Origin of the sequence: Streptomyces sp. AC558_RSS880 (assembly GCF_019049255.1) — a bacterium.
GTDB lineage: Bacteria > Actinomycetota > Actinomycetes > Streptomycetales > Streptomycetaceae > Streptomyces.
Genome location: NZ_JAGMUJ010000130.1, coordinates 57,672 through 281,893, shown reverse-complemented (window position 1 = coordinate 281,893; position 224,222 = coordinate 57,672). Strand labels below are relative to the sequence as shown.

At 72.4% G+C, this 224,222-nt stretch carries 188 protein-coding genes and 4 pseudogenes; 112 read left to right on the top strand and 80 right to left on the bottom strand.

Going from position 1 to position 224,222, the window contains the following annotated elements:
* On the bottom strand, positions 1 to 1,196 hold a 1,196-nt coding region (locus KUM38_RS30910), incomplete at its 3' end, for a cbb3-type cytochrome c oxidase subunit I (protein ID WP_308409098.1).
* A gap of 106 nt (positions 1,197 to 1,302) precedes the next feature.
* Between KUM38_RS30910 and KUM38_RS30905 the strand changes: the two genes are divergently transcribed.
* Both KUM38_RS30905 and KUM38_RS30900 read left to right on the top strand, forming a co-directional pair.
* Positions 1,303 to 1,848, top strand: coding sequence for an RNA polymerase sigma factor (locus tag KUM38_RS30905; RefSeq protein WP_073934176.1), 546 nt, complete (start codon positions 1,303 to 1,305; stop codon positions 1,846 to 1,848).
* Positions 1,841 to 2,833: a CU044_5270 family protein gene (locus tag KUM38_RS30900; RefSeq protein ID WP_217134240.1), complete on the top strand. Its 993-nt coding sequence runs from the start codon at positions 1,841 to 1,843 to the stop codon at positions 2,831 to 2,833. Before KUM38_RS30905 ends, KUM38_RS30900 begins: the two co-directional genes overlap by 8 nt.
* Before the next feature lie 20 nt (positions 2,834 to 2,853).
* Here KUM38_RS30900 and KUM38_RS30895 read toward each other — a convergent pair whose 3' ends face one another.
* The gene (locus tag KUM38_RS30895; RefSeq protein ID WP_217134238.1) at positions 2,854 to 3,219 is read right to left on the bottom strand and encodes a nuclear transport factor 2 family protein; all 366 of its coding nucleotides are present in this window, start codon (positions 3,217 to 3,219) and stop codon (positions 2,854 to 2,856) included.
* 123 nt (positions 3,220 to 3,342) lie between these two features.
* On the bottom strand, positions 3,343 to 5,097 hold the full coding sequence (locus KUM38_RS30890; RefSeq protein WP_217134236.1) for an ABC transporter ATP-binding protein: 1,755 nt from the start codon (positions 5,095 to 5,097) through the stop codon (positions 3,343 to 3,345).
* Positions 5,098 to 5,231: 134 nt separating this feature from the next.
* Here KUM38_RS30890 and KUM38_RS30885 point away from each other — a divergent pair, with 134 nt between their 5' ends.
* From KUM38_RS30885 to KUM38_RS30855, 7 genes are all read left to right on the top strand, one after another.
* Positions 5,232 to 6,320: an S-(hydroxymethyl)mycothiol dehydrogenase gene (locus tag KUM38_RS30885; RefSeq protein ID WP_217134234.1), complete on the top strand. Its 1,089-nt coding sequence runs from the start codon at positions 5,232 to 5,234 to the stop codon at positions 6,318 to 6,320.
* A complete protein-coding gene (locus KUM38_RS30880; RefSeq protein ID WP_217134232.1) occupies positions 6,320 to 6,949 on the top strand; it encodes an MBL fold metallo-hydrolase in 630 nt (209 codons plus the stop codon). The genes KUM38_RS30885 and KUM38_RS30880 overlap by 1 nt, the downstream gene beginning before the upstream one ends.
* Positions 6,950 to 7,051: 102 nt before the next feature.
* A complete protein-coding gene (locus KUM38_RS30875; RefSeq protein WP_217134230.1) occupies positions 7,052 to 7,966 on the top strand; it encodes an SDR family oxidoreductase in 915 nt (304 codons plus the stop codon).
* A gap of 50 nt (positions 7,967 to 8,016) precedes the next feature.
* Entirely contained in the window at positions 8,017 to 8,817 is an 801-nt protein-coding gene (locus KUM38_RS30870; RefSeq protein ID WP_217134227.1) for an SDR family NAD(P)-dependent oxidoreductase, read from the top strand.
* Positions 8,818 to 8,959: 142 nt separating this feature from the next.
* The gene (locus tag KUM38_RS30865) at positions 8,960 to 9,655 is read left to right on the top strand and encodes a L,D-transpeptidase family protein (RefSeq protein WP_217134226.1); all 696 of its coding nucleotides are present in this window, start codon (positions 8,960 to 8,962) and stop codon (positions 9,653 to 9,655) included.
* Between the two features lie 166 nt (positions 9,656 to 9,821).
* On the top strand, positions 9,822 to 10,007 hold the full coding sequence (locus KUM38_RS30860) for a hypothetical protein (RefSeq protein WP_030863721.1): 186 nt from the start codon (positions 9,822 to 9,824) through the stop codon (positions 10,005 to 10,007).
* Positions 10,008 to 10,050: 43 nt separating this feature from the next.
* Positions 10,051 to 10,506 (top strand): hypothetical protein, encoded by a 456-nt coding sequence (locus KUM38_RS30855; RefSeq protein ID WP_217134223.1) that lies wholly within the window; start codon positions 10,051 to 10,053, stop codon positions 10,504 to 10,506.
* Positions 10,507 to 10,527: 21 nt separating this feature from the next.
* Here the strand turns inward: KUM38_RS30855 and KUM38_RS30850 are convergent, their stop codons facing one another.
* Positions 10,528 to 11,904 (bottom strand): S1 family peptidase, encoded by a 1,377-nt coding sequence (locus KUM38_RS30850; protein WP_217134221.1) that lies wholly within the window; start codon positions 11,902 to 11,904, stop codon positions 10,528 to 10,530.
* Between the two features lie 201 nt (positions 11,905 to 12,105).
* Here KUM38_RS30850 and KUM38_RS30845 point away from each other — a divergent pair, with 201 nt between their 5' ends.
* The 3 genes from KUM38_RS30845 to KUM38_RS30835 all read left to right on the top strand — a co-directional run bounded on the left by KUM38_RS30845 (position 12,106) and on the right by KUM38_RS30835 (position 14,572).
* Positions 12,106 to 13,305 (top strand): MalY/PatB family protein, encoded by a 1,200-nt coding sequence (locus KUM38_RS30845; RefSeq protein ID WP_217134219.1) that lies wholly within the window; start codon positions 12,106 to 12,108, stop codon positions 13,303 to 13,305.
* Complete coding sequence (locus tag KUM38_RS30840; RefSeq protein WP_217134479.1) at positions 13,298 to 14,029, top strand: bifunctional 2-polyprenyl-6-hydroxyphenol methylase/3-demethylubiquinol 3-O-methyltransferase UbiG; 732 nt, start codon at positions 13,298 to 13,300, stop codon at positions 14,027 to 14,029. Before KUM38_RS30845 ends, KUM38_RS30840 begins: the two co-directional genes overlap by 8 nt.
* Positions 14,030 to 14,191: 162 nt before the next feature.
* Positions 14,192 to 14,572 carry a PPOX class F420-dependent oxidoreductase gene (locus KUM38_RS30835; RefSeq protein WP_217134216.1) on the top strand — a complete coding sequence of 127 codons (381 nt, stop codon included), beginning with the start codon at positions 14,192 to 14,194 and terminating at the stop codon, positions 14,570 to 14,572.
* Between the two features lie 30 nt (positions 14,573 to 14,602).
* On the opposite strand, the gene KUM38_RS30830 is transcribed toward KUM38_RS30835, so the two are convergent.
* On the bottom strand, positions 14,603 to 15,019 hold the full coding sequence (locus KUM38_RS30830; protein WP_217134213.1) for a Zn-ribbon domain-containing OB-fold protein: 417 nt from the start codon (positions 15,017 to 15,019) through the stop codon (positions 14,603 to 14,605).
* Between the two features lie 162 nt (positions 15,020 to 15,181).
* Positions 15,182 to 15,904: a TetR family transcriptional regulator gene (locus tag KUM38_RS30825; RefSeq protein WP_217134211.1), complete on the bottom strand. Its 723-nt coding sequence runs from the start codon at positions 15,902 to 15,904 to the stop codon at positions 15,182 to 15,184.
* Positions 15,905 to 16,034: 130 nt separating this feature from the next.
* Between KUM38_RS30825 and KUM38_RS30820 the strand changes: the two genes are divergently transcribed.
* Positions 16,035 to 16,865: a hypothetical protein gene (locus tag KUM38_RS30820; RefSeq protein ID WP_217134209.1), complete on the top strand. Its 831-nt coding sequence runs from the start codon at positions 16,035 to 16,037 to the stop codon at positions 16,863 to 16,865.
* Positions 16,866 to 16,939: 74 nt separating this feature from the next.
* Positions 16,940 to 17,557, top strand: a complete 618-nt coding sequence (locus tag KUM38_RS30815; protein ID WP_217134208.1) for a peptidoglycan-binding protein — start codon at positions 16,940 to 16,942, stop codon at positions 17,555 to 17,557.
* 8 nt (positions 17,558 to 17,565) lie between these two features.
* On the opposite strand, the gene KUM38_RS30810 is transcribed toward KUM38_RS30815, so the two are convergent.
* From KUM38_RS30810 to KUM38_RS30800, 3 genes are all read right to left on the bottom strand, one after another.
* Positions 17,566 to 19,962 carry a SpoIIE family protein phosphatase gene (locus KUM38_RS30810; protein WP_217134207.1) on the bottom strand — a complete coding sequence of 799 codons (2,397 nt, stop codon included), beginning with the start codon at positions 19,960 to 19,962 and terminating at the stop codon, positions 17,566 to 17,568.
* A 112-nt stretch (positions 19,963 to 20,074) separates the two neighbouring features.
* Entirely contained in the window at positions 20,075 to 20,449 is a 375-nt protein-coding gene (locus KUM38_RS30805; protein WP_217134206.1) for a hypothetical protein, read from the bottom strand.
* A gap of 292 nt (positions 20,450 to 20,741) precedes the next feature.
* Positions 20,742 to 21,659, bottom strand: coding sequence for a MurR/RpiR family transcriptional regulator (locus KUM38_RS30800; RefSeq protein ID WP_217134205.1), 918 nt, complete (start codon positions 21,657 to 21,659; stop codon positions 20,742 to 20,744).
* A gap of 148 nt (positions 21,660 to 21,807) precedes the next feature.
* On the opposite strand from KUM38_RS30800, the gene KUM38_RS30795 reads away from it, so the two are divergent.
* Both KUM38_RS30795 and KUM38_RS30790 read left to right on the top strand, forming a co-directional pair.
* Entirely contained in the window at positions 21,808 to 21,993 is a 186-nt protein-coding gene (locus tag KUM38_RS30795) for a hypothetical protein (RefSeq protein WP_217134497.1), read from the top strand.
* 47 nt (positions 21,994 to 22,040) lie between these two features.
* Positions 22,041 to 22,454, top strand: coding sequence for a DUF3662 domain-containing protein (locus KUM38_RS30790; protein ID WP_217134204.1), 414 nt, complete (start codon positions 22,041 to 22,043; stop codon positions 22,452 to 22,454).
* A 258-nt stretch (positions 22,455 to 22,712) separates the two neighbouring features.
* On the opposite strand, the gene KUM38_RS30785 is transcribed toward KUM38_RS30790, so the two are convergent.
* Both KUM38_RS30785 and KUM38_RS30780 read right to left on the bottom strand, forming a co-directional pair.
* The gene (locus KUM38_RS30785; protein WP_217134203.1) at positions 22,713 to 23,240 is read right to left on the bottom strand and encodes a GNAT family N-acetyltransferase; all 528 of its coding nucleotides are present in this window, start codon (positions 23,238 to 23,240) and stop codon (positions 22,713 to 22,715) included.
* A 98-nt stretch (positions 23,241 to 23,338) separates the two neighbouring features.
* The gene (locus KUM38_RS30780) at positions 23,339 to 24,001 is read right to left on the bottom strand and encodes a nucleoside/nucleotide kinase family protein (RefSeq protein WP_217134202.1); all 663 of its coding nucleotides are present in this window, start codon (positions 23,999 to 24,001) and stop codon (positions 23,339 to 23,341) included.
* A gap of 93 nt (positions 24,002 to 24,094) precedes the next feature.
* Between KUM38_RS30780 and KUM38_RS30775 the strand changes: the two genes are divergently transcribed.
* The 5 genes from KUM38_RS30775 (at position 24,095) to KUM38_RS30755 (ending at position 30,374) form a co-directional block, all read left to right on the top strand.
* Positions 24,095 to 24,832: an HAD family phosphatase gene (locus tag KUM38_RS30775; RefSeq protein ID WP_217134201.1), complete on the top strand. Its 738-nt coding sequence runs from the start codon at positions 24,095 to 24,097 to the stop codon at positions 24,830 to 24,832.
* Positions 24,829 to 27,183: a glycoside hydrolase family 65 protein gene (locus tag KUM38_RS30770; RefSeq protein WP_217134199.1), complete on the top strand. Its 2,355-nt coding sequence runs from the start codon at positions 24,829 to 24,831 to the stop codon at positions 27,181 to 27,183. Before KUM38_RS30775 ends, KUM38_RS30770 begins: the two co-directional genes overlap by 4 nt.
* 168 nt (positions 27,184 to 27,351) lie before the next feature.
* The gene (locus tag KUM38_RS30765; RefSeq protein ID WP_217134197.1) at positions 27,352 to 28,845 is read left to right on the top strand and encodes a hypothetical protein; all 1,494 of its coding nucleotides are present in this window, start codon (positions 27,352 to 27,354) and stop codon (positions 28,843 to 28,845) included.
* Between the two features lie 79 nt (positions 28,846 to 28,924).
* Positions 28,925 to 29,770: a proteasome subunit beta gene (prcB, locus tag KUM38_RS30760; RefSeq protein ID WP_217134195.1), complete on the top strand. Its 846-nt coding sequence runs from the start codon at positions 28,925 to 28,927 to the stop codon at positions 29,768 to 29,770.
* Positions 29,771 to 29,885: 115 nt separating this feature from the next.
* Complete coding sequence (locus KUM38_RS30755; protein WP_217134193.1) at positions 29,886 to 30,374, top strand: DUF5709 domain-containing protein; 489 nt, start codon at positions 29,886 to 29,888, stop codon at positions 30,372 to 30,374.
* A gap of 52 nt (positions 30,375 to 30,426) precedes the next feature.
* On the opposite strand, the gene KUM38_RS30750 is transcribed toward KUM38_RS30755, so the two are convergent.
* The 4 genes from KUM38_RS30750 to KUM38_RS30735 all read right to left on the bottom strand — a co-directional run bounded on the left by KUM38_RS30750 (position 30,427) and on the right by KUM38_RS30735 (position 33,793).
* The gene (locus tag KUM38_RS30750) at positions 30,427 to 30,648 is read right to left on the bottom strand and encodes a hypothetical protein (RefSeq protein ID WP_085575146.1); all 222 of its coding nucleotides are present in this window, start codon (positions 30,646 to 30,648) and stop codon (positions 30,427 to 30,429) included.
* Between the two features lie 184 nt (positions 30,649 to 30,832).
* Positions 30,833 to 32,038 carry a glycoside hydrolase family 64 protein gene (locus tag KUM38_RS30745; protein WP_217134191.1) on the bottom strand — a complete coding sequence of 402 codons (1,206 nt, stop codon included), beginning with the start codon at positions 32,036 to 32,038 and terminating at the stop codon, positions 30,833 to 30,835.
* Positions 32,039 to 32,353: 315 nt separating this feature from the next.
* On the bottom strand, positions 32,354 to 33,244 hold the full coding sequence (locus tag KUM38_RS30740) for a Gfo/Idh/MocA family protein (RefSeq protein WP_217134189.1): 891 nt from the start codon (positions 33,242 to 33,244) through the stop codon (positions 32,354 to 32,356).
* A gap of 135 nt (positions 33,245 to 33,379) precedes the next feature.
* Positions 33,380 to 33,793, bottom strand: coding sequence for a VOC family protein (locus KUM38_RS30735; RefSeq protein ID WP_217134187.1), 414 nt, complete (start codon positions 33,791 to 33,793; stop codon positions 33,380 to 33,382).
* A gap of 218 nt (positions 33,794 to 34,011) precedes the next feature.
* Here KUM38_RS30735 and KUM38_RS30730 point away from each other — a divergent pair, with 218 nt between their 5' ends.
* The 3 genes from KUM38_RS30730 to KUM38_RS30720 all read left to right on the top strand — a co-directional run bounded on the left by KUM38_RS30730 (position 34,012) and on the right by KUM38_RS30720 (position 37,129).
* The gene (locus tag KUM38_RS30730; RefSeq protein WP_217134185.1) at positions 34,012 to 34,869 is read left to right on the top strand and encodes an aldo/keto reductase; all 858 of its coding nucleotides are present in this window, start codon (positions 34,012 to 34,014) and stop codon (positions 34,867 to 34,869) included.
* 121 nt (positions 34,870 to 34,990) lie between these two features.
* A complete protein-coding gene (locus KUM38_RS30725; protein WP_217134183.1) occupies positions 34,991 to 36,760 on the top strand; it encodes an ABC transporter ATP-binding protein in 1,770 nt (589 codons plus the stop codon).
* Positions 36,761 to 36,871: 111 nt separating this feature from the next.
* Entirely contained in the window at positions 36,872 to 37,129 is a 258-nt protein-coding gene (locus tag KUM38_RS30720) for a DUF5133 domain-containing protein (RefSeq protein ID WP_217134181.1), read from the top strand.
* 21 nt (positions 37,130 to 37,150) lie between these two features.
* On the opposite strand, the gene KUM38_RS30715 is transcribed toward KUM38_RS30720, so the two are convergent.
* Positions 37,151 to 38,122, bottom strand: a complete 972-nt coding sequence (locus KUM38_RS30715; RefSeq protein ID WP_217134178.1) for a GlxA family transcriptional regulator — start codon at positions 38,120 to 38,122, stop codon at positions 37,151 to 37,153.
* Between the two features lie 188 nt (positions 38,123 to 38,310).
* Between KUM38_RS30715 and KUM38_RS30710 the strand changes: the two genes are divergently transcribed.
* Together KUM38_RS30710 and KUM38_RS30705 are read left to right on the top strand one after the other, a co-directional pair.
* Complete coding sequence (locus KUM38_RS30710) at positions 38,311 to 38,784, top strand: hypothetical protein (RefSeq protein WP_217134176.1); 474 nt, start codon at positions 38,311 to 38,313, stop codon at positions 38,782 to 38,784.
* A 160-nt stretch (positions 38,785 to 38,944) separates the two neighbouring features.
* Positions 38,945 to 39,160, top strand: a complete 216-nt coding sequence (locus tag KUM38_RS30705; RefSeq protein ID WP_217134174.1) for a hypothetical protein — start codon at positions 38,945 to 38,947, stop codon at positions 39,158 to 39,160.
* A gap of 22 nt (positions 39,161 to 39,182) precedes the next feature.
* Here KUM38_RS30705 and tgmB read toward each other — a convergent pair whose 3' ends face one another.
* From tgmB to KUM38_RS30690, 3 genes are all read right to left on the bottom strand, one after another.
* Positions 39,183 to 40,166 carry an ATP-grasp ribosomal peptide maturase gene (tgmB, locus tag KUM38_RS30700; protein WP_217134173.1) on the bottom strand — a complete coding sequence of 328 codons (984 nt, stop codon included), beginning with the start codon at positions 40,164 to 40,166 and terminating at the stop codon, positions 39,183 to 39,185.
* 16 nt (positions 40,167 to 40,182) lie between these two features.
* Complete coding sequence (gene tgmA, locus KUM38_RS30695) at positions 40,183 to 40,374, bottom strand: putative ATP-grasp-modified RiPP (RefSeq protein WP_030821244.1); 192 nt, start codon at positions 40,372 to 40,374, stop codon at positions 40,183 to 40,185.
* Between the two features lie 120 nt (positions 40,375 to 40,494).
* Complete coding sequence (locus tag KUM38_RS30690; protein ID WP_217134172.1) at positions 40,495 to 40,821, bottom strand: YkvA family protein; 327 nt, start codon at positions 40,819 to 40,821, stop codon at positions 40,495 to 40,497.
* 465 nt (positions 40,822 to 41,286) lie between these two features.
* On the opposite strand from KUM38_RS30690, the gene KUM38_RS30685 reads away from it, so the two are divergent.
* Positions 41,287 to 41,766, top strand: coding sequence for a hypothetical protein (locus KUM38_RS30685; RefSeq protein WP_217134171.1), 480 nt, complete (start codon positions 41,287 to 41,289; stop codon positions 41,764 to 41,766).
* A gap of 28 nt (positions 41,767 to 41,794) precedes the next feature.
* Here the strand turns inward: KUM38_RS30685 and KUM38_RS30680 are convergent, their stop codons facing one another.
* Positions 41,795 to 42,943 (bottom strand): hypothetical protein, encoded by a 1,149-nt coding sequence (locus KUM38_RS30680; RefSeq protein WP_217134170.1) that lies wholly within the window; start codon positions 42,941 to 42,943, stop codon positions 41,795 to 41,797.
* A gap of 416 nt (positions 42,944 to 43,359) precedes the next feature.
* On the opposite strand from KUM38_RS30680, the gene KUM38_RS30675 reads away from it, so the two are divergent.
* The 4 genes from KUM38_RS30675 (at position 43,360) to KUM38_RS30660 (ending at position 45,552) form a co-directional block, all read left to right on the top strand.
* Positions 43,360 to 43,761 (top strand): hypothetical protein, encoded by a 402-nt coding sequence (locus KUM38_RS30675; RefSeq protein ID WP_217134169.1) that lies wholly within the window; start codon positions 43,360 to 43,362, stop codon positions 43,759 to 43,761.
* Positions 43,758 to 44,534, top strand: coding sequence for a hypothetical protein (locus KUM38_RS30670; RefSeq protein ID WP_217134168.1), 777 nt, complete (start codon positions 43,758 to 43,760; stop codon positions 44,532 to 44,534). The genes KUM38_RS30675 and KUM38_RS30670 overlap by 4 nt, the downstream gene beginning before the upstream one ends.
* 38 nt (positions 44,535 to 44,572) lie before the next feature.
* Positions 44,573 to 45,091 (top strand): roadblock/LC7 domain-containing protein, encoded by a 519-nt coding sequence (locus tag KUM38_RS30665; protein WP_217134167.1) that lies wholly within the window; start codon positions 44,573 to 44,575, stop codon positions 45,089 to 45,091.
* Between the two features lie 86 nt (positions 45,092 to 45,177).
* Positions 45,178 to 45,552 (top strand): hypothetical protein, encoded by a 375-nt coding sequence (locus KUM38_RS30660; protein ID WP_217134164.1) that lies wholly within the window; start codon positions 45,178 to 45,180, stop codon positions 45,550 to 45,552.
* A 50-nt stretch (positions 45,553 to 45,602) separates the two neighbouring features.
* Here KUM38_RS30660 and KUM38_RS30655 read toward each other — a convergent pair whose 3' ends face one another.
* The gene (locus tag KUM38_RS30655) at positions 45,603 to 46,805 is read right to left on the bottom strand and encodes a globin domain-containing protein (protein WP_217134477.1); all 1,203 of its coding nucleotides are present in this window, start codon (positions 46,803 to 46,805) and stop codon (positions 45,603 to 45,605) included.
* A gap of 343 nt (positions 46,806 to 47,148) precedes the next feature.
* Here KUM38_RS30655 and KUM38_RS30650 point away from each other — a divergent pair, with 343 nt between their 5' ends.
* Both KUM38_RS30650 and KUM38_RS30645 read left to right on the top strand, forming a co-directional pair.
* Entirely contained in the window at positions 47,149 to 48,879 is a 1,731-nt protein-coding gene (locus KUM38_RS30650; RefSeq protein WP_217134163.1) for a GAF domain-containing sensor histidine kinase, read from the top strand.
* A gap of 177 nt (positions 48,880 to 49,056) precedes the next feature.
* Positions 49,057 to 51,426 (top strand): glycoside hydrolase family 65 protein, encoded by a 2,370-nt coding sequence (locus KUM38_RS30645; RefSeq protein WP_217134161.1) that lies wholly within the window; start codon positions 49,057 to 49,059, stop codon positions 51,424 to 51,426.
* Between the two features lie 15 nt (positions 51,427 to 51,441).
* Here KUM38_RS30645 and KUM38_RS30640 read toward each other — a convergent pair whose 3' ends face one another.
* From KUM38_RS30640 to KUM38_RS30620, 5 genes are all read right to left on the bottom strand, one after another.
* Positions 51,442 to 51,939, bottom strand: coding sequence for a lamin tail domain-containing protein (locus tag KUM38_RS30640; RefSeq protein ID WP_217134159.1), 498 nt, complete (start codon positions 51,937 to 51,939; stop codon positions 51,442 to 51,444).
* Positions 51,940 to 52,131: 192 nt separating this feature from the next.
* Positions 52,132 to 53,496 (bottom strand): FAD-dependent oxidoreductase, encoded by a 1,365-nt coding sequence (locus KUM38_RS30635; RefSeq protein ID WP_217134157.1) that lies wholly within the window; start codon positions 53,494 to 53,496, stop codon positions 52,132 to 52,134.
* Positions 53,497 to 53,630: 134 nt separating this feature from the next.
* On the bottom strand, positions 53,631 to 56,369 hold the full coding sequence (locus KUM38_RS30630; RefSeq protein ID WP_217134154.1) for a SpoIIE family protein phosphatase: 2,739 nt from the start codon (positions 56,367 to 56,369) through the stop codon (positions 53,631 to 53,633).
* Positions 56,370 to 56,574: 205 nt separating this feature from the next.
* A complete protein-coding gene (locus KUM38_RS30625; protein ID WP_217134152.1) occupies positions 56,575 to 57,120 on the bottom strand; it encodes a hypothetical protein in 546 nt (181 codons plus the stop codon).
* 29 nt (positions 57,121 to 57,149) lie between these two features.
* Positions 57,150 to 57,671, bottom strand: coding sequence for an ATP-binding protein (locus tag KUM38_RS30620; protein ID WP_308409097.1), 522 nt, complete (start codon positions 57,669 to 57,671; stop codon positions 57,150 to 57,152).
* A gap of 180 nt (positions 57,672 to 57,851) precedes the next feature.
* On the opposite strand from KUM38_RS30620, the gene KUM38_RS30615 reads away from it, so the two are divergent.
* On the top strand, positions 57,852 to 58,082 hold the full coding sequence (locus KUM38_RS30615; protein WP_217134151.1) for a DUF397 domain-containing protein: 231 nt from the start codon (positions 57,852 to 57,854) through the stop codon (positions 58,080 to 58,082).
* 194 nt (positions 58,083 to 58,276) lie between these two features.
* Entirely contained in the window at positions 58,277 to 59,197 is a 921-nt protein-coding gene (locus KUM38_RS30610; protein ID WP_217134150.1) for a helix-turn-helix transcriptional regulator, read from the top strand.
* A gap of 72 nt (positions 59,198 to 59,269) precedes the next feature.
* Here KUM38_RS30610 and KUM38_RS30605 read toward each other — a convergent pair whose 3' ends face one another.
* Positions 59,270 to 60,091 carry an SAM-dependent methyltransferase gene (locus KUM38_RS30605; RefSeq protein WP_217134135.1) on the bottom strand — a complete coding sequence of 274 codons (822 nt, stop codon included), beginning with the start codon at positions 60,089 to 60,091 and terminating at the stop codon, positions 59,270 to 59,272.
* Positions 60,092 to 60,324: 233 nt separating this feature from the next.
* On the opposite strand from KUM38_RS30605, the pseudogene KUM38_RS30600 reads away from it, so the two are divergent.
* From KUM38_RS30600 to KUM38_RS30550, 11 genes and pseudogenes are all read left to right on the top strand, one after another.
* Positions 60,325 to 61,221: pseudogene (locus KUM38_RS30600) on the top strand (molybdopterin dinucleotide binding domain-containing protein); the annotation flags it as partial.
* Between the two features lie 7 nt (positions 61,222 to 61,228).
* Positions 61,229 to 61,486, top strand: a complete 258-nt coding sequence (locus tag KUM38_RS42410) for a hypothetical protein (protein ID WP_254398019.1) — start codon at positions 61,229 to 61,231, stop codon at positions 61,484 to 61,486.
* A 125-nt stretch (positions 61,487 to 61,611) separates the two neighbouring features.
* Positions 61,612 to 63,297, top strand: a complete 1,686-nt coding sequence (locus KUM38_RS30595; RefSeq protein ID WP_217134473.1) for a tetratricopeptide repeat protein — start codon at positions 61,612 to 61,614, stop codon at positions 63,295 to 63,297.
* Between the two features lie 937 nt (positions 63,298 to 64,234).
* Positions 64,235 to 65,137, top strand: coding sequence for an alpha/beta hydrolase (locus tag KUM38_RS30585; protein WP_217134131.1), 903 nt, complete (start codon positions 64,235 to 64,237; stop codon positions 65,135 to 65,137).
* A gap of 165 nt (positions 65,138 to 65,302) precedes the next feature.
* On the top strand, positions 65,303 to 67,996 hold the full coding sequence (locus KUM38_RS30580; protein WP_217134130.1) for a helix-turn-helix transcriptional regulator: 2,694 nt from the start codon (positions 65,303 to 65,305) through the stop codon (positions 67,994 to 67,996).
* Positions 67,997 to 68,146: 150 nt separating this feature from the next.
* Complete coding sequence (locus KUM38_RS30575) at positions 68,147 to 69,406, top strand: helix-turn-helix domain-containing protein (RefSeq protein WP_217134471.1); 1,260 nt, start codon at positions 68,147 to 68,149, stop codon at positions 69,404 to 69,406.
* A gap of 370 nt (positions 69,407 to 69,776) precedes the next feature.
* Complete coding sequence (locus tag KUM38_RS30570) at positions 69,777 to 70,559, top strand: ABC transporter ATP-binding protein (protein WP_217134129.1); 783 nt, start codon at positions 69,777 to 69,779, stop codon at positions 70,557 to 70,559.
* Positions 70,556 to 71,359, top strand: a complete 804-nt coding sequence (locus tag KUM38_RS30565) for an ABC transporter ATP-binding protein (protein WP_217134128.1) — start codon at positions 70,556 to 70,558, stop codon at positions 71,357 to 71,359. The genes KUM38_RS30570 and KUM38_RS30565 overlap by 4 nt, the downstream gene beginning before the upstream one ends.
* A complete protein-coding gene (locus KUM38_RS30560; protein WP_217134127.1) occupies positions 71,356 to 72,252 on the top strand; it encodes a branched-chain amino acid ABC transporter permease in 897 nt (298 codons plus the stop codon). The genes KUM38_RS30565 and KUM38_RS30560 overlap by 4 nt, the downstream gene beginning before the upstream one ends.
* On the top strand, positions 72,245 to 73,390 hold the full coding sequence (locus KUM38_RS30555; protein WP_217134126.1) for a branched-chain amino acid ABC transporter permease: 1,146 nt from the start codon (positions 72,245 to 72,247) through the stop codon (positions 73,388 to 73,390). Before KUM38_RS30560 ends, KUM38_RS30555 begins: the two co-directional genes overlap by 8 nt.
* Entirely contained in the window at positions 73,387 to 74,673 is a 1,287-nt protein-coding gene (locus KUM38_RS30550; protein ID WP_217134124.1) for an ABC transporter substrate-binding protein, read from the top strand. Before KUM38_RS30555 ends, KUM38_RS30550 begins: the two co-directional genes overlap by 4 nt.
* Before the next feature lie 42 nt (positions 74,674 to 74,715).
* Here the strand turns inward: KUM38_RS30550 and KUM38_RS30545 are convergent, their stop codons facing one another.
* A complete protein-coding gene (locus KUM38_RS30545) occupies positions 74,716 to 75,198 on the bottom strand; it encodes an MSMEG_6728 family protein (protein ID WP_217134122.1) in 483 nt (160 codons plus the stop codon).
* Between the two features lie 89 nt (positions 75,199 to 75,287).
* The gene (gene mgrA / locus KUM38_RS30540) at positions 75,288 to 76,331 is read right to left on the bottom strand and encodes an L-glyceraldehyde 3-phosphate reductase (RefSeq protein WP_217134469.1); all 1,044 of its coding nucleotides are present in this window, start codon (positions 76,329 to 76,331) and stop codon (positions 75,288 to 75,290) included.
* Between the two features lie 228 nt (positions 76,332 to 76,559).
* On the opposite strand from mgrA, the gene KUM38_RS30535 reads away from it, so the two are divergent.
* Positions 76,560 to 77,126 (top strand): snapalysin family zinc-dependent metalloprotease, encoded by a 567-nt coding sequence (locus KUM38_RS30535; RefSeq protein WP_217134120.1) that lies wholly within the window; start codon positions 76,560 to 76,562, stop codon positions 77,124 to 77,126.
* Positions 77,127 to 77,380: 254 nt separating this feature from the next.
* On the opposite strand, the gene KUM38_RS30530 is transcribed toward KUM38_RS30535, so the two are convergent.
* The 3 genes from KUM38_RS30530 to KUM38_RS30520 form a co-directional block, all read right to left on the bottom strand.
* Entirely contained in the window at positions 77,381 to 78,703 is a 1,323-nt protein-coding gene (locus KUM38_RS30530; protein ID WP_217134118.1) for a lipase family protein, read from the bottom strand.
* Positions 78,704 to 78,879: 176 nt separating this feature from the next.
* Entirely contained in the window at positions 78,880 to 80,055 is a 1,176-nt protein-coding gene (locus KUM38_RS30525; RefSeq protein WP_217134116.1) for a S1 family peptidase, read from the bottom strand.
* A gap of 244 nt (positions 80,056 to 80,299) precedes the next feature.
* On the bottom strand, positions 80,300 to 81,607 hold the full coding sequence (locus KUM38_RS30520) for a sodium:proton antiporter (protein WP_217134114.1): 1,308 nt from the start codon (positions 81,605 to 81,607) through the stop codon (positions 80,300 to 80,302).
* A gap of 329 nt (positions 81,608 to 81,936) precedes the next feature.
* On the opposite strand from KUM38_RS30520, the gene KUM38_RS30515 reads away from it, so the two are divergent.
* The 3 genes from KUM38_RS30515 (at position 81,937) to KUM38_RS30505 (ending at position 84,199) form a co-directional block, all read left to right on the top strand.
* Positions 81,937 to 82,365 carry a hypothetical protein gene (locus KUM38_RS30515; protein WP_217134111.1) on the top strand — a complete coding sequence of 143 codons (429 nt, stop codon included), beginning with the start codon at positions 81,937 to 81,939 and terminating at the stop codon, positions 82,363 to 82,365.
* A 130-nt stretch (positions 82,366 to 82,495) separates the two neighbouring features.
* Positions 82,496 to 83,581, top strand: a complete 1,086-nt coding sequence (locus KUM38_RS30510) for a GNAT family N-acetyltransferase (RefSeq protein ID WP_217134110.1) — start codon at positions 82,496 to 82,498, stop codon at positions 83,579 to 83,581.
* A gap of 51 nt (positions 83,582 to 83,632) precedes the next feature.
* The gene (locus tag KUM38_RS30505) at positions 83,633 to 84,199 is read left to right on the top strand and encodes a DUF2269 family protein (RefSeq protein ID WP_217134107.1); all 567 of its coding nucleotides are present in this window, start codon (positions 83,633 to 83,635) and stop codon (positions 84,197 to 84,199) included.
* 12 nt (positions 84,200 to 84,211) lie between these two features.
* Here the strand turns inward: KUM38_RS30505 and htpG are convergent, their stop codons facing one another.
* Positions 84,212 to 86,110, bottom strand: a complete 1,899-nt coding sequence (htpG, locus tag KUM38_RS30500; RefSeq protein ID WP_217134105.1) for a molecular chaperone HtpG — start codon at positions 86,108 to 86,110, stop codon at positions 84,212 to 84,214.
* Between the two features lie 195 nt (positions 86,111 to 86,305).
* Between htpG and KUM38_RS30495 the strand changes: the two genes are divergently transcribed.
* The 8 genes from KUM38_RS30495 to msrA all read left to right on the top strand — a co-directional run bounded on the left by KUM38_RS30495 (position 86,306) and on the right by msrA (position 95,609).
* The gene (locus tag KUM38_RS30495) at positions 86,306 to 87,112 is read left to right on the top strand and encodes an alpha/beta fold hydrolase (RefSeq protein ID WP_217134103.1); all 807 of its coding nucleotides are present in this window, start codon (positions 86,306 to 86,308) and stop codon (positions 87,110 to 87,112) included.
* Positions 87,109 to 88,386, top strand: coding sequence for a PP2C family protein-serine/threonine phosphatase (locus KUM38_RS30490; RefSeq protein ID WP_217134102.1), 1,278 nt, complete (start codon positions 87,109 to 87,111; stop codon positions 88,384 to 88,386). Before KUM38_RS30495 ends, KUM38_RS30490 begins: the two co-directional genes overlap by 4 nt.
* Positions 88,383 to 88,703 (top strand): STAS domain-containing protein, encoded by a 321-nt coding sequence (locus tag KUM38_RS30485; protein WP_217134100.1) that lies wholly within the window; start codon positions 88,383 to 88,385, stop codon positions 88,701 to 88,703. Before KUM38_RS30490 ends, KUM38_RS30485 begins: the two co-directional genes overlap by 4 nt.
* A gap of 170 nt (positions 88,704 to 88,873) precedes the next feature.
* On the top strand, positions 88,874 to 90,070 hold the full coding sequence (locus tag KUM38_RS30480; RefSeq protein WP_217134098.1) for a glutamate--cysteine ligase: 1,197 nt from the start codon (positions 88,874 to 88,876) through the stop codon (positions 90,068 to 90,070).
* Positions 90,071 to 90,218: 148 nt separating this feature from the next.
* A complete protein-coding gene (locus KUM38_RS30475) occupies positions 90,219 to 92,003 on the top strand; it encodes an N-acetylglutaminylglutamine amidotransferase (RefSeq protein ID WP_217134096.1) in 1,785 nt (594 codons plus the stop codon).
* On the top strand, positions 91,976 to 94,114 hold the full coding sequence (locus KUM38_RS30470; RefSeq protein WP_217134095.1) for a prolyl oligopeptidase family serine peptidase: 2,139 nt from the start codon (positions 91,976 to 91,978) through the stop codon (positions 94,112 to 94,114). Before KUM38_RS30475 ends, KUM38_RS30470 begins: the two co-directional genes overlap by 28 nt.
* A gap of 90 nt (positions 94,115 to 94,204) precedes the next feature.
* Positions 94,205 to 94,648 carry an ATP-binding protein gene (locus KUM38_RS30465; protein ID WP_217134094.1) on the top strand — a complete coding sequence of 148 codons (444 nt, stop codon included), beginning with the start codon at positions 94,205 to 94,207 and terminating at the stop codon, positions 94,646 to 94,648.
* Between the two features lie 448 nt (positions 94,649 to 95,096).
* Positions 95,097 to 95,609: a peptide-methionine (S)-S-oxide reductase MsrA gene (gene msrA, locus KUM38_RS30460; protein ID WP_217134093.1), complete on the top strand. Its 513-nt coding sequence runs from the start codon at positions 95,097 to 95,099 to the stop codon at positions 95,607 to 95,609.
* Positions 95,610 to 95,656: 47 nt separating this feature from the next.
* Here the strand turns inward: msrA and KUM38_RS30455 are convergent, their stop codons facing one another.
* Positions 95,657 to 96,130 carry a carboxymuconolactone decarboxylase family protein gene (locus KUM38_RS30455; RefSeq protein ID WP_217134092.1) on the bottom strand — a complete coding sequence of 158 codons (474 nt, stop codon included), beginning with the start codon at positions 96,128 to 96,130 and terminating at the stop codon, positions 95,657 to 95,659.
* A gap of 176 nt (positions 96,131 to 96,306) precedes the next feature.
* On the opposite strand from KUM38_RS30455, the gene KUM38_RS30450 reads away from it, so the two are divergent.
* Entirely contained in the window at positions 96,307 to 96,531 is a 225-nt protein-coding gene (locus tag KUM38_RS30450) for a hypothetical protein (protein ID WP_217134091.1), read from the top strand.
* Between the two features lie 24 nt (positions 96,532 to 96,555).
* Here KUM38_RS30450 and KUM38_RS30445 read toward each other — a convergent pair whose 3' ends face one another.
* Positions 96,556 to 99,102: a discoidin domain-containing protein gene (locus KUM38_RS30445; RefSeq protein ID WP_217134467.1), complete on the bottom strand. Its 2,547-nt coding sequence runs from the start codon at positions 99,100 to 99,102 to the stop codon at positions 96,556 to 96,558.
* A 565-nt stretch (positions 99,103 to 99,667) separates the two neighbouring features.
* Here KUM38_RS30445 and KUM38_RS30440 point away from each other — a divergent pair.
* The 5 genes from KUM38_RS30440 (at position 99,668) to KUM38_RS30420 (ending at position 107,642) form a co-directional block, all read left to right on the top strand.
* Positions 99,668 to 101,947 (top strand): catalase, encoded by a 2,280-nt coding sequence (locus tag KUM38_RS30440; RefSeq protein WP_217134090.1) that lies wholly within the window; start codon positions 99,668 to 99,670, stop codon positions 101,945 to 101,947.
* Positions 101,948 to 102,478: 531 nt separating this feature from the next.
* On the top strand, positions 102,479 to 103,660 hold the full coding sequence (locus KUM38_RS30435; RefSeq protein WP_217134088.1) for a spore photoproduct lyase family protein: 1,182 nt from the start codon (positions 102,479 to 102,481) through the stop codon (positions 103,658 to 103,660).
* A 79-nt stretch (positions 103,661 to 103,739) separates the two neighbouring features.
* Positions 103,740 to 104,594, top strand: a complete 855-nt coding sequence (locus KUM38_RS30430) for an ABC transporter ATP-binding protein (RefSeq protein WP_217134087.1) — start codon at positions 103,740 to 103,742, stop codon at positions 104,592 to 104,594.
* Entirely contained in the window at positions 104,591 to 105,571 is a 981-nt protein-coding gene (locus KUM38_RS30425) for an iron-siderophore ABC transporter substrate-binding protein (protein ID WP_217134086.1), read from the top strand. The genes KUM38_RS30430 and KUM38_RS30425 overlap by 4 nt, the downstream gene beginning before the upstream one ends.
* Before the next feature lie 4 nt (positions 105,572 to 105,575).
* Positions 105,576 to 107,642: an iron ABC transporter permease gene (locus KUM38_RS30420; RefSeq protein WP_217134085.1), complete on the top strand. Its 2,067-nt coding sequence runs from the start codon at positions 105,576 to 105,578 to the stop codon at positions 107,640 to 107,642.
* Positions 107,643 to 107,722: 80 nt separating this feature from the next.
* On the opposite strand, the gene KUM38_RS30415 is transcribed toward KUM38_RS30420, so the two are convergent.
* A complete protein-coding gene (locus KUM38_RS30415; protein WP_217134077.1) occupies positions 107,723 to 108,175 on the bottom strand; it encodes a phospholipase in 453 nt (150 codons plus the stop codon).
* Between the two features lie 215 nt (positions 108,176 to 108,390).
* Here KUM38_RS30415 and KUM38_RS30410 point away from each other — a divergent pair, with 215 nt between their 5' ends.
* Positions 108,391 to 109,398 carry a LacI family DNA-binding transcriptional regulator gene (locus KUM38_RS30410; RefSeq protein WP_217134075.1) on the top strand — a complete coding sequence of 336 codons (1,008 nt, stop codon included), beginning with the start codon at positions 108,391 to 108,393 and terminating at the stop codon, positions 109,396 to 109,398.
* 75 nt (positions 109,399 to 109,473) lie between these two features.
* Here KUM38_RS30410 and KUM38_RS30405 read toward each other — a convergent pair whose 3' ends face one another.
* The 4 genes from KUM38_RS30405 to KUM38_RS30390 form a co-directional block, all read right to left on the bottom strand.
* The gene (locus tag KUM38_RS30405) at positions 109,474 to 110,334 is read right to left on the bottom strand and encodes a carbohydrate ABC transporter permease (protein ID WP_254397982.1); all 861 of its coding nucleotides are present in this window, start codon (positions 110,332 to 110,334) and stop codon (positions 109,474 to 109,476) included.
* Positions 110,324 to 111,289, bottom strand: coding sequence for a carbohydrate ABC transporter permease (locus KUM38_RS30400; protein WP_217134073.1), 966 nt, complete (start codon positions 111,287 to 111,289; stop codon positions 110,324 to 110,326). The genes KUM38_RS30405 and KUM38_RS30400 overlap by 11 nt, the downstream gene beginning before the upstream one ends.
* The gene (locus tag KUM38_RS30395; RefSeq protein ID WP_217134070.1) at positions 111,286 to 112,662 is read right to left on the bottom strand and encodes a sugar ABC transporter substrate-binding protein; all 1,377 of its coding nucleotides are present in this window, start codon (positions 112,660 to 112,662) and stop codon (positions 111,286 to 111,288) included. The genes KUM38_RS30400 and KUM38_RS30395 overlap by 4 nt, the downstream gene beginning before the upstream one ends.
* Positions 112,663 to 112,831: 169 nt before the next feature.
* Complete coding sequence (locus KUM38_RS30390; RefSeq protein ID WP_217134068.1) at positions 112,832 to 113,923, bottom strand: glycoside hydrolase family 172 protein; 1,092 nt, start codon at positions 113,921 to 113,923, stop codon at positions 112,832 to 112,834.
* 270 nt (positions 113,924 to 114,193) lie between these two features.
* Between KUM38_RS30390 and KUM38_RS30385 the strand changes: the two genes are divergently transcribed.
* From KUM38_RS30385 to KUM38_RS30360, 6 genes are all read left to right on the top strand, one after another.
* Positions 114,194 to 115,669 carry an FGGY-family carbohydrate kinase gene (locus KUM38_RS30385; RefSeq protein ID WP_217134066.1) on the top strand — a complete coding sequence of 492 codons (1,476 nt, stop codon included), beginning with the start codon at positions 114,194 to 114,196 and terminating at the stop codon, positions 115,667 to 115,669.
* 201 nt (positions 115,670 to 115,870) lie between these two features.
* The gene (locus KUM38_RS30380) at positions 115,871 to 117,505 is read left to right on the top strand and encodes a fucose isomerase (protein WP_217134064.1); all 1,635 of its coding nucleotides are present in this window, start codon (positions 115,871 to 115,873) and stop codon (positions 117,503 to 117,505) included.
* A gap of 118 nt (positions 117,506 to 117,623) precedes the next feature.
* A complete protein-coding gene (locus tag KUM38_RS30375) occupies positions 117,624 to 119,303 on the top strand; it encodes a DUF4185 domain-containing protein (protein ID WP_308409096.1) in 1,680 nt (559 codons plus the stop codon).
* A 106-nt stretch (positions 119,304 to 119,409) separates the two neighbouring features.
* Positions 119,410 to 120,780, top strand: a complete 1,371-nt coding sequence (locus KUM38_RS30370) for a hypothetical protein (protein WP_217134063.1) — start codon at positions 119,410 to 119,412, stop codon at positions 120,778 to 120,780.
* A 67-nt stretch (positions 120,781 to 120,847) separates the two neighbouring features.
* Entirely contained in the window at positions 120,848 to 122,080 is a 1,233-nt protein-coding gene (locus tag KUM38_RS30365; RefSeq protein ID WP_217134061.1) for a MoxR family ATPase, read from the top strand.
* On the top strand, positions 122,077 to 123,342 hold the full coding sequence (locus KUM38_RS30360) for a VWA-like domain-containing protein (RefSeq protein WP_217134059.1): 1,266 nt from the start codon (positions 122,077 to 122,079) through the stop codon (positions 123,340 to 123,342). The genes KUM38_RS30365 and KUM38_RS30360 overlap by 4 nt, the downstream gene beginning before the upstream one ends.
* Positions 123,343 to 123,361: 19 nt before the next feature.
* Here KUM38_RS30360 and KUM38_RS30355 read toward each other — a convergent pair whose 3' ends face one another.
* The 6 genes from KUM38_RS30355 to KUM38_RS30330 form a co-directional block, all read right to left on the bottom strand.
* Positions 123,362 to 123,955, bottom strand: coding sequence for a sugar O-acetyltransferase (locus KUM38_RS30355; protein WP_217134461.1), 594 nt, complete (start codon positions 123,953 to 123,955; stop codon positions 123,362 to 123,364).
* Between the two features lie 118 nt (positions 123,956 to 124,073).
* On the bottom strand, positions 124,074 to 126,116 hold the full coding sequence (locus KUM38_RS30350) for an RICIN domain-containing protein (RefSeq protein WP_217134058.1): 2,043 nt from the start codon (positions 126,114 to 126,116) through the stop codon (positions 124,074 to 124,076).
* A 124-nt stretch (positions 126,117 to 126,240) separates the two neighbouring features.
* Positions 126,241 to 128,283: a beta-galactosidase gene (locus tag KUM38_RS30345; protein WP_217134057.1), complete on the bottom strand. Its 2,043-nt coding sequence runs from the start codon at positions 128,281 to 128,283 to the stop codon at positions 126,241 to 126,243.
* A 74-nt stretch (positions 128,284 to 128,357) separates the two neighbouring features.
* Complete coding sequence (locus tag KUM38_RS30340; protein ID WP_217134056.1) at positions 128,358 to 129,695, bottom strand: sugar ABC transporter substrate-binding protein; 1,338 nt, start codon at positions 129,693 to 129,695, stop codon at positions 128,358 to 128,360.
* A gap of 88 nt (positions 129,696 to 129,783) precedes the next feature.
* On the bottom strand, positions 129,784 to 130,731 hold the full coding sequence (locus KUM38_RS30335) for a carbohydrate ABC transporter permease (protein WP_217134054.1): 948 nt from the start codon (positions 130,729 to 130,731) through the stop codon (positions 129,784 to 129,786).
* A 4-nt stretch (positions 130,732 to 130,735) separates the two neighbouring features.
* Positions 130,736 to 131,662, bottom strand: coding sequence for a carbohydrate ABC transporter permease (locus tag KUM38_RS30330; protein ID WP_217134052.1), 927 nt, complete (start codon positions 131,660 to 131,662; stop codon positions 130,736 to 130,738).
* Between the two features lie 234 nt (positions 131,663 to 131,896).
* Between KUM38_RS30330 and KUM38_RS30325 the strand changes: the two genes are divergently transcribed.
* The 3 genes from KUM38_RS30325 to KUM38_RS30315 all read left to right on the top strand — a co-directional run bounded on the left by KUM38_RS30325 (position 131,897) and on the right by KUM38_RS30315 (position 134,778).
* On the top strand, positions 131,897 to 133,015 hold the full coding sequence (locus KUM38_RS30325; protein ID WP_308409095.1) for a LacI family DNA-binding transcriptional regulator: 1,119 nt from the start codon (positions 131,897 to 131,899) through the stop codon (positions 133,013 to 133,015).
* Positions 133,016 to 133,091: 76 nt separating this feature from the next.
* Positions 133,092 to 133,883, top strand: a complete 792-nt coding sequence (locus KUM38_RS30320; RefSeq protein WP_217134050.1) for an SAM-dependent methyltransferase — start codon at positions 133,092 to 133,094, stop codon at positions 133,881 to 133,883.
* A gap of 133 nt (positions 133,884 to 134,016) precedes the next feature.
* On the top strand, positions 134,017 to 134,778 hold the full coding sequence (locus KUM38_RS30315) for a sulfite exporter TauE/SafE family protein (RefSeq protein WP_217134047.1): 762 nt from the start codon (positions 134,017 to 134,019) through the stop codon (positions 134,776 to 134,778).
* 13 nt (positions 134,779 to 134,791) lie between these two features.
* Here KUM38_RS30315 and KUM38_RS30310 read toward each other — a convergent pair whose 3' ends face one another.
* Complete coding sequence (locus KUM38_RS30310; RefSeq protein ID WP_217134046.1) at positions 134,792 to 135,586, bottom strand: SDR family NAD(P)-dependent oxidoreductase; 795 nt, start codon at positions 135,584 to 135,586, stop codon at positions 134,792 to 134,794.
* Between the two features lie 185 nt (positions 135,587 to 135,771).
* On the opposite strand from KUM38_RS30310, the gene ppk2 reads away from it, so the two are divergent.
* Entirely contained in the window at positions 135,772 to 136,758 is a 987-nt protein-coding gene (gene ppk2 / locus KUM38_RS30305) for a polyphosphate kinase 2 (protein WP_217134044.1), read from the top strand.
* A 5-nt stretch (positions 136,759 to 136,763) separates the two neighbouring features.
* Here ppk2 and yicI read toward each other — a convergent pair whose 3' ends face one another.
* Positions 136,764 to 139,034 carry an alpha-xylosidase gene (gene yicI, locus KUM38_RS30300; protein WP_217134042.1) on the bottom strand — a complete coding sequence of 757 codons (2,271 nt, stop codon included), beginning with the start codon at positions 139,032 to 139,034 and terminating at the stop codon, positions 136,764 to 136,766.
* A gap of 294 nt (positions 139,035 to 139,328) precedes the next feature.
* Here yicI and KUM38_RS30295 point away from each other — a divergent pair, with 294 nt between their 5' ends.
* Genes KUM38_RS30295 through KUM38_RS30280 form a run of 4 tightly spaced genes read left to right on the top strand, consistent with a single transcriptional unit; the run spans position 139,329 to position 143,798 of the window.
* Positions 139,329 to 140,588, top strand: a complete 1,260-nt coding sequence (locus tag KUM38_RS30295; protein ID WP_217134041.1) for a sugar ABC transporter substrate-binding protein — start codon at positions 139,329 to 139,331, stop codon at positions 140,586 to 140,588.
* A gap of 11 nt (positions 140,589 to 140,599) precedes the next feature.
* A complete protein-coding gene (locus tag KUM38_RS30290) occupies positions 140,600 to 141,553 on the top strand; it encodes a carbohydrate ABC transporter permease (RefSeq protein WP_217134039.1) in 954 nt (317 codons plus the stop codon).
* 5 nt (positions 141,554 to 141,558) lie between these two features.
* A complete protein-coding gene (locus KUM38_RS30285; protein WP_217134037.1) occupies positions 141,559 to 142,386 on the top strand; it encodes a carbohydrate ABC transporter permease in 828 nt (275 codons plus the stop codon).
* A gap of 32 nt (positions 142,387 to 142,418) precedes the next feature.
* Positions 142,419 to 143,798, top strand: coding sequence for a GH1 family beta-glucosidase (locus KUM38_RS30280; protein ID WP_217134035.1), 1,380 nt, complete (start codon positions 142,419 to 142,421; stop codon positions 143,796 to 143,798).
* A 10-nt stretch (positions 143,799 to 143,808) separates the two neighbouring features.
* On the opposite strand, the gene KUM38_RS30275 is transcribed toward KUM38_RS30280, so the two are convergent.
* The 4 genes from KUM38_RS30275 to KUM38_RS30260 all read right to left on the bottom strand — a co-directional run bounded on the left by KUM38_RS30275 (position 143,809) and on the right by KUM38_RS30260 (position 151,916).
* Positions 143,809 to 145,062, bottom strand: a complete 1,254-nt coding sequence (locus KUM38_RS30275) for a PP2C family protein-serine/threonine phosphatase (RefSeq protein ID WP_217134033.1) — start codon at positions 145,060 to 145,062, stop codon at positions 143,809 to 143,811.
* A gap of 101 nt (positions 145,063 to 145,163) precedes the next feature.
* Positions 145,164 to 145,916 carry an IclR family transcriptional regulator gene (locus KUM38_RS30270; RefSeq protein ID WP_217134031.1) on the bottom strand — a complete coding sequence of 251 codons (753 nt, stop codon included), beginning with the start codon at positions 145,914 to 145,916 and terminating at the stop codon, positions 145,164 to 145,166.
* Positions 145,917 to 146,004: 88 nt separating this feature from the next.
* The gene (locus KUM38_RS30265; RefSeq protein ID WP_217134029.1) at positions 146,005 to 150,309 is read right to left on the bottom strand and encodes a GH92 family glycosyl hydrolase; all 4,305 of its coding nucleotides are present in this window, start codon (positions 150,307 to 150,309) and stop codon (positions 146,005 to 146,007) included.
* Between the two features lie 200 nt (positions 150,310 to 150,509).
* Positions 150,510 to 151,916, bottom strand: a complete 1,407-nt coding sequence (locus KUM38_RS30260) for a cellulose binding domain-containing protein (RefSeq protein ID WP_217134027.1) — start codon at positions 151,914 to 151,916, stop codon at positions 150,510 to 150,512.
* A 302-nt stretch (positions 151,917 to 152,218) separates the two neighbouring features.
* Here KUM38_RS30260 and KUM38_RS30255 point away from each other — a divergent pair, with 302 nt between their 5' ends.
* Complete coding sequence (locus KUM38_RS30255) at positions 152,219 to 153,064, top strand: GntR family transcriptional regulator (protein WP_217134025.1); 846 nt, start codon at positions 152,219 to 152,221, stop codon at positions 153,062 to 153,064.
* Positions 153,065 to 153,181: 117 nt separating this feature from the next.
* On the top strand, positions 153,182 to 154,387 hold the full coding sequence (locus KUM38_RS30250) for a glycoside hydrolase family 64 protein (protein ID WP_217134022.1): 1,206 nt from the start codon (positions 153,182 to 153,184) through the stop codon (positions 154,385 to 154,387).
* Between the two features lie 76 nt (positions 154,388 to 154,463).
* Here KUM38_RS30250 and KUM38_RS30245 read toward each other — a convergent pair whose 3' ends face one another.
* Entirely contained in the window at positions 154,464 to 157,088 is a 2,625-nt protein-coding gene (locus KUM38_RS30245; protein ID WP_217134020.1) for a SpoIIE family protein phosphatase, read from the bottom strand.
* A gap of 123 nt (positions 157,089 to 157,211) precedes the next feature.
* Here KUM38_RS30245 and KUM38_RS30240 point away from each other — a divergent pair, with 123 nt between their 5' ends.
* Genes KUM38_RS30240 through KUM38_RS30230 form a run of 3 tightly spaced genes read left to right on the top strand, consistent with a single transcriptional unit; the run spans position 157,212 to position 160,155 of the window.
* Complete coding sequence (locus KUM38_RS30240; RefSeq protein WP_217134019.1) at positions 157,212 to 158,309, top strand: AI-2E family transporter; 1,098 nt, start codon at positions 157,212 to 157,214, stop codon at positions 158,307 to 158,309.
* 36 nt (positions 158,310 to 158,345) lie between these two features.
* Positions 158,346 to 159,569 (top strand): cysteine desulfurase-like protein, encoded by a 1,224-nt coding sequence (locus KUM38_RS30235; protein WP_217134016.1) that lies wholly within the window; start codon positions 158,346 to 158,348, stop codon positions 159,567 to 159,569.
* Positions 159,562 to 160,155 (top strand): DUF1990 family protein, encoded by a 594-nt coding sequence (locus KUM38_RS30230; protein WP_217134014.1) that lies wholly within the window; start codon positions 159,562 to 159,564, stop codon positions 160,153 to 160,155. Before KUM38_RS30235 ends, KUM38_RS30230 begins: the two co-directional genes overlap by 8 nt.
* Here the strand turns inward: KUM38_RS30230 and KUM38_RS30225 are convergent.
* Positions 160,097 to 162,013: a long-chain fatty acid--CoA ligase gene (locus KUM38_RS30225; protein ID WP_217134012.1), complete on the bottom strand. Its 1,917-nt coding sequence runs from the start codon at positions 162,011 to 162,013 to the stop codon at positions 160,097 to 160,099. The two genes, KUM38_RS30230 and KUM38_RS30225, sit on opposite strands and share 59 nt — an antisense overlap.
* 84 nt (positions 162,014 to 162,097) lie before the next feature.
* Positions 162,098 to 163,708 carry a VWA domain-containing protein gene (locus KUM38_RS30220; RefSeq protein WP_217134011.1) on the bottom strand — a complete coding sequence of 537 codons (1,611 nt, stop codon included), beginning with the start codon at positions 163,706 to 163,708 and terminating at the stop codon, positions 162,098 to 162,100.
* Positions 163,709 to 164,052: 344 nt separating this feature from the next.
* On the opposite strand from KUM38_RS30220, the gene KUM38_RS30215 reads away from it, so the two are divergent.
* The 4 genes from KUM38_RS30215 to KUM38_RS30200 all read left to right on the top strand — a co-directional run bounded on the left by KUM38_RS30215 (position 164,053) and on the right by KUM38_RS30200 (position 169,399).
* Positions 164,053 to 164,817, top strand: coding sequence for an ABC transporter ATP-binding protein (locus KUM38_RS30215; protein ID WP_217134009.1), 765 nt, complete (start codon positions 164,053 to 164,055; stop codon positions 164,815 to 164,817).
* Between the two features lie 3 nt (positions 164,818 to 164,820).
* The gene (locus KUM38_RS30210; protein ID WP_217134007.1) at positions 164,821 to 167,349 is read left to right on the top strand and encodes an FtsX-like permease family protein; all 2,529 of its coding nucleotides are present in this window, start codon (positions 164,821 to 164,823) and stop codon (positions 167,347 to 167,349) included.
* 146 nt (positions 167,350 to 167,495) lie between these two features.
* On the top strand, positions 167,496 to 168,752 hold the full coding sequence (locus tag KUM38_RS30205; protein ID WP_308409094.1) for a sensor domain-containing protein: 1,257 nt from the start codon (positions 167,496 to 167,498) through the stop codon (positions 168,750 to 168,752).
* Complete coding sequence (locus KUM38_RS30200) at positions 168,740 to 169,399, top strand: response regulator transcription factor (RefSeq protein WP_217134005.1); 660 nt, start codon at positions 168,740 to 168,742, stop codon at positions 169,397 to 169,399. The genes KUM38_RS30205 and KUM38_RS30200 overlap by 13 nt, the downstream gene beginning before the upstream one ends.
* A 22-nt stretch (positions 169,400 to 169,421) precedes the next feature.
* Here KUM38_RS30200 and KUM38_RS30195 read toward each other — a convergent pair whose 3' ends face one another.
* Positions 169,422 to 170,072 (bottom strand): FMN-dependent NADH-azoreductase, encoded by a 651-nt coding sequence (locus KUM38_RS30195; protein WP_217134003.1) that lies wholly within the window; start codon positions 170,070 to 170,072, stop codon positions 169,422 to 169,424.
* Between the two features lie 130 nt (positions 170,073 to 170,202).
* On the opposite strand from KUM38_RS30195, the gene KUM38_RS30190 reads away from it, so the two are divergent.
* On the top strand, positions 170,203 to 170,574 hold the full coding sequence (locus tag KUM38_RS30190; protein WP_217133997.1) for a helix-turn-helix domain-containing protein: 372 nt from the start codon (positions 170,203 to 170,205) through the stop codon (positions 170,572 to 170,574).
* A gap of 18 nt (positions 170,575 to 170,592) precedes the next feature.
* Here KUM38_RS30190 and KUM38_RS30185 read toward each other — a convergent pair whose 3' ends face one another.
* Complete coding sequence (locus KUM38_RS30185; protein ID WP_217133995.1) at positions 170,593 to 171,138, bottom strand: DoxX family protein; 546 nt, start codon at positions 171,136 to 171,138, stop codon at positions 170,593 to 170,595.
* A 127-nt stretch (positions 171,139 to 171,265) separates the two neighbouring features.
* Here KUM38_RS30185 and KUM38_RS30180 point away from each other — a divergent pair, with 127 nt between their 5' ends.
* On the top strand, positions 171,266 to 171,592 hold the full coding sequence (locus KUM38_RS30180; RefSeq protein ID WP_217133993.1) for a nuclear transport factor 2 family protein: 327 nt from the start codon (positions 171,266 to 171,268) through the stop codon (positions 171,590 to 171,592).
* 21 nt (positions 171,593 to 171,613) lie between these two features.
* On the opposite strand, the pseudogene KUM38_RS30175 reads toward KUM38_RS30180, so the two are convergent.
* Positions 171,614 to 171,988: pseudogene (locus KUM38_RS30175) on the bottom strand (winged helix-turn-helix transcriptional regulator); the annotation flags it as partial.
* A gap of 186 nt (positions 171,989 to 172,174) precedes the next feature.
* Complete coding sequence (locus tag KUM38_RS30170; protein ID WP_217133991.1) at positions 172,175 to 172,405, bottom strand: hypothetical protein; 231 nt, start codon at positions 172,403 to 172,405, stop codon at positions 172,175 to 172,177.
* A 191-nt stretch (positions 172,406 to 172,596) separates the two neighbouring features.
* On the opposite strand from KUM38_RS30170, the gene KUM38_RS30165 reads away from it, so the two are divergent.
* The 5 genes from KUM38_RS30165 (at position 172,597) to KUM38_RS30145 (ending at position 181,357) form a co-directional block, all read left to right on the top strand.
* Positions 172,597 to 175,971, top strand: coding sequence for a pyruvate carboxylase (locus KUM38_RS30165; RefSeq protein WP_217134455.1), 3,375 nt, complete (start codon positions 172,597 to 172,599; stop codon positions 175,969 to 175,971).
* A 43-nt stretch (positions 175,972 to 176,014) separates the two neighbouring features.
* The gene (locus tag KUM38_RS30160) at positions 176,015 to 176,440 is read left to right on the top strand and encodes a contact-dependent growth inhibition system immunity protein (protein ID WP_217133988.1); all 426 of its coding nucleotides are present in this window, start codon (positions 176,015 to 176,017) and stop codon (positions 176,438 to 176,440) included.
* 112 nt (positions 176,441 to 176,552) lie between these two features.
* Entirely contained in the window at positions 176,553 to 177,365 is an 813-nt protein-coding gene (locus KUM38_RS30155) for an SAM-dependent methyltransferase (protein WP_217133986.1), read from the top strand.
* Positions 177,366 to 177,411: 46 nt separating this feature from the next.
* Positions 177,412 to 178,155: a bifunctional 2-polyprenyl-6-hydroxyphenol methylase/3-demethylubiquinol 3-O-methyltransferase UbiG gene (locus tag KUM38_RS30150; protein ID WP_217133984.1), complete on the top strand. Its 744-nt coding sequence runs from the start codon at positions 177,412 to 177,414 to the stop codon at positions 178,153 to 178,155.
* A 190-nt stretch (positions 178,156 to 178,345) separates the two neighbouring features.
* Positions 178,346 to 181,357 carry a family 16 glycoside hydrolase gene (locus tag KUM38_RS30145; RefSeq protein ID WP_217133983.1) on the top strand — a complete coding sequence of 1,004 codons (3,012 nt, stop codon included), beginning with the start codon at positions 178,346 to 178,348 and terminating at the stop codon, positions 181,355 to 181,357.
* Here the strand turns inward: KUM38_RS30145 and KUM38_RS30140 are convergent.
* Positions 181,354 to 181,503, bottom strand: coding sequence for a hypothetical protein (locus KUM38_RS30140; protein WP_217133982.1), 150 nt, complete (start codon positions 181,501 to 181,503; stop codon positions 181,354 to 181,356). The genes KUM38_RS30145 and KUM38_RS30140 overlap by 4 nt on opposite strands.
* 476 nt (positions 181,504 to 181,979) lie before the next feature.
* Between KUM38_RS30140 and KUM38_RS30135 the strand changes: the two genes are divergently transcribed.
* Positions 181,980 to 182,777, top strand: coding sequence for a VOC family protein (locus tag KUM38_RS30135; RefSeq protein ID WP_217134453.1), 798 nt, complete (start codon positions 181,980 to 181,982; stop codon positions 182,775 to 182,777).
* 24 nt (positions 182,778 to 182,801) lie between these two features.
* Here the strand turns inward: KUM38_RS30135 and KUM38_RS30130 are convergent, their stop codons facing one another.
* On the bottom strand, positions 182,802 to 183,191 hold the full coding sequence (locus KUM38_RS30130) for a RidA family protein (protein WP_217133981.1): 390 nt from the start codon (positions 183,189 to 183,191) through the stop codon (positions 182,802 to 182,804).
* A 72-nt stretch (positions 183,192 to 183,263) separates the two neighbouring features.
* On the opposite strand from KUM38_RS30130, the gene KUM38_RS30125 reads away from it, so the two are divergent.
* Positions 183,264 to 184,172 carry a LysR family transcriptional regulator gene (locus KUM38_RS30125; protein WP_217133978.1) on the top strand — a complete coding sequence of 303 codons (909 nt, stop codon included), beginning with the start codon at positions 183,264 to 183,266 and terminating at the stop codon, positions 184,170 to 184,172.
* On the opposite strand, the gene KUM38_RS30120 is transcribed toward KUM38_RS30125, so the two are convergent.
* Complete coding sequence (locus KUM38_RS30120; RefSeq protein WP_217133975.1) at positions 184,169 to 184,822, bottom strand: phosphoribosyltransferase; 654 nt, start codon at positions 184,820 to 184,822, stop codon at positions 184,169 to 184,171. The genes KUM38_RS30125 and KUM38_RS30120 overlap by 4 nt on opposite strands.
* 139 nt (positions 184,823 to 184,961) lie before the next feature.
* Here KUM38_RS30120 and KUM38_RS30115 point away from each other — a divergent pair, with 139 nt between their 5' ends.
* Positions 184,962 to 185,387, top strand: coding sequence for a VOC family protein (locus KUM38_RS30115; protein ID WP_217133973.1), 426 nt, complete (start codon positions 184,962 to 184,964; stop codon positions 185,385 to 185,387).
* A 15-nt stretch (positions 185,388 to 185,402) separates the two neighbouring features.
* On the opposite strand, the gene KUM38_RS30110 is transcribed toward KUM38_RS30115, so the two are convergent.
* From KUM38_RS30110 to KUM38_RS30100, 3 genes and pseudogenes are all read right to left on the bottom strand, one after another.
* Complete coding sequence (locus KUM38_RS30110; RefSeq protein WP_217133971.1) at positions 185,403 to 187,277, bottom strand: ABC transporter ATP-binding protein; 1,875 nt, start codon at positions 187,275 to 187,277, stop codon at positions 185,403 to 185,405.
* A gap of 133 nt (positions 187,278 to 187,410) precedes the next feature.
* Positions 187,411 to 188,319, bottom strand: a complete 909-nt coding sequence (locus tag KUM38_RS30105; protein WP_217133968.1) for an SMP-30/gluconolactonase/LRE family protein — start codon at positions 188,317 to 188,319, stop codon at positions 187,411 to 187,413.
* A gap of 42 nt (positions 188,320 to 188,361) precedes the next feature.
* Positions 188,362 to 188,612, bottom strand: a pseudogene (locus KUM38_RS30100) (VOC family protein); the annotation flags it as partial.
* Between the two features lie 18 nt (positions 188,613 to 188,630).
* On the opposite strand from KUM38_RS30100, the gene KUM38_RS42400 reads away from it, so the two are divergent.
* From KUM38_RS42400 to KUM38_RS30090, 3 genes and pseudogenes are all read left to right on the top strand, one after another.
* The gene (locus KUM38_RS42400; protein WP_254397981.1) at positions 188,631 to 188,966 is read left to right on the top strand and encodes a hypothetical protein; all 336 of its coding nucleotides are present in this window, start codon (positions 188,631 to 188,633) and stop codon (positions 188,964 to 188,966) included.
* Positions 188,963 to 189,196, top strand: a pseudogene (locus KUM38_RS43790) (WHG domain-containing protein); the annotation flags it as partial. The gene KUM38_RS42400 and the pseudogene KUM38_RS43790, both read left to right, overlap by 4 nt.
* Positions 189,197 to 189,566: 370 nt before the next feature.
* A complete protein-coding gene (locus KUM38_RS30090) occupies positions 189,567 to 190,016 on the top strand; it encodes a nuclear transport factor 2 family protein (protein WP_217133966.1) in 450 nt (149 codons plus the stop codon).
* Positions 190,017 to 190,042: 26 nt separating this feature from the next.
* On the opposite strand, the gene ligA is transcribed toward KUM38_RS30090, so the two are convergent.
* Positions 190,043 to 192,115: an NAD-dependent DNA ligase LigA gene (gene ligA, locus KUM38_RS30085; protein WP_217133964.1), complete on the bottom strand. Its 2,073-nt coding sequence runs from the start codon at positions 192,113 to 192,115 to the stop codon at positions 190,043 to 190,045.
* Positions 192,116 to 192,233: 118 nt separating this feature from the next.
* Between ligA and KUM38_RS30080 the strand changes: the two genes are divergently transcribed.
* Together KUM38_RS30080 and KUM38_RS30075 are read left to right on the top strand one after the other, a co-directional pair.
* On the top strand, positions 192,234 to 192,806 hold the full coding sequence (locus KUM38_RS30080; RefSeq protein WP_217133962.1) for a TetR/AcrR family transcriptional regulator: 573 nt from the start codon (positions 192,234 to 192,236) through the stop codon (positions 192,804 to 192,806).
* Positions 192,807 to 192,866: 60 nt separating this feature from the next.
* On the top strand, positions 192,867 to 194,054 hold the full coding sequence (locus tag KUM38_RS30075) for a GDSL-type esterase/lipase family protein (RefSeq protein ID WP_217133960.1): 1,188 nt from the start codon (positions 192,867 to 192,869) through the stop codon (positions 194,052 to 194,054).
* 1 nt (position 194,055) lies between these two features.
* Here the strand turns inward: KUM38_RS30075 and KUM38_RS30070 are convergent, their stop codons facing one another.
* Positions 194,056 to 195,150, bottom strand: coding sequence for a glycoside hydrolase family 43 protein (locus KUM38_RS30070; RefSeq protein WP_217133959.1), 1,095 nt, complete (start codon positions 195,148 to 195,150; stop codon positions 194,056 to 194,058).
* A 304-nt stretch (positions 195,151 to 195,454) separates the two neighbouring features.
* On the opposite strand from KUM38_RS30070, the gene KUM38_RS30065 reads away from it, so the two are divergent.
* Positions 195,455 to 198,730, top strand: coding sequence for a LamG-like jellyroll fold domain-containing protein (locus tag KUM38_RS30065; protein WP_217133958.1), 3,276 nt, complete (start codon positions 195,455 to 195,457; stop codon positions 198,728 to 198,730).
* 59 nt (positions 198,731 to 198,789) lie between these two features.
* Here KUM38_RS30065 and KUM38_RS30060 read toward each other — a convergent pair whose 3' ends face one another.
* The 8 genes from KUM38_RS30060 to KUM38_RS30025 form a co-directional block, all read right to left on the bottom strand.
* Entirely contained in the window at positions 198,790 to 200,319 is a 1,530-nt protein-coding gene (locus KUM38_RS30060) for a glycoside hydrolase family 43 protein (RefSeq protein ID WP_217133956.1), read from the bottom strand.
* Between the two features lie 90 nt (positions 200,320 to 200,409).
* On the bottom strand, positions 200,410 to 202,770 hold the full coding sequence (locus tag KUM38_RS30055; protein WP_217133954.1) for an AbfB domain-containing protein: 2,361 nt from the start codon (positions 202,768 to 202,770) through the stop codon (positions 200,410 to 200,412).
* A gap of 135 nt (positions 202,771 to 202,905) precedes the next feature.
* Entirely contained in the window at positions 202,906 to 203,943 is a 1,038-nt protein-coding gene (locus tag KUM38_RS30050) for an ABC transporter permease (protein ID WP_217133952.1), read from the bottom strand.
* The gene (locus KUM38_RS30045; protein ID WP_217133950.1) at positions 203,940 to 204,902 is read right to left on the bottom strand and encodes an ABC transporter permease; all 963 of its coding nucleotides are present in this window, start codon (positions 204,900 to 204,902) and stop codon (positions 203,940 to 203,942) included. The genes KUM38_RS30050 and KUM38_RS30045 overlap by 4 nt, the downstream gene beginning before the upstream one ends.
* The gene (locus KUM38_RS30040) at positions 204,895 to 206,454 is read right to left on the bottom strand and encodes a sugar ABC transporter ATP-binding protein (RefSeq protein ID WP_217133948.1); all 1,560 of its coding nucleotides are present in this window, start codon (positions 206,452 to 206,454) and stop codon (positions 204,895 to 204,897) included. Before KUM38_RS30040 ends, KUM38_RS30045 begins: the two co-directional genes overlap by 8 nt.
* Positions 206,455 to 206,522: 68 nt before the next feature.
* Positions 206,523 to 207,620: an ABC transporter substrate-binding protein gene (locus KUM38_RS30035; protein WP_217133946.1), complete on the bottom strand. Its 1,098-nt coding sequence runs from the start codon at positions 207,618 to 207,620 to the stop codon at positions 206,523 to 206,525.
* Positions 207,621 to 208,579: 959 nt separating this feature from the next.
* Entirely contained in the window at positions 208,580 to 209,611 is a 1,032-nt protein-coding gene (locus KUM38_RS30030; protein ID WP_217133944.1) for a LacI family DNA-binding transcriptional regulator, read from the bottom strand.
* Between the two features lie 297 nt (positions 209,612 to 209,908).
* Entirely contained in the window at positions 209,909 to 210,922 is a 1,014-nt protein-coding gene (locus KUM38_RS30025) for a LacI family DNA-binding transcriptional regulator (protein WP_217133942.1), read from the bottom strand.
* Between the two features lie 177 nt (positions 210,923 to 211,099).
* Between KUM38_RS30025 and KUM38_RS30020 the strand changes: the two genes are divergently transcribed.
* The 5 genes from KUM38_RS30020 to KUM38_RS30000 all read left to right on the top strand — a co-directional run bounded on the left by KUM38_RS30020 (position 211,100) and on the right by KUM38_RS30000 (position 217,553).
* Positions 211,100 to 212,926 (top strand): glycoside hydrolase family 2 protein, encoded by a 1,827-nt coding sequence (locus KUM38_RS30020; protein WP_217133940.1) that lies wholly within the window; start codon positions 211,100 to 211,102, stop codon positions 212,924 to 212,926.
* A gap of 109 nt (positions 212,927 to 213,035) precedes the next feature.
* Positions 213,036 to 214,406, top strand: coding sequence for an extracellular solute-binding protein (locus tag KUM38_RS30015; RefSeq protein ID WP_374227108.1), 1,371 nt, complete (start codon positions 213,036 to 213,038; stop codon positions 214,404 to 214,406).
* Between the two features lie 22 nt (positions 214,407 to 214,428).
* On the top strand, positions 214,429 to 215,361 hold the full coding sequence (locus tag KUM38_RS30010; RefSeq protein WP_217133938.1) for a carbohydrate ABC transporter permease: 933 nt from the start codon (positions 214,429 to 214,431) through the stop codon (positions 215,359 to 215,361).
* A 1-nt stretch (position 215,362) separates the two neighbouring features.
* Positions 215,363 to 216,307, top strand: coding sequence for a carbohydrate ABC transporter permease (locus tag KUM38_RS30005; RefSeq protein WP_217133937.1), 945 nt, complete (start codon positions 215,363 to 215,365; stop codon positions 216,305 to 216,307).
* A gap of 55 nt (positions 216,308 to 216,362) precedes the next feature.
* Positions 216,363 to 217,553: an MFS transporter gene (locus KUM38_RS30000; protein WP_217133935.1), complete on the top strand. Its 1,191-nt coding sequence runs from the start codon at positions 216,363 to 216,365 to the stop codon at positions 217,551 to 217,553.
* Positions 217,554 to 217,615: 62 nt separating this feature from the next.
* On the opposite strand, the gene KUM38_RS29995 is transcribed toward KUM38_RS30000, so the two are convergent.
* Positions 217,616 to 218,446: an alpha/beta fold hydrolase gene (locus KUM38_RS29995; RefSeq protein ID WP_217133934.1), complete on the bottom strand. Its 831-nt coding sequence runs from the start codon at positions 218,444 to 218,446 to the stop codon at positions 217,616 to 217,618.
* A gap of 114 nt (positions 218,447 to 218,560) precedes the next feature.
* Between KUM38_RS29995 and KUM38_RS29990 the strand changes: the two genes are divergently transcribed.
* On the top strand, positions 218,561 to 219,169 hold the full coding sequence (locus tag KUM38_RS29990) for a DUF998 domain-containing protein (RefSeq protein WP_217133930.1): 609 nt from the start codon (positions 218,561 to 218,563) through the stop codon (positions 219,167 to 219,169).
* On the opposite strand, the gene KUM38_RS29985 is transcribed toward KUM38_RS29990, so the two are convergent.
* The 3 genes from KUM38_RS29985 to KUM38_RS29975 form a co-directional block, all read right to left on the bottom strand.
* Entirely contained in the window at positions 219,157 to 219,798 is a 642-nt protein-coding gene (locus tag KUM38_RS29985) for a TetR/AcrR family transcriptional regulator (protein WP_217133926.1), read from the bottom strand. The genes KUM38_RS29990 and KUM38_RS29985 overlap by 13 nt on opposite strands.
* 22 nt (positions 219,799 to 219,820) lie before the next feature.
* Positions 219,821 to 220,102, bottom strand: coding sequence for a hypothetical protein (locus KUM38_RS29980; protein ID WP_217133924.1), 282 nt, complete (start codon positions 220,100 to 220,102; stop codon positions 219,821 to 219,823).
* Between the two features lie 628 nt (positions 220,103 to 220,730).
* Positions 220,731 to 221,579 carry a helix-turn-helix transcriptional regulator gene (locus KUM38_RS29975; protein ID WP_217133923.1) on the bottom strand — a complete coding sequence of 283 codons (849 nt, stop codon included), beginning with the start codon at positions 221,577 to 221,579 and terminating at the stop codon, positions 220,731 to 220,733.
* A 127-nt stretch (positions 221,580 to 221,706) separates the two neighbouring features.
* Here KUM38_RS29975 and KUM38_RS29970 point away from each other — a divergent pair, with 127 nt between their 5' ends.
* Entirely contained in the window at positions 221,707 to 222,702 is a 996-nt protein-coding gene (locus KUM38_RS29970) for an aldo/keto reductase (protein ID WP_217133917.1), read from the top strand.
* 72 nt (positions 222,703 to 222,774) lie between these two features.
* Here the strand turns inward: KUM38_RS29970 and KUM38_RS29965 are convergent, their stop codons facing one another.
* Positions 222,775 to 223,020 carry a hypothetical protein gene (locus KUM38_RS29965; protein WP_217133915.1) on the bottom strand — a complete coding sequence of 82 codons (246 nt, stop codon included), beginning with the start codon at positions 223,018 to 223,020 and terminating at the stop codon, positions 222,775 to 222,777.
* 275 nt (positions 223,021 to 223,295) lie between these two features.
* Between KUM38_RS29965 and KUM38_RS29960 the strand changes: the two genes are divergently transcribed.
* Entirely contained in the window at positions 223,296 to 224,147 is an 852-nt protein-coding gene (locus KUM38_RS29960; protein WP_217133912.1) for a PP2C family protein-serine/threonine phosphatase, read from the top strand.
* Positions 224,148 to 224,222: the final 75 nt, after the last annotated feature.

Below are 224,222 nucleotides of genomic sequence, written 5' to 3'. Positions count from 1 at the left end.
TGGAAGCCGGCGAACATCGCGAAGACGACCGTGCCGAAGACGACGTAGTGGAAGTGCGCCACCACGAAGTAGCTGTCGGAGACGTGGAAGTCCAGCGGGGGCGAGGCCAGGATGACGCCGGTCAGACCACCGAAGGTGAAGGTGATCAGGAAGCCCAGCGTCCACAGCATCGGGGTCTCGAAACTCAACGACCCCTTCCACATGGTGCCGATCCAGTTGAAGAACTTCACGCCCGTCGGCACCGCGATCAGGAAGGTCATGAAGGAGAAGAACGGCAGCAGCACACCGCCCGTGACGTACATGTGGTGCGCCCACACCGTCACCGACAGGCCCGCGATCGCGATGGTCGCGCCGATCAGGCCCATGTAGCCGAACATCGGCTTGCGGGAGAAGACCGGGATGATCTCACTGACGATGCCGAAGAACGGCAGCGCGATGATGTACACCTCGGGATGGCCGAAGAACCAGAACAGGTGCTGCCACAGCAGCGCCCCGCCGTTGGCCGAGTCGAAGATGTGCGCGCCGAACTTGCGGTCCGCCTCCAGCGCGAACAGCGCCGCGGCCAGCACCGGGAAGGCGAGCAGGACCAGCACACCGGTCAGCAGCACGTTCCAGGTGAAGATCGGCATGCGGAACATCGTCATGCCGGGCGCGCGCATGCAGATGATCGTGGTGATGAAGTTGACCGAGCCGAGGATGGTGCCGAAGCCGGAGAACGCCAGGCCCATGATCCACATGTCGGCGCCGATGCCCGGCGAGCGGACCGCGTCGGACAGCGGGGAGTAGGCGAACCAGCCGAAGTCGGCCGCCCCGTCCGGGGTGAGGAAACCGCCGACCGCGATCAGCGAGCCGAACAGGTACAGCCAGTAGGCGAACATGTTCAGCCGCGGGAAGGCGACGTCCGGCGCGCCGATCTGCAGCGGCATGATCCAGTTGGCGAAACCGGCGAACAGCGGCGTCGCGAACATCAGCAGCATGATCGTGCCGTGCATCGTGAACGCCTGGTTGAACTGCTCGTTCGACACGATCTGCAGGCCCGGCCGGGCCAGCTCGGCGCGCATCACCAGGGCCATCACGCCACCGATGATGAAGAACACGAACGACGTCACCAGATACAGCGTGCCGATCGTCTTGTGGTCCGTGGTCGTCAGCCACGTGAGGCCCTTGCGGCCCCTGAGTCCGTTGATGCTTTTCACGACCCGCCTGTGTCCGCGCCCCGCCCGCCGGTCACACTCGGACGATGCGACATGGATCACGGAAAACGGCTGTGACGATCGCGGGGATGCCGGACACGAACGGGGCATGAGCGACGACGAGATCTTCGCCGCTGCCTATCGCGAGCACTACTGGGCGGTCAGCCGCTATGTCGCGCGGCGACTGGACGGGCGTACGAGCGAGGTGGAGGAAGTGGTGGCGGAGGTGTTCACGGTCGCCTGGCGGCGCCGGGCGGACCTGCCGGCCTCCCCGCTGCCGTGGCTGTACGGGGTGGCACGCAACTGTCTGGCCAACGCGGTACGCGGCCAGGGGCGCCGGCGGCGGCTCGTCGACCGGCTCGGCAACGACCACACCGCCCACCGCCGGCACGTCGTGTCCGGCCCCGGCACCGAGACACCGGGCGACTGGGTGCACGAGGCGCTGGCCCGGCTCGCCCCCGGCGACCAGGAGGTGCTGCGGCTGACCGCATGGGAGGAACTCGGCATCGACGAGGTCGCCGTCGCCCTCGGCTGCGGCCGACGGGCCGCCACCATGCGGCTGCACCGCGCCCGCCGACGGCTGAGAGCCGAGATCGACCGACTGTGCCCCGCACTCGCCGACGCGAACGCCTCCAAGGACCACGGCCATGACTGACGAACTCGACCTGCTGCGCCGCGCCAACCCGGTGCCGGACGACGGCCCCCACTTCGGCGACGGCCCCCTCGACCACAGGGCGGAGCACCATCTCGGCCGGCTGATGGACGACGGGAGCATCGGACGGCGTATCCCGCTGCGGCTCGGAGGCCGCTTCCGGCCGGTCTGGGCCCTCGCTGCCGTCGCCGCCGTCGCCGCGCTCACCTCCGTCCTGCTGCTCGGCGGCCCCGCCGCCACCCCCGCGATCGCCGTGCCCCGCCCGCTGTCCGTCGTGGCGGACGCCGCGCCCGTACCACTGGAGCGGCTCGCGGAGCGGGCCGCGACGGCCGCGGCCGACGGCATCCCGGCACCGCGCAGGGGCACGCATGTGCGGTCCTGGAGCCTGGGCATGAGCGACACGGAGCCGCCGATCACCCTGCCCGAGGAGCGCATCGTGCGCTGGACGCCCGACGGCCGGCACACCGAACTCGTCGTGGCCACCGACCCCCGGCACCCGGGCCGGCCCGTCCTCACCGACGAGGACGGCGAGCCACGCCTCGTCGACGACGGACAGGTGATCAGCCGGCAGGCCTTCCCGCCGAGCTGGAGCGACGTCCCGCCCGCCAGCCGTCCGCCGCACGACCCCACCCGGCTGCGCGCCTATCTTGCCGAGGCGGCGTACGGCGAGATCCGGACGACGCCTGAACTCCTGGACGCCACCGCGCAGTTGCTGAACCACTGGACGCTCGGCGCGCGTGAGTCCGCCGCGCTCGCCCGCCTGCTGGCGGACGCGGACGGGCTACGGTCCGCGGGCCAGGTCACGGACCGGCTGGGCCGTCCCGGCCAGGCCTATGTGTACGACGACGGCTCCGGCGTCCGCCACATGCTGATCCTGGACCCGTCCACGGGCGCCGTCCTCGGACTGGAACAGACGTTCACCACCGACCAGCCCGAGTACGGTGTGCGGGCGGGCGATGTCATGCAGTACAGCGCCTGGATGCGCTGATCACCTCCGAACCACCGTTCCTACTCGTCCCAGGCCTGGATCATCACCTGTCCGGTGATTTTGCCGTCCCGCAGCGTGAGCATCGACTCCGACAGCACCCGCACCCCGTCCGGGTACCGGCAGCTCTCGCAGTAGGCGGCGTGATCGCCCTGGACGACGCACGCCTCGAGGGAGTGCGTCATGTCGCGGCTGTAGACGTCGTCGAGCATGGCGGCGATCTCGTCCCGGCCGCGCAGGACCTTGGGGTGGCTGGGCTGGGTGTTGCGGTCCACGATGCGCAGTTCCGCGTCGTCCGCGTAGAGCGACACCAGCGTCGCCGACGTGTCCGCCTCGATGCCCCGGCGCAGCGTGTCGGTGCCGAAGACGGGGTGTGCCGCGGTCGTCATGGTGACCCACCTCCTCCGCGGGGCCGCGGCCCGGACCTCCGGCGGGCCGGGACGGCCCCTCCTACGAGCGTCCTCCGGCCCGCCGGGCACGGCAAGCCAGGCCCCCGCGCCGCCCGGCGCCGCTCACTCGGCCGTCGCCAGGAACTGCGTGGCCGCCAGCTCCGCGTACAGCGGATCGGCGGTCACCAGCTCCCGGTGCGTGCCGACGGCCCGTACCCGGCCCGCGTCCATCACCACGATCCGGTCGGCCGCCGTCACCGTGGACAGCCGGTGCGCGACGACCAGGACCGTCGTCGTGCGCGCCACGTCGGCGACGGTGTCGCGCAGCGCCGCCTCGTTCACCGCGTCGAGCTGCGAGGTGGCCTCGTCGAGCAGCAGCAGCCGGGGGCGGCGCAGCAGGGCGCGGGCTATGGCGACCCGCTGGCGCTCACCGCCGGACAGCTTGGTGCCGCGATGCCCGACGAGGGTGTCGAGCCCGTCCGGCAGCCGGGACACCAGACCGTCGAGCCGGGTCGTCTTCAGCACCCGCGTCAGGGTGCCGTCGTCCGCCTCGGGGTTGCCCAGCAGCAGGTTGTCCCGCAGGGAGCCCGACAGCACCGGCGCGTCCTGCTCGACGTACCCGATCGCGGCCCGCAGCCGCGGCAGCTCCCAGTCGGCCAGATCACGGCCGTCGAGCGTGATCACCCCGGAGTCGGGGTCGTAGAACCGCTCGATGAGGGAGAAGACGGTGGTCTTGCCCGCGCCGGACGGGCCGACGAACGCGGTCATGCCCTGGGCGGGCACGGTGAACGTCACCCCGTGGTGGACGTACGGCAGGTCGTCGGCGTACCGGAAGCGGACGTCCTCGAAGGCGAGCGCGGCGGGCGCCGTGCCGGTGTCGGGCAGCCGCGCGGGCTCGGCGGCCGGTTCCGCGGGCAGCCGCAGCGCCTCCTGGATCCGGGCGAGGGCGGCACTGCCCGTCTGGTACTGCGTGAGCGCGCCGACGACCTGCTGGATCGGCGCCATCAGATAGAACACGAACAGCAGGAACGCCACCAGCGTCCCGATGTCGATGGCGTCCGTCGCCACCCGCGCGCCGCCCACCGCGAGCACCGTGATGAACGCGATCTGCATCGCCAGCCCGGCCGTGTTGCCCGCCGCGGCCGACCACTTGGCGGCGCGCACGCTCTGCCGCCACGACTCCTGCGCGGCCTCGTGCAGCGCGCGCTCCTCGCGCGGCTCGGCACCGGACGCCTTGACCGTGCGCAGCGCGCCGAGCACCCGCTCCAGCGAGGCACCCATGGCACCGACCGCGTCCTGCGCCTGCCGGGAGGCCCGGTTGATGTGCGGCACGATCACCCCCAGCACCGTGCCCGCGAGCGCGATCACCCCCAGGGTGACACCCAGCAGCACCGGGTCCACGAAACCCATCAGCACCACGGTCGCGATCAGGGTCAGCCCGCCCGTGCCGAGACCGACCAGCGAGTCCGTGGTCACCTCGCGCAGCAGGGTGGTGTCGGAGGTGACGCGGGCCATCAGATCGCCCGGCTCACTGCGGTCGACGGCGGTGATCCGCAGCCGCAGCAGGTACGACGACAGCGAGCGCCGCGCCCCGAGCACCACCGACTCGGCGGTGCGCCGCAGCACGTACGAACCCAGCGCCCCCAGCACGGCGTTGGCGACCACGAGCGCCGACATCAGCAGCAGCGCGCCGGTGATCGCCCGGTCGTCCGAGAGGTCGTCGATCAGGTCCCGCGCCACCAGCGGCAGCATCAGCCCCGTCGCCCCGGTCATCAGGGACAGCACGGCACCGCCCAGCAGGGCCCACCGGTGCGGTCGTACATATCCGAGGAGCAGCCGCCAGGCGGGCGGACCGGATTCCTCTGCTGCGATGCTCACGTCGCCCCCCTCGGCGTCGGACGGAGGTCCAGGCTACGTCGCGGGGGCGCACCCGCCGCACGGCGGGCGGCGGAAGCGATCATTCCCGCGTAGGGTCGGGGAAGACGGACACGGCCGACGAAGGAGTCAGCAGCATGGCGCAGGAAGTACGCGGCGTGATCGCACCCGGCAAGGACGAGCCGGTGCGGATCGAGACGATCGTCGTACCCGACCCCGGCCCCGGCGAGGCGGTCGTCCGGGTCCAGGCCTGCGGGGTGTGCCACACCGATCTGCACTACAAGCAGGGCGGGATCAGCGACGACTTCCCGTTCCTGCTCGGCCACGAGGCCGCGGGCGTGGTCGAGTCGGTCGGCGACGGCGTCACCGACGTCGCGCCCGGCGACTTCGTGATCCTCAACTGGCGCGCGGTGTGCGGGAAGTGCCGCGCCTGTCTGCGCGGACGCCCCTGGTACTGCTTCGACACCCACAACGCGAAGCAGAGGATGACCCTCGCCTCCACCGGTCAGGAACTCTCCCCGGCCCTGGGCATCGGCGCCTTCGCCGAGAAGACCCTCGTCGCCGCCGGACAGTGCACCAAGGTCGACCCCGCCGTCTCCGCGCAGGTCGCCGGGCTGCTCGGCTGCGGGGTGATGGCCGGCATCGGCGCCGCGATCAACACCGGGAACGTCGGCCGGGGCGACTCGGTCGCCGTCATCGGCTGCGGCGGTGTCGGTGACGCGGCGATCGCCGGGTCCCGGCTCGCCGGAGCGGCGAAGATCATCGCCGTCGACATCGACGACCGCAAGCTCGACACCGCGCGCTCCATGGGCGCCACCCACACCGTCAACTCCCGCGAGACCGACCCCGTCGAGGCGATCCGCGAACTCACCGGCGGCTTCGGCGCCGACGTCGTCATCGAGGCCGTCGGCCGCCCCGAGACCTACCGGCAGGCCTTCTACGCCCGTGACCTGGCCGGCACGGTCGTCCTGGTCGGCGTGCCCACCCCGGAGATGAAGCTCGAACTGCCGCTGCTCGACGTCTTCGGCCGCGGCGGCTCCCTGAAGTCCTCCTGGTACGGCGACTGCCTGCCCTCCCGGGACTTCCCGATGCTGATCGACCTGCACCTCCAGGGCCGCCTGGACCTCGGGGCGTTCGTCACCGAGACGATCCGACTGGACGAGGTGGAGAAGGCGTTCGAGCGGATGCACCGCGGCGACGTGCTGCGTTCGGTGGTGGTGCTGTGATGACCGCCCGCATCGAACGACTCGTCACCTCCGGGCAGTTCAGCCTCGACGGCGGCACCTGGGACGTCGACAACAACGTCTGGATCGTCGGCGACGACCACGAGGCGATCGTCATCGACGCCGCCCACGACGCCGACGCCATCGCCGAGGCGGTGGGGGACCGGCGCCTCACCGCCATCGTGTGCACCCACGCCCACAACGACCACATCGACGCCGCGCCCGCCCTCGCCGAGCGCACCGGCGCCACCATCTGGCTGCACCCCGACGACCTGCGGCTGTGGAAGCAGACCCACCCCGACCGTGACCCCGACTCCTGGCTCGTCGACGGCCAGGTGATCGAGGCCGCCGGCGCCGACCTCACCGTGCTGCACACCCCCGGGCACGCGCCCGGCGCGGTCTGCCTGTACGACCCGGGGCTGGGCGCCGTGTTCACCGGCGACACCCTGTTCCAGGGCGGTCCGGGCGCCACCGGCCGCTCCTTCTCCCACTTCCCGACGATCATCGACTCGATCCGGGACCGGCTGCTGACCCTCCCGCCGGAGACGAAGGTCCTCACCGGCCACGGCGACCCGACCACCATCGGCGCGGAGGCCCCGCACCTGGAGGAATGGATCGCGCGCGGCCACTGAACGGTCCGTCCGGACGACCTGCGCGAAAAGGCGACAGAAGATGTCCGGCTTACCTGTCACGCTCGAAGCGACAGCAAAGAGCCGTTGAACAGGAGGCCGTACATGTCGGAGCAGTTGAAGGGCAAGGTCGCGCTGGTGGCCGGGGCGACCCGGGGTGCCGGACGGGGCATCGCCGTGGAACTCGGGGCGGCGGGCGCGACCGTGTACGTCACGGGCCGCACCACCCGTGAACGCCGCTCCGAGTACGGCCGCCCCGAGACCATCGAGGACACCGCAGACCTGGTCACCGAGGCGGGCGGCCAGGGCATCGCGGTGCCCACCGACCACCTCGAGCCGGGGCAGGTGAAGGCACTCGTCGACCGCATCGCCGCCGAACAGGGCCGCCTGGACGTCCTGGTCAACGACATCTGGGGCGGCGAGACGCTCTTCGAGTGGGAGGCTCCGGTCTGGGAGCACGACCTGGACAAGGGCCTGCGCCTGCTCCGCCTCGCCGTCGAGACCCACGCGATCACCAGCCACCACGCGCTGCCGCTGCTGCTGCGCCACCCCGGCGGACTGGTCGTCGAGGTCACCGACGGCACCGCCGACTACAACCGCGACCACTACCGCCTCTCCTTCTTCTACGACCTCGCCAAGTCCTCCGTCCTGCGCATGGCGTTCGCCCTCGGCCACGAACTCGGCCCGCGCGGCGCCACCGCACTCGCCCTCACCCCGGGCTGGATGCGCTCGGAGATCATGCTCGACCATTTCGGCGTGCGCGAGGACAACTGGCGCGACGCCCTCGGTGACGTCCCCCACTTCGCCATCTCCGAGACCCCGCGCTACGTCGGACGGGCCGTCGCCGCCCTCGCCGCCGACCCGGACGTGGCCCGCTTCAACGGCACCTCCCACTCCAGCGGCGGCCTCGCCCGGGAGTACGGCTTCACCGACCTCGACGGCAGCCGCCCCGACGCCTGGCGCTACATGGTCGAGGTGCAGGACGCGGGCAAGCCGGCGGACGTGACCGGCTACCGCTGATCCCGTCCGACCCCTGCCGCGGTGATCGCCCCGGCCGCTACCTTCACCCCATGACGACGGACACGAGGCGTTTCGCGGGGCACGGGGTCCTCATCACCGGGGCGGCACGCGGCATCGGCGCGGCCACCGCCGCGCGGTTCGCCGAGGAGGGGGCGCGGGTCCTGGTGGCCGACGCGGACCCCGACGAGGCGGAGCGGACGGCGTCGGCGCTGCGGGAGCGGGGGCTCGCGGCCGAGCCCTTCGCCTGTGACGTGACCGACCGCGCCACGGTCGAGGCGGCCGTGGCGCACGCCGTGCACGCCTTCGGCTCGCTCGACGTCCTGGTGAACAACGCCGCCCACTGCACCCCGGACGCGCCCCGCTTCGAGGACGAGCCGGACGACGAGTGGGCCACGGACCTCGACGTCACCCTCACCGGCGCGTACCGCTGCTGCCGCGCCGCGCTCCCGCACCTCGCCGCCTCCGGCCGGGGCGCGATCGTGAGCGTCGGCTCCGTCAACGGCCTCCAGGACTTCGGCAACCACGCCTACAGCGCGGCCAAGGCGGGCCTGGTCTCCCTCACCCGGACCCTCGCCGGGCACGCGGCGCCCCGCGGGGTCCGGGTCAACCTCGTCGCACCGGGGACCGTCCGCACCCGCGCCTGGGCGGGCCGGGACGGGCAACTGGAAGCGGCCCGGCGCCTCTACCCGCTGGGCCGGGTCGGCGAGCCCGAGGACATCGCGGCCGCCGTCGCCTTCCTCGCCTCCCGCGACGCGGCATGGATCACCGGCACCACCCTCACCGTCGACGGCGGCGTCACGGCGGTCAACTCGGGATTCCGGCAGGCGCTGGGCGAGGCGTCGCCGCGGTAGCCGGTCGTTTCGGTCCTGCCCGCCGGATGTCACCGTTCGGTCGCATCCCGGTTCGTCCGTACAACCGATTCTTCCGCCGAGTCGTCTATCTGGCAGAGTGCGCAGGCCATGCGCTCACTTCTGCGGAAAGGCAAAACAGACCATGGGGGATACACGTAGACGGAGTGCCGTCGTTCTCGGGGTCACCTCGCTGGTGGCTCCGCTCACACTCGCGCTCGGTGCGACACCGGCGCAGGCTGCGAGCTGCACCACCTCGACGGGCCCGTATCAGAAGAAGGTGGAGAAGTTCCTCGGCCGCCCGGTCGACGGAAAGCAGTCCTCCGCCGACTGCAAGGCCATCCGCGCCTTCCAGACCAAGCACGGCATCACACCGAACATCGGGTACGCCGGCCCCGTGACCTGGGGCGTGATGGACCTGATGAACAAGCAGAAGGCCGTCGGGAAGAACCCGAACAAGTCGGGCAAGTGCCCCACGAACAAGGGCCGTATCGCCTGTGTGAACCTCACGCTCCAGCTCAGCTGGATCCAGGACGGCAAGAAGCTCGTCTACGGCCCCGTCCCGGTCCGCACGGGGCGCAACGGGTACGAGACCCGCACCGGCCTGAAGAAGATCTACTGGCGCAACATCGACCACGTCTCGACCATCTACGACGTGCCGATGCCCTACAGCCAGTTCTTCGACGGCGGTCAGGCCTTCCACTCGGTCGGCGTCAGCATGTGGAACCCGCCCGGCTCCCACGGCTGCGTCAACATGACGAAGACCGCCGCCAAGAAGTACTGGTCGCTGCTGAAGAACGGCGACGACGTCTACGTGTACGGGCGTAAGCCGGGCACCTGATCGCCGCGGGCGCCCGGCCTGCCGGGCGCCTCGCACCCCGGACGTTCCCCGAAGGCCCGGATGTGAACTCGCCCACGTTCCCCGGCAGATGGACGTGATCAGCAACACTGCCCGAAATGTCCGATGAACGTGCGATTACTCACAGCGCCTTCACGTCCGGCCCCGTATGCTTCACGGCATGTCCACCACTGTTGAACCCTCCTCCGAGCGATCGGCAGCCGAGGTCAACGAGGAGATCCGGGCCCTGTGGCTCCGGTCGGGCGGGACACTGAGCGTCGAACAGCGCGAGGAGTACCAGCGCCTGGTCCAGGAGTGGGCCTCGGCCCTCCCGCAGCCGGCCAGAGCCGCCTGACCGACCGGGATCGTCATCCGCTCGACGGGGCACCCGTGAACGGATGGGTGCCCTCCTCGCACTGACCTCGGCCCTCTGCTACGGCATCGTCGACTTCGCGGACGGACTGCTGTCCCGCCGCGTCCCGCATGCCGCCGTCACCTTCCTCGGCCAGCTCGGCGGCCTGCTGCTCGCAGCGGGGGCCGCCCTCCTCCTGCCCGCCGACGCCCTCGTCGGCTCCGACCTCCTCCGGGGCGCCCTGTCCGGCGTCGGCGGCGCCACCGTCATGCGCTTCCTCACCCGTGGCCTGAGTCACGGCGCGATGAGCGTGGTCGTACCGGTGAGCGCCGTCACAGGCGTCGCGCTGTCCGTCCTCTGCGGCGTCCTCCTCCTCGCCTCCCTCTACCCGGCGCTCCCGGTCGTCCTCGGTCTCGCCGTCCTGCACGAACACGTCTCCCGGAGGCAGGCCGCCGGGCTGCTGGGAGCCGCCCTGGCGACCGTGCTGCTCACCGTCGGCTGACGGTCCGGACCCGCCGTCCGCTCAGCCCCATGTCGCCGAGTAGTGACGCCGGTACGCCTTGCGGTCCTGCTCCGCGCGTATCCAGCGCGACGCCACCAGGGCGACCAGGCTGCCCGCGATCACCAGCAGCCCGGGACCGACGTTGCGGGGGTCGGCCAGCCGGGACAGCAGTGTCGACGCGTCCGGGAGGATGCCCCGCACCGGAGTCGACGGCCCCGGCGAGGCGGCGTCCGGAGCCGCCGCGCCCCGCGCGTCCGACGGAGCGGGGGAGGGCGCCGCCGCACCCCCGTCGGCCCCGGGCGCCACGATGAGCCGTACGCCGAGCCGCGCCAGCGCCTTCGTCACCGGCTGGAAGTACGTCGTGCCGCCCGACCGGCAGTCGCCGCTGCCGCCCGACGTGACACCGAGCGCGATGCCCTCGGAGAACATCGGACCACCGCTGTCCCCGGGTTCGGCGCAGACGTTCGACTCGATGAGACCGCTGACCGTGCCCTCGGGATAGTTCACCGTGGCGTTGAGCGCGGTCACCTCACCGTCCCGCAGCCCGCTGGTGCTGCCGCTGCGGAACACCCGCTGGCCCACCGCCGGATCCGCCACCCCCGTGATCCGTACGCCCTTGCCGTCGCCGACGGCCACCACACCGGCGCCCTCGCCGGCCCGGCCGCCGGCGTACTCGATCAGCGAGTAGTCGTCCCCGGGGAAGCTGCCGCCGACCGTCGTCCCGACCTCCTGCCTGCCCTGGCCGTCGGCGAACCACACCGACCCGTCGGGCCCGCAGTGCCCGGCCGTGAGGATGAACTCCCGCTTCCCGTCGGTCACGTTGAAGCCCGCCGAACAGCGGCCGGCCGTCGACAGGATGGGCCGCGCCCCGTTGAGCCGGGTGGTGAAGGTGCCCCCGCTCCGCTCCATGCGGACGAAACCGCCGATGCCGTCCGCCACTTCGGTCAGCTCGGACCAGTCGTCCGCCGACACCGTGCTGTCGCCCCGGACCACCACCTCGTTGGTCCGGTAGTCCATGGCCCACGCCGTCCCGGGCACGCGCGGCGCCGAACCCAGCGTTTCGGCCGCGGACTTGAGGTCGTCCATGCTGTGCCGCACCAGCTTCGGCTCGGCGCCGGCCGCGCGCACCTCGGCCGCCGCCTCCTCGTCGGTGACCGCGACCACCGTCTTGCCGTCGTCGGCGATCCAGCTGCCCGCCGTACGGGACGTGCCGAGTCTCGCCACCAGGTCGGCCCCCGGTCCGGCCGCCGCATCCCCGGCGGTGGCGAACGGGACCGCGCCGGGCGCGCGGGGCTCACTGGCGACGGCGTGGGTGACCATCGTGGCCCCCAGGAGGAGTCCGCCGACGGCCGCCAGCCGTGTCACTCGCCGGACGGCCCGTCGTCGTGCGTGCCTCATGCGTGGCTCCCGAACCTCAGCGGCGCGGTGCGCACACCGCGGGAGCCTCCCCTGAGTCGAAGGCCCCCTTCCCATACGGGTCCGCGGCCCGGCGTGTTCAGCCCGGACGCGATCCCGTCCGGCGGGAGGCGGGAGGCGGGAGGCGGGAGGCGCCCCGTCGTCCCGGTGCCCACGCGCACCACGGCTGTTTATCGTGGGCCCATGACCAGGATCCCGCACGAGACGTCCGGTGAACCGAATCCGCTGCACGCCCTCGACCTGGACCGCCTGCGCCGCCGCACCAGCATGAAATGGCGCACCTACCCCGAGGACGTCCTGCCCCTGTGGGTGGCCGAGATGGACGTCCCCCTGGCCGAGCCGGTCGTCCGCGCCGTCACCGGGGCGATGGAGCTCGGCGACACCGGCTATCCCGCCGGCACCGCCTACGCGGAGGCGCTGGCCGCCTTCGCGGACAAGCGGTGGGACTGGGACGGAATCGCCGTGGAGCGCACCGCGATCGTGCCCGACGTCATGCTGGGCGTGGTCGAGATGCTGAAACTGGTCACCGGGTACGGGGACGCGGTGGTGGTGAACTCACCGGTGTACCCGCCGTTCTACGATTTCGTCGGGCACATGGACCGCCGGGTGGCCGAGGCCCCGCTGGGCGCGGACGCGCGGATCGACCCCGACGTCCTGGAGGACGTCTTCCGGCGGGTGACGGCCGGCCGACGGCGCGCCGCCTACCTGCTGTGCAGCCCGCACAACCCCACCGGCACCGTGCACACCGCCGACGAGCTGTCCGCCGTCGCCGCCCTCGCCGAGCGGTACGGCGTACGCGTCGTCGCCGACGAGATCCACGCCCCGCTGACCGTCGGCGACACACGCTTCGTGCCGTACCTGAGCGTGCCGGGCGGCGAGCGCGGCCTGTCGCTGATGTCGGCGTCGAAGGCGTGGAACCTGGCCGGGCTCAAGGCGGCCCTCGCCGTCGCGGGGCCCGAGGCCGCAGGCGACCTGGCGCGGATGCCCGAGGAGGTCGGCCACGGCCCGAGCCACGTCGGCGTCCTCGCCCACACCGCCGCCCTGCGCGACGGCACCGCGTGGCTGGACGCCCTGCTCGCCGGCCTCGACACCAACCGCCGGCTGCTCGCGGACCTCCTGGCCGAGCGGCTGCCGGCGATCCGCTACCGGCCGGGCGACGCCACCTACCTCGCCTGGCTGGACTGCCGTGCCCTCGGCCTCGGCGACGACCCCGCCGACACCTTCCTCCGGCACGGCCGCGTGGCCCTCAACTCCGGTCTGCCCTTCGGCACGGGAGGAGCGGGCCACGCCCGGCTGAACCTCGCCGCCTCGCCCGAGGTGCTCGAGGAGGCGGTGCGGCGGATGGCGGACGCCGTGGAGCGCGCGGGCGGTGCCCGTGGCTGACGAGTGCTACGGCCACCCGCGGCTCGCCGCGGTCTACGACCCGCTCGACCCCGACCGCGGTGACCTCGACGCCTACCTCGACATGGCGGAGGAGTTCGGTGCCCGGCGGGTGCTGGACATCGGCTGCGGAACAGGGGTGTTCGCCCTGCTCCTGGCCGGCCGGGGGATCGAGGTCGTCGGCGTCGACCCGGCCCGGGCGTCCCTCGACGTGGCGCGGGGCAAGCCGGGCGCCGCACGGGTCCGCTGGATCGAGGGCGACGCGACCGTGCTGCCGCCGCTGCGGGCCGATCTGGCGACCATGACGGCGAACGTCGCCCAGGCCGTCGCCGGTCCCGGCGCCTGGCACGGCACCCTGCGGGGCGCCCACGCGGCACTGCGGCCCGGGGGACGCCTGGTGTTCGAGACCCGCGATCCGGCCCGAAGGGCCTGGGAGGGATGGACCCGGGAGGAGTCGTACCACAGGGCCGACGTACCCGGCGTCGGCACGGTCGAGAGTCGGCACCAGGTGACCGAGGTGGACGGCCCGCTGGTGACGTTCCGCACCACCTACGTGTTCGCCGCGGACGGTGCGGTGCTGACCTCGGACTCGACGCTGCGCTTCCGCGAGCGGGAGGAGGTCGAGGCGGACCTCGCCGGGCACGGCTTCACGGTGGAGGAGGTGCGGGACGCCCCCGACCGCCCGGGCCGGGAGTTCGTCTTCGTCGCACGCCGCCCGGACGCCTGAGCGCTCCGCTGGAGGTACGGCGATGTGCCGTCGATCGGCTGCGGCGCCGTCGTGGCCGGTCGCGCCCACGCGGCGGCAGCCGCACGTCGGTACGGTCCCGCGCCCCTTCAGGGCGCCGCCGAACCACAGCGGACCTCGCCGGACCTGCTTAGACTTCCCCGCATGGACGACACGTCGAGGGACCGGCTGGGTACGGGGAAGTACCTGCTGGTCACCAGCTACCGCAAGAACGGCACACCCGTCGCCACACCGGTGTGGGTGGTGCGGGACGGCGACGCGCTCGGGGTGTGGACCGTCGCCGACTCGTGGAAGGTGAAGCGGATCCGCGCCCGCGGCGACGTCCTCGTCGGCCCCTGCGACGTACGCGGCAACCCGACCGGTGACCAGGTCCCCGCCACGGCGGAGATCTGCGACCCTGCGACCACGGCCCGTTACCGGAAGCTGCTCGCCCGCAAGTACGGCCTCGTGGGCCGGCTGACCCTCCTGGGCAGTCGTCTTCGCCGGGGCACGGACGGCACGGTCGGGATCCGCATCACCCTCTGAGCCGCGTGCCGGGCCGTGCCCGGCGGCCCGTCAGGTCCAGGCCCGGAACGGCTCGTCCACCAGCTGGAAGACCGGCTCGCCGCGCACCGGGTCCTTGGCCGTCGACAGCCGTACCCGGTCGCCGCTGTGGATGCCGATGGGCGGCCCCATGACCCGGCCGCGCACCACGAATCCCTCGGCCATCTCGATCAGGGATATATTGCGGGCCGCCGGGGTGTTGCGGTGCAGCACCGTGGAGTGGCGGACCGTCCCGACGCCCTCGCTGCGCTCCGTGCGCAGGTCGCTGCCCTGGCAGACCGGGCAGAGCAGCCGGTGGTACATGGTGGTGCCGCACCAGGTGCAGCGCTGGAAGAGCATGGCCTCCGCCTGGCCCTTGCCCTGGGGGTCGAGGACGCCCGTCGCGGAGCCGACTGCCTGCTGAGCGACGCTTCCTGAGTGGTGGTACACGCTGGTCAACTCCCTGCACTCGGCCGGAATCCCGCGTGCGCGGTCACCCGGCACGCGCGTGCCGGTGCGCCGTGCCACCGTGCACAGCCACAGGGTATGGCACTCAGTGCCACTCGTAAAGGCACTCCGTACCCTCGCATGCGGGCGGGCGTCCGCGCCGGGTCACCCGCGCCCGAGCGCGGTCTCCAGTTCCCGCACCACCCGCCACAGCGGTGTCCCGCGCCGGGAGACGACCACCACCACGTCCTCGGGCCCCTCGCCCGCCGCGGCGACGGGCCCGGCACCGAACGCGGCCCGCACATGCCCCAGCGCGTGGTCCACCGCGGCCTCCGCGTCCCCCTTCCCGTCCGAACGCAGCCAGGAGCGCAGCGCGTTGTTGTGCGCGGCGACCACCGCCGCCGCGATCACATCGGCGCGGAGGGCGCCGTTCCGCAGACCGGTGAAGCGCGCCCGCAGGTATCCGGCCAGCGCCCGCTCGTACCGCCGGACCACGGACAACTCGTACGCCCGCAGCCCGGGCACGCTCTTGGTGAGGCGGTGGCGCTGCACGGAGAACGCCGGGTTCTCGGCGTACATCAGCAGCACCAGCCGGGCCGCGTCGCAGACCCTGCGCACCGGATCGTCGTCGTCGGAGCCCGCCGTCAGGAAGGCCGTCATGTCGGCCAGGCACCGCTCGTGGTCGGGGAAGACCACGTCCTCCTCGGACGGGAAGTAGCGGAAGAAGGACCGCCGGCCCACCCCGGCGAGCGCCACGACGTCGTCGACCGTGGTCTGTTCGTAGCCCCGCTCCAGGAACAGCCGGAACGCCGCCGCGACCAGGGCGTCCCGCATCGGCGGCCTCTCGGCCCCGTCCCCGCGGCCGGGAGCCGCGCTGCTGGAGCCCATGCACGGAACGTAGCCCCGGGAGGGACGTCGACGGCACTCGGTGCACGCCGGGGGCGGAACCCGGTGCCGCCGAGGCGGTAAGCCCAGGCCGTTCCTATGATCGAGCCACCGCCGTCCCCGAGGAGCCCGTATGCCGCCCGTCCGTCCCCGCGTCCTGTACGTCACCGACCTGGCCTACCCGGCCCGCGGACGCCGCTACGGCGACGAGGACGTCTTCCTCACCTCCCGGCTGCGCGAGCACCTCGACCTCGCCCTGTGCCATCCGCGGGACGCCGTCGCCCTGATGGACGGCTTCGACGCCGTCGTGGTCCGCAACAGCGGTCCCGTACTGGAGTACCAGGACGCCTACGAGGCCTTCCGCGAGCACGCCACCGCGACCGGCACACCGGTCTACAACCCGCTCACCGGCAGGGGCGACATGGCCGGCAAGCGGTACCTGCTCGACCTGACCGCCGCCGGCCGCCCGGTGATCCCCACCGTCGACCGGCCGGAGGACCTGCACCGGCTGCCCGGGACGCAGCGGTACGTGGTCAAGCCCCGGCTCGGCGCCGACTCCATGGGCCTGCGCGTCGTCCCCGCGGACGAGGTACGCGGCCACATCGACGGGGACGTCCTGGTGCAGCCGCACATCGACTTCGCCTACGAGGTCTCCTTCTACTTCGTCGACCACGACTTCCAGTACGCCCTGTACGCCCCGCACACCGGGCGCCGCTGGCAGCTGGAGCCGTACGAACCCACCCGGGACGACCTGGACTTCGCCCGGGGCTTCATCGACTGGAACACCCTCGACCACGGCATCCAGCGCGTCGACGCCTGCCGCGCGCCGGGCGGCGAACTGCTGCTGGTCGAACTGGAGGACCTCAACCCCTACCTGTCCCTCGACGCCCTCGACGACACCGGCCGGGAGGCGTTCGTGTCCGCCGTGACGGCGTCCCTGCGCCGCTTCCTCCACGACGCCTGAACCCGGGGCCCCTTCGTCACGTATCTCTCTGCGCAGGCGGATCGACTCCCCCCGCGGCACGGAAGGAGAGCGACGTGACGACACCGTCCGGGCCGGGACGGCCGCACGACGGACCGCCCCTCGAACCCGTCCGCGTCCTGCGCCCGCGTCGCACCGACGCACTCGCCGAGCTGTTCCGGGAGTTCGAGCGGGAGGAGCGGGGCGGGTACGAGCCGGTGCCCCGGCCGCCCGCCGGAGCCGAGGACCGGACGCAGGAACTCCCGCCCGTACCCGCGGCCCGGCACCCCTCCGGGATCCGCCGCACCGCCCTCGCGCTCGCCGTGGCCGCCGCCGCGGTGGCGGGCTTCGGTGGCGCGCTCCTGCTCACGGAACGCGACGCCGACGACCGCGCGGCACCCGGTCCGAGGCCGTCCACGACCGCCCCCGTCACCCCGGCCCCGCCCGCCCCCGCCGAGCGGGGATTCCTCCGCGAGGGCGACTCGGGCCCGGGGGTGACCGAACTCCAGGAGCGGCTGCTGCGCATCCCGGACGTCTACCGGTCCGGCACCACCGACGGCCGCTACGACGCCACCCTCTCCGCCGCCGTCGCCCGCTTCCAGCTCTGGTACGGCATCCGGGGCGACGAGACCGGCGTCTACGGCGACGACACCCGCCTCGCGCTGGAGTCCCGCACCGGCCGGCCGGACGACTGATCCGGTGGCTACCGTTCCTTCGGCACCCGGATGTCCAGCACGCACACGTCGTCGCGGCGTTCGCCCTCCAGCATCGTCTCCAGCAGCACCCCCAGGGACCCGGTCTCGTCGCCGGGGTGGGCCGCCACGGCCGCGGCGAGACGAGCGAGGCCCACGTCGATGTTCTCCGGGGGCCGCTCCACCAGACCGTCCGTGTAGAGCAGCACCCGGTCGCCGGGTTCGAGGAGGCACTCGGCCTCCTCGAAGTGCGGCCCGGAGGCACCGCCGAGCAGCATGCCGCTGGGCCGGCGCAGATACGTCACCTCGCCGTCGCGCAGCAGCAGGGGCGGGGTGTGTCCCGCCTGGGCCCAGACCAGGCGCCGCTGCGCCGGCCGGTAGCGGGCCAGCACCATGGTCGCGGTGCCGTGGCTGTCCCGGGAGTGCAGCAGCAGGGTGTTGAGCCGGGCGAGCGCGCCGGTCAGCGAGGACCCGGTGATGACCATGCCCTTGGCGGTGAACCGCAGCTGGGCCATGGTGGCGACGGCGCCCACCCCGTGCCCGGCGACATCGCCGACGACGAACAGGGCGTCGCCGTCGGGCAGTTCGATGGCACTGAACCAGTCACCGCCGACGTGTATGCCGGCCTGGGCGGGAAGGTAGGCGACCTCGACGCGCAGCCCGGCCAGGTTCACCGCCCGCTCGGGCAGCGGCAGCAGGGCGTTCTGCAGCCGGGCGACCAGGGACCGTTCGGCCTGGAGCACGTCGTGCTGGGTGAGGATGGTCCGCTCGGTCTCCACCAGGGCGAGCTCGGCCCGCCGCCGCGCGGTCAGGTCCTGCACGAAGCCGTGCACCTCGACGGGCGTGCCGCGCAGGTCGGCCACCGCCTCCGCGGCGAGCCGCAGATGCCGGACCCCGCGCGCGCCGCGGACCCGGAACGGGGCGTCCAACGGCAGCCCTTGATGTATCAGGGCGTCGACGGCGCCGCTCAGCGCGGACCGGTCCTCGGGCACCGCGAGTCCGGGGAGGTCGACGAGCCGGACGGGCCCGTCCGCCGGGTCCCGGTCGAGGATCGCGAAGACCTGCGACGACCAGGACGCCTCGGACGTGGTCAGGTTCCAGCTGGCCCAGCCGAGGTTGCCCAGCCGCTGCAGGTCGGCGAGCCGCTGCTCCTGCCGGTCGGAGGAGTCGTGCCGGACCCAGGTGACGACCAGCGCGTCCGTCGGCCGAGTCACCCGTACGGAGTACGTGGCCAGCTCGGTGACGCCGTCCACGACCTCCTGATGGGCGAACGGCTCGCTCTCGTACGTCCCCCCGTCGGCCAGGGTGTCCAGGCAGCCCTGCCACACCGGGGTGTCCGCGAGGTCGGGCCGCACCTCCCGCAGCCGCCGCCCGGCCGGATCGCCCCCGGTGCCGCCCAGGATGTCGACCGCCTGCGCCGTCACGGCGTCGACCCGGAAGTCCTCGGTCCCGCCGGACGGGCCGCGCAGCGGGGTCAGCAGCATCGCCGGGACCGGCAGCGCCGCGAAGAGCGCCCGTACGGCGTCCGGGAGAGGGTCGGCCACGGGCTCGGACGGGGCGGCGAACGTACGCAGCCGGCCGGCGCAGAGCCGGACCACTCCGCGCAGATGGGCGCGGTCGCGCGGGGTGAAGGGGCCGGAGCGCCCGCGCAGCACACCGACGCAGATCCCGGGGGCCTCCCCGCCGGGCAGCGGCAGCCAGGCGCGCGAGCGCCATCGCTCGGGCGGGTCACCGATCAGCAGGTACCGCGTGCTGTCCTCGGCGAAGTCCTCCAGCCAGAGAGGCTCACCGGACTCGAGGGCGTCCAGTACGGCCACCCCGCTGAAGGGGGGCACCTGACGCCACCGGGCGGCCAGCCGTTCGTCGATCCCGGCGTGCCCGAGCAGTTCCAGGCTGCCGTCGGTCCGGCGGGCGTAGATCATGACCGAGTCCGCGGCCAGGTCCTGCCCGAGGTGTTCCAGCAGGCACCGGGCCAGCTCCTGGGAGGTGTCGATGTGTACGAGGACCCGGGCGAGGCGGCTCAGGGCGTCGGCGACGTCGTCGGGGGTCGAGGGGGCCGCCGGCGGGTCGGCCTCGGGGAAGCCGGCCGTCGTGTCCCCGGTGTCCCCGGCCGGCCGTGCGGACGGCTCAGCGGACCGGGCGGGCGCCAGTTCCCCCAGGGTGATCCAGCACTCCTCCAGCAGGGTGCGGCGGGCCGCCTTGGCACGCTGGAGCAGCGTCTCGCCGGCGGTGTCGGCGGAGCACCCGCTCAGCGCCATCACGACGCCCTTGGCCCGCTCCACGACGGCCGAGGTCGCGGCCTGCTCGCGCAGCCGGTCCATCTCGGCACGCTGCTGGGCGACGACCCTGGCCAGTTCCACCAGGTCGGGCGCGGTTCCGGGCTCCACCGGGACAACAGGTTCCCTCATCACGCGACGAGCATCGCACACGTCTCCGGGTTCGTTGACCGGCTAGTTCGCCCGGGATCCGCGGGCGGCCCGGACCAGGGGTCGTGACGTGTGCGCCCGGCGGGGAGCGCGGTCAGCGGCCGGATTCGGCCAGGGCCCGGGTGACCGCCCGTACGCTGCGGGCGATGTGCTGGAGCTGTGTGACCTCGGCCGCGTAGAGCTTGATCGTGTGCTCGATGACCCCTTCGCGCAGTCCTGCCCGGGGCAGGTCGGCCCGGGCGGTCTGCAGGGCGGTGCGGGCCACCCGGATCTCGTGCTCGACCTGGATCTGGGCGTGCCGGGCCAGCAGGACGGGGTGCCGGACGAACGCCGGGTAGCTCGCGTAGCGCGCGGGCACCAGCTCGCGCAGCCACTTGGCCGCCGAGCGCTCCCAGTCGTAGCTGCCGGGGGTCTTGACCTGGCAGGGCCAGTCGGGACCGAGTCGCGTGGTCGTCAAGGGCATGATCATCGCTTCCGGGTGTACGGCGTCGCACGGGTGGACGACGGAGTGGGGCGGCTCCGGCCTAGGGGATGACCGGAGCCGCCGCGGGTGGCCGGGCAGGGGATGCCCGGCCGAACACCCCGGCCGCCGGAGCGGGTAGGAGCCGACGGCTTCGGGTGTTCGTGCAGGTGCCCGGTGCTGGGCGGCCGGGCCGTGATCCGTGAGCAGTATTTATATATGCCATCTGGTTTGCAAGGCGTATGAAAACATTCATGCGCGCTTCGATGGGGGCGTCTCCCGTGCGGTGCGCCCGCCGGAGTCAGTCCCTGAGGAAGAACTGGTGTTCGTCGGCGACGTGCTCGTACTCGTCGAGCCGGGCCTGCGTCCGCTCCGGATCCGCGTCCGTCATGGCCTGCAGCAGCGCCGCGCACATCACGCCCGGGGCGGCGTAGGAGTCGAACACCAGCCGTGACCCGGTGCCGGTGGCGAAGGTGACGTCGGCCTCGTCCACGATCGGGCCCAGCGCCAGATCGGTGATCAGCGCGACCTTCAGCCCGGCGCTGCGGGCGACCCGCACCGCGGTCAGGGTCTCCTGGGCGTGCCGCGGCATGGAGAACGCCAGCACCCAGGTGCCGCCCGCTTCCCGCGACTGCAGCAGCGCGTCGTAGGCGACGCTGCCGCCCAGCGTCACGAGCCGTACGTCCGGGTGGACACGGCGGGCGGCGTAGGCGAAGTACTCGGCCAGGGAGACGGAGATGCGCAGCCCGAGGACGGTGAGCGGAGTGGACGCGGACAGCCGGCGGCCGACCTCGATGAACCGGTCGGCGTCGGCGAAGTCCCGCCGCAGGTTCTCCAGGTTCTCGATCTCGGCATCCACCGCCGCCTGCAGCTCGTTGCCCCGGAACTCCTCGGCGGGGCCGGCGGAGCGGGTGCCGAGCGTGATCGACTGGAGCTTCTCCCGCAGCGCGGGGTAACCGCTGAAGCCGACCGCCGAGGCGAACCGGGTCACCGAGGGCTGGCTCACCCCGGCCCGGTCCGCGAGATCCGTGATCGACAGGAACGCCGCCTCGGCGATGTGCTCGATCAGGTACTGGGCGATGCGCCGCTGGCCGGGGGAGAGCCGGGGCCGGTCGAACAGCGTGCGGAGCTGGGCCGTCGGGGACACCTCCGGGTCCTGGCCCGCCTTCCCCGAGGTGATCGCGGATGCCTGTGCGCGTGCCTGCTGCGGCGATCGCACCGGTGCGCCTCCTTCGTCTCCCACGAGGGTTCAACATAGCCCACCCACCGTGGTGACCAGGCCGCTCGCCGGAGCACACCGGACCGCTCCACCGGGGATATCCGCGCCTCCGGCGGGAACCCGACGGCACAGCGAAGCAGAAACCCCCATGACACACCAGGAGCCACCGGACATGACCGTCCCCGAGGAGAACCGGCCGAAGACCCGGGACACCGACGACATCGTCGAGCAGCGGCAGGACAAGGAGACGAGCGATCAGGGCGGCACCGGCCGCACGATGCGCGAGGCGCTGGAGGAGGCCGAGATCAAGCCCGACGACTTCCGGGAACGCTAGACCACCCGCCGTCCCCCGCCCCGACTACGTTTCGAGCAGGTGAAAGCATGAGCGCCCTGAGCGCGCTGGAAGACGCCCTGGAGAACCGATGGGAAGCGCTGTGGAGGCGGCTGTCCGGCCGGGAGCCGGTCGAACTCGTCGACGCCCTGCGGCGCGAGTGCGACAGCCACGCCGTGGTGTGCCGGGCGGGCCGGGTGATGGTCCCCAACGCCTACGACGTGGAGCTCGCCGAACCCGTGCACGAGGAACTGACCCGCCGCGGCAGTCGCGTGGGACAGGCGCTCACCGACCGGCTGGCCCGGCACGCCGCGCGCCACGGCTACGAATGGGCGGGCCCGCTCGCCGTGCACGTCCGCCGGTCCGCCGAGGTCCCCAACGGCCGCTTCCGGGTGGCGAGCAGCGTCATGCCGCACGTGAGCGCCGACGCCTTCCAGCGCGCGGGGCAGCCGACGCCCGGCTGACGGCGCGGGCCGGCGCCGGCAGATCGTGACCGAGTGACCGGCACCGTCGACCGGGCGGCGCTTTCGGTCGACTCGGCCGGCCGGTCGCCCGGTCCGCCGCGGAGTCCGGCACCGCCGGCACCCCGCGCACCCCGGCGGGCCGTACCCGGCGCGGGCCGGCGGCACGGACGCCCGTAGCGCGAGGGCATCCCACCGCCCGCGCGGTCCGGTCACCGGCACCGGCGACCGGACCGCGCGGGCCCGCTGCCGCAAGACCCTTCAGGTCAGGGGCCTCTGCTCCCGCACCGGCCCTCCGCCTGAGGGGGAAACCGCCTGTGCGGCGAGTTCCTCCAGCGGGCCACCGGTCAGCCGGCACACCGTCCACTCCTCCAGCAGTTCCGCGCCGAGCGACTTGTAGAACGCGATCGCCGGCTCGTTCCAGTCGAGCACCACCCATTCGAAGCGCTCGAAGCCGTTCTCCCGGCAGATCGCCGCGAGGGCGGCCAGCAGCGCCCTGCCGTGTCCGGCACCCCGGGTGTGCGGGCGGACGTAGAGGTCCTCCAGGTGCATCCCGCGGGTGCCGGTCCAGGTCGAGAAGCGCGGGAACCACAGCGCGAACCCCACGACGCCGCCGGTGTCGTCGTCCTCGGCGATCAGGACGGACGCGGCGGGATGCTCGCCGAACAGGGCCGCGCGGAGCTGTTCCTCCGTGGCGCGGGCCTGCTCGGCGGCCTTCTCGTAGGCGGCGAGTTCACGGATCATCGCGCGGATCTCGGGGACGTCGCGCACGGTGGCTGCTCTGATCATGGGACGAGAGCCTGCGGCACCGCGCCGGACCGCGTCCAGCCGGTCTCGAGGGCCGGAACGGCTCCGGGCACCGGACACCCGCCCGTCCACCGGCCGTCCTACGCCCCGGTGTCCGCACCCGGCAGGGCGGACTCCGGCACCACGAGGTCGGCCAGGTCCCGTGTCGCGGCCACCAGCGCGGCGTTGCGCTCGTCCGTGCGCAGCACCCACGCCACCGCCTCCTCATGGCTCTTGCCGAACTCCTCGTGCCGGGCGATCAGCCGCCGCACCCGCTCCTCCTCGTCCAGATCGCAGAACCACACCTCGTCGAGCTGCGACCGCACCCGCGCCCAGGCACCGGTGTCCAGCAGCAGGTAGTTCCCCTCCGTCACCACCAGCCGGGCGGACGGCGGTACCGGGAGCGCGCCCGCGACCGGCTGCTCCAGCGTCCGCTCGAAACCGGGCGCGTACACGACGTCGTCGTACGCCTCCTCGCGCAGCCGCCGCAGCAGCGCCGCGTATCCGGCCGCGTCGAAGGTGTCCGGGGCGCCCTTGCGGTCGCGGCGGCCGAGGCGGTCCAGTTCGACGTCGGCGAGATGGAATCCGTCCATCGGCACCTGCGCGACCCACGGCTCCCCGGTGCCGTTCAGCTCCCGTACCAACTCCCGGGCGAGCGTGGACTTTCCCGCGCCCGGGCTGCCCGCGATGCCGAGGATCGCGCGCCGGCCGCCCCGCGGGAGGGCGCGGGCACGGCGGAGGAGGTCGTCGAAGGTCGGTGCCACACGGAAGAGTGTGTCACCCGGCACGCCGGAGTCCTGCCGCCATGTGGCCCGCGCCACTCACTGTCCGGCGCCGTAGGGGGAACGGTCTTCTGTATGACGGATCTGGGTCTGCCCGATGACATCCTCGCCTGCCTCTTCGACCTCGACGGCGTCGTCACGAAGACGGCCGTCGTCCACGCGGCCGCCTGGAGGGAGATGTTCGACGCCTTCCTCCGCGAACGGGACGGCGACGCCTTCCGGCCCTTCACCGACGCCGACTACGACGAGTACGTCGACGGCCGCCCGCGCGCCGACGGCGTCCGCACCTTCCTCGCCTCCCGCGGCATCGAACTCCCCGGGGGTGAACCCGGCGACCCGCCCGACGCCCGCACCGTGCACGGCCTCGGCAACCGCAAGAACGAACTGCTGCTGGCGAAGATCCGCACCGACGGCGTGGAGGCCTACGACGGCACCCTGCGCTACCTCGCCGCGGTCCGCGCCCGCGGACTGCGCACCGCGATCGTCTCCTCCAGCGCCAACTGCCGTGACGTACTGCGGTCGATCGGCGCCGAGGACCTCTTCGACGTCCGGATCGACGGCGTGGTCGCCGCCGAGCGCGGGCTGCCCGGGAAGCCGGAACCCGACACCTTCCTCGCCGCCGCCCGGGACCTCGGCGTCGAACCGTCCCGGGCCGCCGTGTTCGAGGACGCGCTGGCCGGCATGGACGCGGGCCGCGCCGGGCACTTCGGATACGTCGTCGGCGTGGACCGGGTGGGCCAGACCGACGCGCTGTACGCGCACGGCGCCGACCGGGTCGTCACGGACCTGGCCGAACTCGGGGGTGCGAAGTGATCACACAGCGGGCGTACGCCGTCGAACCGTGGACCGTGCGCGAACGCAGCCTGGACCTCGACGTCCTGGCGCAGAGCGAGTCGGTGTTCGCGCTGTCCAACGGCCATGTCGGCTGGCGCGGCAACCTCGACGAGGGCGAACCGCACGGCCTGCCCGGCTCCTACCTCAACGGCGTCCACGAACTGCACCCGCTGCCCTACGCCGAAGCCGGCTACGGCTACCCGGAGTCGGGCCAGACGGTCATCGACGTCACCAACGGCAAGGTGATCCGGCTGCTGGTCGACGACGAACCGTTCGACCTGCGCTACGGGCGCCTCGTCAGCCACGAGCGGACCCTGGACCTGCGCCGGGGCGTCCTCGAGCGGGTCTGCGAATGGACCTCCCCGGCCGGCTCCACGGTCCGGGTGCGCTCCACCCGTCTGGTCTCCCTCACCCAGCGGGCCGTCGCCGCCGTCGCCTACGAGGTCGAGCCCGTCGACGGCCGCACCCGCGTCGTGGTGCAGTCCGAACTGGTCGCCAACGAGAGCCTGCCCGGACCGGACGGCGACCCGCGCGCCGCCCGCGCCCTGAAGTCCCCGCTGGAACCCGAGGAGGACCTCGCCAAGGACCACCGGCTGCGCCTGGTGCACCGCACCCGGCGCAGCGGCCTGCGCGTCGCCGTGGCCGCCGACCACGTCGTCGACGGCCCCGAACGCACCACCACCGGCTGCGAGAGCAACGAGGACGTGGCCCGGCTGACCGTGACCTCCGTCCTGGAGCCGGGACAGCGCCTGCGGGTGGAGAAGCTCGTCGCCCACGGCTGGTCCGGCGCCCGTTCCCGGCCCGCCATGAGCGACCAGGTGGAGGCGGCGCTGGCGGCCGCCGCGCACAGCGGCTGGCAGGGGCTCCTCGACGAACAGCGGGCCTACCTCGACGACTTCTGGGCCCGCGCCGACGTCGAGGTCGACGGCGACGAGGAGATCCAGCAGGCCGTCCGCTTCGCCCTCTTCCACGTCCTGCAGGCAGGGGCCCGCGCCGAACGGCGCGCGATACCCGCCAAGGGTCTGACCGGCTCCGGCTACGACGGTCACGCCTTCTGGGACACCGAGGTGTTCGTGCTGCCCCTGCTGATCTGCACCGTGCCGGACGCCGCCGCCGAGGCGCTGCGCTGGCGGCAGAGCACCCTCCCGGTCGCCCGCGAGCGCGCCACCCAACTCGGCCTGCGCGGGGCCGCGTTCCCCTGGCGCACCATCGAGGGCTCGGAGGGCTCCGCCTACTGGCCGGCCGGCACCGCCGCCTTCCACGTCAACGCCGACATCGCCGACGCCGTGGTGCGGTACGTCCAGGCCACCGGCGACGAGCACTTCGAACGTGACACCGGCGTGGAACTGCTGGTGGAGACCGCCCGCCTCTGGCGCTCCCTCGGCCACCACGACGACCGGGGCGTCTTCCACATCGACGGGGTCACCGGCCCGGACGAGTACAGCGCCGTCGCCGACGACAACACGTACACCAACCTCATGGCCCGGGCGAACCTGCTGGCCGCCGCCGACGCCTGCAAACGCCACCCCGACGCCGCGGCGGCCCTCGGCGTCGACGAGGAGGAGAGCGCCGGCTGGCGGGACGCCGCCGAAGCCGTGCACGTCCCCTACAACGACGAACTCGGCGTGCACGAACAGCACGCGGGCTTCACCCGCTACCAGCGCTGGGACTTCGCCGGCACCCGCGCCGACCAGTACCCGCTGATGCTGCACTTCCCCTACTTCGACCTCTACCGCAAACAAGTGATCAAGCAGGCGGACCTGGTGCTGGCGATGCACACCTGCGCCGGCTATTTCGACGAGGTCTTCGACGAGGAGCAGATCGCCCGCAACTTCGCCTACTACGAGCCGCTGACCGTACGGGACTCCTCGCTGTCGGCCTGCGTCCAGGCCGTCCTCGCCGCCCGCACCGGCCACCTGGACCTGGCCCACGCCTACACCGCCGAGGCCGCCCTGATGGACCTCGTGGACCTGGAGCACAACACCCGGGACGGACTGCACATCGCCTCCCTGGCCGGCACCTGGACCGCCCTGGTCGCCGGGTTCGGCGGCATGCGCTGGGACGACGGCAGCCTCCGCTTCACCCCCCGGCTGCCGGCGCGGCTGCGCCGCCTGGCCTTCACCCTGCGGTTCCTCGGCCGGTGCCTGCGTGTGGAGGTCACCGCGGACCGGGCGACGTACACGCTCCGTTCCGGGCCGCCGCTGACCATCCGTCACCACGGCACCGAGCTGACCGTGCGCGAGGGCGTCCCCGCCGGGCGTCCCGTCCCGCCGCCCCGGCCCCGCCCGGCGCCCGAGCAGCCCCCGCACCGGGGCCCGCACCCGCGCTGACCGGCGGCGGGCCCCGGGGCGGATGGCCGTATCCCGTCCTGCGGGCCCGTCGCACGCGGGTTAGGTTGTCGGTGATCTCCGGAACGCCGGTTTCCCGGAACCCGTCCTTCAGAGCGCAGGGCCCGTGGAACCCGGGACCCGATGACGCGCGGGAATGAGGGACGGACGATGACCGACGGCACCGGTGCCCTTCTCACCGGCATACGGAAGCGCGAGCAGCGGGCCGGACCGGGCCCGTCACTGCGCGGCGGCACCCGCCCGCTCGCGGTGCTCGCCGCCGTCTTCACCCTCGCCCAACTCGCCCTGGTCCGCCCCGTGCTGGGTCTCGGCTGGGACGAGATCGTCTACACCAGCCAGGTCACCTCCCACCACCCGGCCGCCTTCTTCAGCGCCCCCCGCTCCCGGGGCGTCTCCTTCCTGGTGGCGCCGGTCGCGTCCTGGTCCGAGTCCACCGCGCTGCTGCGCGTCTACCTCGCCCTGCTCTCCGGCCTCGCCCTCTTCCTGGCCCTGCGCTCCTGGCGCGGCCTGTTCCCCACCCGGGTCCTGGTCACCGCCGGCGCCTTCTTCGCCTCCCTGTGGATCACGCTCTTCTACGGTCCCCAGGCCATGCCCAACTACTGGGTCGCCGTCGGCGCGCTGACCGCCGTCGGCTGCTTCCTGCGCCACCGCGCGGACCCCTCGTCCGGCGGCCCCCTGTGGGGAGTGGCGGCGGGGGCCGCGCTCATGGCCTGGATGCGGCCCACCGACGCCGTCTGGGCGACGATCCCGCTCCTCCTCCTCGCGCTGGCCGGCCGGCACGGACGGTCCCTGCTCGCCCTCGCCGGCGGTCTGCTGGCGGGAGCGGTCCCCTGGGTGGTCGAGGCGTACACCGCGTTCGGCGGCCTGCGGGAGCGGCTCGCCGAGGCCTCCCGCATCCAGGGCGGGCTCGGCCTGAACATCGCCGTCGACGACCAGCTGCGCAGCCTGGGCGGGCGCGCCCTGTGCCGTCCGTGCACGGGCTCGATGCCCCACCCGGTGATCACCCTGTGGTGGTTCGTGCTGCCGCTGCTCGCCGTCCTCGGACTGGTCGTCGCCGTGCGGGCCCGCCGCACCCTGCGCACCGTGGCGCCGCTGGCCTGCGCCACGACCGCCGCCCTGCCCTACCTGTTCATGATCGAGTACGCGGCGCCCCGCTTCCTCCAGCCCGCCTACGCCCTGCTCGCGATACCCGTCGCCGACGCGCTGTGGTACCTGGTCACGGCACCGCGCGGAAAGTGGCGGCCGGCCGCCAGAACCCTGGTCGCACTCGGCCTGGCCGGTCATCTCACGGTGCAGCTGACCGTCCTCGTGCACACCGTGGACCGCAACGTCGACAGCCGCCGGGACTGGGCCCGCGCGGCCGGTGACCTGCACCGGCTCGGTGTCCGCCCGCCCTGTCTGATCACCGGCCACGAGGCGATCCCCATCGGCTACTACACCGGCTGCTCCTCCGGCACGACCGCCGGGAACAACGAGAACACCACGGCCGCCGAGATCCTGCGCACCGCGGACCGCGTCCCGGTCGCCACCCTCACCGGGCCCGGCGGCACACCACCCGGCTACGCCCGCTCCTGGCCCGTCCACCGGATCGGCGACCTCGAAGCCCGTATCGCCCCGGCGCCCGGCCCGCCCGGCTCCGGGTGACGGCGACGGGTTTCCCGCGCACCAGGTCCAGGTAGGAGTCGACTGTCGGCGCGCGAAGAAGCGACGAGGGGGAGGCGGCATGGCGCAGAGCGATCACGAAGGGCGGCTGGGGGAGGAGTTCTTCACCCCGGGCAGCTCGTCCTTCACCGAGTTCCTGGCGGCCCACCGCCCCGAACTGCTCGGCACCCGCACCCTGCCCGAGGGGGTCCGCGCCACGGAGGTCCCGCACGGCACCACGATCCTCGCCCTCACCTACGGCGACGGCGTACTGATCGCCGGTGACCGCAGGGCCACCATGGGCAACCTGATCGCCCAGCGCGATCTGGAGAAGGTGCTGCCCGCCGACGACCACACCGCCGTCGCGATCGCCGGCTCCGTGGGGACCGCCCTCGACATGGTGCGGCTCTACCAGGTCGAACTCGCCCACTTCGAGAAGATCGAGGGCATCCCGATGACCCTCGGCGCCAAGGCGACCCGGCTCGCCACCATGATCCGCCAGAACCTCGCCCAGGCCATGCGGGGCCTCGCCGTCGTCCCGCTGCTCGCCGGCTACGACACCACCGCGCCCGGGGGAGGGCGGGGCCGGATCTTCTCCTACGACGCCGCCGGCGGCCGCTACGAGAAGTACGGCTTCCACACGGAGGGCTCCGGATCCCCGTACGCCAGGGGCGCCCTCAAGAAGCTCCACCGGCCCGGCATGTCCCGCGACGAGGCCGCCCTGGCCGCCCTGGAGGCCCTCTACGACGCCGCCGAGGACGACTCGGCGACCGGCGGCCCCGATCTCTCCCGCCGCCTCTTCCCGGTCGTGTCGGTCATCACCGAGGACGGCTACGAACGGCTCGGCGAGACCGAGGTCCGACGGCTGAGCCTCGACATGGTCGACCGGCGGCACTCCCGCCCGGACGGCCCGAACGCGCCCCTCTGATCCTCGCGGGGACCTCTCCGTCATCGGACGCACCGGGGTTAGAGATCGCGTCACGGGAAACGCGGACCTGACACCCGAGGCGAACGAGCCGACGCAGCGTGACAGGGAGGAAACCATGGGCACCGAGCCGATGGGGGACGACGCCTACCAGCCCACCGGGAGCAACGAGGAGCAGGAGGACGCCGCGCCGCTCGACATGCAGGACGCCGTCGACGAACGGACCTACGACGACACCCTCGACGAGGGCTACTCCCCGCCGGAGAAGCCGCTCGGCGTGACCAAGTACGGCACCACGGCCTCGGAACAGCACGACGGGGAGACCCTCGACCAGCGGCTGGCCCAGGAGGTGCCCGACACGTCCGCGCCCGCCGGGGACGAGGTGGGTGACCTCCCCGGCGGCGAGGGCGAGCCGGTCGACCCGGAGGCGGGCACCGGCCGCGCCGGACGCCTGGTCGCCCCGGACGAGGGGGCCCGTACGGACACCACCAAGGAGGCCGTCGCCGAGGACGTCGGCATCGACGCGGGGGCGGCCGGCGCGGAGGAGGCCGCGGTGCACGTCGTGGAGGACGGGACGGCGCTCCCGGAGGACCGGGACAGAACCTGACCCCGGCTGCGCCGTCCTGTCCCGCCCGTGCCGGGAACGGGTGTACGCGGGATCAGGGCAGCATCTTGTCCAGGGCGGCGGGCCCCTCCTCGTCCAGCTTCCGCCTGGCCCACTCGAGGTTGTGCGGGGTGAGGTCCTTGCCCGAGGCGAGGACGATGTCCTCCGGCGACACATCGGTGCCGGTGCGGGCATGGAGCAGGCTGTCCGGGGTGGCGCGGTCCGCGGACCGCCGGGACGCTTCGGGCTGGGACGCGTCGGGCTGGGACGTCGACATCTTCTGGCTCCTCGGGTCCGGATCGCTGGAGCGGCCCCGGTGCTGTCATCGGGTCCGATGTCCACCATTCAACGCGGGAGCCCGCCGTGCATCCGGAACGCTCGCGGCACCGCGGTGAAGGGCCGCTCCTCCTGGATGCCGGGGTACCTTCCCCGGCCCGCGGGAAACCTGCTCCGCGAGCCGCCTAGAAGGGCGAGAGCGTCAGCCGCAGGCCCGTGGGCGCCGTGTCCTGGATGTACGAGGCGAAGTCGGCCACGTCGTCGAAGGCGAAGCCGTACGCCTTGCCGTCCTCGGTGGCCGCGTGGACGGCCCTGGAGTAGTGGTTGGTGAGCTCGGTCCGGTAGAAGACCGACGCGTCGGCCGTCGGCTGGTCGGGGTGGCTGAGCAGCGTCGAGCGGTTGAAGCCGGCGCCCAGTACGGCGGCGACCGGGCCGGTCGTGCCGTCGTTGGGGGCGGCGAGGGCGCCGTCGCAGAAGAGGACGTCCCGCGTGGAGGGCTTGCCGAAGGAGACCTGGGCGGGCCCGTCGAAGGTGAACCGCTCGCCGCGCACCCGGCCGGTGAAGGTGCCGGCGTTGGTGGTGACCCTGAGGTCCCGGCCGGTGTAGGTGTTCCACACCTCGTCGATGTACGGGGCGAAGTAGTCCTTGGCGAACAGACCGGCGTCCAGACCGTGGCCGGGGGCGATGATCCGGGTGTCGTCCACGACGAGCCGGGAGAACGCCTCCACCTGCTTGACGGCGGCGAACGCCGCCGCGCGGCCGCCCTCGCGCACGGTGCCCGTCGTCTGGTCCTTGGCGCCGGTGAGCCGGATGCCCATCGGCACGCTGAACATGTCGACCATGGTCGTGTTGCAGAACATGCCCGAGGAGTTGTACGTGAACTCGGCACAGTCGTGCAGCACGCCGTAGTTGGGGTCGGAGGTGACCCAGCCGGCCGGGTACTGCAGCGCCGCGTTGCCGTTGCCGTCCGTGACGACCTTGAACTTGAGCTTCGCGCCGAGGGAGACGTAGATCCGGCCGGACATGTACGGCAGGGACAGCCTGGTCTCGCCGCTGCCGGCCAGGTCGATCGCGTAGTCGGTGAAGCCGTCGGGGCCGTTGTCGGAGGCGGCGACCGGGGCGACGGTGCCCTCCGGGGTGACCCGGACCTGACGGCCGTCCACGTTGCCCACGATGTAGAGGTGCACGTTCGCGTTGCCGAAGGAACCGCTGTTGTTGACGACCGTCAGCGGCAGGGCCCCCGCCGCTGCCGTGCCGGCCTTCTGCTCGCCGGACTGGTCCGCGAGGGCGTGCGGGGCGATCGCCGCCGCCGCGGGAATGGCCACGGCGGCTCCGCCGAGGGCGAAGAGGACCTTGCGACGGCCGAGGCTGCGCTGGTGACGAGGAGTCATGTGGGGGATCTCCAGAGTACTCGTGCGGGTTCCTGACCGCGCCGGCCCGCCGACGTGGGGAGAAGACCTGGAGAGAGCGCTCTCAGGCGGTACGTCGGAACCGGCGCGCGGCACCGATGGTAGGGACGGCCGCGGCCCCCGCCAATGGTCCGACTTGTCCGCAACACCACTCTGACCTGCGGTTACGTAAAGAACCGGCGACGACCCCACGATCACTTAACCGGTCTTTAAGGGCCGCTTAAGCCGGTCGGGCCCGAAAGCCACGGAGCGCGTCGGGAGCGCTCCGTTCCGCAGCCGTCCGGCAGAGGTCCGCCGTCAGCGGCTCCCGCCGCCCAGCTGCGCCTCCGCGGCGGCCAGGATCTCCGTCACCCGGAGCGCGAACGCCGCGTCGCAAGGATGGGGAGTGCCGGTGCCGGCCGCGGCGAGGAGGGCGTCCGCGGCCCGGGTGAGCGCCGGGACCGCGCCCTCGGAGGCCTCCGGCAGGGAGGTGACGCCGGCCGTGCCCCGGAGCTCGACCATGGCGCCGGCCGCGGCCGGGGGAGCGGTCAGGCTCAGGGTGAGGCTGCTCGACGCGCCGCCCGCGTGGTCGAGGACGAGATGGACGGTGTCGCCGGGGCCGTACGCCGCCGCCGTCACCCGCCGCGGTTCGCCGAGCACCGGAAGCAGTACGGACAGGGCGTGCGGGCCGACGTCCCACAGGGCGCCCTTCTCCCGCCGCCACTCAGAGGCGGCGAAGGGGTCGCCGTCGGAGGTGAACACCGCCCCGAGCCACTGCGCGCGCCCGGTGAACCAGCCGCCCACACGCGCCTGTTCGGTGATCCAGGCCTGAGGCCCGGGCTGGAAGCGGGTGGTGAAGAAGACCACGGACGCGACCCCCGCCGCCTCGGCCGCCTCGACCACCGCGCGCCCCTGCGCGACGGTCGGCGCGAGCGGCTTGTCGAGCAGCAGATGGCACCCGGCCCGCGCCGCGCGCACCGCCAGCTCCGCCTGCACCGCGGGCGGCAGCGCGACGGCGACGGCGTCCACGTCGGCGAAGAGCGCCTCGACGTCGCCGTACGCCCGGGTGCCGTGCAGAGCGGCCAGCTCCTCGGCGGCGTCGGGCCGGCGGCCCCACACCCCGGCGAGGTCGAGGTCCGGGTGGCCGCTCAGCGCGGGGGCGTGCGCCGCCCGCGCCCAGGGTCCGGTGCCGAGCAGTCCGATCCGCATGCCGCCGCCTCTCCCGGCGCGGCGACCGCCGCCGGACCGGTGTCCTGTCGCGCCCCGCCGACGCGCTCCGGTCAGTACGGTGATCCCTGCCGGAACGTCATGTCAACGGCCGCTCACCGGGAGGTCGTCCGGGGCTCAGCCCCCGGGCTGGTTGATGTTGACCATCCAGGGGACGCCGAAGCGGTCCGTGCACATCCCGAACACGTCCCCCCACATCTGCTTCTCCAGCGGTACGGTCACCGAGCCGCCGCCGGACAGCTTCTCCCAGTAGCCGCGCAGCGCGGTCTCGTCCTCTCCGCTGACGCTCACGGCGAAGTTGTTCCCCGGAACGTGTTCCATGCCCGGCGGTATGTCGGCGCCCATGAGGGTGAAGCCGGCCGCGCTCGCCAGCATGCCGTGCATGATCTTGTCGGCGTTGTCGGCTCCGGGCCGGCCGAAGTCGCCGTACGTGTTGAGCCGCAGCTCGCCGCCGAAGACCTCCTTGTAGAACTCCAGCGCCTGCCGCGCGTTCCCGTCGAAGCTGAGATACGGATTGAGAAGCGAGGCCATGATTACCTCCAGGAATGTCCGCAAAGGGCCGACTGCGCGCAGCGTAACGCCGGGTACCGGCACCCGCGCGGCGGCGGTGTCGCGGGCGGGGCCCCGATTCAGTGCCCCGTCCGCTGAATGCGTTCGCTTTCTTCTATTGGATTTCGGGCCGTGCGGGGACCAGGCTGGTACGCGTTCGCCGAGACCGTGAGACGACAGCCGGAAGAGGTCACGCACCCATGCACACCCGCCGTATCGGTGACGTCGAGGTCGGTGCCGTCGGACTGGGGGCCATGCCCATGTCCATCGAGGGGCGCCCGGACGAGGCCCGCTCCCTGGCCACCCTGTACGCGGCGCTGGACGCCGGTGTCACCCTGATCGACACCGCGGACTCCTACCACCTGCGCGCCGGCGAGGCCGGCCACAACGAGACCCTGATCGCCAAGGCCCTCGCCTCCCACGACCGGGGCGGCGACGTCCTGGTCGCCACCAAGGGCGGTCATCTGCGCCCCGGTGACGGCAGCTGGACGCAGGACGGCAGCCCCGGGCACCTGAAGCGGGCGTGCGAGGCGTCCCTGCGCCGGCTCGGTGTGGAGGCCATCGGGCTCTACCAGTTCCACCGGCCCGACCCCCGCGTCCCGTACGCCGAGTCCGTCGGCGCGCTGCGCGAGCTGCTGGACGAGGGCAAGATCCGCATGGCCGGCGTCTCCAACGCCGATCCGGAGCAGATCCGGCAGGCCGACGAGATCCTCGGCGGCCGGCTGGTCTCCGTGCAGAACAAGTTCTCCCCGGCCTTCCGCTCGAGCGAGCCGGAGCTGCGTCTGTGCGGCGAGCTCGGCATCGCGTTCCTGCCCTACAGCCCCTTCGGCGGCATCGCCAGGGCCGGTGAACTCGCCTCGGCCCACGCTCCGTTCGCGCGGATCGCCCGGGCGCACGGGGTGAGCGCGTACCAGGTGTGCCTGGCATGGATGCTCGCCAAGTCGCCGGTCGTCGTACCCATTCCGGGCGCGAGCCGGCCCGAGTCGGTCCGTGACTCGGCGGGCGCCGCCGACCTCGTCCTGACGGCCGAGGACATCGCGGAGCTGGACGCCGTCTGAGTCCGCCCCCGCCCGTCCCAGGCGCCGGACGCCGGGGGCGGGCACCCGCGTGCCCTGGTGTACTCCTGGCGCGCGGGCGTAGAAAGCGCTTGCTGAAGAAAGTCACAGGGGAGGACCACCCATGGCGTCGTCGCTGGAAAGACCGCTCGACCACCGCTACCGCGGCGAGCACCCGATCCGCACCCTCGCCTATCTGTTCCGCGCCGACCGCGGCAGGCTCGCCGCCGCGGTCGGCGTCTTCACGGTCAAGCACAGCCCCGTCTGGCTGCTGCCGCTGATCACCGCGTCCATCATCGACACCGTCGTGCAACACCAGCCGATATCCCGGCTGTGGACCAGCACCGGCGTCATCATGTTCATCCTGCTGGTCAACTACCCGCTGCACGTGCTGTACGTCCGCCTGCTGTACGGCAGCGTCCGCCGCATGGGCACCGCCCTGCGCTCCGCGCTGTGCACCCGCATGCAGCAGCTCTCCATCGGCTACCACTCCCGCGTCAGCGCCGGCGTGCTCCAGGCCAAGGTCGTGCGGGACGTGGAGACCGTCGAGCAGATGGTGCAGCAGACCGCGGAGAACGGACTCGGCGCGCTCACCGTCCTCACCGGCGGGCTCGTCATCATCGCGATCCGCACCCCCGAGTTCCTCCCCGTCTTCCTGATCGTCGTGCCTGCCGCCGCCCTGCTCGTCGCCCGGCTCCGGTCCCGGCTGCGCACCCACAACGAGCACTTCCGCCACGAGGTGGAGACGCTGTCCTCCCGGGTGACGGAGATGACCCGGCTCATCCCCGTGACCCGCGCCCACGGCCTGGAGGGCAAGGCGCTGCGCCGGATGAACGGCACCCTGAACCGGCTGCTCACCTCCGGGATGCGCCTGGACCTGGTCAACGGCCGGTTCGGCTCGCTGGCCTGGGTCGTCCTCAACGTCGTCGGCGTGATGGTGCTGGCCGGCGCGGCCCTCATCTCGTACTACGACGTCTGGGGCGTCACCGCAGGCGACGTGGTGATGCTCAGCGCCTTCCTGACCACGCTCACCAACTCCACCACCACGCTGGCGGGGCTGGCCCCGGTCATCACCAAGGGGCTGGAGTCCGTCCGCTCGGTCGGCGAGGTCCTCCAGGCCCCTGAACTGGAGGACAACGAGGGCAAGGCGGAGGTCGACGGGCTGCGCGGCGCGATCACCTTCGAGGGCGTCGGCCACGCGTACGAGACCGACGGGCGCCCCGCCGTGCGCGACTTCACCCTCGACGTCGCCCCGGGCGAGACCATCGCGCTCGTCGGCGCCTCCGGGGCGGGCAAGTCCACCGTGCTCAACCTGGTCATCGGCTTCATCCGCCCGACCTCCGGCCGGCTGCTGCTCGACGGCACCGACATGAACGGCCTCGACCTGCGCACCTACCGGCGCTTCCTGTCCGTGGTGCCCCAGGAGTCGATCCTGTTCGACGGCACCGTCCGGGAGAACGTCGCCTACGGCATGGACGACGCCGACGAGGAGACGGTGCGGGCCGCGCTGCGCGACGCCAACGCGCTGGAGTTCGTCGACCGGCTGCCCCAGGGCCTCGACACCCTCGTCGGGGAGCGCGGCGCCCGGCTCTCCGGCGGGCAGCGCCAGCGGCTCGCCATCGCCCGCGCGCTGATCCGGGACCCCAAGGTGCTGGTCCTGGACGAGGCGACCTCCGCTCTGGACACCCGCTCGGAGGCGCTGGTGCAGGAGGCCCTCGCCCGGCTGCTGCGCGGGCGCACCACGTTCGTGGTGGCGCACCGGCTGTCCACCGTGCGCGGTGCCGACCGGATCGTGGTGATGGCGGACGGCCGGATCCAGGAGATCGGCACCCACGAGGAACTGCTGCGCCGGGGAGGGGCGTACACGGCGCTGCACAGCGGTCAGGTGGCCTGACCGCCGGTCGGGGTGCGATAGTTTTCGGTCAATTGCGGTCAGTCGAGCATGTGAGGTGAGTGCTTCCGCCCGGTCCGGGCATACGCAGCGAAAACCAGAAAGGGGCGCTTCGTGCTCGTACCGGACCCGAAGGTCGTCAGACGGCTGCTGACGCGGTACGCGACGCTGCGGATAGCTCAGGCGGAACGGCATTCGCCGGCGGCGGCGCGTGAACTGGAGGACGTCAGCGACACGCTCTGCGTGATGATGGGGACGTCTGGCGTCCACGACGCCATCGCCCTGGCGGACGCCCTCCTCGACCGGGCGCGGACCGCGGCCGGCCGGACCCCGGAGGCGGACGGGGAGAGCGGTCTGTCCCTGGCCGTCTGAGCCGGCGGGCCGCTCACCCGGTCACCCGCCGCCCGCGGTGGCGGCGCGCCGTCCGTGGAACGTGGAGCGGTAGGCGTACGGCGTGGTGCCCACCACCTTGCGGAACCGCTCGCGGAACGCCGTGGGGGAACCGAACCCGGCCTGCTGGGCGATCCGTTCGACCGTGTGGTCGCTGTTCTCGAGCAGGTACTGGGCGCGCCGCACCCGCGCCCGCAGCAGCCACTGCAACGGCGTGGTGCCCGTCTGCTCACGGAACCGGCGGCTGAAGGTGCGCTCGCTCATGCCGGCGCGCGCCGCCATCGCCTTGAGGGTGACCTCGTGCGCCAGGTTGTCCTCGACCCATTCCAGCAGCGGTTCCAGATCCGACCCGCGGGGCACGGGCGGGTGCTCGTGCACGATGAACTGGGCCTGTCCGCCCTCCCGTTCCAGCGGCATCACCGACATCCGGGCGGCGTTCGCGGCCACGGCCGAGCCCAGATCCCGGCGGATCATGTGCAGGCACATGTCCAGCGCGGCGGCGGCGCCGGCCGAGGTGAGGATCTGCCCGTTGTCGACGTAGAGCACGTCCGGCTGCACGTCGACGTCGGGGAAGGCCCGGGCGAGCTGCCCGGCGGCGACCCAGTGCGTGGTGGCGCGCAGGCCGTCCAGCAGTCCGGCCTCCGCCAGCACGAACGCGCCCACGCACACCGAGGCGATCCGGGTGCCCGCCGCGGCCGCCTCGCGCAGTGCCGCGAGCACGGCGGGTGAGGGCGGGGGCGCGCCCTCGGCGCGGCCCGGGACGATGACGGTGTCGGCGTCCGCCAGCGCCTGGAGCCCACGCTCGACGCGCAGGGTGAAACCGCCGTCCGCGAGCACCTCCGGCCGCTCGGCGCACAGCCGGACCCGGTAGGGGTGGCGGCCGTCGGGCAGCCGCGTCCAGTCGAAGACCTGCATGGGCGCCGCCATGTCGAACGGCACGACCCCATCGAGAACCAGAATCGCCACGGAGTGCATGACCGCCACGATAGGCGGATTCCCGCCACCCGCCGGAACCGGGGCATCGGGACGGTGACGCGCGTGAGCCGTGGTGAACGATGTTGGCGGGAACCCGTTGGAACCTGTCGTTCCAGCCTCTGGGTGATCACCCGGAGGGCCCTTAACGTGAGCCCGGCACCGTTGATCACACCATGGAAAGAGTCCCGGTGACCAAGCTCCTGCTGTCCCTCCACGTCCTGGCCGCCATCATCGCCGTCGGTCCCGTCACCGTCGCGGCCAGCATGTTCCCGCCGGCCGTGCGCCGCGCCGTCCCCGCGGAGGGTGACGGACCCGCCGCGACGGCCGTGACCACCGTCACGCTGCTCCACCGCATCTGCCGGGTCTACGCCCGGATGGGGATCGCGGTGCCCGTCCTCGGTCTCGCCACCGCCCTGGCGATGGGTGTCCTGGACGACGGCTGGCTCGTCACCTCGATCGGTCTCACCGCGGCCGCCGCCGGAGTCCTGCTCGCCTTCGTGTTGCCCCGGCAGGACGAAATCATCGAACGGTTGAGCGAAAGTCGGCCCGTCGACCGGCAGAGCACGGTGCAACTCGCCATGTTCACCGGGGTGTTCAACCTGCTGTGGGCGACCGTCACCGTCCTGATGATCGTCCGCCCCGGCTCGACGACGGGTGCCTGACCGCCGGGACCGCCTGGTGTGCCCGATCTGTGCCGCACTTCCGGAGCGTCCGTTCTGTATTCCGTTGTGCCGGGGAATTCCCCCTTCAGGGTGGTCGGCCGCCTAGACTCTGCAGTCGCGTCCCGCATCGGGGCCGACGAGCAGAAAGGCACGTTGACGGGTGTTCCAGGATTCCCCCATCTACGACCGACTCATCGCGGAGTGCGGCGACGTGCCCGCACAGGTGCGCCGCGAGGCCGAACGCGTGAGCAGGGAGCTGGAGCTGGTCATGCGGCCCCTGCGGTCCCCCGGTTACGCCCCCGGCCTCGACCGGCCGCACTCCCCGGGCAACGGCTGGCAGCGCACCGCCCTGCTGCCGGGACCGCGGTCGCACTGAGCCCCGCGCGGTGACGGTCCCCTCACCGCACCGTGCTGCCCGCCTCGTCGAGCTCGACGGGTTCGTCGGGAACGGGACGGGACAGCCACTCGGCGATGGTCCGGGCGATCGGCTGCCCCGTCTCCACCTCCACGAACCCGAACTGCCCCGACTGGTTGCACTCCAGGAACCACCAGGTCCCGTCGGCGTCCTCGGCGAAGTCGAAAGCGCCGTACGCCAGTTCGGACCGGCGTAGATACGCGTGTACGGCGTCGGCGGTGCGCGCCGGGACCTCGACCGGCTCCCAGGGCGACCCGGGAGCGGCGAAACGCACGTCCACCTCCTCCGGATCCGCGTCCGGCCGCGTCGCCTTGCGGGCCGCCAGCAACCGCTCGCCCACCGCGGTGAGCCGGATGTCGGCCCGCTTGGCGATCCGCCGCTGCAGCAGCGTCGGCCCGAACGCGACCGCGGAGAAGTCCGTGTCCGGCGCCACCCGGCTGGTCGGCACCGCCTGCGGCGGGTCCTGCGGGTGTGCCCCCGACACCGGCTTGACCACCAGGTCCGGGAAGCGCTCCGCGAACTCCCGCGCGGCACGGGGGAACGTGGTGATCACCGTGGCCGGCACGGGCAGGCCGCAGCGCTGGGCCAGCCGCAGCTGCCACGGCTTGTGGCGGGCCTGCCGGGCCGCGTCCGGATGGTTCATCCAGCGTGCGTCACAGCCGCGCAGCATGCCGTAGAGCGCCTGCGACGCCTCCTCGGACAGCCACGCGGACGGCTGCGGCGCGCGCCCGGCCGGCGTGCCGGGCCGGCGCACCCACACGGAGCGCAGCCCGCCGATGCTCACCAGCCTCCCGCCGGCGGACAGATGACCGCGGAAGCGGCCGTGGACGTACTCGCCGGACAGTGAGACGCCGTCCGTCAGATCGGCGGGATCGAGGCGCACCACCGGCACACCGGAGCCGTTCAGATGGACGACCACCATGTCGGCGGTCACATCCTCCTCACAGGTGAGGATCAGCACGGTCATGGTTTACGGTCCGCGTTCAGTCGTCGAAGTGGGTCTTGGAACCCGCGGTGGACGTCGTCGTCCCCGCCTCGCGCAACAGCGCGTGGTCGCAGGCCGCGATCCGTCCGTCGCCGAGTACGTTCAACTGCAGTCCGGAGTCATACGCGTACGGAGTGGCAACGGCCAACTCCACTGCCGGACGTGCGTAGTTGAGCGCGAACGGTTGCATCGTCTCTCCCTCGTCGGTGCTGCGCCGAGCAGGCAACGGCCCGCTGTGCGCCGTCGCTTGGTCCGCCGACTTCTTTTGGCTTCCAGAGACTTATACGAATCGAACGGGTGGTTGGTTTCCTCACGGAGCGTAATCATCGGTGGGTTGCCGGCCACCCCGTCGGAGGGGTGCTCCGGGAGCGCGGGCGCCGGAGGAACCCCGCAGGGTGCGCAGGGCGAGCAGGAGCACGCCGATGTCGTCCAGATAGACCGGATCGGGCAGCAGATCGGCCGGCAGTGCCAGGTAGAGAACCGCGCCCCAGAAGACCCAGCGGGGCCCCGTGGGCAGACCGGCGTGACGCAACTCACGCCGCGTGCGCACCAGTCGGACCAGGACGGCGACGGCGCCGGCCAGCACCACGGTCGCGAGGACCGCGGCGACGACGAGCGCCACGGTGGTCGTCTCCAACGGACCGCCCTCCTCCCGTGACATGCCGCGGCCTCGCCGCGACACGGCCTGCACTGAGCGGATTCCCGCTCGCGGCGCCGGTATGACGGCCGGGACCGGCCATGCGCGCACGCGTCCGATGCCCCGCGAAATCCGCGCGAAACGCCGGATCGCCGCAGGTCGTCCCGATGGCTCAACCGAGTGGCGGGGGCACCGGAAATGGTCAGGGGCCTTCCCGCGGAGCCGATCACGACCACTTTTCCTTCGTCGTCCTCCTCGCGCACACCGGGGCCGAGGCGCCGCCGGAGTGTCTTGCCGATCAGGTACCGGACCGTCCCGCCAAACACGGGACCGGTGAACAGTGCGGCAACAAGACCTACGTCCGGATGGCGTTTCGATCACTTGTTCCCTGCGGCCCTCAACAGACTTGCGTGGCCTGTACTTTGGCGCTCGTTGATCCAGAACTCGCTGAGGGGGCAATGAGTCATGCGCAAGATCGTCAAGGTCAGATCCGTCGTGATGTCCGCCGTCGCCGTCGCAGCGCTGGGGGTCGCCTGCGCGGGAGCCACCGCGAGCGCTTCCCAGCAGGCCGCCGCGGCCGCGGCCCCGGGTGACGTCTACAAGGCCGAAGCGGTGAACTCGATCGGCGCGACCAAGACGCAGGTCGTCGCCCTGTCGCTCCCTGCGGGGACCTACACCCTGACCGGTTCCGCCCATCTGCTGTACGCGGACAAGGCGTACTGCCAGGTCACGGGTGGCCCCACGATGGCGACGCCCCGGGGCAGCGGCTACAACGAGGCGTCACTGAGCGCCACCGGAGTCGTGACCCTGGCCTCGGAGGGCAAGGTCCAGCTGATGTGCAGCAGTGAGAAGGTGCTCCCCGTGCCGCAGGACCCGGCCGCCAACGGCACCCTGGTGGCCACCAGGGCCGCCTCCTACCAGGACCAGGGAACAGGCGCCCGGTGACCCGCGCGAGGTGGGCCGGCGGATCCCCCTAGTGGCCGGACGCGGCCGGCCCGTGTTCCGGGTCCTCGGGGTCCTCGGGGGCGGGGCGGCGGGTTCTGCCGCCGGCCTTGAGGCGTTCCAGGGTGCGCGTCAGGTGCTGGAGGGGAGAGGAGGCGGGGGTCCGGGGCGCGGGCGGCTGTCCGATGTCCCGGGGCCCGGCCGTCTCCCGGTACGCGGCCAGCGCCTCGTGGGCGCGTTCCGCGGCCTCACGGTAGAGGTCCCGGGACTTCGCCATCGCCTCCAGCGCCTCGGCGTACATCCTCACCAGCGCCCGCTCGCGGGCGAGTTCCTCCGCCGTCGTCAGCAGGCGCCACTCCTCCCGCAGCGCCGTCAGCGCGTCCCGCGCCCCGTCCGGCAGCGCGCGCGGCAGCGCGTCGTACCGGGACACCGCCTCCACGAGGTCGGCCGGTTCCGTGCCGTCCAGGAACACCGCGCGTACGGCGAAGGCGTCGGCGTCGTAACCCTCCGGGGCCGGGCTGCCGGGCAGCACCACCGCGCCTCCGCGCGGAACCTCCACCCCGAACTCCCGCAGCGCCCAGTTCGTCACCCGCGACTGCTGGGGCGTGGCCCGGTGCTCCACCACCCGGTCCCGCAGCCCCGGCGGCAGCCAGCGCGCGAGCGGCACCCGGCCGCGCTCGTCCGTGGTCATGGCCTCATGGACGACGACATGGATGTACCACGCGTCGCGCGCGCAGTCGCGCAGCAGCCGCCGTACGGCCTTGTCGTCCTCGGGAAGCGGATTGATCCTGCCCGGCCGCAGTCCCGTCGCCGGGTCGGCGTTCCACCCGGCGTCCGGCTCCGACGGCCAGAACATGCCCACCGGGGACGGCCAGGAGGGGTCCCAGGGCTGCTCCGCCTCGGCGACCAGGAGCCAGTCCCGGCCCGCGTCCGTGCCGGGCGCGAGGCTCAGCCGGGCGCGCACGGTGACCTCGCCGGCGACCCGCCTCCGGGACTCGAACACCACGTCAGGAGCGGTCCTGGACGCGGGGAGTTCCAGGAAGTCGTCGATGTCCCCGTTGTCCTTGAGTCGGCGCAGGGTGCGTCGGAGCACCGTGTCGGCCGCCGTTCCGGTGTGGCGGCCGCGGGTCGACCAGACCGTGGGAGGGCTGGTGGGGAGGGTGGTGGTGGAGGTCTGCATGGGTCCAGTGGTGAGCGGGGGCACGTGCTCCTGCCAGTATCGTCGCCGCCGGCCGGCGGGACGACGCCGGGTGCCGCCTGACGGCGTGTCGCGCGCGGGGCGCACGCGGGGTGTGCGCGGCGCACACGTGGTGACAGGGGTTCACTCGTGGTCCCGGTGACCTGATCCTCACCACAATGGGTCCCGCGGGCAGGGTCGGCCCACCATCCGCACCGGGGCCGGCCCTGCCCGCACCCGGCCGGACGGCCCCTCGCTCCGGCGGCTGTTCCGGCGGCGAAAGCCCGGACCCTACCAGGGGCGCAACACCCCTGTCGCATATTCCACCGGAAAAAGCCAAAGCCCTCACCGCGGTCGAGCACACAGCGTAGCGTCGACGTCACGTTCGCGGTACAGCCGTGCGAGAAGGGGGATCCGGCGTGCCCGGAATCGACGAGAGCCTGCTGGAAGCCATGCGACTGCCGGGGGCGCGCGGTGCCCTGGTGGTCGACTGGATCAGCGGGCTCGCCCTGGGGGCGGTGGGCGAGGCACCCGGCGAGGACGCGGAGGCCACGGCCGCGGAGACCGCCGAACTCGCCCGCCTGGCCATGGAGAGCGGCACCCTCGCGCCCGCCGACGGCGGCCGGGCCGGGGCGGGCAAGGAACCACCCGTCGACGACCTGATCCTCACCACCGCCGACGCGTACCACCTCCTGCGCTTCGTCACCACGACCTTCGACAGCACGGTGTTCCTGTACCTCTGGCTCGACCGCGCCGACGGCAACCTCGCCCTGGCCCGGATCCGGCTGGCCGAGATGGCGGACCGGCTGGTGCTCGGATGACCACGGCGTGCACCGACACCACCGCGCCGGAACTGCTCGGCACCCTCGCGGCCGACCACGCCACCGGCGCGCTCTCCACGGAGTCCGGGATCTTCTACCTCTCGGCCGGACGCGTCGTCCACGTGGAGTCCGCCTACAGCCCCGACCTCGGCGACCTGCTCACCCGCAGCGGTGCCGTCGCCCCGGCCGGCTGGTGGGACGCCGTCGAACGGGCGGGGGCGGTGCACCGCGTCGGCCGCCAGCTGGTGGACAGCGGGCGTCTCACCACCGGGGCGCTGGAACTGTGCCATCTGGGCGCCCTGTTCGACGCGGCGTACTTCGCGCTCGCCCACGACGGCGCCACGCTCCGCTTCCGCCCCGGAGCCGCGCACTGGCTCGGCGCGGTCCGCCCCGTTCCGGTGGCGACCGTGCTCGGCGAGTCACGGCGCCGCCGCGACCTGCTGCACCGCATCTGGCCCGACCCGGCCGTCGACACCGCTCCGCTCACCCGCGTGCCCGGTGCCCCGCCCGCCGAACTGCCGCCGCGCCGCGCCCGCGTCCTCGCGCAGGTCGACGGCGCCCGCACCGCCGCACAGATCGCCGCGGACCTCGCCCACCGCACCTTCCACACCCTCGTCGAACTGCGCCGCCTGGCCGCCGACGGACTGGTCACCCCCGCGCCGGCCCCGCCCGCCACGCCCGTCCACGCCGTCCCCGACGCGGGCGGCGCGGCGTGGGACGAGCCCGACACAGCGCTGCTGAGACGGCTCCTGGACGCCTTGGAGGCACTGTGATCCGCGCGCGCCGACAGCGTGCCGAAAGGAGACTGCTCATGGCCGTCGAGACCGACGTGCTGGACGAACTGCGTCGGCTCCGCACCCGCGTACCCCGGCTGACGGGCTCCCTCGCGGCCACCGTCGACGGACTCGTCCTCGCCCACGACGTCCCCGACACCGAACCGGAGGGGCTGGCCGCGCTCACCGCCGCCGCGCTCGGCGTCGCGTACCGCATGGCGGACGCCGCCGCCCGCGGCGAGTTCCGCGAGCTCCTGGTGCGCGGCAGCCAGGGCTACATCGCCACCTACGCGGCCGGCACCACCGCCGTCCTCACCCTTCTCGCCGACGACCGGGTCAACGTGGGCCGGCTGCACCTGGAGGGACGGCGCGGCGGCGCCCGGATCGCGGAGCTGGTGGACACCCACATCGGCCCGGGGGGAGGGCGGCACGCCGACCGGCTCGCGGTCCGGGAGACCCCCGCGCCGGCCCAGGACCCGGCCCGGCCGATCGGCACCCTCCCGGTGCGGACCCCGCAGCGGCCCGCACACCGGCCCCGGCCCCAGCCCGGCGGCTGACTCCCGGCTTTCCTCTCCGGCCGGACGCCTCCGTACGACCCGGCGGCCGGCCCGAATCACCCGTCACGACCGAAAGGACACGTCCCATGGCCAACACCGAGACCTCGCTCAAGGAATGCCTCAGCTCCATCGACGGCGCGACGGCCGCCGCACTCGTCGACTACACCAGCGGCATGGCCCTCGGCACGCTGGGCGGCGGCAAGGACTTCAACCTGGAGGTCGCCGCCGCAGGCAACACCGACGTCGTACGGTCCAAGCTGCGCACCATGGAGCACCTGGGCCTGAACGAGGAGATCGAGGACATCCTGATCACCCTGAGCAGCCAGTACCACCTGATCCGCCTGCTCAAGGGGCGGGGCGGGAACGGTCTCTTCCTGTACCTGGTGCTCGACGCGGGCCGGGCCAACCTGGCGATGGCGCGGCACCAGTTGCGGCGCATCGAGGCCGAGCTCGAGGTCTGATCCGGCCTCCGGGCCCTTCGCGCCCGCCGCGGCGCGAAGGGCCCGGACGGTCAGGCCGTCTCGGGCAGCCACAGATCGGGGCCGAAGACCTCGTAGTGGACGGAGCGGGCGGGCACCCCGGCGTCGAGCAGCCCGCCGCGCACGGCACGCATGAACGGCAGTGGGCCGCACAGGTACACCGTCGCGTCCGCCGGTACGTCGATCCCCGAGAGATCCATCAGACCGCCGCGGGCGTCGGGCTCCTCGGGGCCGGGACGCTCGTACCAGAAGACCGCCTCCGCGTCGGGCAGTGAGTCCACCGCCTCGCGGGTCTCGGCGCGCAGGGCGTGCTCGCCGGGCGAGCCGTCGGCGTGCAGGACGAGCACCCGCCGGGTGGAGCCGGTGGCGGCCAGCCGGGCGAGCATGCCCAGCATCGGGGTGCAGCCGATGCCGGCCGAGACCAGGACCAGCGGGGTGCCGGCCTCGTCGAGCGCCACGTCCCCGGCGGGCACGGACAGCGTCAGCTCGTCCCCGGTGCCGGTCCGCTCGTGCAGCAGGTGGGAGACCTCGCCGTCCGGTGCGCCGTCCGCTCCCGCGACCCGCTTGACGGTGATGCGGCGCAGATCGTCCCCGGGGTCGGAGGACAGGCTGTACTGGCGCAGCTGGTGCACCCCGTCGGGCATGAGCAGCCGCACGCTGACGTACTGGCCCGCCCGGGCCGGCGGGGCGGGTTCGTCGTCGGCGGGGCGCAGCAGGAACGACACCACGTCGTCCGTCTCCTCATGGCGTTCGACGACCGTCCAGCGGCGCCAGATGTCGCCCGGTGCGACACCGGCGTCGTGGTACAGGCGCGCCTCCCGCGCGATGAGGGCGCCGGCCATCAGCCAGTACACCTCGTCCCAGGCGGCGGCGACCTCGGGTGTCACGGCGTCGCCCAGCACCTCGGCGATCGCGCCGAACAGGTACTTGTGCACGATCGTGTACTGGTCGTCGGTGATCCCGACCGCCACGTGTTTGTGGGCGATCCGGGACAGCAGGGCGTCCGGGCGGGTGTCCGGGTCCTCGAGCAGCGCCCGGGCGAAACCGGCTATGGACCCGGCGAGCGCCCGGCGTTGGGCGCCACTGGCCTGGTTGCCCCGGTTGAACAGGCCGTCCAGCAGCTCGGGCCGGTCGCGGAACATCGAGCCGTAGAAGCGTGTGGTGATCTCGGCGAGCGCCCCGGCCACGGCGGGCAGGGTGGCCCGCAGCACTGCGGCGGACTCTTCGGACAGTATGAAGTCTCCCAAGGGCGGGGCGGGAAAAGAGAGTTGGACCGCGGATCCGGACCGGCGGCAGCACCTGTATAGCAATCCCCCATGTCTGTTACCGGGGGTAACGGGGTCGTCGGGGGCAGTGCGGGACCGTCGTCCCGCAGGAAGGGACCTCCGGCCCCGGAGGCCGGTCGCGGGACAGGGCCGGTCGGCCCGTCCGGCGCAGTGGGCGGCCGCCCGCCCGTGATCCCCGCCGGCCCGGCCGCCCGGCCCATGCCGTACCGTCACGTTCACTGGACCGTTACCGGGGCGCCGGCCGGGTGGCCGCCGGGCGACGGCGTCGGACGAGGGGACGGGAGGCATCCGGGTGGCAGGCTCCGAGCGGGACGGGGACGCCCGCGTACGGCTACCGCAGCTGAGGCTCGACGAGCTGCTGGAGGAGCTCCAGGCGCGGATCGACGCGGCCCGTGGCACCCGCGACCGGGTGCACAGTCTGCTGGAGGCCGTTCTCTCGGTCGGCCGGGAACTCGACCTGGAGCAGGCGCTGCACAGCATCGTCGAGGCCGCGGCGGCGCTGGTGGACGCGGAGTACGCCGCACTGGGCGTGATCGGCCCGGACGGCAGGCGGCTGTCCGCCTTCCACACCGTCGGGGTCAGCGAGGAGGCGATCGCCCGCATCGGCCACTACCCCGAGGGCCACGGCATCCTCGGCGAGCTGATCCGCCGTCCCGAGCCGCTGCGGGTGCCGAAACTCTCCGACCACCCCGCCTCGTACGGATTCCCGCCCCACCACCCGCCGATGAACACCTTCCTCGGGGTCCCCATCCGGGTCCGCGACCAGGTCTTCGGCAACCTGTACCTGACCGAGAAGCGGGGCGGGGCGCACTTCGACGAGGAGGACGAGTCGGTCCTGTCCACCCTCGCGGTCGCCGCCGGCGTCGCCATCGACAACGCCCGCCTGTACGAGGAGTCCCGGCTGCGCGAGCGGTGGCTGCGGGCCAACGCCGAGATCACCCACGGACTGATGTCCGGCAGCGAACGCGGCGCGGCGCTCCTGCTCATCGCCGAACGCGCCCGGGAGATCACCGGGGCCGCCCTCGCAGCGGTCGCGGTGCCCATGGCCGACACCGACTCACTGACCGTGGAACTGGCCATCGGGCAGGGCGCGGACACCCACCGCGGGCTCGTCGTGCCCGTCGACGACAGCCTGCTGGGCCGCGCCTTCACCAGCGCCGCTCCCGTCATCAGCGCGGACATCGCGCGCGACGACCGGGCCTTCCCGGGCCCCCAGCGGTACACGGACCTCGGTCCGGCGGTCGCCGTGCCCATCGGGTCGGGCGAGGGCGTGCGCGGCATCGTCCTGCTGGTGCGGGCCGCGGACCGCAACGCGTTCACGGAGAAGGAGATCGAACCGCTGCGGGGGTTCGCCGCCCAGGCGGCCGTGGCGATGGAGCTGGCGGAACGCCGCCAGGACGCCGAGCAGATCGCCGTGCTCGAGGACCGCGACCGGATCGCCCGCGATCTGCACGACCTGGCGATCCAACGGCTGTTCGCCACCGGCATGACGCTGCAGAGCGCCGGCCGGTTCATCGAGCACAAGGAGGCCTCGGAGCGGGTGCTGCGGGCCGTGGACGACCTGGACGAGACCATCAAGATCATCCGGTCGACCATCTTCGGCCTGCGCTCGCCCGCCGACGAGGGCGCGGGCGGAACCGGCCTGCGGGCCCGCGCCGTACGGGTGGTCGGCGAGGCCGCACCCGTGCTGGGCTTCCCCCCGAGCGTGCGGATGGAGGGCCTGATCGACACCCACGTCCCCAAGGAGGCCGCCGACCATCTGGTGGCCGTGCTCTCCGAGGCGCTGACCAACATCGCCCGGCACGCCCGCGCCGACCGCGCCGAGGTGGTGCTCGAGACCGACGGACGCGAGGTGCGGCTGACGGTCGCGGACAACGGCGTGGGCGTTCCGGACGGGGGCCGCCGCAGCGGGCTGCGCAACATGGCCGAGCGCGCGGAACGTCTGGGCGGCACGTTCGACGTCACCGGCTCCGCCGGCCGGGGCACCACCCTGCTGTGGCGCGTGCCGGTGGGGGAGCGGTAGGCGGCTCCCGCCGGCCGGTGTGTGCCGGACACCCGCCACGGGTACTCCGGTGGTCGGCCGCGGGCCGCGGCTGCCGTCCGTCCACGACCGGCGCGGGTTTCACCGTCGGTGACGGATCGGGGACGGACCGCCGCGGCGCGGAGCCGCACGGCAGCCGTCGGCGGGAGGAGCGTCGCAGTGACGGGCTGGACCTGGGAGCACGAGGGCTACGATCCCGCCGACGCGCGCCTGCGGGAGTCGCTGTGCACCCTCGGCAACGGATACTTCGCCACCCGGGGCGCGCTGCCGGAGTGTTCCGCGGACGAGGTGCACTACCCGGGCACGTACGCGGCCGGCGTCTACAACCGGCTCGTCTCCGAGGTCGCCGGACGGCACGTCGAGAACGAGGACATGGTCAACCTGCCCAACTGGCTGCCGCTGCGCTTCCGGCTCCCCGGCGAGCCCTGGCTCACCCCCGACACCGCACCCGTGCTCGACCACGGTGAGACCCTGCACCTGTCCTCGGGACTCCTGGAGCGCAGGACGCGGTACGGCCTCGGCGCCGGACGGACGCTCCTGGTGCGCCAGCACCGCTTCGTGCACATGGCCGACCCCCATCTGGCGGGCCTGCGCACGGAGTTCACCGCCGAGGGCTTCTCCGGCACCCTGGAGACCGAGGCGGCGCTCGACGGCGACGTCACCAACGCCGGGGTGCCGCGCTACCGGGAGCTGGACGGCCGTCATCTGACCCACGTGCTCACCGGCACGGCCGCCGCGGACACGGTGTGGCTGCGCTGCCGCACCCGCACCTCGGACGTCCGGATCGCGCTCGCCGCCCGGCTGACGGCACCCGGGCCCGTCACGAACCGGCACGACCGCCCGCGCGCCCTGCAGAGCACCCGTCTGGACCTGGCCGCCGGAGACACCGTCACCGTCGACAAGATCATCGCCCTGCACACCTCCCGCGACCCCGCGATCAGCGACCCGCTGCACGCCGCCGTCGACCGGGTGGTCCGGGCGGGCGGCTTCGACGAGCTGCTCCCGCCGCACCTGACGGCCTGGGCCCAGCTGTGGCGCCGGGCCGAACTGGACGTACCCGGCGAGGCGGGCCGCATCCTGCGGCTGCACCTCTTCCACGTCCTGCAGACCCTCTCCCCGCACACCGCGGACCTGGACGTGGGGGTCCCGGCCCGGGGGCTGCACGGCGAGGCGTACCGGGGGCACGTCTTCTGGGACGAGCTGTTCGTCCTGCCGTACCTCAACCTGCACTTCCCCGAGATCTCCCGCGCGCTGCTGCACCACCGTCACCGGCGTCTGGAGCGCGCCCGCACCGCCGCCCGGGACGCCGGGCGCCACGGCGCGATGTACCCCTGGCAGAGCGGCAGCGACGGCCGGGAGGAGACCCAGCAGCTGCACCTCAACCCCCGCTCCGGCCGCTGGCTGCCCGACCACTCCCACCTCCAGCACCACGTGGGGTCGGCGATCGCGTACAACGTCTGGCAGTACTGCGAGGCCAGCGGCGACCAGGAGTTCCTGCAGACCAAGGGCGCCGAGATGCTGCTGAACATCTCCCGCTTCTGGGCGGACTCCGCCACCTTCGACGACCGGCTGGGCCGCTACCGCATCAAGGGCGTGGTCGGCCCCGACGAGTACCACGACGCCTACCCGGACGCCACCGAACCGGGCCTCGACGACAACGCGTACACCAATGTCACGGCCGCCTGGGTGCTCGCCCGCACCCTGGACGTGCTGCGCGGTCTGCCCGAGCCGCGCCGCCGTGAACTCGCCGAGCGGACCGGACTGGACGCGAGGGAACTGGAGAAGTGGGAGGAGGTCTCCCGCACCCTCCACGTCCCCCTCCACCACGGCGTCATCAGCCAGTTCGAGGGCTACGGCGAACTCGCCGAACTCGACTGGCGGGGCTACCGGCACCGCTACGGCGACATCCGGCGCCTGGACCGGCTGCTGGAGGCCGAGGGCGACACCGTCAACCGGTACCAGGCGTCCAAGCAGGCGGACGTCCTGATGCTGGGCTACCTCTTCTCGCCCGCCGAACTCCAGGGGATCTTCCGCAGGCTGGGGATGAGCCTGGACGAACGGACCTGGCGGCGCACGGTCGACCACTACCTGCACCGCACCAGCCACGGCTCCACCCTCAGCGGCCTGGTCCACGGCTGGGTGCTGGCCAGGGCCCGGCGCGCGGACGCCTGGAAGTTCTGCCAGGAGGCCCTCCAGGCGGACATCGCCGACATCCAGGGCGGTACCACCGGGGAGGGCATCCACCTCGGCGCCATGGCCGGCACCCTCGACCTCGTCCAGCGGGGACTGACCGGTCTGGAGACCCGCGGCGGAGCCCTGTGGCTCGACCCGGTGCCCCTGCCCGAGCTCTCCTCCTACGGCTTCACCCTGCGCTACCACGGTCACTGGGGTGTCCGGCTGCGGCTGGAACACGGCCTGCTGGAGGTCGCGGTGCCCTCCTCCGGCCGCTCCCCGATCGAGGTCCACCTCCCGGACCGCACGGTCCGCCTCCACCCGGGGGAGACGGACCGTCTGGCCCTCCCGGACTGACCGCCGGGCGCCGGATCACTTGTGGAACGACACGTACCCGTTGCCGTCCGGGTCGGAGCCGCGCGCGGTGTACGCGTGCACGTCGGCCCGGCTGCCCGTCGGCTTGACGAGGTAGATGGTGTCCTTGTCGTTGTTCCACATGAAGTTGCAGTTGTCGCGGTAGACGACGTTGTACTTGTCGGAGTCGGTGCCGTTGCCGCCGCGCAGCTTCACGTAGTCGCCGGGCTGGAGGTGGTGATGGGCGGTGAAGACGAATCTGTTCCCGGCGGCGTCCTTGACGAGGTAACCCTTGAGGTCGACCGTCTTCGACGACGAGTAGTTCTTGATCGTCAGATACTCCTGGTGGGTGTTGCCCCCGGAGCACCGGTTGGAGTCGCCGCCGGGCGCGTCGTACTGGATGCCGCGCACCTTCAGCGCGGAGGTGTACTCGGCGGCCTGGGCCGGAACGGCCGTCAGCGCGGCCAGCGCGCCCGCGGCGGCGGTGGTGGCGACGGCGGCAGTGCGTATGCGCATGAACTCATCCCCCTGCATGACTCTTCTGTGAAGGTCATGTGGTGTTTCAGTGAAGGATCGGATCGTACACAATGCGCCGCCGTTTTCACCCTCCGGGGTGAGCGCGCTGACGGCCGTGGACGCGCCGAGCGCCCGTCAGGTCCGGGGAACGGACCTGACGGGCGCTCGGCGGTGGGCCCTTGGGGCGGGAGGTCAGGCGCCGCTCTCGCGCAGCATGTCCTCGCGCTCCACGAGCTTCACGCGTTCACGGCCCTGCGGCTCGCCCAGCGCCTTCTCCGCGGCGTCCAGGCGGTACCAGCCGTCCCAGGTGGTGAAGCGGATGCCGCGTTCGGCGAGGAACGCGTCCACGGCCTCCGGGTCCGGCGACGCGGGGGTCTGGAGCCGGCCGCCCGCGTAGTCCTCCAGCAGGTTCCCCACCGTCTCGTTGGCGTCGCCCTTGGTGTGGCCGATCAGGCCCACCGGACCGCGCCGGATCCAGCCGGTGACGTACGTGGAGTCCAGGTGCTCGCCGGTCTCCTGGATGACGCGCCCGCCCTCGTCCGGGACCGTGCCGGAGCCGATGTCCCAGGGCAGCTTGGGGAGCTTGTCGGAGAGGTAGCCCACGGCCCGGTAGACCGCGCTGACGTCCCAGTCCTTGAACTCGCCGGTCCCCTTGACGTTGCCGGTGCCGTTGAGTTCGGTGCGCTCGGTGCGCAGGCCGACGACCTTGCCGTCCTCACCGAGGATCTCGGTGGGCGACTCGAAGAAGTGCAGGAACAGCTTGTGCGGACGGTCGCCGGCGTCGCGGATCGCCCAGTTCTCCAGGGTCTTGGCGACCATGTCGGCCTGCTTGTTGCCGCGCCGGGTGGCGATCGAACCGTCGTCGTAGTCGATGTCCTCGGGGTCGACGATGACCTCGATGGTGGGGGAGTGGTCCAGCTCCCGCAGCTCCATCGGGCTGAACTTCGCCTGCGCCGGGCCGCGGCGGCCGAAGACGTGGATCTCCACCGCCTTGTTGGCCTTCAGGCCCTCGTAGACGTTCGGCGGGATCTCGGTGGGCAGCAGTTCGTCGGCCGTCTTGGCCAGGATGCGGGCCACGTCGAGGGCGACGTTGCCGACGCCGAGCACGGCGACCTTCTCGGCCTGGAGGGGCCAGGTGCGCGGCACGTCCGGGTGGCCGTCGTACCAGGAGACGAAGTCCGCGGCGCCGTAGGAGCCGTCGAGGTCGATGCCGGGCACGTCCAGCGCGCGGTCGGCCGTGGCGCCGGTGGCGAAGATCACACCGTCGTAGAACGTGCGCAGATCGTCGAGGTGGACGTCGGTGCCGTAGTCCACATTGCCGAACAGCCGTATCTGCGGCTTGTCGAGCACTTGGTGCAGGGCCGTGATGATGCCCTTGATCCGCGGGTGGTCGGGGGCGACGCCGTACCGGATCAGTCCGAACGGTGCCGGCATGCGCTCGAAGATGTCGATGGACACGCCCGGTTCGGCGGCCACGTCGGACTTGAGCAGGGCGTCGGCGGCGTAGATCCCGGCGGGGCCGGATCCGACGATGGCTACCCGCAGGGGGCGGGGCATGGTCAGGTTCCCTTCGAGTGATGACAGGCGACTCGGTGGGAAGCCTAAACTGAGGCATGCCTTACCTGGTACGCGGGTCCGGTCTATGGACTCATAAGCCTCTCTTATGAGGTATCCCTACGTGCCCTTATGTCTCACGGAACGGGCTGTTCCGCCCAGATGACCTTGCCGGCGGGCAGGTAGCGGGTGCCCCAGCGTTCGGCGAGCTGGGCCACCAGGAACAGGCCGCGTCCGCCCTCGTCCGTCATGGTCGCGTACCGCAGATGGGGCGCGGTGCTGCTGCTGTCGTAGACCTCGCAGATCAGGTTGCGGTCGTACAGCATCCGCACCCGGATGGGGGCGCCGCCGTAGCGGAGCGCGTTGGTGACCAGCTCGCTCAGGATCAGCTCCGTGCCGAACGCCAGCTCGTCCAGCCCCCACTCGGCCAGCTTCCGGGTGACCGCCGCCCGCACCTCGCCGACGGCCGCCGGGTCCGGCGGCACCGGCCACTGGGCGATCCGGCCGGCGGCCAGCGCCCGCGTCCGCGCCACGAGCAGCGCGATGTCGTCACCGGCCCGTGCCGGGCGGCGGGACTCCAGGACGACCCTGCACGTGTCCTCGGGGGAGTCACCGGCCCGGGACAGCGCCTCGCGCAGCCGCTCCAGACCGACGTCGATGTCGTGGCCGCGGTCCTCGATCAGTCCGTCGGTGTAGAGGACGAGCCGGCTGCCCTCCGGCAGTTCCAGCTCGGCCGACTCGAACGGCAGGCCGCCGAGCCCCAGCGGGGGGCCGACGGGCACGTCCCAGAACTCCACACCGCCGTCCGGGCGGACCACGGCCGGCGGCGGATGGCCCGCCCGGGCCACGGTGCAGCGCCGGGAGACCGGGTCGTAGACCGCGTACAGACAGGTCGCCCCCGTCACCGGTGCGTTCTGCTCGTCCTGCGCCTCGTCCTGGTCGATCCGCCCGACCAGCTCGTCGAGCAGGGCCAGGAGCTCGTCGGGCGGGAGGTCCAGGGCGGAGAAGTTGTGCACCGCCGTGCGCAGCCGCCCCATCGTGGCCGCCGCGTGCAGACCGTGGCCGACGACGTCGCCGACCACGAGCGCGACCCGGGCTCCGGACAGCGGCAGCACGTCGAACCAGTCCCCGCCCACCCCGGCCTGCGCGGGAAGGTAGCGGTAGGCGATCTCCAGAGCGCTCTGCTCGGGCAGGGTGCGCGGCAGCAGGCTCCGCTGGAGCGTCACCGCCATGCTGTGCTCGCGCGTGTAACGGCGGGCGTTGTCGATGGAGACCGCGGCCCGGGCGACCAGCTCCTCCGCGAGAGCCAGCTCCTCGGTGTCGAACGGCTCCGCCTTCCGCGAACGCCAGAGACTGACCACCCCGAGCACCAGCGCCCCGGCCCGCAGCGGCACGGTGATCAGCGAATGGATGCCGTACTCCATGACCTGTCCGGAGCGCTCCACGTCCTGTGCGTGCCAGCCCGGCGCCTCGCCGAGCCGGGGCTCCAGGACCGGCCGGCCGGTGGCGAGGCTGACGCCCTGCGGGGACGACGCGACGAAGCGGATCCGCTCGTCCTTGGGGTAGAGCGGAGCGTCCGCGCCGATCCCCGCCGACGCCGCGCGGCGCAGTACGCCGGCCGCGTCGGGGTGGCCGCCGGCCAGCACCGACTCGAACAGGTCCACCGTGACGAAGTCGGCGAACCGCGGCACGGCCAGCTCGGCGAGTTCCTCGGCCGTGCGGGTGACGTCCAGGCTCGTCCCGATGCTCACCCCCGCGTCGTACAGCATGTTGAGCCGCTCGCGCGACGCCTCCGCCCGGCCGGACAGGGCGCGCAGCTCGGTGGAGTCGCGGACCGTGGCCACACTGCCGGGCGGGCCGCCCGCCCGGTCGGTGGGCCGCTGGTTGACCGCCAGCAGCCGGTCGGCCACCAGGTGCACCTCGTCCGTGGCGGTGCGGCCCGAAGACAGCAGCTCGGCGGTGCCGGGGTCCAGGCCGATGTCCGACACGGGGCGGCCCTCGGCGTCCTCGGGCAGGCCGAGCAGCCGGCGCGCCTCGTCGTTGGCGAGCATGAGCGTCCCGTCCCCGTCGACGATGACGACCCCCTCGCGCACCGCGTGCAGTACCGCGTCGTGGTGCTCGTACATCCGGGTCATCTCGTGCGGGCCCAGGCCGTGGGTCTGGCGCAGCAGCCGTCTGCTGACCAGGGCCGCGCCCCAGGTGGCCAGGGCCAGGGCGGCGGCCGCCGCGCTCAGCACGAGCGGCAGCTGTTCGGCGGCGGCTCCGCCGACGTGCTCGGTCGTGATGCCCGCCGACACGAGTCCCACCACGGTGCCGTCCGGGTCCGTGACCGGCACCACCGCCTGCACCAGCCGGCCGATGGTGCCGTCGATCTCCTCGACCACCGGCTCACCGGCCAGCGCGGGCTCGGTCGTGCCGACGAACCGCTTGCCGATGCGGTCCGGTCTGGGGTGCGTGTAGCGGATGCCCTCGGTGCTCATGACGACGACGAAGTCCACCCCCGTCCGCTCACGGGCCGCTTCCGCGCGGTTCTGCAGCGTGGTTGTCGGATCGGGGGAGAGGACCGCCTCGGCGACGCCCGGCGAGTTGGCGAAGGCCTCCGCGACGGCGAGCGAGCGGTTGCGGGCCTCCTCGTCGCTGTTCTGCTGGGCCTGGAGCACCAGCGCGACCACGGCGGCCACGACCAGCAGCAGCACGATCGTCAGATGCAGCACGAACACCTGTCCGGCGACGCTGCGCCCGCTCAGCACCGACCGCAGTCCTGCCGCCGGATGCCACCGGGAGCGGCCGTCTGCGTCCCGCCGGCGTCGCACGGACGCCGCGGCACCGGGCCGCAGGGACGACCGGGGCCGGGATCGACCCGTGAGTCGGACCATGTGCCATGTCTACACTGCCGCGCCACGCGAGGCGAGGGACGGCGCCCACCTGACCGGCGGGCCGTCACCGTTCCGTGGGTTTCCGGGTCGCGCGCGGCCGTCCCCCCGGTTGACCGCGCGCGACCCTCCCCCGGCGCGCGACTCGTCCCCCGAAGGTCGCGCGCGTTCCTCTACCGGGCCACCCCGGAAACCGTGCTCCGCGGCCTCAGTCGGCCAGGGCGCGGGCCAGTTCCGTGGTGGCGCGGGCGATCTCGGTGTCCGGCTCGGCCAGCAGCCGGTTCAGGTCGCCGCGCCGGGCGCGCACCGCCTGCCGGGCGGCCCGCTCCCACACCACCGGGTTCTCCCTGCGGTTGAGCAGCTTGGGATACGCGGTGGCGGTGCTCTCCCACTGCCGGGCGTCGGCGATGGCCTTGAGCAGCTGGATGATCCCGGCCCGGCAGGTGACGTGCGGCAGCTGGGCCAGCTCCCAGAGGAAGGGGACCGCGGCGGCGGTCGCCTGTTCCGTGACGAAGCCGTACTGGCAGATCCGTTTCCGCAGATCCTCCAGGGCGGCGCGGGCGGTGTCGGCGTCCCCCCAGGCGATGCCGTTCAGCAGCAGGGGGATGGCCGCCGCCGAGCCGGTGGAGTCCTGCATGTCGGCCCACGGCACGCGGGACAGTGCCGTGAGGGGCGTGGTCCGTGCCACCTTGGTGGGGGACGTGTGGCGCACAGGGCGCTCGCTGCTCGGCTGTTCCGTAGAAGCGCTGCGCATGGCGTGGGTGCCTTTCCGCGGCAGTCGTGTCAGATGGGGGGTCGGGTCGACAACCGGGCCCACACCGTCTTGCCCGCCGGAGGGGTGGGGGTCCAGCCCCATCCCTCGGACAGGGCGGCGACGATGCACAGCCCCCGGCCGTCCTCCTCCAGGCCGGAACCGGCACCGGGTGTGCGGACGGGTGGGTGGTCGTCGGGGTCGGAGACGGTGAGCAGCAGGTGCGCGGGCTCCAGGCGGAACCCGAGCCGGATGTCCGGCGCACCCGCGCACCGCGGTGCCGCGTGCGTCACGGCGTTGGCGGCGAGCTCGCTGATCATGAGGGTGGCGTCGTCGCAGTGGTGGCCGAGCGACCAGTCGCGCAGGGTGTCCCGGGTGAAGGACCGCGCCCGCGCGAGCCCCTCCCGGCCGCGTGCGAGACGCAGCGTGGCCGAGGCGGACGCGGGGCGGGCCGTCTCCGGCCGGCGAGGATCTGCCGCCGCCGTGCCGCGGCCACTCGTCCGTATCGCGGCGGTGGCCGGTGGCCGGAGCAGTGGATGCGCAGGTGATGACACGGCATCTCCCCGATGCGACGTCAGGACGGGGCGCCAACACGGGGGTTGACGCCGCAGCTATTATCCACGCTGTCAGCGCTCGCGTGCAATTGCACGAGAAATTGCGCGAGATTTTTCCCGGCGCGCGGCCGGACATCCGGGCCGTGTGCGGGGAGACACGGGAACAGCGAGGAGACAGCGGTGCCAGGAGTGCGGAACGGAGTGCGGGCCAGCCAGTTGGACGCCCGCTGGATCAAGAGCCGGCACAGCAACGCCGAGGGCAACTGTGTCGAGGTGGCCCCGCTGGCCGGTGGGGGGATCGCGATGCGCAACTCCCGTGACCCCGACGGTCCCGCCCTCGTCTACACGGCCGCGGAGCTGGCGGCGTTCCTGGCCGGTGCGAAGGACGGCGAGTTCGACCACCTGGTCTGAACGCCCGCGACGGACCGGCGCCGGCTGCCCGGGTTGGCGCCTTCTGTTCGGGTTGGTGCCGGTTGTTCGGTCCGGTGCCGGTGAAGCGGAACCCAACGCGCCATTTCCTCGGGGCTTTTCGTACGCGGATGCGGTGAGGGACAGTCAGGTGCGATAGTGTAAAGCGCCCTTGTGCCGGTCTGCTGGGAGTCAGGATGTCCGCCGCGTCGCATCGAATCTCCCGCCTGGAACCCTATCTGGACAGGCCCGAGCCCGCTCCGACCCTGCTGAAGATGCTGGTCGGCGTGCAGCTGGCAGGCTTCCGTGACGACGCCGGGCTGTCCCAGGACCAGGCGGCGCGCTCCGTCGGCTTCAGTCCGGCGAAGCTGTCCCGCATCGAGTCGGGCAAGGGCCGCCGCCCGCCGACCGAGGGCGATGTCCGGGCCCTGCTGACGCTGTACGGCACCGACGAGTACGAGGCGTCGGTGCTGCTCAAGCTGCTCCGACGAGCCGGGGAGCCGGGCTGGTGGCAGCGGTACGACAAGCGGCTGATGCCCGAGTGGTTCGACCGTCTGGTCGGGCTCCAGGAGGCCGCCGCCACCATCCGCACCTTCGAGATCCAGTACGTCCCCGGACTGCTGCAGACCGCCGCCTACACCCGCGCGGTGGTCGAGCGGGGGCTGCCGAACGCCCCGGCGAGCGAGGTGCAGCGCCGGGTCGAACTGCGCATGCGCCGCGCCGAACTGCTGCTGCGCGAGGCCGCGCCGCAGCTCTGGGCCGTCATCGACGAGTCGGTGCTGCTGCGCGTCCTGGGCAGCCCCGCGGTGATGCGCGAGCAGCTCGAGCACCTGGTGACGATGGCCGAGCGGCCCAACGTGACGGTGCAGATCGTGCCGCTGGACGTGACGAACGCGTCGGCTCCCGCCATACCCGTGACCTATCTGCGCTTCGGCGGGCTCGACCTGCCCGACGTGGTCTATCTGGAGCACATCAGGAGCGCCAATTTCCTCGAGGACCTCGACGAGACGGAGGAGTACCGGATCGCGCTGGACCGCCTCGCCGACGAGGCGCTCAAACCGCGCGACTCGGTGGAACTGCTCCACAGGACGATCAAGGAGCGCTACGCCACGGCGTAGCGGCGGGCGCGAACACGCCGACGCCCCCGTGGGACCCGAGCGGTCCGGCGGGGGCGTCGCGGCGTCGGGGGATCACAGCGGGAGCCGGCCCACACCGCCGAACTCGATCCACTCCTGGGTGAGCTGACGGGGCGCCACCTCGGTGTCCGGACGCCAGGTGGACACCTCCACCAGGCCCGGCTCCAGGATCTCCAGGCCCTCGAAGTACGACTCGACGTCCTTCTTCTCGCGCACCCGGCCCCAGTTCCCGTGGGTCGCCCGGTCCATGAAGTCGGTGACGAACGCGCGGACCTCCGGGTCATCGCTGACGAGCTGGCACGTCACCATGAAGCTGCCCGGCGCCAGCCGCTCGCGCACCCGGCGGGCCAGGGCGAGCGGACCGTCGGTGTCACTGTCCGGGATGCAGTGGAAGACCGAGTTGAACAGCACGCACACCGGCTCGGAGAAGTCGATCAGCCGCTGGGTCTCCGGGTGACCGAATATCCCGTCGGTGTCGCGCATGTCGGCCTGGATGACCGCGGTGCGCCGGTCCTGCTCCAGCAGGGCACGGCCGTGCACCAGCACCATCGGGTCGTTGTCGGCGTACACCACGTGGGCGGTCGGGTCGACGCGCTGCGCGACCTGGTGGACGTTGTCCTGGGTGGGCAGACCGGAACCGTGGTCGACGTACTGCCGTATCCCGTACTCCTGCGTGAGGGTGCGGACCACCCGCTGGAGGAAGCGCCGGTTGTTCAGCGCCAGGCGGCGGGTGCTGGGCACGACCTTGTCGAGTTCCTCGGTCGCGGCACGGTCCGCCGCGTAGTTGTCCTTGCCGCCCAGGTAGTAGTCGTACATGCGCGCTGCCGTCGGCACGGTCGCGTCGATCTCGGTGGACAGCTGCTTACCGGTGTGCATCGTTCCCCCTGCGGGCCGCGCCAACTGGACTGGCTGGACAGGGAGTACATCCTAGGGAGCCGTGAAGGGGCCGTGCCAGCCCGTCGGCGAACGTCGCCCGGAAGGAATGACGCGCCGATCGCTCGAAACCACACAAAGCACCGTACCGGACGCCCCATGTGAGCGCTTGCGCTCCGCAGAGGGGGTACTCGCGGGGCGACACCGTTTCCCGTGGGAGGCCGGACCTTGGACAGCTCGACGGCGACACCCGCCTGTGCACGGCGACGGCCGCCGAGGCCCTCAAGGAGACCTTCGGCTCCGACGGCCGGCCCGGTTCGTACGAGGACGTCGACCACGCCGACACCATCGCCCTGTTCGGACACAACGTGGCGGAGACCCAGACGGTGCCGTGGATGCGGATCCTGGACCGCCCGGAGGGGGCCGAACCGCCCCGGCTGCTGTGCGTCGACCCCCGGTACACCCCCGTCGCCCGCCGCGCCGACGTGCGCCCGGCACCGCGCCCCGGCACCAACGCCGCGCTGCTCAACGCCCTGCTGCACGAGATCATCCGCACCGGCCGGACCGGCCGCGCCTACATGGTGACCGGCGCGCCCGTCACCCCGGTCGAGTACCGCTCCCTCAACCCGGACGGCAAGGCGGTGATCAAGGCCGCGGAACACCTCCCGCCGCACGAGGACGCCTCACCCGGGTACCCCCTCCAGCTGATCACCGGCCGCACCGTGTACCACTTCCCCACCCGCACCAAGACCGGCCGCGCGCCCGAGCCGAACGCCGCCGCGCCGGACGTGTGGGCGGAGATCTCCCCCGCGGAGGCCGCCGTGCAGGGCCTGTCCGACGGCGACCTGGTCCAGGTCACCACCCCGCGCGGAGCGATCCGGGCCCGGCTGCGGACCACCGCGATCCGCGACGGCGTGGTGTTCGTGCCCTTCCACTACGGCTACTGGGACACCCCACGGGGCCACCGGCCGCCCGACGACGGACCCGGCCGGGCCGCCGACGAGACCACCGTCACCGACTGGGACCCGCTCTCCGAGCAGCCCCTGTTCAAGACGGCCGCGGCCCGCGCCGCGCCGGTCGCCCGGCGCGGCGCGGGGCAGGACACGGGCACCGACGGCACCGGGACGACGGGAGCGGCTCATGAGCGGTGTCACCCTCACCCTCCGCACCCTGCACGACGACGAGCGGGACCTGGAGCAGGACCTGCCGGCCGCCGCCGAGCGCCATCGCGCCGAGCACGAGTTCCACTGGGAGATGCTCGCCCAGGCGGCACAGGCCACCCGGGACCGGGAACTGCTGGAGCTGGTCTCCTCCTGCCATCCGCAGCCCCTCCGCCGGATGCACTGGACCAACACGATGATCAAGGTGCTGTCGCCGCAGCTCCTCGTCAGCGCGTGACCGGCACGGGTGGCGGTCCCCGCCGGCGCCTGCACCGACGCCGGTGCCCCGCTATCGTCGGTTTCGTCCCCAGGGGACGTTCCTCGCCGGCGTCACCGGCGGCCGGCCATCCGCAGGAGGCACGCATGGACGACTACTACGACCTCGGCGACCACCACCGGCCCGTGACGACCTCCTCCGCCGACGCCCAACTCTGGTTCGACCGGGGTCTGACGTGGACGTACGCGTTCAACCACGAGGAGGCGGTCGCCTGTTTCGAGAAGGCGGCCGAGGCCGACCCGGACTGTGCCATGGCCCACTGGGGCATCGCCTACGCCCTCGGCCCCAACTACAACAAGCCCTGGGAGGCCTTCGACGGCGCCGAACTCGTCGACACCGTCGCCCGCACCCACGGCGCGGTGGAGCGGGCGCACGAGAAGGCCGCGCACGCCACCCCCGTCGAGCGGGCCCTCATCGAGGCCCTGCGCGCCCGCTACCCGCAGGCGGAGGCCGCCGAGGACTGCTCGGTGTGGAACGAGCCCTACGCGGACCGGATGCTCGCCGTGTACGAGGACGCCCCCGGCGACCCGGACGTGGCCACGCTCTGCGCCGACGCCCTGATGAACCTCACCCCCTGGCAGCTGTGGGACCTGCGGACCGGCCGTCCGGCCGACGGCGCCCGCACCCTGGAGGCCAAGGCCGTCCTCGACGGCGCGCTCGCCACCGACGCGGGCGCCCGGCACCCCGGCGTCCTCCACCTGTACGTCCACCTGATGGAGATGTCCCCCACACCGGAAGCCGCCCTCACCGTCGCCGACCGGCTGCGCGGCGCCGTGCCCGACGCCGGGCACCTGCACCACATGCCCTCGCACCTGGAAGTGCTGTGCGGCGACTACCGCCGGGTCGTCTCCGACAACACCGTCGCCGTGGCCGCCGACGAGAAGTACCTCGAGCGGGCCGGCGCCATGAACTTCTACACGCTCTACCGCGTCCACAACCACCACTTCAGGATCTACGGCGCCATGTTCGCCGGCCAGTCGCAGGTCGCCCTGGACGCCGCCGCGCGGCTCGAGGCCGCCGTCCCCGAGGAACTCCTCCGGGTGCAGAGCCCGCCCATGGCCGACTGGCTCGAGGGATTCCTGGCGATGCGCGTCCACGTCCTGATCCGCTTCGGCCGCTGGGACGACGTCCTGGCGCTGCCGTTCCCCGCCGACCCGGAGCTGTACTGCGTGACCACCGCCATGCTCCACTACGCGCGGGGCGTCGCCCTCTCCGCGACCGGCGCCACCGACGGGGCCGAGGCGGAGCGGGCCCGCTTCCGCGCGGCCGTGGACCGCGTCCCCGGGACCCGGATGCTGTTCAACAACACCTGCCTCGACATCCTCGCCATCGCGTCGGCGATGCTGGACGGCGAACTCGCCTACCGCAAGGGCGAGTACGACACCGCCTTCGCCGCGCTGGAGCGGTCGGTCGAGCTGGACGACAACCTGCCCTACGACGAGCCCTGGGGCTGGATGCAGCCCACCCGGCACGCCTACGGGGCGCTGCTGCTGGAGCAGGGCCGCATCGAAGAGGCCGAAGCCGTGTACCGGGCCGACCTCGGCCTCGACGGCACCCTGCCCCGGCCCCTGCAGCACCCGGGCAACGTCTGGGCGCTGCACGGGTTCCACGAGTGCCTGCTGCGCACCGGGAGGACCGGGGAGGCGGCGATCATCGCCCAGCAGCTCAGGCAGGCGACCGCGCTGGCGGACGTGCCCGTCGAGGCGTCCTGCTTCTGCCGGCTGGAGACCCACCGTCCGGAGACCTCCGGCGCGGACCGCCCCTGCCACTGAACCGGCCCGCCCGGGCCGGTACGGCGGAGCCGGACGGCGGCCGGCCTCAGCTCGCCTCGACGACGGCCTGGAACGTCTTCATGCAGGAGAAGCAGTGCCGGTCCGTCACATGCCGGTGAGTCGACTCGTCCTGCTTCTCCACTCCGCAGAGCGTGGATGACTTGTCCGACGTGAGGACATGCCACACCAGCTCTCCCGAAGTGTCTGCACCGCACCACATCTCGTGCATTCCCAGCTCCCTCCGGGTAGGCATGGAGGCCGCTTCCATTCGAGCACGGACCGGGCCCGGACGGCTCGTCCGGCGAGCCAGTCGGGTGACGTGCGGGGCCGGGACGCATACCGGCGGTGCCGGCCGGATCCCGGAAGGACGACGAAGGCGCCGGTCGCGGTGCGCCCGCCGCCCGGGCGGGCGGACGACGGGTGACCGCGCGGTGAGACCGCCGACCTCGCGGACTCCGGCCGGGACGCGGTGGAGTTCCCGCGGCGCGCGGGGCTGCCGGAGGACGAACGACTGCCGGCCGATCCCGCCCGGGCCGAGTGGGCCGGGCCCATGTCCACGACGCGGCGCAAGAACCCTGCCGACCGGCTGCCGACCGGCGAAGAGCCGGGAGCGGCGCGCACCGCGGTCACCGTCGGCGCCGACTCCGACGGTGACCGCGCCTGCCCGTGTACCCCCGTTTCGCACAGGCATGCCGTGCGCGCGGGCACGGCTGCCCCCGGTGCCCGAGCCCGTCGCGGAGCCCCGCGACCCGGCACCCGGGACGCCCGGCGCGGTGCACGAGACCGGTGAGATTGCCGGTCCGCACCGGCCCCCTCCTCTCCGACAGTGGCACCCCCAGTCAATCGGCGGCGCCCCCGGCCGGGGCACGGCCCCCACCACGCCGTGATCCCCGTGCACCGGCCGGGCGACTCGCCGCGACAGAGAGGACCACCCGTCGTGCAGCAGCACCCCCACACCAGCAGGCGCCGGACCGGCCGGCTCGCCGCACTGGCCGCGGCCGTCACCGCCGTCGTCGGCCTCACCACCCTCAGCGGCCCCGGCGCCCAGGCGGCCGACAACCCCTACGAGCGCGGCCCGGCACCGACCGAATCGAGCATCGAGGCGCTGCGCGGCCCGTACGCGGTGTCGGACATCTCCGTCTCCTCGCTGGCCGTCACCGGCTTCGGCGGAGGCACCATCTACTACCCGACCAGCACCGCCGACGGCACCTTCGGGGCGATCGCCATCTCGCCCGGCTTCACCGCCTACCAGTCCTCCATCGCCTGGCTGGGCCCGCGCCTGGCCTCCCAGGGCTTCGTGGTGTTCACCATCGACACCAACACCACCCTCGACCAGCCCGCCTCCCGCGGCGACCAACTGCTCGCCGCGCTGGACTACCTCACCCAGCGCAGCGCGGTCCGCGGCCGCATCGACAGCAGCCGGCTGGGCGTCATGGGCCACTCGATGGGCGGCGGCGGAACCCTCGAAGCCGCCAAGGACCGGCCCTCGCTCCAGGCGGCGATCCCGCTGACGCCCTGGAACCTCGACAAGACCTGGTCCGAGGTCAGGACCCCCACCCTCCTCTTCGGCGCCGACGGCGACACCATCGCCCCCGTCTCCAGCCACGCCGAGCCCCTCTACAGCGGCCTGCCGTCCTCCCTGGACCGGGCCTACATCGAATTGAACGGCGCCACCCACTTCACGCCCAACTCGTCGAACACGACGATCGCCAAGTACAGCGTTTCCTGGCTGAAGCGGTTCATCGACAACGACACCCGCTACGAGCAGTTCCTGTGCCCGCTGCCCCGGCCGAGCCTGACGATCGAGGAGTCCCGGGGCAACTGCCCGCACACCTCCTGAGATCCCCGGCTCCCGCCGAACGACCACCCGGTGGCGGTCCGCGCACGACGCGGGCCGCCACCGGCGTTGTGCGCGCGCACCGCCGGACGCCGGGCGCCCTGGGCCACGGCACACTCGTGGACGCGCCCCCTCCACATCACCTTACGCGTGAGTAACGTCGAGTGAATGACCGGACAGACGATCCCGCGGCAGGCGATCCACCGGCTGCCGGACGGGCTGCGCACCGACGGCGGCGTCCACGTCGTGACCGGTGAACCCGGCTGCGGCCGTACGAGGTTCCTGGAGTACGCCGCCGGCTCCTTCCGTGCCGGACCGGTGTGGCACGTACGCGCCCAACCCGGCCGCAGCGCACCGCCGCTGAGCGGCCTGCACACCCTGCTGCGTGCCGCCGGCCGTACCGTGCGGGTCGCCGGGGACGGTACGGCGGGGGAGGCGCTGTTCGACGTCCTGCGCGCGGCGGCCGGCGCGTCGCCGCTCCTGGTGTGCGTGGACGACGCGCACCTGTGGGACCCCGCGTCGCGCGCCGCGCTGGGACACGCCGCCGCGCGGGTGCGTGCGACGGGGGTCCGGGCGGGACTGCTCCTCACGGTTCCCGGACACCGGCCCGTCGACCGGGAGCTGGCGGCGCTGCCCGTGCTGCGGCTGGGCCCGCTGGCACCCGGGGACGCGGCCCGGGTGGTCGACGACGTGACCGGCGGTGCCGTCGACCCCGGCGTGCGCGAGGAACTGGTGACGGCGGCCGAGGGCAATCCCGCGCTGCTGCTGGCGCTGGTCCACCGGCTGTCGCCCGCCCAGCTCGCCGGGCGCCGGGCGCTGCCCCGGCCGCTGGCCGACGGGGAGGTCCTCACCGGAGTGGTCGGCGGGTGCCTGACCGGCGTACCGCCGGACCGGGCCGGCCTGCTGCTGACGACGGCGGCCGCCGTGCGCGCGACGGGGGAACCGGACGCCGACGCGGACCTCGTACGGCGGGCGGCCGGGGCCGACGCGGCGCGGCCGTTGCCCGAGGTGCTGGTCCTGGCCGAGGGCCGCCTGCGGTTCCGCAGCGCGCTGCTGGGGCGGGCGGTGTACGCCGGCGCGCCGCCCGAGCGACGCCGTGCCGCGCACCACGCACTGGCCGCGTGCCTGGCGGACACCGGTGCGGACGGCGTCCTCGCACTGCTGCACCGCTCCCGGACCGTCACGGGTCCCGCCCCCGCCCTCGCGGCCGAACTCGCGGCGGCGGCGGCCTCCGCGCCGCCGGGCCTGCGCCGGGGGGCGCTCACCCGCGCCGCCGAACTGACGGCGGACGGGGCGGAGCGGGCACACCGCTACACCGCCGCCGCGGCGCAGGCCCTGCTCGCCGGGCACTCTTCCGAGGCCCTGCGCCTGCTCGACGCCGCCCGGAGCCGTCCGGTCCCCGCCTCCGTACGCGGCGGCGCGGAACTCCTGCGCGGCGCGGTGCTCCTCGCCGACGGGCCGGTGGACGACGCCCGCGAGTCCTTCCTGCTGGCCGCGGGTCTGCTCACCAGGGCCGACCACGAGGCCGCCGACACGGCGACGCTGGGAGCGGCGGACGCGGCATGGGCGGCAGGCGACCCGGCCTCCTGCCTCCACGCCCTCACCCCCACCCGGGCGCTCTCCTCCGGGGCCCCGGCCGCCGGCCCGCACTCCGTGCTGCTGCGGGATCACCGGGACGGGATGCGGGCCGTGCTCCTGGGACGGTTCGACCGTGCCGCCGGCCCGCTGCGGCGGGTGGTCGAGCGCGGGCTGTCCGGCGACGAGCCCGAGCCGCTCCTGCGGTCCGCCTCCGCCGCGCTCATGCTCGGTGACACGACCGCCGCCCGCCGCGCCGGCGCGCGGGCACTCGCCACGGCCCGCACCCTCGGCTGCGCCGCCCTCGAACCGAGGGCGCTGGAGTACCTGGCCTACGCCGAACTGCGGGCCGGACGCCACCAGCTCGCCCGGACCCACGCCGAGGAGGGGCTGCGCACCGCGTCGCGGACCGGACAGCGGAACACGGCCGCCCACCACCACGCGGTGCTGGCGCTCGCCGCGTCCATCGAGGGGGAGCGGGAGATCGTCGCCGAGCACGTCGCCGCGGCCCTGCGCACCGCCCGCCGGCACGGACTCGCGCAGGCCGCGACGCTCGCCCAGTGGGCCGCGGCCCGCGCCGACCTCGGCGCCGGCCGCCCCCGTGAGGCCGCGGACCGGCTGGGCCCCCTGGTCCGCTCCGGTGCCCGCCGCGGCCACTTCGCGGTGTGGATGCTCGCCGTCCCCTGCTTCGTGGAGGCCACCGTACTCGCCGGACGCCCCGAGCACGCGGCCGCGGCCGTCGAGGACTTCGCCCTGTGGGCCGCCTGCGGAGCCGACCCGCAGGCCCCCGCCCAACTCCTGCGCTGCCGCGCCCTGCTGGCCGCCCCGGACGCGGCCGACCCCCTGTACCTGCGCGCCCTGGACCGCCACGAGGAGACGGCCGGGGACTTCGAGCGGGCACGCACGGAACTGCTCTACGGCAAGTGGCTGCGGCGCAGACGCCGGCTGCGCGAGGCGCGGAACCGTCTCGGGGAGGCGCTGATGGGCTTCGAGCGCTGCGGCGCGCACCTGTGGGCGCAGCAGGCCGCCGCCGAGTCGCGGGCGGGCGGCGCGGCCCCCGGCCTGCCCGGGGCCGGGGAGCTGTCCCGGCTGACCCCGCAGCAGCTGCGCATCGCACGGCGCGTCGCCGAGGGCGCCACCAACCGGGAGGTGGCCCTGAGCCTGTCCGTCAGCACCCGCACCGTCGACTACCACCTGCGGAACATCTTCGCCACCCTGGGGGTCCGTTCCCGGGTCGAGCTGGTCCGCCTCGTCGGGCAGGCGGAAAAGACCGGTGCACAACCCTAGGGACCGACCGGACGGTATGTCATCCTTCGGGGCAGGACGAGTCCGATGGCGGCCGGCCCACGGGCTCCCCCGTACCGGCCGGGCGCCGGTACGGGGACCGCCGCCGCACGGGCACCGCCGGGAAGCCGACCCTGGGGGAGATGCGCGATGATGCAACACGCCGTACGGCCACGTACCCTGCCGCGCCCTGGACCCGCGCCCGCCGCGCGGTCCCGCACACCGCGCGTGCGGGCGCTGATCGACGCCGACGCGCTGCGCGTGCTGCACCGGGCCGCCCGCGTCCTGCTGGACGACCTGCCCCAGCTCACCGACGGGCTGGTCGCCGTCCTGCAGGAGCAGGAGCCCGCCTACCGGGCCGCGGTGGAGGGCGACGCCACCACGACCTGGCAGGAGGTGCACCGCTCGTTGCGGCACAGCATCTCCTCCCTGCTCGATCCGCGGGGCGCCCGCGACGCGGCGCGGCGCTGCACCTGGAAGATCGGCGCCACGCGCGCCGAACAGGGGCTGCCGCTGGACGCCCTGCTGCACGCCTTCCGGCTGGGCGGCTCGCTGGTGTGGCAGGGACTGGTCGACGAGACGTCCCGGACGGCGCCCGAGGACGTACGGCTGCTGGTGCACGTGGCGTCCGACGTGTGGGACTTCGTCGACGAGCACTGCACCCTCGTCGCGGACGCCTACCGGCAGACCGAGCGACGGCTCGCGTGGCGGAGGGAGAACAGGGTGCGTCTGCTGGCCGCGGCCCTGCTGGACGGTACGAGCAGGATCGCCGACCTGCCCGAGGCCGCGCAGGCGCTGAACCTGCCCGAGCACGGGCGGTACGTGGTCGTCGCGGTCGCCGGCGGCCGGCCCTCCGGCTGTTCGGATGCCCAAGCGTCCCTCGCCGCGGGTGTGCGCGTGCACTGGCACACGGGCGTGGACGCCGACTACGGCATCGTCCTGGTCGAGGACGGTGCGGAGCCCGTCGTGCCGGAGGAGCAGGCGGCCGGTGCGCGGGTGGGCGTCAGCAGCGCGGTCGAAGGGCTGTCCGCGGTGGGGGAGGCGCGGCGGCTGGCGGACACCGCGCTGAGCCTGTGCCCCGAGCAGGGCGGCACGGTCCACCTGACCGAGCACCTGCCGGCGGCGCTGGTGGTGTCGACTCCCGAACTCGGCGCCGCGCTGGCCGAGCGGCTGCTCGGCCCGCTGGCGCACCTCGAACCCGCCGACGCGGAGGTCCTGCTGGACACCCTGGCCACCTGGCTGGCCTGCGACGGCTCGGCCCAGCGGGCCAGCCGTCGCCTCTACTGCCACCGCAACACGGTCCTCAACCGCCTCCGCCGCTACGAACAACTCACCGGCCGCTCCCTCTCCCGCCCCACCGACCTGATCGAGGTCAGCCTGGCCCTGACGGCCCGCACCCTCCTCCGCCCCTGACCCCACCCCACCACGGCCGGCCACACCGCCCACCCAGCCGCGCCGCCCCCACCCAGCCGCGCCGCCCGCCCGCCCAGCCGCGGGCAGTCGTGCCGCTGGGGCGGCACGGGTGGGCGCGGCGGCACCCTGCCGGAGGCGGCAAGCGACACCCCGGCCCGGCGCTGCGGCTCCGGTGCCACGGGTCCCGGCTCCGGTGCCACGGGCCCCGGCCCCGGCCTGGGCACCCGCACAACCCCCGCCCACCCGCGTTGGTACGCCGCAGCGTACGGGCGCCAAAAGCTGTACCGCTCCTCCGCCCCCGTGCTGTCGTGAGGCACCCCTTCCCCCGAAGCCGTGACCGCCCCGAGCGGCCCGGCCCCGAGGAGTCGTGATGCCCGAAGCACCACCGGACAGCCCGCCCGCCCTGCACGTCGAGAACGTCGACGTGACGTACGGGCGCGCGCTGTCCGCTCTCCGCTCCGTGTCCCTGACCGTGCCGCACGGCGCCGTCGTCGCCCTGCTCGGCGCCAACGGCGCCGGCAAGACGACCCTGCTGCGGGCCGTCTCCGGCACGCTGCGCCTGCACCGCGGCGCGATCACGGCCGGCCGCATCCGCTACGGCGAGACGGTGCTCGACGGCAAGGACCCCGTCGCGGCGGTACGCGCCGGAGTCGTCCAGGTCCCCGAGGGGCGACGGGTGTTCGCCGGACTCTCGGTCGACGAGAACCTGCGCTCCGGCGGCCTCGGCCTCGGCCGGCGCGGGCGCGCCCAGGTCCAGGAGGCCCGCGACCGGGTCTTCACGCTCTTCCCCCGCCTCGCCGAACGCACCCACCAGGCCGCGGGTCTGCTCTCCGGCGGCGAGCAGCAGATGCTCGCCATCGGGCGCGCCCTGATGGCCGCCCCACGCCTGCTGCTCCTCGACGAGCCCTCCCTCGGTCTCGCCCCGCAGATGGTGTACCGCATCGCCGAGGTGATCCGCGAGATCAACGCCCAGGGCACCGCCGTCCTCCTCGTCGAGCAGAACGCCGGCATGGCGCTCTCCCTCGCCGATCACGCGCACGTCCTGGAGGTCGGCGAGACCCGCCTGTCAGGACCCGCCGACGAACTCGCCCGCACCGACGCCGTACGCCGCCTCTACCTGGGCGAGTCGGCCGAGGACCAGGGGGCGGCGTGACCGACCGCACCACCACCGCGCCGCCCGTGCTCGACGTACGGGACGTCACCGTGCGCTTCGCCGGACTCACCGCCCTCGACGGCGTCTCCTTCACCGTCGCCCCGGGCTCGGTGCACGCGCTCATCGGACCCAACGGCGCCGGCAAGTCGACCTGCTTCAACGTGCTGTCGGGCCTGTGCCGCCCGGCCGCCGGCACGGTGACGCTCGGCGGCACCGAGCTGACCCGCCTCGCCCCGCACCGCATCGCCGCGCTCGGCGTGGCCCGCACCTTCCAGAACATCGTCACCACCCACGGCACCGTCGCCGACAACCTGATGCTCGGCCGCCACGCCCTGTCCCGCGCCGGGTTCGCCGCGAGCGCGCTGCGTCTGCCGAGTGCCGTGCGGGAACAGCGCGAACACCTCGGCAGGGCACGAGAGATCGCCGAACTCACCGGCCTCGGGGACCACTTCGACAGCCCCGTCGCGCTGCTGTCGTACGGCGACCGCAAGCGCGTCGAACTCGCCCGCGCCCTCTGCCTGGAGCCCCGTGTGCTGCTCCTCGACGAACCCGTGGCCGGCATGAACGCCGCCGAACGCGCCCGCACCGCCGAGGTGGTGGGCGAACTGCGGGCCGAACTCGGCCTGTCCATCGTCCTCGTCGAGCACGACATGGGCCTCGTCATGCGCCTCGCCGACGACGTCACCGTGCTCGACTTCGGCAGGCCCATCGCCCACGGCACCCCCGACGAGGTCCGCCAGGACCCCGAGGTGCTGCGCGCCTACCTCGGCACCGACGCGACCGGGGAGGACGCGGCATGACGACATTCCTCGACACCGTCCTCGGCGGGCTGGCGCTCGGCGCGGTCTACGCGCTGGTCGCCCTCGGCTTCGTCGTCATCTTCAAGGCCTCCGGCGTCCTCAACTTCGCCCACGGCTCCCTGCTCCTGCTCGGCGGCTACCTCACCGCCGTCCTCCACGACGACCTCGGCTTCGCCGGGGCGCTCGCCCTGGCGGTCCTCACCACGGCCGCCCTCGCCGGCGCGCTCGACCGGTTCCTGCTGCAACGCGGCGGCCAGGACGCCCACTCCGCCCACGTCCAGACCATCGTCACCATCGGCATCGACATCGTGCTGCTCACCGATCTGGCCCGGCGCATCGGCGGCGACCTGCTGTCCCTGGGCGACCCGTGGGGCGACTCGGTGACCGAGCTGGGCCCGGTGACCGTCGCCGACAGCCGGCTCGCCGCGATCGTGGTGTCGTCCGTGGTCATCGGCGGAGTGTTCGCGCTCTTCCGGTTCACCTCCTGGGGGCTGTCCCTGCGGGCGGCGGCCGAGGACCTGGAGGCCGCCGCGCTCATGGGCGTACGGCTCGGCCGGGTGCGCGCGGGCGCCTGGTGCCTGGCGGGCGCGCTCGCCGCGCTGGCCGCCGTGTTCCTCGCCGCGTTCCCCGCGCCCGGACTGGAGCGCACCACCGGCCAGATCGCCCTCAACGCCTTCCCGGCCGCGATCCTCGGCGGCCTCGCCTCCCCGGTCGGCGCCCTCGCGGGCAGCCTGATCATCGGCCTGACCGAGGCACTCGTCGTCGGCTACCAGTCCGAACTGCACGTCCTCGGCGAGGGCTTCGGCGACGTCGCCCCGTACGCCGTGATGCTGCTCGTCCTTCTCGTACGGCCCACCGGGCTGTTCGGCGCGAAGGGAGCGGCCCGTGTCTGACCGACTCCTCGGCGCCCTCACGCGTCGCCGGGCCGCGCTCCTGCTGCTCGCCGTGGTGCTGTGCCTGCCGCCGTTCTACCTGGACGCCTTCTGGCTGCGCATCGGCCTGTTCTCCCTGGCGGCCGCCATCGGCGCCACCGGTCTCGCCCTGCTCAGCGGCACCGCCGGGCAGCTCTCGCTCGGCCACGCCTTCTTCCTCGCCGTCGGCGCCTACGGCTACGCCTGGCTGGCCGGCGAACCCGGCCCGGGACTGCCCCCGGCCCTCGCCGCGCTCCTCGCGGTCCTGCTCGCGGGAGCGGCCGGCGGACTGTTCAGCCCCGTAGCCGCCCGGGTCAAGGGCATCTACCTGGGCATCGCCACCCTCGCCCTGGTCTTCCTCGGCCACCACGTGCTGCTGACCGCCGACTCCGTCACCGGCGGCTTCAACGGCCGCTCCGTGCCCCCGCTGACCCTCGGCGGGTTCACGTTCGCGGAGAGCGACCCCGAACTGACCGTCCTCGGCGTGCCGTTCGGCGCGGAGGAACGGCTGTGGTTCCTGGGCCTGGCCCTGTTCGCGTTCACCTGGTTCACCGCCCGCGGCCTGCTGCGCGGGCGCCCCGGCAGGGCACTGGCCGCCCTGCGCGACAGCGAGACCGCGGCCGCCGTGATGGGCGTCGACGTCGCCCGGCACCGCTCGGCGGCCTTCGTGGTCTCGTCGATGTACGCCGGCCTCGCGGGAGTGCTCCTGGCGCTCGCCTTCCGCCGCGTCGTCCCGGACTACTTCTCCCTCGCGCTCTCCGTCGACTACCTCGCCATGATCGTCATCGGCGGCCTCGGGTCCGTCGCCGGAGCCACCGCCGGCGCCGTCTTCGTCACCGCCCTGCCGCTGCTGATGGCCCGGTACGCCGACCAGCTCCCGCTGGTGACCGCCCCCGGCTCCGCCGAGGGCGCCGTGGGCCCCACCGAGGCGGCCCGCTACCTCTACGGCGCGGCGATCGTCCTGGTGCTGCTGTACGCCCCCGACGGGCTGCACGGCCTGGCGCGCCGGGTCCGAGGCCGCGTACGGCGCCGCCGATCCCGTACCCCCGCCCCGGACACCGCCCTCCCTTCGTCCTCGCAACCGGCCGCGGCCGCACGACCCAAGGAGCACACCCCGTGAACACCACGCACCGCACCCGCCGCAACCGGCACCGCACCGCCGGGACCGTCCTCGCCGGCGCCCTCGCCCTGCTGCTCGCGGCCACCGGATGCAGCTCCAAGGCGGACGACGGCGACAAGGGCGGCGAGGCCGCCGACGGCGTCCGCACCGGACCCGGTGTCGACGCCGACACCATCAGGCTGGGCGCCCTCACCGACCTGACCGGGCCCTACGCCACACTCGGCAAGAGCATCGTGCAGGCCCAGCAGATGTGGGCCGAGGAGACCAACGCCAAGGGCGGCATCTGCGACCGCAAGGTGGAGATCGTCGTCAAGGACCACGGCTACGACGTGCAGAAGGCGGTCACCGCCTACGCCGACATCGCCCCGGACGTCGTGGCGCTGCCCCAGGTCATCGGCTCCCCGGTGGTCGCCGCGCTGCTCGACGACATCGAGCGGGACAAGATGCTCACCTTCCCGCAGGCCTGGGCGGCCTCGCTGCTCGGCAAGGACGCCATCCAGGTGCTCGGCACCACCTACGACGTCGACATGATCGCCGCCGTCGAGTTCCTCACCCGCACCAAGGGCCTGAAGAAGGGCGACACGATCGGCCACGTCTACTTCGAGGGCGACTACGGCGCCAACGCGCTGGAAGGGTCCACCTGGGCGGCCCAGAAGGCCGGACTGAAGGTGGCCGGGCAGAAGATCAAGGCGACGGACACCGACCTGTCGGCCCAGGTGTCGGCGCTGCGCAAGGAGGGCGTGAAGGCCGTCCTGATCAGCGCCGGACCCGCGCAGACGGCCTCCCTCGTCGGCGTCGCGGCCTCCCGCGGCCTGAAGGTCCCCGTCGTCAGCAGCGCCCCCGGCTTCGCGCCCCAGCTGATGAAGACCCCCGCCGCGCCGGCCCTGGCGGCCCTGCTCAACGTGGTCAGCGCGGCGCCCGCGGTCAGCTCCGACCTGCCGGGCGTGAAGAGCATGGTGGCGGCGTACCGGAAGAAGTACCCGGACTCGCCGGTCGACTCCGGGGTGCTGTCCGGGTACAACGCCGCACAGCTCATGGGCGCCGACCTGAAGAAGGCCTGCGAGGCGGGCGGCCTCACCCGGGAGGACGTCGTCAAGGCGCACCGCGCGCAGACGAACGCCGACACCGGCCTCGGCACCCCGCAGAACTTCTCCGACGTCGACCGCCCCGCGAGCGTCGAGACGTATGTGCTCAAGCCCGACGCCGAGGCGGTCGGCGGCGTGGTGAACGCGGAGGACGCGCACGCGGCGCCGGGAGTGGAGGACTACCTGTCCGCGCGGTGACGGACGGCCGGGTGCCCCGGCTGACCCCGGCTGCCCCCGGGGTCAGCCGCCGGCCGCCTCCGGATCGCGGTCGGACGACGGCCAGACGTACGGCAGGTCGTCCGGCTCCCCGGGGAAGAGCTCCGCGTAGACGGCCGGGTCCTTGCGGACCAGCGCCGAGCGGTGGCTGCGGTGCACGGCGTCGTCCCCCAGCCAGGGCGGCAGCTCACCGGCCTCGGCCAGCTCCCGCTGACCGCGCACGGGCGCTCCGGGCCGCACACCGGCGAGGTCGGCGACGAGGGTGGCGGCGCAGCTGTCCTGGTGGCCCCGGTCCCGCCAGACCCGGCAGACGTCCAGGCCGTACCGCACCAGCGCCTCCTCGTAGCCGGTCCACATGCGGACCGCGGGATGGCGGCGCCACCCGTAGCCCGGAACGATCAGGCCGCGCAGCACCTGGAGCGCCTCGACCCGCTGTTTGCCGAGCCGGCGCCGGTCGAGCACCAGCGCCGACTCGCAGAAGTCGGGGTACGGCAGGAAGGTCTGCACGGGGCCGTCCGAACGGTGGGGGTCTAGCGGTTCACCGCACCGAAGTTCCCCTTCCGCGGCGGCGCACACCTCACGGCGGCCCCGGGCACTCAGCCCAGCGTGCCGAGCCGGGCCTCGCGCCACAGGTCGACGCCGCCGTCGGTGGCGTACGTGTCGATCTCGGCCAGCTCCTCGTCGCTGAAGCCGAGGTTCTCCAGCGCGGCGACGTTCTGCTCCAACTGCTCGGTGCGGGACGCGCCGATGACCAGCGAGGTGACCCGCGGGTCCCGCAGGGCCCAGGCCAGCGCCATCTGCGCGAGGGTCTGCCCGCGCCGGGCCGCGATGTCGTTGAGGGCGCGCAGCCGGTGCAGCATGTCGTCCGTCAGCCACTCGGGGTTCAACGACTTGCCCGCCGCCGCCCGCGAGTCCCGCGGCACGCCGTTCAGATAGCGCCCGGTCAGCATGCCCTGCGCGAGCGCGGTGAAGCCGATGATCCCGAAGCCCTCCTCCTGGGCCACGTCCAGCAGGCCGTCCGTCTCGATCCAGCGGTTCAGCATGCTGTACGACGGCTGGTGGATCAGCAGCGGAGTCCCGAGGTCCCGGAGAACGGCCGCGGCCTCGCGGCTGCGCTCGGCGTCGTACGAGGAGATGCCGACGTAGAGGGCCTTGCCCTGGCGGACCGCCGTGTCGAGGGCGCCCATCGTCTCCTCGAGCGGAGTGGTGGCGTCCAGCCGGTGCGAGTAGAAGATGTCCACGTACTCCAGGCCCATGCGCTTCAGGGACTGGTCGAGGGAGGCGAGCAGGTACTTGCGGGAGCCGCCGCCCTGGCCGTACGGGCCGGGCCACATGTCCCAGCCGGCCTTGGTGGAGACCACCAGTTCGTCCCGGTACGGCGCGAGGTCCCGCTTCATCAGCCGGCCGAAGTTGATCTCGGCGGAGCCGTAGGGCGGGCCGTAGTTGTTCGCCAGGTCGTGGTGGGTGATGCCCAGGTCGAAGGCGCGCAGGGCGATCTCGCGCTGCGTCTCGAACGGCCTGTCGTCGCCGAAGTTGTGCCAGTAGCCCAGGGACAGCAGGGGGAGGTCGAGTCCCGAGCGTCCGGTGCGCCGGTAGCGCATGGTGCCGTCGTAACGCTCGGGATCGCTGACGTGGTTCATCGGGGTGTCTCCGGTGGTGCGGTCGGGGGTGTCCCGTGGCATGGTGTGGACTCCTGTCCACAGTGTCCCCGAGTGATCAGGAAGTCCAACCGGTCCCTTCCACGGCATGCGGCGGTACCGCTTCTCGCCCGGGTCGGCCGGAATGAGGGATTGGCGGCCGTGCCGGTGGGGCAGGAACGCCGGGTGTGTCATGTGCACGACTGCCCTTCCCCCACATGGAGGTCGACCATGCACGTTCGCAAGGTGACCGGCGGCCTGGCCGCGGTTGTCACGATGTCCTTCGCCCTGCTGGGCGGCCAGGCCACGGCTGCGCCGTCCGACGAGACCGCGCGACCGGTCGCCGCCCGGGTGCTCACCTACGACGCGAGCGGTTCCGCGGAGTTCCGGTCCGCGGTCGACCGGGGCGCGGCGATCTGGAACGAGAGCGTCGACGCCGTGGAACTGCGCCCGGTGGCGTCCGGGCAACGCGCCAACATCCGGGTCCTGGCGGACAACGGCTGGCCGCGCGCCCTGCCCGGCTCCCTGGGCAACGGCACCGTCTACATCGGCCGCCAGGCCGTGAACCAGGGGTACGACACGGTCCGCATCTCGTCCCACGAGCTCGGTCACATCCTGGGCCTGCCCGACCGCAAGCCCGGGCCCTGCTCCAGTCTGATGTCCGGGTCCTCCGCGGGCGTGGCGTGCACGAACCCGTACCCGAACGCGGCGGAGAGAGCGGAGGTCGAGGACAACTTCGCCCGGACGGTCGCCGGGCAGCCGGTACCGGCGCCGCGAGCCGTCCTGGCCGGGGGCTGACGGACCGCCCGACGCCCGCACGGGATGCCTCCTGCCCCAGCGCTCATGTGACTGATGTGACTACTGAGGCGAATGCCGCTATGGTTGAGGCACGTCACGGCGGCGGGACCACCCGCAGCCCGACCGTGCGTTGGTGGTCCAAGGAAAGACGCCCCGCTTCCTGCGGGGAGATGCAGGTGCAAGGCCTGCCCGGCGCTCCAGCACGAGCCCCGTCCCGGAATTCCGGGACGGGGCTCGCGGCGTTCGCGGGTGTCTCAGCGCTGTGCCGGCATGCTCCGGCAGTCGGATCCCGTCGGCTCGCCCTCGAGCCGGTCCTTCAGCCAGGCCACCGCGTCGCCCTGGTCGGTGATGAGCGGTGCCAGGTGGTTGGTGAGCAGCTTGTCGCCCAGGTTGGGCAGCCGGACCGCCTTGTAGGTGACGTCGCCGCCCTGGGCGCACCAGTCCACTGCCAGCTGTCGTGCCTGCTCGTGCGGGACGATGTCGTCCTGGACGCCGGTGACCACCCGGACCGGCCCGGTCGGTTTCGTCGTCCCGATGCGCTGCTCGTCCAGCACGGCCTGAGCGGCGGGTTCGCCGGCGATGACCTCGGCGATGGACCTGCCGCTCTTCGTCCACTTGGTGCTCTTGGTGAAGCCGTGGCCGAGGATCGCGTCACCGACGCAGGCGGTGGCGATGTCCTCCAGGGCGGCGCGTCCGGTGGCGTTGATGTTCTCCTCGACGACCGCGCGCACCTCCGGTTCCGCCTGGGCGAACCCGTTGATCGACCACCCCAGCGCGCCCGCCCGGGCGCTCCCGTCGATGCCCTTCATGACCTCGGTCAGATCGGCGGGCGGCGCCCCGCTGTAGGTGCCGACGAGCCGCACGTCGGGTGCGTAGGAGCGGTGCAGTTCGGCCGCGGCGGCGCTGGCCCCGCCGCCCTGGCTGTAGCCGTACAGGGCCACGCGGGACTCCCCGGTGACGGACGTGCCCGGCACCGAGTGCGCGGCGCGGGCGGCGTCGAGCATGGCGTGCCCCTCGTCGACGCGGTTGACGTAGGTGTGGAGCCGGTCGGTCGCACCGAGGCCGACGTAGTCGGTGACGACGACGGCCGCCCCGGTGGCGAGCAGCCGGTAGACCGCCAGGTTCTCGTAACCGAACGACACGGTCTGCCCGTTGAGGGTCAGGGGGTGCTGCAGGGCGAGCGAGGGGGCGCACTGGTCGCCCTGTCCCATGGTTCCCGAGCCGACGACCACCAGGGGGCGGGGCCCGTCGCCCTTCCAGTCGGCGGACGGCTCGATGTAGGCGCCGGTGACGGCGACCCGCTGCCCGCTGGAGTCGGTGGAGGTGTACATCAGACGGGTCGCGGTGCCGGGCAGGGTGCGGCCGTCCAGACCGGGCAGGCTCAGCCCGAGGCGCAGTGGCTCGTGGCGGACCAGTACGCCGTCGTCCGCGGGCAGTTCGGCGGGCGGGGTGTAGAAGGCGGGGATGGTGACGCCCCGCGACACCACGGGGTCGCTCGCGGCGGCGGGTGGCGCGGACACGCAGACACAGGCGGTCGTGGCGACCACGGTGGTCAGCACGCTGCTGATACGGCTCACGGCTCACTCCTCGCTCTGCTCCAGGAAGGTGAACCGGAAACTAGCAGCGCTTACTTACCGCCGGTAACCCATGAGTAAGTTACGGCACGGTAACTTTTGCGGGAATGGACTTCCGGCTGCACGTGAGAGCGGGCCCCGCCGGTCACCCGGCGGGGCCCGCTCCCGGTCGTGGCCGGTCAGGCCGTGTGCAGGGTCAGCCCGTAGCGGTTGAGGATCTCGTTGACCGGCTGGAACCAGGTCTCGCCCCCGCCGGAGCAGTTGCCCCAGCCGCCGGAGGTGACGCCCTGCGCCTGGTCACCGCTGATGAACGAGCCGCCCGAATCGCCCGGTTCGGCGCAGACGCTGGTCTTCGTCATCTGACGCACCGCGCCCTGGCTGTAGTTGACCGTCTCGTTCTTGGCCAGCACGTTGCCGCAGTGCCAGTGGGTCGTGGAGCCGGAGCGGCAGATCGAGGCGCCGACCGGAGCCTCCGCCGAGCCGCGCACCAGCTGGTCCGACACCGTGCCCCAGCCGAGCACCACCGGCACCGTCCACCAGCCGCTGCCCACGTTCACCCAGGCGTAGTCGTTCTCCGGGAACGAGGAGCCCTGGAAGTTGCCGATGTACGAGCCGTCCCAGCCCCTGACCTGGCCGCCGACGCCGCCGCAGTGTCCGGCGGTGACGAAGCCGCCGTGCACCGAGAAGCCTATGGAGCAGCGGACGTTGCCGGTGTAGTACGGGTCGCCGCCCACCGTTCCGGCGGCGAAGGTCTCGGCCGGGGCCTCCACGGTCCGCACGGTGACCGGGCCGGCCTCGCGGGCCTCGTCCACGAAGGCGCGGACATCGTTGTCGGCGCGCTGGTCGGCGACGACGTTCACGACGACCGTGTTGGCGGTCGGGTCGACGGCCCAGCTGCTGACGCCCGAGGGCGCGTCGAGGCGGTCGATGCGGGACTTGGCCGCGTCGAGCTGCCGTGCGCTGTGCTCGACGGTGCGGACGGCCGCGCCGGACGCGCGCAGGGACCGTACCGTCGAGGCGTCGGCGTCCGGGGTGACGGCCACGGTCAGCTTCTCGCTCTTCGCGTCGAACCAGGCGCCGCCGTAGGCGGATCCGGCGGTCTCGCGGGCCCGGGGCGCGAGATCGGTGGCCTCGCGCTCGGCGGCCAGCCGGTCCTCCGCCTCGGTGCGGGTCAGCCCGAAGTCCCGCTGCATCGCCTCCAGCAGGCCGGCGGAGGCGGGCGCGGAGTCGGCGGCGCGGGCGGTGGGGGAGTCGGGGGCGTCCTGTGCCGCGGCCGGCAGGGTGCCGGCCGCGGTCCAGCTGCCGATCATGAGCAGGGCGGCCACGCCGGCATGCGTGAGTCTGGTGCGTCTCATGGAAGGTGTCCTTCGTCGTTCCAGCAAGGTGGGGGTGGAACAACCGCAGTGTGAGAGCGCTCTCAGGCTGAGTCGAGCAGAGCTTAGCGAGCCGAGTGCTGTCAGGTCTATGCCAATGCAGGGACCGATTCCCGTGTGCCCTGGGCGCCACGTCCGGATCCGGCCGGAGCCGAGGGCGCGAGACCTCCCGGAGCGCTGTTCCGGAAGGCGGCCCGAGCCGTGCGTCCCTCCGGGCGAGGAGCGGTCAGAGCCGTTCGCCCGCCACCTCGTCCTCGCCCGGCTCCGGTCCCGCACCGGCCGCCCGGGCCCGGTGGGTCCGCAGCCGGTCGAGGCGCGAGATGACGGGGGTGGCGCTCACCCCGTGCAGCACGACGGACGCCAGCACCGTGAAGGTCACCACCGCCCACAACCGCTCGGCCGGGACGCCGAAACCGGCGGAGCCGAGCGCGTGCGCCAGGTAGAACAGCGAGCCGATGCCGCGGACCCCGAAGAGGGCGATCACCACCCGCTCCCGGGGGCCGGCGGACGTACCGAACTGGGCGGCCCACGCGGTCAGCGGCCGGACCGCCACCAGCAGCAGCAGACCCACGACCGCCCCCTGCCAGGTCAGCGACGCCAGCCCGCCCTGCGCGACGAACACACCGAGCAGGAACAGCAGTGCGGCGGTCAGCAGCCGTTCCACCTGCTCCACGAAATCGTGCAGCACCATGTGGTAGCCGTGGGCACGCTCCGCCGCACGGATCCGGCAGGCGGCGACGAACACGGCCACGAAGCCGTAGCCGTGCAGCAGCTCCGTCACCCCGTAGGCGAGGAACGTGGCGCCGACGGCGACGAAGCCCTCCCGGTGCTCGGACAGCCGCATCGCCCGCCACCCCGCCCGGAAGAACAGCCACCCGAGCAGCGTGCCGACGGCGAGCCCCGCGGACACGCCCACCGCGCACTTGTACAGCACGTCGACCAGTGCCCAGCGGGCGATCCCGTCACCGGTGGGACGTCCGCCCGCGGCGGCGAGGGCGACGGCGGCCAGGACGAAGGGGAAGGCGAGACCGTCGTTCAGCCCCGCCTCGCCGGTCAGAGTGAAGCGCACCTCGTCCTCGTCGTGCTCGGAGTCGGTGGGCGCGCCCACCCGCACCTCGGAGGCGAGCACCGGATCGGTCGGCGCCAGCACGGCCGCCAGCAGCAGCGCGGCGGCCGGCGGCCAGTCGAGCAGGCCCCAGGCCAGGAGACCCACGGCCGCGATGGTCAACGGCATGGTGACGCCCAGCTGCCGCCAGGTGCCCTGCCAGCGCCGGCGGCCGAACGGCCGGTTCAGGGCGAGACCGGCGCCCATGAGGGAGACGATCACGCAGATCTCGGTGACGTGCTCCACCCACGTCCGGTCCGACACCGGGTCGATGCCGGGCATGGGCAGGGGCAGCGCCTGGAGGGCGACTCCGCAGACGAGGAACACCAGTGGCAACGACAGCGGTCTGCGGGCCACCACCCGGGGCAGCACGGCCGCGCCGAGGGCACCGGCTCCGAGCAGGGCGAAGAGATGGTCGGGGGAGGTCACCGATCACAGGTGCCCGGAGTCGGCCGCGGACACGCCACGGCCCCGGCCGAAACATCATCCCGGTGTCGGGAGCCCGCCCGAACGGACGGACGGACGGGTGCGGCCCTCGCCGCCCGCCGGGTCGCGCACTCCGGTGTGAAGGACGGGGCCCGCGGGAAGCACCGCGACCGGTGCGCACCGAGTGCGCCGCCTCGTGGCGCGGAGGACTTGACGGAGCGGGGCGCGCTCGGCGCTACTGGAAGACGTGCCGGGCGCACATGCGTGGGGGGCCCGCCCGGCGCCGACCCGGTGTACCCACCCCCGCCGGACGCATGCCGAAGGGGTGACCGGTGCGGTCTCGATGGGCGGCGGCGGTCGTACTGCTGGCCTCGGTGCTCCTCCTGACCCTGTGCTCCCCGGCGCCGGCAGCGGACCGGCCCGCCCCGGCGCACCCCGTGGCACAGCAGAACCAGCCGGCGCAGGACCGGTACGACGAGCCGGCCGAGGCGGTGCCGGAGGGCGCCGGAACGCCCGAGACCGTCGGCAAGCCCTTCCCCGGAAAGGGTGACGCCTCGCTCCACCGGCCCGTCGCCCGCCCACCGAGGGCCTCGGGAGCGGCCGGAGCGGTCGGCACCGCCCACCCGACGGCCGGGACCGCGTCGACGGCCACCGCGCAGCGACGATCCGCTCCCCGGCCGTACCCGGTGGGACCGCCACGGGGCCGGGGCCCGGTCGATCCGGTCCCCGTCGCCGCAGGCCTGCAGACGTTCCGCTGCTGAGCGACCGCGGTACCGCCCAAGGCCTGCGCCGTGCGGCCGGGTACCGCCCGCCGCGTGCTCCCCGAGCCGGTCCACGGCGACGAGCAGGTCTTCTCGTGTCCCGGAAACCATGACGACACAGGAGGCACACATGCAGGGAAAGCGCGTTCTCGTGGTGCGGCCCGACGACCTCGGGCCGAGCGAGCACAAAACGTGGAGACAGTTGCGCGCGGAGTCCGGCGCGCCGGAGAACCCGTTCCTCGATCCGGCGTTCACCACGGCCGTCGGACAGGTCAGGCCCGGCGCCAGGGTGGCCGTCCTGCAGGACGACGGGGCCCCGGTCGGCTTCCTCCCGTACGAGAAGGGGCCGCTGGGCCAGGGCCGGGCCATCGGCCTGGGAGTGTCGGACAGCCAGGGTGCCGTCCTGCGCCCGGGCCTCCGGCTCGACCCGCGCGCCCTGCTCGCGGCCTGCGCGCTCTCCTCGTGGGAGTTCGACAACCTGGAGGCCGGCCAGCACCTCTTCGTGCCGCACGCCGTCGAGGAACTGGCGAGCCCGGTCATCGACCTGGACCGGGGACACGAGCACTACACCGACGGGCTGCGCGCCCGTTCCCCCGGTTTCCTCAAGCAGACCCTGGCCAAGGAACGCAGGCTCGCCCGGCAGGTCGGCGAGGTGCGGTTCGTGTACGACAGCCGGGACCCGGAGGCCTTACGGGCGCTGATGCGCTGGAAATCCGCCCAGTACCGGCGGACGGGCCGCCGGGACCGGTTCGCCCAGCAGTGGATCACCCGGCTGGTGGACCTGCTGGCGCACGGCGACGATCCCGAGTGCCGCGGACTGCTCTCCGTGCTGTACGCCGACGGCCGCCCCGTCGCCGCGCACTTCGGCCTGCGCTCGGCCACGGTGCTGTCCTGGTGGTTCCCCGCGTACGACCGCGACCACGGCCGGTACTCACCCGGACTGGTGCTGCACCTGCGGATGCTCCAGGCGGCCGCCGCCGACGGCATCCGCATGGTCGACCTGGGCAGCGGTCCCGCCCGCTACAAGGACTCCCTCAAGACCCGCGAACTCCCCGTCTACGAGGGCGCCGTGGTGCGTCCGGGGCCGGGCGGAGCCGCGTACCGGCTGGGCCGGGAGCCGGCGCGGGCCGCCCGCCGCTTCGTGCGCGGCCACCCCCGGCTGGCCGACGCGGCCCGGCGCACCCTGACGGGGCTGGGCCGGCTGCGCGAGCGCTGACCGCGTCCGGCGTACGCCGACGTCAGTACGCGGGGTTACTCCCGCCGTCAGATGTCCGCGCGGCGCGGGCCCGGCACCGTGGGTCGGGTGAAACTCAGCCGACCCGCACGCCGGGCCCACCTCGTCATCCACGTCCTCGCCTCCGCCGGCTGGCTCGGACTCACCGCCGGGCTGCTCGCGCTCGGCGTCACCGCGAACACCACCGGGTCCGCGGCCGCGGTGGAGGCGTCCGTCCGGGCCATGAAGCTCTTCGCGGACTGGCTCCTGCTGCCGGTCGCCTTCCTGACGCTCACCAGTGGCCTCGTCCTGTCCCTGGGCACGCCCTGGGGACTGGCGAGGCACCGCTGGGTGTGGACGAAGTTCTGGCTGACCCTGGCCACGACCACCGCCACGGCCTTCGTGCTCCGGCCGGGCGTGAACGAGGCCGCGGCGGCCGTGTCCGCCGGGCATCCCCTGCCCGACGGGGGTGACGTCCTGATGGGGCCGATCGTCTCCCTGACCGCCTACGTCTTCATGACGGTGATCTCGATCCTCAAGCCGTGGGGCCCGACCCGCCGCGGCCGGCGCCTCCGGGCGGCCGCCCGGAGGCCGGGGACGGCCGAACCGGCGCGCCTGTGACCTACGGGCGCGTCACAGGGTGCGCTCCAGCCGGTCCGCCATCAGCCGCACGAAGCGCGCCGGATCCTTCGGCCGGCCGCCCTCCGCCAACTCGGCCAGCGAGTACAGGAGTTCGGCCGTGTCGGTGAGGTCCGAACGGTCCTCGCGCTCCCCGTACGCCTCGTTCAGGCCCTTCACCAGCGCGTGGTCCGGGTTGAGTTCGAGGATGCGCTTCGTGCGCGGCACCTCCTGACCCATGGCCCGGTACATGTTCTCCAGCGCCGGCGTGAGATCGTTCGCGTCGGCGACGAGACAGGCCGGGGACACCGTCAGACGCGTGGACAGCCGCACCTCCTTGACGTCCTCCTCCAGCCGCTCCCGCAGCCAGCCGAGCAGACCCGCGTACTCCTCGGCCTGCTGCTCCCGCTCGCCCTCGCCCTTGTCGTCCTCCCGCGCGCCGAGGTCGACCTCGCCCTTGGCGATCGACCGCAGCCGCTTGCCCTCGTACTCGCCCACGGCGTCGACCCACATCTCGTCGACGGGATCGGTGAGCAGCAGCACCTCGATGCCGCGCTCCCGGAACGCCTCCATGTGCGGCGAGTTGTCGATGCTCTCCCGGGACTCGCCGGTGATGAACCAGATGTCGTCCTGCCCGTCCGGCATCCGCTCCACGTACTGCTGCAGCGTGACCGTGCCGTCGTCCTCGTGCGTGGTCGCGAACGAGGCCACCGCGAGGAGGGCGTCACGGTTGTCGGGGTCGGTGACCAGGCCCTCCTTCAGCACGGCGCCGAACTCCCGCCAGAACGTGGCGTACCGCTCGGCGTCCTCGGTCATCATGCTCTTGACCGTCGCCAGCACCTTCTTGGTGAGCCGGCGCTGCATCATCCGGATGTGCCGGTCCTGCTGGAGGATCTCGCGGGACACGTTCAGCGAGAGGTCCTGTGCGTCGACCACACCCTTGACGAAGCGCAGGTACGGCGGCAGCAGCTCCTCGCAGTCGTCCATGATGAAGACGCGCTTCACGTACAGCTGCAGCCCGTGCCTGAAGTTCTGGGTGAACAGGTCGTGCGGGGCGTGCGACGGGACGAACAGCAGGGCCTGGTACTCGAAGGTGCCCTCGGCCCGCAGCTGGATGGTCTCCAGCGGTTCGCGCCAGTCGTGGCCGATGTGCTTGTACAGCTCGTGGTACTCCTCCTCGGACACCTCCTCGCGCGAGCGCGCCCACAGCGCCTTCATCGAGTTCAGCGTCTCGGGCCCGGCCGTCCCGCCGTCCTCGCCCGTCTCCCCGACGAGCCTGATCGGCCAGGTGATGAAGTCCGAGTAGCGCTTGACGATCTCCTTGATCTTCCACACCGAGGTGTAGTCGTGCAGCTGGTTGTCGGGGTCGGCCGGCTTGAGGTGCAGCGTGACCGAGGTGCCCTGCGGCGCGTCGTCGACCCGCTCCAGGGTGTACGTGCCCTCGCCGCGCGACGTCCACCGGGTGCCCTGCCCCTCGCCCGCGCGCCGGGTGAGCAGGGTGACCTCGTCCGCGACCATGAAGCCCGAGTAGAAGCCGACGCCGAACTGGCCGATCAGCCCCTCCGCCCCGGCCCCGTCCTGCGCCTGGCGCAGCTCCCGCAGGAACTCCGCGGTGCCCGAATGGGCGATCGTGCCGATGAGCTGCCCGACCTCGTCGTACGACATACCGACGCCGTTGTCCCGCACGGTGAGGGTGCGGGTGTCCTTGTCGATCTCGAGCTCGATGTGCAGGTCGGAGACGTCGGCGTCGAGGGAGTCGTCCCGCAGCTTGGCCAGACGCAGCTTGTCGAGCGCGTCGGAGGCGTTGGAGACGAGTTCACGGAGGAAGACGTCCTTGTTCGAGTAGACCGAGTGGATCATCAGCTGGAGCAGCTGACGGGCCTCTACCTGGAACTCAAACGTTTCGGTCGGCATGATGCGCGATTACCTCACTGATCCACGGATCACCGGATACTGGCGCGATCACTTTAATAAAAGACGGCGTCAGCCGGTCGCGTTCACCGCAGCTTCCCCGGCGTCCTGGACACGGGCCCGACGGCCGGCGCCGTACCCCGGGCGCTCCCCGAGGCGCGCCGACGGCTTTTCCGCCCGGCGTGCGAGCATGGACGGATGGGCATCCACCGCAGGAACAACATCCGTGTGACCGGGCGCACCTCCGGCCGCACAGTGGTCCTGGTGCACGGGTTCGGCTGCGACCAGAACATGTGGCGGCTGGTCGAGCCCGCGCTGGCCCGGGACTTCCGGGTGGTGCTCTTCGACTACGTGGGCGCGGGCCGCTCCGACCTGTCGGCCTGGCAGGAGGAGCGCTACTCCTCCCTCGACGGTTACGCCCGTGACGTGGTGGAGGTCTGTGAGGAACTCGATCTCCGGGACGCGGTCGTGGTCGGCCACTCCGTGAGCGCGATGACCGGCGTGCTGGCCCGGGCCGCGGCCCCGGACCGGATCGGCTCCCTGGTCATGGTCTGTCCGTCGCCGTGCTACATCGACGAGGACGGCTACCGCGGCGGCTTCAGCGCGGAGGACATCGACGAGCTCCTGGAGTCCCTGGACTCCAACTATCTGGGCTGGTCGGCGGCGATGGCTCCCGTGATCATGGGCAACCCGGACCGGCCCGAGCTGGGCGAGGAGCTCACCAACAGCTTCTGCGCCACCGACCCGGACATCGCCCGGGTCTTCGCGCGCACGACGTTCCTGTCCGACAGCCGCGAGGACCTCGCGGGCGTGACCGTGCCCACGCTGATCCTGGAGTGCGCACAGGACGTCATCGCGCCTCCGGAGGTCGGCGCGTACGTCCATGCCGCGATACCCGGCAGCGAGCTGGTCACCCTGCCCGCCACCGGCCACTGCCCCCAGCTGAGCGCCCCGGAGGCCACCACCGCGGCGATCCGCGCGTTCGTGTCGGCCCTCGACCGATGAGCAGGGCGGCAGGTGGGCCGGAGGAGCCGGACACGGACGAGCCCGGCACGCGCGCGGCGTTCAGCGCGCTGCTGGAGGACTCGGCGGAGGACCTGTACGAGTCGGCGCCGTGCGGCTACCTGTCCACCCTGATGGACGGCACCATCGCCAAGATCAACGCGACCCTGCTGGGCTGGCTCGGTCTGTCCCGCGACGAGGTGGTGGGCCGGATGCGCTTCAGCGACCTGCTCACCGTCGGCGGCAAGCTCTACCACGAGACGCATTTCGCCCCCCTGCTGCGCATGCAGGGACACCTCGGCGGTGTCGCGCTGGAGATGAGGACCGCGTCCGGTTCCCGGCTGCCGGTGCTGGTCACCTCGACGGTCAGGAGCAGCGACGGCGGCGAGCCGATGCTGATCCGGACCACCGTCTTCGACGCCACGGACCGGCGCGCCTACGAGCAGGAGCTGCTGCGCGCCCGCCGCGCGGCCGACGAGGCCCGCAGGCAGGCCGAGACCGACCGCGAGGCGCTGCGTGAGGCGCTGACCGTGCTCCAGCAGAGCCTGCTGCCCGCGACCCTGCCCGACCTCCCCGGGGTGGAGACCGCCTGCCACTACCACACGGCCTCCCCGATCCAGTTGGGCGGCGACTTCTACGATCTGTTCGCGCTCGACGACGACCGCTCCGCCTTCTTCCTCGGAGATGTGTGCGGCAAGGGGCCGCAGGCCGCCGCGCTGACCTCACTGACCCGCTACACCCTGCGTGCCGCGGCGCTCCACGACGCCGACCCCGTCGCCAACCTGCGTGTCCTCAACACGGTCCTGCTGGACCGGTACACCGGCGACGATCCGCGGTACTGCACCGCCGTGGCCGGTGTGCTGGAACGTGCGGGGGACACGGTGGAGGTCCGCCTGGCCTCCGGCGGCCACCCTCCCGCGCTGGTCCTGCGCGCGGACGGCCGGGTGGAGTACCTCCCGACACGGGGCGGCATGCTCGTCGGAGCCCTGCCCGGGGCACAGTTCGTCCAGGTCCGCACCACCCTGCACCCGGGCGACACCCTGCTGATGTACACCGACGGCCTCACCGAGGCCCGTATCGGCCCCGGCCGGGAGCTGTACGGTGACGAGGCCCTGGAGTCCTTCGCCGCCGGTCTCGCCCCCTCGGGCCCCCGCCGCGTGGTCGACGCCCTGACGGACCTGCTGAAGGGCTTCGGCGAAGGGCTGGACGACGACACCGCCCTGCTCGCCATCGGCCTCCCCGCCCGCACCGACACCGAACGCGGAACCTCGCGATGACACCTTTGACGATCACCGAGTCACCCACGCCCGCCGGTCTCGCCCTCGAGGTGGCCGGTGACCTCGACCACACCAACGCGCGGCAGCTGCGCGAGGCCGCGCACGGAGCGACCCTGCCGGCCGGGCGGCTCCTGGTGGTGGACCTGGGCAAGCTGGAGTTCTGCGACTCGAGCGGCATCACCGCGTTGATCGCCGTCCACAACCACGTCCTCTCGGCCGGCGCCGAGGTCGTTCTCGTGGCCGTGCCGGCCAACCTGCGGCGCCTGCTGCGCCTGACCGGCCTCGACGAGTGGTTCGACATCCGCGACAGCGTGTAGCCCGGCGGGGAACGCCCTCCCGCGCGCCCGCGGAGGACCCGGCCGCTCATCCGAGCGCCGAGTCCCGATTGCGGTCACCGCATCCGGGGCACCCGGACCGGGCCGCATCCGCCGCCGGTGACCTCGGGGACCGCGCGGGGCGGCTCAGGACTACCGGCAAGGGGACAGCGGTGACGGTGCGTATCGGAGCAGAGGAAGAGTTCCATGTCCTGGACGTGGAGAGCGGCCGGCTCGCACCACGGGCCGACACGCTGCTCGGCAGGCTCGGCGGATCCGGGTTCAGCCGTGAACTGCAGCAGTCGGCCGTGGAGCGTAACAGCCAGGTGCATGACACCCTCGACGGTCTTCACGCGGACCTGTCCGGCGCCCGGCGCCGACTGGACGCCGCCGCGTCCTCCTGCGGCCTGGCCGTCGTGGCCGCGGGCACCGTTCCGCTGGCCCGCGTCACCTCCCGCGACGTCACCGCGGATCCCCGCTACCGGCGCATGGCCGACGACTACCGCCGGGTCGCCGACGAACAGCTCATCTGCAGCGCCCAGGTGCACGTCGACGTACCGGACCGGGACACCGCGGTACGCGCCATGTGCCTGGTGTCGCCCTGGCTGCCGCCGCTGCTGGCCCTGTCGGCCAGCTCACCGTTCTGGCTCGGCTCCGACACCGGATACGCCAGCTGGCGCACTATGGTGTGGCAGCGGTGGCCGACCGCGGGCCCCGCGGGATGCTACGAGAACGCCGCCGACTACGACGCCGCCGTGACCGAGCTGATCGGTTCGGGCGTCATCAGCGACACCGGGATGCTCTACCACGACGTACGGCCGTCGGCGCACCAGCGCACGCTGGAGCTGCGCGTCTGCGACGCCTGCCCGCGCGCCGAGACCGTGGTGCTGGTCGCCGGACTGTTCCGTGCGCTGGTGCGCGACGCCTGCGACCGCCTGGAGCGCGGGGCGGACCGCGGGTGCGACGGACACCACGAGTGGCTGCGCGCCGCCACCTGGCGTGCCGCGCGCTCGGGCCTGGAGGACCGGCTCGTCGATCCGGGGACCCGCCGCGCGACTCCGGCCCCCATGGTGCTGCGCGGGATGCTCCACCGGCTGCGCCCGGCACTGGAGGCCTCCGGTGACTTCGCCACCGTGCGCACGCTGCTCGAAGAGGCCCTCGCGACGGGCAGCGCGGCGCACCGGCTGCGGCGGGCGGCCCAGGACGAGGACCTGCTCGCCGGCATCGACACGCTGGTCGCCGAGACCCGCGGCGACCGCCTCGCGGCCGGCGCCTCCGGCCGCCGTCACCGGCGTTCGGACACCCCGCGCGGCGCCGGCCGGACCCCGGCCCGCGTCCACTCGGCGACGACACCGGGCACACCCGGCTGATCCGGACGGACCGCGGGCCCTCCGGCCACCCTCACGCGCGTCCACAACCCCCTGACCAAGGAGAGTGTCACACCGTCATGTCCAGCAGCACGCACGTCTCTTCGCCCCTGCCCCAGGACCGGTACCCGAGGGAAAGGAGGGCCCACTGATGTGCGGCCTCTGCGGGGAGATCCGGTTCGACGGCGGGCAGCCGGACATCGCGGCGCTGGAACGCACGACCGACCGGCTGGCACCGCGCGGCCCCGACGGACGCGGCCTGTGGTCCCAGGGACCCGTGGCCCTCGGACACCGCCGACTGAAGATCATCGACCTGTCGGACAGCGGCGCCCAGCCCATGGCCGACCCGCGTGCCCGTCTCGCCGGCGTCTTCAACGGCTGCGTGTACAACTACCGCGAGCTGCGGGACGAACTGCGCGCGCTCGGCCACCGCTTCTTCTCGCAGTCCGACACCGAGGTGGTGCTCAAGGCCTACCAGCAGTGGGGCACCGGCTGCGTCGAGCACTTCCACGGCATGTTCGCCTTCGTGATCGTCGAACAGGACACCGGGCGCGTCGTCCTGGCCCGCGACCGGCTGGGCGTCAAGCCGCTCTATCTGTCCGGCACGACCGAACGCCTGAGGTTCGCCTCCTCCCTGCCCGCACTGCTCGCGGCCGGCGGCGTCGACACCTCGCTGGATCCCGTCGCACTGCACCAGTACCTCAGCTGGCACGCCACCGTCCCCGCGCCCCGCACCGTCCTCAAGGGCGTACGCAAGCTGCCCCCGGCCACGGTGCGGGTCGTCGAGCCCGACGGAAGCCACCGTGATCACCGCTACTGGCAGCCCGTCCACACCCGCCGTCCCGAGTACGCCGGCCTCGGCGCCGACGACTGGACCGACGCCGTGCTCGACGCCCTGCGCACCGCCGTGCGCCGCCGCATGGTCGCCGACGTGCCGGTCGGCGTGCTGCTCTCGGGCGGCCTGGACTCCAGCCTGATCGTGGCCCTGCTGGCCGGCGAGGGCCAGGAGGACCTCGCGACCTTCAGCGTCGGCTTCGAGTCCGAGGGCGACGAGGAGGGCGACGAGTTCTCCTACTCCGACCTCGTGGCCCGGCACTTCGACACCCGCCACCACCAGCTGATGGTTCCCTCCGACCGGGTCGCCGGCGCCCTCGACGGGGCGGTCCGCGCCATGAGCGAGCCCATGATGAGCCATGACGTGGTGGCCTTCCACCTGCTGTCCGAGCAGGTGGCCAAGGAGGTCAAGGTCGTGCAGAGCGGCCAGGGCGCCGACGAGGTGTTCGCCGGTTACGACTGGTACGCGCGGATGGCGGACGTGCCGCGCCCGCGTGCCGCCGAGGCGTACATCGACACCTACTCCGACCGTTCGCACGCCGATCTCGCGGCCATGGTCCACCCCGACCTGCTGCCCGGCCACGACGTCTCCGCCGAGTTCGTCCGCGCGCACATGGCGACCGAGGGCGCCGAGACGGCGCTCGACGCCGATCTCCGCCTCGACACGCTCGTGATGATGGCCGACGACCCGGTCAAGCGGGTCGACAACATGACGATGGACTGGGGCCTGGAGGCCAGGGTGCCGTTCCTCGACCACGAACTGGTCGAACTGGCCGCCGCCTGCCCGCCCGAGCTGAAGCTCGCGGACGGCGGCAAGGGCGTCCTGAAGGCCGCCGGCCGCAGGGTCCTGCCGCGCCGGGTCGTCGACCGGCCCAAGGGCTACTTCCCCGTCCCGGCGATCAAGCACATGGCCGGGCCCGTCCTCCAGCGGGTCCGCGAGACCCTCACCGCCCCCGAGGCCAGGGCCCGCGGCGTCTTCCGCGAGGAGTACGTCGCCGAACTGCTCGCCGCACCCGACGCGCACCGCACCAGGCGAGGAGCGAACACACTGTGGCAGATCGCGCTGCTGGAGACATGGCTGCAGACGCACGGGATCCGCTGACGCCCGTGGAGACGCGCACCGACGCCACCACGCGGGCGCTTCCCGCACCCGAGCCCGCCCCGCTCGCCGACGCCGCGACGCCGTACGACGTACCACCCCCGGCCGTCCACGGCTGCTGGTACCCCTCGGTCGACCCCGGCGGCCGGTACGTCGCCTTCATCTGCGACCGGGCCGGGGTGCCGCAGCTGTGGACCGCCCCCGTGGCAGGCGAGGAGGTGCGCCGGCTCGACGCCGACCCGAATCCGGTCACGGAGGTGTCCTGGTCCCCGGACGGGCGCTGGATCGCCTACACCGTGGCGCCGGACGGCGGCGAGCTCACCAGCGTCCTGTGCGTACGCCCCGACGGCACCGGGCGGCGCCTGCTGGCCGGCGGCGAACCGGGCACCTCCGCACGCCTGGGCTGCTGGCAGCACGACGGCTCGGCGGTCGCGGTGACCGTCACCGATTCCGCCCCGCCCGGGCGGCCCTTCGCCGCGCACCCCGGGGCGGACGGCGTCTCCCGCCCCGCCCGGGCGGGCCGCGACGGCCGTGCCGTGCTGCTGGAACCCGGCGCACCACGGCCCGGACCCGCCACGGGGGCCGTCGACGGTGACCGGACGACGTCCGCCGAGGAGCCCGAACCGAGGGCCCTCTCCGCCTACCTCGTCGACCCCGAGGGCATGGCCGCACCCGTGCTGCTGGCGAGCGAACGCGGGGCGGCCAACCAGCGGGTGTGCGACCTCAGCCGGGACGGCAGGCTCGCCCTGGTGTACCGGGGCCCCCGCGGACGCCGCGAGGCCCTCGTGGTCCGCACCGGCGACCGGATGGTGACCTGCGCGCTGCCGGTCGCCGACGGCGACCCGTGGATCGGAGGCTTCTCACCGGACGCCGGCACCGTGTGGCTGCGCAGCGACGGCGACCGCGAACACGCCGCCCTCGTCGCCGCGCACCTCGATCCGCGGGGACACCTGCTCGGCACCGCGGTGGCCGCCCGGCGCCCCGACTGCGGCCTGGAGCTGCTCGCCCTGAGCCGCGACGGGCGGAGCGCGGTGCTGGCGTGGAACGTGCGCGGAGTCAGCGAACTGGAGGTGACCGAGCTGACCGCCGCCCGGTCGCCCGACTTCCCGGCCGGCGTCCCGTCGTCCCGGTCCGCCTCCGCCGGTGCCGCACGGACCGTCGGTCTGCCCCACGAGGTGGTCACGCGCATCGCGCCCACCGCCGACCCCGACGCCCCCGTCGTCGCGCTGTCCGGATCCCGGCGCCACCCCGGAGTGTGGTGGCTGCCGCACGGACTGCCCCTGCGCACCCCGTGGTCCTCGCGCGACGAGGACGCGTTCCCCGAAGGCCGCACGCCGGTGCGGCCGATGCCCATGAGCCCCGTGGCCCGCGACGGCCTCGTCCTGGGCGGCTGGTACTACCGTGCCCCGGGCCGCTCGCCCGGCGAACCGGCACCGTGCGTCCTGCACCTGCACGGCGGGCCGGAGGAACAGGAACGCCCGGTGCTCGAACCGCTCTACCTCGAACTGCTCGGCAGGGGACTGGACGTGTTCGCGCCCGACGTCCGCGGCTCCTCCGGCCACGGCCGCTCCTTCGTCGACGCGGACCTGGGCGCCGGGCGCTTCGACGCGATCAACGACGTCGCGGACTGCGCGGCGCACGTGATGGTGCGGGGCCTGGCGGACCCCCGGCGGATGGCCGTGATGGGCCGGTCGTACGGCGGCTACCTGGTGATGGCGTCCCTGGTGTGGCACCCGAACCTGTTCCGCACCGGCGTGGCGGTCTGCGGCATGTCGGACCTCACCACCTTCTTCGCCGGGACCGAACCCTGGATCGCGCAGTCCGCCGCCCACAAGTACGGACACCCGGAGCACGACCGGGAACTGCTGCGCGCGCTGTCGCCGATGAGCCGGATCGACGCCCTGCGGGTCCCGCTCCTCGCCGTGCACGGCGAGCACGACACCAACGTGCCTCCGGGGGAGTCCGAGCAGTTCGTCCGGGCCGCCAGGGAGCGCGGGCTGGAAGCGGAATGCCTCCTGCTGCGCCACGAGGGCCACGACTTCCGCCGCTCCGACAACCGCCGCCTGTTCCGCCGGACCGCCGCCGACTGGCTGGAACGGCACCTGGCGGACTGAGATGTCTGAGGCACCTGTCACACTTCAGTGGCGTGCGGGGGAGCGATGCGGGTAGTCGCGCGGTGTGATCGGTGAGTGAAGGCGGACCGGATGGAACCAGTTCCAGTCGACGAGGGGGACATGGTGCCGGGGGCACCGCGGCTGCGGGCTTCGTACGCCCTGGACGAGGACGGTACCTGGATAGCCCAGGCGCGTCATCTCGCCGCCGCGTTCCTGACCCGGGCGCGGGCCGAGGGCGGTCTGCCGGTGTCGACCCGCGCGGTGGAGATCACCCAGCTCGTGGTCAGCGAACTGGTCACCAACGCCCGCAAGTACGCTCCGGGCCCCGTCGGCCTCGACCTGCGGGTCGCCGACGACACCGTCGAGGTGATCGTCCGGGACGGCAACCCCGCGCCGCCGGTGGCCCGGGACGCGGACCCCGGCCGGGTGGGCCAGCACGGACTGGAGATCGTGATGGCCGTCGCCCAGGCCCTGCACGTACGGCAGGAGCCGGCCGGCAAGAGCATCACGGCCCGCATCTCGCTCCTCGCCTGAGCCCGCCGGGCCCCGCGGCTCACCCGCCGTCCACGGCCGGCAGCCGGCCCCGCGCGACACGCACCTCGTCGGTGGCCCTGCGGCCCTCGGTGAGCAGCCGGGCCAGGTCGGGGGAGACCGAGCAGCCTGCGCGCCTCGTCGTCGGCCGGGGCCTCCCGCTCGGTGCCGGCGCGCGCCCGGAGCACCAGGGCCGCGGTGAGGACGAGCACCACGCGCAGGGCGGACACCTGGTGGGTGACGGGACGCGCGGTCACCCCCGGGCGGAGGCGGCCCGGGAAACCGGCCGTGTCCCTTTTCCGGCACCGCCGCGCGGGCGGGCGCGGGCGCGTCGGTGCGCCGCTGCCCGGCCCGCTGTCCGGCGGTGTCGGCACGGCCGGAACAATGGGGTCGCCGGTGCGGTTCTCACTGATGAACGCCGCAGGACACGTGGGAGAAGGGCGAGACGAAGATGACGACGCACGAGGAGAGGGCGCTGCTCGCGGGCGGCTGCTTCTGGGGCATGCAGGAGCTGATCCGCACGTTCCCGGGTGTGCTGACCACTCGGGTGGGCTACAGCGGCGGTGACGTGCCGAACGCGACGTACCGCAACCACGGTACCCACGCCGAGTCGATCGAGATCACCTACGACCCCGCCGTCACCGACTACCGCACGATCCTGGAGTACTTCTTCCAGATCCACGACCCGAGCACGAAGAACCGGCAGGGCAACGACATCGGGACGAGCTACCGCTCCGCCATCTTCTACCTCGACGACGAGCAGAAGCGCGTCGCCGAGGAGACGATCGCCGATGTGAACGCCTCGGGGCTGTGGCCGGGCGCCGTGGTGACCGAGGTCGTGCCGGCCGGCCCGTTCTGGGAGGCCGAGCCGGAGCACCAGGACTACCTCCAGCGCTACCCGGACGGCTACACCTGCCACTTCCCGCGGCCCGGCTGGCGTCTGCCGAAGCGCGCGGAAGCCTGACCGGACGCCCGCCCCGGCCCGTCGCGGGCCGGGGCGGGCGTGGTCGGTCAGCCGAACTGGCCGGGCCGGTAGTCGCCGGCGGGCTGCCGGCTGATGACGTTGACGCGGTTGTAGGCGTTGATGACGGCGATCAGCGAGACCAGGGCCACGAGCTGGTCCTCGTCGTAGTGCTTGGCGGCGTTCGCCCAGGCGTCGTCGTCGACGCCGCCGGCCGCGTCGGCGATCCGGGTGCCCTGCTCCGTCAGCTCCAGGGCGGCGCGCTCCGCCTCGGTGAAGACCGTGGCCTCCCGCCAGGCGGCGACCAGGTGGAGCCGGACCGACGTCTCCCCGGCCGCGGCGGCGTCCTTGGTGTGCATGTCGGTGCAGAAGCCGCAGCCGTTGATCTGGCTGGCGCGGATCTTCACCAGCTCCTGGGTGGCGTGCGGCAGCCCGGAGTCCGCCACCGCCTTGCCCGCCGAATTGATGTGCCTCAGCACCTTGGCCGCGAGGGGGCTGGCGAAGAGGTCGAGGCGCGCTTCCATGATGATCTCCTGTTCGGTCTTCGTGGTTACGCAGCACTGACGGGCGGGCTCCGCCCTGTGTGACCGGAACGGGAATGTGACCTACGTCTCTCTGTTGGGCGGCATCGCGCAGCGTGCCGTTCTCGGGGCACCGGACGACCGATAACCTGGCCGGATGGACGGGGAGCGGAGCGTAGGTGAGTGAGCGTCGGGAACGCGACTGGACGGACATGACGCCCGGGGACTTCGACCTCGACGCTCCGCTGTGCCTCAACGTGGGAACCGGCCCCGTCGTGGTGCCGGCCGAGCCGGACGAGTACGGCACGGCGCCGCTGTTCGGGGAGGAGACCCCGGTGCGGGGCCCCGCCGCCCGCCGTGCCCCGCGCCGGACCGCCCCCGACGGGCAGGGGCAGTTGTTCTGAATCCGGCGCGGGACACCGTCACGCTCAGGGGAACTGGGTGACCTTGGACGGAATGGTGTCCGTCCCCGACGTGGGCGAGCCCGTGTCGTTGACGACGTGGCGGTACTGCCCCTTGCCGCCGAGCGAGATCACCTGCAGGTGCCGCATCCTGATGCCGGGCTTCACCGGCACCTGGAACCCGTGGTGCTGCACGATGGTGTCGTCGGACGTGTAGTTGCAGTAGCTGCCGAGTGCCCAGGCCTCGTGTTCGTCCACCGAGTCGGCGACCTTGTAGGCCGCGTATCCGACGATGCCGTCATGGGTGATGGCGGCCTCGTTCGGGGCGTCGTAGGCCTTCTCGTTCTGGAAGAAGATCGTGCGGCCGCGCTCACCGCTCCAGACCACGTCGTACTTGTTGAAGTGCTCGACGAACAGGCCCGTGGTGAGGACGTCGTCGCCGTTGACGCGCAGTCCGTAGTCGGCCCGGTTGGTCTCCCAGCCGACCCCCTCGCCGTGGTCGGCGCGCCAGATCCAGGTGTGGTCGATGAGGACGTCGTCGCTGTTGACCACGACGGAGTCGGTGGCCCGGCCCGGCCCCGCGCCGCCGATGCGGATGAACACGTCCTGCATGGTGGTCGGGTTGGCGGAGTGGTCCGCGGAGGAGCCCTCCTCGCCGATCCGCAGCAGGGTGTCCGAGTTGACCGGGCCCGCGTCGATCAGGAAGCCGGCCAGCCGGACGCCGTCGACGTCCGCCACGTGCATGGCGTCGATGCCGTTGTCCGGGATGATCGTCGCCAGACCGAGACCGAGCACGACCGTGTTGGCGCGGTCGACCTCGATGGTCTCGTCGATGTGGTAAATGCCCGGTGTGAACAGCAGGTTGAGGCCCTGGTCGAGCGCGGCGTTGATGGTCGCGGCCGTGGCGCCGGGCTTGACGACGTAGAACCGGTCGAGCGGCAGCGAGGTGCCGCCCGCGTTGGCCGGCCAGGACACACCGCGCGCGTCGGTGCGTTTGGCGGGCACGAACACCTTGTACGCGTCGCCGTCCAAGTAGAGGAACGGCTTCTCGCGGGAGATCGGGGTGGTGTCGAACGTGGTGTACGGGCCGGTCTCGAAGTTGGTCGCCGGAGCGCCCTGGACACCCGTGAACGTCATGTTCCACACGCCGTTGGTCCAGCCGCCGACGGAGCTGTCCCGCGTGTACCACTGCTGCTGGGAGTACGGCCCGACGGTGCCGTCGATCTTCGAGTCGGCGATGTAGCCGCCGGAGGCCCAGCCGTAGCCGTTCGGGGCGAGGTTGAGGCCGCCCTTGACGTGGATCCGGCGGAACGGAGCGGCCTGGGCGACCGCCCACCGGTTGGTGCCGTTGACGGGGTTGATCGCGAGGTTCTCCGCCGAACGCCAGAAGTTCTGCGTGGCGTTGCCGTTGAACCAGCCGGCGTCCACGGTGATGTCGCCGTTGATCTGCACGTCGTCGGGGTTGAGGCCGAGCCCGGAGACCGAGGTGTAGAAGCCGAGTTGGGCGTTGATGCCGTTGTACGTGCCCGGCTTCAGCAGGAACTGGTAGCGGCCGCTGCCGAACTGGCTCGTCTCCTGCTGGGCGAAGACCTGGTCGAACTTCTGCTGGAGGCCGGGTGTCGACGGGTCCACGACGATGACGTTCGGCCCCAGGTCGCCGCCGCCCTCGATCGGACCGCCGCCGTCCGACGTGGTGTGCACGGCGACCTCCCACAGGGAGTAGCCGTACCCGGTGGCGCGGGCCGTTCCGAGGACGCGCACGTACCGGCCCGAGCCGCTCACCTCGTAGGAGGACCGGCCGCCCGTGGCGCCGGTGACGGACTCGAGCGTGCTCCAGTTCTGCCCGTCGGCGGAGGCCTCGATCCGGAAGTCCTTGGCGTAGGCGGCCTCCCAGCTGAGGTCCACCTGGCACAGGTCCTGCACCGAACCCAGGTCGACCCGCACCCACTGCGGGTCCGAGGCCTGGCTCGACCAGCGGGTGCCCGCGTCCCCGTCGAAGGCGGCGGAGGCGGGGGTGCCCGCGTTCTCCGTGGAGGAGGCGGAAGCGGGCCTGCCGCGGGCGGCGTCGTCCGTGCCGCAGGAGGCGGGCGGGTTGCCGCCGGCGGTGCCGAAGACCTGGAACTCCCACAGGGAGTAGCCCCACGCGGTGGCCCGGTCCAGGCCCTGCATCCGGACGTAGCGGGCCTGCCCCGACACGTCCACGGTGTCGGTGCCGCCGTCGCTCCCGGTCACGGTCCTGGCGTCGGTCCAGCCGCCGCCGTCCTGCGAGAACTGGATCTTGTAGTCCTTGCCGTGGGCGGCCTCCCAGTTCAGGACGACACGGGTGACGGACGCCGTGGCGCCGAGGTCGACCTGCAGCCACTGGTCGTCGCTCGCGGCCGACGACCACCGGGTGCCCGTGTCGCCGTCCACGGCGCCGCTCGCGGGTGTGCTGGCGTTCTCGGTCGACGATGCGGTGGCCACCCTGCCCTGGGACAACGGGGTCTCGGCCGCGGCGGCCGGGGCCTGGGCGGCGGGCAGGGTGACGAGCGCCGCCGTGGCGACGAACGCCGCACCCAGGGCTCTGCGTCTCAGGCGGCTCAAATGCTTCGTGTGTCTCATGCGTCAGCCTTCTGCTGGTGCGATGTGGGGATGCGGGCGAGCCCGCGTGCGCGCGGGCCGGGCCGTCCGGACGGCGGGTGGTGCGGTGGCGCGGCCCTCTGCGCGTGAGGGCATGCCGGAGGACTGAACGCGGCCCCGCGACCGCTTAGTTCAGGCTTTGATTTAAGTGGTGAGACATCGCACGGGCAAGCCCCCGGGCGTGAATTGGTGAGCGAGTGCCCGTCGGTGGGACGCCGTGCCGGTCCGGATCCGCATGCCTTGACCGCAGCGCCGTGGGTACGCGGGCGGGGCGGTCGGATCCGGTGGAGGGAGCGGAGTGGGGAATGCGGGTGCGCTGGGGCACGGAGCGCGGCGGTGTTCCGGGGAGGGAATTTCACCCCATCGGCGGGTGCCCGCTGCGAGGGTGCGCCCACCGTGAGACGTTGACGGCACCCGATGCCCTTTTCCGGGCATTTCGTCCCCTCGGGTCGCCCGCAGTCGGCAACTGAACGCACGGCCACCCGTCCGTGGCCGGTCTGAAGCGGAGGAGTGTCACCCCATGAGCGAGGCCAACCCCGTCAAGCGGGCGGCGAAGAAGATCGTCGAGAAGCTGCAGGACGACGGATCGGCCCCGGCCGACGGCATTCCCGGACGGCCGGGCACCCAGCCGCCGTCCGTGGCCGAGCCGACCGAGCCCCGCGAGCCGCTGCCGCCGAAGCCGGACCAGAGCGGCCCGGCCACCGTGTCGCCCACCGGCCAGCCCACCGGCGCCGACCAGGCCAGGGTGGCGCAGTCCGGGAGCTATCTGACCAACGCGCAGGGCACCCGGCTGTACGACACCGACCACTCGCTCAAGGCGGGTCCGCGCGGCCCCGTACTGCTCCAGGACCACCACCTGCGCGAGAAGGTCATGCACTTCGACCACGAGCGCATCCCGGAGCGCGTGGTCCACGCCCGCGGCGCGGGCGCGCACGGGGTCTTCCAGAGCTACGGCACGGCGGCCTCCGTGACCAAGGCGGGGTTCCTCGCCCCGGACGTCGAGACGCCGGTGTTCGTACGGTTCTCCACCGTGGTCGGCTCGCGCGGGTCCGCCGACACCGTGCGCGACACCCGCGGTTTCGCCACGAAGTTCTACACCAGCGAGGGCGTCTTCGACCTGGTCGGCAACAACATCCCGGTCTTCTTCATCCAGGACGCCATCAAGTTCCCCGATGTCATCCACGCCGCCAAGCCGCACCCCGACAGGGAGATCCCGCAGGCGCAGAGCGCGCACGACACCTTCTGGGACTTCGTCTCCCTGCACACCGAGGCGACCCACCACACCCTCTTCTTCATGGGCGACCGCGGCATCCCGCGCTCCTTCCGCATGATGGAGGGCTTCGGCGTCCACACCTTCCGGCTGGTGAACGCCGAGGGCGCCACGACGCTGGTGAAGTTCCACTGGAAGCCGAAGCTGGGCGTGCACTCCCTGGTGTGGGACGAGGCGCAGACGATCAACGGCGTGGACCCGGACTTCCACCGCCGGGATCTCGCCGACGCCATCGAGGCGGGCGCCTACCCGCAGTGGGAGCTGGGCATCCAGACCTTCCCCGACACCCCGGAGCAGACCTTCGAGGGCATCGACCTGCTGGACGCGACGAACATCGTGCCCGAGGAGCTCGCCCCGGTGCAGCCGGTCGGGCTGATGACCCTCAACCGGAACCCGTCCAACTTCTTCGCCGAGACGGAGCAGGTCGCCTTCCACGTCGGTCACCTCGTGCCCGGCATCGACGTCACCGACGACCCGCTGCTCGCGGGACGCCTGTTCTCGTACCTGGACACGCAGATCACGCGCCTGGGCGGCCCCAACTTCCCGCAGCTGCCGATCAACCGGCCGCAGGCACCGGTCAACGACATGCTGCGCGACGGCATGCACCAGACGGCCGTGCACCGGGGCGTGGCCCCCTACCGGCCCAACTCCCTCGACGGCGGCTGCCCGTTCACCGCGGGCGCGGACATGAGCGCGTTCATCGAGGCTCCGGTGCGCGTCCCGGAGGCGTCGAAGGTGCGCGAGGCGCCGGAGTCGTTCGCGGACCACTTCAGCCAGCCCCGCCGGTTCTGGCTGAGCATGAGCCCGGTGGAGCGCGAGCACATCATCGGCGCCTACACCTTCGAGCTGGGCAAGTGCTACGAGCAGGCCATCAGGGAACGGACCCTCCAGGTCCTGGCCAACATCGACCCCGAGCTGTGCGCCGGTGTCGCCGAGGGACTCGGCCTGCCCGCGCCGGAGCCCACCGTGCCGCTCGCCGACGTCGAACCGAGCCCGGCCCTCTCGCAGATCGGGGGGACCTGGCCGGTGGACGGGCGCGTCATCGGCATCGTCGCCGGCCCGGACGGCGACCTCGACGGCGTCCACGCGGTACGCGACGCGGTGCTCGAAGCGGGCATGGTCCCGCTGGTCGTGGCACCGACCGGCGGCACGCTCGGCTCGGGCGACCCGGCCCTGACGGTCCAGCGCACCTACGTCACCGCGCGGTCCGTCGAGTTCGACGCCGTACTGCTGGCCGGGGCGCCGGCCATGGGAGGCGACCTGCCCGGTGCGCGCGACGGCAAGGGCGCGCCCTCCGCCGCGCAGCGGACGGCGACCGACCCGCGGATCGGACTGCTGCTGACCGAGGCGTTCCGGCACGGCAAGGCGATCGGCGCGTGGGCGGGCGGCGAGGCGGCCCTCGAAGCGGCCGGCGTCCCCACCGACGCCCCCGGCATCGTGGTCGGTGACTCCGGGGCCACCGTCCTCGGCCGAGTCCGCGAGCTGCTGGCCTCGCACCGCGTCTGGGAACGCTTCACGGTCCGGGCCTGACACCCCGGCCCCGACCCCGACCCCGGCGACCGGCTCGCCCCGGCCGCCGGGGGAGCGGGCGGGCGCCGGTGGGTTCCCGGCGGTCGGCGGGGTCCCGTCGCGCCGGGTGACGTGCTGCCGGCGCCCGTGCGGTGGTGCGTGGGAGCGGCTGGGCGTACGGGCGGCCCCCGACGGTCGGCTCGGCTGCGGTCGCGGTGGGAGCACGTGCCGTCCGTCGCCTGCGAGGGCGGGCGGGACAGGGCCGCGGTGTCGGTTCGGCCCGGTCGTGGTGGAGGTCTCCGCCACCGCCGTCCGCACAGGCGGGGACGACCGGGCGGCCGCCGGTGGGTCCTCGGCGGACGGTTCGGCCCGGTCGCGGCGGGGCACGTGCCGCCCACCGCCCGTACGGCCGGGCGGGGGCCGGCGGCCCGGGGTCCGGTCGGCCGCGGCGGGCCGTCCCGTCGCCGTACAGTGGGAGGACGGCCGGATCCCGACACAACCGGTCGGCGGGCACTCGTACCGCCTCCCCGCCCGAGAAGCCGGTCAGAGAACATGCGCCACCACCCTTCCCCGTCCCACGGCCCGCAGGAGCCGCTCTTCGGCCTCGGCGACCTGCCGGTGGCACCGGCGGCCGAGCCGGCGCCGTCCACCCCCGCCTTCCGGGACTCCGCGCCGGCGCGCCGGCTTCTCGCGATCCGGGAGATCCACGCGGAACCGGCCGCCGCCGCCTCGCCCCGCGGGCGGCAGATCCTCGCCCGGTTCCCCGAGGCCCGGCTGATCGAGACGGACTCCCACTGGCGTGTCCCCGAGCTGCACGGCAACGAGGGCAGTGCCGACCGCTGGATGCGGATCAAGCGCGAGACCCTCGTCCTGGGCGTGAAGAAGACGCTCACCACCCGCCCCAACGGCCGCTCCGCCGACTGGATCGCCCCCGGCCCGTCCAACGGCTGCGCCCTGTCCTGCGTGTACTGCTACGTCCCCCGCCGCAAGGGCTTCGCCAACCCGATCACCCTCTTCACCAACATCGACGGGATCATCGCCCACCTCGGCCGCCACGTCGCCGCCCAGGGGCCCAAGACGGAACCCAACCAGTGCGACCCCGAGGCGTGGGTGTACGACATCGGGGAGAACGGCGACTGCTCCGTTGACGCCCTCGTCTGCGACAACACCGCCGACCTGGTGCGCGCCTTCCGCGACTGGCCCACCGCGAAGGCGTCCTTCGCGACCAAGTTCGTCAACCCCGACCTGCTGGAGCTCGACCCGCGCGGACGCACCCGCATCCGGTTCTCGGTGATGCCGGCCGGCGACTCACGTCTGCTGGACCTGCGCACCAGTCCGGTCGACCGGCGGATCGCCGCCGCCGCGGACTTCCTCGACGCCGGGTACGAGGTGCACTTCAACCTCTCGCCCGTCGTCGTCCGCCCCGGCTGGCAGGACGCCTGGGCCGAGCTGCTGCGGCACATGGACGACGTACTGCCGCAGCGCGTGAAGCGGCAGGCCCGCGCCGAAGTCATCATGCTCACCCACAACGCGGACCTGCACGACGTCAACCTCCGCTGGCATCCGCGCGGCGAGGACGTGCTGTGGCAGCCCGCCGCGCAGGAGACCAAGCGCTCCCAGAACGGCGCCCTCAACCTCCGCTACCGCGCCGGCATCAAGCGCCGGGCCCTCGCGGATCTGCGGGAACTGGTCGCCCGCCACACACCGTGGCTGGATATCCGCTACGCCTTCTGACGGGCCGACAGGTCCCGGTCCCGCCTTCCCGCAGGTCACCCCTCGATAACGGGAATTAAGGGTAGGCTAACCTTGCCGTGTGATTCCTGCTGAAGAGGCGGCCCAGGGCCCGCGCGGCCATCAACTATCGGCCACCGACGTGACCGTGGCGTACGACGGCGCCGACGTCGTGCACGACGCGGCACTGACCCTGCGGCCCGGCGAAGTGACCGTCCTGGTGGGCCCGAACGGCAGCGGCAAGTCGACCCTGCTGCGCACCGTCGCCCGGCTGCAACAGCCCCGGCGCGCCACGCTCACGATCGACGACGGCACCGACGCGCTGGCCCTCGGCCCCCGGGAGTTCTCCCGCCGCGTCGCCCTGCTGCTCCAGGGACGCCCCACGCCCAGCGGTCTGAGCGTGCGGGACGTCGTCGAGTTCGGACGCTACCCGCACCGCGGCCGATGGGGCGGGAACGACCCCGGCGGCCGGGCCGCCGTGGACCGCGCACTCGCCCTCACCGGCGTCGCCGAACTCGCCGAGCGCGGGGCCGAACACCTCTCCGGAGGGCAGCTCCAGCGCGTGTGGCTGGCCGGCTGCCTCGCCCAGGAGACCGGCGTCCTCCTCCTCGACGAACCCACCACCTACCTCGACCTGCGCTACCAGGTCGAACTCCTCGACCTCATGCGCGACCTGGCCGACGAGCACGGCATCGCGGTCGGTGCCGTCCTGCACGACCTCGACCAGGCGGCGGCCGTCGCCGACCGGATCGTGCTCCTCGCGTCCGGACGCGTCGTCGCCGAGGGCCTGCCCGAGGACGTGCTCACCCCGGAGCGCCTGACCGAGGTCTACGGCATCCGGATCGAGGTCGACACCGACCCGCTCACCGGCCGGCTGCGCACCCGCGCCATCGGCCGTCACCACACCCGAACCGAAAGGCTCAGCACCACCTCATGAGACGCCTCCTGCTCACCGCGCCCCTGGCCACCGCCGCCGCCCTCCTGCTGGCCGCCTGCGGCACCACCGAACCCGCCGACGACGCCGACGCCAAGGAGTCCGCGCAGGCCATCACCCTCACCGACGCCACCGGCGCGAAGGTGGAACTCGACGGCCCCGCCAAGAAGGTCGTCGGCACCGAGTGGAACGTCGTCGAGCACCTGGTCTCCCTCGGCGTCGACCCGGTGGGCGTCGCCGACGTCAAGGGTTACAAGACCTGGGACACCGCCGTCCCGCTCAAGAACGAGCCCAAGGACATCGGCACCCGCGGCGAGCCCAGCATGGACACCATCGCCTCGCTCAAGCCCGACCTCATCGTCACCACCAGCGACCTGCAGCCCGACGCGGTCAAGCAGTTGCGCAAGGTCGCCCCGGTCCTGGAGGTGAAGTCCGCCGACGCCGCCGACCCGATCGGGCAGATGCTGAAGAACCTCGACCTCATAGCCGAGGCCACCGGCACCACCGAGCGCGCCGCGACCCTGAGGAAGGACTTCGAGACCAAGCTCGCCGAGGGCAGGAAGGCCCTCGCCGACGCCGGCCTGGGCGGCGCGGAGATCGCCTTCGCCGACGGCTACGTGACCTCCAACCAGGTCTCCGTCCGCCCCTACACCTCCGGTTCGCTCTTCGGAGCCGTCAACGAGCGGCTCGGGCTGAAGAACGCCTGGAAGCAGAAGGGCGACGAGGCGTACGGCCTGGCGGCCACCGACGTCGAGGGACTGACCGACCTGGGGAAGGTCCAGTTCGTCTACATCGGCAACGACCAGGACCCCAACAGCGACCCCTTCGGCAAGGAGCTCGCGGACAACTCCGTCTGGAAGTCGCTGCCGTTCGTGAAGTCCGGTGACGTCCACCGCATCGACGACGGCATCTGGATGTTCGGCGGCACCGGCTCGATGGAGGCGTACACCGACTCCGTCGTCGCGGCGCTGACGAAGTAGCACGATGGCCGTCACCGCCACCACTCCCACCGCCCGTCCGGCGACGGTGTCGTCCCGGACGGGCGCGGCCGCGGTGACGACCGCGCTCGTGCTCCTGGTCGCGGCCCTCGCCGTCGTCGACATCACCCAGGGCACGGCCGCGGTCGGCCCGGCCGAGGTCCTCAAGGCCCTCACCGGACGGGCCGACGCGGCCGACGCGTCGGTCGTCATCGCCTCGCGGCTGCCCCGGATGACCGCCGGGCTCCTCGTGGGCGCGGCGCTCGGCATGGCCGGCGTCGCCCTGCAGGCCGTCAGCCGCAACGTCCTGGCCTCCCCGGACACCCTCGCCGTCAACGCGGGTTCCTACTTCGCCCTCGGCGTCGCCGCCGTCACCGGCGTGTCCCTGCCGCTGCTCGCCTCCTCGGGCGTCGCCTTCGCCGGCGGACTCGCGGCGGCGGCCGTCGTCCTCGGACTGTCGGGGCTCGGCGCCGGCACCGTACGGCTGGTGCTCGCCGGCACCGCGCTCGCGCTCGGGCTCACCGCCGTCACGGAGGGGCTGCTCCTGCTGTTCCCGCAGCAGACCGAGGGCCTCTACCAGTGGAACCAGGGCAACATCGGCCAGAACGGCTTCGACGGTGTCCTCCAGATGCTGCCCGTCGCCGTCGTCGGACTCGTCGGCCTGCTGCTCATCGCCCGCCGGGTCGACGCCCTCGCCCTCGGCGACGACGCGGCCCGCGGACTCGGCGTCCCGGTGCGGGCCACCCGCGTCACCGCCGTCGTGCTGGCGACGCTGCTGTCCGCCGCGGCCGTCACCCTCGCCGGACCGATCGGCTTCGTCGGCCTGTGCGCCCCGGCCCTCGTCCGTCCGCTCGCCCGGTGGTTCCGGGGGGTGCTGCGGCTGCGCGCGGGCGTGCCGGTCGCGGGTCTCGTCGGCGCCGCGCTGGTGCTCGGGGCGGACGTGCTGCTGCGCGCGTTCGTCGACGCGGACACCGCGGTCGCCGTGCCCACCGGTGTGGTCACCAGCCTCGTCGGTGCGGTGTTCCTGGTGGTGATGGCGGCCCGGCTCCGCGACACCGCCGGCGTTGCCGCGCCGGACGCACTGCGCATCCGCAGCCGCGCCGTCTTCCTCACCACGCTCACCGTGCTGTCGGTCGCCCTGGTCGGCATCATGATCGCCGCCGTCCTGCTGGGCGACAGCAAGCTGCTGCTGGGCGACGTGGTCAACTGGGCGCAGGGCAGGGCGGGCAGGACCGTCTCCTTCGTGCTGGACACCCGGGTGCCCCGGGTGCTCGCCGCGCTCCTCGCCGGAGCGGCGCTCGCGCTGGCCGGCACCCTGGTGCAGGCCGTCACCCGCAACCCGCTGGCGGAACCCGCCGTCCTGGGCGTCTCCGGCGGCGGCGCGCTCGGCGCGGTGATCCTCGTGACGACGGTCCCCGTCGCCGGGGGGTGGGGCGTCGCCGGGGCGGCCTTCGCGGGATCCGCGGTCACCGCGGTCGTCGTGTTCGGTCTCGCCGCGCGCGGGGGTTACCGGCAGAACCGGCTGGTGCTCGTCGGCATCGGTGCCGCGACCGCGGCAACGGCCCTGATCAGCCTGCTGATCGTGCTCACCGACCCGTTCAACGCGACCAAGGCCCTCACCTGGCTGTCGGGCTCCACGTACGGCCGGACCATGCCCGACGTCCTTCCCCTCGCGGCCGTCCTCGCCGTCGGCGTCGCGGTGGCCGGCGTACGGCACAGGGAACTCGACCTGGTCTCCCTCGACGAGGACACCCCCCGGCTCCTCGGACTCGACCTGGCGCGCGGCAGGCTGGGCTTCCTCGTCCTGAGCGTGCTGCTCACCGCCACCGCCGTGGCCGCCGCGGGCACCGTCGGCTTCGTCGGCCTGGTCGCCCCGCACGCGGCACGCGCCCTCGTCGGGCGGCGGCACACCCGGGTGCTCCCGGTCGCGCTGCTCCTCGGCGCCGTACTGGTGTGCACGGCCGACCTGTTGGGCCGCACCGTGATCGCCCCCGCCCAGCTGGGCGCCGGCCTGATGACGGCCGTGATCGGAACGCCGTACTTCCTGTACGTGCTGGTGCGCGGCCGCCGGTAGTCCGCGCGGGCCGGCGGCCCACCGCCGCCGGCCCGTCGGGCGGCCGGCGGCGGTGGGCTCAGGTCCGGTGAACGGCGGACTCAGCCAAAGGCCCTGACGGCCTGGTAGTACGTCCACGCCGTGCTGTCGCAGGCGGTCTTCGTGGCGCCGCCGTAGCCGTTGCAGACACGCTTGAGGTCCTCGTAGAAGGCGCTGTCGAGCCGTGTCTTGTTGGCGCTGAACGTGCCCGCGGCCTTGTAGTTGCGGTAGCCGAAGTCGTGGCGGGCGCAGGCGGTCGAGAACGGGAAGCCGAAGGGGTTGTCAGGGGAGGAGGAGCAGTAGTCGGTGGACCAGTCGAACTGGTAGGCGGACCAGGCGGATCGGTTGGCCCGGGCCGCGGTCCAGAGGCTGTAGCTCGACGAGCTGGTCTGCGTCCAGCTCGCGAGGACCTGGGGCTTGTCGGCGGGTACGGCGTCGGCGGCGGTGGCGGTGCCGAGGACACCGACCAGGGCCAGGGCCGGGGCGGCGAGTGCGGTGGCGAGCCTTCGGTGCATCCCACACCTCCATGAGGCTGCGGCCCGGCCATCGGACCGCAGGTTCATGCCAAGACATTGCCCGCGGTGTCTGTCCTCCCCTTCACGCGCCGCCCAAGGAATCATGAACTCCCGGATGCGGGACCTCGGCCCACGGCCGTGGATTTGAGGGATGAAATCCTTTTCAGCGGCAGGGTAGGGTAAGAGCCACACACGGTGAAAGGACGCGTACGCAGGTGGTGACGATCCATGACGTGGCGCGAGCCGCCGGAGTATCCCCGGCCACGGTCTCGCGCGTCTTCAACGGCGGCAATGTCACACCGGCACGCGCCCGGTCGGTCCAGGAGGCCGCCGCGGCCCTCGGCTTCGCGCCCAACCGGGTCGCCCGGTCGCTGCGCAAGCAGCGGTCGAGCGTGATCGCCCTGATCATCCCGGACATCGAGAACCCGTTCTTCACGTCGCTCGCCCGGGGCGTCGAGGACGCCGCGCAGCGCACCAGCCTGTCGGTCGTGCTGTGCAACTCCGACGAGGACACCGACAAGGAGCGCCGCTACCTCGAGGTCGCGCTCGGCGAGCAGATGGCCGGCGTGATCGTGGCGGCGTCCCGGGAGGAGACCGACCTCGGCCCGCTGATCGCCCGGGGCACCCCCGTGGTCGCCGTCGACCGGCGGCCCCGCGACGCCGAGGTGGACGCGGTCAGGGTGGACGACCGGCACGGCGGCGAGGTGGCCACCCGCCATCTGATCCAGGCCGGCTACCGCAGGATCGCCTGCGTCACCGGCCCCGCCGGCGCCTCCACCTCCGAGGAGCGTCTGGCCGGTTACCGCGCCGCCCTGGACGCCGCGCGGGAGGAGGGAGTGGTGGCCGACGACGCCTACGTACGGCACGCCGACTTCCGGGTCGAGGGCGGCCGCGCCGCGATGCGCGAGCTGCTGGCCCTGCCGGAGCCGCCCGACGCGGTGTTCGTCGCCAACAACCTCATGACCATCGGTGTCCTGGACGCCCTCCGGGAGGTCGACCGGACCCCGCCCGGCGTCGGCGTCCTGTCGTTCGGCGACGTGCCGTGGGCCTCACTGGTCCGCCCCTCGCTGACCGCCGTGGAGCTTCCCTCGTACGAACTCGGACGCACCGCGGCCGACCTGCTGCTCCAGCGGATGGAGGGCAACGCGTCCCCGCTCCAGACGGTCGTCCTGCGCACGACCCTGCAGATCCGCGAGAGCACGGCGGGCCCGGTCACGACCTGACCGGCCCCGTCCTGAACGCACCGGCGCCGCACCGGTCACCCGACCGGTGCGGCGCCGCTGTTCGCGTGCCCGGGACTACTTCAGGCCGGACGTCTTGACGGATTCCACGATCTGACGCTGGAAGACGAAGAACAGGATCAGCATCGGGAGTGCCGCGATCGTCGCCGCCGCCAGGATGTAGTTCCAGTTGGAGCTGTACTGCGTCTGGAACGAGGCGATACCGAGCTGGACCACCGTCAGGTCCTGGTCGCTGGTGGCGACCAGCGGCCAGACGAAGGCGTTCCAGTTGGCGAGGAAGAAGAAGATCGCCAGCGCCGAGAGGATCGGCCGGGACAGCGGCAGCACGATGTTCCAGTACACCCGCCAGTGACCGCAGCCGTCGATCACCGCCGCCTCCTCCAGCTCCTTCGGCAGCCCCAGATAGAACTGGCGGAGCAGGAAGATGCCGAAGGCGTTGAAGACCGCCGGGACGATCAGACCGGCGTAGCTGTCCAGCATGCCCAGCTCACGCACGACCAGGAACAGCGGGATCAGCACCACGGGCGCCGTGACCAGCAGGGTCGCGAAGATCGCGCCGAACACCTTCTCGCGGCCCGGGAAACGCAGCCGGGCCAGCGCGTACGCGGCCATCGAGTGGAAGAACAGCGCCACCACGGTGATCACCGCGGAGATGAAGAAGCTGTTCCACAGGTAGCGGGCGAACGGCACCTCCGTGAAGACGTACACGAAGTTGTCGAAGGTGAAGTCCGTGGGGATCAGCTTGCCGTCGGTGACGGTCTCCCGCGTCTTGAAGGACGACGTGAGCATCCACAGCACCGGGAAGAGGCTGATCAGCGATACGACGACGGCGAGAACCGTCAGTCCCGTGCGGGACGACAGCGGCCTGCGCCGGCCGGCCGCTGTGGTGGCCCGGCTCGTCATGGTGTCACTCGCCATCGTCGAACCTCCCGCCTCTCGTGAACTTGAAGATGACCGCGGAGACGGCGACCATGATCAGCACCAGGAACGAGCCCATGGCCGACGCATAGCCGTACTCGCCGAATCCGAAGGCCTGCTGGTAGATGTAGAAGATCGCCAGCGACGTGCCGTTGGCGGGCCCGCCGTTGGTCAGGACGAAGATCAGGTCGAGACCGCCGGTGATGGCGGCGACCGTCGACATCAGCAGCACGAAGAAGCTGGTCGGACGGAGCAGCGGCCAGGTGATGGTGCGGAACGTGGTCCACGGGCCCGAGCCGTCGAGCTTCGCCGCCTCGTAGTACTCCTTGGGGATCTCCTGCAGGCCGGCCAGGAAGATGATCATGTAGTAGCCCATCATCACCCACACCATGACGGCGATGACGCAGGCGAGGGCGAGGGACGGGCTGCCGAGCCAGGACTCGCCGTCGAGTCCGGCCGCCCGCATGGCCCGGTTGACCGCGCCGGTCTGCTCGTCGAGCAGGAACTTCCACAGCACGCCGACCACCACGAGGCTGATGACGTACGGCAGGAAGAGCACGGTGCGGTAGACGCCCATGCCGGGCAGCTTCTGCTTGACCAGCAGGCCCAGGGCGAGGCTCACGCAGAACAGCACGGGGACGAGGATCACCACGTACAGCCCGGTGATCTTCATGGAGTCCCAGAAGAGCGGGTCGTTCATCATCCGCTCGTAGTTGCCGAGCCCGATCCACTCGTAGCTGCCGAAGCCGCTGACCTGGAAGAAGCTCAGAACGATGGACAGCACCATCGGGACGGCGACGAAGACCAGCAGCCCGAGGACGTCGGGGGCGAGGAACAGGCCGGCGGCCAGCCACTCGCGGTGCTTGCGGCTCATCCGCCGTCCGGGGGAGGCGGCGGGCGCCTTCGCCGGGGCCGTGGCGGCGGACCGTCGGTCCTGTGCGGCGACGCTGCTCATATCAGGCTCGCCCCCTTGTAGCTCTTGGTGTAGGCCTCGATGGACCGCGCCGCCCGCTCGGCGGCGCCGTCGACGCCCTGGTCGGCCAGCATGGTGCCCTGGATGGCGTCGGAGATCGCCTTGTAGACGACCGGGGGATAGCGCGGCTCGGCGCGGCCGCCCGGGAAGATCTCGTCCTTGAACTTCCTCATGCTCTCGGAGTCGTAGCCGCCCTTGGCGGCGCCCCGCTCCAGGGCCGTGGCACGCGGCGCCACGTCGGACTTGGCGCGGGTGCACCAGTCGACCATCCGGTTGATGGAGTCGTCCTTCATGGACCCCAGCGCCCAGACGCAGAACTCGGCCGCCGCCTCGGGGTTGCGCCCCTGGGCGTTGGCGCAGAACGACCAGCCGCCCAGCGTGGTGACGTACTCGCCGCCGTCGGGGACGGGCAGCTTGAACACGCCGTACTCGTAGTCGGGTGCGAACGCCTTGAAGCTGGAGACCTGCCAGATGCCCTGCTGCCACATGGCGACGTTGCCGCCCTTGAAACCGCCGATCACGTCACCGGCCGCGGGCAGGGTGCGGGGCGTGATGCCGTGCCGCACCGCGTCCTGCCAGAAGGACAGGGCCTGCCGGGTGGCCTTGGAGTCGAAGGCGACGTTGCCCTGGGCGTCCAGCACGTCGCCGCCGCCCTGCCACATCCACGGGTACCAGGTGAAGTTCTGGTAGTAGCCGGGATTGGTCTCGAAGACCAGGCCGGCCGTGGTCTGCGAGCGCAGCTTGTCGCCGATGTCGAGCATCTGGTCCCAGGTGGTGGGGATGTCGGCCTCGGACAGGCCGGCCTTCTCCCAGATGTCCCGGGAGTAGAACATGGCCAGCGGCTCGATCTCCATGGGGAGTGCGTAGACCTTGCCGTCGACCTTGCGGCTGTCCAGCGTGGAGCCGTAGTCGTCGATGGCCGCCTGCTCCATGTACGGAGTGAGGTCTTCCAGGACGCCGCCGTTGTAGTAGCGCAGGAAGTCGCCGGGGGAGAGCAGGAAGATGTCCGGGCCCTCGCCGGTGGCGAAGGCGGACGGCAGCTTGAACCCGTTGAGATAGGTGGGCTGCGGCAGATACACGAGGTCGATCTGCTGCTTGTGGGTGGCGTTCCACTGGTCGACCATGTCGACGAACCACTTGGACTGCGCGTTGATCGCCGGGTCGGGCGAGCGCTGGGGTCCGTAGAAGTTCCAGAACTGGAGGTTGCCCCCCTTCGCCTGTGCGGTGCCGCAACCGGTGAGCAGCGCCGGGGACGCCACCGCGGCTCCCGCACCCGCCATGGCGGTGAGGACGCGACGGCGCGGGACGCCGGGAGAGGTGGCCGGGTGCCCGGCTTCGTTGCCGTGCTGGAGCATGCGTGCGCTCCTGTCGGAGTGTTATAGGGCCAGGTGGGAGCGGATCCTGGGGGGCGGGCCGTGGGTGGCCGGCCCTCGTGCGCGGAGGGCCGGCGCGTCCGGCGGGCGGATCCGCGGTGACCGGCGTCTGGCGCCGGCTGTCCGTGGACGACGTGCCGTGCGGTGACGGTCAGTCGACTTCGAGCGTGAGCAGGTCCGGCGTGGCCGGCAGGGACGCGGAGCTCGGGGCGTCCAGGTAGAACAGCGAGGTGCTGGCGATGTCGTCGCTGGTGTGCCGGTAGCGGTGCGGCAGGCCGTTGCCCTGGCCGGGGCCGATGCCGAGGCTCTGCACGGTGACGCGGAGGTCCTCGGAGAAGCGGATCGGGTCCAGGACGTGCCAGCGGTACATCCCGAACCGCTGCTGGCTGCCGTAGAGCCCGTCCGGGCGCAGGATCTGGTTCAGGCCGAGGTACGGCGTGGTGTACGCGGTGTAGCCCTGGCCGGGGACGTCGAAGTTCCAGGCGCCGCCGAAGTAGTCCTCGGTGCCGGTGCCGCAGATGGTCGGGAACTCGTCGTCGCCGTCGAGGTAGAACTTCAGCTCGCCCTCACCCCACCAGCCCGGGCTGTTGACGCCCCAGGCCATGTACGTGCCGACGTAGGAGCCGGCGCCGGTGACGCCGTCGAGCAGCGTGTGCACCTCGCCGAACGGCACCGGGTGGCTGCGCCGCCACTGGGCGTGGAAGTACGAGGTGTCCTCGCCGACCTCGTCCAGCTCGTAGTCCACCTGGTAGTAGAGCGTGACCTTCTCGGCGGTCAGGTTCTCCAGCGTGATGCGCGCCCTGCGGCGGAACGGCATCGGCCAGTACGCGTTGAAGCCGCCGTTGGGGTTGGCCGCGACCGGCACGGACGACACCTGGCTGAAGGTGTTCCAGCCGTTGCAGAAGAAGTCGCCGAGCGGGACCTCGACGGCCGGGGTCTCCTCGCCCTCCCAGTACATCCGCAGCAGGGTGCCGCGCCACGCCCGGTGCGGGTCGGTGGTGCACCACAGATGGCGGATGGTGCCGGGGCCGTCGATGTCCGCGAGCACCGCCGTCTCGCCGGCGGCGATGTCGATGCTGGGGGAGATCTTCCAGCCCGGCCCCAGCCGGCTCGCCGCGACCGCTCCGGTGCCCTCGGTGGCCCGGCCGCCGCCGGACTTGGCGCCGGTGAAGTTCTCGGCGCTGATGGAACGGCTCACGGCACGCGACCTGCGCGAGATGCCGTCGAGTCCAAAGGTCGTCATCGTGTCTTGCCTTCAGTGGGTGGGGTTACGGTGCGCCGTACGCCCCGGGGCGTGGTGGCGCTCGGTGAGGTGCCGCCGGACCGGCTTGCCCGAGCACCTCTGAAATCCATTTCACCGAAACGTAGAGGGGGGTCCTAGGGGTGTCAAGAGGTGAGACGGCCGGTTGCTTTCATGTGATCTGCCGTCTACCTGACGTGCCGTTCTCCGCTCCATCAGCAGCTTGTGCGCGGTCCCTTGACGCTGAAATCGATTTCTGCAAGCGTTCACGTCATGCCTCGCAACGCAGTCATCGGTGTGGACATCGGCACCTCGAGCAGCAAGGGCGTCCTCGTCGGCCTCGACGGCACGCTGATCCGTTCCGCCGTACGGGAGCACACTCCCGACAGGCCCGGACCCGGCCGCTTCGAGATGGACGCCTCGGTGTGGTGGCGCGAGTTCACCGAGCTCGCCCGGGAGCTGACCACCGCCGGCACCACCGTGGTCGCCGTCGGTGTCAGCGGCATGGGCCCCTGCGTGCTGCTGACCGACGAGCACGACACCCCGCTGCGCCCGGCCGTCCTCTACGGCGTGGACACCCGCTCCGTCGCCCAGATCGACCGCATCGAGAAGCGGTTCGGCGCCGACGAGATCATCCGCCGGACCGGATCCGCCCTCACCACCCAGGCGGCGGGCCCCAAGATCGCCTGGATCGCCGAGGAGGAACCCGAGCTCTACGCCCGGGCCCGCCGCCTGTACATGCCCAGCTCCTGGCTGGCCAGGAAGCTCACCGGCGCCTACGTCCTCGACCACCACTCGGCGAGCCAGTGCACCCCCCTGTACGACACCCACGCGGGCGACTGGTACGCCCCCTGGGCCGCCGAGGTGGCCCCCGGCATCGACCTGCCGCCGCTGCGCTGGTCCGGCGAGGCGGCCGGAGTGATCACCGCCGAGGCGGCCCGCGAGACCGGTCTGCCGGCCGGCATCCCCGTCACCACCGGCACCATCGACGCCTGGGCCGAGGCCCTCAGCGTGGGTGCCCAGCACACCGGTGACCTGATGCTCATGTATGGCACGACCATGTTCCTCATCCACACCGTGCCCGAGCCGCTCACCAGCCCGTCCCTGTGGGGCACCGTCGGCGCGCTGCCCGGCACCCGCAACCTGGCCGGCGGCATGGCCACCTCCGGCGCGGTCACCAACTGGCTGCGCGACCTGTTCGCCGGCGCCGACCACACCGAGCTCACCCGCCTCGCGACCGAGTCCGGGCCCGGCGCCAACGGCCTGCTGATGCTGCCGTACTTCTCCGGCGAACGCACCCCGGTCATGGACCCCGACGCCCGCGGAGTGATCGCCGGGCTGACCCTCTCCCACACCCGCGGCGACCTCTACCGGGCCGCACTGGAGGCCACCGGCTTCGGCGTCCGCCACAACATCGAGGGCATCGAGGCGGCCGGCGGCGACATCCGCCGCGTGGTCGCCGTGGGCGGCGGCACCCAGGGCGCGCTGTGGACGCAGATCGTCTCCGACATCACCGGCCGCCCGCAGGAACTGCGCACCGTCACCATCGGCGCCAGTTACGGCGGCGCCCTGCTGGCCGCGCAGCTCGTCGCGGACGTCTCCCTCGACGACTGGAACCCGGTCCGGGAGACGGTGACGCCCCGGCCGGACCACACCGGACGCTACGACGAGCTGTACGCCCTGTACCGCCGGCTGTACCCGGACACGGTGGCGACCGTGCACGCCCTGGCGGCGCTCCAGGACCGCTGACACCCGGCCGGGAGACACCGGCCGGCGCCCGGCCGCGAGACACCTGCCGGCCGCCGGCCACCACCGAACCCACACCCACGTGCCGTGCACCCGCCACCGCCGCGGGCGGCACACCCGCGCCGGCCCCGCGGCCCGCGCCGAAGACCGACCGCTCGACCCTCCGCCCGACCCCGGGCCGGACGCACTACCAACGGAGACCGCATGACCGCGTACACCCTGCCCGAGCTCCGCCGGCCGCCGGCCGCCGAGCCGCACACCGTCTACACCGTGGCCAGCGGTGACCTCCGCCCCGCCGCCAACACCACCTGCTGGCCCACCCAGGAGAAGCTGGAGAACGACCTCTCCGCGGCCGTCACGGACCTCGGCTGGACGGTCCGCCGCGGCCACCCGGTCGACGAGACCAAGGGCCACGGATTCATCGACAGCCAGCGCGCCGGCATCGAGGTCTTCAAGAACCTCCCCAAGGACGCCCCGCTGATCGTCGTCGAGGCCGTCTGGCAGTACAGCCACCACGTCCTCGCCGGCCTGCGCAGCCACGAGGGCCCGATCCTGGTCGTGGCCAACTGGAACGGCGAGTTCCCGGGCCTGGTCGGTCTGCTGAACCTGGCCGGCAGCCTCACCAAGGCGGGCCGCGACTACTCGGTCCTGTGGAGCCCCGACTTCACCGACGACTGGGCGCGGGACGGCCTGCGCACCTGGCTGGAGACGGGCACCCTCACCCACGACAGCAGCCACGTCCGGCCCCTGCCGCCGCTGCCCGCGGACGCGGAGACCGAACTCGGCACGGCCCTGGCCCGGCAGCTGCGCGAGGAGAAGGCGATCATCGGCGTCTTCGACGAGGGCTGCATGGGCATGTACAACGCCATCATCGACGACGAGTTCCTCAACCCGCTGGGCATCTACAAGGAGCGCCTCTCGCAGAGCGCCCTCGTCGCCGAGATGAACAAGGTCTCCGACGCCGAGGCCCAGGCCGTCCGCACCTGGCTCGACGACGCCGGCATGACCTTCCACACCGGCACCGACGAGGCCACCGAGCTCACCGACGCCCAGCTGCTCAGCCAGTTCAAGATGTACATCGCCGCGCTGCGCATCTCCGACGACTTCGGACTCGACGCGGTCGGCATCCAGTACCAGCAGGGCCTGAAGGACACCGTCCCGGCGAGCGACCTCGCCGAGGGCCTGCTCAACAACGTCCAGCGTCCTCCCGTACTCAGCCGCGACGGCGCCCGCGAGCTGTACGCCGGCGCGCCGCTGCCGCACTTCAACGAGGTCGACGAGGGCGTCGCCGTCGACTCCCTCGTCACCAACCGCATCTGGACGGCGATGGGCCTGGACCCGGCCACCACGCTGCACGACATCCGCTGGGGCGAGGAGTACGAGGGCCGTTTCGTCTGGGTCTGGGAGATCTCCGGCTCGGTGCCCGCCTCCCACCACGGCGGTTACGACAAGTCGTACAGCATGCGCCAGCCCCCGATGTTCTTCCCGCTCGGCGGCGGCACCCTCAGCGGTGTCTCCAAGCCGGGCGAGGTCGTCTGGTCGCGCGTCTTCCTCATGGACGGCAGGCTGCACGTCGACCTCGGACGCGCGAGCGCCGTCGAGCTGCCGGCGGAGGAGACGCAGCGCCGGCTCGACGCCACCAACCACCAGTGGCCGATCATGCACGCGGTGCTGCACGGCGTCACCCGCGACCAGTTCATGGCCCGCCACCGCGCCAACCACCTCAACGTCGCCTACGCCCCCGACGCGGACACCGCCGACAAGGCACTGCGCGCCAAGGCCGCCCTCTTCGCCGAACTGGGCGTCGAGGTGCACCTGTGCGGAGACGTGACGCTGTAACCGCCCGAGCGGCACCGCCGCCGCCACATTCCGGTGGCCCGCCCCCTGCCCGTCGCCCCGTGCGGGCGCCCGGGCGGGCCACCACCGCACGTACCGGAATCCGCCGAGGAGTACACCCGTGCGCACATCCAGAGTCCTGATCACCCTGATGGCTGGGCTTGCCGCCGTCACCACGATGACCGCCCCGGCCGCGCCCGCCGCCCCGGCGGACGGCCGCCCCACCCGCGCGGCACTCGCGAACCCACCGCAGAGCACCTTCTTCTCCACTGCCGCCGTGGACGCCGGTGCCACCGTCGGCGCCCCCGCGATCGGCGACAACAAGGAACACGGCGACCTGTGGCCGTCCTGCTGGTCCGGCGACGACCACGTCTACACGGCGTACGGCGACGGCGTGGGCTTCGGCGACACCTGGCACGACATCGGCGTCGCCCGCATCAGCGGCATGCCGGGCAACCTGACCGGCACCCAGAAGGCCACCGGCGACGGGGTCGGCCGCATCTGGGGCGACCCCGCGCAGTACTACCGCAAACCCACCGGCATGGTCTGTGTCGACGGCGACCTGTACCTCGCCGTCCAGGACCTCAAGCGCGGCACCCTGGACCACGCGCCCAGCGCCACGATCGTCAAGTCCACGGATAAGGGCGCCACATGGACGTCGGACAAGAGCAAGCCCATGTTCTCCGACGAGAAGTTCACCACGGTGATGTTCCTGGACTACGGCAAGGACAACGCCGACAGTCCCGACGGATACGTCTACGCCTACGGCATGGACCACAACTGGCGTGACACCTTCGACCCCGACCCGGACCCGGTCGACCTCTACCTGGCCCGCGTCCCCGCCCACTCGATCCAGGACCGCTCCACCTGGCAGTTCTACGCCGGCGACAACCGCGGCACACCCCGGTGGACCTCCAGCCTCGACCTGCGGGTCCCGGTGCTGCACGACGACCGCCGCATCTACCAGAACGTGGGCACGCCCGGCCGGGTCAGGGACCTCAGCATGATCAGCCAGGGGGGCGTGGTCTACAACAAGGCGCTCAAGCGCTACCTCTACACCTCCTGGACGGAGTACACCTTCGAGTTCTACGAGGCACCCACCCCCTGGGGCCCGTGGAAGCACTTCACCCCGAAGGACTTCGGCGGCTACCCCTGGACCCACACCAAACACGGCGGCTACGCCACCACCATCCCGTCCAAGTACATCAGCGCCGACGGCAAGTCGATGTGGCTGCAGTCCAACGTCTGCCCCTGCGGCGGCGGTTACCCGGGCGGCGACTTCTGGGCGTACACCTACTCGCTGCGCAAGCTCTCGCTCACCCCCGCCACCCCCAGCACACCCGACAACCCGGCCGACGCCACCCGCAACCTCGCACGCGAGAACGGCACCGTGCCCGTCGAACGGGCCACCCACTTCGGCACCGCGATCCACCACGACGGCGACAAGGCCCAGAACGAGGACGACTGGAACGACGAACGCAAGACCACCAGCTGGTGGGGCTACACCTGGCCCCGCGAGTACCACGTCAACCGGGTCGCCTACACCACCGGCAGGATGTTCGGCGACGGCGGCTGGTTCAGCAGCGCTCCCAGGATCCAGGTGCGGCGCAACGGAGTCTGGAGCGATGTCACCGGCATGAGCGTGAGCCCTTCCTACCCGACGTCGTCGGCCGCCGGCACGAACAAGACGTACGTCTTCGACTTCGACACCACCAGCGGTGACGGCGTACGCATCGTCGGAGGCAGCGGCGGAACCCAGACCTTCACCTCGATCGCGGAGCTGGAGGCGTACCACCGCTGACGGCGGAAGTCACCTGACAGGTCGCCACGCGGCGGGCTATGCTCGCCGCGATGACCACTCATTCTGTTCTCGGATTGGGGGTCCCGTCCGCGCAAGGTGAGTGCTGATGCACCCACGGACCGCGACCGGGAATCCCCGCCTTTCCTTCTGGCGGCGCGTACGTGAGTACGCCGTGCCGCCCTCCATGATCGAGACCGCGACCGCCCGCCGACGCGTCGGCGACTGGGCGGGGGCCTGTGCCGCCGCGGGCATCGACGTCGACCTCCGCCTCCGTACCCTGGCCCGCAGCCATGGCCGGGAGCTCACGGACCAAGTCCGGGCAGATCTACGGCACTTGGCACCCGACCTGCTGCGCTGGCACATGCCGAGGGTCGCCCCCGACGGACTGCTGCGCCCCGGCCTCACCATCGCCCTGGCCCGTTACGGCCGTCAGGACCCGGTGTACCTCGTGGTCCGGACCCCGCCCGCCTGGGCGGAGGGCGGCCAGCGGATCAGCCTCGCCCTGTGGGACGGCGACCGCCTCCGTGCCGGCGCCGGCCCGCATCCGCATCCGCGTCCCGGCCCGCGGTTCCGCCTCGATCTGCACCGCCACCTGTGGGACGCGCGCAGGTCCGGCGAACTGCCGCTCCGGGCCGGCGCCGGCCCGCGGGCGGGGGACCAGGACCAGCCGGTGCCGCTCCCGCCCGGGCACCACTGCGCCGTCGACCGCTGGGCCGACGAGGCGCGGATCGTGCTCCGCGACGCGGGGCGGACGACCGGCTCCGTCATCGTGCGCGTCGGGGCCGGACAGCGGCTGCGCCTGGACCTCGCCGAGGATCCGGAGGGCCGCGCGGCACCCCCGGTGCGGATCGGGCCGGCCCCCACCGACGGCTCCGCCTCCGCCCTGCCCGTGCTGCCCGAGGCGGCGACCTACGTCCTGCCCGACCTGGAACTGCTCCGCACCGGTGCGATCGAGGCCGGCCGGCTGCACCCCCTGGTCGCCTCCGTACTCGTACCGGAACACGCGCAGGCCGGTCCGCCCCGGACACCGGCACCGGCAGGGCGGCCCCAGGTCGTGGAGTGCCGGGGAGCGCGGCACCGGATCGGCCTGGTCGACGGCGTACTGGTCCCGCTGGACCACGACCCGGACGAGATCAGGCGGGAGGAGCTGCTGGTCGCGCTGACCGGCACCCCGCTTCCCTGCCTGCGGGCCATCGACCGGGCGCACCGGCGTCCGGAGTGTCTCACCGGCGTCCGGGAGCGCCTGGACCACGGTGACGTCGCCGGTGCGCTGGCCGTCGTCGAGAGCCTGCTGGGCCCCGGGGCGCGCCTGCGCGGCGGCCCGCTGCGGGACGAACTCGAAGCGGCCGCACGGCGGCGGATCACGTACGGGCTGTACCGGGCGGGCCTCAGCGGACCCGCGCCCGAGTGGGTGTACCCGGCCCGCCCCCGTCCCGACGACCGCCGCGCACACCCGCGCCACGCGACCTGCGGCTGACACCTCCCGGGGACCCGCGTCCCCCGCCGCCCACCCGCACCACCTCACACACCACAGGTGATCATTCATGTCTTCCCACGCCCTTTCCGCGCCCTCCCGACTCGACGTCGCCGGTGACCTGCTCACCCTCCTGCGCGACACCTCCACCGAACCGCGCCCCGACGTCCAGCTGGAGGCCCTGACCCTGGCCGTCGCCGCCGACCTGCCCGTCCTGCTCTGGGGCGAGCCGGGAATCGGCAAGACCGCGGCCCTGAACCAGCTGTCCGCCTCCCTGGACCTCCCCCTGACCACCGTGATCGCCAGCGTGCACGAGCCGTCCGACTTCTCCGGGCTGCCCGTCGTCGGGGACGACCCCGCCGAACAGGGCGTGCCCATGGCCCCGCCGGACTGGGCCGTGCGCCTGGTCCGGGTCGGCCGCGGCCTGCTGTTCCTCGACGAGCTGTCCACCGCGCCGCCCGCCGTCCAGGCCGCCCTGCTGCGGCTGGTGCTGGAACGGCGGATCGGCGCCCTGCGGCTGCCGCCCGGCGTACGGATCGTGGCCGCCGCCAATCCGCGCGCCTCGGCCGCCGACGGCTGGGAACTCAGCCCGCCGCTGGCCAACCGGTTCGTGCACCTGAACTGGGTCCACGACCACGAGGTCGTCGTCCGCGGCCTCGGCGGGACCTGGCCCCGGGCCACCCTGCCCCGCCTCGACCCCGGGAAGCTCCCCGAGGCGGTGCGCTTCGCCCGGCGCGCGGTGTGCGCGTTCCTCACCGCCCGGCCCCCGCTCGTGCACCGGCTGCCCAGCAGCGAGACACGCCGCGGCGGCCCCTGGCCCTCCCCGCGCAGCTGGGACATGACCCTGACCCTGATCGCCTTCGCGACCGCGGCCGGCTCCTCCCGCGACGTCCTCTCCCTGCTGGTCCGCGGCACCGTCGGCGACGGACCCGGCCTGGAACTGCTGGCGAGCCTGGACCGGCTGGACCTCCCCGACCCCGAGGTGCTGCTCGCCGACCCGGCGGGCGCCGACCTGCCCGAGCGGGGCGATCTGCGCCAGGCCGTGCTCGACGCGGTGGTGGCCGCCGTGCGCGCACGCCCGGAGAAGTCCCGCTGGGACGCCGCCTGGGAGCTGCTCGCCCGCGCGGTCGACACCGGGGCGCCCGACCTGGTCGTCGTCCCCGCGACCACCCTCGCCACGCTGCGCCGCGAGGACTGGGACGTACCGGCGACGATCGAACGGCTCACGTCGGCCGTGTCCCTGTCCCGGCGGGCGGACCGGGCCGCGGCCCGTGTCACGGCCGGGGCGGAGGCGGGCCGATGACCACGCACCCGCCGCGGACACCGGCCCCCGCGCTCGACCTCGACAAGCTGCTCACCGCCCGGCTGCAGGCCGCCCGCGCCCGGCCCTACCTCGCCACGGCACTGTTCGCCCTGCACCCCGTCGAGTCCCGGCGGGTTCCGACGATGGCCGTCGACCGGCACTGGCGCTGCTACGTCTCGCCGGCGTTCGTGGACGCCACACCGGTGGAGGAACTGGCCGGCGTCTGGGTGCACGAGGTGTCGCACCTGCTGCGCGACCACCACGGACGCAGCGACCGGTTCGCCCGCGAACGCGGACTGCACGGCCCGGGGGAGCGGCTGCGGATGAACATCGCCGCCGACTGCGAGATCAACGACGACATCTACGGCGACGGACTGGCGCGCCCCGAGGACGTGGTGCTGCCGGCGACCCTGGGGCTGCACTCCGGGGAGCTGATGGAGGACTACCTGGGCCAGTTCCGGCTGGGCCCGTACACCCAGGGCATGGTCTGGCTGGACTGCGGCAGCGGCGCCGACGGACTCCAGCGGGAGTGGGACCTGGGCCCGGACGGCGCGCACGGGCTCAGCGAGCAGGAACGCGACGCGGTCCGCTTCCGCGTCGCGCAGGGCATCACCGCCCGGCCGGGCAACGCGCCGAAGGGGTGGCGGCGGTGGGCGGAGGAGGCGTTCCATCCGCCGCAGCCCTGGCGGGAGCTGCTGGGCGCGGCACTCCGCTCGGCGGTCTCCGGATCGGGCGCGGGGGACGACTACAGCTACGGCCGGCCCGCCCGGCGGTCGGCCGGGGTACCCGGTGCCGTCCTGCCGGGTCTGCGGCGTACGCCGCCCCGGGTGTCGGTCGTCGTCGACACCTCGGGCTCGGTCAGCGACGCCGAACTCGGCAGCGCGCTGCTGGAGGTCGCCGCGATCTCCCGTGCCGTGGGCGGCCGCCGCGACATGGTGTCCGTGGTGTCCTGCGACGCGGCGGCCGGCCGGGTGCGGCGGCTGTGCCGTGCCGAGGGGATACCGCTGACGGGCGGTGGCGGCACGGATCTGCGGGCCGGCTTCGCCCAGGCCCTCGCGTCCCGGCCCCGGCCGGATGTCGTCGTCGTCCTCACCGACGGACAGACACCCTGGCCGGACACCCGGCCCCCGTGCCGGACGGTGGTGGGCCTGTTCCCCCGGGAACACGCCTCGTGGGACGAGGACGACCCCGACTACGTACCGGACACCCCGCCCGACTGGGCCCGCACGGTGACCGTCGGCGCGGGGCCCGGTGCCCGCTGAGCGGCGCGGGGACGCGCGCTCAGCTCCGCGCGGTCCCGGGCGGCCGGTAGCGCCATTCCCGGTCCGCGTCGGTGATCGGCCGCAGCACACGGGCCGGGGTACCGGCGACGACGGTCATCGGCGGCACATCGGCGGTCACCACACTGCCCGCGCCGACGACCGAGCCCCGCCCGACGGTCACCCCGGGCAGGATCACCGCGCCGGCCCCGACCCACACGTCGTCCTCGATGCGCACCGGCGCCGAGAACTGGCTGCCGTCCCGGCGCAGTTCCGGGTGGACGGGATGACCGGTGGTGCTGACCGTCACATGGGGCGCGAACATCACGCGGTCGCCGACGAAGACCTCCACGTCGTCGACCAGGGTGAGGCCGAAGTTGACGTACACGTCGTCGCCGAGGTGCACATGCCGGCCGTAGGCGACGTACAGCGGGGGCTCGATCCACACGCCCCGGCCCACCGAGCCGAGCAGTTCGCCCAGCAGGGAGCGGCGGGCCTCCTCGTCGCGCGGTCCGGTGCCGTTGTACGCGGCGGCGAGCTCCTTGCCGCGCAGCCGCTCCTCCTCGAGGCGTTCCAGACCGGGCGCCGAGTCGGTGTACAGCTCGTGGGCCGCCATGCGGCGGCGTACCTCGCGCTCGGCGCCGTCGTCCTGTGCCACTGGTTCTCCAAGGGGTGTGGTGGAAGCGGCCCGGCCGCACCGCGCGGGCGGTGCGGCCGGGCCCGGCGGAGACCGGTCAGTCCGTGACGTCCGTGACCGTCCAGCGCTGGTTGGAACCGGAGTTGGGCTGCCACGTCGTGACCGCGGCACCCTCGTGCGTGGCCTGCCCGCCGACCTCCAGGAGGCGGCCGGTGGCCGCGTTCACCAGGGTCCAGGTGCCGTCGCCCGTCGTGGACATGATCCACTCGGCGGCCGGGTCCCGCTCACCGGTGTGCGGTTCGACCACCGGGACGTCGTCGCGCACGGTCAGTCGCTCGCCGTCCACCGGGCTGGTGAACTCGTAGCGCTCACGCACACCGTCGTCGGGGCGCACCGCGCTCAGCCGCCACCGCTGGGAGGCGGAGCCGTCGCCGGTACCGATGACGAGCTTCGTGCCGTCGTCGGCCACGGTGACCGCCTTGCCGCTCTGCACGCCGGTGAGGGTGTAGGTGCGGCCCTCGCGCAGCAGCGGGGCGTCCTTCGCGACGCCGGAGACGCCCTTGACGACGAAGGACGTCACCGACTGGGCGGGCACGGTGAAGGTGGCCGCGCGGTCGGTGACCTTGATGGCCCGGTGCCGCTCCAGCTTGCCGTCGGCGCTGGTCACGACGGGCGTGACGGTCGCGTTCCGGCTGATGGTGCGGAACTTGGACAGGTCGACGGTGACGTTGCGCGCCTCGGTGGTGCTGTTGACGTGGACGAGCGAGGCGCCCTTGCCGTTCTTCGTCACCGCCGCCGCGCTGGAGGTGTCGTCCACCTTGATCAGCCGGTCGCCCGGCTTGATGAAGTGGGTGAAGTTGCGGGCGGTGTCGAACTTCGTGTTCGTGTGGATGGGGCAGGTCTCGAGGGTGTCCTTCGAGGTGCAGCTGAAGGGGAGCTGGATCTCGCCCCAGTTGCCGCCCTTGGCGGACTCGCCGCCGGGCTTCATGTTGTCGTGGTCCTCGACGGGCTGCCAGAACACCCAGGCACGCGGTTCCAGTTCGCGCAGGTCGTCGACGATGCGCTGGGCGAGGCCCAGACCGGGACGCATGTCCGTGAAGCTCTGTCCGTCGCCCCAGTCGCCCTCGACCTCGCTCATCCACAGCCGTTTGTCCTCGGCCTTGGCGATGTCGCGCACGGTGGTGCGCTGACCGGTGCCGTAGGTGTGGACGTTCATCTGGCCGACGAGGTCACGCGCCTCGGGCGAGTAGGAGTTCCAGTTCTGCGCGAAGATCGATGGGTTGGTCTCGTCCATGGCGGAGATCTCCGCCTCGGTCCTCGCCTTCCTCAGCGCGGGGGAGAGGGCGTGGAGCACCTTCTCCTGGAGCTCGGGACCGATGTGGGCGCCCTCCTGACGGCCGCCGACGGGTTCGCCGTCCGCGCCGAGACGGGTGCTCCAGTAGGGGGTGTTCGGCTCGTTGAAGGGGTCGACGGTGTCGACCTCGATGCCGTGCGCCTTCTCCAGCCGCTTGGTGGCGCCCGCCAGGTAGGCGGCGAAGTCGTCGACCGACTCGGTCTTCAGCTGGTCGGCGGTGGCGTCGAACCCGCCGGACACATAACCGCTGACGGTCATGAACCAGGGCGGGGAGTTGCTGAAGGTCTCCCAGTGGGTGATGTCCTTCTTGATGCGGTCCACCCACCACCGCTGGGTGGCGTCGGCGTTCTCGTTCCAGTCGGCGGGGTCCTCGGCGTCCCACCAGTCGGTGTCCTCGCGGGTGGTGCCCGCGGGCGCCTTCCACCAGCCCTCGACCGCGCCGCCGGCCCGCAGATAGTCCTTCACGTCGGGGGCGTTGCCGCCGCCGACGTTGTACCGGGCGATGTTCAGGGCGAGGCCGTCGTCGCCGAACAGGAGTCGTGCGAGCTTCTCGCGGATCTGAGGCGGGTAGTCGCCGGTGGCGTTGGCGAACCAGACGAGGCTGGTGCCCCAGCCCTCGAACTCCTCCTGCTGGTACGAGGGGTCGGGCCGGACGGTGACGGAGGGGAGGTCCGCGGCCTGGGCGGCGGCGGACGTCGGCCCGGGGACCAGGGCGGCCCCGGTGACCAGGGCGGCGGTGAGCCCGGCGGCCGTGAGAAGCCGTCTGTTGCGGGTGCGGCGTGCCATCGGTGTGCTCCCAACATGGAGGTGTGTGGTCGCGCTTCGGTGGGCCCTCCCGCCGCACCGGCTGCCGGCGGGAGGGGACGGGCCCCCGGAACGGGTGCGTGCCGTTCCGGGGAGCTGTGGGGTGTCAGGCGGCCGGCTGCCGCAGTACGGCGACCGCGCGGGGGCCGAGCGTGAGGACGCCGTCGGCGCCGGTGGTGCCGACGAGCACCTCCCCGTCGAGACCGCGCACCGGGACGGTGTCGTCGGTCCGGTTCACCAGGAACAGGAACCGGCCCTCGGCGCCCCGGCGCACGACCGGCTCGACCAGCCCCCGTACCTCGGCGGGCAGTTCGCTCTCCACGCCGGCCGGCTCCAGCAGCCGGGGCAGCAGCGAGGTGAGCCCTTCGACACCGAGCCGGGTGGAGACGTACGCGGCGGAACCCCCGCCCGTCGGCCGCCGGGTGACGGCGGGCCTGCCCGACTGCTCGCCGGTGCGGTAGCGGGCCAGGACCTCGGTCCCGGCATCGGTCACGGTGATCCGGTCGGTCCACAGGGCACCGGTCGTGCCGTCGTCGAGCTCCACGCGGTCACCGGCGAGCAGTGGGCCGAACTCCTCGATGCGGATGCCGAGCAGGTCCCGCAGGGCGCCGGGATAGCCGCCGAGCCAGACGTGGTCGTGCTCGTCGACGACACCGGAGAAGTACGTGGTGATCAGGTGGCCGCCCTGTTCGGCGTACCGGGTGAGGGTCTTCGCCAGGTCGGCCGGGACCATGTGCAGCACGGGGGCGATCAGCACCTGGTGGCGGTGCAGGTCGGCCCGGGTGGTGACGAGGTCGGCGCGGACGCCGAGGGCGAGGAGCGCCGAGTACCAGTCGAGCGCCTCCTGCCGGTAGTCGAGCAGGGAGGTGGGGTGGGAGTCCTGTTCGCTCGCCCACCACGACTCCCAGTCGTAGAGGATGCCGACCCGGGCGGGCTCCCGCTCGGACCCGGTGATCGGGGCGAGGGTCTTGAGGGTGGCGCCGAGCGCGGCCACCGCGCGGAACAGCTCGCTGTCCGCGCCGGCGTGCGGGACCATCGCCGAGTGGTACTTCTCGGCGCCCGCCGCCGACTGCCGCCACTGGAAGAAGCAGACCGCGTCGGCGCCGTGGGCGACGTGCAGCAGCGAGTCGCGGGCCAGGTCACCGGGGCGCTTGGCCACGTTGACGGGCTGCCAGTTGACGGCGCTGGTGGAGTGCTCCATCAGGAACCAGGGCCGCCCGCCGGAGATGCCGCTGGTGAGGTTGGCGGAGAAGGACAGCTCGTCGCGGTCCTGCGGGCCGGGGTGGACGTAGTGGTCGTTGGAGACGAAGTCGACCTCGCCCGCCCAGTCCGGGTAGTTCATGCCCTTGATGCCGCCCGTCAGCATGAAGTTGGTGGTGACGGGGACGTCCGGGGTGAGCTCCCGCAGGATCTCCCGCTCGGCGCGCAGGTGGTCCTTGAGCACGTCCGAGGAGAAGCGCTTGAAGTCGAGCTGCTGGGTGGGGTTGGGGTGGGAGGCGGCCAGCCGCGGCGGCAGGATCTGCTCCCAGTCGGTGTACCGCTGCGACCAGAAGGCCGTGCCCCAGGCGGTGTTGAGCGCCTCCAGCGTGGTGTAGCGGGCGCGCAGCCAGTCGCGGAAGGCACGGGCCGCGTCGTCGGAGTAGTCGTAGACGTTGTGGCAGCCCAGCTCGTTGTTGACGTGCCAGGCAACGAGCGCCGGATGACCGGCGTAGCGGGTCGCCAGCTCCCGGACCAGGCGCAGCGCGTGCCGGCGGAAGACGGGCGAGGTGGGCCGCCAGTGCTGGCGCGCCCCCGGCCAGAGGGTCTCGCCGGTGGCCGTGACCGGGAGGATCTCCGGGTGGGCGGTGGTGAGCCAGGGCGGCGGGGAGGCGGTGGCGGTGGCGAGGTCGACTCCGATGCCGCCCCGGTGCAGCAGGTCCATCACCTCGTCGAGCCAGGCGAAGTCCCAGGTGTCCTCGGCCGGTTGCAGCCGGGCCCAGGAGAAGATCCCCACGGACACGAGGTTCACGCCGGCCTCGCGCATCAGCCGGACGTCCTCCTCCCACACGGTGCGGGGCCACTGCTCGGGGTTGTAGTCGGCGCCGTAGACGAGACGGAGGGCGGGGTCACCGTCCGCCCCGCCGGCGCGGGACAGGAGGGTGGAGATCATGGCGGTCCTTCCGGGGGTGTGGTGCACGGGGGCGGCGCGGAGTCCGCCCGCGCCGCCCTGTGCCTGGTGCCGTCCTACTTCTCGACGGTGAAGCCCTGTTCCTCGGCGTACTTCACCGAGGCGTCCTGCCAGGCCTTCAGGCCGTCCGCGAGCGTGGTGTCCGAGACGTAGGCCTTGCCGACCGTGTCGTTGAAGACCGAGTGGGCGTACTGCTGGAACGGCAGGTACGACCAGTCGCTGGCGACGTTCGCGGCGGACTCGGCGAAGATCTTGTTCGCCTCCTGGCCACCGAGGTAGTCGAACTTGGTGCTCTGGAAGTCGGCGGACTGCAGCTCCGCCTTGGTGGCCGGGAAGGCGCCCTGCTCGACGCGGGTCCGAATGCCGTCACCGGAGTTCGCGTACTCCACGAAGGCGTAGGCGAGTTCCTTGTTCCTGCCGAGCGAGGGCAGGGTCAGCGAGCTGCCGCCGTTCTCCGCGCTGGCCTCGTCGCCCTTGGTCCAGGCCGGCATCGGGGCCGCGCGCCAGTCGCCGGCCGCGTTCGGCACGCCGCTGACGAAGTTGGCGGGCATCCAGGCACCGGTGGTCAGGGTGGCGATGCTGCCGTCGCCCAGGCCCTTGTACCACTCGTCGGTCCAGCCGTTGACCGGGGCGAGGAGCTTCTCGTCGATGAGCTTCTGCCAGGTGTCCGTGAACTTCTTGGCCTTCGCGTCGCTGAAGTCGATCTTCACGTTGGTGCCGTCGACCTTGTACGGACGCGAACCGGCCTGCCACAGCAGGCTGGTGGTGAAACCGGCGTCGCCGGCGTCATTGGCGATGTAGACCTCGGGGTCGGCCTTGTGCAGCTTGCGCGCGGCGTCGACGTACTCGTCCCAGGTGGTCGGGACGGCGATCTCGTACTTGTCGAAGACCTTCTTGTTGTAGAACATCGCCATCGGGCCGGAGTCCATCGGCAGGCCGTAGACCGCCTTGTCCTCGCTCACGGCGTTCCACGGACCGGGCGTGTACTTGGAGGCCAGCTTGTCGGCGCCGAAGGGGGCCAGGTCGGTGAGGCCCTTGCCGAGGGCGTACTGGTTCACCGCGAAGTACTCGATCTGCGCGACGTCCGGGACGCCCTTCTCGGCCGATATCGCGTTCGACAGCGCGGTGTAGTGCTTGTCGCCCGACCGCTCGCCGACGAGGTTGACCTTGACCTTCGGGTACTTCTTCTCGAAATCGGCGGCGACCGTCTTCAGCGTGGGTTCCCAGGCCCACACCGTCACCGTGCCGCCCTTCTTCAGGGCCGCCTGGACGTCCGAGGCGGAGACCGCCTCGTCGGTGGAGCCGTCGTCGGAGCCGCCGCAGGCGGTGGTGCCCAGGGCCACGGCGGACAGAAGGGCGATGCCGCGCAGCAGGCGGCCGGTGTTTCTGCGCATGAGGGTGCTTCCACTTCTTCGTGGGTGGGACGGGGCGAGGGTGGTGGTGCGGGGGCGGGGCTGAGGGGGCGGCCGGGGAGCCGCGCGGTCACTCCTTGACGCTGCCCGCGGCGAGACCCGACTGCCAGTACTTCTGGAGCAGCAGGAACGCGGCGATGAGCGGCAGGATGGTGACCAGCGAACCGGTGATCACCAGGTTGAAGATGACCTCGCCGCCGATGGTCTCGGCCTGGGAGTTCCACGCGCTCAGACCGAGCGTCAGCGGGTACCAGTCCGGGTCCTTGAGCATGATCAGCGGCAGGAAGTAGTTGTTCCAGGTGGCGACCGTGGTGAACAGCAGCACCGTCACGATGCCGGGGGCGAGCAGCGGGAGGGCGACGGTGAAGAAGGTGCGCGCCTCGCCGGCCCCGTCGATGCGGGCGGCCTCGAGGAGCTCGGCGGGGATGGCCTCGGTGGCGAACACCCACATCAGGTACAGACCGAACGGCGAGACCAGCGAGGGGATGATCACCGCCCACGGGGTGTCGGTCAGGCCCATCTCGCTGAACATCAGGAAGGTGGGCACCGCGAGGGCCGTGCCGGGGACCGCCACCGCGCCGATGACCGTGGCGAAGACGCCGCGCTTGCCGGGGAAGTCGAACTTCGCCAGCGCGTAACCGCCGAGGACCGCGAGGAGGGTGGCCCCGCCGGCGCCCAGCACCACGTACAGCAGGGTGTTCAGCAGCCAGCGCGTGAACACGCCGTCGTGGTAGGTGAACGTGGAGCGGATGTTGTCCCACAGTGCGAAGTCGTCGGCGAACCACATCCCGGACGAGTCGGCCAGACCCGCCTGCGTCTTGGTGGCGTTGACGACCAGCCAGATCAGCGGCACGACGGTGTAGACGACGACCAGGGAGGTCAGCACGGTCAGCAGCACGCTGCGCCTGGGCTTGTCGGCGGAGTGCCCGCGCGTCCCGCGCAGCCGTGGCGCGCTGCGGCCGGGACCGGAGGTCTTGGCGGGTGCGGCCGGGGAGGCGGTGGTGAGAGGGCTGCTCATCGGGTCACGCTCCCTTGCGCATGCCGCGCAGCTGCACGACGTAGGCGATCACCATCGTGATCAGGCCCATGATGATGGCCACCGTCGCGGAGTAGTTGTGCTGCTGGCCGTTGAAGGACAGCGAGTACGTGTAGAAGTTCGGCGTGTAGTCGGTGGTGAGGGCGTTGCGGGCGAGCGGACGCAGGATGTTCGGCTCGTTGAACAGTTGGAAGCTGCCGATGATGGAGAAGATCGTCGCGATGACCAGGGCGCCCCGGATCGCGGGCAGCTTGATCGCGGTGATCACGCGGATCTGCCCGGCGCCGTCGATCTCCGCCGCCTCGTACAGGGAGTTCGGTATGACGCGCAGCGCCGAGTAGAAGATCAGCATGTTGTAGCCGACGAACTCCCAGGTGACGATGTTGCCGATGGACGCCAGCACCAGGTCGGGGGAGAGCGGGTCGGGCAGTGAGACGTCGAACGCCCCGTTGAGGTCACCGACCAGGCCGTACTTCGTGCCGTACATGAAGCCCCACATCAGGGTGGCGACCACGGCGGGCACCGCGTACGGCAGGAAGATCGTGATGCGGAAGAAGCTCTTGCCGTAGAGCCGGCCGCTGTCCAGGGCCAGTGCCACCAGCAGCGCGATGCCGAGCATGATCGGCACCTGGACGCACAGGAAGAGCGAGACCCGGCCGAGGGCCGCCCAGAACCGTTCGTCCCGCAGCGCCTGTTCGTAGTTGTCGAGGCCGACGAAGGTGGTCCCGCCGATGAGCTGGTCGCGGAAGAGGCTCAGGTAGAGCGAGTACGCGATCGGTGCCAGGAAGACCAGGGCGAACACGGCCACGAAGGGGCCGATGAAGCCCCACCCCGTCCAGGAGCGGCGGTCCCGTCTCGCCGGGGGCGGGGCCGGCCGCGCCTTGGCGGCCACCGGTGGTTGCAGCGTCGTCATGTCGTTCCTCGCTCGTCACCGTTCCGGACCGGCTGCCGCCCGGCGCGTGAGCCGGACGCCATGCCCCCTGCACGTGATGTTTGCGTAAACATCGGCTGCCGCGAAGCGCCGGTGAGCTGTTATGTTTACGTAAACATCGGATGGCGGAATGTTTACACCGCCCTCCTGAGAACGGTCAAGGGTCCCTTGGGGAAACCGTGACGCGAGCAGTGACAGGAAGGCGGCTGACGGCGAGTGGACACGGCCGAGGGAACGCCGGCGAACGCACCGGGGCCCGCCACCGGGGCGGCCACCACGACCGGCGGCGCGCGCCGCACCCGGGGCGGCGCCCGGACCACGGCCTCCATGGCCGACGTGGCCCGCCTGGCGGGGGTCTCGTCCCAGACCGTCTCCCGCGTGTCCAACGGCTACGCGGGGGTGACCGAGGAGACCCGCCGCCAGGTGCTGGCCGCGATGAAGGAACTCGGCTACCGGCCCAACAGCGCGGCCCGCGCCCTGAAGCGCGGCGAGTTCCGCACCATCGGCGTCATCACCTTCACCCTGTCCACCACCGGCAACGTGCGCACCCTGGAGGCGATCGCCACCTCCGCCGCGCACGAAGGCTACGCGGTGACGCTGCTGCCGGTCGCCGTGCCCACCCAGGACGAGGTGCGCGGGGCGTTCTCCCGGCTGGAGGAACTCGCCGTCGACGCCGTGATCGTCATCATGGAGGTCCACCTGCTGGACGCGGCGACGGTCACCCTGCCCCCGCACGTCCAGGTCGTGGTGGTCGACTCCGACGCCGGCGACCGCTACACGGTCGTCGACACCGACCAGGCGGGCGGCACCCGCGCCGCCGTCCAGCACCTGCTCGGCCTCGGTCACCGCACGGTGTGGCACCTGGGCGGCCCCGAGGACTCGTTCGCCGCGCAACGCCGTACGGCCGCCTGGCGCGCCGCCCTCACCGAGGCCGGACGGGTGCCGCCGCCCCTCATCCGGGGCGACTGGTCGGCGGACTCGGGCTACCGGGCCGGCCTCGAACTCGCGGCCCGTCAGGAGTGCACGGCCGTCTTCGCCGCCAACGACCAGATGGCGCTCGGCCTGTTGCGCGCCCTGCACGAACACGGCCGGCGCGTCCCCGAGGACGTCAGCGTCATCGGCTTCGACGACATCCCCGAGGCGTCCTCCTTCCTGCCCCCGCTGACCACCGTCCACCAGGACTTCGCCGAGGTGGGCCGGCTCTGCGTGCAGGCGGTGCTGAGCAAGATGCGCCAGGTCGGCCCCGAGCGGGGCACCACCCTCGTCCCGACCCGGCTGGTGCGGCGTGCCAGCACGGCGCCGCCGCCGGACCCCGCCCGACGATCGAACTCCTGACCTTCGCACACCAGTTGGTGTGCGAGACTTGATGATCGTCAGGCACTCTCGAGCCACTTCCGGGACGGACTCCGCCATGCCGACGGGCACATCCCCCACCCCTCCGCAGATCGACACCAGCAGGGCGCACCCCGCGCGGGTCTACGACTGGCTCCTCGGCGGCAAGGACAACTACCCGGTCGACGAGGCCGTGGGGGAGAAGCTGCCGCCCGAGGCACGCGACGCCGCCCGGCAGAACCGCCGGTTCATGCACCGGGCGGCCGCCTGGCTCGCCGGGCAGGGCGTCGACCAGTTCCTCGACATAGGCACCGGCATCCCCACGGAGCCGAACCTGCACCAGATCGTGCAGGGCGTGGTCCCGACGGCGAAGGTCGTCTACACCGACAACGACCCGATCGTGCTGCGGCACGCCGAGGCCCTGCTGATCAGCAGTCCCGAGGGCACCACGGACTACATCCAGGCCGATGTGCGCGACCCGGGCGGCATCCTCCGGCACGCCCGCGGCGTGCTCGACTTCGAGCGTCCGATCGCGCTGTCCCTGATCGCCCTCCTGCACTTCCTCCCCGACGACCAGGACCCCCTCGGCATCGTCGGCGAGCTGCGGGCCGCGCTGCCGCCGGGCAGCTACCTCGTGCTGTCGCACGCCGCCTCCGACCTCCACTCCGAGCTGGCCGAGCAGGTCACGGCCGAGTACGCCCGCGCCGGCATCCGCCTGGGCTTCCGCACCCGCGCCGAGGTCGCCCGCTTCTTCGACGGCCTGGAGCTGGTCGACCCCGGCCTGGTGACCGCACCGGAGTGGTTCCGGACGACCCCGCCGCCGCCCCCCGAGGACAGCGGCATCTACGCGGGCGTGGCCCGGCTCCCCTGACCCCGGGAAGCATCCCGGACCCTTCGGTGATCACCGAAGGGTCCGGGCGTTAGCGTCCTCCCATGAACGTTTCCTCGGGCCCCGGCCCGCGACAGGCACCTTCGGGCGGCGACGGGACGACCGGGGCCGCGGCGTGACGCCGGCGGAGATGCTCGGCGTCTTCGCGGCGGGCGTCGGCGCCGGCGCCATGAACGCCGTCGTCGGCTCGGGCACGCTGGTGACCTTTCCCGTGCTGCTCGCCACCGGGCTGTCCCCCGTCACCGCCACGGTCTCCAACGCGCTCGGACTGATACCCGGCTCCGTCAGCGGCGCCATCGGTTACCGCAGGGAACTCGCCGGCCAGGGCCGGCGCGTGCGGAAATTCGGCGTCGGCGCCGCGCTGGGCGGGCTCTGCGGCGCGACGCTCCTGCTGGCCCTGCCCGCCGAGGCGTTCGAGACCATCGTGCCGACCCTGGTGGGGCTCGCCCTCCTCCTCGTCGCGTTCCAGCCCCTGATCGGCAAGAAGGTGCGCAGCCGCCGCGCGAAGGGACACTCCTCCCGCCGCGACGGCGGATGGCCGCTGTCCGCCGGCCTGACCCTGGCCAGCGTCTACGGCGGCTACTTCGCCGCCGCGCAGGGCATCATCTACATCTCCCTGATGGGGCTGCTCATCGACGAGCCGCTGCAACGCCTCAACGCCGTCAAGAACGTGCTCGCGGCGATCGTCAACACGGTCGCGGCGGCCTTCTTCGTCTTCGTCGCCGACTTCGACTGGACGGCCGTCGCGCTCATCGCGGTCGGATCCGCCCTCGGCGGCCAGCTCGGCGCCAGGACCGGCCGCAGGTTCAGCCCCGCGGTGCTGCGCGCCCTCATCGTCACGATCGGCACCCTCGCCCTCGTCCAGCTGCTGCGCTGACCACCGCCCGCTCTCAGGGCAGGATCGCGTCGACGTAGCCGCCGTCGACGCGCAGTGCTCCACCCGTCGTCGCGGAGGCCTGCTCCGAGCTGAGGTAGACGACCATGTGGGCGATCTCCTCCGGCTCGATCAGCCGTTGCAGCAGCGACTGCGGCCGGTGCTCGCGCATGAAGGCGCGCTGCGCCTCGTCCCACGGGAGCTCGCGGTCGACCAGCTCGTAGACGAAGTCCTCCACCCCGCCGGTGTGGGTCGGCCCCGCGATGACCGAGTTCACCGTGACGCCCGTGCCCGCCGCCTGTTTGGCGAAACCCCGGCTCACCGCGAGCAGCGCCGTCTTGGACATCCCGTAGTGGATCATCTCGACGGGCGTGACGATCGCCGAGTCGCTGGCGATGTACTGGACGCGCCCCCAGCCGCGCCCGGTCATGCCCGGCAGGAAGAGCCGGGTCAGCCGCACGGCGGCCAGGACGTTCACCTCGAAGTAGCGCCGCCACTCCTCGTCGGTGATCTCCAGCGGGTCGGCGGAACCGAAGACGCCGAGGTTGTTGACGAGGACGTCCACCCGCGGCAGGGCCGCGGCGACCTGTTCGGCGCCCGCCTCGGTGGTCACGTCCGCCGCGACCGGCACCACGTCGGCGCCCGGCACCTCCCGCTCGAGGGCGGCGGCACTGTCCCGTACGCGCTCGGCGGAGCGCCCGTTGACCGCGACCCGGGCGCCCGCCCGCGCCAGCCCGGTGGCGATCGCCGCACCGATGCCCTGGGTGGAGCCGGTGACCAGCGCCGTACGGCCCTTCAGATCGATCTGCACGTCGTGCGTCCCCTTCGTCTGGGTACCAGTGCCTGCATGAGATGCCCGAACACGGACGGAAGGCGCTGCTCGCGCACGCGTTCCGCCCGATCCTGCTCCTTCCCCGGACCCGCGCTCGAATCACCGCAGAACGCCCGAGGGGCATACGCTTCTCGTGACGCACTCGTACAGACGCGGGAGGCGACGTGACGGCCGAACACACGGACGCGCCGGACGGCCGGACGGAGGCCGGGGCCGACGACCTGCTCCACGGGCTGGAGGTGGACGACCGGCGCCCGGAGCGGCCCGTGCTGCTCGACGCCGACGGCACCCCGATCGAGACCTGGCGGGAGAACCACCCCTACGACCGCAGGATCCGCCGGGCGGAATACGACAGGACCAAGCGCATCCTGCAGATCGAACTGCTGAAGATGCAGCGCTGGGTGAAGGACACCGGCCAGCGGATCGTGGTGGTCTGCGAGGGACGGGACGCGGCCGGCAAGGGCGGCACCATCCAGCGGTTCATGGAACGCCTCAACCCCCGTGGCGCCCGCGTGGTCGCCCTGGAGAAGCCGACCGAGCGGGAGGCGGGACAGTGGTACTTCCAGCGCTACGTGGCCCACCTGCCGTCCCGCGGCGAGATCGTCTTCTTCGACCGTTCCTGGTACAACCGCGCGGGCGTCGAGCGGGTCATGGGGTTCTGCACGGACGCCGAGTACCACCAGTTCCTCGAGCAGGCGCCCCTGTTCGAGCGGCTGCTCACCGACGACGGCATCATGCTGGTGAAGTTCTGGTTCTCCGTGTCCCGGGCCGAGCAGCGGACCCGGTTCGCGATCCGCCAGGTCGATCCGGTGCGCCGCTGGAAGCTGTCGCCGATGGACCTCGCCTCGCTCGACCGCTGGGACGACTACACCGAGGCCAAGGTCGAGATGTTCCGGGCGACGGACACGTCCCACGCGCCGTGGACGGTCGTGAAGAACAACGACAAGCGCCGGGGCCGGCTGGAGGCCATGCGCAGCCTCCTCGACCGCTGCGACTATCCGGCGAAGGACCACGGGGCGCTGGGCAAGCCGGACCCGCTGATCGTGGGCGCGGCGGACACCCTGCTGGAGGCCGGTGAGGAACCCGCGGCCCTCTCACCGACCCCCCTCGCGGGACCCGGCCACGGCCCGGGCAGTCACCCGGGTGCGTGATCCCGTCATCCCAGCGGCAGCGTCACCTCGCCCGAGCCCTGTGCCTCCGACCCGCCGGGCACGCGCACCGTGAACGGCCGGTCGGTCCCGGACGCCGTGACCCGCAGGACGTCGCCGTCCCGCCGGACCCGGAACGTCGCGGCCGGAAGCCCCGCCGTGTCCGGCACGGTGACCTCGGCCGCGTAGTCGGCCGCGGCCGACGGGTGCACGAGCAGGACCGGAGCGTCCAGCCAGTCGCCGTCGGGCCGGGAGTCGTCGCCGGCCAGCGGCAGCACGGCGCCCTCACGGACGTAGAGCGGAAGGCTGTCGTAGCCGTGCCGTTCGGTGCGCCAGCACGGGCCGGTGACCCGCTCGCCGCTCAGCAGGTGCGTCCAGGTGCCCTCGGGCAGATAGACCTCCACCTCGCCGTCCTCGCTGAACACCGGCGCGACCAGCAGGTCGGGGCCCAGCATGTACTGGCGGTCGAGCGGGCGGCACGCCGGATCCCGGGGGAACTCCAGCAGCATGGGCCGCATCACCGGGACGCCCGTGTGGTGGGCCTCGGCGGCGGCGCCGTACAGGTACGGCATCAGGCGGTGCTTGAGCAGGGTGAACCGCCGGGCGACGTCGACCGCCTCGTCGCCGAACTCCCACGGCACCCGGTACGACGTGGAGCCGTGCAGCCGGCTGTGCGAGGAGAGCAGACCGAAGGCGAGCCAGCGCTTGAACACCTCGGGGACGGGTGTGCCCTCGAAGCCGCCGATGTCGTGGCTCCAGAAGCCGAACCCGCTCAGCGACAGGGACAGACCGCCCCGCAGCGACTCGGCCATCGCCTCGAAGGACGACCAGCAGTCGCCGCCCCAGTGCACCGGGTACTGCTGGCCGCCGGCGGTCGCGGACCGGGCGAAGACCACCGCCTCGCCCTGCCCGCGCTCCTTCTCCAGGAGCTCGAACACCGTCCGGTTGTACAGGTGGGTGTAGTAGTTGTGCATCCGCTCCGGGTCGGAGCCGTCGTGCCAGACGACATCGGTGGGGATGCGCTCGCCGAAGTCCGTCTTGAAGCTGTCCACCCCCTGGTCGAGCAGCGGCTTGAGCTTCGACTGGAACCAGGCGCGGGCGTCGGGACTGGTGAAGTCGACCAGGCCCATGCCGGCCTGCCACAGGTCCCACTGCCACACGTCGCCGTTCGGGCGGCGCACCAGGTGCCCGAGGGACGCGGCCTCGTCGAAGAGCGGGGACTTCTGGGCGATGTACGGGTTGATCCAGGCGCTGATCCGCAGGCCCTTCGCCTTGAGCCGGGCCAGCATGCCCTCCGGGTCGGGGAAGACGTCCGGGTCCCACTGGAAGTCGCACCACTGGTACTCGCGCATCCAGAAGCAGTCGAAGTGGAACACCGACAGCGGGATGCCGCGCTCGGCCATGCCGTCGACGAACGAGGTCACCGTCGCCTCGTCGTACGACGTGGTGAAGGAGGTGCTGAGCCACAGGCCGAACGACCAGGCCGGGGGCAGGGCCGGGCGTCCGGTGAGGGCCGTGTAGCGGCCGAGGACCTCCTTCGGGGTGGGTCCTGCGACGACGTAGTACTCCAGCGCCTGGTCCTCGACGCTGAACTGGACCTGCCCGACGGACTCGGAGCCGACCTCGAAGGAGACGGCGCCGGGGTGGTTGACGAAGACGCCGTAGCCGCGGGAGGAGAGGTAGAACGGGACGTTCTTGTAGGCCTGCTCGCTGCTCGTGCCGCCGTCGGCCTGCCAGACGTCGACGGTCTGGCCGTTCTTGACGAACGGGGTGAAGCGCTCGCCCAGGCCGTAGACCTGCTCGCCGACGCCGAGCGACAGCCGGCTCAGCACGTGGTGGGCTCCCTCGCCGGTGGTGGCGAAGGCGGTGCTCTTGGCGCCGGCGCGGGTCAGTTCGCGTCCGTCCGCGTCGTGGAAGGTGAGCGCGAAGGGGCCGGCCCCGTCCAGGCGCAGGGTCAGGGGGCCGCTGGTCAGCTCGGTGACGGTGCCGTCCTGGCGTACCGTCCCCGCGCCGTCCGCGTCCCCGGTGAGGGCGAAGTCGGGGCCCGGCCGGTACTTGCCCGCGTGGTGGGTGACCCGGACGCCGATCACGCCCTCGGCGGGGGAGAAGCACTCGACCGTGATCAGCGGCGCGTTCAGGGTGTCGCCCCTGCGGGTCACTTTCTTCACGGCGGCATAGCCGGTGAAGCGCTTCGATTCCGGGCGCACATCGCGCACTTCGGTGGCGTACGAGATCTGGACGCCGTCGCGGATGCGCCAGAAGCCGTCGGTGAATTTCATGGTCTTCCTCGGAAGGGGAGGGCGGCAGAGGCCCGGGAGAAAGCCTCTGACCAGGAACTATGACAGGAGACGCAGGACCTGTCACGCCTTGGCGCAAGCAGATCGTATCGCTGGGGGTCTAGCGCGACCGGCTTCCGCTGGCGTATTAGTAATCAGGCAAAACAAATTACACCCGGTGCAGCGCCAGGCAACACCTCGGCGAGAGCCGCCTCAAGTCGAAGCGCTTCACCAACCTCCCGAAAGAGTCGCCGGCTCAGCGCAGGTTGAGCCGGTCCCCACGCAAGGGCACCCACCGTGACAGCACATCCTCCGGTTGCCGCACACCGCGCGCGCGGACGTTCGCGCGGAACCGTCACGTCGCTCACCGCCGTCTCCGTCCTCATCGCCGGAGCGGCGCTGACCGGCTGCGCACAGCAGCGCGACAGCGACGTGTACACCGTGATGAACTCCTCGACCGACGAGACCTACCACCGCTGGGACGCCGAGGCGATGGCCCGCTGCGGCAAGCAGCTGGGCGTCACCGTCGAGCAGCAGAGCGTCCCCGCCTCGCAGGTGATGACGAAGGCCCTGCGCATGGCCTCGTCGAAGTCGCTGCCGGACATCGTGCAGTTCGACGCCTCCGAGATGCCGACCTTCGCCGACGCCGGCGGGCTCGTCGACCTGCGCACCCTGGGCCTCGCCACCGACGACATCCCCGAGGGCATCGTGAACTTCGGCTCCTACAAGGGGACCTACTACGGCGCGGCCCGCTCCGTGAACACCCTCGCGCTCTTCTACAACAAGGACATCCTGGACGAGGCGGGCGTGCGGGTGCCCACCACCTGGGACGAGCTGCGGCAGGCGGCGAAGAAGCTCACCGAGGGCAACCGGTACGGCCTGGCGCTCAGCGCGGGCGGCGCCGAGGACGGCGTCTTCCAGTTCACGCCCTTCATGTGGTCCAACGGCGGCGACGAGACGGATCTGGACAGCCCGGAGGTCGTCGAGGCGCTCGACTACTGGAAGGCGCTGCTCCAGGACGGGTCGCTGTCCAAGTCCACGGTCAACTGGACGCAGGCCGACGTGAACGACCAGTTCATGGCCGGCAACGCCGCGATGATGATCAACGGCCCGTGGCAGGTCGAGACCCTCAACACCAAGAAGTCGCTGCACTGGGAGATCGCGCAGATCCCCGTCCCCGAGACGGGCGCCGACTCGGTGGGGCCGCTCGGCGGCGCGGTGCTCACCGTGCCCCGCACCGGCGACACCGAGCGCGAGAAGACGGCCGGCCGGATCGTCGCCTGTCTGGCGAGCGAGAAGGAACAGCTCACCTACGCCCTCAACAGCTGGATGGTCCCCGCCAACGAGAAGGCCGCCGCGAAGTGGCGCGAGCAGGTGCCCGAGCTGGACGCGCTGGCCGACCAGGTCGCCGCCGCCCGGTCCCGCACCGCCCAGCTCGGCGCCGGCTGGTCGGGCGTCTCGCTCGCCCTGCAGAGCGCCTTCCAGTCCGCCCTGACCGGCCAGTCCAGCGAAACCGCCCTGCAGCGCGCCCAGCAGCGCGCGACGAGCGGGAACTGAGGTACGCGCCCATGACCACGTCCACCGTCACCGCTCCGGTGTCCGCGCAGACCTCCGGGAAGGGCACCGCGCCGGACCCGGCCCGGCAGCGCCTGCGCCGCAGGCTCGCCCAGTGGGGCTTCGTCGCCCCCGCCGTCGCCTTCATGCTGCTGTTCTTCGGCTACCCGCTCGTCCGCAACATCGTGATGAGCTTCCAGCACTACACGCCGAAGACGTTCTTCACCGGCGAGGCCCCCTTCAACGGCACCGACAACTGGTCGTCCGTCTTCCAGGACGTCCTGTTCGGCAAGGCCCTGTGGCACACCCTCGTCTTCACCGCCGGTTCCCTGCTCGGCCAGTTCTGCATCGGCCTCGCCCTCGCCGTCTTCTTCAACCGCAGGTTCCCCCTGAACGGCGTCCTGCGGTCGCTGATCCTGCTGCCCTGGCTGGTGCCCATGGTGGTGTCCGGCATCGTCTGGCGCCGCATCCTCGACCAGGACACCGGCGTACTCAACACCTTCCTGGACACCCTGGGCCTGGGCGGCAGCACCCCGTGGCTGACCAGCCCCGACATGGCGCTGCTCTCGGTGATCCTGGTCAACATCTGGATCGGCATCCCGTTCAACATGGTCATCCTCTACGGCGGCCTCCAGGAGATCCCCAAGGAGCTGTACGAGGCGTCCGCCCTGGACGGCGCCTCGGCCTGGCGGACCTTCCGCTCCATCACCCTGCCGATGCTCAAGCCGGTGATCACGGTCGTCCTGGTGCTCGGTTTCATGTCGACGGTCAAGATCCTCGACCTGATCCTCGCCCTCACCGACGGCGGGCCCGCCGACGCCACCCAGACCCTGGGCACGCTCACCTACCAGAACTCCTTCGTGGAACTGGACTTCGGCGCCGGCGCGGTCGTCGGCAACGTCCTCATCATCGTCTCCGCGGTGTTCGCGGTGTTCTACCTGCGGGCCAACCGCACCGAGGGGAAGTGACCGACATGGCCGCTCACACTCCCGCCGCGTCCCGGCGCCGCTGGGGCTCCACCGTCGCCGGTGTGCTGATCCTGGGCGTGATGCTCTTCCCGCTGTACTGGATGCTCAACACGGCACTCCAGCCCGAGTCGGGCCTGCTCCAGGTCGACCCGGTGCCCGGCAGCCTGGACCTCTCCGGATTCTCCAAGGCCATCGACGACCAGGGCGGACACCTGCTGACCTCGCTGCTGGTCTCGTTCGGCGCCGTCGCCATCTGCCTGGCGATCTCCGCCCCGGCGGCCTACGGCCTGGCCCGGTTCGGCCTGCGCGGCTCGCGCACCATCGTGTTCGGCACCCTGATCACCCAGATGGTGCCGGGCATCGTCATCGCCAACGCCCTCTACAACTCGTACGTCGACCTGGGCCTGGTGAACTCCTACTTCGGCCTGATGCTCGCGGACGCCTCGCTCGGCATCCCGTTCTCCATCGTCCTCATGCGCTCCTTCATGGTGTCCATCCCGGGCGAGGTCATCGAGGCCGCCGAGATCGACGGCGCCGGTCCGGTACGGGTCTTCCTGCGGGTGGTGCTCCCGATGAGCCGCAACTCGCTGATCACCTCCGGCCTGTTCGCGTTCCTGTTCTCGTGGAGCGACTTCATGTTCGCGCTCACCCTGAACACCACCGACGACGTCAAACCGATCACGCTGGGCATCTACCAGTACATCGGCGCCCACGTCGGCGACTGGGGTGCCGTGATGGCCGCGTCCGTGCTCTCCGCCGTCCCGGCCGCGATCCTGCTCGTCCTCGCCCAGAAGTACATCGCCGCCGGCATCACCGGGGGCTCCGTCAAGTGATCACCGCACGCACCGAGATGGACTCGCACCGCATGAGCGACTTCCCCCGTTTCCCGCCCGGCTTCGTCTTCGGCGCCGCGACCGCCTCGTACCAGATCGAGGGCGCGGCGTACGAGGACGGCCGAGGCCCGTCGATCTGGGACACCTACAGCCACACCCCCGGCCTGGTCGCGAACGGCGACACCGGTGACGTCGCCTGCGACCACTACCACCGCTACCCCGAGGACGTGGCCCTGCTGCGCGACCTCGGCGTCGGCTCGTACCGCTTCTCCCTCGCCTGGCCGCGCGTCGTGCCCGACGGCACCGGCCCGGTGAACCCCAAGGGCCTGGACTTCTACTCCCGCCTGGTCGACGAACTCCTCGCCGCAGGCATCGAGCCCGCCGCCACCCTCTACCACTGGGACCTCCCGCAGGCCCTGGAGGACCGGGGCGGCTGGCGGGTGCGGGAGACCGCCGAGCGGTTCGCCGAGTACGCGGCCGTCGTCGCCGAGCGCCTGGGCGACCGGGTGCCCCGCTGGATCACCCTCAACGAGCCGTGGTGCAGCGCCTTCCTCGGCTACTCCGTCGGCCGCCACGCCCCGGGCGCCCGCGAGGGCCGGGGCGCCCTGGCCGCCGCCCACCACCTCCTGGTCGGCCACGGACTGGCGGTCCGGGCGCTGCGGGCGGCCGGGGTCCGCGAGGTCGGCATCACCCTCAACCTCGACCACCACCTGCCCGCCACCGGCTCCGCCGCCGACCGGGAGGCCGTCGTACGCGCCGACACCCTGCACAACCTGGTGTGGACGGAGCCGATCCTCGCCGGGCGCTACCCGGACACCGAGGAGGACACCTGGGGCGAGCTGATCACCGGACAGGACTTCCGCCGCGACGGCGACCTGGAGCTGATCAGTCAGCCGCTCGACTTCCTCGGCATCAACTACTACCGCCCGATCGTCGTCGCCGACGCCCCGTACCGCGAGGGCGACCCCGCCCTGCGCGTGGCGACCGACAACCGCTACGCCGAGACGGCGCTGCCCGGCGTCCGGCACACCGCGATGGGCTGGCCGGTGGCCCCGGACACCTTCACCGACCTCCTGGTGGACCTGAAGGAGCAGTACGGGGACGCCCTGCCGCCGGTCCACATCACGGAGAACGGCTCCGCCGAGGACGACGAGGCGGGCGCGGACGGCGCCGTGCACGACACCGACCGGGTGGCGTACCTGCGCGACCACCTCACCGCGCTGCGGGCCGCGATCGACGCGGGCGTGGACGTGCGCGGCTACTACGTGTGGTCGCTGCTCGACAACTTCGAGTGGGCCTTCGGCTACGACAAGCGCTTCGGCATCGTCCGGGTCGACTACGACACGCAGCGGCGCACCCCGAAGGACAGCTACCACTGGTACCGGCGCATGATCGCCGCCCAGCGGCCCTGACGGACCGGCCCTAAGCGGCGCCTTCACGGTCGTCGAAGGCGCCGCCGACGCCCGGTTCCGGCTGCGCCGTGAGCGGCAGGACGACGGGGGAGCCGGTGAGCGCGGGACCGCCCGCGTCCGCCGCCCCGGCAGCGGGGACGGGCTTGCGCAGCAGGAGCAGTGCCGCGTCGTCGTGCAGCCGGCCGCCCACGTGGTCCAGCAGTTCCTGGTGCAGCGCGGCGAGCGTGCGGGCCGGCTCGTCGCACAGGTGCCGGGCCAGGCCCTCGGCCAGCGGGTAGAACTCACGGCCGGCGTCGCGGGCCTCCGTGACCCCGTCGGTGTAGAACAGCAGTTGGTCCCCCTCGGTGAAGGGCACCACCTGAAGGCCGGGGGACTCGCCCGACAGGGCACGCAGCCCCAGGGGCGGCGCCGGGTGGTCGGGGTCCACCGGCACCACCTCGGCGCCGCGGACCAGCAGCGGGGGAGCGTGTCCGCAGTTGACCACCTCCAGCCGCCCCGGCTCCGGGTAGCCGGCGACCACGGCGGTGACGAAGTCGTCGTGGCCGAGGTTGCGGGCCAGGCTCCGTTCGATCCGGCAGACCACGTCCAGCAGGTCCGGCTCGTCGTAGGCGGCCTCCCGGAAGACGCCGAGCACCAGGGCGGCCGTCCCCACGGCCGGCAGCCCCTTGCCGCGCACATCGCCGACGATCATCCTGACCCCGTGCGGAGTGGGGATGAGGGCGTAGAGGTCGCCGCCGATCCGGGCCTCCGCCGCGGCGGCGCTGTAGTGGACCGCCGCCTGGAACGGGCCGACGGTCTCCGGGACCGGCTTGAGCAGGGCGTGCTGCGCGGTCTCCGCGACGGAACGGACGGCCGCGAGCACCCGCTCCCGGCGTCCGCGCAGGGCGCTGGCGAGCGTGCCGGCCAGGGCGACGGTCACCAGCGCGGCGAGTACGACGGCCAGCTCCGGGGCCGCCATGCCGTGCCGGGCGCCGATCGCCGCGCCGAGGAGGGAAGCGAGGAGACCCACCCCGAGGACCCCGACCGGCCGGCTGGTGGCCGCCGCCAGCGCCGGTCCGGCGGCGAGCAGCGGCAGCCAGACCTTGCCCGTTCCGCCGACGAGGTCGACGAACACGACGAGGAAGACGATCAGTACGGAGAGGGCGGGTGTGCCGGCGGCCCAGTGCGCGACGGCCCGTGCCCGGGGCGACCACGTGTGGCGGACCCCCCGCTTGTACTGCCGTATCGGCCAGTGGTCGCGTCCATGCTGACGGGCGTGACTCATGTGTCGTCCGCAGTCCTCACCTTTGCGCGGCGTGCGCGCGTCCGTAATGCCTGACTTGAACAGGAAAGATGACTGTCGCGAACGTCACAAGGGTGTGCTTTTCAGATAGTGAACGACAGCCCTCGGGTCACCCGTCCGGCGGTCGGCAGAAGGCGCTCGCGGACCTCGTCGAGCCGGTGCAGCCGGTCCTTCGGCATGGAGACGCCGAGCGAGCCCAGGGTGTCCCCGCTGTAGACCGGCACCGCGACACAGACGGTGCCCAGGGAGTACTCCTCCAGGTCGGTGACGGCCGGGGCCAGGTCGCTGCTCTCCAGCCGGCGGATCAGCTCCTCGGCCGTGGTGATCGTCCGCGGGGTGAGGTCGTTCAGCGGATGCCGGGAGAGGTACTCCTTGCGTGCCTCGTCGTCGAGCTCCCGGAGCACCGACTTGCCCAGTGCGGTGGCGTGCCCGGCGTCCTCGAACCCCACCCACAGCTCGGCCCGCGGGGTGCGGGGGCCGTCGACGATCTCGGCGACGCGGATCTCGCCGTCCTCGTAGAAGGTGAGATAGGCGGCGGTGGACAGCTCGTCCCGCAGCGCGGCGAGCGCCGGCCGGACCCGGCTGAGCAGCGCCTGGCCGCGGCCCGCCGTGTGCAGGGTCTGGAACCGGTCGCCCAGGACGAACCCGCCGTCGTCCAGCTTGCGCAGATACCCGTCGTGCACCAGCGTGCGCAGCAGGTGGTAGGCCGTGCCCAGGGGCAGCCCCGTCTCACGCGCCAGCTGTTTCGCCGGCGCGCCGTTCGGATGGGCGCTCGCCGCCTCCAGCAGCCGGAAGGCACGCTGCACGGAGGTGATGAGCGTCGGGCCCGCACCCATGGGACCAGCCTGCGCCGGTCGCCCGCCGCAGGCAAGTAAGGCCCCCGTTCCACCCAGGTGGAACGGGGGCCTTTGGTGAAGGCGGCGGTCAGCGGCCGGCGGCCGGGGCGGGCGGCACGGGCACCCCGTCCTCGGTCACGTACTTCGTGCCGTCGTCGTACTTGGTGATGGTGAAGGAGTCCAGTACGTCCCCGACCTCCTTGTCCGTGGTGGACCGGTCGTCCCACTTCGCGGCGACGACCGCCTCGTAGCGGATCGTGTCCTTCGTGACCTTGATCCCCTGGAAGGTGGAGGTGTGTCCGGCGCTGACCACCTGGGTCGCCCCGTTGCGGGTCCACACGTTGTCGTCCCCGGGGGCGAGCTCGTAGTACTTCGGTCCCGAGACGGCGACCGTGTACACGGGGCCGGTGGTCACGCCGGGCGTGGCGGTGGCGTCGGAGTCGACGTACCCGCGGGCGTACACGTGGTCGTGTCCCATCAGCACCAGATCGATGTCGTTGCGCTGGAGCACCGGCAGCCAGGCGTCACGCACCGCCTTCTCGTCGCGTCCCTCGGCCCCGGAGAACACCGGCTGGTGGAACACCGCCACGGCCCACTTGTTGGGGTTGCCGGCGAGGATCCCGTCCAGCCAGCGGCCCTGGAGATCGAGCCAGAGCCGCTCCGGGTCGGGGCAGTTCTCGCTGCACTCCGGGAGATCGTCCGGCGTCATCAGCGACCGGGCGTCACCGGTGCTGGCGTTGAGGGAGATGAACCGGACGCCCTGGTAGTCGGTGTAGTACGCCGTCTCGGCGAGCACCTTCGCCATGTGCGCCTCGTAGGCGGCGCGCTGCCGCTCGGCGGGCGTGTCCCCGGCGGCCGGTGAGGCGCTCGGCCCGTTGCCCGGGTATTCGAACGTCGACTTCCACTTCTTGAGGAAGGTGTCCCCCGCGTACTCGTGGTTGCCGGGCGCGGCGATGACGTTGGTCGTCTGGCTGAAGCCGTCCATGGCCCCGAACCAGTCGCGCCACTCGCTGTCGTTGCCCGAGGTGTTGACCAGGTCACCCGCGTTGACACTGCCGACGGCGTCGGGATAGCGGGCGTAGGCCCGCTTCACCACCGGCGCCCACTTCGCCGACAGGTCGTTCTGCGCGTCGCCGAAGTAGAGGAAGGTGAAGTCCTCGCCCGCGGGCCGGGCGGTGGTGAACCGGTACACGGGGCTGACCCGGTCGCCGTTGCCCACCCGGTACTCGTACTCGGTGCCGGGGGAGAGGCGGTCGAGGACCGCGGAGTGCGTGCGGGTCTGCTCGCCGTCCGCGGTCAGCTCCTCGTTGGCGCGGGCCGCCACGGTCCGCCACTCCTGCGTGCCGGCCTCACGGACCCGCACCTCGCCGGAGGTGAGCGCGGCGGCGGTGCGCCAGGTGACGGCCTGGGAGGACTCCGGCTTCTCGGTCGGCGTCAGGACGATGCGCTCCGGCGTCGAACCGGGCACCTCCAGATCCGGGTTGTCGGTGAGCGCCACGTCGAAGACGTGCATGACACCGCGGTCGGTGCCCTGCGGCAGGACGACGGCCGCGACCCGCTTCGCCGGGTCCAGCAGCTGCGGACGGGTGGCGAACACCTTGGTCTGCACGGTGTCCGTGCCGCCCGCCGCCCGGTTGCGTCCCGTCGTCGTCACCAGCGGCTCGTTGCCGAACTGGTGGTTCGAGCCGGGCGTCCAGTCGGTGAACCGGACCGGCACCGACTGGGTGGAGCCGTCGGTGTACTCGACCACCGCGGTGCCCTGCGCGGGCCCGTTGGTGGCGAGTCCCAGGAAGGAGATCCCGGTGGCCGGCGTCCCGTCCAGGGGGATGCGCTGACCGTGCGGGATCCAGTTGTCGGGCTCCCCGGGCCCGGTGTCCGGCCAGGTGAACTCGACACCGGTGTCCCCCAGCGCGAGCTTCGCGCCCGGCGCCGCTCCGGCCGCCGCCAGCCGCTCCCGGGACAGGGAGTTGTCGCTGAGGTCGAGGGAGCCGAGGTTCCCCCGGCCGTCGGGAGTGGTGCCGATGTTGTTCCGGGCGTCCGTGCCGTCCGTGTGCGACGGGGGGACGTCGGCCGCGCGAGTGCCCCAGGTGCCGGGCGTCGCCGACATCCGGAAACCGAGCCTGCCGCCCTCGCGGGTGAAGTCCGCGGGGAGCCAGGAGCGGGTGGTGGCGCGGCCGTTCACCTTCAGCTCGCTCACATAGGGCGCGTCGTCGGCGCGCGGCGCGTCGAGGACGATCCGCCGCCGGCTGTCGGCGCTGTCCACCACGACCCGGTCGAACATCGGGCCGCTCACCACCAGATCGGCGGTGCCGGGAACGGCGGGGAAGAGCCCGATGTTCGCCCACACGTACCAGCTGCTGAGCGAACCGAGGTCGTCGTTGCCGGGCAGCCCCGAGGGCGTGGTGTCGTACATCTCGTCCACCGCGCGGCGCAGCACGTCCGCCGTGCGGTGCGGCTGTTGCAGCCAGTTGTAGACGAACGGCATGGTGAAGCTGGGCTGGTTGCTCAGATAGGCGCCCGAAGTGTTGTACACGCCGGCGTCGAGCGTACGGGTGTGATCGTCGAGGGCCTTGGTGGTGGCCTCGACGCCGCCCCGCTTCTCGACGAGGGCGCCCACGTTGTGCGGCACCATCCAGCCGTACTGGTAGCCGGTCGCCTGCTCGAACTGGTCGCCCCGCTCGCCGAGGTCGAAGCCCCGGTCGAAGCCCGTACGGTCGCGGGGGCGGATGTGGTCACCGGCGTCGTCGAACACGTTCTGCCAGTTCTGCGCCCGGACCATGTACCGGTCGTACGTCTCCTGGTCGCCGAGACGCCGGGCGAGCTGGGCGATGCCGAAGTCGTCGACGGCGTACTCGAGCGTCTTGGACGTCGCCGAGTCGCCCTTGCGGTTCTCGATGAAACCGACCGTCGCGTACTGGTAGGCGTGCCGCCGCAGGGTCGAGTCGGCGGGGAGGTCCTGCGTCGACTTCATCGACTCCAGCGCGGCCCGCCGGTCGTAGTCCGTGCTGCCGAACGCGTCGATCGAGGCGACCACCGACTGCAGCGAGTCACCGCTCATCTTCTGCTGGGCCTGGTTCAGGTGCGGCCAGTTGGGCCAGCTGCCGGTCTGGCGCACCATGTCGGTGATCGACTGGTTGATGTCGCTGCCGACCTCCGGGAACAGCAGCGCGATCAGCTGGGCCTGGCTGCGATAGGTGTCCCAGCCCGCGTAGGTGACGTAGTGGTGGCGGCCCTCGGCCACCCGGTGGATCTCGCCGTCGTAGCCGCGGTACTCGCCGCTCACGTCGTCGAAGACGTTGGGGTGGAGCAGCGCGTGGTAGAGCGCGGTGTAGAACTTCACCCGCTCGTCACGGGTGCCGCCGTCCGCGTCCACGGTGCCGAGCGCGTCCCGCCACACGCGTGCGGCCTGCGCGCGCACCCGGTCGAAGCCCCGGCCGCGGGTCTCGGCGGTCGCGTTGCGGGCCGCGCCCGCGACGCTCACATAGCTCAGGCCCGTCTTCGCGGTGACCTTCGCACCCCGGTCGAAGACGAGGTAGGCGCCCGCCCCGTGCTTGGTGCCACCACCGGAGGCGGCGGCCGATCCGGCCCGTACGTCGGAGCCCTGCCAGGTGCCGTGGGCCTTGACGGGCCGGTCGAACGTGGTCGAGAAGTACGCCCGGTAGCGTCCGCCCTCGTCGCACACCGAGGCGGTCTCCACCCAGCCGCTGACGGTGTCGCCGTCGACCTTCACCTCGCTGCCGAAGACCCGGTTGTTGGAACCGGCCACGTCGAACAGCAGCGTCGAGCCGCCGTCCGAGGGGAAGTCGAAGCGGCTCACGGCGGTGCGCGTGGTGGCCGTCAGTTCCGTCTCCACGCCGTTGGCGAGGTCCACGGAGTAGTAGCCGGGGTCGGCCTTCTCGTCGGCGTGGTCGAAGCCGACGTAGTAGTCGGTGATCCTCTCCGCCGGGCTGGACGGCAGGGCGCCGTCGGTGAGCTCGCCGGTGTACGGCAGGACGGGGAAGTCGAAGCCGCTGTACCGGCCTTCGCAGCCGGTCCCGGAGAGCCGGGTCATGCCGAAGCCGCGGACCTTGTCGGCCGTGTACTCGTAACCGCCCTTCTGGTCCCCGTCGGAGGAGCGGTACGTGGTGGGGGAGGACTGCACCATGCCGAACGGCACCGTGGCGCCCGGCCATGTGTTGCCGTACGCGCTGTTCCCCTTGTTCTGGGAGGTGTCCAGCCGGGTGCCGATGAACGGGTCGACGGCGTCGAACGCGGCGATGTCGCGGTCCTCGGCGGCGGCGCTCGTGACGGGCGTGAGCCCGGCGACCAGGGTGCCGAGGATCAGCGCGGCGGCGAGGAGTCTGCGCCGGCCCGGCGGGGGCGTCGGCGGATGTGGTCCGGTGGCGTTCCGCATGGCGTGGGCATCCCTGCTTCCGGTAGGTGTGACAACGTTGTCTGCATGTGAGCCTCGATCGGGCCGCGTCCTACGGTCCAGCCCTTCGGGCTCGGCGGCGGAAGCCCTTGGAGAAGATCACGTGAACTCAGGGGGAAGCCCGCTCGCCCGAACGCGGCCGGGACCCCGGTGAGGGGCCCCGGCCGGCCGGACTCAGGCCGTCATGACGCGGGGACCTCATCCACGAAGGACGTGCCGGCGTCGCGGTAGGCGCCGATCCTCGCGGACACCTGGGCCGGGGTGAGCACCTGGTCCTTGACGTGCAGCACGTAGTCGACCTGCTGGTCGTAGGCGCGGGGCGTGGTCGACGTCTGGCCGTCGAGGTCGATCAGCCACTGGTTGAAGTTGATCGACATCGGGCGCTCGGGCAGGTACGCGGCGTCGTGGGTGCCGAAGTGCTGTCCGTCGACGTAGTAGGTGATGGCGCTGTCGTCGATGGTCACCACCAGGTCGTGCCAGCCGGCGAAGCTGCGCCGACTCTCGCTGTGCTGGTTGACGGCCTGCCAGGGGTCGGGGTTGTAGGTCTCCCAGGAGGTCGTGTACAGGATGTTGGCCGGCTCGCCCCAGCCCCCGTTGGGCAGGTACTCGAAGTCGTACTCGGCGTAGTCGTCGGCCATCGGGGCCTTGAGGTCGTTGATGGTGAAGAAGGTCTGGACGACGCGGTCGCCGTCGGGACCGTACGTGGGGGCGTCGGAGAACCGCACCCGGGCGGCGTAGGTGCCGTTTCTGAACTTCATGCTCCTGGTGAGGACTTCGGTGTGGACGGTGGATGCGCCGGTGCCGGCGGTGGAGGTCTCCAGGTTCATCACCGAGTTGCCGCCCGAGGCGCTGAAGGTGACCTTGGACGGGTCCCAGGTCGCGCCGGGCACGCCGGGGCCGCCGGAGTTGGAGCGCACGCTCCAGCCGTGCGCGGAGAGCGCCGGGTCGGTGTGCGAGGTGTAGTCGAAGTCGTCGAACAGGGTCTGCCCGCCACCCGGCGGGTCGGTGGGGTCGTCGCCCTCGGGGGCGGTGCCCCACACCGTGGCGCCGGCGAGCCGGGCGGTGACCTTGTTCCAGTCGGCGTACGCGGTCTGCGCGCCGTTGAAGGAGTAGTCGTCGCTCTGCCGCAGCGTCTGCCAGTCGGCCCGGTGGAAGCGCAGTTGCATGTCGCCGGTGTCGGCGCCGGGGGCCAGTGATCCGGCGGACGCGGTGAACCCGATCTCCAGGTAGCGGTCGGCCGTCGCCGTGGGGTGGGTGAGCGTCCCGAACGTGCCGGTGATGGCGGCACAGCCCTTGACCGCCCAGGAACAGGCGAAGCGGTACGAGGCGTTCGGGGAGTCGGCCTTGAAGTAGTAGCGGATCTTCACCTGGCTCAACTGCACCGGTGCGGAACCGGTGTTGCGGACCTTGAACCAGGGCTCGCTCTGGTCGGCGGTGGCCCCGCCGGAGCCGGTGCGGTACTGGACCGTGAGGGCACCGTCCGCGGCGGCGGCGGTGGTGGCGGGGAGACCGGCCAGGGCGGCGCTGCCGAGCAGGGCGGTCAGCGCGAGTGCCGCGCGGGTGCGGCGGCCGGTGGGACGAGTACTCATCCGTGTCCTTTCGCTGTGGGGGGTGGCGCACGGCGGATCGTCTGTGCGGGCAGGCCATGGAGCTCATGGCGGCGGCCCGACCCGTCGTCGGGTTGACCAGTTGCCGCCGGGGCCTTACCAGTTGATGTCGAGAGAAGGTGGCATAGACCAATGTGGGCGTCAACCCTCCGCGTACGAACGCGGTTCGGCGTTCCGGGGGCGGACTCCCTTGCCGGACGCACCGGTTATGGTCGAGGCGATACCAGTGACCCGACGGCCGCACGGCCCGCACGCGCCGCCCCGACGACGAACGGGAGTCCCGTATGGAGATCGACCGCGTCGCCTCGGGTGCCGTGCTCAAGCGTGAACGGGTCCGTGACGCGATCCTGGAGCTGATCGAGGCCCGGCGCCCCGGCGACGCCATCCCCTCGGAACGCAGTCTGTGCGCCCGGCTCGGCGTGTCCCGGCCCACGTTGCGCGCCGCCGTGGACGAACTCGTGGTCGCGGGGCTGCTGGTGCGCGAACACGGCCGCGGCATGTTCGTCGCCGCCGAGAAGATCACCCAGGAACTGCTCTCCGAGCGGGGCTCCTTCGCCGTGCCGCGGGCCGGCGGTGTGTGGACCAGCCGGGTCCTGGAGTCGCGCACCCTGCCGGCCGGCGCCCGGGTGGGCCGCAGGCTGCGCGTGTCACCCGCGGCGCGCATCCGTTACGTGGCCCGCCTGCGGCTGGTCGACGGCTCGCCGATGGCCATCGAGCACCTGCACATCCCGGCGGACCTCGTGCCGGACCTGACCGGCGGGGAACTGGAACGGGGCGACCTGTACGAGCACTTCCGCGACCGGCACGATGTGCGGGTCGGCGAGGCGGTGCAGTCCATCGAGCCCACCGTCGTGACCCGCGCGGAGGCGGACCTGCTCGAGGTGCCCGAGCTGTCGCCGGCCCTGCTGTTCGAGCGCCTCACCACCGACACCGGCGACCGCCCCGTCGAGTACGTCCGCTCCCTCTACCGGGGCGACCGCTACCGCATCGTCTCCCGGCTCGCGCTCGGCCCGGCCCCCGCGCGGCCGAAGCCGCCCGAGGAACATCATCCGGGCATTCCGCCGGGCGACTTCACCTCCCGGTCTCCCGTCACCTTCTCGACCCGGGGCGTGGTGCAGAACGGCGGCTGACCGCCGTCCCGGCGCACCGGAGCTGCGGATCCCCAAACCGTTGACAGGTCCATACCAGGGCGAGATTCTGAGAGCGCTCTCAGAACGATTCCCCCCACAGTCGAACGGAGAGGGAGCATGCTGCGCACACTCAAACGCCGGGCCATGGCGGTGGGGTTGAGCATCGCCACGGTGCTCGGCGGCTCACTGCTCGCCACCGGAGCGCCGTCCCCCGCCCACGCCGCGGTCCCGGACACCATCCCCCTGCAGATCACCAACAACTCCGGCCGCGGCGAGCCGGTGTACGTCTACAACCTCGGCACCCAACTGTCGACCGGCAGACAGGGCTGGGCCGACGCGAGCGGCACCTTCCACCCCTGGCCCGCGGGCGGCAACCCGCCCACCCCCGCGCCCGACGCCTCGATGACGGGCCCGGCGGCAGGACGGTCCACGACCATCCGCATCCCCAAGTTCTCCGGCCGCATCTACTTCTCCTACGGCCGGAAGCTCGTGTTCAAACTGACCACCGGCGGCCTGGTGCAGCCGGCCGTGCAGAACCCGTCGGACCCCAACCGCGACATCCTGTTCAACTGGTCGGAGTACACGCTCAACGACTCGGGCCTGTGGCTCAACAGCACCCAGGTCGACATGTTCTCCGCGCCCTACTCGGTGGGGGTGCGGCGCGCCGACGGCAGCACGGCGAGCACCGGCCGGCTCAAGTCCGGCGGCTACCACGCGGTCCTCGACACCCTCAGGGGACAGTCCGGAGGCTGGGGCAACCTGATCCAGACCCGCTCCGACGGCACCGTGCTGCGCGCCCTGTCCCCGCTGTACGGACTGGAGACGGGCGCCCTGCCGGCGTCGGTCATGGACGGCTACATCAACCGGGTCTGGCAGAAGTACGCCGGCTCCACCCTGACCGTCACGCCCTTCGCCGACCAGCCGGGCGTCAAGTACTACGGCCGGGTCTCGGGTGACGTCATGAACTTCACCAACAGCGCGGGAGCCGTCGTCACCAGCTTCCAGAAGCCGGACGCCTCCTCCGTCTTCGGCTGCCACCGGAGGCTCGACGCCCCCAACGACCAGGTACGCGGCCCGATCTCCCGCACCCTGTGTGCCGGATTCAACCGTTCCACGCTCCTGACCAACCCCAACCAGCCCGACTCCGGCTCCGGCGGCTTCTACCAGGACTCCGTCACCAACCACTACGCCCGCGCCGTCCACGCGCAGATGGCCGACGGCAAGGCGTACGCCTTCGCCTTCGACGACGTGGGCCACCACGAGTCGCTCGTCCACGACGGCAACCCGAGCCAGGCCTCCCTCACCCTCGACCCCTTCAGCTGACCGCCCCGTGCGGGGACACCGGGCCGGTGGCGGCGCGCGGACAGGCGACGCCACCGGCCCGGAGGGACGACGGCGGTCAGCGCGGCGGCACGGGCCGCACGGCCAGGACGGCGATGTCGTCGTCGCTGTCGGCGCCGAGCCCGATGAGCAGCTCGTCGCAGAGCACGTCGAGCGGCTCCCGGGCCAGCGTGGCGGCATGCCGGCGGAGCCGCTCCATGGCGTCGTCCAGATGCTCACCACGGCGTTCGATCAGTCCGTCGGTGTACAGCAGCACCGTCGCATGCGCCGGGATCGCGTCCCGGGCCCGGGGACGGACCGTCCGGGGCTCCACGCCGAGCATCAGACCCGAGCCGTCCTCCAGATAGCGGGTGCGGCCGTCCGCGTCGATGAGCAGCGGCGGCAGATGCCCGGCGGAGGAGTGCACCAGCTCCCAGGGGCGGTCCTCGGATCCGCTGACCAGAGCGTAGATACAGGTGGCGGTGGACTCGCGGTACAGGCTGTGGTTCGCCATGTCCAGGCGGCGCAGAACGATCTCGGGCGGTTCCTGACGGTCCACGGCGATGCCCCGCAGCATGCTGCGCAGCTGGCTCATGGCGATGGCCGCGTCCAGGTTGTGCCCGGTGACGTCGCCGATGACCAGCGCCGTGTCCCCGTCGGGCAGGACGAAGCTGTCGTACCAGTCACCGCCGACCTGGGCGGTGGCGGAGGAGGCCGCGTAGCGGGCGGCCAGCCGCAGGTTCTCGACCTCCGGCAGCTTCGGCAGCAGCGAGCGCTGGAGCCGTTCGGCGATGTTGCGCGTGTCCTGGTAGTGACGGAGGTTGTCCACGCCCGGGGCGAGACTGCGCACCAGGTCGTGGACCAGTGGCAGATCCTTTTCCGTGAACGGCGTGTCCCGTCCGCGGCGGGCCACGGTGAGGACGCCGATGACCTGCCGGCGGGCCCGGAGCGGGGCGACGACCGCGCTGTCGGCGCCCATGGTCTGGAACAGCCCCAGGTAGTGGGCGTCCAGGGGGCTCGCGACCTGGCTGGGTGACGGCGGCCCGGTGAGCAGCAGCGGGCCCGCCCCGTGCAGCGCGCGGGCCAGGGGACCGCGGGCGGCGTCGGACACCGGCGGAAGCGGGCCCTCATACTCCGTGGGCCAGTGACCGCGGGGCGAGCGGTGGGTGAGGGAGACCCGCTCCACCTGGCCGCTCTCCGTGAACAGGTCCACCGCGCACCAGTCGGCCAGCCGCTGGGTGAGGATCTGGCCCACCCGCTCCAGACCCTCGTCCAGCTGTGGGGCGTTGCTCAGCGCGGCCGAGGTGTCGGCCAGCAGCGACAGCCGCTCCAGCGCCGACCGGTCCGCGTCCCGGTCGGGGCCGCCGGTGGCCGACGGGAGCAGCCGCTCCGGTTCCCCCTGTGCCAGGGACCGGACGCGGCCGGGCGGGTCCGCGGAGGAACCGGGAACCGACGCACGAGGGGCGAGATGCGCGACGAAGACGGTGCGGCCGTCGGCCGTCTCCTGCGGCTGGATGAACAGCCGCACGGCAACCAGCCGGCCGTCCCGGTGCAGCGCGGGCAGCGGCACCGAGCGGCCCAGGATCCGGGGCTGCCCGCTGAGCAGCAGGGACGCGAACGCCGCGGTGTGCCGTCTGCGGAGGTGTTCCGGGATCAGGGTGCCGAGCGACCGGCCCACGAGATCGTCCGCGTGCCAGCCGAGCAGGTCCGCCACCAGTCCGTTCGCGGCGATGATCCGGTTCTGTTCGTCGGCGGCGATCGTCGGAACCGTGCTCATCTGTACCTGCCCCGGGTCCCACGCCGCCTGTTCCGAGGGACTGGTGCCCGGCTCCCCCGGCACCATCGTCCACGCCGTGGGGTGCGCCCCGGCCAGCTGCCCGACGATCTGGTCGAACAGCCACTGGTGGAAGAGGCGCTGCCGCGGCAGCGCGGGCAGCGTCAGCAGACGCTCCTCGCGGGCGCCCTCCTCGGCGAGGTCGAGCACCGCGCGCAGGATCTGGACCGACGGCTCGGCGTCCGACGGCACCGACACGGGCAGTGAGCGGATCGCCTGCTCGGAGGGCTGCCGCCGCAGCGCGGCCGTCACGGACGCGGTGAACAGCTGGCTCATGTCCAGCGCGACGGCGAGGTCCTCCGGGGGGACACCGAAATCCTGGTCGGCGCCGACGGCCAGGGTGAACTCACGCAACAGGGTGTGCCGGTGCTGCTGAGCCGCCGCGTAGAGTGCTGTCGGCAGGTCGAGCAGGGTCACCGTGGCCTGAGGGCCGGACGGTGTCACGACGGGCGGCTCCCAGCCGTCCGGGTACCGGGGCGGTCCCTCGGGCCCCAGCTCGAACCAGACCGTCTTGCCCTCGTCACCGGTCTCGACGCCCCGCCGGGAGGACAGCGCGGCGACCAGCGCCAGCCCCTGGCCCGTACCGGCGTACGCCGGGCACCCGTGGGGCACGAGCCCGCGGTCCGGCCGGCGGTCGCCGACCCGCACATGGACCGTGCCGTCGTCGACGCGGGCCGCCACCTCGACCTCGGTGCGGGCGTGCAGGACCACGTTGGTCACCAGCTCACTGACCAGCAGTTGAGCCGTGTCCACCAGGTCCGGCGCGGCATCGCCGAGGGTGGCCCGCACGAACCGCCGGGCCTCCGCCACGCTCTTCGGCGCCGGAGGGAACCGACGCGACGGTGTCCCGCGGGCATCGAGGTCGCCCATGACTTCAGTCTGCCTCACCGGCCCCGGCCGTTCCCCGGCCGACACGGTGGAACCCCGCCGGACGTCCCTCCCTAGCGGATCCCGGGTGATCACCGTGACCGGCGGGCCCCATAAGGTGCCTCCATGTCTGCCACGTTGAACGCGGGGAGAACCCGCGCCGCGCTGCGTACGTCGGCTCGTGTCTCCGGTGAGCTGCTGCTGGTCCTGGTGGCGTCGGCGGCGGTGCTGTGGGTCCTGGGCCGGATGTGGTCGGTGGCCTGGCCGCTGATAGTCGCACTCCTCCTCACCACGCTCACCTGGCCCCCGACCCGTTTCCTGCGCCGTCACGGTCTGCCCCCGGCGTTCGCCGCGGCCCTGGTGACCGTGCTGTTCCTGCTGGTGGCCGCGGGCACCGTGGCGCTGATCGCGGTGCCTGTGGCGTCGGAGTCCGGCGAGCTGGCCGACGGTGTCGTCGAGGGCGTCGAGAGGCTGCGCGAATGGGCCGCCGGGCCGCCGCTGAACATCGACGACGCCCAGATCGCCGGTGCCTTCGACACCGCGACCGCTCGCATCCAGGACAGCGCCGGTGCCATCGCCACCACCGCCGTCACGGGCGTGAGCACCATTTTCAGCGGTGTGGTCACGGCCGTACTGGCGCTCTTCCTGATGTTCTTCTTCCTCAAGGACGGCCCGCGCTTCCTGCCGTGGCTCGGCCGGCAGCTCCCCGGGCGGCTCGCCACCGACGTCCCGGCCGTGGCCGAGCGGTGCTGGCTCACCCTGGGCTCGTTCGTGCGTTCCCAGGCGCTCGTCGGCCTGATCGACGCCGTACTGATCGGCCTGGGCCTGTGGATCCTCGACGTCCCCCTGGTGCTGCCGCTGGCGGTGCTGACCTTCGTGTCCGCGTTCGTGCCCATCGTGGGCGCCCTGTTCGCCGGCTTCGTCGCGGTGCTGATCGCGCTGGTCTCCAACGGCCTGTCGGACGCGCTCATCGTGCTGGCCATCATCGTCGTGGTGCAGCAGCTCGAGGGCAATGTGCTCCAGCCCATGATCCAGAGCCGCGGTCTCGGACTGCACGCGGCGGTCGTCCTGCTGGCGGTGACGCTCGGCGGCAGTCTGACCGGCATCGTCGGCAGCCTGCTCGCCGTACCGGTCGCCGCCCTGATCGCGGTCGTCTGGAACTATCTGCGCGAGCAGCTCTCCGACCCACCGCTCGCACCGCGGGCCGACGGCTCGTCCGCCTGACCGGCACCCCCACACCCCATCGACAGGAGGCCTCACGTGACGTACGACCTCACCGCACTGCGCGCCCAGGTGCCCGCGCTGGCCGCCGGCACCGCGCACTTCGACGGCCCCGGCGGCACCCAGACGCCGCTGCCCGTCATCGAGGCGATCGCCGCCGCGCTGTCCCGGCCGCTCTCGATCCGCGGCGACGGACTGCCCGGCGAGCGCAACGCCGAGACCGTCGTCGTCGAGGCCCGGCGCGCCATGGCCGACCTCCTGGGCGCCGACCCGGCGGGCGTCGTCTTCGGCCGCAGCGCCACCCAGCTCACCTACGACTTCTCCCGCACCCTCGCCGACACCTGGTCACCGGGCGACGAGGTGGTCGTCACCACGCTGGACCACGACGCCAACATCCGCCCCTGGACGCAGGCGGCCGAGCGGACCGGCTGCACCGTCCGCCGGGCGGACTTCGACCCGGCCACCGGCGAACTGACCGCCGACGACATCCGCGCCCAACTCTCCGGGCGCACCCGGCTGGTGGCCGTCACCGCGGCCTCCAACCTGATCGGCACGATGCCCCCGGTCGCCGAGATCGCGCGGATCACGCACGAGGCGGGCGCCCTGCTGTACGTCGACGGCGTGCACTACGCCGCACACGCCCCGGTCGACGTCGAGGCGCTCGGCGCGGACTTCTTCGTCTGCTCCCCGTACAAGTTCCTCGGCCCCCACCACGGCGTCCTGGCCGCCCGACCCGAGCTCCTGGAGACACTGCGCCCGGACAAACTGCTGCCCTCCACGGACGCGGTGCCCGAGCGCTTCGAACTCGGCACGTTGCCCTACGAGTTCCTCGCGGGTACCCGTGCGGCGGTCGACTTCCTGGCCGGGCTGGCCGCCGAGCGGGGCGGCAGCCGCCGGGAACGGCTCGCCGCGGCGTTCGAGGGGATCGAGGAACACGAGGGCGTCCTGCGCGACCGGCTGGAGCAGGGGCTGGCGGCCCTGGAGCAGGTCACCGTCCACTCCCGCGCGGCCCGGCGCACCCCGACCCTGCTGCTCACCCTCGACGGCCACCGCACCGAGGACGCCTACCGCTTCCTCGCCGGACGCGGCGTCCACGCGCCCTCCGGCAGCTTCTACGCGCTGGAGGCGTCCCGCCGCCTCGGCCTCGGCGACACCGGCGGCCTCCGTGTCGGACTGGCCCCGTACACCAGCGGCGAGGACGTCGACCGGCTGCTGACGGGCCTGTCCGCCTTCCTGGAGCGGAGGGCGGACGCACGTGGGTGACGACGGCGGTCTCACCTACGGCCCCCGCGGTGCCACCGCCCCGCGGGTCCCGCTCTGGTCCGCGTCCCCGCCCGGGTTCCGCCGGTTCGAGAGGACCGTGACGATCGGACGGGGAGAAGACGTCTGGACCGCCGCCAGGGAGGCGGTGCTGCGGTGGGAGGTCAAACGGCGCAGCGGCTTCGCCGTCGCCCCGGCCGACGGGGGCGGCCTCGGCGCGCGCGAGCGCGGACGGTACACCGTCACGGCGGGCCTCGGCCGGTGCGTCGTCCGGGAACCGGTCGAGGTCGTCGCCGTGGTGGAGACCGGGGACCGGTGCGGTTTCGCCTACGGCACCCGCCGGGGCCACCCGGTCAGCGGGGAAGAGGCCTTCATCGTGCACCGGGACGGTGACGGCCGGGTCCTGCTGACCCTGCGTTCCCTGACCCGGGCGGCGCCGGCGGGCCCCTGGCGCCCGCTCTTCCCCGTTCTCCTGCTGGCGCAGCTCCACGTCCGCGGGCGCTACCTCCGTGCCCTGCGGGACACGGGGGTCAGGAGTACAGGGCCGCGATCTCGTCCGCGTAGGCCTCCTGCGCCGCCCGCCGTTTGACCTTCATCGAGGGGGTCAGCAGTCCGTTCTCCTCGGTGAACTCGCCCTCGATCAGGGTGAAGGCGCGGATGGACTCCGCGCGGGAGACGGCCTCGTTGGCGTAGTCGACGGCCTTCTGCACGTCGGCGCGCATCCGCGGGTCGCGGACGACCTCGGACATCGGGGTGCCGGCGGGCAGCCCGCGGACCGCCAGCCAGTGGGCGACCGTCTCGGGGTCGAGGGTGATCAGCGCGGCCACGAAGGGGCGGTTGTCGCCGACGACGAGGCACTGGCCGACGGGCGGGCGGCTGCGCAGCCGGTCCTCCAGGACGGCCGGGGAGACGTTCTTGCCGCCGGAGGTGACGAGGATGTCCTTCTTGCGGCCGGTGATGGTCAGATAGCCGTCCTCGTCCAGCGAGCCGAGGTCGCCGGTGGTGAACCAGCCGTCGTCGAGCGCCTCGTCGGTGGCGGCCGGGTCGTTCCAGTACGACCCGAAGACGATGCCGCCCTTGATCCGCACCTCGCCGTCGTCGGCGATGCGGACCGCGGTGCCGGGGACCGGGAGTCCGACCGTGCCGGGGCGGGGGCCCAGCGGCGGGACGATGGTGGCGGCGGCGGTGGTCTCGGTCAGGCCGTAGCCCTCGTAGATCATGATCCCGGCCGCGTAGAAGAAGAGGTTGAGGTCCCGTTCCAGCGGGGAGCCGCCGCTGATGGCGTAGCGCGTCCGGCCGCCGAGTTCCTTGCGGACCCGGCGGTAGACCAGCAGGTCGTACAGGGCCCAGGCGGCGTACAGCCCGGGGCCGGGGCCCTTGCCGCGGCCCAGGAACCTGTCGAGGTGGGCCTCGCCGAAGCGGACGGCGACACGGTGGGCGCGTTCGAAGGAGGCGCCGCGGCCGATCTTCTCGGCGGTGGCCCGGCCGGTGTCGTGGATCTTCTCGAAGAGGTAGGGCACGCCGACCAGGAACGTCGGGCGGAACGACTTGAGGGCGGGCCGGAGTTCGTCCGGTTTGATGCTCGGGAAGTGGCCGATCTCGATGCGGGCGAGCAGGCAGGCGATCTGGATGGTGCGGCCGAGGATGTGGGCGAGCGGGAGGAAGAGCAGGGTCGAGGCGGTCTGGTCCGTGACCTCCTTGAAGACGGGGTGCAGCAGCTCGACCGTGTTGGCGGCCTCGGCGTACAGGTTGGCGTGGGTGAGGACGCAGCCCTTGGGGCGTCCGGTGGTGCCGGAGGTGTAGCAGACGGTCGCGACGCTGTCGGGGGTCAGGGCGGTACGGCGCTCGGTGACCTCCTCGTCGGGGACGTCCCGGCCGAGTGCGGTGAGTCCGGCGAGGGCGTCCGTCTCCAGTTCCCACACGTGCGGGGGTCGCGGGTGGGCGGCGGTGCCGGTGGTGACGGCGGCCGTGTTCTGCGCGGTCTCCGTGACGACGTACCGGGCGCCGGAGTCACGGACGATCCACCCCACCTGCTCCGCGGAGGAGGTGGGGTAGACCGGCACGGTCCGGCCGCCGGCGGACCAGACCGCGAAGTCCAGGACCGTCCACTCGTAGCGGGTGCGGGACATCACGGCGACCCGGTCGCCCGGTTCCAGCCCGGCGGCGATCAGCCCCTTGGCCACGGCGGTGACCTCCTGGGCGAAGGCCGCCGCCGTCACCGGGCGCCAGGCGCCGTGCTCCTCGCGCCGCAGCACCACCGCGTCGGGGGCCTCGGCCGCGTTGGTGAACGGGATGTCGGCCGTGCTGCCGGTGGTCCGCCGCGGGGCCAGGGCCGCCGTACGGGCCTCACGCACGACGCCGTGCTCGTCCCTGACGGTCTCGGCTCCGGTCCGGCTGGTCGGACCCGTGCGTCGTATCGCCCGTTTCAGATCCCTGCGTACGCCCATGACGGCTCCCGGTCGCGGCTGATGCTCTCGTGCTGGTGCTGCCGTACTTACTTACTCCGGAGTCAACTTACCCGCGCGTAAGAATCAGTCAATGGGCAGGGGTCGGTCCAGTCGGCTCGCCGCGCGGATCGCCTTCGCCAGCTCGCGGACGTCCTCGTCCTCCGTCCGGTCCGCCAGGTCACCGGCCCGCTCGGAGAGTTCGCCGAGACCGGGGGCGCCCGGCAGCGCGCTGTGGCGGTGGCCGTACGCACGCAGGGCGTCGGCGAAGTAAGCCGCGGTCGCGGTGACCGTCAGACCGCGCCGCGCGCTCCACACGGAGTCGACGAGACCGTCGGCCTCCAGGTCGCCCGTCTCCTCGTGCGGGGTGCGGCTGTCGGGGTCGAGCCAGCGCACGGTCGCCGTGGCGAGGTGGCCCTCGGCACCGATGGGGGTCCCCCCGCTCGAGCGAAGTCGAGAGTGGGGGAGGGTGCGCACGGCGTACAGGGCGGTCACGGTGTGGCCGGGCCCGACCTCGCCGCCGTCCACCCGGTCGTCACGGAAGTCCTCGTCGGCGACCCGCCGGTTGTCGTAGCCGACGAGCCGGAACTCGGCGACCGTCTCCGGGTCGAAGGCGACCTGCGCCTTGGCGTCACGGGCCGTCAGCTCGATGTGGCGGGGCAGCTGCTCGCAGAACACCTCGCGGGCGTCCTCCTCGTCGGACACGTACACCGTGTGGCCGTCGCCCTTGTCGGCGAGCCGCTCCATGAGTGCGTCGCCGTAGTCGCTGCCGACACCGACGCCGAACAGGGTGATGCCGTGCTCGCGGCGGGACTCCGCGATGCGTTCGAGGATCGCGTCGGCGTCCGTGTCACCGGTGTTCGCGAGCGCGTCGGAGACGAGCACGACCCGGTTGGTCGCGCCCTCGCGCAGCCCCTCGACGGCGGTCTCGTACCCGGTCTCCACACCGGCGCCGAGGTTGGTGGAGTCGGTCGGCTCCAGGCTGTCGATGGCGTCGTGGACCTCGTCCCGGTCGCCGTCGAGCCGGGTCATCGGCAGGACGGTCTCGGCCTCGTCGCTGAAGGTGACGATGGCCACCGAGTCGTCGTCGCGCAGTCGGTCCGTCATGGTCGCGAGGGAATCCTGGGCGAGGTCGAGGCGGCCCGGTTCCGCCATCGACCCCGAGATGTCGACGACGAACGTGAGGGCGGCCGGCGGACGTTCACCGTCCGGCTCGGCGGCCCGGGTGGCCAGGCCCACCCGGACCAGCGACCAGTCCTCCTCGCCGGTGCGGGCGCCGTCCACGGTGACCGTGAAACCGTCGCCGCCGGGACGCTCGTAGTCCTGCCGGAAGCTGTTGACGAACTCCTCGGGGCGGACGGCCGACGGATCGGGCAGCCGGCCCTCCGCGAGGGTGCGGCGGGCATAGTCGTACGAGGCGGTGTCGACGTCCAGCGCGAAGGTCGACAGGTGGTCGGGATCGGGGGCGACCTCGCGGGAGTCCTGCTCGTCCTCGTCCCGTCCACCGTCGTACCGCCCTCCCGAGCCCCGGTCGGGGGCGGGCAGCGGCACCGATCCGTCGCCCCCGCGGTCGTAGGAGGCGTCGCTCGCCTTGGAGTTGCCGTCGCTCCCCGCGCCGCAGCCGCCGGCCAGCAGGCAGCTCGCCGCCGCGAGCGCGAGCAGCGCTCCGGCCGGCCGCCGTGTCCCGTGCCACTTCATCGTCCGTGTCCCCTCGGTTGGTTGACGCCGACTTCAGTGACTGTGACGGCGCGGCGGGCCGGAACGTGCGGTACGGAGCGTTGCAGGTGAGTCTCGAAGACGACACGGAGAGGGCCCGTCGAGACCGGTAGGTGATCTTCCGTTGACCTGCGGTCCCGCGTCCTCGCCGCCGGAACCGCGCCGGGCCAGGGCGAACGGCGCGCGTACGAACGTGATGTCGCCCGCCGGGCGGTGGTAGTGCCTGCACCACCATGGTCGGGTCACTGGCTGCATGGGCGTCGGCCCCCGCGTCTCCTACCGTCGTTCAGGTCCCACAACGAGCCACGCCCGGAAGGCACCCCACCATGTCACCGACCCCGGCCGACGTCGCCGTCGTCCTCGACCATGTGCACAAGGCGTACGGCGGTGAGCAGCCGGTCGTGGCGCTGGACGACGTGAGCGCCGCGTTCACGCGCGGCACGATGACCGCCGTGATGGGACCGTCCGGATCGGGCAAGAGCACCCTGCTGCACTGCGCGGCCGGACTGGACCGGCCGGACTCGGGGACGGTGCGGATCGGTGCCACCGACCTGTCGTCGATGTCGGAGAGCCGCCTGACCGAACTGCGCCGCGGCCGGGTCGGTTTCGTCTTCCAGGCGTTCAACCTGGTGGGCGCGCTGAACGTGGAGCAGAACATCCTGCTGCCCTCCCGGCTGTCGGGCCACCGGCCGGATCCGGCCTGGGTGGCCGAGGTGATCGGACGGGTCGGACTCGGCGACCGGCTGCGGCACCGGCCCGCGCAGCTCTCCGGCGGCCAGCAGCAGCGCGTCGCCATCGCCCGGGCACTCGTCACCCGCCCCGAGGTGATCTTCTGCGACGAACCCACCGGAGCCCTGGACACCCGGACCGCCGCCGAGGTCCTCGCCCTGCTGCGGTCGGCGGTCGACCGGACCGGGCAGACCGTCGTCATGGTGACCCACGACCCGGTCGCCGCGTCCTACGCCGACCGCGTGCTGGTCCTCGCCGACGGGCGGATCGTGCGGGACATGCCGCAGCCCGGCGCCGAGCGGATCGCCGAACACCTGGCGCTGCTCGGCCGCCGGCAGCCCGTCGCGAGCCGGGAGGGCTGAACCGTGCTCCACCTGGCCGCGCGGATGGTGCGCTTCCACAAGGGCGGCTTCGCCGCCACGTTCGTCGCGCTCGCCGCCGGCGTCGCCGTCCTGATGACCTGCGCCCTGCTCGTGGAGTCCGGATGGCGCTACCAGGGCGAGCCGCGGCGTTACGGCGCCACGGCCGCCGTCGTCGCCGACCGGGACCTGCGGGTGGCCGGGCCGACGGTGTTCGGCGAGACCGAGTACACCACCGTCACGCTCCCCGAACGCGGTGGTGTCCGCGCCGGGTTGGCCGACGAGCTGGCCGCGGTGCCCGGGGTGGCGCGCGCCGTGGGCGACCGTGCGATCGCGGTCACCACGACGGTGGCCCCGGACCTGCCGGTCACGGGGCACGGCTGGGCGAGCGCCGCCCTGGCCCCGTACCGGCTGGTGGCCGGTGCGCCGCCGCGCTCCGACGGGGAGATCGCCGTCGACGCCCGGATCGCCGACGGCCGCGGGCTCGGCCCCGGCGACACCACGGACGTCATCACCGGGGGAGAGAGCCGGCCATACCGGGTGAGCGGCGTGGTCGAGACCGACGGCGCGCCGGGGGAGCGGGCGGCACTGTTCTTCACCGACGCGCGAGCGGCCCGCCTCGATCCGCACCCGGACCGCTTCGACGCCATCGGCGTCCTCACCGAACCGGACGCCGACCGCTCCGCCGTGCTCGCCGCGGTGCGCCGGGTGGCGGACGGCGCCGACGCGACGACGTACACCGGTGACGGGCGCGGACTGGCCGCGGAGCCCGAGGCCGCGGCCGCACGGGCCTTCACCCTCCAGGCCGGCGGCGCGTTCGGCGGGTACGCCGCGATGATCATCGTCTTCGTCGTCGCCGGGACCGTCGGCCTGTCGGTACGGCACCGGCGCCGCGACCTCGCCCTGCTGCGCGCCGTCGCGGCCACCCCGGGCCAGGTGCGGCGGATGCTCCTCGCGGAGGTGGGCCTGCTCGCTGCGGTCGCCGCCGCCGTGGGCGTCCCGGCCGGACTGCTCGCCACGCGGTACATCCGCGACGAACTGGTGTCCCGGGAGTTCGTGCCCGACGGTTTCACCGTCCGGGGCGGAGTGCTGTCCGCGGCGGCCGTGACCGTGGCCGTCGCCGCCGTGGCACTCCTGGCCGCCTGGATCGCCGCGCTGCGCGTCACCCGGATCAAGCCCACCGAGGCGCTCGGGGAGGCGGCCGTCGAGCGCGGCCCCGGCAGCAGGGCACGTGTGGTGAGCGGCCTGGTGTGCCTCGCCGTCGCGGTGTCCCTGACCGGCCTCACCAGCGCCACCGACGGCCAGACCGCGCTGGGTGCCGCGATGGGCATGCTCTACACGTTCGTCCTCGGGGTCGCGCTCCTCGCGCCCTGGATCAACCAGGGCGCGGCCCGGTTCCTCGGGCCCGTGCTGCGGGCCGTGTGGGGCGACAGCGGCTACCTCGCCGCCGCGAACCTGCGGGCCAACGCGCGGGGCACGGTCGCCGTCCTCACCGCGCTGGTGCTCTCCGTCGGCTTCGGCGGCACCGTCTGGTTCCTGCAGGACAACCTCCAGCGGCAGACCGTCGTCCAGAGCCGCGACGGCATCCTCGCCCAGCACGCCCTGACCGGTGCCGTCGGCCTGCCCGCCTCCGCCGCTGCGGAGGCCCGCCGCATCCCCGGCGTGCTCGCCGCGACCGGGGTGCGCCGCACCTCGGTCGTCGTACCGGGCGAACTCGAGGCACGAACCGTGGTCGCCCAGGGCATCGACCCCGAGGGGGTGGAACGGACGATGGACCTCGAGGTCCGGTCGGGCAGCCTCGCCGAACTGCGTGCGGGGACCGTGGCCGTGTCCACCGCACAGGCGGACGCCGCCGGCTGGCACCTCGGGGACAGGGCCGGACTGTGGCTCGGCGACGGCACGCCCGTCACCCTGCGCGTCGTCGCGCTGTACGAACGCGGCTGGGGCTTCGGCGACGTCACCCTCCACCCGAAGACCCTCGCCGGGCACACCGTCACCGGACTCGACGACCAGGTGCTCGTCCGCACGGCACCGGGCGCGGACGTCGGAGCCGCCCTGGCCGACCTGGCCGGCCGATATCCGGCCGCCGCGGTGGTCGACACCGACCGGCTCACCGGCGACATCGCCCAGGACCTGGCCGTCAGCGGCTGGCTGAACAAGCTGCTCATCGCCGTCCTGGTCGGATACGCGGTCCTGGCCGCCGCCAACACGCTCGTCATGGCCGCCCTGGCCCGGACCCGGGAACTCGCCCTGCTGCGCCTGGCCGGCCTCACCCGCCGTCAGGTGAAGCGGATGGTGCACGCCGAACAGGCCGGTCTGCTGGGCGTGGCGCTCGTCATCGGCGGCGCGATCGCGGCCGTCACCCTCACCTCGGTCGTCAACGCCGTGGCCGGGCAGCGCGTGCCCCACGTTCCGGCCGCCGGGTGGGCCACCGTGGTCGGCGGCACCGTCGTCCTGGCGCTCGTCGCCACGGTGCTTCCCGTCGGCCGGCTCCTGCGCACCCCTCCGGTCGAGGGCATCGGCGTCCGCGAGTGAGCACGCCGCGCCGGTCCCGGGCCCGGAGCGCGCCCGGCCGCGTACCGCGCGCGGCCCGCGGCGCCACCGGCCGCGTACCACTGGGCGGATGGCCCGGCGGGCCGGGAACCGGGTGTTCTATCCTCCGCGCCTGGGAGGTACGAACGGTGGTGACTCACGAGGCGACGCCGACGCGTCCACGTGCCGTGTCGGTCCGTGCCCGGTCCGCCCTGGACGCTCTGGAACACCTCATCGGCGGTATGGGCACCGGCCTGCTGGCGCTGCTCGCGATGCTGTGGCTGCTCCTGACGGCGGTGACCTGTCTGGTCGGGGTGGGTCTGGTGCTGCTGCCGTCCGCGCTGCACGCGGTGCGGGCCGTCGCCGACCGGGAACGGGCCAGGCTGTCCCGGTGGGGCCCCGAGATCATCGGTCCGCCGGAGCCGCCGGCCGGGCTGCGGGCGGTGCTCGCGGACCGCGCCGTACGCCGTGAGGTGCGCTGGGTCTGCACGCACGCGCTCTTCGGCCTGCTCCTCGGACTGATCGGGGCGACACTGCCGCTGAACGCGGCACACGACATCACCTTCCCGCTGTACTGGCGCTTCCTGCCGGAGAGCGAGGCCACCGCGGCCCTGGGCTGGTGGACCGTGCGCGACTGGCCCGGCGCCCTGTTCGTCACCTTCCTCGGCGTGCTGTTCGTCGTTGCCATCGTGCTCTGCGCCCCCGGGCTCGCCCGGCTCCAGGCATGGCCCGGACGGCGGCTGCTCAGCCCCGACCCCGGGACCGACCTCGTCCTGCGGGTCGCCGAACTCACCGCCACCAGGGCCGCCGCACTCGACGCCCACGCCACCGAACTGCGCCGCGTCGAGCGGGCGTTGCACGACGGCACGCAGAACCGGATCGTCGCGGTCACCGTGCTGCTCGGCGCGGCCCGCCGCGCCCTGACCCGGAACCCCGCCGAGGCCGAGGCCGTCCTCGAGCGCGCCCAGGAGGCCGCCGAACAGGCGCTGGCCGAACTGCGGGCGGTCGTCCGCTCCATCCTCCCGCCGGTCCTCGCCGACCGCAGTCTGCCCGACGCCCTCACCGCCCTGGCGGCCGACTGCCCGGTGCCCTGCCGCGTCGACGCCGACGTCCCCGGCCGGTGCGCGGCGTCCGTGGAGGCGACGGCGTACTTCGTGGTCGCCGAGGCCCTCAGCAACATCGCCAAGCACAGCGGCGCCCACGACGCCGGTGTCGTCGTGCGCCGCTTGGACGACCGGCTGTACGTGGAGATCCACGACGACGGCCGGGGCGGCGCGGACGAGCGGAACGGGTCCGGGCTCACCGGCATCCGCCGACGCACCGAGGCGCACGACGGAACACTGGAACTGGCCAGCCCTCCCGGCGGCCCCACCACCCTGAAGGTGACCCTGCCATGCGGATCGTGATCGCCGAGGACGACGCCCTGTTGCGCGAGGGGCTGGCACTGCTGCTGCGTGCCGAGTCGCTGGACGTGGTGGCCACGGCCGAGAACCCCGACGCCTTCCTGGACGCCGTGGACGCGGAGAAGCCGGACGTCGCCATCGTCGACGTCCGGATGCCGCCCACCCACACCGACGAGGGGATCACCGCGGCCGTGGAGGCCCGGCGGCGCCGGCCCGAGCTGGCCGTCCTCGTCCTGTCCGCCTACGTCGAGCAGGCCTTCGCCACCGATCTGCTCGCCCAGGGCAGCGCCCGCCTCGGCTATCTGCTCAAGGAACGGGTCGGCCGGGTCGAGGAGTTCCTCGACGCGCTGCACCGGGTGGCACGGGGCGGCACCGCCATCGATCCCGAGGTCGTGGCCCAGCTGCTCACCCGCAGCCGGCCGGACGCCCGGTTGCAGCGGCTCAGTCCGCGCGAACGGGACGTGCTGGCGCTGATGGCCGAGGGGCTGGGCAACGCGGCCATCGCCGAACGGCTCGTCGTCACCGACGGCGCCGTCCACAAGCACATCCGCAGCATCTTCGCCAAGCTCGATCTGGCGCCCACCGACCGCACGGACCGCCGTGTCGCGGCCGTGCTGCACTACCTGGACGACGCCCGGCGCCGGACCTGAACCGGCGCCGGGCGCCGCCGGGTCACGCGGCCAGCCGCTCGGCGAGGGTCTTGGCCTTGACGGTCGCGTCCTGGTGGGCGCGCTCGCGGGAGCTCTCGAAGAGCGGGACCAGCTCGGTCATCGCCGGGTTGTGCGGGGCCATGGTCAGCTCCGGGACGATGAAGTCGAGGTCGAGGCCGAGGAAGTCGACCAGCACCGCCCGCAGATAGTTCTGCACGTATTCGTAGCCCTCGCGCGGGGTGCCCGGCGCGTAGGAGCCGCCGCGGCTGGCGATCACGGTGACCGGGGTGCCCTTGGCGGAGGGGTTCTCGCCCGCGGTGCGGCCCATCAGGGCCACGTTGTCCAGCCATGCCTTGAGCGTGGAGGGGATCGTGAAGTTGTACATCGGGGCGCCGATCAGCAGTGCGTCCGCCCGCTCGAACTCCTCGATCAGCTTCAGGCGCCCGGCGAAGGCGGCGGCCTGCTCGGGAGTGTGCGCGGAGGGATCCGCGAAGCCCGCCGTGTGGGCGTCGGCGGTGAGGTGCGGAACGGGGTTCGTGGCGAGGTCGCGGTAGATCACCGTGCCCTCGGGGTGCTGCTCCTCCCACGCCTTGCGGAAGGTCTCCGCCACGGCGCGGGACGCGGAGGCGGACGCCGGGAACACGGAGGAATCGATGTGCAGAAGGGTGGCCATCGGGGGTTTCTCCCATGAGTGAGGGGGCGGGGGCGCCGGAACGCCACCGCTGAGAATTCGTACTCGACTATGAATAACACAGTTGCTTACTTTTTTTCATCCCCTCGCAGAGGGGTAGTACCCTGGGGGCATGGCGGTCGAGCAGGTGCATGGGTCAGAGGCGTGCAAAAAGGTGGACGGCGGGATCACCCGCGTCTTCCAGCTGCTCGGAAAGCGCTGGACCGGCCCGATCGTGGCCGTGCTGGTGGAACAGCCGGCGTACTTCGCCGATCTGCGCCGGGCGATTCCCGGCATCAGCGAGCGCATGCTCTCCGACCGGCTGACCGAACTGGGCGCCGCGGGACTCCTGGTCCGTGAGGTCGACGAGGGACCGCCGCTGCGGGTCACCTACCGTCTGACGGAGTCGGGCGCCGCGCTGGGACCCGCGCTCAAGGAACTCGGCAAGTGGGCCGAGACGCATCTGCCCGAGAGCGGTCCCTGCAGGGAGTCGACGGGCTGCTGAGACCGCCGGCGCGTCGGACTACTCCTCGAACAGCGTCTCCTGCTCGCCCTCCTTGGCCTTCCGCAGCCGCCGGACGCGCGCCCCCACCGTCATCGTCGTGGCCGCCGCGGTCACCGCGAAGGCCGCCGGGATCATCCAGCTCCGGTTGACCGCGTGGCCGAGGGCGTGGTCCAGGGAGAGCCGGCCGGGACCCGCGACGGCGAGACCGGCAGCCGTCAGGCCCAGGGACGCGGCGTACTCGAAGCCGCCCTCCTGGTTGAAGAAGCCGTTGGGTACGTGCACGGCGGACGCGCCCGCCATCGCGCCGGCCGCCGCGGCGCCCGCCGCCGGGGTGGCGAGACCGAGTGCGAGCAGCATGCCCCCGCCGGCCTCGGCGAGGCCCGCCGCCGTGGCGCTCGCCCTGCCGGGCACATAGCCGATGGACTCCATGAACTGGCCGGTGCCCTCGAGGCCGCCCCCGCCGAACCAGCCGAACAACTTCTGCGCGCCGTGCGCCGCGAGCACCCCGCCCGTTCCCAGCCGGAGCAGCAGCAGGCCCAGATCACGTCGGTCGTAACAGGTCACGTCGTCTCCCGGGGCAGTGGCTTGGCCCGACCACCGTCGCATCCCCCTCACCGGCCCGGCGCGCCACCGGTCGCCGTTCGGGTGACGCGGGTGGCGGGGCCCGGCGGCCGGTACGACGCTGTCAGGCATGACGATTCAGAGCACCCGTCTCCGCGATCCCGCCGTCCGCGCCTTCGTCACGGCCGTCAACAACCGCGACCGGGACGGTTTCCTGGCTCTGCTGGCGCCCGGTGCCACCATGGCGGACGACGGTTCCGAGCGCGACCTCACCGAGTGGATCGACCGGGAGATCTTCTCCTCCCACGGGCACCTGGAGGTCGACAACGAGTCCGGCGGCGGCCGTCGGCTCCTCGCCCGCCACAGCAACGACACCTGGGGCGAGATGCGCACCCGGTGGTCCTTCACCGTCGACGACGACGGCCGCATCTCCCGCTTCGAGACCGGTGAGGCCTGACCCGAGGTCCCCGCGCCGGCGGGCGGGACGCCCGTCGTAGGCGTGCCGGGCCTGCTCGACCTCGTCCAGGTCGGCCGTGGCCCACTCCGGGAGACGCGCGAAGAGGGGCGCGAGGCCGAGGCCCGGCCCGTTGATCCCGTACTCGACCCGGGGCGGAACCTCCGGATGGTACGTGCGCACGACCGGGCCGTCGCGTTCCGGCTGCCGCAGCCGCTGTGCCGGCACCTTCGGGGTGACCCCGCCGATCCGCCGTCGCGGCTCGGCGAAGCGTTGCCGGCCGTACGTGTGCGGGGTTCACAGGACCGGGGTGGTCCACCGGCTGAGGACGATGTCCACGACCGGGCCGACGGGGCAGGCGAGTCCCGGGTCCGTCCCGGCGGCAGCCGTCCCCACCACACCGGAACAACAGGGAAGTTGTTCCTGTTCGTGGTGACCGGGGCAACCGGAGGAGTCGGCCGGGAACTCGTCCGCACCCTCGGGGCGGGCGGCGAGCAGGTGACCGCCGCCTCCAGGGCGGTCCCGGCCGCCGACGCAGGACGACGCCCGGTCCGACTTCTCCGACTTCGGTGCGGCCGTCGACCTCTACGCGCCCGGCTCCGACACCACCTCGGCCTGGAACGACGGCGACGAGGGCACCAGGACGATGTCCGGCACCTCGATGGCCTCCTCCTCCCCACGTGGCCCGCGCGGCGGCCGGGTACCTGGCGGCCACCCCGACGCCGCCCCGGCTGCCGTGGCGACGGCGCTGACGGGCGCGGCCACCGCGGACAGGACCGGCAACCCGGGCACCGGCACACCGGACAAGCCGCTCAAGATCACGGAGTAGCGCTCCACCGGCACGCACGAGGGCCGGGGAGGGCCACGGAGGGGTCATGGAGGAAGCGTTTCCTCTGTGGCCCCTCACACCGTCGGCGGACCGAAGGTGAGTGGCCCGGTTCACATGGCGTACCGGACCCGCCACCGACACGATGGTCTTCGTCACCGGCAGGCTGGAGGGATCGAGAATGTTCCGCAAGGTGCTGGTCGCCAACCGCGGCGAGATCGCGATTCGGGCGTTCCGCGCGAGCTACGAACTGGGCGCCCGAACCGTCGCCGTCTTCCCGCACGAGGACCGCAACTCGCTGCACCGCCTGAAGGCGGACGAGGCGTACGAGATCGGCGAACCGGGACATCCGGTGCGGGCCTACCTCTCCGTCGAGGAGATCGTCCGCGCCGCGCGCCGCGCGGACGCCGACGCCGTCTACCCGGGCTACGGATTCCTGTCCGAGAACCCCGAGCTGGCCAGGGCCTGCGAAGAGGCCGGCATCACCTTCGTCGGACCCAGCGCCCGGATCCTGGAACTGACCGGGAACAAGGCCCGCGCGGTGGCCGCCGCCCGCGAGGCCGGCGTGCCCGTGCTCGGCTCCTCGGCGCCCTCCACCGACGTCGACGAACTCGTCCGCGCCGCCGACGGCATCGGCTTCCCCGTGTTCGTCAAGGCGGTCGCCGGCGGCGGCGGCCGCGGCATGCGCCGCGTCGAGGACCCCGCCCAGCTGCGGGAGGCCGTCGAGGCGGCCTCCCGGGAAGCGGCGTCCGCGTTCGGCGACCCCACGGTCTTCCTGGAGAAAGCCGTCGTCGACCCCCGCCACATCGAGGTGCAGATCCTCGCCGACGGGCAGGGCGACGTCATCCACCTGTTCGAGCGGGACTGCTCGGTGCAGCGCCGCCATCAGAAGGTGATCGAACTCGCGCCCGCGCCCAACCTCGACCCCGCGCTGCGCGACCGCATCTGCGCCGACGCCGTGAACTTCGCCCGGCAGATCGGCTACCGCAACGCCGGCACGGTGGAGTTCCTCCTCGACCGGGACGGCAACCACGTCTTCATCGAGATGAACCCACGCATCCAGGTCGAGCACACGGTGACCGAGGAGGTCACCGACGTCGACCTCGTCCAGGCGCAGCTGCGCATCGCCGCCGGCGAGACCCTCGCCGACCTCGGTCTGGCCCAGGAGACCGTCACCCTGCGGGGCGCCGCGCTGCAGTGCCGCATCACCACCGAGGACCCCGCCAACGGATTCCGCCCCGACACCGGCCGCATCAGCGCCTACCGCTCGCCCGGCGGCTCCGGCATCCGCCTGGACGGCGGAACCACCCACGCCGGTACGGAGATCAGCGCCCACTTCGACTCGATGCTGGTGAAACTCACCTGCCGGGGCCGGGACTTCGACACCGCGGTGGGCCGGGCCCGGCGCGCGGTGGCCGAGTTCCGCATCCGCGGCGTCGCCACCAACATCCCCTTCCTGCAGGCGGTCCTGGACGATCCGGACTTCCAGGCCGGACACGTCACGACCTCGTTCATCGAGCGGCGACCCGAGCTGCTCACCGCCCGTCACTCCGCCGACCGCGGCACCAAGTTGCTGACGTACCTCGCCGACGTCACGGTGAACAAGCCGCACGGCGAGCGGCCCCGGCTGATCGACCCGCTCACCAAGCTGCCGCCGCTGCCCGCCGGTGAGCCGCCGGCCGGCTCGAGGCAGCGGCTCGCCGAACTCGGTCCCGACGGCTTCGCCCGCCGGCTGCGCGACGCGCCGACCATCGGCGTCACCGACACCACGTTCCGCGACGCCCACCAGTCGCTGCTCGCCACCCGGGTCCGCACCAAGGACCTGCTCGCCGTCGCCCCCGTGGTGGCGCGCACCCTGCCCGAGCTGTTCTCGCTGGAGTGCTGGGGCGGCGCCACGTACGACGTCGCCCTGCGCTTCCTCGCCGAGGACCCGTGGGAGCGCCTGGCCGCCCTGCGGGAGGCCGTGCCCAACATCTGCCTCCAGATGCTGCTGCGCGGCCGCAACACCGTGGGCTACACGCCGTACCCGACCGAGGTGACCGACGCCTTCGTCCAGGAGGCGGCGGCCACCGGCATCGACATCTTCCGCATCTTCGACGCGCTCAACGACGTCTCCCAGATGCGGCCCGCGATCGACGCGGTGCGCGAGACCGGCACGGCCGTCGCCGAGGTGGCCCTGTGCTACACCGCCGACCTGTCCGACCCGTCCGAGCGGCTCTACACCCTGGACTACTACCTGCGCCTGGCCGAGCGGATCGTGGAGGCGGGCGCGCACGTCCTGGCCGTCAAGGACATGGCCGGACTGCTGCGGGCCCCCGCGGCGGCGACGCTGGTGTCGGCCCTGCGCCGGGAGTTCGACCTGCCGGTCCACCTGCACACCCACGACACCGCCGGCGGCCAGCTCGCCACCTACCTCGCCGCGATCCAGGCCGGCGCGGACGCGGTCGACGGAGCGGTGGCCTCGATGGCGGGCACCACCTCCCAGCCCTCCCTGTCGGCGATCGTCGCCGCGACCGACCACTCCGAGCGCCCCACCGGACTGGACCTGACGGCCGTCGGCGACCTGGAGCCCTACTGGGAGAGCGTCCGCAAGGTCTACGCACCCTTCGAGGCCGGCCTGGCCTCGCCGACCGGCCGTGTCTACCACCACGAGATCCCCGGCGGGCAGTTGTCCAACCTGCGCACCCAGGCGATCGCGCTGGGCCTCGGCGACCGCTTCGAGGACATCGAGGCGATGTACGCCGCCGCCGACCGGATGCTCGGACGCCTGGTGAAGGTCACCCCCTCGTCGAAGGTGGTGGGCGACCTGGCACTGCACCTGGTGGGCGCGGGCGTCTCCCCGCGGGACTTCGAGGAGGAGCCGGACCGGTTCGACATCCCGGACTCCGTGATCGGCTTCCTGCGCGGCGAGTTGGGCACCCCGCCGGGAGGCTGGCCCGAGCCGTTCCGCAGCAAGGCCCTGCGGGGCCGCGCCGAGCCCAAGCCCGTCCAGGAGCTGACCGCCGACGACCGCGCGGGCCTGGCGAAGAACCGCCGGCCGACCCTCAACCGCCTCCTCTTCCCCGGTCCCACCCGGGAGTTCGAGACGCACCGGCAGTCCTTCGGCGACACCAGCGTCCTGGACAGCAAGGACTTCTTCTACGGGCTGCGCCCCGGCACGGAGTACAGCGTCGACCTCGACCCCGGCGTGCGGCTGCTCATCGAGCTGCAGGCGGTGGGCGACGCCGACGAGCGGGGCATGCGCACCGTGATGGCCACCCTGAACGGCCAGCTGCGGCCGATCCAGGTCCGCGACCGGGCGGCGGCCTCCGACGTCCCGGTCACCGAGAAGGCCGACCGCGCCGATCCCGGCCATGTCGCGGCACCCTTCGCCGGCGTGGTGACCCTCGCGGTCGCCGAGGGCGACGAGGTGGCGGCCGGTGCCACGGTGGCCACGATCGAGGCGATGAAGATGGAGGCCGCGATCACCGCCCCGAAGTCCGGCACGGTCGCCCGGCTGGCCATCAACCGCGTTCAGCAGGTGGAGGGCGGCGACCTCATCGTGGAACTCGGCTGAGCCGGGGGTCGGCCCGGCCGGCCCGGTCGGCGAGAATGTCGCCGTGGACCGTCTGCTGCACCTCGACCGTACGCTCGACGAGCTGGATCCGCCCCGCTGGGAGGATCCGGCCGCCGACGCGACCCACCTGATCCGCACGGTGCACGAGCTGCGACGCGTGCCGCTGCGCGCACTGCGGCCGGGAGATCTGCGCATGCTCGTCGGGCAACGCGTCGCCCTGCCGTACGTCCTGCCGCTCGCGGTCGGCCTGCTGCTGGAGGAGCCGCTGCTGGACGCGACCTTCTACGAGGGGGACCTGCTGCTCACGGCCGTCGAGGCCCCGCTGTCGGCCTGGACCTTGTTCCCGGACCTGGCCGTGCGGCTGCGCGACGTGATCGCGGCGCTGCCCGCGGAGGCCGTCGCGGATCTGCCGCGCGAAGTGGCGGAGGAGCTCACCCGTTTCGTCACGGGGCCCGCGGCATCCGGCTGATCCGTGCGGGACGTGACCTCGTGTCCCCGCGAACAAGCCTGCGCCGACGAGCTGTGGGACCGTAGATTATGCGTTGGCCAAAACAGCCCTCGAACGACTACGGACGGTACACATGACCGACCCTGCCGCGACGCCAGGATCAGCGCAACAGAAGATCGACACCTCGGTGCCGCACTCGGCCCGGATCTGGAACTACTGGCTGGGCGGGAAGGACAACTACCCCGTCGACGAGGAGGCCGGCGACGCCTACACCGCCGTCTTCCCCGGAATCGTCACCATCGCCCGCAGCAGCCGTGCCTTCCTGCGCCGCAACATCACCTACCTGGCGGGCGAGGCCGGCATCCGGCAGTTCCTGGACATCGGGACCGGGCTGCCGACGGCCGACAACACCCACCAGGTCGCCCAGCGGATCGCCCCCGAGTCGCGGATCGTCTACGTCGACAACGACCCGATGGTCCTGGCCCACGCCCGCGCCCTGCTCTACTCCGCCCCGGAAGGGGCGACCGCGTACGTGGACGCCGACGTACTCGACCCCGACCGCATCCTGGAGGTCGCCGCGCAGACGCTGGATTTCGAGCGTCCCACCGCCCTCATCCTCAGCAACATCCTGGGTCACATAGCCGACTACGACCAGGCGCGTTCCATCGTCACCCGGCTGATGGCCGCGCTGCCCTCCGGCAGCTACCTCTCCGTCAACGACGGCTCGCGGGGCGTCGACCCCGTCTTCGAGCGGGCCCAGGACGCCTACAACGAGAGCGGCGCCGTGCCCTACAACCTGCGCACCGTCGACCAGATCACGGCGTACTTCGAGGGCCTGGACCTCGTCGATCCCGGCGTCGTCTCCGTCCCGCTGTGGCGCCCGGACAGCGACACCCCCACCCCGGAACCCATCGGCGAGCACGGCGGTCTCGCCCGCAAGCCCTGACGTAATTCGCTGGACAACACCGGCTCCGGCGGCGAGCGTTGACGGAATGGAACAAGAGGACATCTGGGACGCTGACGCCGCCCAGCGCTATGACACGTCCGGCACCGGAATGTTCGCGCCCGAGGTGCTGGAACCGACCGTGGACCGCCTCGCCCGGCTCGCCGAGGGCGGGGCGGCCCTCGAGTTCGCCATCGGCACGGGCCGGGTGGCCGTTCCGCTCGCCGGGAGCGGAGTCCCCGTCACCGGCATCGAGTTGTCCCGGCCGATGGTGGAGCAACTGCGCACCAAGGCCGACGAGGCGACGATCCCCGTGATCATCGGCGACATGGCGACCACCGCCGCCCCCGGGGAGTACACCCTCGTCTACCTCGTCTTCAACACCATCTCCAATCTGCTCACCCAGGCCGAGCAGGTCGAGTGCTTCCGCAACGCCGCCCGTCACCTCGGCCCCGGCGGCCGGTTCGTGATCGAGCTCTGGGTGCCCGAGCTGCGCAAACTGCCACCGGGCCAGGCGGCCACGGTCTGGCAGTCCGAGTCCGGGTACATCGCCCTGGACACCTACGACACCCTGCGCCAGCACGTCGTGTCGCACCACTTCCACTTCGACGACAGCCGGCAGGCGCAGCTGTTCCGCAGCCCGCACCGCTACATCTGGCCGGCCGAACTCGACCTCATGGCCCAACTGGCCGGTTTCGAGCTGGAGTCCAGGCACGCGGACTGGGACGGCGCCGCGTTCACCGCCGAGTCGCGTTCCCACGTGTCCGTCTACCGCATCCCGCCCTCCTCGTAACCGCACACCCGTCCCGCGGCACACCCATTACATCGATGAATGCTGCCCACTCGAAGGACTTTGAACTCATCGATGACAAAGTATGGACGAGTTGAGCAGAAGTCTCCTAGCGTGTCGGCCGCAACCGTTGGCGGTTCGCCATTCGGCACCGGAGTTATCCGGCCCTCCGGTCGACTCAGCAGGAGGAAGCATGGACGCACGGCTGTACCGGCGCGCCCGAAGATCCCTGACGGGACTGCTCGTCGGGGCGTTCGTCGCGGGCGGGCTCTGGGGGGCTCCCCTGGCATCGGCCCGACCGGGCTCCGCACCACAGGCCGACGTGCCGCCGCAGGAGCCCGGTGTCACCCTGCGCGTCTTCGACGTGCAGGTCCCGCTCGAGAAGATCTGCACGCTCAAGCCCGGACAGACCCCCAACGTCGACAAGTTGATGCCGACCGTCGACTGGAGCACGACCGGCGACTTCGGCGGGTTCGGCGACAACTTCGTCACCCAGGTCACCGGCAACATCCACGTACCGGCCGACGGTTCGTACACCTTCCGGCTGACCAGTGACGACGGCTCACGGCTGCTGATCGACGACCAGCTGGTCATCGACCACGACGGGCTGCACGGTGCCGAACCCAAGGACGGCGCCGTCCAGCTCACCGAGGGCATGCACGCGTTGCGCATCGACCACTTCGAGCGCGGCGGCGATCAGGTGCTCAACCTCGCCTGGCAGCCCCCGGGCGCCGACGGCTTCGCGACCGTGCCGAACACGGCGCTGAGCACCGACGCCGGAGTGGTCCGGGTCACCGCCCCGGGCCGCAAGGAGTGCGAGGGCTTCCGCGACTCGCCCGGCGACGGCCTCCCGCTCAACTCGGTGCGCCCCGACCACACCCTCACCGACCTGCGCCCCGAGGGCTTCGAACCGCAGGTCACCGGCATGGACTGGCTGCCCGACGGCCGTCTGGTGGTGAGCACCTGGGGCGGCACCGACAACACCGCCGGCGAGGTCTACGTCATGGACGAGGTCACCGGCACCACGGGCCCGGACAAGGTGAAGGCCACGAAGATCGCCGAGGGCCTCAAGGAGCCGATGGGCCTCAAGGTCGTCGACGGCACCGTCTTCGTCTCCCAGAAGCACGAGCTGACGGAGCTGGGCGACAGCGACGGCGACGGCTTCATGGACAAGTCCAAGACGATCGCCACCTGGCCCTACGGCGGCAACTTCCACGAGTTCGCCTTCGGGCTGCTGTACAGCAAGGGCTACTTCTACCTGAACCTGTCCGTCGCCATCAACTACGGCGGCGCCACCACGGACCCGCAGCCCGCACCCGGCCGCGGCGCGACCATCAAGGTCAACAAAAAGACCGGCAAGGTCAGTTACATAGCCGGTGGTCTGCGCACCCCGAACGGCATCGGCTGGGGCCCCGGCGGCGACATCTTCGCCACCGACAACCAGGGCGGCTGGCTCCCCTCGTCGAAGCTGGTCCACATCAAGCAGGACCGCTTCTTCAACCACTACACCAACCCCGCGGGCCCCTTCGACTCCGAGCCGGTGACCCAGCCGGTGCTCTGGCTCCCGCAGAACGAGATCGCCAACTCGCCCAGCACACCGCTCTACCTGACCAAGGGCAGGTTCAAGGGGCAGATGCTGTTCGGCGACGTCACCTACGGCGGTCTCCAGCGTGCCTACCTGGAGAAGGTCAAGGGCCAGTACCAGGGCGCGGTCTTCCGCTTCACCCAGGGCCTCGAGGCCGGCGTCAACCGGATCACCATGGGCCCCGACGGCGCGATCTACGCGGGCGGTCTGGGAGCGGACGGCAACTGGGGCCAGGAGGGCAAGCTCAGGTACGGCCTCCAGAAGCTGACGCCGAACGGCGGCAACACCTTCGACATCCAGGCCATGCGGGTGAAGAAGGGCGGCTTCGAGCTGGAGTACACCCAGCCCCTGTCGCAGGAAACCGCTGACAACCTTGTCAGCCACTACGAGGCCGAGCAGTGGCGCTACACCCCGACGCGCGACTACGGCGGCCCCAAGATCGCCGAGGAGACCCTGGAGGTGACCTCGGCGAAACTGTCGGACGACCGCAGGAAGGTGACCCTGGCCGTCGAGGGACTCAAGCCGGGCCGCGTCGTGCACCTGCGCTCCCCGCGCCCGTTCAGCTCGGCGTCGGGCGAGACCCTGTGGAGCACGGAGGCCTGGTACACGCTCAACGCCATGCCGGGCAAGCAGCCCGAACCGGGCCCGCTGTACGAGGCCGAGGAGGCGTCCCTCACCGGAGCGGCCGGCGTCAACACGGACCACCGGGGCTACTCCGGCAGCGGATTCGTCGACCGGTACGGCACCCAGGGCGCCACGACGACCTTCGACGTCGACGTGCGCAGGAGCGGAACGTACGACCTGGGGCTGCGCTACTCCAACGGCCCCGACCCGTTCCGGGGCACCAAGTCCCTCTCCCTGTACGTCAACGGACGGAAGGTGAAGCAGACCGAGTTCCGCAGCACCGGCGACTGGGACACCTGGTCGACCCAGACCGAGGCCCTGAGGCTGCGCGCCGGGCACAACAGCATCGCCTACCGGTACGACGAGGGCGACACCGGCCACGTCAACCTCGACCTCCTCGCCGTCGACCGGCACGGCAGCCCGGTCACCCTGTTCGACGGCGACGGCCTCGACCGGTGGCAGCACACCGACGGGCGCCCCGTCGAGTGGCCCGTCACCGACGGCGCGATGGAGGTCTGCTGCGGGGACATCCGCACCAAGAACAGCTACGACGACTTCAAGCTGCACGTGGAGTACTGGCTGCCGAAGCTGCCCCCGGACGTGACGGGGCAGGACCGCGCCAACAGCGGCGTCTACCTCCAGGACCGCTATGAGCTCCAGATCCTGGACTCCTACGGCGACACCACACCCGACACCAACGAAGCGGGAGCGATCTATCTGAAGAAGGCCCCCGACGTGAACGCCGCGCGGGCACCCGAGACCTGGCAGTCGTACGACATCGTCTTCCACGCGGCGCGCTACGACGCCGAGGGCGACAAGACGTCGGACGCGCGGGTCACCGTGGTGTGGAACGGCAAGAAGATCCACGACAACGTGACCGTCGACGGCCCGACGGGCGGCGGGATCGCCGAGGGTCCCGCCGCCGGAGCCATCCGGCTGCAGGACCACGGCAACAAGGTCCGTTACCGCAACATCCGTATCGAACCGCTGAGTTAGCGCGCGACGGCCGGGTCCGGTGTCCTGTCGTCCGGCGCGGACGGCAGGACACCGGACGTCTCGTCCGCCGAGGAGTGACGGGCGCGGATCCCGATCATGCCGAAGGCGGTCAGGGCCGCGGCGACGGCCGCCGCCGCGCCGCACACCGGGCAGGCCGTGCCGAAGCCGCTGCCCAGGGCGTCCGGGGCGAGCCCGTGCGCCGGGCGGCAGGCTGTTCACCGCGATCGGCCCGCCCGCCCGGGCGGTCTCGTCCGCCGTGGACGCCTGCCCGGGCGTCAGGTCCGCGCCCGACAGGCTCGCCGTGAACGCCGACCCCACGCCACTGAGGACGACCGCGCCGACGACGACGGAGCCGAGCGTGAAGCCGAGGTCGCGCAGCATGTCGGTGGTGGCGCCGGCCATGCCCGCCGGGCGCGGGGGCACGCTGTTCAGCTTCCACCTGCCGGTGGGCCGCCCCGTCACCCACAAGATCTACCGCGACGCCGTCCGTCCCTCCCGGCTCGTGCTGCCCCGCACCACACGCGGAGCGGCAGACGAGGAACAGCCCCCGAACGCCCGGAGGGCGAGTGTCAGTGCCCGGTGGCACGCTGAGGCCAAAGGGAATCTGCGAAAGGACATCGCGGTGATCACCACTGACTTCGCCCCCGGCTCCCCCTGCATGCTCGACCTCGGGTCCCCCGACGTCCGGGCCGCCGCTGCCTTCTACGGCGCGGTCCTCGGCTGGGACTACGAGCCCATGGGGGACGGGGAGGACATGGAGGGCGGGATGTTCCGCAAGGACGGCAAGATGGTCGCCGGCCTCGGCAAGCTCACCGAGGAGGGAGCGCGTCCGGCCTGGATGATCTACTACACCGTCGCCGACGCGGACGCCACGACCCAGGCGGTGGAGCGCGCCGGCGGCACCGTGCGGGTGGCGCCGATGGACCTCGAACAATGGGGCCGGATGGCACAGTACAGCGACCCGCTGGGCGGCCAGTTCGCCGTCTGGCAGCCGGGGGAGAGCAAGGGCGTCGACCTGGTGGACCAGCCGGGCTCACTGTCCTGGACCGAGCTGTACACGAGCGACGCGGCGGCCGCGAAGGAGTTCTACGGAGGGGTCCTCGGCTGGCGGTTCAGCGACATGGAGATGCCGGGCGGCGAGGGCACCTACACCCTGATCACCCCGGCCGGGCTGCCCGAGGAGCGGATGCACGGCGGCCTCATGGAGGTCGGCAAGGAGGACCTCGCCCTGGCGGGCGGACGGCCGTACTGGCACCCGGTCTTCAACGTCACCGACTGCGACGCCGCGGTGGCCGAGGTCACCGCGAACGGCGGAAGCGTGCAGATGGGGCCGGTCGACGCGGAGGGCGTCGGCCGCATGGCCGTCTGTCTCGACCCCTTCGACGCGGACTTCGTGGTGCTCACCCCGGCCGAGAGCTGAACGCCGGGGACCCCGGGCCGGCCGTCACCGTGCCGATCGCTGCGCGTACACCTCGATCTCGATCTTCATCCGGGGGTCGGCGAGACCGCACACGAGCATGGTGGCGGCCGGCCGGACGTCGCCGAAACAGCGGCGCAGAACCGGCCAGCACGGCTCGAAGTCGGCCCGGTCGGGCAGCAGATAACGCACCCGCACCACGTCGGCGAAGGTGCACCCCGCCTCGGTCAGCGCGGCCCCGATGTTGCGCAGGCACTGCTCGGCCTGCTCCACCACGTCGTCGGAGATGGTCATGGTGGCGTAGTCGAACCCGGTCGTCCCGGACACGTGCACCCCGTCGCCGTGGACCACGGCGCGGGCGTAACCGATCTGCTCCTCGAACGTCGAGCCGCTGAGGACCGTACGTCGTTCCGTCATACGCCGCACGCTAGGTGACCAGCTCCGATACGTCCAATACGGCAACGGTGACGACCTGATATCTCTGGACGTATGACACGCCCGGAGCTTCCCCTGCCGCAGCTGCACGCCTTCCTCGTCCTCGCCGAGGAACTGCACTTCGGTCACGCGGCCGCCCGGCTCGGCATCGCCCAGCCACCGCTGAGCCAGCAGATCCGCCGCCTCGAGGACAAGGTGGGCCATCCGCTGTTCCACCGCGGACCGGGACGCGTCACCCTCACCCCGGCCGGACGCGAACTGCTCCCGGCCGTCCGGCGGGCCCTGGCCGACCTCACGGACGGCCTGTCCGCCGCCCGGGCCGCCGGGAGCGGCCGGTCCGGCCGCCTGCGGATCGGCTTCGCCGCCTCCCTCGCCCTGACGGTCCTGCCCGGCCTGCTGCGCACCTTCCGGCAGCGGTATCCCGACGTGGAGCTGGACATCCGCGAGATGACCACCGCACCGCAGATCACCGCCCTGCACGAGAAGTCGATCGACATCGGCCTGCTGCGCGAGCCGCCCACGGACGAGACCGGACTCGGCTTCGAGACCGTCCTGACCGAGCCGTTCGTGGCCGTCCTGCCCGCGGCCCACCCGCTCGCCGCCCGGCGGACCGTGGAAGTGGCCCGGCTGGCGGACTCGCCGTTCGTGCTCCTGCCCCGCGCCGTGGGCCCACGGCTCCACGACCGGATCACCGGCCTGTGCGCCGAGGCGGGTTTCACCCCCCGGATCGTCCAGCACGCGGTGGAGTGGCAGACCGTCTGCGCCCTGGTGGAAACCGGCCTCGGTGTCTCCCTGGCCCCGGCGAGCATCCGGCGCATCCGCCTCGAGGGCGTCGCCTTCCGTGCCGTCGCGCCCGGTACCGTCCGCACCCGGGTCGCCGTCGCCTGGCGGACGGACGACCCGAACCCCCTGGTCGCCAACCTCCTGGCCACGGTCGGCCGGGAGCCGCGGGACGGTGTCTAGCCGGCCGGGTGCAGCTCGCTCAGGGCGTCCAGCACTTCCTGGTCGGTGACCCGGTGGAAGTCGTCGTACCACTCACCGACCGACCGCACCTGCTGCGGCTGGTACAGGGAGACCACGTCGTCGGCCTCGTCCCGCAGCGCCGCGGCGGTCCCGTGGCCGCACACCGGCACCGCCAGGATCAGGCGCAGGGGATCGCCGCGCCGGAGGTGCCGCAGGGCCGCACGGGCGGTGATGCCCGTGGCCAGCCCGTCGTCCACGACCACGATGCTGTGACCACCGACCTCCGGCGCGGGGCGCCCGCCGCGGTAGACCCGCTCCCGCCGGTGCAGCTCGACCCGTGCCCGGGCCACCTCAGGGCCGAGCTTGTCCTCCGAGAGGTCCAGGGCCCGCATTCCCGTACGGTCGAACACCGGGGGGTCGTCCCCGGCGATCGCCCCGATGCCCACCTCGGGGGATCCGGGAACCCCGATCCTGCGGACCACGAGCACATCCAGGGGAACCTGCATCGCCCGGGCGATCTCCGCCCCGACCGGGACACCACCGCGCGGCAGCGCCAGCACGGTCACGTTCGCGAGATCGCCGCTGCTCGCCCACTCCAGCATTCTGACGGCCAGCTCCTGTCCGGCATGCGCACGGCTCTGGAATCGCACGGCTCGCTCCCTTCCTCGGCCACGGATGCCGGGTAACCGTCATCGGCCCCCACTCACCTGGGGATGTCATGGCGACGAGCCGCGTACCCCTCCGCCGCGCGCCGCGGAATGTGCCCGCCGCCCACGGCACAGTGGAGGCATGAACGCACACGACGAGAACACCCTGGCCCGGGCCCGCGTGGCGACCAGGCTGCCGGCCCAGGACCTCGACCGGGCCCGGCGCTTCTACGCCGAACGGCTCGGCCTGGAACCCGTCGACGAACGGCCCGGTGGGCTCCTCTACCGGTGCGCGGGCGCGGATTTCGTGCTCTTCCGGTCGACGGGAGCCTCCTCGGGCACCTTCACCCAGATGGCGTTCGAGGTCGACGACATCGAAGGCGTCGTGGCGGAACTCAAGCGGCGCGGCGTGGTGTTCGAAGACGTCGACGTGCCCGGGCTCCGCACCACCGACGGCATCGCCGACATCGAGGGCAACTACCCGAGCAAGGGTGCCCGCGCCGAACGCGGAGCCTGGTTCCGCGACAGCGAGGGCAACCTGCTGGGTGTCGGTGAGCCGGTCGTGTGAGGAACGCCGGTGTTCTCAGCGGTCCTGGGACAGGCGCAGGAGGTCGGCGAAGGTGCCGGCGGCGTGGACGAGGTCGTCGTAGGTGCCGTGTTCGGTGATCCGCCCCTTCTCCATGACGATGATGTGATCGGCGATCTTGGTGTTCTCCAGACGGTGTGTGACCACGATGGTGATGCGGTCGCCGGAGATCGCCTTGATCCTCTCGAAGATGCCGTGCTCACCACGCGGGTCCATCTGCGAGGTGGGCTCGTCGAGGATCAGCAGGGGCGGGCGCCGGTACAGGGCCCGGGAGCAGGCGAGGCGCTGCCACTGGCCGCCGGAGAGTTCGGCACCGCCGAAGATCTCGCGGGCCAGGAGGGTGTCGAGCCCGGCGGGCAGGTCCTCGACGGCGTCGCGCATCCCGACCGCGTCGACCGCCTCCCACACCTCCCCGTCGTCGAGGCTCCTCGGCTGCCCCAGCGTCACGTTCTCCCGCACCCGCAGGGGCCACTGGGCGAAGATCTGCGGCACCAGGCCGGTGCAGTCCCACACGGTGGCCGGATCGGCGTGGGCGATGTCGGTGCCGTCCCAGGTGACCCGGCCCTTGTCCGCGAGGTAGATGCCGGTGATCAGCCGGGTCAGGGTGCTCTTCCCGGAGCCGTTCACGCCGACCACGGCGAGGATCTCCCCCCGCCGCAGGGTCAGCGAGACACCGTCGACGGCGGGCCTGTCCTTGCCCGGGTACTGGTACGTGACCTCGTCCAGCCGGATCTCCTCCACCGGGGCCTGGACGGTCCTCGGGCCCCGCTTGGGCGCCCGCTCGGCGGCGTCGTCGAAGAACGCCTGCATGTCGCTGAGGTACAGACTGGTGTGGAACACCGCCGCTCCGTTGACGACGACCTGGGACAGCGCCGCCAGGGTCGTCTGGACCGCGACGACGGCCGTGGCGGCGATGGCCGGTGCGATCCGCCCGGTGACGGCCAGCCAGGCGAGCATCCCCCAGGTGGCGGCCAGGAACGCCCCACTGGCGACGGAGGACAGCAAGGCGATGCGCAGGGTCCGGGGAGCGGCGGCCAGGGACCGCCGGTCGACCCGCTCCGACAGGGCGCGGTACCAGTACAGGAGGTAGTCGGTCATGCCGTTGGCGCGGACCTCGTCCGCGTACTTCGGCGTGGTCGCCCACCAGCGGGTCATCCCGCGCACGTTGCGGTCGGCGACGTTCGCGTAGTGGATCTCGTAGTCGACGCGCGCGGTGAGGACGGCTCCCACGCCGGCCGGGGCCACGGCCAGCAGGAGCAGCGGCAGCATGAGGGGGTTGAGCACGGACAGGACACCGCCGGCCGTGATCATCCTGATCAGCGCGGCCATGAAGCGCTGGGCGTCCATGACCATCACGTGCGTGCGCATCACGCCCATCTCGGCCGCTTCCTGGCGGTCGGAGAAGCCGTCCGTGGCGTACGCCGCGGCCTCGACCCGGCAGACGGCCTCGACCAGCGCCGAGTCGGTCTCCGTGGTCAGCCGGGGCGTGATCCGCCGTTCGGCGTACATGGCCAGGGCCGCCGCCGCGCGGGTGACGGCGCTCGCCGCCGCGACGACGACGAGCGCGGGGAGCGCCCGGTGCAGGCGGTCCGCGACCGTGCCCGCCCCGAGGATCGGACCCATGGCCCTCGCCGTGGCCGCCAGCAGCACCGCCGCCGACACGCCCGTGATCAGCTGGCAGGTGAGGAGCAGGACCACGGCCCGACGGTCGGTCCGCCACGCCATGGCGGTGATCCGGCGCAGGACGGAGGGGAGTTGGGAGCACAGGGAGCGGAAGCCGACCTGGCCGAGCGGGTTGACGGAGTAGTGGCCGGAGTACGTGATCTCGGCGGGCGGCGGGGGCGGGACGGCGCGGGTGTTCTCGTGGGTCAACGGCACTTCTCCCTGCCTGGTCGGTGGCGTGAAGACGACGCACGGAACTCAACGAGACAGGGAGCGGTATCGAAAACAGCCGTTTCGGACGAAGGGCGCGGACCCGGGTGGCCGAAAACCTCGCGCGGCCCGTTCAGAGGCGCGGAGCCCCGGTCACCGACATCACCAGGGAGTACAGGGAGGTGGTGGCCGTGATGAACAGGCGGTTGTTCTTCGGGCCGCCGAAGGCGATGTTGGAGACGGGCTCGGGCACGCGCAGCCTCCCGATGAGGGTGCCGTCGGGGTCGTAGCAGTGCACGCCGTCGTCGAGGGCCGCCGCCCACAGGCGGCCCTCGTCGTCGAAGCGGATGTTGTCGAAGTGGACATCGCCCCGGGCCTCGGCGAAGACCTCGCCGTCGGACAGCGTGCCGTCCTCCCGGACGCCGTACACGTGGATGCGGGCGGCCCGCGAGTCGGAGACGTACAACCGGCTCTCGTCGGGGGACAGGACGACCCCGTTGGGCCCCTCGAACCCCTCCGCGGCGAGGTGGACCTCCCCCGACAGCGGGTCGATCCGGTACACGTTGCACGCGCCGATCTCCGACTCGGCGCGATGGCCCTCGTAGTCGCTGGTGATGCCGAAGTCCGGGTCGGAGAACCAGATCGTGCCGTCGGAGCGTACGACGGAGTCGTTCGGGCTGTTGAGCCGCTTGCCGGCGTACCGGTCGGCGAGGACGGTCACGGTCCCGTCCGGTTCGGTGCGGGTGACGCGGCGGTTGCCCTGCTCGCAGGTGACCAGGCGGCCCTGCCGGTCGACGGTGTTGCCGTTGCTGTGACCGGCCGGGGCACGGAAGACGCCGACCGTTCCGGTGGCCTCGTCCCAGCGCAGGATGCGGTCGTTGGGGATGTCGCTCCAGATCAGCTGGCGCCAGGCGGGCAGATACAGCGGGCCCTCGGCCCAGCGGCAGCCGTCGTACAGGACCTCCAGCCTGCTGTCGCCGTTCGCGCAGCGTCCGGTACGGAAGCGGTCGTCCAGGATGTCGTACAGGCTGCTGCTGGGCATGGCGTCCCCTCGCTGAGAGTGATCGGAACTGGATTATCGACCGTCGGCGACGAACACCCGCAGCGGACTCGGCACGACCGGCCGGTCCGCGCGCCGGTCGAAGGCCAGGACGACGGTGTCGCCGACCCGGATCTCGCCGTGCCCGATCGACCCGTCCTCGGTCGCCACCCGCCCGAGCTCCTCACCGTCGAACGCCCGGGCGACGAAGTCGAGGAACGCCCCGGTGCCGTCGGTCACCACCCAGGGCGCGACGCTGGTGCCCCCTCGGGCGCGGCGCCGGTCCGCCCGGTCATCACGATGTCCTCTCGCCGTTGCCGGTCGCCCACGACGGCAGGCGGCAAGCAGGCCGGATCCTGGCCTCGATCACCATCCAGTTCCCCTGCGAGTCGGTCTGGAGCGGGGGCGTCGAGGTCTCCGGTACCCCCGTCGCCGGGTTGCGCGGCACCGGCGACCCCGATCTGGCCGCCGTGACCGCCGGCCTCCCGGACGAGGCGTCCCTCGTCGATCTGCGCACCGTGGAGCCGCCGCTCCTGATGGAGCTGAGGCCCACGGGCGGGAAGCACGGGGAGTTCATGCGCTTCGGTCCCGACCGGCAGTTCGCCGTGGCCGTACCCGAAGGCGCGCCGCCCCCGTACCCCGCACGCTGAGTGTCTCCGTACCCCGCACGCTGACGACGAGTGTCCGTGCCGCCGCGGCCCGCGCGCGGCTCAGGGCCCTGGTCCGCGGCTACCTGTCCTTCGCGCGGAACGAACCCGGTCTGTGCCGCGCGGCGTTCGCGACCACGGACACGCAGGACACCGACACCGAGGCCGCCGCCGGAACCGGTGGCCGCACCGCCTTCCGCCTGCTGTCGGACGCGCTGGACGACCTGTCCGCGTGCGGCGTCCTCCCCGTGAACGCCACCCGCAAGCCGAGTACTTCGTCTGGGCGTCCGTGCACGGCATGGCGGTGCTCCTCATCGAGGGACTTTTGCGCGGGCTGCTCCCCGGCCAGGTGGAGGAGGCCGAGCAGAGGCTCCTGGACGCCATCGGGCGAGGACTCCGAGCCAGGTCCCGCACCGTCGGCCCGGTTCGCGGACAGAAGCCGACCGCCAGGGTTCGTAACCGGCGACGGTCGCGTCCGGCCGCCCCGCCCCGGCCCGGGCATGACGCCCGAGGTAATCGACCCGCTCCTTCCCCTCCGGCAGGATCAGGCACATCCACCGAGACCCCGCGCCGGAATCCGGCCGCAGCCCCGAGGAGAGCGTCATGTCCACCCGTTTCCCCGCCACCACCGCGCATGCCGACGCCGACGCCGAGGCCACCCGGGCCGTCGTGCGGGAGTTCCTCGCCGCCAGGTTGTCCGGGGACACCGGACGGCTCGTCGCGCTCTTCGCCGACGAGGTCGACTGGCTGCTCGCCGACAACCCCGCCGTCCCGTGGATCCGCCCCCGCTCCACCGCCGTCGAATGCGCGGCCCAGTCCACGGAGTTGATGGAGCACACCGTGCCCGAGGACGCGCGTGCCTCCGTCGACACCTTCCTCGTCGACGGGAAGGACGCGGTCCTGATGGGGCATCTGTCGGGGACGGTACGGGCGACGGGACGGTCCTTCCAGGGCCCGTTCGCCCTGCGCCTCACCGTGGAGGGCGGCCGGATCACCCGTCACCACCTCTACGAGAACAGTCTGTCCATCGCCGAGGCCTGCGCCGCGCCCTGACGGCCGGGCGCAGGCCGGCGGCCGGCTCAGTCGAGGAGTTCGGCGACCAGGGCGGCGAACTCCTCCGGGGTGGCGAGGCGGACGCCGAGCTGTTCGGCCTTGGCGCGCTTGGAACCGGCACCCTCGCCCGCGACCACGAGGGCGGTCTTCTTGGAGACGCTGGAGGAGGAACGGCCGCCGGCCCGTTCGACGAGTTCGTTCATCTCGTTGCGGGAGAGCTTCTCCAGTTTCCCGGTCATCGCGCCGGTGACCACCACCGTCATCCCGGCCAACGGGCCGCCTTCGGCCGGGGCGTCGGCCTCGGCACCCGCGGGCGGTGGCGGAGTGGCCCCGGGCTCCGTCATGTTGACGCCGACGGCGGCGAGCTTGTCGATGAGCGGCGCGAGTTCGGCCAGCTCCGCGACGATCGAGGGCGCCTTCTCCGCTCCGATGCCCTCGACCCGCTGCATCGACTCGGCGTCGGCCGCGCGGATGTGGTCCATGGTGGCGAAGTAGCGGGCGATACGCCGTGACATGGATCTTCCGGTGCCCCGCACGCCCAGCGCGCACAGCACCCGCGACAGCGGCTGCTCCTTGGCCTTGGCGAGCGCGGCGAGCAGATTGTCGGTGCTGGTCTCGCCCATCCGCTCCAGGGCGAGCAACTGCTCGCGCCGCAGGGTGAACAGATCGGCGAGATCGGCCACCAGGCCCGCCTCGACCAGCTGCACCACGCGGGTGGCGCCGAGGCCCTCGATGTCGAGCTGGTCGCGGCCGGCGGCGTAGGCGAGGGACGCGACGAGGTGGCAGTTGCGGCCCTGGGCGCACCGCCAGCGTTCCTCGCCGGTGTCGATGTCCGAACCGCAGCGCGGACACTGCGCCGGGAACTCGATCGGCCGCTCCTCACCCGTGCGCAGATGGGCGACCGGCGCCTCGACGCGCGGGATGACGTCACCCGCGCGGTGGACCATGACGTGGTCGCCCAGGCGCAGGTCGCGGCGGGTGATGTCGGCCGGGTTGTGCAGGGTGGCGTAGGTGATGGTGGAGCCGTCGATGACGACCGGTTCGAGGACACCGCGCGGCGCGATGATCCCGGTGCGGCCGACGTTCCACTCCACCTCCAGCAGCCGGGTGATCTTCTCCACGGCCGGCAGCTTGTAGGCGATCGCCCAGCGCGGTGCGCGTGAGCCGGACCCGGCGGCCCGCTGGTCGGCGGCGAGGTCGGCCTTGACGACGATCCCGTCGATGCCGAACGGCAGCTCGGCGCGGAGCGCGGCGATCTCCTTCACCCGGACCAGGACCTCCTCGGGCGTCTCGGCGACGACGTCCGGGACCGCCGTACGGGCGCTGGTGTGCACCCCGAGGTCGCCCGCCAGCGCCATCAGATCGCTGTGCGCGAGCTCGTTCAGCTTCTCGGCGAGGGCGGAGTCGGTGTCCGGCAGCGGCAGCAGGCCGTAGCCGAAGAACGTCATCGGCACCGTGTAGAGCCGCTCCTTCGCCCGCAGGGTGCCCGCGGCCGCGTTGCGCGGGTTGGCGAACGGCTGCCCGCCGTGGCCGGTGCGCACCTCGTTGGCGTACTCGAACTGGGCCGCCGTCATGAGGACTTCGCCGCGCACCTCCACGGTGACCGGCTCGTCCAGCTTCTCGGGCAGCCCCTCGACGGTGCCGATCGCGTGCGAGACGTCCTCCCCGGCCGTCCCGTCCCCGCGGGTGATCAGCCGGGTGAGGCGGCCGTCGCGGTAGCGGGCGGCGATCGCGAGCCCGTCCAGCTTCGGACCCACGCTGAAGCGTGTCGCGTCATGGCCGATGCGGCGGGACAGGGACGCGGTCCAGGCGGTGAACTCCTCCGCGGAGAACACGTTGTCGAGGCTGAGCATCGGCACCGTGTGCGGGACGTCGCCCTCCACCGCCCCACCGGCGACCTTCCCGGTGGGGGAGTCGGGGAGTATCCCGTCGGGATGCTCCGCCTCCCAGTCGGCGATCCCGCGCACCAACCGGTCGTACGCGTCGTCGTCCAGCGGCGAGGTACCGCCCTCGTAGTAGGCGGCCGCCGCACGTACGGCGTCCTCGACCGCCTGCGCGTAGGCGGCGGCATCCACGATCACTGCTGCAGGTGATGTCATGCGTCGCATCTTGCCTCCCACCACTGACAACGGGGTTCGCCGGTGATCACCACCGGGTCCGCTTGCCTAAAGGCTTTAGGCAAGCGCATAATCGATTCAGTTGATTGGGAGGATAGTTATGGCAGCGCGTGTAGGACTCACCCCCGAACGCCTGACCCGGGCGGGTGCCGAGCTCGCCGACGAGGTCGGCTTCGACCGGGTGACCGTCTCGGAGCTCGCCCGGCGCTTCGACGTCAAGGTGGCGAGCCTGTACTCCCACGTGAAGAACTCCCACGACCTCAAGACGCGGATCGCCCTGCTCGCGCTGGAGGAACTCGCCGACCGTGCCGCCGACGCCCTGGCCGGACGGGCCGGCAAGGACGCCCTGACCGCGCTGGCGAACGTCTACCGCGACTACGCGCGTGAGCATCCCGGCCGTTACGCGGCCGCCCAGTTCCGGCTCGGCCCCAAGGAGGCCGCGGGCAGCGCGGGGGTGCGGCACGCGCAGATGGCCCGGGCCCTCCTGCGCGGCTACGACCTGACGGAACCGGACCAGACCCACGCGGTCCGCCTGCTGGGCAGCGTCTTCCACGGCTACGTCAGCCTGGAGATGGGCGGCGGGTTCAGCCACAGCGCCCCCGACACGCAGGAGACGTGGACACGCGTCCTCGACGCGCTGGACGCCCTGCTGCGCAACTGGCCCACGCCCTGACGGAGGCCCCGGCGCCGTCCACCCCGTTCATCCACCCGCCCCGACAGACGGAACGAAGCGATGCCCTCCACCCCGCACACCTGGACCACCACACCCATCACCGCGGACCTCGTGCGCGGCGCCCTCGACCTGGAGCACACCGCGAGGGGGGTGCTGCCCCACCGCCTGCCCTCCTGGGCCCGCGCCCAGAACGCCGACGGACAGCTCGCCATGGCCGAGTCCCAGCCCTCCGGCGTACGACTGGTCTTCCGCACCCGGGCGACCGCGATCGAACTCGACACCCTGCCCACCAAGCGGGTCTACATCGGTGCCCCGCCCCGCCCGGACGGCTGCTACGACCTGCTCGTCGACGGACACCCGGCCGGCCGGGCGACCGCGTCCGGCGGCAACACCCTGACCATCGACATGAGCACCGGAACCGCCGAACACGGCACCGGCCCCGCCGACACCCTCCGCTTCACCGACCTGCCCGGGCGCGACAAGACCGTCGAGGTCTGGCTGCCGCACAACGAGACCACCGAACTCGTCGCCCTGCGCACCGACGCCCCCGTCGAGCCCGCGCCCGCCTCCGGACGCCGCACCTGGCTGCACCACGGCAGTTCCATCAGCCACGGCTCCGACGCCGCGAGCCCCACCACCACCTGGCCCGCGCTCGCCGCCGCACGGGGCGGCGTGGAACTGGTCAACCTGGGCTTCGGCGGCAGCGCCCTGCTCGACCCGTTCGTCGCCCGCACCCTGCGTGACACGCCCGCCGACCTGATCAGCGTCAAGATCGGCATCAACCTGGTCAACACCGACCTGATGCGGCTGCGCGCCTTCACGCCCGCCGTGCACGGCTTCCTCGACACCGTCCGCGAGGGCCACCCCACCACACCGCTGCTGGTCGTCTCGCCGATCCTGTGCCCCATCCACGAGGACACACCCGGCCCCACCGCCTACGACTTCAGCCGGCTCGGTGAGGGCCGGCTCCTGTTCACCGCCGCCGGCGATCCCGCGGAACGGGCCGCGGGCAAGCTGACGCTCAACGTCATCCGCGACGAGCTGAGACGCATCGTGACGCAACGCGCGGCGGACGACCCGAACCTGCACCACCTCGACGGCCGTGACCTCTACGGCGAGGCGGACCACGCCGAGCTGCCGCTGCCCGACCGGCTCCACCCCGACGCGGCCGCCCACCGGCGCATCGGCGAACGCTTCGCCGCCCACGCCTTCGCGGCCGGCGGCCCGTTCACGGAGCGCCGGGGCTGACCTACTCGAAGAACTTGAGGCTCCATCCGGTGTCCGTGTTCGGTCCGGGGACGTCGGCGCGGCTGTACGTGGTGTTGCCCCACCAGCAGAACGTGCCCGTGTACCAGTAGCGGTTCTCCCACGTGTACGGCGTGCCCTTCGGCACCGCGTGGAACATCAGCGGGAACCTCGGCCCGGCGGGCGGGCTGGTGCCGATGTCGCCGTGCAGCAGGACGAAGCTGTGGTGGCCGGGGCCGTCGACGTGCAGCGTCGGATCCCAGCCGGCCATCATCGTGGCCCTGTCGGAGCCGAACAGGCAGCCGTTGGACTTGTACCAGTCCCACACGTGCGTCGGGTCGCCGCCGGCCCGCAGCCGCAGGTCGGCCAGGCAGTACTGGTCGCTCCAGCTGCCGTTGGCGGAGTACACGATGTGCAGCTGCCCGTTCGGGTCCCTGATGGGCTCCGGGCCCTCGTTGATGAACGGGTTGCCGACCACCCGCTCCCAGCTCTCCCGGGGCTGCGAGATGATGTGCCGCGCCCCCGTCGGTGTGGTGGGGCTGCTCATCCGGGCGATGTACAGGTTCTGCTCGACGTTGGTGTCCCCGGCCCAGCCGGACCAGACGAACCAGCGTTGGCCGTTGAAGGTGAACAGGGTTCCGTCGATGGCCCACTTGTCGTCCGGCAGGGCCAGCTTCGTCTCGGCGGAGTAGCCGCTGTCGGGGCTGGTGGAGCTGATCACGTACATCCGGTGGGCCGCTCCGCGCCCGGCCGTGAAGTAGATGTAGTAGCGGCCGCCGTCCCTCACGATCTCCGGGGCCCAGACCTCGCCGCGACCGCGCGTGTCCGACCAGACCTGCCGCGGGGTCGCCGAGTCCAGGGCGTCCGTCGACGGGGCCTGCCGTACGACGATGCCTCCTCCGGCGGACTGCACGGAGACGTACGTGCCACCGACCCGGAGCACGCTGGGGTCCGCGGCGCGGAGCCCCGTCTGGTCCGCCCGGGCGGGCTCGGCGGACGTCAGGGTCAGGGCGGCGGCGAGGACGCCGGACAGGACGAAGCCGATGACACCGGCCAGACGGCGAGGGAGCCTCGTCGTTCCGTGGGAGAGTCCGACCATCGTGTCCGCCACCTCCACGCCGAGGTTTACATCGATGAAAGACGCTCCCACAGGATGGTGACCGGCGTCGGACATGTCAAGAGAGCCGGTGGGGCCGGGGTGCCGCCGCGCGAACCGCCATTTCGTCGCCGCGCCCCGCCTGCTGACGGGCCGTCAGCTGTGCGCGAAGCCTGGACAGTCGTCGGGCGGCGTGTTGTCATTCCGCTGCACGCCGGATTTCCAACGTTGGAATGAAGGGTCGGCCGAGCCGACGGCCACCCCTGTTTCGTCCTGGTCCCATGCCCTCTGCGCGAGGAAAGGTTCGATGACAAGACAACTCACCCGCCCGAGATCCAGATCGTGGGCCCTGCTGACCGTGACCGCCCTGGCCCTGTCCACGGGCGCCCTGGCGCCCGCCGCGTCGGCCGCCGTGCCGATGGCCGGAGTGTCCGCCGGCGCGACCGCCGCCGACGCCGACGTCGTGGTGCACGGCCTGAAGGGCGAGTACTTCAGCATGTCGGCGCCGGGTGCCCGGGACTTCGCCGAACTCGGCGGCACCCTGCTGGAGCCGCAGATCAACTTCTCCGGACTGACCAGCACCTTCGAGGAGCTGACCGGGCGGACGGAGCACACGACCGCCCGCTGGACCGGGCAGATCGAGGCGCCGGAGACCGGTGAATACACCTTCCACGCCATCGGCGACAACGGTTTCCGGCTCTTCATCGACGACGAGCCGGTCATCGACCACTGGGTGGGCGACTGGGACAAGGAGCAGACCAGCGCCCCGATCAAGCTGACCGCCGGCGAGAAGCACGACTTCCGCATGGAGATGTTCCAGGACGTCGGCGGCGCCAACATGTTCCTGCGCTGGTCGACGCCGACGATGGCCAAGCAGCTGGTGCCGACGACGGCGTTCACCCCGCCCGCCGGCTTCGAGGTCTTCCCGGTGGAGCCGACCGTCACCGAGGACGGCCGGAAACTGCGCGCCCGGTTCGAGGACCCGGTGAGCGACCTCGCCGAGGTGGCCGGCCACCTCAAGATCGAGGCCGACACGACCGCCATGCCCGTCACATCGGTGGCGGCCGACCCCGGTGACCCCGACTCCCTCCTGATCACGCTCTCCGAGCCGATCCAGAAGAACCAGCAGGTCCGGTTCACCTACGACGGCGAGGGCGGCCTCAAGGCCGGCGGCAAGACCGTGCCCCGGATCGTCCGCTACGCCACGAACACGTCCACCCACCGCATCACCACCCCGTGGGGCGACAAGGTCGACACGAAGAACCCGCTGCCGGAGTACCCCCGCCCGCAGCAGGTCCGCGCCCAGTGGAAGAACCTCAACGGACCCTGGCAGTTCAGCGGTGCCGAGGCCGGTGAGCAGCCGGTCTTCGGCAAGGATCTGGACGAGAAGATCATCGTGCCGTTCCCGGTCGAGTCGCAGCTCTCCGGGCTCGAGCGGCACGAGGACCACATGTTCTACCGCAAGCTCGTGGACGTGCCGAAGAGCTGGAAGGTCGGCAAGAGCGGCAAGGCCAACCGGCTGAAGCTCAACTTCGGCGCCGTGGACTACCGGGCGACCGTCTGGGTCAACGGCGAGAAGGTCGCCGAACACACCGGCGGCTACAACGCCTTCAGCGCCGACATCACCGACGCGATCAAGGGCCGGGGCAAGCAGGAGATCGTGGTCGCGGTCACCGACACCGGCGGCGCCGACCAGCCGATGGGCAAGCAGTCCACCCACCCCGGCGGCATCTTCTACACCCAGTCGTCCGGCATCTGGCAGACCGTCTGGATGGAGCCCGTCGCCGACACCTCCATTGACAACGTCATCACCACGCCCGACATCGACACCGGCACCCTCGCGGTGACCGTCGAGTCCGAGGGCGCCTCGAAGCACGCCCGCGTCGAGGCCGTGGCCCGCGACGCCCGCGGCAAGGTCGTCGGCAAGGTCAGCGGCCCCGCCAACAGCAAGCTCAGCCTGCGCGTGGCCGAGCAGCACCTGTGGAGCCCGGACGACCCCTACCTCTACGACCTCGACGTCAAGCTGAAGGACGGCAGGTCCACGGACAAGGTCGGCAGCTACTTCGGCATGCGCGAGATCGGCATCGAGGAGGTCGGCGGCTACCAGAAGCTGGTCCTCAACGGGAAGCCCGTCTTCTCCCTCGCCACCCTCGACCAGGGCTTCTGGCCCGACGGCCTCTACACCGCGCCCAGCGACGACGCCCTCGCCTTCGACCTCGAGGCGCACAAGAAGCTCGGCTTCAACGCCGTCCGCAAGCACATCAAGGTCGAGTCGCCCCGCTGGTTCTACCACGCGGACAAGCTCGGTCTGCTGGTCTGGCAGGACTTCGTCTCCGGGAACATCACCAACGAGACCGGACAGAAGGCCTTCGTCGACCAGGGCCGGGAGATGATGCGCCAGCACCACAACGCGCCCTCCGTCATCGGCTGGATCGTCTTCAACGAGGGCTGGGGCGAGTGGAGCCGCGAGGAGAGCGGCCGCATCGCCGAGTCGGTGAAGGCCGCCGACCCGTCCCGGATCGTCAACGCCCACAGCGGTGTCAACTGCTGCAACTCCAAGGGCGACTCGGGCAAGGGCGACATCATCGACCACCACGACTACAACAACGAGGACCCGCCCTTCCCCGACCACCGGGCGGCCATGGACGGCGAGCACGGCGGCTTCACCCTGCGCACCCCGGGCCACATGTGGCCGGGCACGCCGACCGTGATCTACAGCGGCGTCACCGACAAGGAGGCGCTGACCCGCAAGTACGTCGAGAACACCGAGAAGTTCTACCTCGACCAGGCCGGCGCCGAACTCTCCGGCTCGGTGTACACGCAGATCACCGACCTGGAGAACGAACTCAACGGCCTCTACACCTACGACCGCCGGGAGATCAAGGTCGACCCGGTCCGGGTGCGCGAGATCAACCGCAAGGTGATCGCGGCCGGCGCGGCGGCGGGCGACCGCGAGCAGCTGAAGGGCGGCGGCTCCTGGGCCCTCGACGAGGGCACCGGCACCACCGCGAAGGACGACGGCCCGAACAACAAGCCGCTGACGCTCAGCGAGGGCACCACCTGGACCACCGGAGTCAGCGGCAGCGCGCTGAAGTTCGACGGCCAGGGACAGTACGCCCAGACCACCGGACCGGTGCTCGACACCACCGGCAGCTACACGGTGTCCGCGTGGGTCACCCTGGACTCGCTGCCGGGCAACTACGCCACCGCCGTCAGCCAGGACGCGCGGCGCCAGACGAGCCCCTTCTACCTGCAGTACGGCCAGGGCGCCTTCGCCTTCAGCACCCCCGACGGACAGCGCGCCCGGCTGGAGACCAGGCCCGAGACCGGCCGCTGGTACCACCTGGTCGGTGTGCGGGACGACGCGACGGGCGAGATCACGCTCTACGTCGACGGCAAGCGGGCGGCGACCGTCAAGGGCGGCGCGAACTATGTCGCCTCCGGCCCCTTCACGGTGGGCCGCGCCCAGTGGAACGGCCAGAACACCGACTTCTGGGACGGAAGCGTGGACGAGGTCCACGCCTACGACAAGGTGCTCTCCGCCGAGGAGGTGGGCGCACTGTACGAGGCGGAGAAGCCGTAGCCGCCCGGACGGCGGGGGTGCGGACGCCGACGGCGTCCGCACCCCCGCCGCGGGCATGGTCACTGCGCGGGGCGCACCGCCACGTTGTCGAAGCCGGCCGCGGTGTCGAAGACCCGCACCCCGTTCGCACCGCTGGGGTACGTGGCGTCGGTGACGGAGATCCTGGGCCTCGTCATGTCGTCGACGTACACCTTGATGGAAGAGCCGACGGCCGTGACCCGCAGCCTGTGGGTCGAGCCGGGGTCGATCCGCAGGGCGGCGGTCCGCAGCGGCGTCCAGGAGTCGTTCACCCTCCCGAGCACCACCTTGCCGCTCGCGCCGATGCCCGCGTAGTAGCCGCTGTAGCTGTCGGTGCCGACCGCCGGCCGGGTCACCCGGAACGTGAGGCCGGCGTCACCGCCCCGCGAGGACACGGTGACGTCGGCCTCCTGGGTGAAGTCGGCGAAGTTCGTGTCGAGGAGCGCCTTGCCGCCCTGGGAGCGGCCCGCCCGGTAGCGTCCGCCGGCCACGGCCCAGGACCCGCCGTAGGTCTTCCAGCCCAGCGCGTTGCCGTCGGCGAAGTTGTCGCGCACCTTCATCTCGATGCGCTCGATCGTGCCGTCGGGGCGGAAGTGCATCCGGTCGTACGCCAGTTGACGGTGGTTGCCGTCCGTCTCGCTGAGCGGGCGCCGGTGGTAGAAGATGTACCAGATGTCGGTACCGGGCACGTTGACGACCGAGTTGTGGCCGGAGCCCTTGGCGACCGCGGGGTCCTGCGCGAGGACCTTGTCGAGCTTCTCGAAGGGACCGGTGGGCGAGTCGGCGATGGCGTACGACACCGAGTAGTCGGGGCCGGTCCAGCCTCCCTCGGACCACATCAGGTAGTACTTCCCGCCCCGCTTGAACATCTGCGCCCCCTCGACATAGCCCTCCGGGGTGATCTCCTTGTACGTCGATCCGTCGGCGAAGGTGCCGAGGCTGGTCATGTCCGGGTTGAGCTTGACGACGTTGGCGTGGCCCCAGCCGCCGTAGTACATGTACGCCTGACCGTCGTCGTCGATGAAGACGTCCTGGTCGATGGGCTGGGCGCCGTTGTGGAACGCCGGGATCAGCGGCCGTCCGATGGCGTCCTCGTACGGGCCCTCGGGACGGTCGGCGACGGCCACCCCGATCCCGCCGAGCTGGGAGTCGTTCTGGATGTCGTTGGCGGCGAAGTACAGGTAGTACTTGCCGTCGCGCTCGATCGGCGCCGGGGCCCACATCGCGCGCTCGGCCCAGGAGACGTCCGCCTTGGTCAGGACCTTGCTGTGCTTGGTCCAGTGCACCAGGTCGGTGGAGGAGAAGGCGTCCAGGTGCGTCTGCTCGTCGTAGGGCCTGGAGGTGGTCGGGAACACCCAGTAGGCGCCTTCGTACAACGCGATGTCCGGGTCGGCGTACCAGCCGTCCACGAAGGGGTTGCCCGCCTCGGCGGTCGTGTACTCGGGAACGCCGGGTGCGTCGGGTACGTCGGGTACGGAGACGGCGGGGGAGGGCGACAGCATCGTCAGGAGGCCGCCGGTGATCAGCGCGGCGCAGCACTTGGCGGCGAGTCCGGTCGTTCTGGCAGTCATCGTCCAGGAACTCCAATGGGTGGGAAACGGGTGCGGTGGCGGCCCCGCGAGGCCGCCACCGCTCTTCTCACGCGGACGGCTTCGCCGCGCTCACGGGGCCCAGGGGGCCTCCACGGCCCAGGTGGTGTCCTCGGTGAAGAGGGCCGGGTTGTCCCAGGTGTGGGTGCCGCCCGGGGTGGCCAGCCACAACTCGGCGTCGTAGTGGCGCAGATACTGTTCGGGGAAGTTGTAGGCGGACAGCCTCACACCCCCGTTCGCGCCCCGGACCGGGCAGAAGGTGGCGTCGGCGCGGAAGAGGTCACCGCTGCCGCCCTCCTTGTACACGCGGTAGGCGCGGTGGCGCAGATACTCGCCCGGGTAGTTCCGCGATTCGAACGAGTAGCACGTGCTGTCGGCCAGGCCGGGGACGATCCTCCATGTGGCGTCGTTCTTGAGCAGCGCGTCGCTGCCGCCGGCGACGACCGCGGTGAACGCGGCGCCGTCCTGGTGCCGCAGATAGCGGTCGGTGTGGCCGGGCGTCGTCACGCGGAGGGACGTGTACTGACCGGTGGGCAGGGTCACGGGTGCGGCCGGTGAGCGGGAGGCGCCGATCAGGGCGCGGTTGGCGGCCCGGACCCGGGCCTCGTCGACCTTGACGATCTGACGGTCGTAGGTGAGCAGCCCGTTGGCCTCGTTCTCCACGTCGGTGATCTCGGTGTAGACCGAGGCCGACAGTCCCCGGGGCATGCGCACCTCACGGATGCCGTCCAGCAGGCCGACGAACCGGCTGTTCAGATGTGCGAGGTCGGGCTGGTCCTCGTAACTGAAGCCGCCACCGGGATACCACTCGTGGCCGGCCACCTTGAAACCGAGGCCCCCGAACTCGCCGAGGACCGCGGCGCGGGTGGCGCTGGGCACCGTGGTGCCGGGACCCACGTAGACATGGTGGTCGACCACGTCACCGTTGCCGCCGTCCACCGCCCCGCAGCAGTTGACCCCGCTCATGTTGTCCACCAGCCGGGACGGGTCGTACGCCTTGACCTCGTCGGCGATGCGCGCCTGGTCGTACTGGCCCCAGCCCTCGTTCTGGTTCACCCACATCACCAGCGACGGTGAGCTGCGGTGCTGGTCGATGATCCGGTCGTACTCGGCCTCCCACTGGGTGCGCGCCGCGGCGTCGGGGGTGCGCTCCATGGACGGCATGTCCTGCCACACCAGCAGACCGAGCCGGTCGGCCCAGTAGAACCAGCGCTGCGGCTCGACCTTGATGTGCTTGCGCACCATGTTGAAGCCGAGGTCCTTGTGCTTCTGCAGGTCGTACCGGAGGGCGGCGTCGGTCGGGGCGGTGTAGATGCCGTCCGGCCAGTAGCCCTGGTCCAGGGTGCCCGTCTGGAAGACGAACTCGCCGTTCAGGACCGGGCGCAGGAGGCCGTCGACGCGGGCGAGGCCGATGGAGCGCATGCCGGTGTAGCTGCCGACGGAGTCGACCGCCGTGCCGCCGGACAGCAGCTCCGCCTTCACGTCGTAGAGGAACGGGTCGTCCGGCGTCCACCGGTGCGCGTTCGGTACCGGAACGGTGAACTCACCGCCCACCGGACCGGTGGCGGTGCCGACCGTGGCACCACCGCTGGAGACGGTGACGCGGGCCTGGTGGCCGTTGGTCCCGGCACCCCGCACGGTGACCTCGAGACGGTTGCCGGTGAGGTCGGGCACCATGTCGAGGCGGGTGATGTGTGCGGCCGCCGTGGGTTCGAGCCACACGGTCTGCCAGATGCCGGAGGCGGCGGTGTAGAAGATGCCGCCACCCGGATGCGGCGTCACCTCGTTGAGCCGCTGTTTGCCCACCGCCTGACTGCCGGTCTGGGTGGGGTCCCACACGGAGACGACGACGGTGTTCGTACCCCCGTTCAGCAGGTCGGTGATGTCGTACGAGAAGGAGTCGTAACCCCCGCTGTGGGTGGCACCGACCTGCCGGTCGTTGACCCACACGGTCGTACGCCAGTCACTGGCGCCGAAGTTGAGCTGGACGCGGCGGCCGCTCCAGTTCGACGGGACCGTGAAGGCGCGCTTGTACCAGAGCTTGTCGTTCTGGGTGATCCTGCGCTGGATGCCCGAGAGCGCGGACTCGGCCACGAACGGCACCCGGATCTGCTCGGTGAACGAGGCGGGCCGGCCGGCGTCCGCCGAGGTCACGGCGAAGTCCCAGATGCCGTTGAGATTCGCCCAGTCGGGGCGGGTGAGCTGCGGACGGGGGTACTCGGGCAGCGGGTTGTCGACCGGGACCCGGCCGGTCCACGGGGTGGTCATCGGCGCGGGCTTCGGGGTCCACGCCCGGGGCGCCGCCGCCGCGGTGCCGGAGACGGTGAGGACCGTCCCGGCGAGGAGGGCCAGCACGGCCAGCACGGTGGTGACCCACCGCGCCCGCCGTCCGGGCCGGGGAACGGGAAACGGTGGTGCGGGTACTCGACGCATCGTCACTCCTCGGGAAGTGGGGGTGGGAGACGTGCGCGTGCGGAAGCGGCCGGTCGCGCGGTGGAGCGTGACCGGCCGCCGGTTGCCGGACGCGGCGGCGGGAGCCTTCAGCGGCCCGCCGCCGAGTCCGGGGCCTCATATCAGCTGCCGTCTGCGGCCCAGCCAGGTCTGGGCGATGACGACGACGGCCAGGAAGGCGCCGCTGACGACCTGCTGGTAGGAGGAGTCCAGGGAGCCGATCTGGTTGATCACGTTCTGGATCACCTTGAGCAGCAGCACACCGACCAGCGAGCCGCTGACGTAGCCGAGCCCGCCGGTGAGCAGGGTGCCGCCGATGACGACGGCGGAGATGGCCTCCAGCTCCATGCCGTTGCCGAGAATGGTCACCCCGGAGGCGAGCCAGGCCGCGTTGAGCGCGCCGGCCAGTCCCGCCAGCACCCCGGACAGGGTGTAGACGAGGATCTTGGTGCGGGCCACCGGGGCGCCCATCAGCGCCGCCGCGTCCTCGTTGCCGCCGACCGCGTACACGTGCTGCCCGAACCGCGTGCGGCGCAGGACGACGGCCCCGGCGACGAACAGCGCCAGCGTGATCCACACGGGATTGCCGAGACCGAAGGTGGTGCCCTGACCGAGCTCGGCCAGGAACGAGCCCTTGCCGATCAGGTACGTGTCGGCGCCCTCGTCGGTGAGCGCCAGCATCAGGCCGCGCGCACCGAGCATGGCCGCCAGGGTGACGATGAACGGCGCCAGCCGGGAGCGGGCCACCAGCAGCCCGTTGACGACACCGATCGCCCCGCACACCACCAGCGGCAGCAGCAGGGCCACCAGGGTGCCGTGCCGCGAACCCCAGGCCGCCAGGACCCCGCCCAGCGCGAACAGCGAGCCGACCGACAGGTCGATGCCCCCGGTGATGATCACGAAGGTCATGCCGAGCGCGACGATCGCCAGGAACGCCGAACTCGTCGCCATGTTGCTGACGTTGTCCCCGGTGGCGAAGGAGTCGAAGCTGAACGACGCCACCAGGGAGACCACCACCAGCACCGCCAGCGCGCCGTGCTGCTGGACCAGCGCGCTCACCCGCTCGGAGCGCGCGGGGCCCACGGGCCCGCCGGCCGCCGCCGGCTTCTCGTCGCCGGCCGCGGCCGGCGGGGCGTCCGTCTTCGTGGCGGTCATCGCTTCCCCCGTCCCCGTGCCGCGTAGACCGCGGCGACGATCACTATGGCCTGCGCGATCTGGGTCCAGGAGGGCGGCAGATCGTGCTTGATGAGGGTGGCGGTGAGCAGCTGGATGAGGACGGCTCCCGCCACGGTGCCGGCGATGTTCACCCGGCCGCCGGTCAGCGGTGTCCCGCCGACCACGACGGCGGTGATGGCGGACAGCTCCATCAGATTGCCCAGCGACGTCGGGTCGCTGGCCTGCAGCCGCGCGGTGGCCAGGACGCCCGCCACGGCGGCGAGCAGCGCGCAGACGACGTACACGATGATCAGCACGCGCCGTACCGGCAGCCCGGCGAGCTGCGCCGCGGGACGGCTGTCGCCGATGGCGAGGAGCTGCCGTCCGAAGGTGGTGCGGCGGACGACGAAGGCCACCAGCAGTGCCAGGACGGCGGCGATCAGGATCAGATACGGGACGCCCAGCACGTCGCCCGACCCCAGGGAGGCCAGCGACGGGTTGCGCAGGTCCTCCAGCTGGGGGAGCAGCACCAGGGCGAGGCCCCGGCCGCCGACCATGAGCGCCAGTGTCGCCACGATCGGCTGCACCCCGACGAGCGCGACCAGCGCCCCGTTGGCCAGTCCGACGCCCGCGGCGAACACCGCCACCACGAGCAGCGCCGGCACCAGACCGTAGCCGAGGTAGAGGGCCGTCACCGAGGCCGCCAGGGCCATCACCGCGCCGACCGAGAGGTCGACGCCCTCGGTGCCGATGACCAGGGCCATGCCGAGCGCGACGATGATGACGGGGGCGACCTGCACGGCCTGGGTGCGGAAGTTCTCCGCGGACAGGAAGTGCGGGGTGATGACGATGTTGACGACGAGCAGCAGCGCCACGCCGGCGTAGACGCCGTACGTCTGCAGCCACTGCAGGACGCGGGCCCTGTCCAGCGGGACGGTCCTGAGGGTGGCTTCAGCCATCGGTGGCCGCCTCCTCGACCGCGTCCCGGTCCGGGGCGTGCCCGGCGATGGTCCGCATCAGCTTGTCCTCGGTGACCTCGTCGCCGGTCAGCTCGCCGACGACCGCACCGTCCTTCAGTACGACCACGCGGTCGGACCCTTCGATCAGTTCCTCCAGGTCGGAGGAGATGAGCAGGACGCCCAGGCCGTCCGCGGCCAGTTCGTCCACGAGTTTCTGCACCTCGGCCTTGGCCCCGACGTCGATGCCCCGGGTGGGCTCGTCCAGGAGCAGGACCTTGGGGTTCATCGCCAGCCAGCGGGCGAGCAGCACCTTCTGCTGGTTGCCGCCGGAGAGTTCGCCGACCTTCTGCTGCGGCGAGGACGCCTTGATGCGCAGCCGCTCGACGAAGGTGTCCACGATGCTGTCGACGCGTGCCTCGGAGACCAGGCCGAAGCGGGAGAGCCGGGGCAGGACGGCCAGCGAGATGTTCTCGCGGACCGACAGGCCGGGCACGATGCCCTCGCTCTTGCGGTCCTCGGGCAGCAGGCTGATGCCCGCCCGGATGGCGGCGGGGGTGGAGCCGCCGCGCAGCGGGACCCCGGCCACCACCACACTGCCCGAACTGGTGGACAGCGCACCGGAGATGGCCTTCGCGGTCTCGGTGCGTCCGGAGCCGAGCAGCCCGCCGAGACCGACGACCTCGCCGGGACGGATGCTCAGGGACACGTCGTGCAGCTTGTGCGGGACCGTCAGTTCGCGGGCCTCCAGCACCGGTCGGCTGTCGGTGGCGTGGTGGTCGCCGGTGAACTTCGTCAGGCCCTCCTGGCGGACCTCGCCCAGCTCCCGGCCCAGCATGGTGGAGACCAGGGAGAGCCGGTCGAGGTCGGCGAGGCGTCCGTGGTGCACGCGACGGCCGTCGCGCAGCACGGTGACCGTGTCGCACACGGCGTACAGCTCGTCGAGGCGGTGGCTGACGTAGACGACGGCGATGCCCTCGTCGCGCAGCCGGCGGATGACCGAGAACAGCGTCTCGACCTCCCGCGGTTCCAGGGACGAGGTCGGCTCGTCCATGATGACGATCCGGGCCTCGCTCGCCACGGCACGGGCCAGGGCGACCATCTGCTGCGCGCCGACACCGAGGGTCCGCAGCGGCCGGCGGACGTCCACCCGGACGCCGTAGGCGCGCAAAGCCTGTTCGGCCTCCCGGTTCATGCGGGCGAAGTCCAGCAGGCCGAAACGGCTGCGCGGCTCGCGGCCCAGGAAGAGGTTGCGGGCCACGCTCAGCAGCGGGATGAGGTTGACCTCCTGGTAGATGGTCGAGATCCCGGCCTTCTGGGCCTCCAGCGGCGTGGCGAAGGAGACTTCACGGCCCTGGAAAACGATGTCACCGGCGTCGGGCCGGTAGACCCCGGTGAGGAGTTTGATGAGGGTCGACTTGCCGGCGCCGTTCTCGCCGATCAGGGCGTGGACCTCACCGGGGTGCAGGGTCAGGTCCACGTCGTCCAGGGCCCGGACGCCGGGGAAGGACTTGCTCAGTCCGCGGACGGCGAGGACTTCGGCGGGGGGAGCCACCTGTGCCTCCAGGAAGAAAGTGGTGACGGACGGACGAGGGCCCGGGCGGGCCGGGCCCCGGAGCGGGATCAGTAGGCCTTGCCGAGGTCCTGCTCGGCGTTGTCGGCGTCGTAGGCGCTGTCCTGGATCACGATGTCCTGGGGGACTTCCTTGCCCTGGGTGAAGGTGTCCAGCGTCTGGAACGCCAGCGGGCCGAACCTCGGGTTGGACTCGATGACGCCGCTGATCCAGCCGTCGACGACGCCCTGGACGGCGTTGCGCGTGCCGTCGACCGTGACGATCTTGATGGCGCCGGCCTTCTTGCCGGCGCCCTTGAGCGCGGCCACCGCGCCCAGGCCCATCTCGTCGTTCTCCGCGTAGATGCCCTTGATGCCGGGCTTGGACTGGATGAGCTGCTCGGTGACCTGCTGGCCCTTCTCACGGGTGAAGTCACCGGTCTGCTCGAAGACGACCTTCAGATCGGGGGCCTTCTCGGCGACGCGCTCCTTGAAGCCCTGGGTGCGCTCGGTGGTGACGTTGTTCCCGGCCGAGCCCAGCAGGATGGCGACCTCGCCCTTGCCGCCGGTGGCCTCGATCATCTGGTCGGCGGCACGGCGGCCCTGCTCGACGAAGTCCGAGGCGATGAAGGAGACGTAGTCCTTGCAGGCCGTGGCGTTGATCTTGCGGTCGATGGTGACGATCGGGACCTTCTTCGCCGCGGCGGCCTGCAGGACCGGGTCCCAGCCGTCGGAGTTGAGCGGGGCGATCACCAGCAGGTCGGCGCCCTTGGCGAGGAGGTCCTGGACGTCACTGATCTGCTTGGAGAACTGCGACTGGGCGTTGGCGGTGAGCAGCTTGACGCCTCTCTTGGCGGCCTCGTCCTTGATGGACTGCGTCTCCGCGATGCGGAACGGGTTGGCCTCCTTCTCCGACTGGGAGAAGCCGATCGTGGCGTCCTTCAGGTCGATCTTCTCGCCGCCGTAGGCGTCGATGGTGCAGGTCTTGCTGCCCGGCTTCGGTGTGACGACCTTCTGGCCGGCGTCGGCGGCGGCCTCCGTGGACTTCTTGCTGTCCGACGCGTCGTCCTCCGACTTGGCGCAGGAGGTGGCGGTCAGGGCCACGGCGGCGGCCAAGGCCACGACCACGGGACGGGCGAGGAGGAGGGAACGGTGAGTGGTGCGCTGCATGGTGACCCCGATCCGGGTGACGCTGAAAGGGAACTGGGGAGCCGAAGGACGCGCAGATGTGGAGCTGCTCCCCCTGTGCGAAGCGGCGTCCGGTGCGCCGCAAGGAGGTTTTACATCGTTGGAAGGGGGCTGTAAACCCCCTGTGCACAAGGTGCGAAGCGAACGGAGCGGGGAGGCGACGGCCCGTTCCGGCGCCGCCCGGGCCGCCGTCCGGCAGGGCAAGCGCTTGCCCTGCGCCTTGCCCGCACACCGCGGATCGCCGCCGGCGTACGGCGTGTGCGCGGGGGGACCGGGCTCCGGTCCCGCGCACACGAAGCCCCGCCGGCACACGGCGCGTGTGCCGGCGGAGGCCGGGCCCCGGCCCCGGCGGTCCGGGGCGGACCCGATCCGCGGAACTCGCGCCACCGGTCGCCGACTTGAGCACTCACGGGGGCGACAAAGGCGCATGGTGGTGTCCGCCCACTGCCGTCGACCACGGGCCGTCGTGCTCCTCCTCCCGGTGTTTCAAGGGTCTGGGAGGTACCCCGTGGTGCCGGGCTTCGTGAAACCCCTCCCGTCCCACCGAGAGCATCCAGCAGCCACAGGCCTGCCGACTCCCGGCGTGTCGGGCGCTCATGGACACGGAAGGCCGCGCGCCGGTTCCGCACGCGTGTCGCGTGCCGACGCGCTCACTCGGCCCGGCCCCGGCCGATCCGGTGTGCGGCACCGCAGGCGCGTTCGAGCGCGGGCCGGCCCCGCCTCCGTGAGCGCCGTCGCGGTGTTTCCGCCCGGTGGTCGGTGTGTCGGAGGGCGCCCCCGCTCAAGGGCTTCGGCGTGTCGGCCGCCCCCGACGGCACTGCCGCAGGCGTGTCGCGAGTACTGCCGACCCGCAGGCACACGCGGCGGTGCCCCCGGCGCGGGCCCGTTCCGAAGTCGCGGGCACCGCCCGTGACGTGCCCGGACGCGGCACGCCCGGTACGTCAGATGTCCGTCGCCTTCCCGGCCGCGGTCCGCCCCAGCGTGCTCTCCCGCTCGGCGAGTCGATAGTCCGCCCAGATCCGGCGCGGTTCCGGTGCCCGGTCGTTGAGGCGGGCGAGCACCGACTCCACCGCCAGCCGGCCGATGGCGGCCTTGTCCGGCGACACGGACGTGAGGGTCACCGCCCCGAAGCGTCCCTCGATCACGTCGTCGAAGCCGACGACGGCGATGTCCTCCGGTACCCGCAGCCCCCGTTCGTGCAGCACCCGCATCGCCCCGATCGCCATCGGGTCGTTGTAGGCGAACACCGCGTCGGGCCGCCGTCCGCTGTCGAGGATGTGGTTCATGGCCAGCGCCCCGTCGGCGTGTCCCCAGCCGTCGGTGGCGGCGACGAGCCCTTCGTCGGCCGGCAGTCCGGCCGCGCCGAGCTCCTCGCGCCAGCCGCGCACGCGCAGTTGCGCCGGCTCGCTGCGGCCGCGCCGGGCCCCGATGAACGCCACCTCCCGGCGCCCCAGACCGATCAGGTGCCGGACGGCGGCGCGGGCCGCGGCCACGTTGTCGATGGCGATGTGGTCGTACGGCAGGTCGTAGTCCCGCTCCCCGAGCAGCACCAGCGGCACGTCCTGGGCGCGGTCGCGCAGGTCCTCGGTCTCCAGCTCGATGGGGCTGAGGATGAGTCCGTCGATGACCCGGGCCCGGAAGCCCTGGCTCACCAGCAGTTCCTGTTCGCGCATGCCCCCGGTGTGGTCGAGCAGGACGATGTAGTCGTGCTCGGACGCGGCGTCGATGACGGAGGCGGCCAGCTCGGCGAAGTAGGGGTTCCCGAGTTCGGGCAGGGCGAGTGCGATGATGCCCGTACGCCCTTTCCGCAGATGCCTGGCGGCGAGGTTGGGCCGGTAGCCGAGCGCGTCGATGGACCGCTGGACACGCTCGCGCATGGCCGGGGTGACGTGCTGGTAGTTGTTCACCACGTTGGAGACGGTCTTGATGGAGACCCCCGCGTGCGCGGCGACGTCCTTGAGGCTGACCCGCACGGCAATCCCTTCGTGAGCGGCCCGCCCCGGTCGGTCGGTGCGGATGCGCGCCGTCACCACGAGCCGTGCGCCGAGCCGCTGGGCTCAAGTTTTACAACGTTATACATGCCGTTCCGTGACACTGACAAGGCGTGAACGGGGACGTGTCGAGAACGGCCCCACAGGCCTCGCCGGGCCGGAGGGCCACCGGGCGCCGGCGACGGTGCCGTCACGGGAAGTGTCGTCCCGCGAGCCGGTCGCCGTCCACCGTCGTGGCCCGCGAACGCGGTGGCGCGCACGGCCCGAGCGGCCCGGCCCTCATCCTCCCGTGCTCTCCCGCACGATCAGCCGGTGCCCCGCCGTCTCGTCGACCGCCGGCCCGCCGGATCCGCCCGCGTCGATACGGTCCAGCAGCAGCTCCACCGCCCGCCGCGCGATGCCGCGCTTGTCCGGGGCGACCGTGGTGATGGTGGGGATGCTGAACCGGGTGGCCTCGATGTCGTCGAACCCGACCACGTCGAGGTCCCCGGGCACCGACCAGCCGTCCTCGTGGAGCGCCCGCACCGCCCCGAGCGCCAAGTGGTCGTTGAGGCAGAGCATCGCGTCCGGCCGCTCCGGCAACCGCATCAGCGCGCGGGCGGCGGCGGCCCCGTCGGCCCAGCGGAACGCGGGTACCGGAAGGACCAGTTCGTCCGGCAGCGCCACCCCGGCCGCGGCCAGGGCCTCCTGGTGGCCGACCGTGCGCAGCCGGCTGGTGTTCCGCGCCCCGTGCAGATCACCGCCGATCACCGCGATGCGCCGGCGGCCCCGCGACAGCAGGTGCTCGGTCGCCTCGCGCGCCGCCGTCACGTTGTCGATCGCCACATGGTCCGCGCTGCCGGGCAGGTTGCACTCGCCCAGCAGCACCAGCGGCAGCCGGGTGTCGCGATCGGCCAGGTCGCGGGGGAGCAGGGCGAGCGGCGAGAGGATGACGCCGTCGGTGAACTGGGCGTCGAACCCGCGCACCGCGGCCAGTTCCTTCTCGTGCCGTCCGCCGGTCTCGACCAGCAGCGTGGTGCTGCCCCGGCGTTCGGTCTCCGCCATGACGTGCCGGGCCAGCTCGGCGAAGTAGGCGACGTCCAGGTCCGGCACGGCCAGCGCGATCATGCCCGTACGGCCCCGGCGCAGTTGCCGTCCGGCGATGTTGACCCGGTAGCCGAGGGCGTCGATGGCCTCCCGCACCGCGGCCCGGGTCCGCTCGGAGACGTGCTCGTAGTCGTTGAGGACGTTCGACACCGTCTTCGCCGAGACGCCGGCGTACTCCGCGACGTCCTTGATCCTGGGCCTGCCCATGCTTCCCTTCTCGCCCCTCCCGCTGCCTGGGGGATCGTAACCGCAGCTCCGGCGGGTCCGGTCGCGGGTGGGGTGAACCGTCGTGTCGAAAACTTTCCGTCGCCGCCATTTACATCGATGTAATCGTATGGTCGCATGACCCCCGTACGTAGCGCACCTGCACTGATGAGGAGCAGCATGAGCACGCCCCTGCCCCCGGACGTCCCGCGTCCGGAGTACCCCCGGCCCCAGTTCGTCCGCGAGGCATGGCTGAACCTCAACGGCCGCTGGCAGTTCGAGACGGACCGCGGGGACAGCGGACTGGAGCGCGGACTGCGCGACCGCGACCTCGAGGGCGAGATCCTCGTGCCCTTCTGCCCGGAGTCGGAACTGTCGGGCATCGGCGACACGGACTTCATGGAGGCCGTCTGGTACCGGCGCACGGTGACGATCCCGGCCGAGTGGTCCGGCTCCGACGTGCTGCTGCACTTCGGAGCGGTGGACCACGACGCCACCGTCTGGGTCAACGGCACCGAGGTGGCCCGCCACCGCGGCGGCTTCACCCCTTTCACCGCGGAACTGCGCGGGGCGGCCGCGCCCGGCGAGGAGGCCGTGATCGTGGTCCGCGCCCGCGACACCCGGCACGGCCTGCAGGCCCGCGGCAAGCAGGCCACCTGGTACGCCAACACCCACTGCCACTACACCCGCACCACCGGGATCTGGCAGACGGTGTGGCTCGAACCGGTGCCGGCCGCGGTCCGCCTCAAGCGCCCGCGGATCACCCCGGACCTGGGCTCGGGCTCCTTCCACGTCGACCTCCCGGTCACCGGGAACCTGCCGGGCCACCGGGTGCGCGCGGTCCTCACGGACGAGCACGGCGAGGTCGTGTCCGCCTCCGCCCGCGCCGACCTCGACCTGTGCCCCAGGCTGGTGCTGACCGTGCCCGAGGACCGGCTGCGCACCTGGTCGCCGGCCGACCCGCACCTGTACGACCTGCGCCTCCAGCTCCTCGACGCCGACGGCGGGGTGGTCGACGAGGCGACGTCGTACGCCGGACTGCGGTCGGTCGCCATCCGCGGCAAGCGGGTCCTGCTCAACGGCGAGCCGGTGTTCCAGCGGCTGGTGCTCGACCAGGGGTACTACCCGGACGGGCTGATGACCGCCCCCACCGACGCCGACCTCGTGCGCGACATCGAACTCGGCCTGAAGGCCGGCTTCAACGGGGCCCGGCTGCACCAGAAGGTGTTCGAGGAGCGCTACCTCTACCACGCCGACCGCCTCGGCTACCTGGTGTGGGGCGAGTTCGGCGACTGGGGCTGCGAGGTCGGCGTACGCGACGACAACCAGCGCCCCGACGCCAGTTACGTCGCCCAGTGGCTCGAAGCCCTGGAACGCGACCACTCGCACCCCTCGATCATCGGCTGGTGCCCGCTGAACGAGACGTACCAGAACCTGCACGACCGGATCACCCAGCTCGACGGCGTGACCCGGGCGATGTTCCTGGCCACCAAGCAGGCCGACCCCAGCCGCCCGGTGATCGACGCCTCCGGCTACGCCCACCGCGTGCCCGAGACCGACGTCTACGACTCGCACTGCTACGAGCAGGACCCGGAGGTCTTCGCCAGGACCATGGCCGGACTCGCCGAGGACCGCCCGTACGTCAACACCGCCCCCGACGGCCGCGACTGGTCCGTGCCCTACCGCGGACAGCCCTACTTCTGCAGCGAGTTCGGCGGCATCTGGTGGGACGCGGCCGTCGCCGCGACCGCGGCCGGCGACGAGCGGGGAACGTCCTGGGGATACGGCGAACGGCCGCGCACCGCCGAGGAGTTCCTGGCCCGCTTCACCGGCCTGGTGGACGTCCTGCTCGACGACCCGGACATGTTCGGCTACTGCTACACGCAGCTCACCGACGTCTTCCAGGAGCGCAACGGCGTCTACGGCTTCGACCGCGGCGAGAAGTTCGACACCGCCGTACTGCGCCGCGCCCAACAGCGCACGGCCGCCTGCGAATCCGCCCGCTGACCGACCCGGTCCCGGCCCGGCGGACGACCGGAACCGGATCCCGGCCCCCACGGCACGTCCTCCGCGGCGTCCGCCGGCGATGTACATCGATGTAGAGAAAGGTAGTGCCATGGTCGACCTGCCTGGCCCAAGGGCCGCCTCCGCCGGGTCGGAAGGCAAGCGTGCCGCGCCGTCCCGACGAGGAATCCTGCGCGCCTCCCTGGCCTCCGCCGCCGTACTCCTCGGCGGCGGGGCCCTCGCCGGCTGCGGTTCCGCCGCGGCCTCGGCGGATCCGCGCACCGTGCGCATGTGGGATCTGTTCAGCGGCGCCGACGGCGCCCTGCTCGACGAACTCATCGGCACCGCCCGCTCCGACATGTCCGGCACCCGCGTCGAGCGGACCGTGCTGGAATGGGGCACGCCCTACTACACCAAGCTCGCCATGGCCTCGGCCGGCGGGCGCGGCCCGGACGTCGCCGTCTCCCACATGTCGCGCCTGGCCGGGTACGCGCCCCTGGGACTGCTCGACCCCTGGGACACCGACCTGCTGGCCGAATTCGGCGTCACCGAGGAGGACTTCGCCGCAGCGGTGTGGGACCGCACCCAGTACCGGGGCCGGACGTTCGCCATACCGCTGGACACCCACCCCTTCATCGTCTTCTACCACCCCGACCCCGTCCGCAAGGCCGGGCTGCTGACCGGCGACGGAAGCCTCGACCAGGACGCCTTCGCCGGCCCCGAGCGGTTCCTCGAGGCGGGCCGGGAACTGGCCAGGGCCTCCGGCAAGCAGGGGATCTCCTTCGGCTACGTCAACGACACGGCACAGGGCTGGCGGTTGTTCTACGGCCTCTACCGGCAGACCGGGAACGACTTCGACCTGCCCGTCGGCGGCACCGTCACGGCGAACCTCGACGCGATGACCGAGGTCATCGCCTTCATGCGGAAACTGGTCGACGGACGCGCCAACCCGCGCCGGCTCGACTACCCCGCGGCCCTCGCCAACTTCACCAACGGGCAGACCGCGATGATCCTCTCCGGCGAGTGGGAACTCGGCACCTTCCGGGCCGCCGACCCGAAGCTCGGGGCGGCGCCCTTCCCCACGGTGTTCGGCACCCCCGCGGTCTACGCCGACTCCCACTCCTTCGTGCTGCCGCGCCGCCCCGACCCCGACGAGGCGCACCGCAGGCGCACCCACCAGGCGGTGGCCGCCATCCTCAAGGCCGGACAGACCTGGGCGAAGGCCGGTCACATCCCGGCGTACCAGCCGGTGACGCGTACCGAGGCCTACGCACGGCTGGAACCGCAGGCGCGCTACGCGGCGGCGGCCGACCATGTGGTGCTCGACCCGGCCGTCTGGTTCGCCGGAGCCGGATCCGACTTCCAGAACTCCATGTCGCAGGTGCTCCAGCAGTCCATGCTCGACGGCCTGGCACCCGACCGGGCCGCCCGCGCCATGGTCGAGCGGATCAACACCGCCCTCTCCAAGCCCAGCCCGGCCTGAGCCGCCGCGAAGGAGGCAGCAGATGTCCACCGAACTCGCTTCCCGCGGCCGTCCCAAGGCCGCCCACCCCGCGGAGGGACTCGGCGCGACCCTGCGCCGCGCCCTCTCCCCGGGGCTCCTCTTCGCCCTGCCGTTCCTCGTCCTGTTCGTCCTCTTCATGCTCTGGCCGCTGGTGCAGGGCGTCTGGATGAGCCTCACCGACACCTCGCTCGCCGCCCGCGACGCGTCCTTCATCGGACTGGACAACTACGCGGAGGCCCTCGGCGACGCCGAGATGTGGCGCACGATGTGGCACACCGTGTGGTTCACCGTCGTCTCCACCGTGCCCCTGGTGGTCGTCGCCCTCGCCATGGCCCTCCTGGTGCACACCGGACTGCCCGGCCAGTGGGTGTGGCGGCTCGCGTTCTTCGCCCCGTACCTGCTGCCGGTCGGCGTGATCGGCCTGCTGTGGGGCTGGCTCTACCAGCCGGACCTCGGCCTGTACAACCACCTGCTCCAGGCGGTCGGGCTGGACGGCTACGCCTGGCTGAGCGACGAGTCCGTCGCCCTGTACGCCATCGTGATCGCCACCCTGTGGTGGACCGTGGGCTTCAACTTCCTGCTGTTCCTCGCGGCGCTGCAAGCCGTGCCCGACCACCTGTACGAGGCGGCCGCCCTGGACGGAGCCGGCGCCTGGCGGCGGCTGTGGCATGTGACACTGCCCCAGCTGCGGCGCATCACCGGCGTGGTCACGGTCCTCCAGATCCTTGCGTCGCTGAAGGTCTTCGACCAGGTGTACCTGCTCACCAAGGGCGGCCCGAACGGCTCCACCCGCCCCGTCGTCGAATACCTCTACGACATGGGCTTCACCGGCTACCGCCTCGGCTACGCCTCCGCCATCAGCTACGTCTTCTTCGCCCTCATCATCCTCGCCTCCGCCGTGCAGTTCGTCGCCCTTCGCCGCAGGGAGAAGTGACATGACCTCCATCGACGTCCCCACACGGCCCGCGCGCCGCACGGTCTCCCCGCTCCCCGCCGCGCGCCGGGCCCAACGCAACCGGCCGACTGCGCAGCGCGGCCCCAACCTCACCCTCGGCGCGAGCCGGCTGTCCCGCACCCTGGCCCTGGCGGCGCTCGCGGTGATGGCGCTGATCTGGCTGCTGCCGATGGCCTGGGCGGTGCTCACGGCGTTCAAGTCCGAGCAGGACGCCAGCGATCCGGTGGACTGGATCCTGCCGCGGGGCGGCTTCACCCTGGACGCGTTCCGCACCGTGATCGAGCGCGGCGATCTGCCGCTGTGGATGCTGAACAGTTTCTTCATCGCCGCGGCCGTCACCGTCATCACCGTGGCCGTGTCGGCGATGGCCGGCTACGCCTTCTCCCGCACGCTGTTCCGCGGCCGGCGCTGGCTGTTCTCCGTCACCATGGCCTCGATCCTCGTGCCGCCGCAGCTGCTGATCGTGCCGTGGTTCCAGCAGATGCTGACCCTGGACCTCGTCGACACCTATGCGGCGGTGATCCTGCCGCAGACCGTCGCGCCGGTGATGGTCTTCATCCTGAAGAAGCACTTCGACACCATCCCGCGCGAGCTGGAGGAGGCCGCCCGCATCGACGGCGCGGGCCACGCGCGGATCTTCTGGTCGGTGATGCTGCCGCTGTCCCGCCCCATGCTCGCCGCGGTGTCGATCTTCGTCTTCATCGGCGCGTGGAACAACTTCATGTGGCCGTTCGTGTCGACGTCCGACCCGGCACTGATGACCCTGCCGGTCGGCATCACCGCGGTGAAGGACGCCTACGGCGTCAACTACGCCCAGACCATGGCGTCCTCGGTGCTGGCCGCGCTGCCCCTCGTGCTGGTGTTCGTCTTCTTCCAGCGGCACATCGTGAAGTCGGTGGCCACGACCGGCCTGGGCGGCCAGTGACACCCGGTGGCGTGCCGGAGGCGGCCGCGGCCGTGTGAGGCGTTAGCGTCGGCGCATGGCCGGTGATCCCCGTGGATGGCGGGTGTGTCTGCTCGGCGGCGCGGTGTTCGCGGTGTGCATGACCGGCACCACGCTGCCGACCCCGCTCTACCCCCTGTACCAGCAGAAGTTCGGCTTCTCCGAGCTGACGGTCACCGTCGTGTACGCGGTGTACGCCTTCGCGGTCGTCGGGGTGCTGCTGCTGGCGGGCAACGCCTCGGACGCCGTGGGCAGACGCCCCGTGCTGCTGTGGGGTCTGGGCTGCGCGGCCGCGAGCGCCGTCTGCTTCCTGTGCGCCACCGGCCTGGTCTGGCTGTACGCCGGACGGCTGCTGTCGGGGCTCTCCGCCGGACTGTTCACCGGGGCCGCCACGGCGTACGTCATGGAGTCGGCACCGCGGGGCGGAGAGGCCCGGGCCACGTTCGTCGCCACCGCCGTCAACATGGGCGGACTCGGCTGCGGTCCGCTGCTCGCCGGCCTCCTCGCCGAGTACGCGCCCCGGCCGCTGTACCTGCCGTTCGCCGTGCACCTCGCCCTGGTGGCCGGATCGGTCGCCGTCCTGTTGTGGCTTCCGGAGACCGTGCGGCCACGCCGCCCGCTGCACACCGTACGGCCGCAGCGGCCCGGAGTGCCGCCGCAGGTGCGGCCGGTGTTCGGTCCGGCGGCGACCGCCTCGTTCGTGGGTTTCGCATTGTTCGGGGTGTTCACCTCCGTCAGCCCGGCCTTCCTCGCGCAGTCCCTGGACGTGACCGACCACGCCGTGAGCGGGCTGGTCGTGGCGCTGGCCTTCTTCTCCTCGACCGGAGGTCAGCTGGCCGCCGGCCGGGCCGGCCCGGTCCGGTCACTGCCGCTGGGCTGCGCCGGGCTCCTCACCGGGCTGGCGCTGCTCGCCGCCGCGTTGCGATGGGACCAGCTGACGCTGGTGGTGCTGAGCGCGATCACCGGGGGCTTCGGCCAGGGGCTCGCCTTCCGCGGGGCGCTGACCGCGGTGGGCGGCGCGTCCCCGGCGGACCGGCGCGCGGCGGTGATCTCGAGCCTGTTCGTGGTGGCGTACACGGGCATCTCGGTGCCGGTCATCGGGGTGGGGCTGCTGACCGGCCCGATGGGCCTGGAGGGCGCGGGACTGGTGTTCATCGCCTGCATGGGAGCCCTCGTCGTGGCGGCGGCCGGATACCTCCTGCGCCGGCCGGTGCCGGCGGGGGCCTGAACACCGGCTGGGCGCCTGGCCGGCGGAGGTGCTTCCGGCGCCGTCCGGGTGACCCGGCCGTACTACGACTCGATGAATTCCAGGATGTCGCGGTTGAGGACGTCCGGATGGGTCGACAGCATGCCGTGGGGGTACCCCTCGTAGGTCTTCAGAGTGCCGTTCTTGAGCAGCTCGACCGTCAACGGCGCGGAGTCCTCGTAGGGAACGACCTGGTCGTCGGTGCCGTGCGCGACGAGGACCGGGACGCCGATCTTCTTCAGGTCCTCGGTGAAGTCGGTCTCCGAGAACGCCTTGATGCACTCGTAGTGGGCGTTGGCCGCCCCCATCATGCCCTGCCGCCACCAGTTGTCGATCAGGCCCTGGGAGACCTCCGCGCCGGGCCGGTTGAATCCGTAGAACGGACCCGACGGCACGTCGATGTAGAACTGCGCGCGGTTGGCGGCCAGGGCCGCGCGGAACCCGTCGAAGACGTCGATCGGCAGACCGCCGGGATTGCTCTCGGACTTGACCATGACCGGGGGTACCGCGCCCACCAGCACCGCCTTGGCGACCCGGCCCGGCTCGGCCCGCGCGACGTACCGCGCGACCTCTCCGCCGCCGGTCGAGTGCCCGATGTGTACGGCCCCCCGGAGATCGAGGGCGCCGGTCAGCACCGCCACGTCCGCGGCGTAGGTGTCCATCTCGTGGCCGGTCGAGGTCTGACTGGAGCGGCCGTGACCACGCCGGTCGTGAGCGATCACGCGGTAGCCCCGGGACAGGAAGAACAGCATCTGGTTGTCCCAGTCGTCGGCGCTGAGCGGCCAGCCGTGGTGGAAGACGATCGGCTGTCCGTCGCGCGGACCCCAGTCCTTGTAGAAGATGGTCGTGCCGTCGGGGGTGGTGACCGTGCCCATGGTGATCCCTCCGCGTGATCCGGATCGACGGCACTCACCTTACGCGCCGGCCGGGCGCGCCTCACCTCCTGAATGTCCGCCGAGGGACGGTTAGGTGCGCCTTATGGTGTTTCGATGCCGCTTGTTCCCAGATGGGTCCTCTTCTCCTCGGGGTGTGCGCCCGTCCTGCTGATCGGGGGCTGGACGATCGCGGCGTCGCTGGAGGGGCCCGCCTACGACCCCGCCACTCAGACGATCAGCGTCCTGGCGGCCTACGGAGCCGCGGGGTCCTGGGTGATGACCGCCGCGCTGCTGGCGCTGGGCGCCTGCCATCTGCTCACCGCCTGGGGGCTGCGGGCGGCGGCGACGGCCGGACGCGTGGCGCTGGCCGGCGGGGGAGTGGCGGCGCTGGTGGTGGCGCTGCTGCCGGCGCCGAGCAGCGGGGGGTCCCTGCGCCACGGTTCGGTGGCCGCGGTCGGATTCGCGCTGCTGGCCCTGTGGCCACTGCTGGCCACCGGTGACGGTGCCGCTCCATGGGCGCTGCGGCCGGCGGCCTCGGCCGTGGCGACCGCCTTGATGGTCGTCGGCGCCGTGTGGTTCCTCGTCGAGATGCACCGCCAGGGCGTGGCCGGTGTCGCGGAACGTGTGGTGACGGCCCTTCAGTCCCTGTGGCCCTTCGTGGTCGTCATCTCCTGCCTCCGTCATGTCGGGGACGACGGGCGGCCCGCGGTTCAGGCGGACTGACGGGGGTCGGTGAGGTGCGGGCCGGTGGGCGGCCGGTGCGGCAGTGTGCGGGCGTCGACGGTGAACAGGCCGTCGAAGGCGAGTGCGAGATAGCGGCGCCAGGCCTGCGGCTGCTGATCCAGCACGGGCGCCGCCGTCTGGTGGATGCCGCCGAGCAGCAGCACGATGTCCGTTCCCGTGATGTCGTCACGGACGGTGCCCTGTTCGCGTGCCCGAGTGGTGAGGGCCTCGACGACGCCGCCGAGGCGGGCGATCTCGTCGCGCACCTCGGGACGCTGCGACGACGGCCGCCCGATCACCTCGCGGAAGGCGCGGTCGGCGGCGAGTGCCTGCACGCCGGCCGTCATGAACTCCCGCAGCGCCTCACCCGCGTCGTCGGCCTCCAGCAGGCGCTCCGCCGTGCCGACGAGCCGGCCGAGCAGCCGGAGCGCGATCGCCGCGAGCAGTTCGTCCTTCGACGGGAAGTGCCGGAACACCGTGCCCTTGGCGACACCGGCGCGCTGGGCGATCTCGCCCATCGGCACGTCCACTCCGCCCTCGGCGAACGCCTCCGTCGCCGCCGTGAGCAGCAGGTGCCGGTTGCGGACCATGTCCGCCCGCGGGCTCTGCGGGGCCGCCCTCTCGACCATGGTGCCTCCTCCCGGTGGGACCCTACCAACAAGGTGACCGGGCGGTCATGTTGGGTGTCACGGTCACGACCGGATCCGCGGGCGTCCGCCCGTCGCCCTCGTCCGGCGCCGGGTCGGCGCCCACGGTCTCCGCGGCGATCTCCGCCTCCGGCCGCCCGTCCGGCTCCCCGGGCTCCACGCCTCCGTCGGCGCCCCGCCGGAGGCCGGCGGCCCCCGGGGCCACGGCCGACTGGTGGAGCAGCGTGACACTGTCGGCCGTGGCGGCCGGCGGGTCGGTCCAGCAGCAGGCGTGTTCGTGCAGCACCTGTCCCGGCGCCCGGTGCCGGAGCTGCTCCCGTACGCGGGCCCTCCTCCTCGTCGGCGGTCGCGCCGAGGTCGTGGGCGATGACGACGGTGTCCTGCCGGCCGGCCTCGTAGGGCTCAGCCGGAAGGTCCAGCACCCCGGCGTCGGCCAGGCCCGGGATCCTGCTTCCGCGGTCCGGCAGCGGCGACACCGAGCGCGGTCGTACGCCGCCGGCGGCGAGCACCGACCGCAGCCGCAGCAGGCCGAGCGGACACTGGCCGTGGGCGTCCTGGATCCAGGCGTACCGGCCGGCCGTTCCGGCGCCGTACCCCTACGGGGACATCGTGCGGGCCCGTCCGGGGCGCGCGGTCGGCGCCGCGGCCGCCTTACGGAGGTCGTCGAACCCGGCCGTCCGGGCGGTCCGCCCGGCGACGAGGGCGACCTGATCGAGAGGCCCTGCCGGCCTGCCACAGTCGGCGCAGCGTGCCGGGAACGTCGTCCGCGTCGAGACGTTCCCAGGCCTCGGACAGGTCCGGGGAGGCGGGCCGGCGGTTTCCGCGCGAGAACATGCGCGGCGTCCTCCCCGGCGACCGCGGCGGGCCCCAACCGTGTTGTTCCGTGCCCCGGGCCGGGGGGTGTGCCGGCCGCTTCAGCGGGGCGTGCCCGTGGGGAACTCCTCGCTGCCGAGTACGCGCAGCAGCTCCAGCCGCTCGCGGGTCTCGGCGTCCGCCGGTGTGAGCACCAGCAGTTGCTGTCGCTGATCGGGGGTGACCAGGGTCTCGCAGTCCATCAGCAGGCGGCCCACCCGCGGGTGCAGGAACGTCTTGCGGTCGGCGCGCCGGACCGCCACCTCGTGCTCCGCCCAGAGTCGGCGGAAGCGCTCGCTCGCGGCCCGCAGCCGTTCGACGAGTCCGGTGACCGTGGGGTCGCCGGCCCGGCGCCCGGCGACCGCGCGCAGATCGGCCACGAGCTGACGGGAGTAGTACTCCTCTTCCTCGGCCGGGCCGACGGCGCGCGCGGCCGGTTCGGTGAACCAGCGGTAGACGATGTAGCGGCGGTCGCCGGAGAAGCCGGTGAGGTCGCCCGTCAGCAGAACGGACGCCCGGTTCTGCGCCAGCACTTCCCCCAGGTCGGACATCACCAGGGCCGGCGTGTCGCCGAGCAGGTCGAGCATGCGCACCAGACCCGCCCGGGCCAGGCGGGCCACCCCGTCGGCGGGCGGGGGCCGGTGACCGGCCAGATGGAACAGGTGGTCGCGCTCGTCGTCGGACAGGCGCAGCGCACGGGCCAGCGCGACGAGCAGCTGCGTCGAGGGCTGACTGCTGCGGCCCTGTTCGAGGCGTACGACGTAGTCGACCGACATGCCCGCCAGCATCGCGACCTCCTCCCGGCGCAGACCGGCGGTGCGGCGGCGGGGCCCGTCGGTGATGCCGACGTCGGCCGGGCGGATCGCCTCGCGGCGGCGGCGCAGGAAGTCGGCGAGTTCCTCACGTTGCATGACCTCATGGTCCCTCGCGGCGTACCCGCCGATCCAGGGAGCGGCTCTCCCATGATGAACGCTCCGCTCCCGGTGGCACCGGCACCGGCGCAAGGTGGGTGACGGATCGACCACGAAGGAGAACACGATGCAGACACGCACTCTGGGCAGCAATGGTCCGACCGTCTCCGCGCTGGGCCTGGGCGCGATGAGCATGTCGGGTGCCTACGGCGCGGCCGACCGCACGGAGAGCATCGCCACCGTGCACGCCGCGCTGGAGGCCGGTGTCACGCTGATCGACACGGGCGACTTCTACGCCATGGGCCACAACGAACTGCTGCTCGCCGAGGCCCTGCGCGGCCGCGACCGGGACGGCTACCGGCTGAGCGTCAAGTTCGGCATGCTGAGCGGACCGACCCCGGCCATGGGCGGGTACGACGGCCGTCCCGAGGCGGTGAAGAACTTCCTCGCCTACTCGCTGACCCGGCTGGGCACCGACCACATCGACATCTACCGTCCCGCGCGGCTGGACCCGGCGGTGCCGATCGAGGAGACCGTGGGCGCGATCAAGGAGCTGATCGACGCCGGGTACGTACGGCATCTCGGCCTCTCGGAGGTCGACGCGGCGACGATCCGCCGGGCGCACGCCGTGCACCCCGTCACCGACCTGCAGATCGAGTACTCGCTGATCTCCCGCGCGGTCGAGGCGGAGGTCCTGCCCACGCTGCGGGAGCTCGGCATCGGCCTGACCGCGTACGGCGTCCTCGGCCGCGGCCTCATCTCCGGGCACTGGACCGCCGGCCGGGGCGCCGGCACCGGCGACCACAGGGCGCTCAGCCCCCGGTTCTCCAGCGGCAACGTGGAACACAACCTCGCTCTCGTGGAGGCCCTGCGCAAGGTCGCCGCCGCGAAGGGGTGCACCGTCGCCCAGCTGGCCATCGCCTGGGTCGCCGCACAGGGCGAGGACATCGTGCCGCTGGTCGGCCCCCGCACCCGCGAGCGGCTGACCGAGGCGCTGCCCGCGCTGGACCTCGCCCTCACCGCGGACGACCTCGCCGAGATCGAGAAGGCGGTGCCGCCGGGCGCGGCCCGCGGCGACCGCTACCCGGCCGCGTTCATGGCCTCCCTCGGCGTGGGCAACTGAGCCCGGCTGTACGGCGGGGTCCGTCGGACGCGACCGACCCCGCCGGTCTGCTCCCGCCCGAACAACCTGACGTCAGCAGCCGTCGCGGTACGGCGTGCCGGGAGCGATGCGTTCCCAGTACGCCCGGGCCGGCGGCGGGATCCGCCCGCAGACATGTGCCGCCACCCGGTGCGGGTCCAGGCCCCAGGTACGCCAGGTGCCGTCCCGGCTGACCGTGTGCAGGGTGTCGTCGCCGTCGAACACGGCGTCCTGGACCCGCCCGGTGTGCCCGCGGAGCGTCGCCTTCGGGGCCCGGCCCGGGACGTCCCAGCCGGTCATCGTCACCCCCGTCCTTCCGCCGGTGTCCGCACGGCGGACCGCTCCGGATGTATCACCGTGTGATCGAACGCATACCCGAAGTATGTGCCGCGCGTCGTCGCCGCGCCCGGAACGGCGCACGTCAAGAGGGGTTTCCCGTTTCCTGTGGAGCTGGGAAACAGACAACCCCTTCCTGGAGTACCGGCCGTGGCCGAAGCATGTGGTGGCGACCCACCTCACCGTCCGGCGGACAGTGCCCCGCACTGCCCGCCATCACACGGAGTAGGACCTCACGCATGAGCGACGCGGAGCGGATCTTCGACATGGTGCCGGCGGGAGCGGTGGCGCTCTACGCCAGACGGCGTCTCGCACGGCAGACGGACCGGCTGGAGGCGGCCCGCGCCGTGGTCGAGAGGGTCCAGCGGACGCTGCTCCCGTCCCCGCCGCGACGTATCGGCGATCTCGAACTGGCGGCCCGCTACGAGGCAGCCCACGGCGAGGCGCGGCTGGGCGGGGACCTGTACGCGGTCCGGGTCACCCGCTTCGGGACGCGCGTACTGCTCGGCGACGTCCGCGGCAAGGGCCTGGACGCCGTCTCCACCGTGTCCGTCCTCCTGGGCGCGTTCCGGGAGGCGGCGGAACGGGCTCCCGACCTCGCCGCCCTCGCCCGGCGACTGGACACCGCTCTGGAGCGTGAGGCGCCCGGCCGCGAGGCCGACGTGCTCGAGACCGTCTTCGCCACGGCGCTCCTGCTCGAGTTCCCCGCGGACACCCACGCGATGCGCCTGCTCAATCTCGGACACCCCCCTCCCTACCTGGTCCGCGGCATCGACACGGGCACGGTGGGCGACACGGAGCCGGGGCTGCCCCTCGGCCTGGGGCACCTGTACCGCGGCCGCCCGGCCGTCACCGAGGTGGCCTTCGAGCGGGGCTCGGTTCTGATCATGGTCACGGACGGTGTCACCGAGGCCCGCAACCGCACCGGCGACTTCTACGACCCCCAGCGGCACCTGCCGCGTCTGGCCCCCTTCCCCGCCGCGCACACCGCGGCCGGCGCGGTGCTGGCCGATGTGAAGCGGTGGGCCGACGGCCCCCCGGCGGACGACCGGGCGATCCTCGCCGTCCGGCGCGACACCTCCGGCCCGTAGGGGGAATGAGGCCGTTCGCGCCACCCCGGAACCCTGGGAATATACCCCTGGGGGGTATATGTTGCTCTCGGTGGG

What these genes read in the sequence shown, in the direction of transcription:
- KUM38_RS30255 (WP_217134025.1), top strand. Translation starts at nt 152,219, where the DNA reads ATGGAGATCGACCGCGTCGCCTCGGGTGCCGTGCTCAAGCGTGAACGG.
- KUM38_RS30020 (WP_217133940.1), top strand. Translation starts at nt 211,100, where the DNA reads ATGAGCACGCCCCTGCCCCCGGACGTCCCGCGTCCGGAGTACCCCCGG.
- KUM38_RS30490 (WP_217134102.1), top strand. Translation starts at nt 87,109, where the DNA reads ATGAGCAGGGCGGCAGGTGGGCCGGAGGAGCCGGACACGGACGAGCCC.
- KUM38_RS30745 (WP_217134191.1), bottom strand. Translation starts at nt 32,038, where the DNA reads ATGACTCCTCGTCACCAGCGCAGCCTCGGCCGTCGCAAGGTCCTCTTC.
- KUM38_RS30905 (WP_073934176.1), top strand. Translation starts at nt 1,303, where the DNA reads ATGAGCGACGACGAGATCTTCGCCGCTGCCTATCGCGAGCACTACTGG.
- KUM38_RS30415 (WP_217134077.1), bottom strand. Translation starts at nt 108,175, where the DNA reads ATGCACCGAAGGCTCGCCACCGCACTCGCCGCCCCGGCCCTGGCCCTG.
- KUM38_RS30390 (WP_217134068.1), bottom strand. Translation starts at nt 113,923, where the DNA reads ATGACGACCTTTGGACTCGACGGCATCTCGCGCAGGTCGCGTGCCGTG.
- KUM38_RS30330 (WP_217134052.1), bottom strand. Translation starts at nt 131,662, where the DNA reads ATGACGACGCTGCAACCACCGGTGGCCGCCAAGGCGCGGCCGGCCCCG.
- KUM38_RS30250 (WP_217134022.1), top strand. Translation starts at nt 153,182, where the DNA reads ATGCTGCGCACACTCAAACGCCGGGCCATGGCGGTGGGGTTGAGCATC.
- KUM38_RS30150 (WP_217133984.1), top strand. Translation starts at nt 177,412, where the DNA reads ATGGAACAAGAGGACATCTGGGACGCTGACGCCGCCCAGCGCTATGAC.
- KUM38_RS30155 (WP_217133986.1), top strand. Translation starts at nt 176,553, where the DNA reads ATGACCGACCCTGCCGCGACGCCAGGATCAGCGCAACAGAAGATCGAC.
- KUM38_RS30455 (WP_217134092.1), bottom strand. Translation starts at nt 96,130, where the DNA reads ATGGAAGCGCGCCTCGACCTCTTCGCCAGCCCCCTCGCGGCCAAGGTG.
- KUM38_RS30345 (WP_217134057.1), bottom strand. Translation starts at nt 128,283, where the DNA reads ATGATCTCCACCCTCCTGTCCCGCGCCGGCGGGGCGGACGGTGACCCC.
- KUM38_RS30775 (WP_217134201.1), top strand. Translation starts at nt 24,095, where the DNA reads ATGACGGATCTGGGTCTGCCCGATGACATCCTCGCCTGCCTCTTCGAC.
- KUM38_RS30805 (WP_217134206.1), bottom strand. Translation starts at nt 20,449, where the DNA reads ATGATCATGCCCTTGACGACCACGCGACTCGGTCCCGACTGGCCCTGC.
- KUM38_RS30725 (WP_217134183.1), top strand. Translation starts at nt 34,991, where the DNA reads ATGGCGTCGTCGCTGGAAAGACCGCTCGACCACCGCTACCGCGGCGAG.
- KUM38_RS30580 (WP_217134130.1), top strand. Translation starts at nt 65,303, where the DNA reads ATGACCGGACAGACGATCCCGCGGCAGGCGATCCACCGGCTGCCGGAC.
- KUM38_RS30055 (WP_217133954.1), bottom strand. Translation starts at nt 202,770, where the DNA reads ATGCGTCGAGTACCCGCACCACCGTTTCCCGTTCCCCGGCCCGGACGG.
- KUM38_RS30260 (WP_217134027.1), bottom strand. Translation starts at nt 151,916, where the DNA reads ATGAGTACTCGTCCCACCGGCCGCCGCACCCGCGCGGCACTCGCGCTG.
- tgmA (WP_030821244.1), bottom strand. Translation starts at nt 40,374, where the DNA reads ATGCAACCGTTCGCGCTCAACTACGCACGTCCGGCAGTGGAGTTGGCC.
- yicI (WP_217134042.1), bottom strand. Translation starts at nt 139,034, where the DNA reads ATGAAATTCACCGACGGCTTCTGGCGCATCCGCGACGGCGTCCAGATC.
- prcB (WP_217134195.1), top strand. Translation starts at nt 28,925, where the DNA reads ATGGCGCAGAGCGATCACGAAGGGCGGCTGGGGGAGGAGTTCTTCACC.
- KUM38_RS30730 (WP_217134185.1), top strand. Translation starts at nt 34,012, where the DNA reads ATGCACACCCGCCGTATCGGTGACGTCGAGGTCGGTGCCGTCGGACTG.
- KUM38_RS30625 (WP_217134152.1), bottom strand. Translation starts at nt 57,120, where the DNA reads ATGCGCAGCGCTTCTACGGAACAGCCGAGCAGCGAGCGCCCTGTGCGC.
- KUM38_RS29995 (WP_217133934.1), bottom strand. Translation starts at nt 218,446, where the DNA reads ATGGGCACGGTCACCACCCCCGACGGCACGACCATCTTCTACAAGGAC.
- KUM38_RS30750 (WP_085575146.1), bottom strand. Translation starts at nt 30,648, where the DNA reads ATGTCGACGTCCCAGCCCGACGCGTCCCAGCCCGAAGCGTCCCGGCGG.
- KUM38_RS30875 (WP_217134230.1), top strand. Translation starts at nt 7,052, where the DNA reads ATGTCGGAGCAGTTGAAGGGCAAGGTCGCGCTGGTGGCCGGGGCGACC.
- htpG (WP_217134105.1), bottom strand. Translation starts at nt 86,110, where the DNA reads ATGCCGACCGAAACGTTTGAGTTCCAGGTAGAGGCCCGTCAGCTGCTC.
- KUM38_RS30795 (WP_217134497.1), top strand. Translation starts at nt 21,808, where the DNA reads ATGACACACCAGGAGCCACCGGACATGACCGTCCCCGAGGAGAACCGG.
- KUM38_RS29970 (WP_217133917.1), top strand. Translation starts at nt 221,707, where the DNA reads ATGCAGACACGCACTCTGGGCAGCAATGGTCCGACCGTCTCCGCGCTG.
- KUM38_RS30570 (WP_217134129.1), top strand. Translation starts at nt 69,777, where the DNA reads ATGCCCGAAGCACCACCGGACAGCCCGCCCGCCCTGCACGTCGAGAAC.
- KUM38_RS30180 (WP_217133993.1), top strand. Translation starts at nt 171,266, where the DNA reads ATGACGATTCAGAGCACCCGTCTCCGCGATCCCGCCGTCCGCGCCTTC.
- KUM38_RS30900 (WP_217134240.1), top strand. Translation starts at nt 1,841, where the DNA reads ATGACTGACGAACTCGACCTGCTGCGCCGCGCCAACCCGGTGCCGGAC.
- KUM38_RS30145 (WP_217133983.1), top strand. Translation starts at nt 178,346, where the DNA reads ATGGACGCACGGCTGTACCGGCGCGCCCGAAGATCCCTGACGGGACTG.
- KUM38_RS30385 (WP_217134066.1), top strand. Translation starts at nt 114,194, where the DNA reads ATGCCTCGCAACGCAGTCATCGGTGTGGACATCGGCACCTCGAGCAGC.
- KUM38_RS30825 (WP_217134211.1), bottom strand. Translation starts at nt 15,904, where the DNA reads ATGGGCTCCAGCAGCGCGGCTCCCGGCCGCGGGGACGGGGCCGAGAGG.
- KUM38_RS30165 (WP_217134455.1), top strand. Translation starts at nt 172,597, where the DNA reads ATGTTCCGCAAGGTGCTGGTCGCCAACCGCGGCGAGATCGCGATTCGG.
- KUM38_RS30465 (WP_217134094.1), top strand. Translation starts at nt 94,205, where the DNA reads ATGGAACCAGTTCCAGTCGACGAGGGGGACATGGTGCCGGGGGCACCG.
- KUM38_RS30850 (WP_217134221.1), bottom strand. Translation starts at nt 11,904, where the DNA reads ATGAGGCACGCACGACGACGGGCCGTCCGGCGAGTGACACGGCTGGCG.
- KUM38_RS30845 (WP_217134219.1), top strand. Translation starts at nt 12,106, where the DNA reads ATGACCAGGATCCCGCACGAGACGTCCGGTGAACCGAATCCGCTGCAC.
- KUM38_RS30365 (WP_217134061.1), top strand. Translation starts at nt 120,848, where the DNA reads ATGTCTTCCCACGCCCTTTCCGCGCCCTCCCGACTCGACGTCGCCGGT.
- KUM38_RS30245 (WP_217134020.1), bottom strand. Translation starts at nt 157,088, where the DNA reads ATGGGCGACCTCGATGCCCGCGGGACACCGTCGCGTCGGTTCCCTCCG.
- KUM38_RS30835 (WP_217134216.1), top strand. Translation starts at nt 14,192, where the DNA reads ATGGACGACACGTCGAGGGACCGGCTGGGTACGGGGAAGTACCTGCTG.
- KUM38_RS30220 (WP_217134011.1), bottom strand. Translation starts at nt 163,708, where the DNA reads ATGAAGTGGCACGGGACACGGCGGCCGGCCGGAGCGCTGCTCGCGCTC.
- KUM38_RS30510 (WP_217134110.1), top strand. Translation starts at nt 82,496, where the DNA reads ATGCAGGGAAAGCGCGTTCTCGTGGTGCGGCCCGACGACCTCGGGCCG.
- KUM38_RS30225 (WP_217134012.1), bottom strand. Translation starts at nt 162,013, where the DNA reads ATGGGCGTACGCAGGGATCTGAAACGGGCGATACGACGCACGGGTCCG.
- KUM38_RS30740 (WP_217134189.1), bottom strand. Translation starts at nt 33,244, where the DNA reads ATGCGGATCGGACTGCTCGGCACCGGACCCTGGGCGCGGGCGGCGCAC.
- KUM38_RS30735 (WP_217134187.1), bottom strand. Translation starts at nt 33,793, where the DNA reads ATGGCCTCGCTTCTCAATCCGTATCTCAGCTTCGACGGGAACGCGCGG.
- KUM38_RS30870 (WP_217134227.1), top strand. Translation starts at nt 8,017, where the DNA reads ATGACGACGGACACGAGGCGTTTCGCGGGGCACGGGGTCCTCATCACC.
- KUM38_RS30025 (WP_217133942.1), bottom strand. Translation starts at nt 210,922, where the DNA reads ATGGGCAGGCCCAGGATCAAGGACGTCGCGGAGTACGCCGGCGTCTCG.
- KUM38_RS30130 (WP_217133981.1), bottom strand. Translation starts at nt 183,191, where the DNA reads ATGACGGAACGACGTACGGTCCTCAGCGGCTCGACGTTCGAGGAGCAG.
- KUM38_RS30065 (WP_217133958.1), top strand. Translation starts at nt 195,455, where the DNA reads ATGACAAGACAACTCACCCGCCCGAGATCCAGATCGTGGGCCCTGCTG.
- KUM38_RS30475 (WP_217134096.1), top strand. Translation starts at nt 90,219, where the DNA reads ATGTGCGGCCTCTGCGGGGAGATCCGGTTCGACGGCGGGCAGCCGGAC.
- KUM38_RS30715 (WP_217134178.1), bottom strand. Translation starts at nt 38,122, where the DNA reads ATGCACTCCGTGGCGATTCTGGTTCTCGATGGGGTCGTGCCGTTCGAC.
- KUM38_RS30525 (WP_217134116.1), bottom strand. Translation starts at nt 80,055, where the DNA reads ATGAGACGCACCAGACTCACGCATGCCGGCGTGGCCGCCCTGCTCATG.
- KUM38_RS30865 (WP_217134226.1), top strand. Translation starts at nt 8,960, where the DNA reads ATGGGGGATACACGTAGACGGAGTGCCGTCGTTCTCGGGGTCACCTCG.
- KUM38_RS30785 (WP_217134203.1), bottom strand. Translation starts at nt 23,240, where the DNA reads ATGATCAGAGCAGCCACCGTGCGCGACGTCCCCGAGATCCGCGCGATG.
- KUM38_RS30050 (WP_217133952.1), bottom strand. Translation starts at nt 203,943, where the DNA reads ATGACCGCCACGAAGACGGACGCCCCGCCGGCCGCGGCCGGCGACGAG.
- KUM38_RS30575 (WP_217134471.1), top strand. Translation starts at nt 68,147, where the DNA reads ATGCAACACGCCGTACGGCCACGTACCCTGCCGCGCCCTGGACCCGCG.
- msrA (WP_217134093.1), top strand. Translation starts at nt 95,097, where the DNA reads ATGACGACGCACGAGGAGAGGGCGCTGCTCGCGGGCGGCTGCTTCTGG.
- KUM38_RS30340 (WP_217134056.1), bottom strand. Translation starts at nt 129,695, where the DNA reads ATGCGCAGAAACACCGGCCGCCTGCTGCGCGGCATCGCCCTTCTGTCC.
- KUM38_RS30005 (WP_217133937.1), top strand. Translation starts at nt 215,363, where the DNA reads ATGACCTCCATCGACGTCCCCACACGGCCCGCGCGCCGCACGGTCTCC.
- KUM38_RS30680 (WP_217134170.1), bottom strand. Translation starts at nt 42,943, where the DNA reads ATGCAGACCTCCACCACCACCCTCCCCACCAGCCCTCCCACGGTCTGG.
- KUM38_RS30400 (WP_217134073.1), bottom strand. Translation starts at nt 111,289, where the DNA reads ATGAGCAGCGTCGCCGCACAGGACCGACGGTCCGCCGCCACGGCCCCG.
- KUM38_RS30425 (WP_217134086.1), top strand. Translation starts at nt 104,591, where the DNA reads ATGAGACGCCTCCTGCTCACCGCGCCCCTGGCCACCGCCGCCGCCCTC.
- KUM38_RS30670 (WP_217134168.1), top strand. Translation starts at nt 43,758, where the DNA reads ATGACCACGGCGTGCACCGACACCACCGCGCCGGAACTGCTCGGCACC.
- KUM38_RS29990 (WP_217133930.1), top strand. Translation starts at nt 218,561, where the DNA reads ATGCCGCTTGTTCCCAGATGGGTCCTCTTCTCCTCGGGGTGTGCGCCC.
- KUM38_RS30215 (WP_217134009.1), top strand. Translation starts at nt 164,053, where the DNA reads ATGTCACCGACCCCGGCCGACGTCGCCGTCGTCCTCGACCATGTGCAC.
- KUM38_RS30195 (WP_217134003.1), bottom strand. Translation starts at nt 170,072, where the DNA reads ATGGCCACCCTTCTGCACATCGATTCCTCCGTGTTCCCGGCGTCCGCC.
- KUM38_RS30000 (WP_217133935.1), top strand. Translation starts at nt 216,363, where the DNA reads ATGGCCGGTGATCCCCGTGGATGGCGGGTGTGTCTGCTCGGCGGCGCG.
- KUM38_RS30200 (WP_217134005.1), top strand. Translation starts at nt 168,740, where the DNA reads ATGCGGATCGTGATCGCCGAGGACGACGCCCTGTTGCGCGAGGGGCTG.
- KUM38_RS30380 (WP_217134064.1), top strand. Translation starts at nt 115,871, where the DNA reads ATGACCGCGTACACCCTGCCCGAGCTCCGCCGGCCGCCGGCCGCCGAG.
- KUM38_RS29960 (WP_217133912.1), top strand. Translation starts at nt 223,296, where the DNA reads ATGAGCGACGCGGAGCGGATCTTCGACATGGTGCCGGCGGGAGCGGTG.
- KUM38_RS30505 (WP_217134107.1), top strand. Translation starts at nt 83,633, where the DNA reads ATGTCCGCGCGGCGCGGGCCCGGCACCGTGGGTCGGGTGAAACTCAGC.
- KUM38_RS30280 (WP_217134035.1), top strand. Translation starts at nt 142,419, where the DNA reads ATGAGCGACTTCCCCCGTTTCCCGCCCGGCTTCGTCTTCGGCGCCGCG.
- KUM38_RS30470 (WP_217134095.1), top strand. Translation starts at nt 91,976, where the DNA reads ATGGCTGCAGACGCACGGGATCCGCTGACGCCCGTGGAGACGCGCACC.
- KUM38_RS30595 (WP_217134473.1), top strand. Translation starts at nt 61,612, where the DNA reads ATGGACGACTACTACGACCTCGGCGACCACCACCGGCCCGTGACGACC.
- KUM38_RS30755 (WP_217134193.1), top strand. Translation starts at nt 29,886, where the DNA reads ATGGGCACCGAGCCGATGGGGGACGACGCCTACCAGCCCACCGGGAGC.
- KUM38_RS30115 (WP_217133973.1), top strand. Translation starts at nt 184,962, where the DNA reads ATGAACGCACACGACGAGAACACCCTGGCCCGGGCCCGCGTGGCGACC.
- KUM38_RS30765 (WP_217134197.1), top strand. Translation starts at nt 27,352, where the DNA reads ATGACCGACGGCACCGGTGCCCTTCTCACCGGCATACGGAAGCGCGAG.
- KUM38_RS30880 (WP_217134232.1), top strand. Translation starts at nt 6,320, where the DNA reads ATGACCGCCCGCATCGAACGACTCGTCACCTCCGGGCAGTTCAGCCTC.
- KUM38_RS29975 (WP_217133923.1), bottom strand. Translation starts at nt 221,579, where the DNA reads ATGCAACGTGAGGAACTCGCCGACTTCCTGCGCCGCCGCCGCGAGGCG.
- KUM38_RS30660 (WP_217134164.1), top strand. Translation starts at nt 45,178, where the DNA reads ATGGCCAACACCGAGACCTCGCTCAAGGAATGCCTCAGCTCCATCGAC.
- KUM38_RS30350 (WP_217134058.1), bottom strand. Translation starts at nt 126,116, where the DNA reads ATGGCACGCCGCACCCGCAACAGACGGCTTCTCACGGCCGCCGGGCTC.
- KUM38_RS42410 (WP_254398019.1), top strand. Translation starts at nt 61,229, where the DNA reads ATGAGCGGTGTCACCCTCACCCTCCGCACCCTGCACGACGACGAGCGG.
- KUM38_RS30240 (WP_217134019.1), top strand. Translation starts at nt 157,212, where the DNA reads ATGTCTGCCACGTTGAACGCGGGGAGAACCCGCGCCGCGCTGCGTACG.
- KUM38_RS30320 (WP_217134050.1), top strand. Translation starts at nt 133,092, where the DNA reads ATGCCGACGGGCACATCCCCCACCCCTCCGCAGATCGACACCAGCAGG.
- KUM38_RS30820 (WP_217134209.1), top strand. Translation starts at nt 16,035, where the DNA reads ATGCCGCCCGTCCGTCCCCGCGTCCTGTACGTCACCGACCTGGCCTAC.
- KUM38_RS30790 (WP_217134204.1), top strand. Translation starts at nt 22,041, where the DNA reads ATGAGCGCCCTGAGCGCGCTGGAAGACGCCCTGGAGAACCGATGGGAA.
- KUM38_RS30080 (WP_217133962.1), top strand. Translation starts at nt 192,234, where the DNA reads ATGGCAGCGCGTGTAGGACTCACCCCCGAACGCCTGACCCGGGCGGGT.
- KUM38_RS30075 (WP_217133960.1), top strand. Translation starts at nt 192,867, where the DNA reads ATGCCCTCCACCCCGCACACCTGGACCACCACACCCATCACCGCGGAC.
- KUM38_RS30640 (WP_217134159.1), bottom strand. Translation starts at nt 51,939, where the DNA reads ATGCGCATACGCACTGCCGCCGTCGCCACCACCGCCGCCGCGGGCGCG.
- KUM38_RS30560 (WP_217134127.1), top strand. Translation starts at nt 71,356, where the DNA reads ATGACGACATTCCTCGACACCGTCCTCGGCGGGCTGGCGCTCGGCGCG.
- KUM38_RS30630 (WP_217134154.1), bottom strand. Translation starts at nt 56,369, where the DNA reads ATGGTCCGACTCACGGGTCGATCCCGGCCCCGGTCGTCCCTGCGGCCC.
- KUM38_RS30610 (WP_217134150.1), top strand. Translation starts at nt 58,277, where the DNA reads ATGTCCGCCGCGTCGCATCGAATCTCCCGCCTGGAACCCTATCTGGAC.
- KUM38_RS30535 (WP_217134120.1), top strand. Translation starts at nt 76,560, where the DNA reads ATGCACGTTCGCAAGGTGACCGGCGGCCTGGCCGCGGTTGTCACGATG.
- KUM38_RS30855 (WP_217134223.1), top strand. Translation starts at nt 10,051, where the DNA reads ATGGGTGCCCTCCTCGCACTGACCTCGGCCCTCTGCTACGGCATCGTC.
- KUM38_RS30360 (WP_217134059.1), top strand. Translation starts at nt 122,077, where the DNA reads ATGACCACGCACCCGCCGCGGACACCGGCCCCCGCGCTCGACCTCGAC.
- KUM38_RS30685 (WP_217134171.1), top strand. Translation starts at nt 41,287, where the DNA reads ATGCGCAAGATCGTCAAGGTCAGATCCGTCGTGATGTCCGCCGTCGCC.
- KUM38_RS30405 (WP_254397982.1), bottom strand. Translation starts at nt 110,334, where the DNA reads ATGGCGAGTGACACCATGACGAGCCGGGCCACCACAGCGGCCGGCCGG.
- KUM38_RS29985 (WP_217133926.1), bottom strand. Translation starts at nt 219,798, where the DNA reads ATGGTCGAGAGGGCGGCCCCGCAGAGCCCGCGGGCGGACATGGTCCGC.
- KUM38_RS30355 (WP_217134461.1), bottom strand. Translation starts at nt 123,955, where the DNA reads ATGGCGGCCCACGAGCTGTACACCGACTCGGCGCCCGGTCTGGAACGC.
- KUM38_RS30060 (WP_217133956.1), bottom strand. Translation starts at nt 200,319, where the DNA reads ATGACTGCCAGAACGACCGGACTCGCCGCCAAGTGCTGCGCCGCGCTG.
- KUM38_RS30495 (WP_217134103.1), top strand. Translation starts at nt 86,306, where the DNA reads ATGGGCATCCACCGCAGGAACAACATCCGTGTGACCGGGCGCACCTCC.
- KUM38_RS30265 (WP_217134029.1), bottom strand. Translation starts at nt 150,309, where the DNA reads ATGCGGAACGCCACCGGACCACATCCGCCGACGCCCCCGCCGGGCCGG.
- KUM38_RS30485 (WP_217134100.1), top strand. Translation starts at nt 88,383, where the DNA reads ATGACACCTTTGACGATCACCGAGTCACCCACGCCCGCCGGTCTCGCC.
- KUM38_RS30665 (WP_217134167.1), top strand. Translation starts at nt 44,573, where the DNA reads ATGGCCGTCGAGACCGACGTGCTGGACGAACTGCGTCGGCTCCGCACC.
- KUM38_RS30290 (WP_217134039.1), top strand. Translation starts at nt 140,600, where the DNA reads ATGACCACGTCCACCGTCACCGCTCCGGTGTCCGCGCAGACCTCCGGG.
- KUM38_RS30125 (WP_217133978.1), top strand. Translation starts at nt 183,264, where the DNA reads ATGACACGCCCGGAGCTTCCCCTGCCGCAGCTGCACGCCTTCCTCGTC.
- KUM38_RS30335 (WP_217134054.1), bottom strand. Translation starts at nt 130,731, where the DNA reads ATGAGCAGCCCTCTCACCACCGCCTCCCCGGCCGCACCCGCCAAGACC.
- KUM38_RS30285 (WP_217134037.1), top strand. Translation starts at nt 141,559, where the DNA reads ATGGCCGCTCACACTCCCGCCGCGTCCCGGCGCCGCTGGGGCTCCACC.
- ligA (WP_217133964.1), bottom strand. Translation starts at nt 192,115, where the DNA reads ATGACATCACCTGCAGCAGTGATCGTGGATGCCGCCGCCTACGCGCAG.
- KUM38_RS30045 (WP_217133950.1), bottom strand. Translation starts at nt 204,902, where the DNA reads ATGGCTGAAGCCACCCTCAGGACCGTCCCGCTGGACAGGGCCCGCGTC.
- KUM38_RS30395 (WP_217134070.1), bottom strand. Translation starts at nt 112,662, where the DNA reads ATGCTCCAGCACGGCAACGAAGCCGGGCACCCGGCCACCTCTCCCGGC.
- KUM38_RS30010 (WP_217133938.1), top strand. Translation starts at nt 214,429, where the DNA reads ATGTCCACCGAACTCGCTTCCCGCGGCCGTCCCAAGGCCGCCCACCCC.
- KUM38_RS30275 (WP_217134033.1), bottom strand. Translation starts at nt 145,062, where the DNA reads ATGAGTCACGCCCGTCAGCATGGACGCGACCACTGGCCGATACGGCAG.
- KUM38_RS30090 (WP_217133966.1), top strand. Translation starts at nt 189,567, where the DNA reads ATGTCCACCCGTTTCCCCGCCACCACCGCGCATGCCGACGCCGACGCC.
- KUM38_RS30860 (WP_030863721.1), top strand. Translation starts at nt 9,822, where the DNA reads ATGCTTCACGGCATGTCCACCACTGTTGAACCCTCCTCCGAGCGATCG.
- KUM38_RS30270 (WP_217134031.1), bottom strand. Translation starts at nt 145,916, where the DNA reads ATGGGTGCGGGCCCGACGCTCATCACCTCCGTGCAGCGTGCCTTCCGG.
- KUM38_RS30440 (WP_217134090.1), top strand. Translation starts at nt 99,668, where the DNA reads ATGAGCGAGGCCAACCCCGTCAAGCGGGCGGCGAAGAAGATCGTCGAG.
- mgrA (WP_217134469.1), bottom strand. Translation starts at nt 76,331, where the DNA reads ATGAACCACGTCAGCGATCCCGAGCGTTACGACGGCACCATGCGCTAC.
- KUM38_RS30810 (WP_217134207.1), bottom strand. Translation starts at nt 19,962, where the DNA reads ATGAGGGAACCTGTTGTCCCGGTGGAGCCCGGAACCGCGCCCGACCTG.
- KUM38_RS30635 (WP_217134157.1), bottom strand. Translation starts at nt 53,496, where the DNA reads ATGCCCCGCCCCCTGCGGGTAGCCATCGTCGGATCCGGCCCCGCCGGG.
- KUM38_RS30605 (WP_217134135.1), bottom strand. Translation starts at nt 60,091, where the DNA reads ATGCACACCGGTAAGCAGCTGTCCACCGAGATCGACGCGACCGTGCCG.
- KUM38_RS30435 (WP_217134088.1), top strand. Translation starts at nt 102,479, where the DNA reads ATGCGCCACCACCCTTCCCCGTCCCACGGCCCGCAGGAGCCGCTCTTC.
- tgmB (WP_217134173.1), bottom strand. Translation starts at nt 40,166, where the DNA reads ATGACCGTGCTGATCCTCACCTGTGAGGAGGATGTGACCGCCGACATG.
- KUM38_RS30035 (WP_217133946.1), bottom strand. Translation starts at nt 207,620, where the DNA reads ATGCAGCGCACCACTCACCGTTCCCTCCTCCTCGCCCGTCCCGTGGTC.
- KUM38_RS30420 (WP_217134085.1), top strand. Translation starts at nt 105,576, where the DNA reads ATGGCCGTCACCGCCACCACTCCCACCGCCCGTCCGGCGACGGTGTCG.
- KUM38_RS30895 (WP_217134238.1), bottom strand. Translation starts at nt 3,219, where the DNA reads ATGACGACCGCGGCACACCCCGTCTTCGGCACCGACACGCTGCGCCGG.
- KUM38_RS29965 (WP_217133915.1), bottom strand. Translation starts at nt 223,020, where the DNA reads ATGACCGGCTGGGACGTCCCGGGCCGGGCCCCGAAGGCGACGCTCCGC.
- KUM38_RS30370 (WP_217134063.1), top strand. Translation starts at nt 119,410, where the DNA reads ATGCACCCACGGACCGCGACCGGGAATCCCCGCCTTTCCTTCTGGCGG.
- KUM38_RS30105 (WP_217133968.1), bottom strand. Translation starts at nt 188,319, where the DNA reads ATGCCCAGCAGCAGCCTGTACGACATCCTGGACGACCGCTTCCGTACC.
- KUM38_RS30015 (WP_374227108.1), top strand. Translation starts at nt 213,036, where the DNA reads ATGGTCGACCTGCCTGGCCCAAGGGCCGCCTCCGCCGGGTCGGAAGGC.
- KUM38_RS30070 (WP_217133959.1), bottom strand. Translation starts at nt 195,150, where the DNA reads ATGGTCGGACTCTCCCACGGAACGACGAGGCTCCCTCGCCGTCTGGCC.
- KUM38_RS30885 (WP_217134234.1), top strand. Translation starts at nt 5,232, where the DNA reads ATGGCGCAGGAAGTACGCGGCGTGATCGCACCCGGCAAGGACGAGCCG.
- KUM38_RS30190 (WP_217133997.1), top strand. Translation starts at nt 170,203, where the DNA reads ATGGCGGTCGAGCAGGTGCATGGGTCAGAGGCGTGCAAAAAGGTGGAC.